General features: G+C 39.5%; 194 protein-coding genes, 2 tRNA genes and 1 pseudogene (2 of these 197 cut by a window edge). 70 read left to right on the top strand and 127 right to left on the bottom strand.

Features of this window, described 5'->3' with window-relative positions; translation table 11 throughout:
• From H9L23_RS26120 to H9L23_RS26110, 3 genes are all read left to right on the top strand, one after another.
• A protein-coding gene (locus H9L23_RS26120) for an ArnT family glycosyltransferase (protein ID WP_187593022.1) crosses the window boundary here: on the top strand, positions 1-1,109 show its 3' portion. It extends 532 nt beyond the left edge of the window; 1,109 of the gene's 1,641 nt are visible here — the last part of the coding sequence; the start codon falls outside the window, past its left edge; the stop codon is at positions 1,107-1,109.
• Position 1,110: 1 nt separating this feature from the next.
• Positions 1,111-1,491: a GtrA family protein gene (locus H9L23_RS26115; protein WP_187593021.1), complete on the top strand. Its 381-nt coding sequence runs from the start codon at positions 1,111-1,113 to the stop codon at positions 1,489-1,491.
• A gap of 295 nt (positions 1,492-1,786) precedes the next feature.
• Positions 1,787-2,767 (top strand): polysaccharide deacetylase family protein, encoded by a 981-nt coding sequence (locus H9L23_RS26110; RefSeq protein WP_187593020.1) that lies wholly within the window; start codon positions 1,787-1,789, stop codon positions 2,765-2,767.
• A gap of 127 nt (positions 2,768-2,894) precedes the next feature.
• Here the strand turns inward: H9L23_RS26110 and H9L23_RS26105 are convergent, their stop codons facing one another.
• The 3 genes from H9L23_RS26105 to ahcY all read right to left on the bottom strand — a co-directional run bounded on the left by H9L23_RS26105 (position 2,895) and on the right by ahcY (position 5,739).
• The gene (locus tag H9L23_RS26105; RefSeq protein WP_223191018.1) at positions 2,895-3,236 is read right to left on the bottom strand and encodes a DUF6370 family protein; all 342 of its coding nucleotides are present in this window, start codon (positions 3,234-3,236) and stop codon (positions 2,895-2,897) included.
• A 29-nt stretch (positions 3,237-3,265) separates the two neighbouring features.
• On the bottom strand, positions 3,266-4,042 hold the full coding sequence (locus H9L23_RS26100) for an alpha/beta hydrolase family protein (protein WP_187593019.1): 777 nt from the start codon (positions 4,040-4,042) through the stop codon (positions 3,266-3,268).
• Positions 4,043-4,422: 380 nt separating this feature from the next.
• Positions 4,423-5,739 (bottom strand): adenosylhomocysteinase, encoded by a 1,317-nt coding sequence (ahcY, locus tag H9L23_RS26095; protein WP_187593018.1) that lies wholly within the window; start codon positions 5,737-5,739, stop codon positions 4,423-4,425.
• Positions 5,740-6,201: 462 nt separating this feature from the next.
• Here ahcY and H9L23_RS26090 point away from each other — a divergent pair, with 462 nt between their 5' ends.
• Positions 6,202-7,209, top strand: a complete 1,008-nt coding sequence (locus tag H9L23_RS26090) for an IS110 family RNA-guided transposase (protein WP_187593017.1) — start codon at positions 6,202-6,204, stop codon at positions 7,207-7,209.
• Positions 7,210-7,412: 203 nt separating this feature from the next.
• On the top strand, positions 7,413-7,841 hold the full coding sequence (locus tag H9L23_RS26085; RefSeq protein ID WP_187593016.1) for a CBS domain-containing protein: 429 nt from the start codon (positions 7,413-7,415) through the stop codon (positions 7,839-7,841).
• A gap of 40 nt (positions 7,842-7,881) precedes the next feature.
• Here the strand turns inward: H9L23_RS26085 and H9L23_RS26080 are convergent, their stop codons facing one another.
• From H9L23_RS26080 to H9L23_RS26060, 5 genes are all read right to left on the bottom strand, one after another.
• A complete protein-coding gene (locus tag H9L23_RS26080) occupies positions 7,882-8,271 on the bottom strand; it encodes a bactofilin family protein (RefSeq protein WP_187593015.1) in 390 nt (129 codons plus the stop codon).
• 2 nt (positions 8,272-8,273) lie between these two features.
• Positions 8,274-9,110, bottom strand: a complete 837-nt coding sequence (locus H9L23_RS26075; protein ID WP_187593014.1) for a M23 family metallopeptidase — start codon at positions 9,108-9,110, stop codon at positions 8,274-8,276.
• 234 nt (positions 9,111-9,344) lie between these two features.
• Entirely contained in the window at positions 9,345-10,793 is a 1,449-nt protein-coding gene (locus H9L23_RS26070; protein ID WP_187593013.1) for a M28 family peptidase, read from the bottom strand.
• A 398-nt stretch (positions 10,794-11,191) separates the two neighbouring features.
• Positions 11,192-12,247 (bottom strand): TerC family protein, encoded by a 1,056-nt coding sequence (locus H9L23_RS26065; RefSeq protein WP_187593012.1) that lies wholly within the window; start codon positions 12,245-12,247, stop codon positions 11,192-11,194.
• Positions 12,247-13,218, bottom strand: a complete 972-nt coding sequence (locus tag H9L23_RS26060) for a polyprenyl synthetase family protein (protein WP_187593011.1) — start codon at positions 13,216-13,218, stop codon at positions 12,247-12,249. Before H9L23_RS26060 ends, H9L23_RS26065 begins: the two co-directional genes overlap by 1 nt.
• Positions 13,219-13,509: 291 nt before the next feature.
• Between H9L23_RS26060 and H9L23_RS26055 the strand changes: the two genes are divergently transcribed.
• The 3 genes from H9L23_RS26055 to H9L23_RS26045 all read left to right on the top strand — a co-directional run bounded on the left by H9L23_RS26055 (position 13,510) and on the right by H9L23_RS26045 (position 15,884).
• On the top strand, positions 13,510-14,511 hold the full coding sequence (locus H9L23_RS26055) for an alpha/beta hydrolase (RefSeq protein ID WP_187593010.1): 1,002 nt from the start codon (positions 13,510-13,512) through the stop codon (positions 14,509-14,511).
• Positions 14,512-14,517: 6 nt separating this feature from the next.
• Entirely contained in the window at positions 14,518-15,102 is a 585-nt protein-coding gene (locus H9L23_RS26050) for a hypothetical protein (RefSeq protein ID WP_187593009.1), read from the top strand.
• A 275-nt stretch (positions 15,103-15,377) separates the two neighbouring features.
• Positions 15,378-15,884, top strand: a complete 507-nt coding sequence (locus H9L23_RS26045; RefSeq protein WP_187593008.1) for a hypothetical protein — start codon at positions 15,378-15,380, stop codon at positions 15,882-15,884.
• Positions 15,885-15,939: 55 nt separating this feature from the next.
• On the opposite strand, the gene H9L23_RS26040 is transcribed toward H9L23_RS26045, so the two are convergent.
• Together H9L23_RS26040 and H9L23_RS26035 are read right to left on the bottom strand one after the other, a co-directional pair.
• The gene (locus H9L23_RS26040; protein WP_187593007.1) at positions 15,940-16,908 is read right to left on the bottom strand and encodes a YpdA family putative bacillithiol disulfide reductase; all 969 of its coding nucleotides are present in this window, start codon (positions 16,906-16,908) and stop codon (positions 15,940-15,942) included.
• A 77-nt stretch (positions 16,909-16,985) separates the two neighbouring features.
• Positions 16,986-18,401 (bottom strand): MBL fold metallo-hydrolase, encoded by a 1,416-nt coding sequence (locus H9L23_RS26035; RefSeq protein ID WP_187593006.1) that lies wholly within the window; start codon positions 18,399-18,401, stop codon positions 16,986-16,988.
• A 213-nt stretch (positions 18,402-18,614) separates the two neighbouring features.
• Between H9L23_RS26035 and H9L23_RS26030 the strand changes: the two genes are divergently transcribed.
• Positions 18,615-18,761 carry a hypothetical protein gene (locus H9L23_RS26030; protein WP_187593005.1) on the top strand — a complete coding sequence of 49 codons (147 nt, stop codon included), beginning with the start codon at positions 18,615-18,617 and terminating at the stop codon, positions 18,759-18,761.
• 150 nt (positions 18,762-18,911) lie between these two features.
• On the opposite strand, the gene H9L23_RS26025 is transcribed toward H9L23_RS26030, so the two are convergent.
• The 6 genes from H9L23_RS26025 to H9L23_RS26000 all read right to left on the bottom strand — a co-directional run bounded on the left by H9L23_RS26025 (position 18,912) and on the right by H9L23_RS26000 (position 27,698).
• Positions 18,912-19,931, bottom strand: a complete 1,020-nt coding sequence (locus tag H9L23_RS26025; protein ID WP_187593004.1) for an asparaginase — start codon at positions 19,929-19,931, stop codon at positions 18,912-18,914.
• 326 nt (positions 19,932-20,257) lie between these two features.
• Positions 20,258-21,025, bottom strand: coding sequence for a TatD family hydrolase (locus tag H9L23_RS26020; RefSeq protein ID WP_187593003.1), 768 nt, complete (start codon positions 21,023-21,025; stop codon positions 20,258-20,260).
• A 264-nt stretch (positions 21,026-21,289) separates the two neighbouring features.
• The gene (gene uvrA / locus H9L23_RS26015) at positions 21,290-24,205 is read right to left on the bottom strand and encodes an excinuclease ABC subunit UvrA (RefSeq protein WP_187593002.1); all 2,916 of its coding nucleotides are present in this window, start codon (positions 24,203-24,205) and stop codon (positions 21,290-21,292) included.
• Between the two features lie 112 nt (positions 24,206-24,317).
• Positions 24,318-25,277, bottom strand: coding sequence for a hypothetical protein (locus H9L23_RS26010; protein WP_187593001.1), 960 nt, complete (start codon positions 25,275-25,277; stop codon positions 24,318-24,320).
• Between the two features lie 310 nt (positions 25,278-25,587).
• Positions 25,588-26,628, bottom strand: a complete 1,041-nt coding sequence (locus tag H9L23_RS26005) for a 2Fe-2S iron-sulfur cluster-binding protein (RefSeq protein ID WP_187593000.1) — start codon at positions 26,626-26,628, stop codon at positions 25,588-25,590.
• A gap of 287 nt (positions 26,629-26,915) precedes the next feature.
• Positions 26,916-27,698 carry a lytic transglycosylase domain-containing protein gene (locus tag H9L23_RS26000; protein ID WP_187592999.1) on the bottom strand — a complete coding sequence of 261 codons (783 nt, stop codon included), beginning with the start codon at positions 27,696-27,698 and terminating at the stop codon, positions 26,916-26,918.
• A 262-nt stretch (positions 27,699-27,960) separates the two neighbouring features.
• Between H9L23_RS26000 and H9L23_RS25995 the strand changes: the two genes are divergently transcribed.
• The 7 genes from H9L23_RS25995 (at position 27,961) to H9L23_RS25965 (ending at position 35,286) form a co-directional block, all read left to right on the top strand.
• On the top strand, positions 27,961-29,544 hold the full coding sequence (locus H9L23_RS25995; protein ID WP_187592998.1) for a pseudouridine synthase: 1,584 nt from the start codon (positions 27,961-27,963) through the stop codon (positions 29,542-29,544).
• Positions 29,545-29,831: 287 nt separating this feature from the next.
• Entirely contained in the window at positions 29,832-30,941 is a 1,110-nt protein-coding gene (locus H9L23_RS25990; RefSeq protein ID WP_187592997.1) for a lactonase family protein, read from the top strand.
• Between the two features lie 18 nt (positions 30,942-30,959).
• Positions 30,960-31,454, top strand: a complete 495-nt coding sequence (locus H9L23_RS25985; protein WP_187592996.1) for an SRPBCC family protein — start codon at positions 30,960-30,962, stop codon at positions 31,452-31,454.
• A 2-nt stretch (positions 31,455-31,456) separates the two neighbouring features.
• Complete coding sequence (locus tag H9L23_RS25980; RefSeq protein ID WP_187592995.1) at positions 31,457-32,194, top strand: phytanoyl-CoA dioxygenase family protein; 738 nt, start codon at positions 31,457-31,459, stop codon at positions 32,192-32,194.
• Between the two features lie 45 nt (positions 32,195-32,239).
• Positions 32,240-33,223 (top strand): M28 family peptidase, encoded by a 984-nt coding sequence (locus tag H9L23_RS25975; RefSeq protein WP_187592994.1) that lies wholly within the window; start codon positions 32,240-32,242, stop codon positions 33,221-33,223.
• 88 nt (positions 33,224-33,311) lie between these two features.
• A complete protein-coding gene (locus H9L23_RS25970) occupies positions 33,312-34,169 on the top strand; it encodes a nuclear transport factor 2 family protein (protein ID WP_187592993.1) in 858 nt (285 codons plus the stop codon).
• A gap of 229 nt (positions 34,170-34,398) precedes the next feature.
• Complete coding sequence (locus tag H9L23_RS25965) at positions 34,399-35,286, top strand: glycerophosphodiester phosphodiesterase family protein (RefSeq protein ID WP_187592992.1); 888 nt, start codon at positions 34,399-34,401, stop codon at positions 35,284-35,286.
• A gap of 141 nt (positions 35,287-35,427) precedes the next feature.
• Here H9L23_RS25965 and H9L23_RS25960 read toward each other — a convergent pair whose 3' ends face one another.
• From H9L23_RS25960 to H9L23_RS25930, 7 genes are all read right to left on the bottom strand, one after another.
• Entirely contained in the window at positions 35,428-35,619 is a 192-nt protein-coding gene (locus tag H9L23_RS25960) for a hypothetical protein (RefSeq protein ID WP_025144195.1), read from the bottom strand.
• Between the two features lie 123 nt (positions 35,620-35,742).
• A complete protein-coding gene (locus H9L23_RS25955; RefSeq protein WP_187592991.1) occupies positions 35,743-36,264 on the bottom strand; it encodes a tetratricopeptide repeat protein in 522 nt (173 codons plus the stop codon).
• A 257-nt stretch (positions 36,265-36,521) separates the two neighbouring features.
• Complete coding sequence (locus H9L23_RS25950; RefSeq protein ID WP_187592990.1) at positions 36,522-37,010, bottom strand: DinB family protein; 489 nt, start codon at positions 37,008-37,010, stop codon at positions 36,522-36,524.
• An 89-nt stretch (positions 37,011-37,099) separates the two neighbouring features.
• Positions 37,100-37,717 carry an HD domain-containing protein gene (locus H9L23_RS25945; RefSeq protein WP_223191017.1) on the bottom strand — a complete coding sequence of 206 codons (618 nt, stop codon included), beginning with the start codon at positions 37,715-37,717 and terminating at the stop codon, positions 37,100-37,102.
• Between the two features lie 149 nt (positions 37,718-37,866).
• Complete coding sequence (locus H9L23_RS25940) at positions 37,867-38,829, bottom strand: AAA family ATPase (protein ID WP_187592988.1); 963 nt, start codon at positions 38,827-38,829, stop codon at positions 37,867-37,869.
• A gap of 5 nt (positions 38,830-38,834) precedes the next feature.
• The gene (locus tag H9L23_RS25935; protein WP_187592987.1) at positions 38,835-40,193 is read right to left on the bottom strand and encodes a peptidylprolyl isomerase; all 1,359 of its coding nucleotides are present in this window, start codon (positions 40,191-40,193) and stop codon (positions 38,835-38,837) included.
• 56 nt (positions 40,194-40,249) lie between these two features.
• Entirely contained in the window at positions 40,250-40,774 is a 525-nt protein-coding gene (locus H9L23_RS25930; RefSeq protein WP_246474798.1) for a hypothetical protein, read from the bottom strand.
• Between the two features lie 167 nt (positions 40,775-40,941).
• On the opposite strand from H9L23_RS25930, the gene H9L23_RS25925 reads away from it, so the two are divergent.
• Complete coding sequence (locus tag H9L23_RS25925; protein WP_187592986.1) at positions 40,942-41,595, top strand: hypothetical protein; 654 nt, start codon at positions 40,942-40,944, stop codon at positions 41,593-41,595.
• Positions 41,596-41,719: 124 nt separating this feature from the next.
• Complete coding sequence (locus tag H9L23_RS25920) at positions 41,720-42,301, top strand: non-canonical purine NTP diphosphatase (RefSeq protein WP_187592985.1); 582 nt, start codon at positions 41,720-41,722, stop codon at positions 42,299-42,301.
• Positions 42,302-42,546: 245 nt separating this feature from the next.
• On the opposite strand, the gene H9L23_RS25915 is transcribed toward H9L23_RS25920, so the two are convergent.
• Positions 42,547-44,958, bottom strand: a complete 2,412-nt coding sequence (locus tag H9L23_RS25915; RefSeq protein WP_187592984.1) for an OstA-like protein — start codon at positions 44,956-44,958, stop codon at positions 42,547-42,549.
• Between the two features lie 65 nt (positions 44,959-45,023).
• Between H9L23_RS25915 and tilS the strand changes: the two genes are divergently transcribed.
• The 4 genes from tilS (at position 45,024) to H9L23_RS25895 (ending at position 48,773) form a co-directional block, all read left to right on the top strand.
• Complete coding sequence (gene tilS, locus H9L23_RS25910; protein WP_187592983.1) at positions 45,024-46,355, top strand: tRNA lysidine(34) synthetase TilS; 1,332 nt, start codon at positions 45,024-45,026, stop codon at positions 46,353-46,355.
• The gene (locus tag H9L23_RS25905) at positions 46,356-46,844 is read left to right on the top strand and encodes a hypothetical protein (RefSeq protein WP_025144182.1); all 489 of its coding nucleotides are present in this window, start codon (positions 46,356-46,358) and stop codon (positions 46,842-46,844) included. It begins immediately after the preceding gene.
• 117 nt (positions 46,845-46,961) lie between these two features.
• On the top strand, positions 46,962-48,104 hold the full coding sequence (bshA, locus tag H9L23_RS25900) for an N-acetyl-alpha-D-glucosaminyl L-malate synthase BshA (RefSeq protein WP_187592982.1): 1,143 nt from the start codon (positions 46,962-46,964) through the stop codon (positions 48,102-48,104).
• A gap of 222 nt (positions 48,105-48,326) precedes the next feature.
• On the top strand, positions 48,327-48,773 hold the full coding sequence (locus tag H9L23_RS25895; protein WP_025144180.1) for a KTSC domain-containing protein: 447 nt from the start codon (positions 48,327-48,329) through the stop codon (positions 48,771-48,773).
• 53 nt (positions 48,774-48,826) lie between these two features.
• Here the strand turns inward: H9L23_RS25895 and H9L23_RS25890 are convergent, their stop codons facing one another.
• From H9L23_RS25890 to cysS, 4 genes are all read right to left on the bottom strand, one after another.
• Positions 48,827-49,015: a hypothetical protein gene (locus tag H9L23_RS25890; protein WP_187592981.1), complete on the bottom strand. Its 189-nt coding sequence runs from the start codon at positions 49,013-49,015 to the stop codon at positions 48,827-48,829.
• A gap of 92 nt (positions 49,016-49,107) precedes the next feature.
• Positions 49,108-49,452 (bottom strand): hypothetical protein, encoded by a 345-nt coding sequence (locus tag H9L23_RS25885; RefSeq protein WP_187592980.1) that lies wholly within the window; start codon positions 49,450-49,452, stop codon positions 49,108-49,110.
• Between the two features lie 87 nt (positions 49,453-49,539).
• Entirely contained in the window at positions 49,540-50,241 is a 702-nt protein-coding gene (locus H9L23_RS25880; RefSeq protein ID WP_187592979.1) for an aspartate/glutamate racemase family protein, read from the bottom strand.
• A 44-nt stretch (positions 50,242-50,285) separates the two neighbouring features.
• Complete coding sequence (cysS, locus tag H9L23_RS25875) at positions 50,286-51,746, bottom strand: cysteine--tRNA ligase (RefSeq protein ID WP_187592978.1); 1,461 nt, start codon at positions 51,744-51,746, stop codon at positions 50,286-50,288.
• A 514-nt stretch (positions 51,747-52,260) separates the two neighbouring features.
• Between cysS and H9L23_RS25870 the strand changes: the two genes are divergently transcribed.
• Both H9L23_RS25870 and lipA read left to right on the top strand, forming a co-directional pair.
• Entirely contained in the window at positions 52,261-52,692 is a 432-nt protein-coding gene (locus H9L23_RS25870; protein ID WP_187592977.1) for a GNAT family N-acetyltransferase, read from the top strand.
• A 174-nt stretch (positions 52,693-52,866) separates the two neighbouring features.
• Entirely contained in the window at positions 52,867-53,760 is an 894-nt protein-coding gene (lipA, locus tag H9L23_RS25865) for a lipoyl synthase (protein WP_025144173.1), read from the top strand.
• A gap of 62 nt (positions 53,761-53,822) precedes the next feature.
• Here the strand turns inward: lipA and H9L23_RS25860 are convergent, their stop codons facing one another.
• A complete protein-coding gene (locus H9L23_RS25860) occupies positions 53,823-55,382 on the bottom strand; it encodes a peroxiredoxin family protein (protein WP_187592976.1) in 1,560 nt (519 codons plus the stop codon).
• Positions 55,383-55,613: 231 nt separating this feature from the next.
• Here H9L23_RS25860 and H9L23_RS25855 point away from each other — a divergent pair, with 231 nt between their 5' ends.
• Together H9L23_RS25855 and H9L23_RS25850 are read left to right on the top strand one after the other, a co-directional pair.
• Positions 55,614-56,165: an RNA polymerase sigma factor gene (locus tag H9L23_RS25855; protein ID WP_138819933.1), complete on the top strand. Its 552-nt coding sequence runs from the start codon at positions 55,614-55,616 to the stop codon at positions 56,163-56,165.
• A 2-nt stretch (positions 56,166-56,167) separates the two neighbouring features.
• A complete protein-coding gene (locus H9L23_RS25850) occupies positions 56,168-57,025 on the top strand; it encodes an anti-sigma factor (RefSeq protein WP_187592975.1) in 858 nt (285 codons plus the stop codon).
• Between the two features lie 492 nt (positions 57,026-57,517).
• On the opposite strand, the gene H9L23_RS25845 is transcribed toward H9L23_RS25850, so the two are convergent.
• Positions 57,518-58,219 carry an AIM24 family protein gene (locus tag H9L23_RS25845; RefSeq protein ID WP_187592974.1) on the bottom strand — a complete coding sequence of 234 codons (702 nt, stop codon included), beginning with the start codon at positions 58,217-58,219 and terminating at the stop codon, positions 57,518-57,520.
• Between the two features lie 118 nt (positions 58,220-58,337).
• Positions 58,338-59,834, bottom strand: a complete 1,497-nt coding sequence (locus H9L23_RS25840) for an NAD(P)H-hydrate dehydratase (protein ID WP_246474797.1) — start codon at positions 59,832-59,834, stop codon at positions 58,338-58,340.
• A 196-nt stretch (positions 59,835-60,030) separates the two neighbouring features.
• Between H9L23_RS25840 and yiaA the strand changes: the two genes are divergently transcribed.
• The 11 genes from yiaA (at position 60,031) to H9L23_RS25785 (ending at position 71,588) form a co-directional block, all read left to right on the top strand.
• Positions 60,031-60,438: an inner membrane protein YiaA gene (gene yiaA, locus H9L23_RS25835; protein WP_132398365.1), complete on the top strand. Its 408-nt coding sequence runs from the start codon at positions 60,031-60,033 to the stop codon at positions 60,436-60,438.
• Between the two features lie 194 nt (positions 60,439-60,632).
• Positions 60,633-61,946, top strand: coding sequence for an ethanolamine permease (gene eat, locus H9L23_RS25830; protein WP_187592973.1), 1,314 nt, complete (start codon positions 60,633-60,635; stop codon positions 61,944-61,946).
• Positions 61,946-63,307 carry a glutamine synthetase family protein gene (locus tag H9L23_RS25825; protein WP_187592972.1) on the top strand — a complete coding sequence of 454 codons (1,362 nt, stop codon included), beginning with the start codon at positions 61,946-61,948 and terminating at the stop codon, positions 63,305-63,307. Before eat ends, H9L23_RS25825 begins: the two co-directional genes overlap by 1 nt.
• A 417-nt stretch (positions 63,308-63,724) precedes the next feature.
• On the top strand, positions 63,725-64,873 hold the full coding sequence (locus H9L23_RS25820; protein ID WP_187592971.1) for an iron-containing alcohol dehydrogenase: 1,149 nt from the start codon (positions 63,725-63,727) through the stop codon (positions 64,871-64,873).
• A 120-nt stretch (positions 64,874-64,993) separates the two neighbouring features.
• The gene (locus tag H9L23_RS25815; RefSeq protein WP_187592970.1) at positions 64,994-65,707 is read left to right on the top strand and encodes a gamma-glutamyl-gamma-aminobutyrate hydrolase family protein; all 714 of its coding nucleotides are present in this window, start codon (positions 64,994-64,996) and stop codon (positions 65,705-65,707) included.
• 82 nt (positions 65,708-65,789) lie between these two features.
• Positions 65,790-67,154: an aldehyde dehydrogenase family protein gene (locus tag H9L23_RS25810; RefSeq protein ID WP_187592969.1), complete on the top strand. Its 1,365-nt coding sequence runs from the start codon at positions 65,790-65,792 to the stop codon at positions 67,152-67,154.
• Positions 67,155-67,157: 3 nt separating this feature from the next.
• A complete protein-coding gene (locus H9L23_RS25805) occupies positions 67,158-67,550 on the top strand; it encodes a DUF7793 family protein (protein WP_187592968.1) in 393 nt (130 codons plus the stop codon).
• A 243-nt stretch (positions 67,551-67,793) separates the two neighbouring features.
• Positions 67,794-69,743, top strand: coding sequence for a beta-N-acetylhexosaminidase (locus H9L23_RS25800; protein WP_187592967.1), 1,950 nt, complete (start codon positions 67,794-67,796; stop codon positions 69,741-69,743).
• A 50-nt stretch (positions 69,744-69,793) separates the two neighbouring features.
• Positions 69,794-70,264: a CYTH domain-containing protein gene (locus H9L23_RS25795; protein WP_187592966.1), complete on the top strand. Its 471-nt coding sequence runs from the start codon at positions 69,794-69,796 to the stop codon at positions 70,262-70,264.
• A 433-nt stretch (positions 70,265-70,697) separates the two neighbouring features.
• Entirely contained in the window at positions 70,698-71,162 is a 465-nt protein-coding gene (locus tag H9L23_RS25790) for a BON domain-containing protein (protein ID WP_187592965.1), read from the top strand.
• 9 nt (positions 71,163-71,171) lie between these two features.
• Positions 71,172-71,588, top strand: coding sequence for an SH3 domain-containing protein (locus H9L23_RS25785; RefSeq protein WP_187592964.1), 417 nt, complete (start codon positions 71,172-71,174; stop codon positions 71,586-71,588).
• Between the two features lie 48 nt (positions 71,589-71,636).
• Here H9L23_RS25785 and H9L23_RS25780 read toward each other — a convergent pair whose 3' ends face one another.
• The 3 genes from H9L23_RS25780 to H9L23_RS25770 all read right to left on the bottom strand — a co-directional run bounded on the left by H9L23_RS25780 (position 71,637) and on the right by H9L23_RS25770 (position 74,855).
• The gene (locus H9L23_RS25780) at positions 71,637-72,605 is read right to left on the bottom strand and encodes an FKBP-type peptidyl-prolyl cis-trans isomerase (RefSeq protein WP_187592963.1); all 969 of its coding nucleotides are present in this window, start codon (positions 72,603-72,605) and stop codon (positions 71,637-71,639) included.
• A gap of 199 nt (positions 72,606-72,804) precedes the next feature.
• Entirely contained in the window at positions 72,805-73,800 is a 996-nt protein-coding gene (locus tag H9L23_RS25775; RefSeq protein WP_187592962.1) for an FKBP-type peptidyl-prolyl cis-trans isomerase, read from the bottom strand.
• Between the two features lie 44 nt (positions 73,801-73,844).
• Complete coding sequence (locus H9L23_RS25770; RefSeq protein ID WP_187592961.1) at positions 73,845-74,855, bottom strand: DHH family phosphoesterase; 1,011 nt, start codon at positions 74,853-74,855, stop codon at positions 73,845-73,847.
• Between the two features lie 244 nt (positions 74,856-75,099).
• Between H9L23_RS25770 and H9L23_RS25765 the strand changes: the two genes are divergently transcribed.
• From H9L23_RS25765 to H9L23_RS25755, 3 genes are all read left to right on the top strand, one after another.
• Entirely contained in the window at positions 75,100-75,519 is a 420-nt protein-coding gene (locus H9L23_RS25765; protein WP_025144153.1) for a nucleoside-diphosphate kinase, read from the top strand.
• Positions 75,520-75,627: 108 nt separating this feature from the next.
• The gene (locus H9L23_RS25760; protein WP_187592960.1) at positions 75,628-76,401 is read left to right on the top strand and encodes an FKBP-type peptidyl-prolyl cis-trans isomerase; all 774 of its coding nucleotides are present in this window, start codon (positions 75,628-75,630) and stop codon (positions 76,399-76,401) included.
• A gap of 310 nt (positions 76,402-76,711) precedes the next feature.
• On the top strand, positions 76,712-76,888 hold the full coding sequence (locus tag H9L23_RS25755) for a hypothetical protein (RefSeq protein WP_187592959.1): 177 nt from the start codon (positions 76,712-76,714) through the stop codon (positions 76,886-76,888).
• A 98-nt stretch (positions 76,889-76,986) separates the two neighbouring features.
• Here the strand turns inward: H9L23_RS25755 and H9L23_RS25750 are convergent, their stop codons facing one another.
• Positions 76,987-77,277 (bottom strand): DUF721 domain-containing protein, encoded by a 291-nt coding sequence (locus H9L23_RS25750; protein ID WP_025144151.1) that lies wholly within the window; start codon positions 77,275-77,277, stop codon positions 76,987-76,989.
• Entirely contained in the window at positions 77,270-78,373 is a 1,104-nt protein-coding gene (gene recF, locus H9L23_RS25745) for a DNA replication/repair protein RecF (RefSeq protein ID WP_187592958.1), read from the bottom strand. Before recF ends, H9L23_RS25750 begins: the two co-directional genes overlap by 8 nt.
• A 108-nt stretch (positions 78,374-78,481) precedes the next feature.
• On the opposite strand from recF, the gene H9L23_RS25740 reads away from it, so the two are divergent.
• Together H9L23_RS25740 and H9L23_RS25735 are read left to right on the top strand one after the other, a co-directional pair.
• Positions 78,482-78,889, top strand: coding sequence for a hypothetical protein (locus H9L23_RS25740; RefSeq protein WP_187592957.1), 408 nt, complete (start codon positions 78,482-78,484; stop codon positions 78,887-78,889).
• Positions 78,890-79,013: 124 nt separating this feature from the next.
• On the top strand, positions 79,014-79,679 hold the full coding sequence (locus H9L23_RS25735; RefSeq protein WP_025144148.1) for a tetratricopeptide repeat protein: 666 nt from the start codon (positions 79,014-79,016) through the stop codon (positions 79,677-79,679).
• A 579-nt stretch (positions 79,680-80,258) separates the two neighbouring features.
• On the opposite strand, the gene pth is transcribed toward H9L23_RS25735, so the two are convergent.
• The 3 genes from pth to H9L23_RS25720 all read right to left on the bottom strand — a co-directional run bounded on the left by pth (position 80,259) and on the right by H9L23_RS25720 (position 82,685).
• Positions 80,259-80,819: an aminoacyl-tRNA hydrolase gene (gene pth, locus H9L23_RS25730; RefSeq protein WP_025144146.1), complete on the bottom strand. Its 561-nt coding sequence runs from the start codon at positions 80,817-80,819 to the stop codon at positions 80,259-80,261.
• A gap of 185 nt (positions 80,820-81,004) precedes the next feature.
• Positions 81,005-81,589 carry a 50S ribosomal protein L25/general stress protein Ctc gene (locus H9L23_RS25725; protein WP_187592956.1) on the bottom strand — a complete coding sequence of 195 codons (585 nt, stop codon included), beginning with the start codon at positions 81,587-81,589 and terminating at the stop codon, positions 81,005-81,007.
• Positions 81,590-81,743: 154 nt separating this feature from the next.
• Positions 81,744-82,685, bottom strand: coding sequence for a ribose-phosphate pyrophosphokinase (locus tag H9L23_RS25720; RefSeq protein ID WP_029278327.1), 942 nt, complete (start codon positions 82,683-82,685; stop codon positions 81,744-81,746).
• A 370-nt stretch (positions 82,686-83,055) separates the two neighbouring features.
• Here H9L23_RS25720 and H9L23_RS25715 point away from each other — a divergent pair, with 370 nt between their 5' ends.
• From H9L23_RS25715 to H9L23_RS25705, 3 genes are all read left to right on the top strand, one after another.
• Entirely contained in the window at positions 83,056-86,082 is a 3,027-nt protein-coding gene (locus H9L23_RS25715; RefSeq protein WP_187592955.1) for a glycosyltransferase family 117 protein, read from the top strand.
• A gap of 216 nt (positions 86,083-86,298) precedes the next feature.
• Positions 86,299-89,346: a glycosyltransferase family 117 protein gene (locus tag H9L23_RS25710; protein ID WP_187592954.1), complete on the top strand. Its 3,048-nt coding sequence runs from the start codon at positions 86,299-86,301 to the stop codon at positions 89,344-89,346.
• Positions 89,347-89,574: 228 nt separating this feature from the next.
• Positions 89,575-90,129 (top strand): REP-associated tyrosine transposase, encoded by a 555-nt coding sequence (locus H9L23_RS25705; RefSeq protein ID WP_187592953.1) that lies wholly within the window; start codon positions 89,575-89,577, stop codon positions 90,127-90,129.
• A gap of 345 nt (positions 90,130-90,474) precedes the next feature.
• On the opposite strand, the gene H9L23_RS25700 is transcribed toward H9L23_RS25705, so the two are convergent.
• The 8 genes from H9L23_RS25700 to H9L23_RS25670 form a co-directional block, all read right to left on the bottom strand.
• Positions 90,475-91,437, bottom strand: a complete 963-nt coding sequence (locus H9L23_RS25700; protein WP_187592952.1) for an acetyl-CoA carboxylase carboxyltransferase subunit alpha — start codon at positions 91,435-91,437, stop codon at positions 90,475-90,477.
• A 791-nt stretch (positions 91,438-92,228) separates the two neighbouring features.
• Positions 92,229-93,788: a S10 family peptidase gene (locus tag H9L23_RS25695; RefSeq protein ID WP_187592951.1), complete on the bottom strand. Its 1,560-nt coding sequence runs from the start codon at positions 93,786-93,788 to the stop codon at positions 92,229-92,231.
• A 154-nt stretch (positions 93,789-93,942) separates the two neighbouring features.
• Positions 93,943-94,344 carry a hypothetical protein gene (locus H9L23_RS25690; protein WP_187592950.1) on the bottom strand — a complete coding sequence of 134 codons (402 nt, stop codon included), beginning with the start codon at positions 94,342-94,344 and terminating at the stop codon, positions 93,943-93,945.
• Between the two features lie 193 nt (positions 94,345-94,537).
• Positions 94,538-96,133, bottom strand: a complete 1,596-nt coding sequence (locus tag H9L23_RS25685) for a SusD/RagB family nutrient-binding outer membrane lipoprotein (RefSeq protein ID WP_187592949.1) — start codon at positions 96,131-96,133, stop codon at positions 94,538-94,540.
• 18 nt (positions 96,134-96,151) lie between these two features.
• The gene (locus tag H9L23_RS26795; protein WP_246474796.1) at positions 96,152-98,092 is read right to left on the bottom strand and encodes a SusC/RagA family TonB-linked outer membrane protein; all 1,941 of its coding nucleotides are present in this window, start codon (positions 98,090-98,092) and stop codon (positions 96,152-96,154) included.
• A 62-nt stretch (positions 98,093-98,154) separates the two neighbouring features.
• Positions 98,155-99,429: a SusC/RagA family TonB-linked outer membrane protein gene (locus H9L23_RS26790; protein ID WP_246474795.1), complete on the bottom strand. Its 1,275-nt coding sequence runs from the start codon at positions 99,427-99,429 to the stop codon at positions 98,155-98,157.
• Positions 99,430-99,615: 186 nt separating this feature from the next.
• Entirely contained in the window at positions 99,616-100,689 is a 1,074-nt protein-coding gene (locus H9L23_RS25675) for a FecR family protein (protein WP_187592948.1), read from the bottom strand.
• A 600-nt stretch (positions 100,690-101,289) separates the two neighbouring features.
• Positions 101,290-101,844 (bottom strand): RNA polymerase sigma factor, encoded by a 555-nt coding sequence (locus tag H9L23_RS25670; RefSeq protein ID WP_187592947.1) that lies wholly within the window; start codon positions 101,842-101,844, stop codon positions 101,290-101,292.
• Positions 101,845-101,999: 155 nt separating this feature from the next.
• Here H9L23_RS25670 and H9L23_RS25665 point away from each other — a divergent pair, with 155 nt between their 5' ends.
• Both H9L23_RS25665 and H9L23_RS25660 read left to right on the top strand, forming a co-directional pair.
• Positions 102,000-102,500 carry an RNA polymerase sigma factor gene (locus H9L23_RS25665; RefSeq protein WP_187592946.1) on the top strand — a complete coding sequence of 167 codons (501 nt, stop codon included), beginning with the start codon at positions 102,000-102,002 and terminating at the stop codon, positions 102,498-102,500.
• Position 102,501: 1 nt separating this feature from the next.
• Positions 102,502-103,107 (top strand): hypothetical protein, encoded by a 606-nt coding sequence (locus H9L23_RS25660; protein WP_187592945.1) that lies wholly within the window; start codon positions 102,502-102,504, stop codon positions 103,105-103,107.
• A 106-nt stretch (positions 103,108-103,213) separates the two neighbouring features.
• Here the strand turns inward: H9L23_RS25660 and H9L23_RS26785 are convergent, their stop codons facing one another.
• From H9L23_RS26785 to H9L23_RS25610, 11 genes are all read right to left on the bottom strand, one after another.
• Positions 103,214-104,347, bottom strand: a complete 1,134-nt coding sequence (locus H9L23_RS26785) for an alpha-amylase family glycosyl hydrolase (RefSeq protein ID WP_449428112.1) — start codon at positions 104,345-104,347, stop codon at positions 103,214-103,216.
• Entirely contained in the window at positions 104,314-105,144 is an 831-nt protein-coding gene (locus H9L23_RS26775) for a hypothetical protein (protein WP_246474793.1), read from the bottom strand. The genes H9L23_RS26785 and H9L23_RS26775 overlap by 34 nt, the downstream gene beginning before the upstream one ends.
• A 208-nt stretch (positions 105,145-105,352) precedes the next feature.
• Complete coding sequence (locus H9L23_RS25650) at positions 105,353-106,729, bottom strand: MFS transporter (protein ID WP_187592944.1); 1,377 nt, start codon at positions 106,727-106,729, stop codon at positions 105,353-105,355.
• Positions 106,730-106,847: 118 nt separating this feature from the next.
• Positions 106,848-108,656: an alpha-amylase family glycosyl hydrolase gene (locus H9L23_RS25645; protein WP_187592943.1), complete on the bottom strand. Its 1,809-nt coding sequence runs from the start codon at positions 108,654-108,656 to the stop codon at positions 106,848-106,850.
• Positions 108,653-110,971 carry a glycoside hydrolase family 65 protein gene (locus H9L23_RS25640; RefSeq protein ID WP_187592942.1) on the bottom strand — a complete coding sequence of 773 codons (2,319 nt, stop codon included), beginning with the start codon at positions 110,969-110,971 and terminating at the stop codon, positions 108,653-108,655. Before H9L23_RS25640 ends, H9L23_RS25645 begins: the two co-directional genes overlap by 4 nt.
• Positions 110,972-111,065: 94 nt before the next feature.
• A complete protein-coding gene (gene pgmB / locus H9L23_RS25635) occupies positions 111,066-111,752 on the bottom strand; it encodes a beta-phosphoglucomutase (RefSeq protein WP_187592941.1) in 687 nt (228 codons plus the stop codon).
• Between the two features lie 82 nt (positions 111,753-111,834).
• Entirely contained in the window at positions 111,835-113,766 is a 1,932-nt protein-coding gene (locus H9L23_RS25630; protein ID WP_187592940.1) for a glycoside hydrolase family 13 protein, read from the bottom strand.
• A gap of 71 nt (positions 113,767-113,837) precedes the next feature.
• Complete coding sequence (locus H9L23_RS25625; protein WP_187592939.1) at positions 113,838-114,848, bottom strand: SusE domain-containing protein; 1,011 nt, start codon at positions 114,846-114,848, stop codon at positions 113,838-113,840.
• A gap of 20 nt (positions 114,849-114,868) precedes the next feature.
• Positions 114,869-116,458 carry a RagB/SusD family nutrient uptake outer membrane protein gene (locus tag H9L23_RS25620; RefSeq protein WP_187592938.1) on the bottom strand — a complete coding sequence of 530 codons (1,590 nt, stop codon included), beginning with the start codon at positions 116,456-116,458 and terminating at the stop codon, positions 114,869-114,871.
• A 14-nt stretch (positions 116,459-116,472) separates the two neighbouring features.
• On the bottom strand, positions 116,473-119,448 hold the full coding sequence (locus H9L23_RS25615; protein ID WP_187592937.1) for a SusC/RagA family TonB-linked outer membrane protein: 2,976 nt from the start codon (positions 119,446-119,448) through the stop codon (positions 116,473-116,475).
• 433 nt (positions 119,449-119,881) lie between these two features.
• Positions 119,882-120,895 carry a LacI family DNA-binding transcriptional regulator gene (locus tag H9L23_RS25610; RefSeq protein WP_187592936.1) on the bottom strand — a complete coding sequence of 338 codons (1,014 nt, stop codon included), beginning with the start codon at positions 120,893-120,895 and terminating at the stop codon, positions 119,882-119,884.
• Between the two features lie 286 nt (positions 120,896-121,181).
• On the opposite strand from H9L23_RS25610, the gene H9L23_RS25605 reads away from it, so the two are divergent.
• Positions 121,182-121,541, top strand: coding sequence for a response regulator (locus H9L23_RS25605; protein ID WP_187592935.1), 360 nt, complete (start codon positions 121,182-121,184; stop codon positions 121,539-121,541).
• Between the two features lie 126 nt (positions 121,542-121,667).
• Here the strand turns inward: H9L23_RS25605 and H9L23_RS25600 are convergent, their stop codons facing one another.
• Entirely contained in the window at positions 121,668-122,018 is a 351-nt protein-coding gene (locus H9L23_RS25600) for a DUF6717 family protein (RefSeq protein WP_187592934.1), read from the bottom strand.
• A 34-nt stretch (positions 122,019-122,052) separates the two neighbouring features.
• Complete coding sequence (locus H9L23_RS25595) at positions 122,053-122,643, bottom strand: hypothetical protein (protein ID WP_187592933.1); 591 nt, start codon at positions 122,641-122,643, stop codon at positions 122,053-122,055.
• 177 nt (positions 122,644-122,820) lie between these two features.
• On the opposite strand from H9L23_RS25595, the gene dinB reads away from it, so the two are divergent.
• Positions 122,821-123,921 (top strand): DNA polymerase IV, encoded by a 1,101-nt coding sequence (gene dinB / locus H9L23_RS25590; protein WP_187592932.1) that lies wholly within the window; start codon positions 122,821-122,823, stop codon positions 123,919-123,921.
• Between the two features lie 465 nt (positions 123,922-124,386).
• Here the strand turns inward: dinB and H9L23_RS25585 are convergent, their stop codons facing one another.
• The 14 genes from H9L23_RS25585 to H9L23_RS25525 form a co-directional block, all read right to left on the bottom strand.
• Positions 124,387-126,861, bottom strand: a complete 2,475-nt coding sequence (locus H9L23_RS25585; protein ID WP_187592931.1) for a glutaminase family protein — start codon at positions 126,859-126,861, stop codon at positions 124,387-124,389.
• 207 nt (positions 126,862-127,068) lie between these two features.
• A complete protein-coding gene (locus tag H9L23_RS25580; RefSeq protein WP_187592930.1) occupies positions 127,069-127,914 on the bottom strand; it encodes a PKD domain-containing protein in 846 nt (281 codons plus the stop codon).
• 12 nt (positions 127,915-127,926) lie between these two features.
• Entirely contained in the window at positions 127,927-129,369 is a 1,443-nt protein-coding gene (locus tag H9L23_RS25575) for a PA14 domain-containing protein (RefSeq protein WP_187592929.1), read from the bottom strand.
• A 31-nt stretch (positions 129,370-129,400) separates the two neighbouring features.
• A complete protein-coding gene (locus tag H9L23_RS25570; protein ID WP_187592928.1) occupies positions 129,401-131,098 on the bottom strand; it encodes a DUF4983 domain-containing protein in 1,698 nt (565 codons plus the stop codon).
• 28 nt (positions 131,099-131,126) lie between these two features.
• A complete protein-coding gene (locus tag H9L23_RS25565) occupies positions 131,127-132,746 on the bottom strand; it encodes a DUF5008 domain-containing protein (protein ID WP_187592927.1) in 1,620 nt (539 codons plus the stop codon).
• 27 nt (positions 132,747-132,773) lie between these two features.
• Entirely contained in the window at positions 132,774-133,499 is a 726-nt protein-coding gene (locus H9L23_RS25560) for a hypothetical protein (protein WP_187592926.1), read from the bottom strand.
• 22 nt (positions 133,500-133,521) lie between these two features.
• Positions 133,522-134,544 carry a RagB/SusD family nutrient uptake outer membrane protein gene (locus tag H9L23_RS25555; protein WP_394355228.1) on the bottom strand — a complete coding sequence of 341 codons (1,023 nt, stop codon included), beginning with the start codon at positions 134,542-134,544 and terminating at the stop codon, positions 133,522-133,524.
• Positions 134,457-135,050: a hypothetical protein gene (locus H9L23_RS27170; RefSeq protein WP_394355227.1), complete on the bottom strand. Its 594-nt coding sequence runs from the start codon at positions 135,048-135,050 to the stop codon at positions 134,457-134,459. Before H9L23_RS27170 ends, H9L23_RS25555 begins: the two co-directional genes overlap by 88 nt.
• Positions 135,051-135,061: 11 nt before the next feature.
• On the bottom strand, positions 135,062-138,211 hold the full coding sequence (locus H9L23_RS25550) for a SusC/RagA family TonB-linked outer membrane protein (protein WP_246474791.1): 3,150 nt from the start codon (positions 138,209-138,211) through the stop codon (positions 135,062-135,064).
• Positions 138,212-138,232: 21 nt separating this feature from the next.
• Positions 138,233-139,321 (bottom strand): DUF5007 domain-containing protein, encoded by a 1,089-nt coding sequence (locus tag H9L23_RS25545; protein WP_187592925.1) that lies wholly within the window; start codon positions 139,319-139,321, stop codon positions 138,233-138,235.
• 36 nt (positions 139,322-139,357) lie between these two features.
• Positions 139,358-140,467 carry a discoidin domain-containing protein gene (locus H9L23_RS25540; protein ID WP_187592924.1) on the bottom strand — a complete coding sequence of 370 codons (1,110 nt, stop codon included), beginning with the start codon at positions 140,465-140,467 and terminating at the stop codon, positions 139,358-139,360.
• A gap of 67 nt (positions 140,468-140,534) precedes the next feature.
• Positions 140,535-142,058 carry a RagB/SusD family nutrient uptake outer membrane protein gene (locus H9L23_RS25535; protein ID WP_246474790.1) on the bottom strand — a complete coding sequence of 508 codons (1,524 nt, stop codon included), beginning with the start codon at positions 142,056-142,058 and terminating at the stop codon, positions 140,535-140,537.
• 31 nt (positions 142,059-142,089) lie between these two features.
• Entirely contained in the window at positions 142,090-145,104 is a 3,015-nt protein-coding gene (locus H9L23_RS25530; protein WP_187592923.1) for a SusC/RagA family TonB-linked outer membrane protein, read from the bottom strand.
• 537 nt (positions 145,105-145,641) lie between these two features.
• On the bottom strand, positions 145,642-147,177 hold the full coding sequence (locus H9L23_RS25525; protein ID WP_187592922.1) for a SulP family inorganic anion transporter: 1,536 nt from the start codon (positions 147,175-147,177) through the stop codon (positions 145,642-145,644).
• Positions 147,178-147,668: 491 nt separating this feature from the next.
• On the opposite strand from H9L23_RS25525, the gene H9L23_RS25520 reads away from it, so the two are divergent.
• The 5 genes and pseudogenes from H9L23_RS25520 to H9L23_RS25500 all read left to right on the top strand — a co-directional run bounded on the left by H9L23_RS25520 (position 147,669) and on the right by H9L23_RS25500 (position 153,974).
• On the top strand, positions 147,669-150,746 hold the full coding sequence (locus tag H9L23_RS25520) for a SusC/RagA family TonB-linked outer membrane protein (protein WP_187592921.1): 3,078 nt from the start codon (positions 147,669-147,671) through the stop codon (positions 150,744-150,746).
• A gap of 12 nt (positions 150,747-150,758) precedes the next feature.
• Positions 150,759-151,973, top strand: a complete 1,215-nt coding sequence (locus H9L23_RS25515; RefSeq protein ID WP_187592920.1) for a RagB/SusD family nutrient uptake outer membrane protein — start codon at positions 150,759-150,761, stop codon at positions 151,971-151,973.
• A pseudogene (locus H9L23_RS25510) lies at positions 151,883-152,437 on the top strand (RagB/SusD family nutrient uptake outer membrane protein); the annotation flags it as partial. The gene H9L23_RS25515 and the pseudogene H9L23_RS25510, both read left to right, overlap by 91 nt.
• 438 nt (positions 152,438-152,875) lie before the next feature.
• Entirely contained in the window at positions 152,876-153,439 is a 564-nt protein-coding gene (locus H9L23_RS25505; protein WP_187592918.1) for a Crp/Fnr family transcriptional regulator, read from the top strand.
• Between the two features lie 109 nt (positions 153,440-153,548).
• Positions 153,549-153,974 carry a DUF3800 domain-containing protein gene (locus H9L23_RS25500; protein WP_187592917.1) on the top strand — a complete coding sequence of 142 codons (426 nt, stop codon included), beginning with the start codon at positions 153,549-153,551 and terminating at the stop codon, positions 153,972-153,974.
• A 462-nt stretch (positions 153,975-154,436) separates the two neighbouring features.
• Here the strand turns inward: H9L23_RS25500 and H9L23_RS25495 are convergent, their stop codons facing one another.
• The 5 genes from H9L23_RS25495 to H9L23_RS25475 all read right to left on the bottom strand — a co-directional run bounded on the left by H9L23_RS25495 (position 154,437) and on the right by H9L23_RS25475 (position 160,740).
• Positions 154,437-155,327, bottom strand: a complete 891-nt coding sequence (locus H9L23_RS25495; protein ID WP_187592916.1) for a helix-turn-helix domain-containing protein — start codon at positions 155,325-155,327, stop codon at positions 154,437-154,439.
• 76 nt (positions 155,328-155,403) lie between these two features.
• Positions 155,404-156,222 (bottom strand): SDR family NAD(P)-dependent oxidoreductase, encoded by an 819-nt coding sequence (locus tag H9L23_RS25490; protein WP_187592915.1) that lies wholly within the window; start codon positions 156,220-156,222, stop codon positions 155,404-155,406.
• Positions 156,223-156,702: 480 nt separating this feature from the next.
• Positions 156,703-158,454 carry an RICIN domain-containing protein gene (locus H9L23_RS25485; protein WP_187592914.1) on the bottom strand — a complete coding sequence of 584 codons (1,752 nt, stop codon included), beginning with the start codon at positions 158,452-158,454 and terminating at the stop codon, positions 156,703-156,705.
• Positions 158,455-159,221: 767 nt separating this feature from the next.
• Complete coding sequence (locus H9L23_RS25480; protein ID WP_187592913.1) at positions 159,222-159,881, bottom strand: hypothetical protein; 660 nt, start codon at positions 159,879-159,881, stop codon at positions 159,222-159,224.
• A gap of 379 nt (positions 159,882-160,260) precedes the next feature.
• The gene (locus tag H9L23_RS25475) at positions 160,261-160,740 is read right to left on the bottom strand and encodes a hypothetical protein (RefSeq protein WP_187592912.1); all 480 of its coding nucleotides are present in this window, start codon (positions 160,738-160,740) and stop codon (positions 160,261-160,263) included.
• Positions 160,741-161,104: 364 nt separating this feature from the next.
• Between H9L23_RS25475 and H9L23_RS25470 the strand changes: the two genes are divergently transcribed.
• Positions 161,105-161,518, top strand: a complete 414-nt coding sequence (locus H9L23_RS25470; RefSeq protein WP_187592911.1) for a VOC family protein — start codon at positions 161,105-161,107, stop codon at positions 161,516-161,518.
• 157 nt (positions 161,519-161,675) lie between these two features.
• Here the strand turns inward: H9L23_RS25470 and H9L23_RS25465 are convergent, their stop codons facing one another.
• The 3 genes from H9L23_RS25465 to H9L23_RS25455 all read right to left on the bottom strand — a co-directional run bounded on the left by H9L23_RS25465 (position 161,676) and on the right by H9L23_RS25455 (position 163,882).
• A complete protein-coding gene (locus H9L23_RS25465) occupies positions 161,676-162,074 on the bottom strand; it encodes a hypothetical protein (protein ID WP_187592910.1) in 399 nt (132 codons plus the stop codon).
• A gap of 216 nt (positions 162,075-162,290) precedes the next feature.
• Positions 162,291-162,947 carry a hypothetical protein gene (locus tag H9L23_RS25460; RefSeq protein WP_187592909.1) on the bottom strand — a complete coding sequence of 219 codons (657 nt, stop codon included), beginning with the start codon at positions 162,945-162,947 and terminating at the stop codon, positions 162,291-162,293.
• A gap of 68 nt (positions 162,948-163,015) precedes the next feature.
• On the bottom strand, positions 163,016-163,882 hold the full coding sequence (locus H9L23_RS25455) for a hypothetical protein (protein ID WP_187592908.1): 867 nt from the start codon (positions 163,880-163,882) through the stop codon (positions 163,016-163,018).
• Between the two features lie 151 nt (positions 163,883-164,033).
• Here H9L23_RS25455 and H9L23_RS25450 point away from each other — a divergent pair, with 151 nt between their 5' ends.
• From H9L23_RS25450 to H9L23_RS25440, 3 genes are all read left to right on the top strand, one after another.
• Positions 164,034-164,279, top strand: coding sequence for a hypothetical protein (locus H9L23_RS25450; RefSeq protein WP_187592907.1), 246 nt, complete (start codon positions 164,034-164,036; stop codon positions 164,277-164,279).
• Positions 164,280-164,464: 185 nt separating this feature from the next.
• Positions 164,465-165,280 (top strand): Ig-like domain-containing protein, encoded by an 816-nt coding sequence (locus tag H9L23_RS25445; protein WP_187592906.1) that lies wholly within the window; start codon positions 164,465-164,467, stop codon positions 165,278-165,280.
• A 336-nt stretch (positions 165,281-165,616) separates the two neighbouring features.
• Entirely contained in the window at positions 165,617-165,898 is a 282-nt protein-coding gene (locus H9L23_RS25440) for a hypothetical protein (RefSeq protein WP_187592905.1), read from the top strand.
• Positions 165,899-166,248: 350 nt separating this feature from the next.
• Here H9L23_RS25440 and H9L23_RS25435 read toward each other — a convergent pair.
• The 8 genes from H9L23_RS25435 to H9L23_RS25400 form a co-directional block, all read right to left on the bottom strand.
• Positions 166,249-166,322, bottom strand: a tRNA-Asn gene (locus tag H9L23_RS25435).
• 198 nt (positions 166,323-166,520) lie between these two features.
• Positions 166,521-168,086, bottom strand: a complete 1,566-nt coding sequence (locus H9L23_RS25430; protein WP_187592904.1) for a SusD/RagB family nutrient-binding outer membrane lipoprotein — start codon at positions 168,084-168,086, stop codon at positions 166,521-166,523.
• 18 nt (positions 168,087-168,104) lie between these two features.
• A complete protein-coding gene (locus H9L23_RS25425) occupies positions 168,105-171,332 on the bottom strand; it encodes a SusC/RagA family TonB-linked outer membrane protein (protein WP_187592903.1) in 3,228 nt (1,075 codons plus the stop codon).
• Between the two features lie 105 nt (positions 171,333-171,437).
• Positions 171,438-172,598, bottom strand: coding sequence for a TIGR03364 family FAD-dependent oxidoreductase (locus H9L23_RS25420; protein WP_187592902.1), 1,161 nt, complete (start codon positions 172,596-172,598; stop codon positions 171,438-171,440).
• A gap of 290 nt (positions 172,599-172,888) precedes the next feature.
• A complete protein-coding gene (locus H9L23_RS25415) occupies positions 172,889-174,208 on the bottom strand; it encodes a DUF5690 family protein (protein WP_187592901.1) in 1,320 nt (439 codons plus the stop codon).
• 171 nt (positions 174,209-174,379) lie between these two features.
• Complete coding sequence (locus tag H9L23_RS25410; protein ID WP_187592900.1) at positions 174,380-175,270, bottom strand: alkaline phosphatase; 891 nt, start codon at positions 175,268-175,270, stop codon at positions 174,380-174,382.
• Positions 175,271-175,359: 89 nt separating this feature from the next.
• Complete coding sequence (locus tag H9L23_RS25405) at positions 175,360-175,929, bottom strand: helix-turn-helix domain-containing protein (protein WP_187592899.1); 570 nt, start codon at positions 175,927-175,929, stop codon at positions 175,360-175,362.
• 639 nt (positions 175,930-176,568) lie between these two features.
• The gene (locus H9L23_RS25400; protein ID WP_187592898.1) at positions 176,569-179,820 is read right to left on the bottom strand and encodes a TonB-dependent receptor; all 3,252 of its coding nucleotides are present in this window, start codon (positions 179,818-179,820) and stop codon (positions 176,569-176,571) included.
• A 427-nt stretch (positions 179,821-180,247) separates the two neighbouring features.
• Here H9L23_RS25400 and H9L23_RS25395 point away from each other — a divergent pair, with 427 nt between their 5' ends.
• A complete protein-coding gene (locus H9L23_RS25395) occupies positions 180,248-180,748 on the top strand; it encodes a GNAT family N-acetyltransferase (RefSeq protein WP_187592897.1) in 501 nt (166 codons plus the stop codon).
• A gap of 2 nt (positions 180,749-180,750) precedes the next feature.
• Here the strand turns inward: H9L23_RS25395 and H9L23_RS25390 are convergent, their stop codons facing one another.
• From H9L23_RS25390 to H9L23_RS25365, 6 genes are all read right to left on the bottom strand, one after another.
• Entirely contained in the window at positions 180,751-181,320 is a 570-nt protein-coding gene (locus H9L23_RS25390) for a DUF4256 domain-containing protein (protein ID WP_187592896.1), read from the bottom strand.
• A 348-nt stretch (positions 181,321-181,668) separates the two neighbouring features.
• Positions 181,669-182,166, bottom strand: a complete 498-nt coding sequence (locus tag H9L23_RS25385) for a hypothetical protein (RefSeq protein ID WP_187592895.1) — start codon at positions 182,164-182,166, stop codon at positions 181,669-181,671.
• 355 nt (positions 182,167-182,521) lie between these two features.
• Entirely contained in the window at positions 182,522-183,103 is a 582-nt protein-coding gene (locus H9L23_RS25380; RefSeq protein ID WP_317175276.1) for a YdeI/OmpD-associated family protein, read from the bottom strand.
• A 1-nt stretch (position 183,104) separates the two neighbouring features.
• Positions 183,105-183,491, bottom strand: a complete 387-nt coding sequence (locus tag H9L23_RS25375) for a DoxX family protein (RefSeq protein WP_187592894.1) — start codon at positions 183,489-183,491, stop codon at positions 183,105-183,107.
• A 6-nt stretch (positions 183,492-183,497) separates the two neighbouring features.
• Positions 183,498-183,965: an SRPBCC family protein gene (locus tag H9L23_RS25370; protein WP_187592893.1), complete on the bottom strand. Its 468-nt coding sequence runs from the start codon at positions 183,963-183,965 to the stop codon at positions 183,498-183,500.
• 6 nt (positions 183,966-183,971) lie between these two features.
• Entirely contained in the window at positions 183,972-184,295 is a 324-nt protein-coding gene (locus tag H9L23_RS25365) for an ArsR/SmtB family transcription factor (protein WP_187592892.1), read from the bottom strand.
• Positions 184,296-184,689: 394 nt separating this feature from the next.
• Between H9L23_RS25365 and H9L23_RS25360 the strand changes: the two genes are divergently transcribed.
• Positions 184,690-185,139 (top strand): SRPBCC family protein, encoded by a 450-nt coding sequence (locus H9L23_RS25360; protein ID WP_187592891.1) that lies wholly within the window; start codon positions 184,690-184,692, stop codon positions 185,137-185,139.
• Positions 185,140-185,313: 174 nt separating this feature from the next.
• Positions 185,314-185,676 (top strand): SnoaL-like domain-containing protein, encoded by a 363-nt coding sequence (locus H9L23_RS25355; protein ID WP_187592890.1) that lies wholly within the window; start codon positions 185,314-185,316, stop codon positions 185,674-185,676.
• Between the two features lie 61 nt (positions 185,677-185,737).
• Here H9L23_RS25355 and H9L23_RS25350 read toward each other — a convergent pair whose 3' ends face one another.
• The 11 genes from H9L23_RS25350 to H9L23_RS25305 all read right to left on the bottom strand — a co-directional run bounded on the left by H9L23_RS25350 (position 185,738) and on the right by H9L23_RS25305 (position 200,175).
• Positions 185,738-187,111: a YeiH family protein gene (locus H9L23_RS25350; protein WP_187592889.1), complete on the bottom strand. Its 1,374-nt coding sequence runs from the start codon at positions 187,109-187,111 to the stop codon at positions 185,738-185,740.
• A 15-nt stretch (positions 187,112-187,126) separates the two neighbouring features.
• A complete protein-coding gene (locus tag H9L23_RS25345) occupies positions 187,127-188,569 on the bottom strand; it encodes a phytoene desaturase family protein (protein WP_187592888.1) in 1,443 nt (480 codons plus the stop codon).
• Between the two features lie 4 nt (positions 188,570-188,573).
• On the bottom strand, positions 188,574-188,897 hold the full coding sequence (locus H9L23_RS26770; RefSeq protein ID WP_246474789.1) for a molybdopterin-binding protein: 324 nt from the start codon (positions 188,895-188,897) through the stop codon (positions 188,574-188,576).
• Entirely contained in the window at positions 188,815-189,828 is a 1,014-nt protein-coding gene (locus tag H9L23_RS25340) for a molybdopterin-dependent oxidoreductase (protein ID WP_246474788.1), read from the bottom strand. The genes H9L23_RS26770 and H9L23_RS25340 overlap by 83 nt, the downstream gene beginning before the upstream one ends.
• On the bottom strand, positions 189,828-190,427 hold the full coding sequence (locus tag H9L23_RS25335) for a c-type cytochrome (RefSeq protein ID WP_246474787.1): 600 nt from the start codon (positions 190,425-190,427) through the stop codon (positions 189,828-189,830). Before H9L23_RS25335 ends, H9L23_RS25340 begins: the two co-directional genes overlap by 1 nt.
• 4 nt (positions 190,428-190,431) lie before the next feature.
• On the bottom strand, positions 190,432-192,135 hold the full coding sequence (locus tag H9L23_RS25330) for an acetate uptake transporter family protein (RefSeq protein WP_187592887.1): 1,704 nt from the start codon (positions 192,133-192,135) through the stop codon (positions 190,432-190,434).
• A gap of 14 nt (positions 192,136-192,149) precedes the next feature.
• A complete protein-coding gene (locus H9L23_RS25325) occupies positions 192,150-193,481 on the bottom strand; it encodes a DoxX family protein (protein WP_187592886.1) in 1,332 nt (443 codons plus the stop codon).
• Positions 193,482-193,498: 17 nt separating this feature from the next.
• Positions 193,499-194,428 (bottom strand): cyanophycinase, encoded by a 930-nt coding sequence (locus H9L23_RS25320; protein ID WP_187592885.1) that lies wholly within the window; start codon positions 194,426-194,428, stop codon positions 193,499-193,501.
• A gap of 11 nt (positions 194,429-194,439) precedes the next feature.
• Positions 194,440-195,801, bottom strand: coding sequence for a RagB/SusD family nutrient uptake outer membrane protein (locus H9L23_RS25315; RefSeq protein ID WP_187592884.1), 1,362 nt, complete (start codon positions 195,799-195,801; stop codon positions 194,440-194,442).
• Between the two features lie 15 nt (positions 195,802-195,816).
• Positions 195,817-198,927 carry a SusC/RagA family TonB-linked outer membrane protein gene (locus H9L23_RS25310; RefSeq protein ID WP_187592883.1) on the bottom strand — a complete coding sequence of 1,037 codons (3,111 nt, stop codon included), beginning with the start codon at positions 198,925-198,927 and terminating at the stop codon, positions 195,817-195,819.
• Positions 198,928-200,101: 1,174 nt separating this feature from the next.
• A tRNA-Asn gene (locus tag H9L23_RS25305) sits at positions 200,102-200,175 on the bottom strand.
• A 190-nt stretch (positions 200,176-200,365) separates the two neighbouring features.
• Here H9L23_RS25305 and H9L23_RS25300 point away from each other — a divergent pair.
• Positions 200,366-201,286 carry a PfkB family carbohydrate kinase gene (locus H9L23_RS25300; RefSeq protein WP_187592882.1) on the top strand — a complete coding sequence of 307 codons (921 nt, stop codon included), beginning with the start codon at positions 200,366-200,368 and terminating at the stop codon, positions 201,284-201,286.
• A gap of 146 nt (positions 201,287-201,432) precedes the next feature.
• Here H9L23_RS25300 and H9L23_RS26765 read toward each other — a convergent pair whose 3' ends face one another.
• The 4 genes from H9L23_RS26765 to H9L23_RS25285 form a co-directional block, all read right to left on the bottom strand.
• Entirely contained in the window at positions 201,433-202,455 is a 1,023-nt protein-coding gene (locus H9L23_RS26765; RefSeq protein ID WP_246474786.1) for an efflux MFS transporter permease, read from the bottom strand.
• Between the two features lie 77 nt (positions 202,456-202,532).
• Complete coding sequence (locus H9L23_RS26760) at positions 202,533-203,027, bottom strand: hypothetical protein (protein WP_246474785.1); 495 nt, start codon at positions 203,025-203,027, stop codon at positions 202,533-202,535.
• Complete coding sequence (locus H9L23_RS25290) at positions 203,020-204,078, bottom strand: HlyD family secretion protein (RefSeq protein WP_187592881.1); 1,059 nt, start codon at positions 204,076-204,078, stop codon at positions 203,020-203,022. The genes H9L23_RS26760 and H9L23_RS25290 overlap by 8 nt, the downstream gene beginning before the upstream one ends.
• A gap of 1 nt (position 204,079) precedes the next feature.
• Complete coding sequence (locus tag H9L23_RS25285) at positions 204,080-205,417, bottom strand: TolC family protein (protein ID WP_187592880.1); 1,338 nt, start codon at positions 205,415-205,417, stop codon at positions 204,080-204,082.
• 85 nt (positions 205,418-205,502) lie between these two features.
• On the opposite strand from H9L23_RS25285, the gene H9L23_RS25280 reads away from it, so the two are divergent.
• Positions 205,503-206,330 (top strand): helix-turn-helix domain-containing protein, encoded by an 828-nt coding sequence (locus H9L23_RS25280; RefSeq protein ID WP_187592879.1) that lies wholly within the window; start codon positions 205,503-205,505, stop codon positions 206,328-206,330.
• Here the strand turns inward: H9L23_RS25280 and H9L23_RS25275 are convergent.
• From H9L23_RS25275 to H9L23_RS25265, 3 genes are all read right to left on the bottom strand, one after another.
• Positions 206,311-206,559 (bottom strand): cytochrome b5 domain-containing protein, encoded by a 249-nt coding sequence (locus tag H9L23_RS25275; RefSeq protein WP_187592878.1) that lies wholly within the window; start codon positions 206,557-206,559, stop codon positions 206,311-206,313. The two genes, H9L23_RS25280 and H9L23_RS25275, sit on opposite strands and share 20 nt — an antisense overlap.
• A 429-nt stretch (positions 206,560-206,988) precedes the next feature.
• A complete protein-coding gene (locus H9L23_RS25270) occupies positions 206,989-207,678 on the bottom strand; it encodes a lycopene cyclase domain-containing protein (RefSeq protein WP_187592877.1) in 690 nt (229 codons plus the stop codon).
• Between the two features lies 1 nt (position 207,679).
• The gene (locus tag H9L23_RS25265; protein WP_187592876.1) at positions 207,680-208,210 is read right to left on the bottom strand and encodes a hypothetical protein; all 531 of its coding nucleotides are present in this window, start codon (positions 208,208-208,210) and stop codon (positions 207,680-207,682) included.
• Positions 208,211-208,457: 247 nt separating this feature from the next.
• Here H9L23_RS25265 and H9L23_RS25260 point away from each other — a divergent pair, with 247 nt between their 5' ends.
• Positions 208,458-209,939 (top strand): phytoene desaturase family protein, encoded by a 1,482-nt coding sequence (locus H9L23_RS25260; RefSeq protein WP_187592875.1) that lies wholly within the window; start codon positions 208,458-208,460, stop codon positions 209,937-209,939.
• 479 nt (positions 209,940-210,418) lie between these two features.
• Here the strand turns inward: H9L23_RS25260 and H9L23_RS25255 are convergent, their stop codons facing one another.
• The 5 genes from H9L23_RS25255 to H9L23_RS25235 form a co-directional block, all read right to left on the bottom strand.
• A complete protein-coding gene (locus tag H9L23_RS25255) occupies positions 210,419-210,949 on the bottom strand; it encodes an RNA polymerase sigma factor (protein WP_025142035.1) in 531 nt (176 codons plus the stop codon).
• A 123-nt stretch (positions 210,950-211,072) separates the two neighbouring features.
• A complete protein-coding gene (gene murB, locus H9L23_RS25250; protein ID WP_187592874.1) occupies positions 211,073-212,089 on the bottom strand; it encodes a UDP-N-acetylmuramate dehydrogenase in 1,017 nt (338 codons plus the stop codon).
• A 93-nt stretch (positions 212,090-212,182) separates the two neighbouring features.
• Entirely contained in the window at positions 212,183-212,635 is a 453-nt protein-coding gene (locus tag H9L23_RS25245) for a hypothetical protein (RefSeq protein ID WP_187592873.1), read from the bottom strand.
• 74 nt (positions 212,636-212,709) lie between these two features.
• Positions 212,710-213,381, bottom strand: a complete 672-nt coding sequence (locus H9L23_RS25240) for a hypothetical protein (RefSeq protein ID WP_187592872.1) — start codon at positions 213,379-213,381, stop codon at positions 212,710-212,712.
• 51 nt (positions 213,382-213,432) lie between these two features.
• Positions 213,433-213,876: a sterol desaturase family protein gene (locus tag H9L23_RS25235; RefSeq protein ID WP_246474784.1), complete on the bottom strand. Its 444-nt coding sequence runs from the start codon at positions 213,874-213,876 to the stop codon at positions 213,433-213,435.
• A 166-nt stretch (positions 213,877-214,042) separates the two neighbouring features.
• On the opposite strand from H9L23_RS25235, the gene H9L23_RS25230 reads away from it, so the two are divergent.
• The 4 genes from H9L23_RS25230 to H9L23_RS25215 all read left to right on the top strand — a co-directional run bounded on the left by H9L23_RS25230 (position 214,043) and on the right by H9L23_RS25215 (position 220,411).
• On the top strand, positions 214,043-214,654 hold the full coding sequence (locus H9L23_RS25230; protein ID WP_187592871.1) for a TetR/AcrR family transcriptional regulator: 612 nt from the start codon (positions 214,043-214,045) through the stop codon (positions 214,652-214,654).
• 84 nt (positions 214,655-214,738) lie between these two features.
• Positions 214,739-216,079 (top strand): TolC family protein, encoded by a 1,341-nt coding sequence (locus H9L23_RS25225; RefSeq protein ID WP_187592870.1) that lies wholly within the window; start codon positions 214,739-214,741, stop codon positions 216,077-216,079.
• A 2-nt stretch (positions 216,080-216,081) separates the two neighbouring features.
• Positions 216,082-217,149, top strand: coding sequence for an efflux RND transporter periplasmic adaptor subunit (locus tag H9L23_RS25220; RefSeq protein WP_187592869.1), 1,068 nt, complete (start codon positions 216,082-216,084; stop codon positions 217,147-217,149).
• A gap of 67 nt (positions 217,150-217,216) precedes the next feature.
• A complete protein-coding gene (locus tag H9L23_RS25215) occupies positions 217,217-220,411 on the top strand; it encodes an efflux RND transporter permease subunit (RefSeq protein ID WP_187592868.1) in 3,195 nt (1,064 codons plus the stop codon).
• 92 nt (positions 220,412-220,503) lie between these two features.
• Here H9L23_RS25215 and H9L23_RS25210 read toward each other — a convergent pair whose 3' ends face one another.
• Positions 220,504-221,937, bottom strand: coding sequence for an AAA family ATPase (locus H9L23_RS25210; RefSeq protein ID WP_187592867.1), 1,434 nt, complete (start codon positions 221,935-221,937; stop codon positions 220,504-220,506).
• A 419-nt stretch (positions 221,938-222,356) separates the two neighbouring features.
• Here H9L23_RS25210 and H9L23_RS25205 point away from each other — a divergent pair, with 419 nt between their 5' ends.
• Positions 222,357-223,043 (top strand): hypothetical protein, encoded by a 687-nt coding sequence (locus tag H9L23_RS25205; protein ID WP_246474783.1) that lies wholly within the window; start codon positions 222,357-222,359, stop codon positions 223,041-223,043.
• A 427-nt stretch (positions 223,044-223,470) separates the two neighbouring features.
• On the opposite strand, the gene H9L23_RS25200 is transcribed toward H9L23_RS25205, so the two are convergent.
• The 3 genes from H9L23_RS25200 to thiD form a co-directional block, all read right to left on the bottom strand.
• Positions 223,471-224,676, bottom strand: coding sequence for an MFS transporter (locus tag H9L23_RS25200; RefSeq protein WP_246474782.1), 1,206 nt, complete (start codon positions 224,674-224,676; stop codon positions 223,471-223,473).
• A gap of 111 nt (positions 224,677-224,787) precedes the next feature.
• On the bottom strand, positions 224,788-225,441 hold the full coding sequence (locus H9L23_RS25195; protein ID WP_187592865.1) for a TenA family protein: 654 nt from the start codon (positions 225,439-225,441) through the stop codon (positions 224,788-224,790).
• The gene (gene thiD, locus H9L23_RS25190; protein ID WP_187592864.1) at positions 225,438-226,256 is read right to left on the bottom strand and encodes a bifunctional hydroxymethylpyrimidine kinase/phosphomethylpyrimidine kinase; all 819 of its coding nucleotides are present in this window, start codon (positions 226,254-226,256) and stop codon (positions 225,438-225,440) included. Before thiD ends, H9L23_RS25195 begins: the two co-directional genes overlap by 4 nt.
• Positions 226,257-226,320: 64 nt before the next feature.
• Between thiD and H9L23_RS25185 the strand changes: the two genes are divergently transcribed.
• Entirely contained in the window at positions 226,321-226,521 is a 201-nt protein-coding gene (locus H9L23_RS25185) for a hypothetical protein (RefSeq protein ID WP_187592863.1), read from the top strand.
• 154 nt (positions 226,522-226,675) lie between these two features.
• On the opposite strand, the gene H9L23_RS25180 is transcribed toward H9L23_RS25185, so the two are convergent.
• The 4 genes from H9L23_RS25180 to H9L23_RS25165 form a co-directional block, all read right to left on the bottom strand.
• Entirely contained in the window at positions 226,676-228,208 is a 1,533-nt protein-coding gene (locus H9L23_RS25180; protein ID WP_187592862.1) for a choice-of-anchor I family protein, read from the bottom strand.
• Positions 228,209-228,454: 246 nt separating this feature from the next.
• On the bottom strand, positions 228,455-229,861 hold the full coding sequence (lpdA, locus tag H9L23_RS25175) for a dihydrolipoyl dehydrogenase (RefSeq protein ID WP_025142048.1): 1,407 nt from the start codon (positions 229,859-229,861) through the stop codon (positions 228,455-228,457).
• 313 nt (positions 229,862-230,174) lie between these two features.
• A complete protein-coding gene (locus H9L23_RS25170) occupies positions 230,175-230,534 on the bottom strand; it encodes a bleomycin resistance protein (RefSeq protein ID WP_187592861.1) in 360 nt (119 codons plus the stop codon).
• 62 nt (positions 230,535-230,596) lie between these two features.
• Positions 230,597-230,686: the end of a Crp/Fnr family transcriptional regulator gene (locus H9L23_RS25165; RefSeq protein ID WP_223191016.1), read on the bottom strand. The gene runs 462 nt beyond the window's last position; 90 of the gene's 552 nt are visible here — the last part of the coding sequence; its start codon lies off the right edge, out of view — the gene reads right to left on this strand; the stop codon is at positions 230,597-230,599.

Raw genomic sequence — 230,686 nt, 5'->3', positions numbered from 1 at the left:
TGCTGATCCCCGTTTTTGGTGGTTTTATCATTTACTGGTTATTAACCAAACAGTTTAAACAGCTATTAAAGCCAAAATGGTGGATTGCCATTGCATTGATTTTTGTTTTTATTATTCCAGAACTCTATACTCTATATATTCAGTTCGATTTACACCCGGAGAAGGTAGTTTTTGGAAAAACGGGTGTTTCGGGTTTAAAATTTTTCTTTTGGGACAGCCAGTTTGGCCGGTTTTTTAATAACGGACCAATAAAAGGCAAAGGCGATTTTTCATTCTTTTTACACACTACCCTTTGGGCCTTTCTACCCTGGTCGATACTTTTTTATACTGCGGTGGTTAATCTTTTCAAAAAGAAAAACCGGGTTGATTTACCAGCAGAAAGCATCATGATCTGGACGAGTGCAGCAATTACCTTTCTATTGTTTTCACTTTCTAAATTCCAGTTGCCGCATTATATTTTAATCATTTTGCCACAGTTTGCTATCATTACGGCTTTGTACTTACAGAAACTGGAGGGAAAAAGTTTAAAAGTATTTTTTACCGTTCAAAATGTACTGGCAGTTTTAATTGTTTTGATTCTATCTGCTATTGCTGTCTTTTTTGGTTTTACAAATAATTATATAGCAATTGCTGTTTTAGTTATTTTACTGACCGTATCCTTTTTAATTTTCAAAGGATTAAAAACTGAAAATCTGCTGGCAAGAAGTAGTATGATTTCGGTTGGCTTAATGATTTTTCTTTCTGCTTTTTTCTATCCATCGGTTTTGAAATACGAATCGGGCATGCAGGCTGGTAAATGGTTAAAAGAAAATTATCCAGATGCAAAGGCTTCTGTATTGATGCATCCTGATGCTTATTCGTTCGATTTTTATGCCAATGGAGAACCGAAATACTTTTGGAGTTACGAGGAGCTGAATAAATCTAAAGATGAAAAAGATCTTGTGATTTACACCCCGGAATCAGAACTCGAAAGATTAAAAACCGAATACCACGCCGAAGTGTTAAAATCATTTGAATATTACCACATTACCAAATTAACAGGTAAATTCATCAATGCCAAAACACGCCCGCAGGTTTTAGAACATTTTTATTTGGTTAAAATACATTAGCATGGATTTATTTTTCCGCATTTTAAAATTTGGATTAACAGGTTTTCTCGGCATGGCAATCGATTTTGGGGCGACCTGGCTGTGCAAAGAGAAAATCAAAATCAATAAATATATTGCTAACGCCATTGGATTTACCCTTGCTGTAACCAATAATTACCTCATTAACCGGGTATGGACATTTGAGAGTACCAATACTCATTGGGCAACTGAATTCAGTAAGTTTTTAGTGGTAAGTTTAATAGGCTTGGGTTTAAATACCTTTATCATTTATCTTTTCCACCAAAGGAAAAACGGGACAAACTTTTATGTAGCGAAGTTTTTTGCTATTGTAATTGTATTTGTATGGAATTTTCTGGCAAATATGTTGTTTACTTTCAGGTAGGCAATTAACCATTAAGGGATTAAGGACATTAAGAAAAAACCAACTAATTAACACCGCATTTTTGCAATTTGCACGGCCCAATGAACTAATGACCAATGAACACATCAACTAGTTAAGAAACGTTTTTGCCGACAAAATATATCACAACAAGCCATATTAATCCTTTAATCAGGAAGAATAAAAACCCTACCAGCCCTACCCGCTTAAACCATAATTTTACTTTTTCTTTGTTCATGGCGATGCTTGTAAAGATAACGGATTTGCGCTAAATTAGAAAGATTTTAAATAAGGAAATATGAAATTATCTAAACGTCTGCTCCTCATTGTTTTTTATAGCTGCTTTTTTTGTATTAAAATTTTAGCACAAAATTTTGAAGATATTAAACGCTATAAGGTAAGTTTTGCCCTGGCAACAGGTAATAATGAGAAGTTGATTGCGCTCAGAAGTTTTTCTGCAAATAACCAAAAATATTTATTGCTGGTTAATCCCGAAACTTTAGATACTAAAGTAGATCTGGCCAGTAATTATACCACCAGCAGTTTGCAGTTTCAGAATGTATTAGCGATTTTTAAAAACACAGCTTATATAAAATCAATCGAAGCCGCAGCTGCTAAAGATCTGCAGTTGCAAAACGCAGGGATCGACCACGCCATCCCTAATGAAAAAGGCATTACGCTGACCATCGATCTTTGTCCATCGCATAAGGCTTTAGACCGGATTATTTTCCAATCGGTTTTTGATGAATTTAAAAAGACAGAGCAGCCCGCCCCATTAGCAGTTTCCGTTTCGGGTAAATGGATGTTAAAACACCCGGATGACCTGAACTGGTTAAAAAGTTTAGTGGAGAAAAAGGAACTGAATATTACCTGGGTAAACCATACTTACAACCACGAAGTAAATAAACTGCCTTTGGCTGAAAATTTCCTGTTGGCTCCGGGAACCAACTTAGATATAGAAGTATTGGAAAACGAAAAACTGATGCTTAAAAACGGTTTAACCCCTTCGGTATTTTTCCGTTTCCCGGGATTGGTATCAGATAAAGCAATTGTTGAAAAAATCGAAGCTTATGGATTAATCCCCGTTGGAAGTGATGCCTGGTTGGCCAAAGGACAGCAACCAAACGCGGGCAGCATTGTACTGATCCATGGAAATGGAAATGAAGAAATTGGGGTGAAAGATTTTATACAGTTGCTAAAAACGAAACAAGCTGATGTGAAAAATAAACAATGGCTGCTTTTTGATTTAAGGCAGGGTTTAGAAAAAGAATTTGAATAAATTTATCTCATTTTTAACCTAAAAGAACACAGAGAAAAATGCAGAGCGCACAAAGCTGGGTTCAGATATTTCTTTAATCAACCTTAGCGCATCTTTGCGAAAAGCTTTGCGTTTTTTTGCGGCAAAACTACTTTTTAACCGGCAATAACTTTATTTCTTTTGCTTTAAATCGGTTGTTTACAATTTCGCCGGTAACTTCTGCTTTACTCACGGCATTGCAAAAACCATGTTCGCCATGTGCATCACCGAAATCATCAATGCCTTTACCATCAACGAAATAGGGTTTGCCGTCTATCTTCACTGCTAGCTCACAATCTTTACCTTTCATTTTAAACTGGCATTCGCCACAGGCAATGTCTACTACCTGTTTGGTAATTACTTTTGCTGCTGCAGTTTTTTGAGGTGTGGTTTGGGCCTGAGCCATAAATGCAAAAAAACCGATACAGCATGTTAATATAATACTTTTCATAATTTTCTAAATCTTTATTCAAAATTAACTTATTTTGCCAACAACCAGGCGATTAAATCGGTTGGTTCTGCGATACTCCAGGAATGCGGATGCTTTTGTGTATTATTTCTTATTCCCCTATCTTTAGTTAAAATGAGTTCTACCTTATTTTCTTCTGACTTTTGTTTTAATTTATTGATATATCCTGCGCAATCTGTTACATTCATATCCGACAAATCCATGCTTCTGTTATTAATCCACCACAAAATATCGGGCTCGCTGTAAATTCTTAAGGCAGTTAATCGATAATCGGGTAGCATGCTTAAGTTGGTATAATCCGGATTGTAAACCGATTGCTCTTTTAAACTTTCTTCTTGTGTTTTATGCTCAGTATTTAAGGTATCTAATTTAGCTACAAAACTTTTTTCCCGCCCTTTTAATAATGATTTTCTTAACCTAACCATATCCAAAGGAGGATCAATGGCAAAAACCTTACTTATTTTTAATGTTTTATACTTTTCGGCATAAAACTTTAATACTGTTGTACCCCCGATAGAAAATCCACCAAGATAAAGGTCTAAATCTAATGAAATTTTATTCTTGTGATAAAAATCGTCAATCATATTACCTAATGTATGAATAGATTTTTTGTCGATTGGAAAACTTTCATTATTGGGTGTAAGATTAACCATTATAACAGCTAATCCATTCTTACTTGCTTCTTGTACAATGGATGATTGGGCCATAACGGCGGTTGGAGACTCTAAAAAGCCGGGAACCAAAAATAATATACCCTTAATTTTAACTTCTGTTGGTAAGCTTTGCATGTAAAAACAGTCTTTTCCAAAAAGCTGATCATTTTCTACTTTAACCTGTGCATGTGCAACAAAACCCGATAACAAAATTAATATAGAGAGTAAATATTTCATTAAGATTTTTTTTCAAATGTAAGTTTTCAATAGCAAAAGGACTACAACCCGCTGTAAATAAACCTGATGGAAACGAACATCCCGATTCTTCCTCGGGATAAAGTGGACAGCAGGGCTGAAGCACCCGAAGAGAACAGGAACCAACGTTTTCAAAAAACACATACAGACACCCCGTCCTGCGGACACCCCTCTGGGAGAGGGGAATAAAAAAGGGATATGCAAATCTGCACATCCCTCTTCATAAAATCGACTCCAGACTCTCGACTGAAGACTCAGGACTAATACCTGTATGTATCTGCTTTGAAAGGACCTTCTACCGGTACGCCGATATAATCAGCCTGGTGTTGATCTAAAACATCTAACTCTACACCGATTTTTTCTAAGTGTAAACGTGCTACTTTTTCATCTAAATGCTTAGGTAAAGTATAAACTTTGTTTTCGTAAGCACCAGTGTTAGTCCAAAGCTCTAATTGAGCCAAAGTTTGGTTGGTAAATGAATTACTCATTACAAAACTTGGGTGACCAGTTGCACAACCTAAGTTAACTAAACGACCTTCAGCCAGGATAATTACATCTTTACCATCAATGGTATATTTATCAACCTGAGGTTTAATTTCCACTTTGGTATCGCCATAAGCACCGTTTAACCAGGCCATATCGATTTCGTTATCGAAGTGACCGATGTTACAAACAATCGCTTTATCTTTTAATGCCCTGAAGTGTTGCTCGCGAACGATATCACAGTTACCTGTAGTAGTTACCACGATATCAGCTTCTGTAATGGCAGTAGCTAATTTTTTAACTTCATAACCTTCCATTGCAGCCTGTAAAGCACAGATTGGGTCAATTTCAGTTACAATAACACGTACACCCTGTGAGCTTAAAGATTCTGCAGAACCTTTACCCACATCGCCATAACCACAAACAACAGCCACTTTACCAGCCATCATTACATCGGTAGCACGACGGATCGCATCAACCAATGATTCGCGGCAACCGTATTTGTTATCGAATTTAGATTTGGTAACTGAATCGTTAACGTTAATTGCAGGTAAGTGCAATGTTCCGTTTTTCATTCTTTCGTATAAACGGTGAACACCAGTAGTAGTTTCTTCTGATAAACCTTTAATTGCTGCAATCAGCTCAGGATATTTATCAAAAACCATATTGGTTAAATCGCCGCCATCGTCCAAAATCATGTTTAATGGTTGTTGCTCCGGACCAAAGTGTAAAGTTTGCTCTATACACCAGTCGAATTCTTCTTCATTTAAACCTTTCCAGGCATAAACCTGAATACCCGCAGCAGCGATTGCAGCAGCAGCGTGGTCTTGTGTTGAGAAAATATTGCAAGATGACCAGGTAACTTCAGCACCGAGGGCCACTAGTGTTTCGATTAATACAGCCGTTTGGATGGTCATGTGCAGACAGCCTGCAATGCGCGCACCTTTTAATGGTTGTGTTGGACCGAATTCTTTACGTAAACTCATTAAACCTGGCATCTCTGCTTCGGCTAATTCGATTTCTTTACGGCCCCATTCTGCCAGTGAAATGTCCTTAACTTTGTAAGGAATGTAAGTTGTCTCTACTGATGACATAATTATTTGTTTTTAAATGTGATGCAAAGTTACGGCATCCCTTTGTGAAAGCCAAATAATTAAAAGAGCAAGCTGGTTTGAGGATTGTAAAATAGTGATGCGATTTCTTATAACCAAGTTCGAAAACTTCATATCTTATTTATTTTTTTTTGGAAAGCAAGTCCTGTAGTTCTTAGATCAGCTTCGGCCCTGCCATACATTATAGCTCCGATGAAGAATCGGAGGCTGCCATTCCTGTCCCTTAGGTTTGTGAGTACTTAAAAATATATGAACTTTGAATATATAAAACCTTAACGGCAGTGCTGCACTATTACTCTGTCTAGATTAAAGATCTAAAACCTGTATTAGAGCACTGCCGTTTGTTGAACAAGAACCATATAGAATTTTAGTCTGGCAGGACCATTAAGGGATTTAGTTTTATTCAACATGAAGGTTTAATCTCAACTTAAGATAACCAAATTTATGAATTACAAATTATTTGCAGGCATCGACATTTCAAAACTGAAAACAGATGTAGTCTTTTTTCTTGCTGAGGATCCCGATGAATGTTTCCATGGCACTTTTGCCAACAGTGATGCTGGCTATACAGAGATGATTACCTGGATCCATCATCTTACCAAACTGTCCATATCAGATATGTTCTTTTGCGCAGAAGATACTGGAATCTATGCACTTCCTGCGTGTACTTTTTTTAGTGATCAGGGTGGAAACCTCTGGGTTGAGAATGCGCTCAGATTAAAGCGGTCCCTGGGGCTCAAAAGAGGTAAGTCAGACAAGGCAGATGCTGCAGCTATAGCAGAATATGGTTTTATCCATAGGCGGAAAGCCTTTTTATTTAGTATGCCCAGCAAGACGATAAGCAAGATCAAATACCTATTATCATGCAGGAGACAGCTGGTAAAGCAACAGACCGCACTGAAGAATGTTTGTGGAGAGCTTGAGGAATTTGACAGGGAATCTGCTAAGTTCACCCTGCAAATCAGAAAGGCATTAATCAACGAATATGATAATAAGATAAGTTTGTTAGAGGAAAAACTTTTGTGTTATGTAAAGGAGGATGCCTTATTGGAAAAACAATATAGACTCGTCAACTCAGTATATTGTATCGGACCACAGACCGCAATGTTCATTGTGGTTCTTACCCAAGGGTTTTCCCTATTTGATAACCCAAGAAAGTTTGCTTGTTACTGCGGCCTGGCCCCTTTTGGTAAAAAATCGGGAACAACCCTTAACACAAAACCCAAGGTCAGTCACCTGGCCAATAAACGGATCAAAACCTTATTGACAATGTGCGCATTGAACACCATTAAAAAAGACAATGAATTTAAGAGATATTATGATAGAAAAATAAAAGAAGGGAAACATCATTCATCAATCTTGAATGTACTTAGAAATAAGCTTGTCAGTAGGGCATTCTCGGCTGTAGCGAATGACAGGCCATATGTAAAAGACTATCAATTGGTCGCATAAAAAAAAATAAGAAATTGCTTGGATTAACCATAGAATACAGGTTTAGATTAATCAGGTGCTGCGGTATGGCTTCCAAAGAAGTCAAGTTTGACATGGCAAGGTGCACATTAAAAACTTGACTTCTTTTAAAACTTCAAAACACAAAATAAAACTTTGATTTACAGCTAATTATTTCTTAAATTGTTATAACCAAATTAACAATTATGAAAAGCGTAAAACACTTACTTGATACCAAACAGGCTATCATTATCTCCGTATCTGAAAATATTTCTGTTCTGGATGCCTTAAAAGTAATGACAGAAAAAAATATCAGTGCCGTATTGGTGATGGAAGATGGGCAGCTTCGGGGCATTTTCACCGAACGCGATTATGCCCGAAAAATCATCCTGCAAGGGAAATCATCAAAAGATACCTTAATCAAAGAAGCGATGACAGCCAATCCTATTACCATCAAATTTAGCGACAGTATTGATCATTGTATGGAACTGATGACGGATAAACACATCCGCCATTTACCGATTGTAGAAAGCGGTGAAGTAAAAGGTATGGTATCAATCGGTGATGTGGTAAAATTTATTATTGCCGACCAAAAACAGACCATTTCGCAGTTGGAAAGCTATATTAGCGGGTAGTGATGGTGTTGGATGGTGAGACATCAACCAGTAGATATACTTAAGCTTTCACTGCTACTTTTTCCTCAGTTTTACCAGATTGGTGCATTTCGAGTTTACCGTTATACTGTGCACCCATCTCAATTTCAATGGCTTCTGTTTTAATGTCGCCGTTAACCTTGCCTGTTTTTTTTATTTCAAGGTTCAGTGCTTTTACATTTCCGTTAACCCTACCATAAATAATGGCAGAATCGGTTTGGATGTCGCCTTTTATCATTCCTTTTTCACCTAAAACAATACCACCTTCAACATTTACATTACCGATTACCGTTCCATCTATCCTGATTACTGCTTTTCCTTTTAATTCGCCGGTAATGGTAAAACCAAGGCCTATAATTGTAGAAATTTCTTGCTGATTGAGGTCTTTTATCTGGTTGTTTTTCTTGAACATGTCTACAAGGTTAAAAAGGATCTTGGATTGATAACTTTACCGTTTTGGTGTACTTCATAATGTAAATGTGGGCCCGTTGAACGCCCGGTTGAGCCTACTTTGCCAATATTATTACCGGCAATAACATTTTCGCCTTCTTCAACCAAAATTTTAGAAAGGTGGCCATAATAAGTTTCAAAGCCATTGCCATGTTTTAGTATGATACAGTTGCCATAGGCACCGCGTTTACCCGCAAAAATCACTTTACCATTTGCCGTACATTTAACCGGATCGCCATAATTGGCCCTGATATCCAACCCTTTATGGGTTTCTACATTTTCTCCGGTAAAAGGGTTTTCTCTATGACCAAAACCGGATGTAATGGTACCTAAATGCGGGTAACCCATTGGGGTATAAGCTACATTGTAAGTAATTTTACTCAGGTAGTTATCGTAAAATTCGCTGATTTCTTCATTCGATAAAACATCATCACTTTGTTCTCCACCTTCATTGCCTGTTAAAATCGGCTTTAGTCCACGCGCTTTAAGGTATTTATTAATCGTTAGTAATTTCTTATCTATCGATTGATAATGTTTTTTAAGCGAGGAGGTATCAATAACCGATAACTGGCCTTTACTTTTTAGAAGCGCAGCCTGAAGTTTATTCTTTGTCAGTTCGGTATTGGCATTACTTCGGATGAGGTAAAATATACTGCCCACAAGGATTAAAAATAACCCGAGGATGCCTAAAATATATTTTTTCCAATGGACCACGTAAGCTGTTGGAACCTGAATGGGCTTGCTCGAATTTTGATTTTTACTTACAAAAATTACGGTTGTTTTATTCCGTTTTCTGTTCATTTTGACACTGTTTTTCTGTTTGGCACGAAAACAAATATATGATATCCAACCACATAGTCAAAAACAAAGTACAAGCTTAACACCAATTGTAAAAAAATATATCAATTAACATTAAGTTAATCTCTGTACCAAAATGCGCTCATCGTAAATAAAACTCCTGCATTACGGCAGAAAAAAAGGGTTTATCCACAATGAATCGGGGCAATCTCTAAATCGATGTAATCAACCCAAAGGTTACTTCCACCTCCACTCACCTGCAATAGTTAAAGCTTCTTTTAAATTCTGCGACTCTAAGAAAACCCTTAACTCTTCTTCACCTTGAACACCTACCGGAATTTTTGGTGTATTGGCTAATGCATAAGTTAACATGGCACTGTAGCGCACCGTATTTTTTAACTGTTGTTCATCAACCAGTTTAAAACTATCACCATCAGAATGGTAAAAGGGTCCGGAATTATTTGGCAATTTACCACCGAAACCACCACCCGTGGGAATACCCGCTAACATAAACGGCTGGTGATCGCTGTGCAAACCTGCACCAGCATTAAACAGGTTTTTAAATCCGGTATCAATCTTTACAATATCAGCTCCCCAGGATGTAAAAAGCTCCTTCATTTCAGCACGTGAAGTAGAAAAACCTTTCGGATCATTGGTCATGTCGTAGTTTAACATAAACTTTACCTGGTTCAAGGTTCCGTCTTGTTTAGTCTGGTCGATATAAGCTTTAGAACCCAACAAACCTTGCTCCTCACCCATAAACAAAACAAATTCTACTGTACGTTTGCTTTTTAAATTCAACTTTTTAAACGTCCGTGCCATATCCATAATGGCGAAAGAACCGATTCCATTATCAATAGCGCCAGTAGCTAAATCCCAGCTGTCTAAATGTCCGCCGACAACAATTTTATCTTTTGGTAATTCTGTTCCCTTAAAAGTAGCGACTACGTTTCGGGCTTTGATCAAACCAGAGAAATTCGTCATGGCGATATGCGCTGTTTGTGGCTGCGATTTAATTTTCTCTTTCAGAGCCGTTCCATCCTCCAAACCAATACAAACTGCAGGGATTGGAATTAATTTACCCGTTACTGATGCCGTTCCTGTTAAAAGCACACCATCCTTTACCGTATTAATAATGATTACACCAATGGCTCCATATTTTGTGGCAATAGCAGTTTTTTCTGAGCGGTGCAAAGATTTTGTTCCTGCCGGAGAGCCTGGTAATACACCCAGATAAATCAAAGCAATTTTACCTTTAAACTTTTCCGGGCTGGCCTGATAATCTGCTTCCAACCCGTTACCAGCATCTGCAATTTCACCTGTAATATCGGCACTTACCGGCGAATGCGCCAGCGTAACGGCTTTCATTTTAACAAGGCTATTTTTATCAGCACCAATTTCTACACTGATGGTTTTCCGGGCCCAGCTTTCTACTTCAAAAGGTTGAAATTTTACCTCGCAACCATAAGATTTTAATAAATCGAAAGCATATTGCTCAGCCTTTGCCCCATTTGCAGAGCCTGTTAAACGGTGACCGATGGTTTCGGTTTCGTATTTAAGGGTTTGGTAAGCTTTTGAGTTTTGCTGTACATCGGTATTGATTTTGGCAAAAACATCTCCGAATTTATCCTGTGCATTGGCAAATAAAGTGGTGCAAAGAAGGGCGGTAGAGAAAAGGTATTTCATTAGGTTTAGTTTATCTGCTGAAAGTACAAATTTTCGGTAGAGATTGAGAGCTGTAACGTTTATTTTGCTTTGGCGCGAACATTTCTTTCTCGTACCAACTCTAAATATGCTGTCATGCTGAGGCACGAAGCATCTGCAACCTATGAAACGCTTTCCTGTAGTAGCAAGAGATTCTTCGCTGTGGTAGCATTAACAGATTCCAATAGACTGGCCGTCATCTCGACCGGAGCAACGCGAAGTGGAGAGATCTTTGTACCAAGTTATTGAAATCAGATTTAAAAGATTTCTCCACTGCGGTCGAAATGACGAAACTTCGAGACCATTCAGCTTCTTTATCCATCTGTCCATTCATATTGACTTTTATACAATAAATTATCCCTCAGAATGACAAACATAAACTAAGGTTTTACATGTGCCTTTTTCTTCGGAAAAACTAACGAGGCTACAATACTGATCACCAGGATGCTTAGAATCACAATTAATGAATGCTCAGTGGTAAATCCCCATTTTTCCAGATAAGTATGCCCTAACATTTTCACTCCTATAAAAGCCAGTAAAAATGCCAAACCTGTTTTTAGATAATGGAATTTGTGAATAATATTTACCAATAAAAAGAACATAGACCGCAAGCCCATGATGGCGAAAATGTTAGAGAAAAATACAATGTAAGGATCTTTGGTTACGGCAAAAATAGCTGGAATAGAATCGACCGCAAACAGCAGATCGGTAAACTCTACAATCAGCAACACTAAAAATAATGGTGTAACAAATGTTTTATGGTCTATTTTAACAAAGAAGTTTTTACCCTCGTATTTTGGATGAATAGAAAATATTTTCGATGCCCATTTCACCACAGGGTGATTTTCGGGATCAATCTTATCATCTTCCTCCTTGCTGAAAAACATCTTCACGCCAGTAAACACCAGGAAAGCACCAAAAACATAAAGTATCCAGGCAAATTTGGTAATCAGTGCCGCGCCCACAAAAATGAAGATGAAACGCATAATGATGGCACCCAATATCCCCCAGAACAATACGCGGTGATAATATTTTTCTTCGACCGCAAATGCAGAGAAAATGAGTACAATAACAAAGATATTATCTACCGAAAGTGCATACTCAATTACGTAACCCGTTAAAAACTCCAGTCCGAGATTTTGCTTATAAACCGCCAAACTCCCTTCAAAATCGCCGGGAATTAATTTTATATGATGCTGGTGTTTGGTTACAATCTCTTGCAGGTGGGCAAAATCCTTAATTCCGTGCAGTTGATGTCCCTCAGTTAGTAAGATAAAATAAAAGCCGATGGCCAGGGCAACCATAATCAAACTCATTATCCCTGCTTGTTTTAAACTCACTACATGCTCTTTCCTGCTAAAAAGACCTAGGTCTAAAGCAAGAATCAGTACAATAAAAAGAAGAAAACCTAAGCTAAAAAGTAATTCGTTACCCATTATTTTTTACGTTCAGTGGTATACAGTACAAGCTGTTCTAAACCTGTTCTGGCTTCACCTGCATCAAAACTGTGCAGAATATTAAATGCTTCATTCTGATACTCCAACATTTTCTCATTGGCATAATACACACCTTGGTGGGCATTTACAAAATCAATAATCTGTTGTATTTTAACCGGATCGTCCTGATGGTTTTTCACCAGGTTGATCATTTTTTTACGTTCTGTTTTCTCCGCTTTATTTAAGGCATAAATTAAAGGCAAGGTTACTTTCTTTTCTTTAATATCTATGCCCAAAGGTTTGCCAACATCATCGGTTCCAAAATCGAAGGTATCATCTTTAATCTGAAAGGCAATCCCCACTTTTTCTCCAAACAAACGCATTTTTTCTATCGTAGCATCATCAGCACCAGCCGAAGCAGCACCCGCAGCACAGCAGGAGGCAATTAACGAAGCCGTTTTCTGGCGGATCACATCAAAATACAAATCTTCCGATATATCCATTCTCCGTACCTTTTCTACCTGCAGCAGCTCTCCTTCACTCATCTGTTTCACCGCTTCTGATACAATCTGTAACAAACGATGCTCGTTATTGTTTACCGAAAGCAGCAATCCCTTGGCCAGCAGGTAATCGCCAACCAAAACCGCAATTTTATTTTTCCATAAAGCATTGATAGAGAAAAAGCCACGGCGCTCATAAGCGTTATCCACCACATCATCGTGTACCAAAGTAGCCGTATGTAAAAGCTCCACCAGGGCGGCCCCACGGTGGGTTGATTCGGTAATTCCACCGCACAATTTAGCTGCAAAAAACACGAACATCGGCCGCATTTGTTTGCCTTTTTGCTTTACAATATAATGGGTAATCCTATCCAGCAACGGTGCGTCGCTATGCATCGATTCCTTAAAGGTTTTTTCAAACGCTTTAATGTCAGCAGCTATAGGTGTTTTTATCTGTTCGATTCCCGGCATTAAGTCGAAAAATTTTGATTGCAAACTTAAGCTAATTTCCCATAAAAAGGTAATCTGCAATCTTATTATTAAGGATTTGAAAAGCAAAGGATAGCAATCTTTAACATCTTTGCTCCTGCTATTGCCCATAGTCCTCGCCCTCATGCTTCGGGCTGTGGGCTATTTGGCGCTATTAGGTTTAACATGATGGGGCAGTGCAGGTAAAGAGCACCCCTCAAAGCGAGAATTAATTCCCCTAAAAATTAGCTTTATTTAAATTCAAATTTTACATTTAAACCAATATTTAATGGCATGAAAAAACGCTACAAAGTAATTATTGGCCTTTCGGCATTCATTATTGCTGGTTATTTGTTAGGACCAAAACCCAAAAAGCCAGTATTTAGTGAGGAGCTGACCAAAGTGCCCGATCTGGAAGACCTTGACAGCTATGTAGCCAGTATCGAATCCATGCATAAAATAAAACCCGGCAACGAAGCCGAAATTGTATGGGCCGATAGCCTCCACCAGCAAACTGAATATGCCATTGTGTATTTACATGGTTTTTCGGCATCAAAAACAGAAGGCAACCCGGTACATTTAGATTTAGCTAAGCAATTACATGCCAATTTATACCTCGCGCGTTTGGCCGATCACGGTATTGATACCCTGGCACCCATGCAATATTTTACGGCCGACCGCCTTTGGGAAACCAGTAAACAGGCTTATGCCATTGGCAAAAAACTGGGCAAAAAGGTAATTTTAGTAGGTACTTCTACCGGAGGAACGGTGGCTCTAAAATTAGCGGCAACCTACCCGGAAATTAACAGTTTGATTTTAATGTCGCCAAATGTGGCCATTAACGATAAAAATGCATGGCTTTTAAACAACCCGTGGGGCTTACAGATTGCCCGTAAAGTAGTGGGAGGCGACGAACGTAAAGTAGATGACCGCACCGACGAATACAAAAAATACTGGTACACCAATTACCGGCTAGAATCGTTGGTAGAACTGGAAGAATTTATAGAAAGTAGCATGCTCAAACCGACCTTTAAAAAAGTAAAACAACCTGTATTACTACTTTATTACTATAAGAATGAGCTCGAGCAAGATCCTGTAGTCCGGGTAGATGCCATGCTGAAAATGTATGATGAACTGGGTACGCCAAATAACTTAAAACAAAAAGTAGCCATACCCAATGCAGGTAACCATGTAATGGGTTCTTATATTACTTCGAAAGATTTGCCGGGTGTAGAAAAGGCAATAAATCTATATATAAAGAATATCCTAAAAATATCTTTAGAAACTTCTAAATAAATCAAAATGAAAAAATGGCTCTCACTCCTTCTTATCTTATTCTGTTTTATCAAAAGCCAGGCGCAAACAGTAAGTTATAATGATTTTAAAAAGCTAATCCCCTACCTACAGGCAGAAGATTGGAAAAATGCCTATAGAATTTCATCTGATCTTTTGTCATCATCAGAAAAGGATACCTCAGATTATAGGGCAATAGTTTTATATGCTAATATTTTGTCGGCGTCAGGTATGGTAACCCAGCGCTTAATGACTTTTGAACAATTGGAAAAAGCTATAAGCAAATACAAAGGACATAAAATCTTATTTTCTTCCCATCCGGTTACACAAAAAGAAGGGGCATTAAATGCGGTTAAATTTTCCGATGCTAAATTAGCAAAAGACGCCTTTATCACCGCAACCAATAAAGAGGGAACCTATATTTTATGTTTCGAAAATATCATTTTTAAAAAGCCAGTTAATCCGGCTTCTTTTGGTAATTCTTTTGTGCGGTGCGGTGGTAAAATTGATAAAATAGAGTTTAACCCAAATAAATCGCTAATATGGATTACTAGATTAACCATAAAAGATGGCTTTGCCGGGGCATCGGATTAATATCGAAAAAAGAAATACTTTTCCGTATCCTTTACTATATTTTTGTAATCTGTTCGATATTAATCTGCATAAGGTATTTTCGTTCAGGTACCTGTACACCAAGCCTTGATGTTATATCTATATTGCTACTGGTACCAATAAGTTTTATATTAATTTTATTCAATCTCTATAAAAGCATTAGAACAAAAAACTGGTGGTTATTTGCCCCACATTTATTAGGATTCACAATACTTTTACTAGTTTTAAACATCATCTAAACTTTCTCCCTCAAACCAATGAAAAATCTCAAACCTTTATTAATTGAAATAGCATGGTTTTTGGGCTGTGCAGTAGTATCATATTATATGTTCATCATACTACTGGGAAATTCTGGCCTGGATATTAATCTTCATGACACTTATTTCGTTGTTAAAGCAGAACATGCATGGATATCCTTTTTTACCATTATTTCATTTTTTCTTTACTATTTTAAGGAGCTTAAATATTCATTTTGTAGAAAAATTCAACGCTCATTTATTTTCTTTTTAGGATTTATTTTAATCATTCTTGCATCATTGGCTGTTCAGCTTTTACCATTTTTTAATCCATATCACAATATTAACGGCTGGACGGTTTATCCCCCACTGTCGATACAACCCAAAATCGATCAATTCAAACAAAACTTCATTATTTTAACAATCGTATCTAAAGCTGTAATCATACTGCAGATCGCAGTGGTAACCATGATGTTATCCGTAGCTTATAAATGGGGAAAATCGAAGAAAATGATTTCAGAAATTTAGTACAGGCTTACGAAGTTATTCGATCGATAATCCCCTGGTTAAACTTCGTAAGACACTAGCCCAAAATATTCTTTACGATCATCTCCGCATGTACCCTCGAGTTTTCAATAAATAGTTTGTGGGTATCTAATCCACCGCAAACTACACCAGCCAGGTATAAACCTTTTACGTTGGTTTCCATGGTTTCTTCGTTATAGGCCGGGCAAAGTGTTTCGGGCAGATCGATTCCGAATTTTCTTAACATCGAAAAATCTGGCTGATAGCCCGTCATGGCAATTACAAAATCATTTGGAATGGTTTTTATCCCTTCCGGGGTTTTAATATCCACTTCACCTTCCCTTATTTCAACAAGTTCAGAATCGAAAAGGGCAGTAACTTCACCTTCTTTAATCCTGTTCTGTATATCGGGGCGAACCCAATATTTAACATGCGGACCAAGTTCACCACTCCTCACCACCATGGTTACCTTTGCACCCTTGCGGTAGGTTTCTAAAGCGGCATCCACGCCCGAGTTATTGGCACCAACAACAACCACATTTTGGAAGGCATATAAATGTGGATCCTTGTAATAATGTGTCACTTTTGGCAAATCTTCACCCGGCACATTCATCAATAAAGGTACATCGTAAAATCCCGTAGCCACAATCACATTGCCAGCCGTATAATCAGTTTTTGAAGTCTTGATTTCGAAAAGATTGTTATCATTCTTAACCACTTGCTTTACCCTTTCGAAAAGATGGATGTTTAAATCGAATTTTTCGGCAACACGGCGATAATATTCTACAGCTTCGTTACGGTTCGGCTTGGGGCTGATGGTTACAAAAGGCACGCCTCCTATCTCTAATTTTTGAGAAGTAGAAAAGAATGTCATAAATACCGGATAGTTGAACAAGCTATTCACCAAAGCACCTTTTTCTATAATAACATAGCTTAAGTTTGCTTTTTGGGCTTCAATTGCACAGGCCATCCCTATCGGGCCCGCACCTATAATTAATACGTCGTAATGATTTTGATTGTCTGACATTCAGGTATTTTTATTTCGCTGTAAGATTGATTCCCCGAAAAGTCGGGGCAGGTTGTCGTTTCTCCCGCAATGACGAGTTATGATACTTTCATTGCTTTACTTGGGCAGGCGAAATCGGTTCTTTTTAAACCGGTATTTTTTATTGCACCATAACCACCAGCTACATCAATTACATTTTCTACCCCACGCGATTTTAGAATGGAAGCCGCAATCATAGAGCGATAACCACCTGCACAATGGATATAATAAGTAGATTTTGTATTAATTTCGGTAGTCCAGTCGTTAATAAAATCTAAAGGGCGGCTCAGCGTAAATTCTAAATGTTCTGATTCATATTCACCTGGTTTACGCACATCAAGCGCCGTAATTTCTCCATTTGATGCAGCTTGCTCAAAAGCTTCGGCCGAAATTGATTCAATGGTATCGATTTCTTTACCTGTAGCAGTCCAGTTTTCGAAACCACCATCCAAATAACCAATGGTACTATCGTAACCTACGCGAGTTAAGCGGGTAATCGTTTCTTCTTCCTTGCCCTGGTCGGTAATCAATAAAATCGGTTGTTGTAAATCGGTAATTAAGGCGCCAACCCATGGCGCAAACTGTCCGTTTAAACCAATATTAATCGAGTTTGGGATAAAACCTTTTGCAAAAACCTGCGGATCGCGCGTATCGAGCATAATTGCTCCCGTTTGGTTCGCCAGATCCTCAAATTGTTGAGGGGTTAAGGCATTTAAACCCTTCTCGTAAACATCATCAATACTTTCTACACCACCTTTATTAATAGCAGCATTTTTAGCAAAATATTGTGGTGGTGGCATAATGCCATCTGTTACTTCAGCAATAAACTGTTCTTTTGTTTCTGCTTTTAAAGCATAATTAACCTGTTTCTGATGGCCTAAGGTATCGAAAGTTTCTTTACTCATGCTTTTGCCACAGGCAGAACCAGCACCATGTGCCGGATATACGATTACATCATCTGCTAAAGGTTTTATCTTTTCATTTAACGAATCGTAAAGCATTCCGGCCAAATCATCCATCGTTAAATGACCTTTTTGGGCTAAATCCGGACGACCTACATCTCCGATAAATAAGGTATCACCGCTAAAAATGCAATGGTCTTTACCGTTTTCATCAGTTAACAGATAAGTGGTCGATTCTAAAGTATGCCCAGGGGTATGTAATGCTGTTATGGTTAAGTTTCCAATTTTGAATTGCTCACCATCTTTGGCGATATGCGATTTAAATTCGGTTTTTGCGGTTGGTCCGTATATAATTTCGGCACCCGATTTTTCTGCAAGATCTACGTGACCAGAAACAAAATCGGCATGAAAATGCGTTTCAAAAATATATTTAATGGTGGCACCTGCTTTTTCTGCTTTCTTTAAATACGTCGCAACTTCTCTTAAAGGATCAATAATTGCAGCCTCGCCATTACTTTCGATGTAATAAGCGGCTTCTGCCAGGCAACCTGTATATATCTGTTCTATTTTCATGTTTAATAAGTATCAAGTATGGAGAAGTGAGTATCAAGATATAACCTTACGCCTTAAACCTTTCGCCATATATCCTTCCATAGCAAAAATAGGGCTAAATACTTATAACCGAAATGATGTTAGTCATAATTGCAGAAGTTTTACTTATTGTAGTACATGATACAGCTTATCTAGATATTAAATTTAGTAATGCTAAATCTTAATCCTTTTTATTTGAAAACGAACGTTTTGTTGTTCTTGGCCAGTGAAGCCCTGCCATTCGCTTTAGTCCTGATAAAAAAATCGGGAGCTGCCGCTACTGTCAGGTTTATAACTGAAAGGCCTGTTCCTTACATCACGCCAAATACTGCACTTTGCTAGGTTTAGCCAATTGTACTTATCCTTTGTCTCTAAACCCGATCGAAGCGAGATGCCGATTCTTCATCGGCAGAAGCGTGAGCGGGACTGAAAACCTCCAAAAGAGTGGAACTGCTCATTTCCTTAAAAAAAATATTATAAACGCTGGAAACATTAATCCTTTGTTAGCTCTCCCCGCAACGATTCATCCATCAATTTACGGCTTTCTTCAACTGATAAACCCAAGCCCATTACGAACATCAGTTTGGTTACCGTAGCTTCGAAAGTTAAATCGTAGCCGCTTACTATGCCCATTTTTAACAACTCCCTACTGGTTTCGTAGCGACCAAGCTGTACTGAGCCTTTTTTACACTGAGAGATATCGATAATGATTTTTCCATTTAAAATGGCCTGGCGTAAACTATCTAAAAACCATTGTGCGGTGGAGGTGTTGCCTGAACCAAAGGTTTCTAAAATAATGGCATCGACCTTAGAATCGGTGATGGCCTGAACAGCCTGCGGGGTGATTCCCGGATATAATTTAAGCACACCAATATTCGAATTAAAATTGGTATGTAATTTTAACTCACCGCCGGTAGCTTTTAAAATATAATTTCTGTGAAACTGTAAATGTACTCCAGCCTCTGCAAGTACGGGGTAATTTGGCGAGCGGAAAGCTTCAAACTTCTCGCTATTGTATTTAATAGAGCGGTTGCCCCTAAACAATTGTGCATCAAAATAAATGCAAACCTCCGGGAATAGTGCTTTGCCATCTTCTTTAGTTGCGGCAATTTCTAACGCAGTAATTAAATTTTCTTTGGCATCAGTCCTGATTTCTCCTATCGGCAATTGCGATCCTGTTAAAACAACAGGTTTATCGAGATTTTCGAGCATAAAACTCAGTGCCGAAGCGGTAAAAGCCATCGTATCAGATCCGTGCAGGATTACAAAACCATCGTACTGATCGTATTTATTATAAACGAGTTCGGCCAATGTTTTCCATATTTCAGGATCCATGTTTGATGAATCCAACACCGGATTGAAAGAGTGTACATCTAAGTGGTAATCTAAACGGCCCAGTTCCGGAACGTTTTCTTTTATCTGCTGGAAATCAAACGGAATCAACATCCCGTTTGTAGGATCGTTAATCATACCAATGGTACCACCGGTATAAATTATAAGTATTTTGGTCATTTGGTTTAGTGAAGGTTGCTCAGCGCAAAGAAACTAAAAATTTACAAATGATTGGGTGATATTTTTAAATTAGCAATAAAAAAGCTAAAATCAATAACAATATTATTAATTCAATAATTTACAAAGATAAATTTTGTCAATTTGACAATAAAAGAAATACAATATTGTCGTCATCCTGAACTTGTTTCGGGATCCAGCAAGAAAGAGAATCTAAAACTTAAACGTCATTCCCGCACATGCGGGAATCTTAAAGCTATTGCATTACGATTCCCAATCAAGTTGGGAATGACGAACCGCTAAAATTTGTCGCGTAAGAATAATAACATTTAAATCCCGAATATTTTCTTCGAATTTTCTGTGGTTACATCTGCTATTTCTTCAATAGAAACGCCATAAATATCAGCCAATTTTTGCGCGATATAAACCAGGTAACTGCTTTCGTTAGGTTTACCACGGAAAGGAACTGGTGCCAGGTAGGGAGAATCGGTTTCTAAAACCAGATTAGTTAAAGGAATATCTGCCAATACCAGATCCAAACCCGCTTTTTTATACGTGACCACACCACCAATGCCTAAATAAAAATTAAGGTAAATAGCCTGTTTTGCCTGAGCCAAATTTCCAGTGAAACAATGGAATATACCACGCAATTTTTCATCACGTTCACTTTCCAATACTTCAAAAACTTCATCAAAAGCTTCTCTGCAATGGATTACAATCGGCAACCCCAACTCCTTTGCCCAGGCAATCTGCTTGCGAAAGGCATCTTGCTGGATAGCTAAAGTGCTTTTATCCCAATATAAATCGATCCCGATTTCGCCAATGGCATAAATTTTCCGACTAGCAATACTTTTATAAATTTCATCTAACAGCGCAAGGTAATCTTCTTTTACATCACAGGGATGCAGGCCGGCCATTGCAAAACAGTTTTCAGGGTATTTAGCCACCAGGTCATCAATCATCGCGATCGATTTCACGTCAACATTGGGCAAAAACAAACGGTTCACATCGCTTTCAAAACAACGTTCCATTAGCTGCGCCTGTTTTTCGGCATCCTGTTCGTAATATAGATGGGTATGGGTATCGGTGAAGATCATGTTTTATAATGTAAAATGGGTGATGTAAAATGGATGACGGGTTAGGAGTTTGTTAAGTGTATTTTCAAAGTTAATTTCAATTTGATAAGTAAGGTTGAGCTCGTCGAAACACATAAGTTTAAACAGGTTCTTCGATAGACTACCATTAACAGATTCCATTAGATTAATCGTCATTCCCACGCAGATGGGAATCTTGAAGCGCTTGCATTAAGATTCCCAATCAACCCGATAGCTATCGGGTTGGGAACGACGATTCTCCGCAGCCTATTTCTTTTCAGCTTTACTTTTCTTCGGAGTTTTGACTTTGGGCTCCGGACTTCCGACTTCGGACTGTGGATTCCATTCCATTTCCTTTTTCAAAAACTTTCCGGTTAAACTAATTGGGTTCTGGATCAAACCTTCAGGTGTACCCTCAAATAAAATCCTTCCGCCACCAGCACCGCCTTCTTCTCCTAAATCAATCACCCAATCGGCAACCTTAACCACGTCTAAATTATGTTCAATCACCAAAATGGTATTTCCTTTATCAACCAGCTCCTGCAATACGCCCAAAAGCACGTTAATATCTTCGAAGTGAAGTCCTGTGGTAGGCTCATCTAAAATATAAAAGGTCTTTCCAGTATCTTTTTTAGAAAGTTCGGTAGCCAGTTTTACACGCTGCGCCTCCCCTCCTGATAAAGTTACCGACGATTGACCTAAAGTAATATAACCTAAACCTACATCTTTTAAAGTTTTGATTTTTCTGTAGATGATCGGAATATTTTCGAAGAAAGTACAGGCATCTTCAATACTCATATCCAATACATCACTAATCGATTTTCCACGGAAACGTACTTCTAAAGTTTCCCTGTTGTATCTTCTTCCGCCACATTCTTCGCAAGGCACCTGCACATCAGGCAAAAAGTTCATTTCGATCACCTTTAAACCTGCTCCCTGACAGGTTTCGCAACGCCCGCCTTTAACATTGAAAGAGAAACGGCCGGGTTTGTAGCCGCGGATTTTCGCTTCGGGCAACTGAACAAACAGATTCCTGATATCAGAGAAAACACCGGTATAGGTAGAAGGATTAGAACGTGGCGTTCTGCCAATCGGCGCCTGATCAATCTCGATCACCTTATCAATTTCTTTTAAACCATTGATTTTCTCGTAAGGTAAAGGTGTTTTTTTGGCCCTGAAGAAATGATGGTTTAAAATCGGGTATAAAGTTTCGGTAATTAAACTCGATTTACCACTACCTGAAACTCCGGTTACGGCAATAAATTTACCCAAAGGAAAGTCTACTGAAACCTCTTTTAAGTTATGTCCGGTGGCTTTAAGCAGCGACAATTTATGCCCATTGCCCTTTCTGCGGACGTTTGGTGTTTCAATCTGCCTTTTGCCATTCAAATAATCGGCGGTTAAGGTATTCGATTTCAGGATCTGCGCAGCGGTTCCTTCGGCCACTACAGTACCTCCATGAATACCAGCGCCAGGACCAACATCAATTACCCAATCGGCCTCCAAAATCATATCCTTATCATGTTCTACCACCAAAACGGTGTTTCCCAGATCACGGAGATTTTTAAGTGCATTGATCAAACGTTCGTTATCACGCTGGTGCAAACCAATACTTGGCTCATCGAGGATGTACATTACGTTCATCAGCTGCGAACCAATCTGTGTGGCCAAACGGATACGTTGCGCCTCGCCACCCGAAAGTGTGCGGGCAGTACGATCTAAAGTTAAATAAGTTAAACCTACATCTGTTAAAAAACCGATCCTGGCTTTAATCTCTTTTAAAATTTCTTTGGCAATAATATTCTGACGGTCGGACAAACGTTCATCAACTTTTTCGAACCATTGATGAAGGTTGTTGATATCCATCGATGAAAGTTCGAAAATGTTTTTGCCATCAACTTTAAAATGCAGACTTTCTTTTTTCAAACGGGCACCATGGCACTCCGGACAGGTTTTCAGTTTCCTGAACTCGTCCATATCGTCGGATGCTGACTCGCTTCTTTTTTCGTTCTGCTCTTCAAGCATTTTAATAATACCATCGAAAGTGATGTTATAATTCTGAACGTTCCATTTATTGTATTCTACCTCAACCTTGATCAGATCAGGCGAACCGTTTAAAATGATATTGATGACTTCATCGCTTAATTTTTCGATGGGTGTAGAAAGCGAGAAACTGTATTTTTTAGCCAAAGCTTTTAACACCTGGAACATCCAGATATCGCGGTATTCGCCCAATGGGGCTAAACCGCCATTTAAAATGCTCAGTTTTGGATTCGGAATAACCGATTCTTTATCGACTACAAAAATATAACCCAAACCATCACAACGTTCGCAGGCGCCATAAGGCGAGTTGAACGAAAAACTATTGGGTTGAGGCTCGTCATAAGAAATACCCGTGGTTGGGCACATCAAAAACTTACTAAAGTGCGCTACGTTATTATCTTTATCGCTGATTTTGATTACTCCTTTACCCATTTTCATTGCAATCTGCAGTGAATCGAGCAGGCGTTTTTTATCTTTCACGTCAATAATGAGGCGATCGATCACTACTTCAATATCGTGGATTTTATAACGATCGACCTGCATTTTAGCGGTAATATCTTTAATCTCTCCATCTACACGCACTTTTACATAACCCTGTTTGCGGATTTGCTCAAAAAGTTCACGGTAATGCCCCTTTCTACCTTTAACCACTGGTGCAAGGATATTTACGGCCAAACCATCAAATTTATTAAAAATGTTCTGCAGGATTTGATCTTCGCTCATGCGTTCCATTTTCTCGCCGGTATTGTACGAGTAAGCATCGGCTACACGGGCGTAAAGCAAACGCATAAAATCGTAAATTTCGGTAATGGTACCTACAGTAGAGCGCGGATTTTTGCTGGTGGTTTTCTGCTCAATGGCAATAACCGGACTCAATCCCGAAACCTTATCCACATCAGGCCGCTCCATCCCGCCCATAAACTGGCGGCTATAGGCACTAAATGTTTCCATATAACGGCGCTGTCCTTCCGCATATATGGTATCAAAAGCCAACGAAGATTTACCGCTGCCACTCAAACCAGTAATTACAACCAGCTGGTTGCGCGGAAAACTAACATCTATATTCTTTAAATTATGTACCCTCGCACCATATACTTCTACATCTTTTTGCTCGCCGAGGTCGATAGATTTATTGCTCATATTTTATTTAAAGTTGGGGCCAAAACCGGGTCTTAAAAAAGACCGGATTTCAATCCGCAAAAATGCTAAAAATTTTATCAAAAAGAAAGTCAAAACCAACCTGTATTACCTATTAATTGTCATAATGTCGGCTTCTATTTCTAAGGAAACCAGATGATAAGCCAAAGCGCACATAACTGTAATGATCCTGAAAATAGATATTATAATTATCTTCGCCATAATAGCCTACCGCCGCCATCAAAAACACATTGTTCATAAACGGAAAGCTGTAATTGAAATTTATTTCAGCATTTAACCGCTTCTGGATATTGGCAAAATTTTTCGATGGAATTTTATTTACGGCATAAGATAACTCGGTATTTAAACGCCAGGTTTCCTTTTCGCTTTTAACTTTCTGCTTATTCCTGGCTTTTTTTTCGATTTCATCATACCTGCGCCAGGAAAAACCATACAACACTCTAGTAAATCCAAAACCTTCATTAAGTGCAGGCTCATACCTAAAGAATTTATACCATTGCAAGCCAAGCCGATAATTGAAGGAATAATAGCTTTCATCGGCACTAATTGGTGTAAAATCTCCAAAACGGTAAGAAAGCGTTAAATAATTTGCGTTAAAATTTCCTGTACGGGTATTAATTGTACCATCCGGATTAAATGCGCTCTGATCCTGACCGTTTGAATGATGTGTAAAAGCCAGTTCAGCATATTTATAATGTTCTGGATCGGGATTTAACCTCGCATAAAGCGCTCCGCCCAAACGGTAACTCGGCGTCCGTACAGCAGCAGAAAATTCATTCCTAACACGTACCGTAAAATCAGGAATAATTGCAAAGGCAATTGGCGATTTATAACTACCCAAAAGCATATATGTAGTAGTTAGCCGACCGTTGATTACATATTTTGAAGGTGCTCCCAATTCTCCACCTGGTGCCGTATAAGCTAAATCAGCATTTTCTTTGTACAGATGAATATATTCTTTGTTGGCAAACTCTCTTTTTACCGCTATTGAATCTTGAGCAAAGGATTGTAAACAGATGAGGCAGATAATAAGCGTAAAAAAAGTTTTTATCATACCAGATAAACGCTGTAAATGAGGCAACGGTTTTGTATTTTTAGAGAAAATAACGATCGCTAATCAAATGATACAAAAACTTAAAAAACTACAAAGGTTAAAGATCATAATTAGTTGCCTCCTCATTGAAGAATTACGTTAGATTTCAATTATTAAGCACATTTCAAAGATCTCTCGGCTCCGTTACTCTCCGCTCGAGATGACGACGCGACGATAAACGCCACGTTAACCCAATGAACCTGTGAACGATTGAACCAAGACTAAGGAACCAATGACTAATTAACAAATGCCCAATAACGATTGAGCTAACCTACCACTCTATCGTCGTTCCATTTTCAGTTGGGTGCCCGGTACAAACCAATACCCGACCTCTTTCAATTTCATCATCCGTAAGCACTTCGTTATAATCCATCCTGACCCCACCTTTGGTACAATTGGCTACACAAGTGCTGCATACCCCTCCACGGCAACTATAAGGAAGTTTAATTTTATTTTCGAGTGCTACATCTAAAATCCGCTTTGGCCAGGGCACTTCAAGATTGTACAATTCTCCTTTGAAATTTAAAATAACCGAATAGGTATTTTTATCGACTACTTTTTCAGAACTATCGTCTTCATCAACCTCATCTTCTGGCAGCACAAAAGTCTCCCTTTTAATCTGTTTGATATCGAAACCCATGCCTAATAAGGTAATCCGGCATAAATCCATATAAATTATAGGCCCGCAGCTATAAAACAGCGCATTATCCCGATCGAAATGCAAATGTTCTTTGATTAATTTCTCGATATAGAATTTATTCAGCCTGGCCGTCATTAAGTTTTTGCTATTGCTAAAAATCCAGACAATTTTTAACCTATCAGGGTATTGCTGTTGCCATTCGATCAGTTCATCGTAAAACAAAGTTTCTTCTTTCGATCTGTTACTATATACTAATGTAATCAACGATTTTTTCTCGCGCACCAATGCCGTTTTCATAATCGAGAACAAAGGCGTAATGCCAACCCCTGCAGCAAAAAGAAAAAGATCGCGCTCTAAGTTTTCTTCAGGCAAATAACTAAATAAACCCTGCGGCTCCTGAGCCAAAAGGATATCATTTACAGCAGTTTTATGATGCAAAAACCTCGAAATTTCTCCATTCTCCACCCGTTTTACTGTAATGGCCAAAGGTTCATTTACATCCGGCGAACTGTTAAAAGAATACGACCTTCTTACCTCTTTATGTTTTCCCTGAAAAACCAACGATAAAAACTGTCCCGCCAAATATTTTGGGTATTCATCTACCTCTTCAAATTGAAAAGTAATATTATCGCCCGGTTGATTAATGATTTTATTGATCCGCAGTTTGAACATAATGCAAAGAAAGGAAATTGGTTTATTAGTTCAATCGTTCATTAGTCATTTGTTAATTGGTAACTGCAAATTGCCAACTATTAATTGGTTCATTAGCCATTGGTTCATTGGTTAGCATGATGCAGAAAAATAACTTTGTGCCTTAGTGACCCTGTGATAAAGCAAACATTGATCAGCAAAACAAATCGGTATAATCCAAAAATCTGTGAAATCATCCTAAATAAAAAACGTCCCGATTAAAAACCGGGACGCCTTACCAAATGCTTGTCTTTATCTTAATTATTATATTATTCGGCGTTGTAGGCCAATAATACGCGCGGTTTTGCGTAACCGTAACGTTTCGGATGTTCCATAATCTGTTTCATAGAAATTACTTTATAAACATAGCCCCCGGTTTCGCGGTTAAGCCTCATTTTGTAGTAATTATCCTGATTTTGATTATCGATCTGCTTGCGTAAGCGTCCGTCGCCAACATTGTAAGCCGCAGCTACCAATGTCCAGCTTTCTAAACCTTTATACATTTCTTTAATGTATTTACAGGCTGCAATGGTCGATTTGCGCAGATTATAGCGTTCATCAACATTCCCATTTACTCTTAATCCATAGGTACGGGCAGTGCCGGGCATAAACTGCCAGATTCCGGCTGCACCTTTTGGAGAAACCCCTTCCGCCATTCCAGATTCGACCAATGCCAAATACTTAAAATCGTTCGGGATTCCATAAGCAGCGAGAATGGGTTCAATTACAGGAAACCATTTTGCTGCTTTTGCATGCAGGCGGTTGGTTTGGGTATTTCCGTAAGTGTGTGCTGCAAGAATTTTTTTCATTTTGCGTTCTACCTTTTTATCGCCTAATGGCAGGGTTTCTTCCGCAAAATTCAACTGTGCCATTAAAGATTGAGGAGCTTCCTCATTTTGTACTTCAAGGCTATCAGATTTGGGTATTGTAGTGTTTAATTTTTCTTCTTTTAAAAGACTTTTTTGTGCTAAGGGCATTTGGTAAGCGAACACTTTTGCCAAGATAAATAGTGTTGCCACTACCGCAAATGGTACGATGTGTTTCTTTAACATTTTCCTCCTTTTTTTGGTGAACTTATATAAAAACGTTGGCAAAGGTAAAAAATAATAAGCACATTATCAAACAGTTACAGAAATAAGCCTCAAAACCAGCCTTTAAAGTGCTTTAAACGTGGATTTTAAATTTTGATTTTCAGACAAATTTCCCTATATTAGAGGCTATTTTTTTATCTAATTTTTCAGCTCTTAAAATTGTTATGTTCATCATTTTTTCATAAATTTGCAGCCCGCATTTTTAATGCGTTAAAAGCGTATCATGATAAATAAAAACAACAGGAACAGTCGGGATGACAAGTCCAAACCAGGCAGTCGGAGAACAGAAGGCAGAAGTAGTTCGGCCGGGTCTGACAGAAAAAGATCAGACGACAAAGACAGCAAATTCAAAAAATCATCCGATTCAAAAGAAGGCTTCAGACCCAGAAGCGCAGACAGTAAAGATTTCAAATCAAAATCTTTCGGAGACAAAAAAGATTTCAAACCAAGATCAGGCGGACGTGATTTCAAATCGAAAGATTCGGAACCACAGAGTTTCAAATTCGGCGATCGCGAGTTTAAATCAAAAGATGCAGCATCAGAAGACCGTGGCTTTAAACCGAGAGAAGGTAAATCGAGAGATTACAAACCGAGAACCGGCGACCGTGATTTCAAACCGAGAGAAGGTGGATCAAGAGATTACAAACCTAGAACAGGAGACAGGGATTTTAAACCAAGAGAAGGTGGTGCAAGAGATTATAAGCCAAGAACAGGAGAACGCGATTTCAAATCTAAGGATGGAGATTCGAGAGATTTTAAACCGAGAACTGGCGACCGCGACTTTAAACCTAGAGAAGGCGGATCGAGAGATTACAAACCAAGAACGGGCGACCGTGATTTCAAATCGAAAGATGGTGGATCGAGAGATTTCAAACCTAGAGAGGGTGGCTACAAAGATTACAAATCAAGAGGTAAATCAGATGATTTCAAGCCAAGTGCTGGAAGTTCAAGAGATGTAAAACCCCGAGAGCCAAAGGAAGGCGACACCCGTCCGTTTAGAAAACGCGAGGACGCACAGCCAAGAGATACAGAATTTAACCGCCCGGAGCGCACTGTAATTACCCAAGGCCGTAAAACAAATGAAGATAAAGGCTTAATCCGCCTAAACAGATATATTTCAAATGCAGGCATCTGCTCTCGTCGAAAAGCCGATGAGCTAATTATTGCCGGTATTATTACCGTAAACGGCGAAGCTGTTACCGAGCTGGGACATAAAGTTGACCCTGCAAAGGATTTGGTTCGTTACAATGGCGAATTATTAAAACGCGAGAAAAAAGTTTACGTTTTATTAAACAAACCAAAAGATTACATCACCACTACCGACGATCCACAGGAACGCCGTACGGTAATGCAACTGGTTGATAAAGCGAGTCGTGAGCGTATTTACCCGGTTGGACGTTTAGACCGCAATACCACAGGTTTGTTGTTAATGACAAACGATGGTGATTTAGCCGATAAATTATCACACCCTAAAAACGGTATCACTAAAATTTACAATGTTGAATTGGATAAATCTTTATCACAAGGCGATTTAAATAAAATTGCTTTTGGTTTAGAATTAGAAGATGGCCTGATCAAACCTGATAACATTTCTTACGTTGCAGGTGGAACCAAGAAAGAAATCGGTATCCAGATCCACAGTGGAAAAAACAGGATTGTTCGTCGTATTTTTGAACACTTAGGTTACAATGTAGAAAAATTAGACCGCGTAGTTTATGGCAATTTAACCAAGAAAGATCTACCACGCGGTAGATGGCGCTATCTTGAAGAGCATGAACTGATTCAGATTAAACATTTAATTAAATAATATATAAGGCAGCCGATTGGCTGCCTTTTTTTTGCATTGCTATTTTTTTCACCACAAAGGTACACAGAGAAAAATCACGAAGGTCACAGAGTTAGGTATCCGTTGAAACAGTCTCTAATAATTAGAAACATTTTCTGTGCATTCGTGGCAAAATTCTTTCCATCTATTTTTTCACAAAACGGGGATTAAAAGGATACGAATAAATAGATAAGATCTCCACAGCATCTACTTTCGGTGGCTAATTATATTTTATTTCCCATATTTGTTAAAATCAATACCATATTTTCATGAAAAAATTCAGTTCATTGCTTATACTTTCTATACTTTCGACTCTTACTTTTGCCCAGAAAAAGAATTACAACTTGATTGTAGGCACTTACACTGCACCAGGAAAAAGCGAAGGAATTTATACCTATAACTTTGATGCTGCAACAGCTGCAACAAGCATAAAAAGCATTACAAAAAACACCGCTAATCCAAGTTACGTAGCCGTTTCACCTGATAACAAATTTGTTTATGCCGTAAACGAAACCGGAGCGACCAGTACGGTAAGCGCATTTAAATATAATGCAAAAACAGGTGATTTAACCTTTTTAAATAAAGTTGACAGTCACGGTGCCGATCCTTGTTTTATTACAGTTGATGCAAAAAATGTAATTGTAGCCAATTATAGTGGTGGTAGTTTAGCTGTATTTTCACGAAAAACTGACGGGTCTTTAACAGATGCTTTGCAGATAATCAAACATACCGGAAAAAGCATCGATCCTAAAGGCAGACAAGAAAGCGCTCATGTGCACATGACTAAATTTACGCCAGATCATAAATACTTAATTGTTAACGACCTGGGCGAAGATCAAACCTATATTTACAAATATAACCCAACCTCGAAAGAAAAAATATTAACGGTAAAATCGGTACTTAAAACCAATGCTGGTACTGGTCCAAGGCACATAACTTTTAGTCCAAATGGTAAGTTTGCATATTTGGCACACGAATTTAATGGCAGTATAACTGCTTTTGCTTATGCAAACGGAAACTTAACCAAAACCCAGGAAATTGGTACTACCCCAAAAGATTTTACCGGCAAGGTTGACGGTGCAGATATCCATGTTTCGGCAGATGGAAAATTCCTATACGAAACCAATCGTGGCGATGCCAATAGCATTTCTGCATTCTCTATTTTACCTGCCGGAAAATTGAAATTTATTGAAACGGTAAGTACCTTGGGCAAGGGACCAAGAAACTTTGCGATTGATCCGACCGGAAAATTCTTATTGATCGGACATCAGTACACTAATAACATTGTTATTTTTAACCGCAACAAAACAACGGGTAAATTAACCGATAGCGGCAAAAGGATCGATGTTGGTGCGCCGGTTTGTTTAGTATTTAATTAATCACTCAAAATTTAGCCAATGGACAACTTCGATTGGACCAAATTCACGATCAGGATTGCCATTAAAGCAAAGCTTGAGGACATATACAATGCCTGGACAAGAGTTAGCGAAATTGAAAAATGGTTTTTAAGCGATGCATCTTTCACTGACGAGAATAAAGTATTGCTCAGCAAAACGCAGAATGCGCTTAAAGGCGATCGGTATAAATGGATCTGGTACCTGTATGATGATATCGAAAACGGAATGGTAACCGAAGCAAATGGCACGGATTATTTTCAGTTTACCTTTGCCGGAGATTGTCTGGTTGAAATTAAACTCAGTGAAGAATTTGAATACACCGTTGTAGAATTGACCCAGAAGAATATCCCTGAAGATAATCATTCAAAACGGAACATCCGCCTGGGTTGCCAAAATGGCTGGAGTTTTTACCTGATTAACTTAAAATCCGTTTACGAAGGTGGTTTAGATTTAAGAAATAAAGATAACCGGTTTAAGCCAATGCTGAACAATTAGGTATGGATTTAGATGTAAATGAGCATGAAATTCGGAGAAATGGCTTTTCTGTAATTGAAGATGTATTTACCGACACAGAGGTTGAAACCATCCTAACTGCAATCAATAATACCAACCCAAAAAACGAAACGTTTAGAAAATCGAATGACCTTTTTGCAATCCGCCAGTTTTTAAAAGAAGTTCCAGATGCCATCGGCATTGTTTTTAACGAAAAGCTAAAAAAAATCATTAAAAGGCTTTTTGGAGAAGATTATTTTCTCGTTAAATCAATTTATTTCGACAAACCAGCAACTTCAAACTGGTTTGTTTCCTATCATCAGGATTTAACCATTTCTGTTGATCAAAAAGTTGAAATAGCCGGATTCGGCCCCTATACCAATAAACATAATCAGTTCTCCGTACAGCCACCCTTAAATATCCTTGAAAGCAATTTTACCATTCGCATCCACCTTGATGATACCAATGAAGAGAATGGTGCGCTAAAAGTAATTCCAAATTCGCACAGTAAGGGCATGTACCGTCCAGAAACCATTAATTGGGATGTAGAGCAGGAGGTGAGCTGTAACGTAGCACGGGGCGCTGTAATGATCATGAAACCACTGCTGCTGCACAGTTCAAGCCGGACAACCAATAACAAAAAAAGAAGGGTTATCCATTTAGAATTTAGCAACCAGCTATTACCCAAAGCAATACAATGGTCGGAATATTTAAATTTTGAGCAGCAATCAAAAACGAATTAACAACCTATATTAGACTACTTTAAATAATTTTCCGTTAGAATAACAATGAATAAAAAATTATTGATACTCCCGCTCCTGGCATTAATCGGACTGGAGGCCTGCCAAAATAAAACAAAACAAAGTGATACTGAAAATGGAGAACAGACTACCGTAAAATTATCATCCCCCGATTTTAATGCGGATAGTGCCTATGCCTACACAAAAACGCAAGTTGATTTCGGTCCGCGGATTCCGGGTACATCAGCACATCAAAAATGCGCAGATTATTTAGTTGCCAAATTAAAATCGTTCGGTGCTAGTGTAAGTATACAAGGTGAGAAAACGCAGACTTATGATGGCAAAAGTTTTCAGCTAAAAAATATTGTTGCCACCTTTAATCCAGATAAAAAGGAAAGGGTTTTAATTACAGCCCATTGGGATGCCCGTCCCTTTTCAGATCAGGATGCTGATCCGGCAAACCATACCAAATCATTTGATGCGGCTAACGACGGTGCAAGCGGCGTAGCGGTAATTTTAGAAATGGCACGCCAGATTCAACAAAAACAGCCTAATGTTGGCGTAGATTTCGTGCTATGGGATTTAGAAGATTATGGCAAGGCAAACGATGAAACGCCTGATGAAACCACCTGGTGTTTAGGTTCGCAATACTGGGTAAAAAAAGCAACGGCTTCCGGATATAAAGCGCTATATGGCATTAACCTGGATATGGTTGGCGGAGGTAATGCACAGTTTACTCAGGATGAAATTTCGCGCCAGGCTGCTCCAACTGTGGCCGATAAGGTTTGGGACATCGGGAATGAGATTGGTTACTCCTCTTATTTTACCAAAATTCCGAGCGGAAAACTGGTAGATGATCATTTTTGGATGAACAAGGCAGGCGTTCCTTCTATCGATATTATCCATTATAATGATAACAGCGGCTTTTACATCAACTGGCATACCCAACTGGATAATTTAGCGAATATTGACAAAAATACGTTAAAAGCAACCGGACAAACGGTTTTAGAAACCATTTACAGGGAAAAATAAATGGCAACAATGTGTAATTGTTAATTATTTTTAAGACCATACACCAAAGAAACTTTTATATTCGCCAAATAAATTATCTAAAATAGTAATGAAACAATTATTTTCAACCGCAATAGCTTCGCTTTTAGCCTTAGGCGCTTTTGCCCAAAAGAGTGACGGGACAACCAAATCTTTAGTAAATGCTGAAAAGGATTTCGCTAAGTCGATTGCCAAAAATGGAGATAAAGACGCGTATCTGGATTATTCATCCCCTAATACTTTAGTATTCAGACCAAACCCAGTTAACGCCAAAACTTTTTATGCCGGAAAGGCAAATGCTGAAAGCGATGTAACCTGGACGCCAAATTTGGCAAAAGTATCACGTAGTGGCGATTTAGGTTTTACTACAGGCCCTTACGAAATCGGAACTTCGGAAAAAAAATATGGTCAATACCTTTCAATCTGGAAATCAGAAAACGGCAGATGGAAATTAGCGATCGATTTAGGAACAGAAAGCAACAAACCTTTGGCTAATGTTACACCTTCTTTTGTAGAGCCGAAAGACCACGTTGCACCAAAATTCTTAAATGAAAGAGAGATTAAGGCCGGTAAAGACATCATCTTAACTACCGAAAAAACATTAAATACGCTTTTAAAAACCCATGGTATTGCAGCATTTGGCGGCTTTTTAACCAACGATGCACGTTTACTTTTCCCAGGTAACGAAGCCATTGATGGCAAAGGAAAAATTATTACGTTTTATAACGGCATGATCAGTAAAATCAATTTAAAAACCACGGGCGTAGATAAAGCAATCGGTAGCGATTTAGCTTATACCTATGGTGTGGCAACAATTGATTATAAAGCAGATCTGCGCGAAAGTTTTAACTATGTTTTCGTTTACGAAAAAGCAGCAGATGCAAGCTGGAACTTAATAGTACAGGCTTTTATACCTGCAGAAAGATAAAATTTAAATGTGAATTAAAGAGGGCTATCCATAAAAAGAGGCCCTTTTTTTATGTCGGCATCTTGCATTTACCGGCACTACCGTTCGGGTTTAGCCCCGATTAAAGCGGTATCCTTGTAGCGCAGCGGAAAGATATAGCGCAAAGCGGGAACAAACATTAAAAACAGCACAGTTTTTGCGCTTCAAAAAATAATGACAAGTAAAACAACCTATTTCACGTTGAAAACCTATGCATAAAAAATTACTTCTATTCGTTACGCTCGCTTTATTCTTTTTTAATGTTTCGGCCCAAAAGAAAAAATTCGATTTACAGGGCAAAGCCGGCGCACGTGGCATTATGCCCGAGAACACCATCGAAGGAATGCTAAAAGCATTAGATTTAGGCGTTACCACCTTGGAAATGGACGCCGTTATTTCGAAAGATAAACAGGTGGTGCTTTCGCAGGAGCCTTATTTTAACAACGAAATTTCACTTCAGCCAAATGGAAAACCCATTACTCTAAAGGACCAGAAGAATTTCAATATCTACAAAATGGACTACGAGCAGGTTAAAAAGTTCGATGTAGGCAGTAAAGTGCACAGCCGTTTTCCGGGACAGATGAAATTTAAGGCTTACAAACCTCTGCTCTCTGAAACAATAGACGCAACAGAGGCTTACGTGAAAGAACACAAACTGCCTAAACCAGTGTACAGTATCGAAACAAAAACCATTAAAAATGGAGATAACGAATTCCACCCTGAGCCTGCAGAGTTTGTAGACCTAATTATGGAGGTTATCAACGCCAAAAAATTAAGCAAAAGGGTAATTATCGAATCGTTTGATATGCGTACGCTTCAGTACCTGCATGAGAAATACCCTAAAATACAAACTTCGTTACTGATTGACGAGAAAGAACCTTTTGAAGATTATATTGAGAAATTAGGATTTAAACCAACGATTTATAGCCCTTATTCGGTATTGGTTGGTAAAGGCCTGGTAGACCGCTGTCATGCGATGGGTATCAAAATTATTCCCTGGACGGTAAATACAGTAAAGGAGCTTAAATATTTTATGGATTTAGGTGTAGATGGCGTGCTTACTGATTACCCTAATATTATGGGGCAGTTGAATAACTAACCAATCATTGGTGTCTCATCGACCGAAATAAAATAGCATTTAAAATGCCTTGCTATTACATGCTCGTTTGGAAACGAGCGTGAGCAACTCAAACAAAAAAAGCGCTGGTTTCAGCGCTTTTTTTTTGATCTTTACTAATGCCTAGTGGTGCGATTCAGGCGCTTCTGTGTGGTGTGCTTCAGTTTTCTCGTGCGAAGAAGTTTCTTCACCATGGTGGAAAATTGGTCTTGTGAAAGCCACAAGCAGGATTAAAACAATAATCCAAGCCGTTAATGGTAGTGCCCAAATGCCTTTAGTTTGCTGAACTGGCGCGTGTGAATCGTGAGCTGACATATCGAATATTTTTGATTTAAGAATTTATGCTTTGTAATTGTGTGGTAAAGATAATAACAAAATTAAAATAAAAAGATAAAATGGCGATTTGTATGTAAAAGCATAGGGATAAAGGCTAGCCCTTTATCCCTGTAAATCGTAAACCATTTTTTTTGTGCTGTTCATTTTGCTTTTAATGCGGTTCTGATGCTCAAGTAAAGCACTATGTTCATCCTGAACGGCATTAAACAGTTCTGCTTTTTTGAAATAGTTTGCTGCTTCTGCAAAATTTTGCTGTTGTTCTGCATGCAAACCTAAACTTTCGAAAATATGGGCTTCGCAAACGCCTGCAACACTTAAAGCTTTATCGGCAATCTGTTTAACCAGCTTATGCATTTTAAGCGTAATTACGAGCTTTAAATAAGGTTCGTACACTTCCGGAAAATCAGCATCGAGTTCGGTGCAGCGTTTATAGTAATAACCAGCGGTTTTGTAATCCTTAAAACGCTCGTGATATATATCTCCCAACTGAAAATAACCCCTGGCGTAATCAGGATCGAAGGCAATAAGCTCATTAAAATACTGAAGTGCTTTGGGCAGCTCGCCCCAGTGCAATTCTTCAATGGCCTGTAGATATTTTTCCTCTACAGTAGTATAAATGTCCATAACGGATATTATTAATTTTGTTAAGCGGTATTTTGCTTAGCAAATGGGTAATTAAATTGATTTTTAAATTTTGGTTTATGCTATAATGGCAAAAACGCTAAGGGTTGGGAAGGAAATTTAAGTCAATACCCAAACTCTTTATGCCACAAGACGGGCTAAAGTGCATTTTTTGGATATGTATTTGACGTAGCATTTCTGTAAATTTGATGCAAAGATATTTATTTTCAATGAATTGCAAATTATTTTTTTTCTATTGATCAGCTTTTCATGTTGACCAGTGCATTTTTAATCTGCCGCCTGTGCCTTAAAATATGAACGATGGCGTGTTCGAGCATCTGTTCTACATCGTATTGTTGCCCCCACCTTGTATTGATCTTTTTGGCTTGATCAAACTCTTCCATTTTAATGTTGGGGTTTCTGATGAAAAAATCCTGATTATAATTAAATGCTTCCTTTAGCCTTAAAATATAGGGCGCTACCTGATCAAATTGCAACCGTTCCGGCCTGGTAGTCTCCAATCCGATGGAGTTTTCGATGTAAACCGCATAACTGAACATTGAGGCGCATACATGCGTTAAAATGGTTTGGATGGAGATGCAATCGGAATTTAAACTTTTTGGCTCGATGGTTTGAAGCAACTGCTGCTGGTTGATTGGATTAATTACTTCAATCATCTCATCAACTGCTTTTTTATATTCATCTATCAATGCTGCAATTGCACCGGTGAGGGGATTGTTTTCCATCATTAATCAAATATAATGATTTTCGTTTTCGTTGGTTGGAATTTGCAATTATGATTTTTAGTTGGTCGGATTTGAAATCCCAACTGGCATGACTAACCGAGTTGTTTTAACTCTAACCGTAAATTCGATTTTGCCTGGTTTTCAAACTGATTATAAAAATAATCGGTTTTATAAATCCTTTCCATTTCTATAAAATGCTGTAAAACCTTTTTTCTCCCTGGATTATAAATAAGATCTGGATAAACCGAATATTCTTTTCGTACATTTTTTGCATATTCTGCATAACTTTTAGGGTTTTGGCCTAATATCGAAAGATCTGCATCTATAAAATAATTAGTGTCTAATTCAGGATGGGAAAGGTGTGTTTTAGTAGCTAGTATTTGAATTTGACAGTTATGGATGATATGGTCTGGAATTGCAATCTGTTTCATCCTTCTCACTGCTAGCCTGGCACTTTGCTCTTCATTGTCTGATTTTAAGGCATTGTAAATGATGTCATGATAGAACAACGTAAATAGGATAGTTTCCCAACTTTCGATTTTATCTTTTACTTCAAATAAGTGTTTTAATAAATTATCAAGATGCAAAAGCGTATGGTAATACCTTTTTTTATAATTGTAGTTTTTCTCAATCTCTTCCCAGAATTCGGTTATTATACTTTCGTTGTTAGTATACTTTTTTAAGAGTTCACTGAATGTTTCTTTTAGCACGATGGTCTTTGAATGATATGGATATACAAGATACAGCATGAAATCCACTTTTCACAAATTATCATTGTTAGGTACCTGGAAGCATAGCTAGGTGTTAATCATTACAAATCCTTAACTCATAAGAATGGATTGGCAATTCCCGACCAGCACTACAATAAATCTTTAATAATTTTTTCGATCGATAAACCTTCAGCTTCGGCGCGGTAATTACGCACAATACGGTGACGTAAAATAGGCTCTGCTACGGCTTTCACATCTTCAATATCAGGAGAATATTTTCCGGTTACTGCAGCGTGGCATTTAGCACCCAGCACTAAAAACTGCGATGCACGTGGACCTGCACCCCAGCTAATGTATTTATTCACGACCTCGGTAGCGAATTCGCTATTTGGACGGGTTTTAGCAGCCAGCTTAACGGCATACTCCAAAACATTGTCAGTAATGGGAATATCGCGGATCAGTTTCTGGAAATATTGGATATCATCTGCGTGGATAATTTTCTGCAGTTGAATGGTTTTATTACTGGTGGTGTTTTTAACGATGTTCAGTTCATCTGCAAAAGCAGGATAGTTTAACTGAATATTGAACATGAAACGATCTAACTGAGCCTCTGGCAATGGATAAGTTCCTTCCTGCTCAATTGGGTTTTGTGTAGCCAAAACAAAGAATGGTTTTGGCAAAGTATGGGTTTGACCAGCGGCGGTAACCGATTTCTCCTGCATGGCTTCTAATAAAGCAGCCTGCGTTTTTGGAGGGGTACGGTTAATCTCATCAGCGAGGATAATATTAGAAAAAACAGGCCCTTTTATAAATTTAAAGTGCCTGTCTTCTCCTAAAATCTCTGCGCCAATAATATCGCTTGGCATTAAATCTGGTGTAAACTGGATCCTGTTGAAATCGAGGTCTAAAACAGATGCCACAGTTTGTACAAGTAAAGTTTTAGCCAATCCGGGTACGCCAACCAACAAACAATGTCCGTTACTGAAAATGGCGATTAAAACAGATTTTATGATGTCATCCTGTCCAACTACTACTTTGCTTATTTCAGCTTTAATGTTGTTGAAAGATTGATGAAGTGCATCAACAGCTTCTACTTCGTTCTTATACTGCATTGGTGTTATTTTGCGGCTGTGGTTTTAGTCCAGATTTTTAACTCATCACAGGTATTAAATTCGTCGTCGATTTTAATGTAAGTACTTTCACGACGTTTTTGAAACCATTCGCTTAAAGTACGATTAATTTTATCACTTTGTGCAGCATCCCTGATTTTTGGAAAATCCTGTTTCAGATTTGCTTTGTGAGGCGGTATTTTCGATTTTAAATATAAAATGCGGTAACCTTGTTTTCCATCAGGTGCAGTAAATAAATCAGGTTTAGAAATACCGCCAATTTTCATGCTATCGATTACCAAAAATACCGTTGGATCTAATTTATCAACCGGAATAAAAGTACTTCTTGCCTGAACATTTTCAGCATTAAGCATCATACCACCGTTATATTTAGTTTCTTTATTATCAGAATAAAGGTTTGCAGCTGCCGCAAAGCTTATTTTTTTACCGATAATGTTATGGTAAATACTATCAGCATGCAGTTTTAAACGTGTTAAACTTTCTGGTGTGGTTTTAGGCATAATTAAAATGTGCCTCACGTGTACCTGCTCGCCCCTGCGCTCTAATACCTGTAAAAAGTGGAAACCATAATCTGTTTCGAAAACCGGAGAAATTTCACCTGCTTTTAATTTAAAAGCCCAGGCGGTAAACTCTTTAACCATAGTATTTCTGTCGATAAAACCATAATCACCACCATCGGCAGCAGAACCCGGATCTTCAGAATAGGTTTTTGCCAACACGCCCATATCTTCGCCTGCTTTAACCCTTAAACGAAGGGCTTCGATTTTATCACGGAATTTTTGTTTTTCGGCCCGGGTTAACTGAGGGTTTAAAATTACCTCACCAACTTCTACCTCTGTATTAAACTCCGGAATGCTATCGCCTAAAGACTTGAAATATTTTTCAACCTCCATTGGGGTAACATTGATGTTTTCTGTGATTTTTTGCTGCATTTTCTGCGCAATCAATTCATCTTTTACCGATGGTCTGATTTCATCTTTATACTGAAGCACAGATTTGTTCAAAAACTGTTCTAAACGCTCCTGGCCACCCGCACGCTGCATGCTATAACGCATACGTTTATTTACCTCATCATCAACTGCACCATCTTCAACCATTACCGAATCGATTTCAGCCTGTTGTTTAAGCAGTTTCTGGGTTAAGGTCTGTTGTAAAATTTTACATTTAATATCATCATTGGCCGGGTTGCCCTGGTAAAGATATTGAGTGTATTGTTGGTTTAAATCTGATAGCAGGATAATATTATTTCCTACAACAGCAGCAACTTTATCTACAGTATGCTTTTGCGCATAACTGTTTAAAAACAGGCAAATTAAAGCGGTTGCTACTAAAAAAACTTTCTTCATTCTATTTGTTATATTTTGCAAATTTAATATTTATGCTCACTCTCCATCAATTCCGGTTATAGCTTAGCAAGCTTTTTAAGCTCATTATCGTTAATCCTGACCTGATATTTTTGTTTGAGGCTTTTTAGCCATTTATCCTCCAAACTTAGCTGATAATCGGCAATCACCTCTCCCCTCACTTCATTTAAGGGTTTATTATAATTTTGACGGTTTTTATTGTAAAAATCATTTATTGCCTGCTCATCTTCCTGTGCTTTGTTCCAGATTTTTTGTTCCGAAACATTGAACATCAAAACACCTTCGCGGTATTCATTCAATAAAAAATCGCGGTCTTTATTACCGCCACCAATTTTTTTATGCGCGATCAACGCATCCTCATAAGTTTTGATTTCTTCCTGGTAACTGGCACTTTTATCCAGTCCCATATCACGGGCATCCAAAACTTTAAGTTTAAAATTTATATACAGGTTTAAATAAGCTTGTAAGGTATCGTAAGCAACATTGATGCTTCCATTATGGCTCTTTTTATATGCCCACATAAATTCCCTGACACTTATGGATTTACCATTTACAACAGCCACGTTTTGTGCAAACGAAATGCTATAAATAAAGCTAAAAACAAATAGGCAGTAAGTTTTCCTCACACAGAGCACTCTATAAATTTTAAGGGATAAAAGTAACAATTAGCGACGCTATTATAAGATATTTAACTAATTTTAACAGAAATTATTATCCAACAAAAATACGAATGGAAAACCAGGTTACCAACAATGCGAACGCTTTACGTTTATTTTTTACCGACGAAGTTTTCGTGGTGAAGGATGAAAGTGTGGAAATTCGGCTTTTGGGTAATCCTGAGCGAGTTTTTGTCCCTGAAAATGTTTCAGCTGCTGAAGAAAAAGAAACGGTTTTAAAGGCAGAAACTATCCAAATCCCAGCAATTAAAACTACACAAACACCAAAAATTTATCCACAAGCACCTGAAATTCCGCATATTGTGGCCGAACCACTACCCGAAAAAGCATTTAAATTTTTAGGTGGAAATAAAAAATCAGTGCTGATATTGGTGAATGATCAACAGCATGATGTGAGTACCGAACAAGGCAGGGAACTGCTCCGTAAAATTGTAAAAGCAGTTGATCTGGGTACACCCGATTTTGCAGTATTGAACTATGCAAATTACAGAGGAACTGATTATATAGAACTGCAACGCTTTTTTAAACCGGTTATCATGTTATCTTTTGGGGTAGAAATTGCAGAGCTCAAATTAAACCTGACCTGGCAGAACGAAATCATCATTCATGAAAACACCAAAATCATCTTTGCACCAAATCTTCATCATCTGGATAGTGATTTAACAGCAAAGAAAACACTTTGGGGGCATCTTCAGAAAATTAAATAGCTTGGAAGTGTGAAGTATTTAGTATCAAGTTATTAGTATTGAGTATCAGGATGGCATTATAGCCTTAATCTGGAAACCTTAACTTTTCGACATTCCAAATTTTTAACCTTTCAAATTTTCCCCAATGAAAAAACTCGTTTTTGCCACCAATAATCAACATAAAACAGAAGAAATACGCGCAGCACTTGAAGGTAAATATGAAGTACTGAACCTGGAAGACATTGGTTGTTTTGTGGATATCCCTGAAACGGCCGACACTTTTGAAGGTAATGCAAGTCTGAAGAGTGCGTATGTGGTAGAACATTTTAATTTAGACTGTTTTGCAGATGATAGCGGCTTAGAAGTAATGGCCTTAAATAACGAACCAGGTGTTTACTCAGCAAGGTATTCGGGAAGCCGTGATAGTACAGAGAACATTCAGCTGGTTTTGAAGAAACTTGAAGGAAACAGCAATAGAAAAGCCAGATTTAAAACAGTAATCTCACTGATGCAAAATGGCGAGAATCATATTTTTGAAGGAATAATTGAAGGGACAATCAGAGCAGCATTATCCGGCTCGAAGGGTTTCGGTTACGACCCTATTTTTCAGCCAGATGGTTATGAAATTACCTTTGCTGAAATGGATATGGCAGAGAAGAATAAAATCAGTCACAGGGCTATTGCCTTGAAGAAGATGATTGATTTTTTGAGGGGGACAGATTTATAGTTTAACTAGATTAATAAATTTCGACAGGTCGTCATTTCGACCGTAGTGGAGAAATCTTTTAACATAGTCCAAAGATTTCTCCATTTCGCTGCGCTTCAGTCGAAATGACGACCGACCTTCTAAATTCATCGTTGAAATGATTGGCAATCATAATGCAATAAGCTTTAAGATTAGCGCTATCTTAGAAATGTCTCTCCCGACTTAACGGCCGGAATACGCTTCAATCGAAATGATGACCAAATTGATTACATTTTACCAGCTGGCTTTTTTACCTGTAAAGTATCCTTTTTCACCTGAACACTATCTTTTTTGGGTAAAATGGGTTTAATGCCGAAGTTGGCAGTATCTGCAGTTTTTTTAATTGGCAATTTCTTATCCACGCTTAAACTGTCTTTTCCCGATACAATTTTAGGTTTAACTGTAGGAACAATACTTGAAGATTTGCCTGCCGGAACAGCTGTTTTTGCACCTGCAACAACAGGTTTACCTGCCACTGTTTTTGCCTTTACTTTGGGCTTAGGTTTGCCAGAGGAACCAATGGCATCTTTCTTCGATTTTGGCCGCTCACTAGGCTTCCATGAAAAACCCTTTAAAGCATGATCTTTTGCAATAGTATTTTCTGGATTTAAAGCACCTTCTACACCTTTGATGTACACGATATCTTCAATTGCATTTTCTTTATTCTTAAAAATGAACTTGATCCTGCTGCTTAGCGTCTGGTTCATTTCTTTATAAACCTTGGTACTGTCATCCTGGGTATAATAAATACTTTCGGCGTTACCATCAACATAGAGGTTTTTTAATTTCCCATTATAAAAGAAACCTGTCATTAAGCGGCCTTTAATTTGGTTAAACCTTAGCGAATCGGCTGGAGTATTTACCAAAAATGCATTTTTAATGGCTTGTAAATTATTCAGCTTTTTGTTTTTGAACTGCACATAAATGGTATCGCCAACCTGCTGCGAGCCTTCCGACCAGATAATCGGGTTGCTGTAGCAACGTAAAGTAGAATCGGCACTGGTGTAAAAAAGACTATCTGTTTTGGCCTGAATATTCGTTTTAAAGATTTTCACTCCATGGTAAGCCTTAATAATACGCGTTTGAACAGTATCAGCCGGGTTAAACTTGGCGGTATCATTAGCTTTATTAAGCTTTAAATTTCCTATAACTTTTGTTAAACTATCTTTAATACCAGATTTAGAGACCTTTTTTTGCAGACTATCAATTTTTGCTTTTGATACCTCTTTAACAATCGGTGCTGCTTTATCCGCAATTTTCTTTTGCAAACTATCGATCTTCGTTTTTGAAAGGTCTTTTACAGCTTTATCCGTTATTTTCTTTTGCAGGCTATCTGTTTTAAGTTTAGGCAAATTTTTAATCAAAGAATCAGCCTTGCTTTTTAAAACATTATCCTTCTGCAAGCTATCGGGATTAATTTTGGGAAGTCCTTTGCTGAGCGAATCTACTTTCGATTTTAAGCTATCGGTACTTTTATCTTTCAGATTCAGTAAATCCTCGGTTTTATCATCACCCTTGCTTTTTTTCTTCTTGTCTGCCTTCCTTTTACTCCTGTCTTCTTTTTGGGTAGATTGGATTTCAGGTTTTACTTTGGGCTCGGCGTTTCCTTTTTTTCCGCCGTCTTCATCATCCTCACCAACCTGGTTATCGGCTTTGATCGAAATTTTAGGGATCAGTTTTAAGTTTTTTTGCAGCACCATCTGTGTCTCCAAAGTATCGGCACCCATCCATAAACTATCAGGCCTTTTTTTGTTCTTAACCATTACCGAATCTTCGGTGCCAATACCCATATATGCATTCCGGGTTACGAGTGTACGCTGATCTATCTTATAATAATAGCCTAAATCACCAAACATTTTCATTTTATCCTTGGTATCAGAAAAAACGATGTTTTTTACCGCTTTACCAACTCCCTGCTTGCCAAAATAATATAAACTATCTCCCTTTAAAGATCGTGTACCCTGCGTATAAAGATTTTTCTTGCCAAAAAAGGCATCCTCCGTCATGGTATTATACTGGCCATTTTCGGTATAAAGATTATCGTCTTTTCCTTTAATATTGGTTGGCCCATAAAAGTAGGTCCATTTATCCTGTGTATTGTAACTCATCGTATCCGATTTGATAACCGATTGAGGCGTGACTACTACAACATCATATCTAAAATAGGCGACGTTTCTTTGACTAAAATAATAACCATTTTTACTCGTTAGTGTTACTTCTTTATTTACAATTTTACCACCACTGGTATAAGTGCCTATTTTTGTGAGTGTATTGTAATCTAAAATATTAGTGGTTAAGACCGATGTTGGATCGATCATCTTTACGTTCCCCGTTAAATGCGCCTGCTTTTTATTTCCGTCGTATTCCAGTTGATCTGAATAGATGTCAGTAGTAACCTGATTAATATGTACATTTTTATAAGCTTCAAAATAGTTCCGCTCGCTGTAAAAAACAGCACTATCGCATGCTAAGGTGGCATTATCCTGTTGAAAAACAACAAAATTAAGATAAGTTGCTTTTTTCTTCATATCACCTGCGATATGTTGATAAGAAACAATCTTAATCTTCGAAGCGGGCTGCTGACCGAATAAAAATACCGGACTGATTAGAAGAAATAAAAAGACAAATAGTTTTTGCACACTACAAAGTTAGTTTTTTGTTCCGAACGTTCGGAATACCAGTTAAAATTAAATATTTTTGATGGATGTTACCCGTACAGCAATTTCAGGATTTTATTGAACAGCAACAGCTGTTTGTTCAGGGTAACAGGATTCTTTTGGCCGTAAGTGGCGGAAAAGATTCGGTATTAATGTTGCATCTGTTTAAAGCAATAGGCGTTGATGTTGGTGTAGCACATTGTAACTTTAGTTTAAGGGCTGATGAGGCGCAACGCGATGAAAGTTTTGTTGCATTACTGGCCAGAAATTTAGGGTTACCTTTTTATGTAACGCATTTTGACACCAAAAAATATGCTGCAGAAAATAAAATTTCGACGCAGATGGCTGCACGTGATCTTCGATATCAGTGGTTCGAAGAAATCAGGCTTTCGGAGCAATACGATTACATTGCCCTGGCACAACATCAGAACGATGCAGTTGAAACGGTATTGATTAACCTTACCCGCGGTACAGGAATAAGCGGATTGCATGGCATTCTACCTAAACGCGATCGATTGATCAGGCCATTGTTATTTTTAAACCGGCAGCAGATTGAGGAACTGGTAAAAGCCAATAACATCGATTTTGTGGAGGATAGCTCGAATGCCAGCACCTACTATACCCGCAATAAGATCAGGTTACAAGTTATACCACATTTGCAGGAGATTAACCGTAATCTCGAAAAAACCTTTGCCGAAAATATTTCCCGCTTTGCAGAACTGGAGACTTTTTTAAATGTACAGGTTCAAAAACTGGCTACTAAAATTTTAAATAAAAGGGCCGATGGAGTTTATATCCCTTTAGAAGAAATTACACGGTTAAATCCACAAAAACTATTGCTTTACGAATTATTGAAGCCTTTTGGTTTTGGTGAGCATGTGATACAAGAAATTTTGGATTGTTTAAAAGCACTAAGTGGAACACATTTTTTTAGCGCAACACATCAGGCGATTATCAATAGAAATGATTTGGTTATCGTTGAGAAAAACGTTTCAGTTACGGCCAATCAGTTTATCCACCCTGCTACCGAGAGTATTATTTTTGCAGCTCACGAAATGGCATTAAAGTTTACGGAAGAAATAACATTCGAATCCGATGCAAATAAAGCTTTTGTAAATGCCGGTAAGCTGATTTTTCCATTGGTATTGAGGAATTGGCAAAATGGCGATAAATTTGTCCCCCTGGGCATGCGTAGCCTGAAAAAGGTGAGCGATTATTTTATTGACGAGAAAGTTCCGCTACATTTGAAAAACACCACCCCTATTTTAGTAAACGGAAACGGTGAAATTGTTTGGATTGCAGGTATGCGACAGGATAACCGATATAAATTAACTACTGCAACAAAAAAAGTTGCTATATTCGAACTCAAAATTAAATAAGTGGAAAGCAGATACGCCTATATCGAAAAACAATACATTGGCCGCGATTACGTCCGCATTTTTATTCGGTTGATTATGGCAGCTTTCTGTTTTGCAGCCTATGTTTATGAACGCGACCGCGACAATACGCAAGATCTGTTCTTAGTAGTGGGTTTCGGGATTATTGGTGTTTCTATGCTCCTGTTATTTCTGATTCAGTATAAAATTATTGTAGATAATGGCAGCATGGTTTTGGATGGACTTTGGACAACAAAACGTGTTAAAATAGATTTAAACAGTATTGTTGACGTACGCAAAGCGACTTACAGCCGTTATTTTTTCAATAATCCGGTATATAATCTTCATACCAAAGGTACTATCCGTTTCTATTCATCAGGTAAAGATGCGGTTGTATTAACCGATCGTGATGGTTTAGAATACTTTATTGGCACACAAAGACCTAATGAACTGTTTTTGGTGATAAAAGAGGAAATGAGGAACCTCAAATAACCACCTCAGTTCACCAAAGAAATCTCTACTTATTATCTAGTCTTTATTATTGCAATAGGCCGACACGCATTATAGATTAAAATCGGGTACATTTGCGATAACAACAATACGTTTATAATGAAGATAGGAATTGTTTGCTACCCCACTTTTGGCGGTAGTGGAGTAGTTGCAACAGAACTTGGTAAGGCACTTGCTAACGAGGGTCATCAGGTTCACTTTATCACATATAGTCAGCCTGCAAGGCTCGATTTCTTTTCTGCCAACCTTTTTTATCATGAGGTTTCGGTAAGGAATTATCCGCTTTTTGATTATGCGCCTTACGAATCGGCATTGGCCAGCAAACTGGTAGATGTTGTCCGTTTTGAGCAACTGGATGTATTGCACGTTCATTATGCCATTCCACATGCTTCCGCCGCTTTTATGGCCAAGCAGATTCTGGCCAGTTATGGCCTTCATATTCCGGTGGTAACTACTTTGCACGGTACCGATATTACCCTGGTGGGTAAAGATCCAACCTATAAACCAGTGGTAACTTTCTCTATTAACCAAAGCGACGGAGTAACTACTGTTTCGGAAGATTTAAAAGAAGATACCTATCGCCACTTCGAAATCACAAAAGAAATTAAAGTTATCCCTAACTTTATCGATTTTAGCAGGTTTAGTTTACAGGCAAAAGATCACTTTAAAAAAGCAATTGCCCCAAATAACGAACGGATTTTAATCCACACCAGTAACTTCAGAAAGGTAAAACGGACTGAAGATGTAATCAAAATTTTCGAAAAGGTGCAGGCGGTAATTCCATCAAAACTTTTAATGGTTGGCGATGGACCAGAACGTGTTTATAACGAACAACTTTGCCGGTCGCTCAACATCTGCGAAAGTGTACGGTTTTTAGGCAAACAAGATGCCGTAGAAGAAATTTTATCGGTTTCCGATCTTTTCCTGATGCCTTCAGAATCTGAAAGTTTTGGTTTAGCAGCATTAGAGGCCATGGCTTGTAAAGTTCCTATCATTACCACAAATGCCGGAGGTTTACCAGAGCTTAATGTAGATGGATTTTGTGGCTATATGAGCAATGTAGGCGATGTGGATGCAATGGCAGCGCATGCTATTGAAATCCTAAAGGATGATGAAACGCTTAACCGTTTTAAAGAAAATGCTTTTACAAGAGCTCAGGATTTTGATTTGAAAAAAATTCTTCCGGAGTATATCAATTATTATAAAGAAGTAATAGAAAACTCGTTACAGGTTAAATACTAAAGGCTTATTGCCCTTTATTAATATGAAGTTTTGCAGTGTAAATGCTGCAAAACTTTTTTTTGCCCAATTTTACCATTAGGTTAGGTAATTGTTAATATTTGAAAAAACAAAACTTTCTCTAAATCAAATGATTATAAATCGTATCTTTGCGGCCTTGAAACGGTTTGGCGGATAGAAATTTCTAAAGTCGTTTCACCAAAATTAAAAAAGAGGTTAGCCCAAATGAAAAAAATAGTTGATTACAGAAAGCTTTTGAACGTAGATAAAAATGCTGAGTTAAAAGAGCTTAAATCGGTGTACCGTACACTGATGAAAGATTGTCACCCTGATAAATTTCAGCAGGAAGAAGAGAAATTGGATGCAGAAGCAAGAAGTAAAGAAATTATCGAAGCTTACCATTTCTTAGTGAGCATTGCGCCAGAAACACGCGAGCAGAATATCGAAACTTACACACAAACCACCACGTTATCTAATATTCAGGATTTCGAATACAAACAACAGGTTTTAAATATCCAGTTTTTTGATGGAAGTGCTTACGAATATTTCGATGTGCCAAAAGCAATTTATGTGAAACTGGTAAATGCCGATTCTCCGGGACGTTTTGCCCGCAGACACATTTTTAATGAATTCCCTTACCGTAATGTTGCAAGGGTAGCAGAACCAGCATAATATTGATCAAATAATAATATTTGGAAAAGTCCCGACGAAAATCGGGACTTTTTTTATTTCTTAAAATCAGCTACCATTAATTTTTCGCCTTCCTCCGCATCTTTTAAGGCTACTTTTATTTCGATGTGATTTTCTTTTCTGTTAGATGGAGGAATTGGAACGCCCCTGCCAAGTCCGATAGAAGCTAAAAAGATCAGTAATACCAATCCCATTAGCCTTATAGCTTTCTTGAAATATTTCATTTTAAATCAATGGTGATTTCCCGATTGAATAATCAGTAGATCTGTAAAACAATAATTGAATGGCCTTTTTGGATATCAGGCCAAAACCGGTGTTAGTTTATGTGATCTTTTTCTGTAGGGTATTGCGAGATCGCTTCCTGAACAAATAAGCGCGAAATGCGGGGATTGGATAGGTGAGTAAGGCTGAGTTTGGCCAATTTTACGGCGAGTAACCTGTTAAAGGTGAAAATCTGTAAAAGGTATTCGCCGATCGAGGCACTAGTTTTGATTATTGCCTTCCTGATTAGAGTTGGGGCGGTAAAATGCTTACGTTTATGAGATACCCATTCTGTTTGAAAAGATGGATTATATTGAAAAGCAACCGAACCTGCGCTGTTGTTGGAAAAAGTAAGCAAACTCCAAAACAGGATAAATAAAGTTATCCCTTTCGAGTACATTTTCCCTGAATATATTGATTTACAGCCCATTTACTTTTGCTAAAGGTAGCATTATTGCTGCAAAAGAAAAATAGCGCTATTTTGAATTTAAATTGATATTCTCCTCTTTAAGGATAGAATATAATCTACAATAGCCTGGCAATGAATTTTAGTGGTATCAAATACCGGGATTTCAAAATCATCCTGATTGATGAGCATTGGGATTTCTGTACATCCCAAAATAATGCCTTCCGCTCCATCTGCAATCAGGTCATTAATTATTTTGAGGTACTGCGCCCTGGTTTCTTCCAGTATCACTCCCCTACCCAGTTCTTCTTTAAGCGTAAACTGTATATAATCGCGGGTTTCTTTTTGGGCTGGCACCAAAACGTTTAATCCATGGTCTTCGAGTTTTTTGATGTAAAAATCTTTCTCCATGGTAAATACGGTACCCAATAGTCCTACCTTTTTAATTCCGGTGGCATTTATGGCTTTAGCCGTTTCGGTACCGATGTGGATGATCGGCAGACCAATTTCCTCCTGAAGCTGATCAGCAAAAAGATGAGCAGTATTGGCGCAGAGCACGATGGCTTCTACACCACTCCGCCTTAAACTTTGGCAGGCATGAAGCAAAAGATCAAACGAGCCTTCCCAGGTTTGATCCTGAATATCGGCAAAATTAAGGGAGTAAATAATACATTCAGCGAAATTTAATCCACCCAACCGCTCATTTACGCCCTCATTTATAAAACGGTAATAATCTATTGTCGATACCCAGCTAATGCCTCCTACTAAACCAATTTTTCTCATTATTTAAATCGACTCATGACTTTGAACTATAGACTCATAACTAATTAAGCCTTGCTCCAGGTTGTTCCCTCTTTTCCGTCTTTAAGCTGAATACCCAACTCCTGCAATCCGATACGGATACGGTCTGAGGTTGCATAATCTTTATTGGCTTTTGCTTCAGTCCTTAAGTTAATCACCATATCTAAAACGCCATTTAAGTCATTTCCTCCGGCATCTTCATCTTTCAGACCTAAAATATCGAATACGAAATCGTTGATCAGTTGTTTTAGTTTTTCTAAGGCTTCTGCTGAGATTTTCCCTTTACCATCATAAACAGTATTAATAATGCGAACGGCTTCAAATAACTCAGCAACTAAAATCGGACTGTTAAAATCGTCATTCATCGCATTAATGCATTTTTCTTTCAATGCATCAATATCGAAATCGTTCTGTTCAGAAACCGATAATTTATCCAATAAACCAATTGCCGACATTAAACGACGGAATCCTTTTTCCGAAGCATCCAAGGCATCGTTAGAGAAATCCAAAGTACTGCGGTAATGTGCCTGCAACATGAAAAACTTCACCGTCATCGGGCTATAACCTTTCTTCAGCAAGGGGTGATCTCCGGTAAACAACTCCAGAGGAAGAAAACCATTTCCGGCCGATTTAGACATGCGTGTGCCATTTACTGTAAGCATATTGGTATGCATCCAGTAGCGCGCAGGCTGTTTATGGCTGCAAGCTTCCGATTGTGCAATTTCGTTGGTATGGTGCGTGGCCGCTAAATCCATTCCACCCCCATGGATATCAAACTCTGCACCCAGATATTTGGCGCTCATGGCTGAACATTCGATATGCCAGCCCGGAAAACCCATACCCCATGGCGATTGCCATTGCATCAGTGTTTCAGGCTTTGCTTTTATCCAAAGTGCAAAATCCAACCTTCCGCGTTTCTCATCCTGTCCACCCAGTTCGCGGGTATTGTTCAGCATGTCTTCCAGGTTGCGGTTGGTTAAAATCGTATAATTATATTCCTTACTATATTTTTCTACATCAAAATATACGTTGCCATCTACTTCATAACCATAACCATTGGCAATAATCACCTTAATCATTTCAATTTGCTCAATAATATGGCCCGTTGCGGTAGGCTCGATACTAGGCGGCTGGGTATTAAACATGCGCAATACATCATGAAAACCCAAAGTATATTTCTGCACAATTTCCATGGGTTCCAGTTGCTCTAACTTTGCACGTTTTGCAAATTTATCATCGCCTTCATCTCTATCGCCTTCCAAATGGCCTGCATCCGTAATATTACGCACATACCGTACCTTATAACCAGCATATTTAAGGTACCTGAAAATTAAATCAAAAGAAATAAATGTGCGACAATTACCCAGGTGCACATCGCTATAAACAGTAGGGCCGCAAACATACATCCCAACGTTGGGTGCATTTAAGGGTTGAAAAAGTTCTTTTTTGCGTGAAAGCGTATTGTAAAGCTGTAAGCCAATATCCATATTGCAAATGTAAGATTTAGTTAGAAAGTTAAAACGTTTAAAGTTGCAATGTTTAGCTTATGATTTTTAACTAACATTTATCTATCGGGTAGAATGCTTATTTTATATTGTTTCATTGCTAGATTGCTTCATTGTTATTTGGAAAGGTGCAGTAGTGCTTATCGGTAACAGCAGTCCCTCTTTCCGCTATAGCTTCGCCGAAGGGGCTCAGGCTGCCGCTTCAATAGGGTTTAGGTGGCAGGGTTTTATGATTTTATGATCGTAAAATTACGAAGTTAGCCAGTGCTGGCCTCTGTGGGGAATGTCATTAAGTAAGGTTTTTAAACACGGATTTTTATATCTGTGTTCATCCTTTTTATCTGTGGTTAAATTATTTTCACCTGTGCCAATGGCTTAACTTAGTGACATTATACCAATTAGCCAGCACAAGGTATCCGTTCCGTCAGATGTTAACATCTGACGTTAGAACAATTTTTTAATTCTAATTTAGTTTAACATAATAACCCTATTAACAATGGTCGAAATTAGAGCGATAACCGAAAAAGATGCAGAGAGTGTAGCCGGGCTATCCACACAATTGGGTTACGAAAGCAATATCGAGCAAACACTGTTCAGGATCAGGCAGATTAACAACAGCATGGAAAACTGCGCTTATGTTGCCATATTTGAAAACACGGTGGTGGGCTGGATCCATGGTTTTTATACTTTAAGGGTAGAATCAGATGCTTTTGTAGAAATTGGTGGATTAGTTGTCGATGCTGCTTACCGCAACCTAAAAATCGGGAAACAGTTAATTGATTGTGTAAAACTTTGGGCAAAACAGCATCAGGTGAAAAAACTAAAAGTGAGGTGCAACACCAAACGCACCGAAAGTCATCAATTTTACGCGCGGGTTGGTTTTAAAGAGAATAAACGGCAGATTGCTTTTGAAATGGATCTGGATTAATTTTTAGTGTCAGATAGAAATATCTGACACCACAGTGAAAATCAGGCTTTATACCCAGTTAATCCCCTGAGCATAGTCGAAGGGTAAACAATTAACCTGTTAACCAAACTATTATTACAACCCTCAAACATTTCGGCATTGCAACAATTCAATCCTATTCATTAACTTTGTACCATGATTGATTTACCGGTAGTACCTGCTGTAACTGAAGTTAAACGCAAACCTGATTGGTTACGCGTAAAATTGCCCGTTGGTAAAGAATATGCACAAGTTCGCAGTTTAGTAGACACGCACAAGCTGCATACTATCTGCGAAAGCGGTAATTGCCCTAATATGGGTGAGTGCTGGGGTGCAGGTACGGCAACTTTCATGATTTTAGGTAACATCTGTACCCGGAGCTGCTCTTTCTGTGCAGTTGCAACCGGCAGGCCCTTGGCTGTTGATGTTGACGAACCTAACCGTATTGCCGATTCCGTAAGGTTAATGGGCGTTAAACATTGCGTAATTACTTCGGTAGACCGTGATGATTTAAAAGATGGCGGTTCAATTATCTGGGCTGAAACCTTACAGGCCATCCGTAGAGAAAGTCCGATCACTACCTTAGAAACTTTAATCCCCGATTTTAAAGGTCAGTGGGATAATTTATACCGCGTTTTAGAAGAACGCCCGGAAGTGGTTTCGCACAATATGGAAACCGTTAAGCGTTTAACCAGACAGGTACGTATCCAGGCTAAGTACGACAGAAGTTTAGAAGCTTTAAAAAGAATTTCGGAATTTGGTTTAAGAACTAAAACAGGCATTATGCTTGGTTTGGGCGAAACTGAAGAAGATATTTTCGAAGCCATGGACGATTTAGTAGCTAATGGCGTTCACATCCTAACCTTAGGACAATATTTACAACCAACCCGTAATCACCATCCTGTGGTTGATTGGATCCACCCTGATACTTTTGCCATGTACAAAGAAGCTGGTTTGGCAAAAGGCCTAAAATATGTAGAAAGTGGCCCGCTGGTACGCTCATCTTATCACGCAGAAAAACACCTTTTCCCTATTGAGGGAATAGCATAATCCAGATTATTTAAAGATTTAAAAGATTGTAACTCGCTTCAATGAAACGAGTTACAATCTTTTTAGTTTTTTATAAGCGCCGTATCAAGTTCATTTTTCCCGGTTGCTTCTGATAGTTCATACATGCGTGGTGCATTATTATTGGCCATAGTGCCATCTTTATTAATAATTACGTAATGAGGGATCCCGCTAACTCCATAGGTTTTACAAACCGGGTTTTTGGTCCAGCCTTCGGCAATTAAGTTTATACCTGTTAATTTGTATTCTTTTATCGCATTTTTCCATGCTTTTTCTCCGCTATCCACACAAATATTAATAAAAACAACATCCTTATCCTTATAACCCTCATGCAGTTTTGCTTCATAGTTCTCAATATCATAAATACAAGGACCACAACCTACTCCCCAAAAATCGATATATACCACTTTACCTTTAAAATCGCTCAGCGAAACGCTTTTTCCTTTATCATCAGGCAATGAGAAATTAGGTGCCTGTAAACCCGGTTTTAAGTTTTTGGCCAAATCGTATTTTTCTGCCAGGACTTTTTTAAAATAGGGCGTTTTTGCCTGGGGTAAATAATGATTGTATACTTCCTCAACATCTTTAAATGGATAGTAGTCGAAACCAAACATAAGACAGTTGGTGATAAACCAGTCTTCCACAAACGTCGATCGCAAAGCTGCTTTGGCCATATAATAATCTTTAAAACTAAAATTAGTCGGGCTGCTTTTTCGGATTTCTTCCACGTACCTGTTAACTGGAGAGGCAAACCGGATATAATTGAACATAAAGTCCCTGTACTCTGGCAGTTCTATTAGATACCTTTCATTAGAAGTTTTATAATTATCGCTACCATCCAGAATACCATATTTTAAAGATTTTGAAGGCTTACCGTTTACTTTTCCTTCAAGCATTGGCAGTTTAAAAGCACTATCTTCTACTACCTTGAGGGAAAAGCGATCCAATAATTTAGCATCTCTAAGCCAGGATGCATAAGAAAAATAGTTGTTAGAAAGCAAATATGATGTAGATGAATTGGCATGGTCAACATCTTTAGACAAAATGAACTTTACTTTTTTACTGTATAGATTATTCAGCAGATCAAATTTTGCCTTCGCAGACAAAGTTTCACGTTCTTTATAAAACTGATCTCTTAGCTCTGTTTCAGGCTTTCTAAAGTTTTTATAGATTTCCCACTCCGTTTCCAAAGTTGTTGTTCTGCCTGCATTATTTGATTTTAAAGTAAATGATTTCTCAAAATTCTTTTCATCCCAGTTCAACAAAATGGTGTCGCCGTCGGCAACAGTAATGGTTACCGCATCATCATTTAAATAAAGATACAACTGCTGACTATTGATAATTGGAAAAGATTTTTCAAATGATCCATCCTTGTTAAAATCTACAAAATAACTTTCATTATTGTGCAAATAGGTGGTCATGCCAAATTCAAAGAATTTATCTTTTAAATTTTTCGCTTTACCTTTTAATACGAAAGTTCCCTGTTTACCAAAACTGGCCAACATATCTTCTTCGCTTTTTGGATTGCTGTTTTTTTGGGCAAAAATCGGTGTACCGAAAAGTAGGGTAACTATAACTACCCCATATTTAAGCGCTGTATTCATTTAGATGTTATATTTAGTTAAACTAAAATAGTACAATCTGATGTAAACAGAAGTTAAAAATCGTTAAACTTTTTCAAGCTTAAGACTTCAGAATAAATGATTAAAAAAAATAAATGTTAAACCATTAAAGCTTATTGGAAAACAAATTAATTAATCGCACTCCTAAGCGGAATGCATTTTTAAAACATTTTTTTGCTTTTAGTGTTCTGTATTGTATCTTAGCGACCAATAGTGACTGCATTAAAAAAATTAACCCTAACCGAGCCTGAACTTGTTCAAGCACTGCAATCGAAAGATCCTGCGGTACTAAAAACACTGTACAGCATGTATTCGTCAGCGCTTTACGGCGTTATTTCACGCATTATTACTCACACAGAGCTTGCAGAAGATGTTTTACAAGAAACTTTTGTAAAAATCTGGCAGTCTGCAGCACACTATGATCATACAAAAGGACGTTTGTTTACGTGGATGATGAATATTGCCCGCAATTTATCGATCGATAAACTACGTTCTAAAGATTTTAAGAATTCACTCAAAAACCAAGATATAGAAAATAACGTAAGTTTCGTTGATGAACAAAACAAGGTTACGTTTAATCCTGATGTTCTTGGTGTTAAGCAACTTGTAGAAAACCTTAAACCGGATTTACAAGCAGTTCTTGATTTAGTTTATTACAAGGGTTTCACGCATGTGGAAGCCGCAGAAAAGTTAGATCTGCCATTAGGTACGGTGAAAACCCGGATCCGGTTGGCTATTATTGAATTGAGAAGGAATTTTAATTGAGCGTGGAAAATTTAAAAGCATATATCGAATCTGGAGTACTCGAACTGTACGTTTTAGGTGATTTATCACCTGAAGAAACGTTGCAGGTTGAGGAAATGGCATCTCAAAACCCTGAGGTAAGAGATGAAATAGCGGCCATTGAGCAAGCTATGGAGCAATATGCTATGCAAAATGCTGTAGAACCATCTGCAGATGTAGAAACAAGATTATTCGAAAAGTTGGGGTTAAGTGAGGTTGAGGAGAATGTGAATGTTCAACCCAAACCAATTTATGCTGAAGAACCAAGAATTATACGTTTGGATGGAAGTGATGCTAAAGTGAGAACTTTACGTTACGCCTTAGTTGCTTGTATAGCTTTATTGGTAGTAAGTACCGCGGCATTGTTTATTACTTATAATAAACTGAATGCTGCGCACGACCAGATTGCCAGTTTAAACCTGGATAAACAAAAATTTGCCGGTGTGGTAAGCAAACTGGAATTTGAGAACCAGGGATTAGATAATATGGCAGCCATGGCCGATAGCAAAGAATGGGCAACCATCAGAATGGCAGGACAGGCTTTTAGTCCAACTTCTAAAATGAAGGTGTACTGGAATAAAAAAGATAAAAGCGTGCTGATTAACTATGTGGCAATGGATTTACCAAAAACCGATGCCGAACATGAATATCAGTTATGGGCTTTGGTAAATGGAAAACCGGTAAGTTTAGGTGTTTTCGGAAAAACAGATTCGACTAATAACGAAGCCCTGTTGAAAATGCAAACCATTCAGGAAGCACAGGCATTTGCCGTAACCTTAGAGCCTATGGGCGGAAGTGTTAACCCAACCATGGACAAATTAACCGTAATGGGTGGTGTTTAACTAGAAATTATTTAGTCAAAATATTAAATCCCGACATTTATCAATGTCGGGATTTTTGCTTTTTGCAAGCAGTACACCGTCATTCCCGCGCAGGCGGGAATCTTAAAGCCTATTGCATTACGATTCCCAATCAAGTTGGGAATGACGATGCTACTATATTAAAATTTCGCCGCGTACTTTACTTCCTCATACGGCCGTACCAAAACCGATTGCCTCTTGCAAATAAGAGGATAGCCGTTTAAGGCAGAGGTTTGCGCCCTGCAACCCTAAACAGGATAAATGGCCGTGCCACCTAAACCTGACAGCAGCTAACACCGAACGCAGAGAGGTAAAGCGGATGGCAGGACTATCTTAGCCCAAATGCTTTTGCAACTGCTTTCCATAAAAACGCCGGCATATTTAATGCATAAATCTTATTGACCCGAATGAATGAAATGGAGAGGCCTTATCGATTAAGATCTCTCCACTTGGGTCGGGATGACGATTCGATGATTAAGATTTGGCTGCGTATTTCACCTCTTCATAAGGCTGTACCAGTACCCAACCTTCACCAAAAAACTCCAGTTGAAAAGATTCACCACTTCCCCTACCAATAAAAGAGCCAAAAGTTAAATTGGTTTTGATGTTTGGGCTTAGGTTTTCAGACCAGGCTACGGTAGCATTAGGATCTGTATATACAGGTTGGTTGGCCGAAACCCTCAATAAGATCGGTTCGCCGTGGGTGGTAATGGCAATATAACCACTGCCCGATAGTTTTACCTGAAATAAACCACCACTCATCATCCCGGCAATGCTTTTCAACATTTTAATTTCGTTTTTGATGTTCTCTTCCAAAGCGAGTACATCATTTCCGTTTACAAAAACCGATTCGTTTTGAAGTTTAATGATTTTAACCTTCTTGCCTTCGTCGGCCAGATACAGCTTACCTGTTCCGGTAGCATGCATGAGCGAGGTGCCTTCGCCAGAGATGGCTTTTTTTAATAAACCGCCCAAACCTTTGCTTAATAAACCTTCTCGTTTAAAATCGATATTGCCAATGTATGCCACCATCGAACCTGCCTTTGCCAAAATCTTTTGGCTTTTCAGGTTAACTTCGAGCATGGCTGGTTTTTCCAGTTCAAAAAAATCGTTTTCTGCCGGGTTTTCTGCTGATTCCTTAATAAGTTCGTTCAGCGTGTACTCTTTTTGCGCCATAATAATTTTTGTTTTACGTATTTAAGATATCTGATATTAAATATTCCCTTAAACTATAAATTATTAACTATAAAAATAGTAGATCACCTCTGTTTTTTTCCACAGTGTTACTGGTAAACTATTTGGCAATGAGTATTTTAATTTCTTTAGCTATGCTTGCAGCAACTTGCGATGCCGTAACTACGCTAAGATCTTTCGCCAGCTCATCACCAGCCTTTCCATGAATGTAACAGGCTAAAATGGCAGCATCTGTTGCTGTATAGCGTTGTGCCACAAAGCCTGCAATTATTCCGGTCAGGATATCGCCCATCCCCCCTTGTGCCATTGCCGGATTACCAGTTGGATTGATCAGTATTTTACCTGTTGGCAGACAGATAAAGGTATATTGGTTTTTAAGTACGATAACGATCTTTAATTTTTTGGCTTTTTCCTGAGCCGATTGTACCCTGTCCCACCAGCTGTCGTGCTCGCCAAATAATCGATCAAACTCTTTTACATGAGGGGTTAAAATGGTATTTGGCGCAAGTTTATCGGTCAGATCCGGTCTTTCACCCAAAATATTTAAGGCATCGGCATCAATGATTAAGGGTTGATTGGCTAAGATTAAACTTTCCAATAGTTTTTCATTTTCAGGATCTGTTCCTAAACCTGGTCCAATGGCTATGGCCTGGTATTTCTTTGGGTTTTCAATCCGCGTATATTCGTCTCTTGGCAGTGCCATCACTTCGGGTAAGCTGGTATTTAATGCTGTTAATCCACTCTGTGGAATGCAAGCGGTAGTTAAACCTGCACCGGTATGTAAACAAGCCATTGAAGAGAGTAAAGCCGCACCCATGGTATCGGTATTGCCCGCTATAATCAATCCATGGCCATAAGTACCTTTATGGCTAAACAATTTTCTGGGCCGAAGGATGTTTTGAATATCACTTTCTTCGATCAACTGAAAATCGGCATCCTGATTTTGAATAAACCCCTCATCTAAGTCAATTTCTACTACTTCAAATTTTTCGGTTGCAGGGGCAGATTCGGGAAAGAAAAAGTTAATCTTTGGGCGTTGAAATGAGATCGTTTTATAGGCTTTTATGCCGTTATACACTTCAGGTAATTTTCCTTCAGCAAAAAAACCTGTAGGTACATCTACCGCATACACCTTTTTATGCTGTTTGTTAATAAACTGAATCAGTTCTTCATAGTCGCCCGCAAGCGCTTTATTTAAACCCGAACCTAAAATGGCATCGATCACTAAATCTGCCTTCAGGCTTTTCAGATCAGAGGGTTGATTAATTACTACTTTTTTGCAGCGCGATTCGTCTATCCGTTGCAGGTTAATGGCAAAATCATCGCTTTGCTTGTTACTGAAGTTGATGATATAAACTTTTATATTTTGATAACCATTAGCCAACAGCAAATGGGCAGTAGCCAATCCATCGCCACCATTATTTCCCTTTCCACAAAAAATAGCAACACTTTTACTGGTATCAAATTCATCTCTCAAAAAACTTTGAACAAAGGCCCTGGCGGCTTTTTCCATCAGATCAATAGAAGCAATTGGTTTATTGGCAATGGTAAACTGATCGGCACTGCGCATTTGGGCAGAAGTTAGCAACGTTCGCATCTTACTAAGATAAAGTGTTTAAAATGATTAACCCTAAAGCACAGATAATGTTTTTATCTATCCTGTCAAAATAAGTTAAAGTGAAAACGCGTCGATTTAAATTAGTCCTTATTTGCAAGCAATTTATATATTAGACAAATAATAACATTCAGAAATCTTTAACGTTTTCTATTGAAATAAATTAAATCTCAAAACAATGAATCAAAAACCATCGAATGCATTCGTGGCTGCGGCCTGGATGGCATTAGGTATCGGAATGATCGGCTTTATTGTAGGCCTGTGGCGTTCTGATATGCTTCTCAACGAAAAAGGATATTATTTTACCGTATTGATGTTTGGCCTTTTTGCCGTAATCTCTTTACAAAAAGCTGTTCGCGATAAACTGGAAGGAATTCCGGTTACCGAAATTTATTACGGTATCAGCTGGTTTTCTACGCTATTAACCATCACCTTACTGGTAATTGGTTTGTGGAATGCCACTTTGTTACCCAGCGAAAAAGGGTTTTATGCCTTCGCCTTTCTACTCTCGCTTTTTGGCGCTATAACGGTGCAGAAGAACACGAGAGACAGTCAGATTGTAAATAAAAACCGCGATTCGGAGTAGTCACAGACCCTATTCTTAACAAATTTATTGAAACCAATGCTCAGGCATTGGTTTTTTTATTTTAATCAGAAATGAAATATATTATCTCCTTAACTAAAAAATAATTACTACTTTAAACATCAGATACCGAGGCTAATAGTTTATCATTTTCGAGCAAATTTTATAAACCTATTTAAATCTTGTAAATCCTACCCATGGAACAAAAAGATGGCTTAAAGAAAACGCTTACCCCCTTTATGCTCTGGGGGCTTGGCGTGGGTTATGTAATTTCGGGAATGTATTTCGGCTGGAATTTAGGTCTCGAAAAAGGGGGTACTTTGGGCATGGCCATCGCTACGGTTGCCATCATGGTGATGTATGTTACCTTTAGTTTCAGTTATGCCGAACTGGCCTGTGCCATACCAAAAGCAGGTGGGGTTTTCGATTATGCCAACACAGCCCTGGGCAAAAACATGGGTTTTATTGCGGGTATTGCACAAATGGTCGAATTTATATTTGCCCCTCCTGCCATTGCTTTTGCCATTGGTGCTTATTTTAATGCGTTTTTCCCACAGGTATCCATTCTTACTAGTGCCATTGCCGTTTATTTTATTTTTACAGCTTTAAATATTTATGGTATAAAGGCAGCGGCTTCTTTTGAAGTCATTATTACGGTTCTAGCTGTTGGCGAACTCCTCTTGTTCTCAGGCATTACATTGCCGAAATTTCATACAGAAAATCTGACACACAATAGTTTCCCAAACGGCTGGAGTGGTGTTTTTGCAGCGATCCCCTTTGCCATCTGGTTTTTTCTGGGTATTGAGGGCATTGCCAATGTCGCTGAGGAGACCAAAAACCCGCAACGAGACATCAGCAAAGGTTTTGGATGGGGCATATTTACCCTGGTTGTATTATGTGTACTGGTTTTTATTTCTACCATTGGCATTGGCGGTTGGGAAGCCATTGTGTATAAAAACGGAAAATCGGGCGAAACTTCCGATTCACCTCTACCTTTAGCCCTTTCAATGATTACGGGCGATAATCATTTAATGTACCACTTACTCATTACGGTTGGCCTATTTGGCTTGGTTGCCTCCTTCCATGGATTGGTTTTAGCAGCTGGCAGGTCTACCTACGAAATGGGAAGAGTGAAAAGCATCCCTGCAATATTGGGAAAAATCTCCCCGAAATTTCAAACACCGGCTAATGCGCTGATCGGTAATATGGTCATTGGCATCATCGCCCTTGTATCGGGCAAAACCGCCGAAATTATCATTATTTCTGTATTTGGTGCCTTAACTTTATATATCATATCGATGGTTTCAGTAATGGTACTCCGAAAAAACAGTCCTGAAATGGCGAGGCCCTTCAAAACACCGGTTTATCCATTATTTCCCATCATTGCCTTAATTATTTCCTTTGTTTCTTTTATCGCAATGATGATTTATAATCTTAAATTAGGTTTAATTTACTCAGGCATTATTTTAGGCATATTTCTTCTATATAAAATCTTTAAAAAGGCAGATTAATGAGTACTAGCAAAGAAATTCTTGATTATGTAAAACATCATCCATCAGGAAAAGTTAAATTGGCTGTTGCTGATATCGACGGCATTTTAAGAGGGAAATATGTCGCTGCCGAAAAGTTTGCATCACTGGCTGAAGGTCGCCTGGGTTTCTGTGATGTTACTTTCGGCTGGGATGCAGGCGATCTGGCGTACGAAAACGGGAAATATACAGGTTGGCATACGGGTTATCCGGATGCCCAGGTGAAAATCGATCTCTCAACCTTTCGAAAAATCCCATGGGAAAATGAGGTGCCATTCTTTTTGGGCGATTTTATTGATGACCAGGATCAACCAAATTTTGTTTGCCCAAGACAGCTGTTAAAAAAACTGATCACAGAATGTGAAAATGAAGGCTTTTCACCACTTTTTGCACAGGAATTTGAATGGTTCAATTTTTCGGAAACGCCAGAAACCATCCATGAGAAAGGTTTTACTAATTTAAAACCTTTAAGTCCGGGCATGTTCGGCTATTCCATTTTAAGGAGCACTTACCGGAATGAATTTATGGGCGACCTGTTCGAACTGCTGAATAAATTCGACATCCCGATTGAAGGCTTGCATACCGAAACCGGACCAGGGGTTTACGAAGCAGCTATCAAATATGCTCCGGCTTTACAAGCTGCCGATCAAGCGATTTTATTTAAAACAGCCGTAAAGGAAATTGCCTACAAACATGGAATCCTGGCTACTTTTATGGCTAAAATAAGCGAAAACTTACCTGGTTGCAGCGGACATGTGCATCAAAGCTTATGGGACAGTAACAACAAAACCAACCTGTTTTACGAGGAAAAGGATCCGGATAAAATGAGCGAAATCATGAAAAGTTATATCGCTGGTCAGCTGCATTGCCTTCCACACCTTTTGCCAATGATTGCGCCTACCATAAACAGCTATAAACGTTTGGTTGAGGGCGCATGGGCACCAACTACCGTAACCTGGGGAATCGACAACCGCACTACGGCATTACGCGCCCTGCCGGGAAGCAAAAAGGCTTCGCGTTTAGAAACACGGATAGTAGGATCTGATACTAACCCATACTTAGCGCTTTCGGCCTGCCTGGCTGCCGGAATGTATGGCGTTAAAAATAAACTTAAACTGGAACAGCCTGCTACGAAAGGAAACGGATATACCGATTTATCAAATGGTATATTATCCCATAATTTATTCGAAGCCACACAAAAGATGAAAAATTCAGATCTGGCCAAAACATTATTGGGCGAAGATTTCGTTGATCATTTTACGATGACACGCGAATGGGAATGTAAACAATATGCCAAAGTAGTAACCGATTGGGAGTTGAAAAGGTATTTAGAAATTATTTAAGCATAGTGTAGTCATGCTGGGAAGTCGAGTTTTAGAAAAACAAAGGAGTTGGAATGACAAGTAGTAGGATCGTCATTTCGACCGCAGTGGAGAAATCTTTTAACATAGTCCAAAGATTTCTCCGTTCCGCTATGCTTCAGTCGAAATGACGATCCATTTTTTAGAATTTGTCATTGGGAACCTTAATGCATTTGTAGGGTTTGTAGGTTGCATTAAAATTCCCGCATGCGTGGGAATGACGATCGTTCTTTAGAACAATTTACACTGAACCTTAGGTGACTAAGGTGGTAAAAAATAAAACATGCTAAAATGTTGACTACCTAAGTCACCTTAGAACACCGTAGTTAATCGCTGACTGTTAGAAATAAATTAAAAAGAACAGGTCTTAAATACCTAAAATAGTAAAATAAGAATATCATGATATTTGATAAAATCCATCAGTTTAATTTCCCCACAACCATCCGTTTTGGTGCAGGTGCCGTAAAAGAATTACCAGCTTATTTAAGCAAAAACCAATTAAAAGCGCCATTAATTGTTACCGATCCAACCATTGCCCAACTTCCGTTTTTTAAAAAAATTGTTGAAGACTTAAAGTCAAAAAATATTTCTGTTGAGGTTTTTAGCGACATACACAAAAACCCTGTAAAAAGCGATGTTTACAAAGGTACTGATGCCTGGGATGCTACCCATCGCGATAGCATTATTGGTATTGGAGGAGGTGCAGCTTTGGATGTTGCCCGTGCCATTGTCCTGCGTGTTAACCATCGCGAAGATTTATTTAAATATGATGATTTAATCGGTGGTGATATTTACGTAACCAATGATGTTCCCCATTTTATCACCATCCCAACCACATCAGGTACCGGAAGTGAGGTTGGCCGCAGTGCCATAATCGCCGATGATGAAACGCATCAGAAAAAAATCTTGTTCTCGCAAAAATTAATGGCGCAGATCGTTTTTGCAGATCCGGAGTTAACCATGGATTTACCACCTTTCATAACGGCAGCAACAGGTATGGATGCCCTCACCCACAATATGGAAGCTTATCTGGCAAAAAATTTCCACCCGATGTGTGATGGAATTGCCTTAGAAGGTATTTCGTTGATCAAAGATTCGTTGGAACGTGCCACCAATAAGCCCGATTTAGAAAGCAGGAGCAAAATGTTAATGGCCTCGATGATGGGCGCCATTGCCTTTCAAAAAGGTTTAGGCGTTGTCCACTCGTTGGCGCATCCGCTTTCTTCCCTTTTAGATACCCACCACGGCCTCGCAAATGCCGTGAATATTCCTTATGGCATGCAATTCAACATTGCGGGTTTTGAAGACCGGTTTAAAAAAATTGCCCGAACACTCGAGCTTAAAGAGGAAAATGGCGAAGCCGTTGTAAAATATCTGTTCGATTTGAACACGAAAGTCAATATTCCGCATAAATTGAGTGATATTGGCGTTAAAAATGAACACATAGAAACACTTGCCGATTTAGCATTTGCAGATTTCGCACATCCAAACAATCCTAAACCAGTAAGCAGAGAAGATTTTAAACAATTGTACTTAAGTGCTCTTTAAAGTAATCATTAACCACAGATAAAAAGGATGAAAACAGATAAAAGGTGGTATTACTTAATAAAAAATCACAATCCAAATCTGTGTTCATCTGTGAAAACCTGTGGCAAAACATAATGGACTATGTCTGATAAAATAATTATTGGCGTTACCGATTGCAGTAAATACGCCATTTACCGGGACTGGGTCTTATCCTACAACCAAAATGTAGAGGTAATCCAGCTCGGATACAAGCTTAACAATTTCGACGAGATCAAAAAATGCGATGGTATTGTTTTAACCGGTGGTGAAGACGTTCATCCCAGATTTTATAACCAGCCCGAGTATTATCCTTATTGTTATGAGGATGATATCGATGAAAAACGAGATGAGTTTGAATTTAAAGTTTTAACCTATACCGAAGCTCATTCAATCCCGGTTTTAGGTATATGCCGTGGCATGCAGGTTGGAAATGTATTTTTTGGTGGCACTTTAATTCCCGACATTGCAACCTGGGGAAAATTCGATCATTCTAAAATGCACGATAAATCAGACCGCTACCACGAAATTTTGGTGAATTCATCCTCATGGCTCAACCAGATTGTAAATACCGATAAGGGATTGGTAAACAGCAACCATCATCAAAGTACCGATAAAACCGGAAAAGGATTGGTGGTGAGTGCAATTTCTCCAGATGGGGTTACCGAAGCCATGGAACGATTGGAACCGGAAGGAAAATCATTTTTGTTATTTGTGCAATGGCATCCCGAGCGTTTGAAAGATCAGCACAGTCCATTTAGCAAAAATATACATGAGGCATTTATTCATGCGATAAACTTAAATATTAACCACAGATAAAAAGGATAAACACAGATTCTAATGATTATTACATTTTAAAATCTGTGTTCATCTGTGAAAATCTGTGGCAAAAACAAAGAATATGCAAATTATCAACCCAGCAACAGAAGAAATCATTACCAGTTTGGCGGAGGATAATTCATCCACACTTCAGCTAAAATATGATGCTTTAAAAGAATCGCAGCCGCTATGGGCAAATAAAACTCTTCAGGAAAGGATTTTAGTGATTACGAAATTCAGTGATTTACTGGAAGCTGAAACAGAAAAACTGGCGTCGGTATTAACCAGCGAAGTCGGCAAACCCTTACAACAATCGCGTAATGAAATTAATGGCGCAAGGGCACGCATTAAATGGATGCTCAATAATGCTGAAAAATATTTAAGTGATGAGGTAATGGTTGAGGAACCGGGTTTGAAAGAGGTTATTAAATATGAACCTTTAGGTGTGGTCTGCAACATTTCGGCATGGAACTATCCTTACCTGGTTGGTGTAAATGTTTTTATCCCGGCACTTTTAAGTGGTAATGCGGTGATGTACAAACCATCAGAATACGCCACCTTAACCGGACTACAGATCGAAAAATTGTTAAAAAAAGCAGGGGTGCCTGATGATGTTTTCCATATCGCCATTGGTGCAAAAGAAACAGGATCGACCCTATTGGAAATGAATTTTGATGGTTATTTTTTTACAGGCTCATATAAAACAGGCAAGTTCATCTACGAAAAAGTGGCATCGAAAATAGTTCCCTGTCAGTTGGAGTTAGGTGGAAAAGATCCTTTGTACATTGCCGATGATGTGGACGATGTAGGTGCTGCAGCGGTTGGTACAGCTGATGGCGCTTTTTACAATAACGGACAAAGTTGTTGTTCCGTTGAGCGCATTTACGTACATGAGAAAAATTACGACGATTATTTAAATGCCTTTGTTACTGAAGTTAAAGGTTGGAAAAGTGGTTTACCCACAACCGATGGCATTTATATTGGTCCACTAACAAGAAAAGAACAAATATCGGTATTGGAAAACCAGGTGAAAGATGCTTTAAATAAAGGTGCAAAATTGCTAACAGGAGGCAAAGCGCTTTTGGGAAAAGGTTATTATTTCGAACCAACAGTGCTAACGGATGTTACGAACGATATGTTGGTGATGCAGGAAGAAAGTTTCGGCCCGATCATAGGCATTATGAAGGTACAAGATGATGTTGAGGCTTTAAAGATGATGAAAGATACCGATTATGGCTTAACCGCTTCAGTTTACACAGCAGATCAGGCAAAGGCTGAAAAAATACTGTCTCAGCTTGATGCAGGTTCGGGTTATTGGAACTGCTGCGACCGCGTGAGTGCAGCCTTGCCCTGGAGCGGAAGAAAATATTCTGGTATCGGTGCTACTTTATCACACCAGGGATTGAGGGCTTTTACTAAACCAAAAGGTTATCATTTAAGGGGATAAAATATGGGTAATGAGAGAGATAACAACCTTATCGAAGGTGAGATTGCCGATTATTTATTAACGGATACCGGAATACTGATTTCGTACAGCAAAAGCATTTTACGTACTGTAGAAAATATTTCGGCCAATGTTGCACTGGTGAAGAAAATCACCAATAACAAGAAAGTCCCCCTGTTAATTTATTTAAAAAACTCGCCGGTTCCGGATAAAGAAACAAGAAAATTTTCGACTGAGCAGTTGCCTCAAATTTATACTGCGATGGCCATGGTTTCTAAACCGGGTTTGGCGCAATTAATTATGAAAATCCTTTTTAAGTTTCAAAACCCGCCCATCCCGATGAAATCATTTACAGATGATAAGAAAGCGATGGAATGGTTGACGAAGTTTTTAATTTAAATCAAAAAGATATTATCCTCAGTTTAAATTATTGCGTAAAATCAATATAAATTACATATACAGTTAATTTTTTGCCCCAAGGCAAGCCTTGCCACAGCTCGCCGCCGCCGAAGGCTTTTCTCCAGCTCCAAACGTTATACGCTCAACGCTTTGCCGTTTGCACATTTCTAACTGCTCAAATTAAATCTTTTTTAATAAATTGCGGATTATACTTTATCCGGTTAAACCGTTTTAATTATTTTAATGAAAAAATTATTTCTGATTATCTCCTGCTGTTTCTTTACAGCCAATACTTTCGCTCAATCTATCGTTACAGAAACTGAAATCGGCGACTCAGAAGGTGCTGTTGTACAAACACCAATTGCCATTATCCCAGAGCCAGTTTCATTGATAAAAAAAGCCGGAAGCTTTACCTTACCCGAAAATGTAATTCTACAAGCAGTTAGAAGTGGAGAGTTAAAACAATCCATCGCTTATTTATCAGACCGGATTACCACCGCTACAGGGAAATTTGTAAGCACAGTGAGTAATTCCAATCACCCAACCATTAAACTGATTTTAAATACACAGGAAGATACTCAACTCGGTAAAGAAGGTTATAAACTAAATGTTAACCCAACCCAGGTGGTGATTACCGCAAACCAACCAGCGGGTATTTTTTATGGCGTACAATCGTTAATCCAGCTTTTTCCTGCCGAGATAGAGAGCAAAGAATTGGTGAAGGATGTGAAATGGAAGGCACCTTGTGTTGATGTGGTAGATTATCCAAAATTAGGCTGGAGAGGTTTAATGTTCGATGTGGCCCGTCACTTTTTTACTAAACAGGAAGTAAAACAGTTTATTGATGACATGGTTCGTTATAAATTCAACCTGTTGCATTTGCATTTAGCGGATGATGAAGGCTGGAGGATAGAAATTAAAGGTCTGCCTAAATTAACTGAAGTTGGCGCCTGGAGTGTTAAAAAAACAGGAACCTTTGGCGATTTTACTCCACCAACTCCTGACGAGCCCCGTACCTATGGTGGTTTTTATACACAGGAAGATATTAAAGAGCTTGTTCAATATGCGCAGGAACGCTTTGTTAACATTTTACCCGAAATTGATGTACCAGGGCATAGTTTAGCCATTATTGCTTCTTATCCCGAATTGTCATGTACGCCAGATGCGGTGAATTACAAAGTCCGTTCGGGTGAAAAAATTATGGATTGGAGCCGTGGTGCACCACCAACGGCATTGGTTGATAATACACTTTGTCCGGCAAACGAAAAGGTTTATGTTTTTTTAGACTCGGTACTTACCCAGGTAGCCAAACTTTTCCCGTTTGAATATATCCACATGGGTGGTGATGAAGCCCCACATAATTTCTGGGAAAAGAACGATCAGGTTAAAGCTTTAATGCTTCGCGAAGGTTTAAAAACCATTCCGCAGGTTCAGGCTTATTTTGAAAAACGTGTAGAACAGATTGTAATTTCGAAAGGCAAAAAATTTATGGGCTGGGATGAAATACTTGAAGGTGGCGTATCGCCGACAGCTGCAGTAATGAGCTGGAGGGGAATGAAATATGGCATTCAGGCTGCTAATGATAAACACAATGTGGTAATGAGTCCAACCGATTTTGCCTATTTGGATTATATGCAAGCAGATCCGATTACCGAACCAAAGGTTTATGCCTCTTTAAGGTTAAACAAAGCTTATCAGTTTAACCCGGTTCCGGCCGGCGTAAATGCACAGTATGTTATCGGTGCGCAAGCCAACCTTTGGACAGAACAGATTTTCACCTTCCGCCAGGTTGAATATATGGTTTACCCACGTGCATTTGCCATTGCCGAATCAATATGGAGCCCGATTGAAAAGAAAAACTGGACCAATTTTGTTGATCGTACACAACAACATTTTAAACGCCTGGATTTAGCAGAGATCAAATATTCGCCAGCCATTTACGACCCGATTTTTACGGTGAAACGCAGTGCTGATAAACAATTGATGATAGAGCTTACACCAGAGATTGATGGTTTAGATATTTATTATAGTTTTGATAATTCTACACCAGATCGTTTTTATCCGAAATACACTACGGCATTGCAGGTGCCAAAAGATGCCAGTATGTTACGTGTAATTACCTATCGTGGTAAGCAACCAATTGGTAGATTAATCAGCATGCCTGTTGCAGATTTACAGAAAAGGGCACGTTAACCAATCAGTATTAAGATTCCCGCTTTTACGGGAAAGACGAAAGATCTACCATGGGAAAAGAAATAGAGCGCAAATTTTTAATCGATCAGCAAAAGTGGGACAACCTTAACAAACCGGAAGGAAAACTTTTTAGGCAGGGTTATTTACTCACGGATAAAGATAAAACCATAAGGGTAAGGGCAACTGAAAGCACAGGATTTTTAACCATAAAAGGTCAAACCATTGGTGCCACACGGATGGAGTATGAATACGAGATCCCGGTTGATGAGGCCACAGAATTACTAGATAATTTCTCGCAATCAGAACTTTCGAAAACACGTTATGAAATTACATTTAACGGCAAACTTTGGGAAGTAGACGTATTTTTAGGCGATAATAAAGGCTTAATAGTTGCCGAAATTGAACTGGAAAGTGAAGATGAACATTTCGATTTACCGGATTGGGTAAGCACTGAAGTTACCGAAGAGGCAAAATATTACAATTCTAACCTTACCCTTAAACCCTTTAAAGATTGGATTTAAGTTTTCTATGTCTGTTTCATCATAGTTGGGTTTGCGTTAGGGATTGTAAGGGTTCAGTACCGATCCTTCATCGGTACCGGAGCGAAGCGCAGCCCTGAAAAGCCCGCCCCCTGGGGAACGCCCAAATCAGTTTGCAGTTTACAATTCTCAGTTAGCGGTTTATAATTTTCAGTTATCAGTTCTCTTACCTACCTCGCATGTTTTTAAACGGCGCAGCCCTCAATGAGACCTATGAAAACATTAATAACCCGAATTAAACCTGCGAGGTATGCCCCTTTAAAATTTATTTAATTTTTCTACCGGTTTTTCTTTCCTAATTAAACTCATTTCCTATATTAGCTCTATCGAATTCATCCTATCGATAGCAAAAAAGAAATGATCCCAATTTCTGTGGTTTGCAAATTCAAATAATATCAATTATAAAACCAAAAGGATGAAAACAAGTAAATTTTTGATGAGTACGGTTATTGCGGCTACGCTGTTTTGCGCAGGCTGTAAACCGAACGATGCGGCTATCCAGGCTGCAATTCAAGCCAAAGAGACAGCTGGCGTTACTGTAGCTGTTGCAAAAGGCAATGTAACCTTAACCGGGATTGTTGAGGATGAAGCCATAAAAGCCAAAGCAGAAGAAATTGCCAAAGCAGAAAAAGGGGTAAAAACTGTAACCAATAACTTAATAATTAAGCCAACTGATTTACCGGTTATAATTGCAGATGACGCTGTTTTGATCAAAAATGTTGCCGATGCCACAAAAGATTTCCCAACGGTGAAAGCCGAGGTTAAAGATGGTGTGATTTTATTAACTGGCGAGATCAAAAAAGCTTCGTTAATTACTTTGATGCAACATCTAAGTATATTAAAGCCAAAAAAAATCGACAATAAATTAACCGTTAAATAAAACTCAGTTATGGCATTAAGAGATAAATATAAAGCATTAACCGATGCAGCAACAGGAATTGCAGATTTAACGATAAGAGAGGTAGATGGCATTTTATATATAGATGGAACTGTAGCAGACGGCGCAACTAAAGACCATCTTTGGGAAGTTTACAACCAGATTGATCCAAACTATACTTCAGGTGATTTGGTACTGAACGTAGATGTAGCCATTGATGCGGCCGTAACACATGCTAAGGTGATTACAGAAAACAGTAATTTAAATATCCGTAAAGGTCCGGGTACCGATCAACCAATTGTAGGTAAAGCGGCGCATGGCGAAGTGATTACTTTGGTAAACAGAAGCAACGATTTGTGGTGGCTGGTGAGAACCAAGGATGGTGAGGAAGGGTATTGTTATGCACAATACCTGGAAGCACAGGCATAAAAAAGACCTCGCAGTGCTTAAAAACCTGCGAGGTCTAATCAATAATATCTATTTAGCCAATGGCAAACCTGCGTTTGGCTTAATAATGCCTTTAAGCTCCACATCAAATACCAATGGTGTAAATGGATTAATCGGTCCGCCGCCATTTTCACCGAAGCCCAGTTTAGATGGTAGTATCATTTTAATCTTACCGCCTACCCCAATTAATTGAATACCCTGAATAACACCTTGAGGCAATTGCCCCAATGGTAAACTACGTGGTACATATTGTACACTTTCAGAGAAAATACCGGCTTCTTTTGCAATTTTAGCATCCGAAGTATCGAAAACATTTAATGTTCCGTTTGATTTTTTATTGGTAAACTGACCGGTATAGTCCATTAATACGGTATCGGTTAAAGTTGCCCTTTCCGAATTTCCGGGAGCAGAAATTACGTACTGCAAGCCAGATGGCGCAGTGGTTACTTTCAAATCGTTATCAGCAACGTATTTCGCTATTTTAGCAGGTTCTACCGTTTTGTTTTTCTCGTTTAAAGCTTTGTATTCTGCTTCGAAAAAGAGTCTTTTCTTTGCTTCAAAAATAGAATCCGGATCTTTTCCTTTATGCAATACCTTCTCAATTTTAATGGTAAAAGAAGCAATGTTCGATTTTAATCCTTTTGGTTTTGGCTGACCAGAATATTTCTCCATCGAATCTAAATTCAATTTAAAAACGGCACTATCACCTTCTCCAAGCAGTTTTAATCCTGAAGCCAGATCACCTTTGAACATCGATTTACTGATGGCAAAAAAAGCAGGCCGTTCATTGTCGTAGGTATTTACCATCACCGAATCGGGGTTGGTATTGGTTTCTACGGTTTGAACGCCATTTAACTTTACATAATCGCCATCCTGAATTTTTGGCTTACCGTCACTTTTATAGATCTTGTAAGTCATATCTCCTTCACCCTTTTCGAATTTGTTACAGGCAGATAGTCCTAATGCTGCTGCCAAGAGAATAATTATTCCTTTTTTCATTTAATTTATTAATTAAAAATCAGCCTTTAATCCATTTCAGGGTGTTGGGCTATTTTATTAGATCAGACAAAGATAGGCTATAATAAGTTTTTACGAATCTTTGTAAAGGTTTATTTCTTGGTTCTGCGTCAAAAAAAATTTAGGCAAAAAAAAATCCTGCTTAACTCAATAAGCAGGATTTAAAATATATTTCAAGAAATTATTTCTTAACTGGAGCAGCCGCTACCGGAGCTGAAGTTGCCGGAGCTGTTTTTCCTTTGATAATGTCTTTAATTTCTAAATCGAAAGCAATCGGGCTGAAAGGCATGATACCAACCTGTGGTGCACCTTGCTCGCCGTAACCTAAGTTAGAAGGGATAATTACTTTGATTTTACCACCTTTACCAATTAACTGTAAAGCTTCGGTAAATCCTGGGATAGTACCACCAACCGGCATTTTTTGAGGGCCGTAAGGTTTACCTGCTTTAAATTCGTTTTCTGCTTTAGCCAGTTTCTCATCACTTGTATCGAAGATTTTGTATTTACCGTCTTTACCTTTTTTAGTCACTCTACCAGTATAATCAATTAATACCGTATCGCCTAAAGCTGGTTTTTCTGCACTACCTGGTGCTTCGATGATGTAATGTAAACCACTTGCAGTAGTTTTGGTAGCCAATTTAGTATCTTCTAAATAAGCTTTAAGTTTAGCAGGCTCTGCAGCTTTCTTTTTTTCTGAAGAAGCTTTATAATCAGCCTGGAAAAATTCTGTTGCTCTTTTGTTGAAAGTAGAATCAGCTTCACCAGCTTTTTTCTTAAATACTTTCTCGATTTTCACGGTGAAAGTGATGTATTTATCGTTTTTAAACTGCTCTGGTTTTGGTTGTTTGCTATGGAAAGCCATAGTGTCCAGGTTCACTTTAAAAGTAGCGCTATCGCCTTCTCCGAACAATGTTAATACATCGTTCATATCACCAGCATACATTTTTTTCTGTGCAGGAAATACTGCAGGAGTTTCGCTATCAAAAGTGCTTGATAAAACTGAATCTTTATCATTTTTCTGGATAAAGTTCATTTTAACGATGTCACCTTCTTTGATTTTTTCGTTACCTGCTGAGTGATGGATGGTATATAATAAGCCACCAGCTCCCTTTTTTTCTTGTTTACATGCCGCTAAGCCTAAAGTAGCTGCTGCTAGAATAATAATTCCCTTTTTCATTTATTAATTTGACTTTTTAAGTTTTTATTGTTTATTTCTTGCCCTTAGGCGATCAATTGTTCTTTATATTCTGCTAATATCGATTTAAATTCGTTAACTACATCAGCTAATGGTTTTTCTGCTGCGCCACCGGCCGCATTTCTGTGTCCGCCACCGTTAAAATATTTCTTGCAGATTTCGTTTGCAGGGAAATCGCCGGTAGACCTCACCGATAATTTCACTTTATCAGTACGCTCGATAATCAAAGCGGCTAAACGGATTCCATTGATTGATAAGGCATAATTTACCACGCCTTCGGTATCGCCGGTTACACTGTGGTATTGGGCTAATTCTTCTTTAGTTACTGAAATAATAGCCGTATTGTATTCCCTTAATACCTCTAATTTGTTTGAAAGGCAATAACCTAAAAAGCGTAAACGGTTTTCGCTGGCATTATCATATACCAATTGGTGGATTTTCCAATGCTCGGCACCCAAATCGATCAGGTTTGCGGCAATACGGTACACTTCTGATGTGGCAGATTCGAAACGGAACGATCCGGAATCGGTCATAATACCTGTATAAAGGCATGAAGCTACATCTTTATTGATGCCGGCTTTATCTTCCAGCTGGTTCACAATAAAATCGTAAACCAATTGTGCTGCTGCACAGGCATTAATATCCCAATGGCGGTAATCATCAAAATCTTCAGGTTCGAGGTGATGATCGATCATGATTTTTTTTGCACCTGCTGCCCTTACCAATTCGCCCAGTTCGTTAATACGGCTTAAAGTATTAAAATCGAGACAGAAGATGATCGAAGCTTCATCTACCAGTTTGGCAGCCTGTTCCTGCTGCTCGGTAAAGATAATTACATCCCCGTTGTTCGGCATCCAGTGTAAAAAAGTAGGATAATCGGTTGGGGTAATTACCCTTACGTGGTGGCCTTTCTGAATTAAATACCCATATAATCCCAGCGACGAACCCATTGCATCGCCATCAGGTTTATGATGCGTGGTGATCACAATCCGTTGTGGCGTAGCCAATAATGTTTTTAATTCAGTTAGTGTAAGCATATATTTTTTGCGCTGCAAAGCTAAGTAAATTTTGATTAGGATTTAAAGATTTTAGGATTAGCAGGATCATAGTTTTAAAAGAGATTGGGTATATGGATAGTACCATTAGCTGAATTATCTCTAAAAACCAGCCTAACAAGCTATTTTAACCTATTTCACCTACCATTCTCCACTGAAAAACAATGCTTATTGATTATTCATCAATTAAAACGTATTTTTGCAAAAAATTTGATATCAAAGCACAATGAGCACTAACAGAACTTTTACCATGATTAAGCCAGATGCAGTAGCAAACGGCCATATCGGATCGATCATTAACGACATTACCAATGCAGGTTTTAAAATCATTGCATTAAAATATACTAAACTTACTGATGAAACTGCTGGTCAGTTTTATGCAGTACACGCTGAGCGTCCGTTCTACAAAGATTTAGTAAGCTTCATGTCTTCAGGACCAATTGTTGCGGCTATTTTAGAAAAAGATAACGCGATCGAAGATTTTAGAAAATTGATCGGTGCAACCAACCCAGCTGAAGCAGCTGAAGGTACAATCCGTCAGAAATATGCAAAATCTATCGATGCTAACGCGGTTCACGGTTCAGATTCTGACGAAAATGCAGAAATTGAAGGTAACTTCTTCTTCAAAGCAGACGAACGTTTCTAGTTCCGGAGCACAAAACATTTAAATAAAACCCCGAAAATTCGGGGTTTTATTGTTTTATCTATTTTGTATCTTTCGGCCTTAAAAATAATCAACACTATAAAATAAATAATGAAAAGAATTTTCTTAGCGGTATATTTATCGGGTATCGCTGTTGCCTCTTACGCACAAACCAAAACAGCAGCTAAAAAACCTGCTGCAAAAAAACCTGCCACAGCCACTAAAACATCAACTTTAAAAATGGGTGGTCTACAATCTACCTTAGATTCTACCAGTTATGCCTTTGGTACCTCTATCGGCGCCGGCTTAAAAACAACCGGATTATCAACCTTAAATTACGATGTACTGCTAAAGGGCTTAAAAGATGCTTTTACAGGCGGCAAGGTAATCTTAACCCAACAACAGGCACAGCAATGCATCAACGAAGCATTATCTAAAGCATCATCAGTAAAAAACAAAGCAGAAGCTGAAGCAAATAAAATTAAATACGCACCAATTATGAAAGAAGGACAGGATTTCTTAGATCAGAACAAAAAGCGCGCAGGAGTACAAACAACTGCAAGTGGTTTACAATACGAAGTTTTAACCGCCGGAACAGGCGTTAAACCATTGGCTACCGATTCGGTACTGGTTCATTATAAAGGCACATTATTAAACGGAAAACAATTTGACAGCTCTTACGACAGAGGCGAGCCGATTTCTTTTCCTTTAAACCAGGTAATTAAAGGCTGGACAGAAGGTGTACAGTTAATGCCTGCAGGTTCTAAATATAAATTCTTTATTCCTTATAACCTGGCTTACGGCGAACGCGGTGCAGGAGCAGACATTCCTCCTTACAGCACTTTGATTTTCGAAGTTGAGCTTTTGAAGGTTAACGGAAAATAGATTAAAATGTAAGATGGAGGATGTGAATTGGAAAATGTAAGATAACCATCTTAAATAAATTAATTAAAGTCGTCATTTTGGTCCGATAGCCTTCGGATAGAGATGACGACTTTTTTTTAGAATAATCCTTAGTCCGTCATTTCGAGCGGAACCGATAGCTATCGGGTGCAACGAAGTCGATAAATATACTGAGTCAATCAGATGGAAACGCCCGACACCCAGAAAAATCTCTTTAGAATCGAGCTAAATAATCCCACAATTAAAACTTTTCTTTAATATCCGATGTTAGCTATTACAAATTAACATAGATATGAAAAAAGCATTCCCTTTAGCACTGATCGCATTTTTATGCACTACCTTAAGTAGTTGTGAACTAGTAGAAGGTATATTTAAAGCCGGCGTTTGGGTAGGCGTACTTGTAGTTGTAGTAGTAGTAGCGCTGGTAATCTGGATTTTGGCAAAGATATTCGGCGGAGGAAGAAGCTAATTTAGTCTTGAGTCCGAAGTCTACAGTCTTTAGCAGGGGTATCCCCCTATTAAAATATAAAGGGCATGAGTACTAAACTGATGCCCTTTTATTGTTTCTTATAAAAACACCATTTCGGTAATTACCTGAGTGCCGGCATGTTCATTTAATTTCTGGATAATCCCCTGGCGTACCATAATCAGTTCGTTTTTGATTACAGATGATTCTATGCGCAGAAACAGTTTTTTATCGTGGATATAAATTTGTTTGGTGCGGTTGGCTATTGCCGTACCCATAATCTCCGGCCAGATGGATAAGATCGAAGTTTCATCAAATTTACGGCGCAAACGGTAAACATCCAGCATTTTGCTGATGGCATCTTTTACAGTAACATCATTGGGTTTACGCATTTTCTATAGTTCCGTTATCAACTTCAAACAAAGTTACATCAACTTCTATTTTTTCAAAAATTGATTTTACCCTTTCTTTTCCGGTATCTGTAATAAATATTTGTCCAAAATCATGGTGCGAAACCATTTGCATCAGTTTTTGAACACGGTGATCGTCCAGCTTATCAAAAATATCATCCAATAACAGTAAGGGTTTAAAGCCTTTGTTTTTGGCGAGGTAAGCGTACTGGGCAATTTTTAGAGCGATTAAAAAAGACTTTTGCTGACCCTGAGAACCAAACTTCTTTAAAGGCATACCACTAATTACAAAAGCAAGTTCATCTTTATGAATCCCCGTGGTAGTCCGCTCCAATACCCGGTCTTTTTCAACTGACTTCCTCAACAGTTCTTCGAAAGTAGCCTCATTTAACTGAGATTGATAATTCAGCTCAACGATTTCCTTGTTTTCGGTAAGATAAGTATAATATTGGTTAAACAACGGAATAAACTCATCCATAAAGGCTTTACGGATGGCAAAAATCTTCTTACCCGCAATAACCAATTGCTCATCCAGAATTTCGAGCAACGTCGGATCGTATTTTCGTGTAATGGCAATCTGTTTTAATAAGGCATTTCGATTTAACAGAATGCGGTTGTAGGTAATCAGCTGATCGAGGTAATGGGCGTCGGTTTGCGAAATCACATTATCGATAAATTTCCTCCGCTCCTCACTGCCTTCCATAATCAGGTTTACATCATAGGGCGAAACCATTACCACCGGGAAAAGTCCGATGTGATCGGCTAGTTTATCGTATTCCTTTTTATTGCGTTTAAACTGTTTTTTTTGGTTGCGTTTTACCCCGCAGGAGATTTTTTCGTTTTTTTCATTACGGTCAAAATCACCCTGAATCATAAACACCTCTTCACTGGTTTTAATCTGCTGACTATCGATGGGGTTAAAGTAACTTTTACATAGACAGAGATAATGGATGGCATCGAGCATATTGGTTTTGCCCGAACCGTTGTTACCCGTAAAAACGTTTACAGTTTCCGAGAAATGGAGATCTGCATCGCTATAGTTCTTGAAATTTAGAAGGGTAATGTTTTTTAACCACATAAATATGTCACAAATTTACCGTTTTTTAACCTCTTAACATCCATTGTTTAAAATTAACGTTAATTACATTTAAAAAAATTGTACTTTCATAGCAAGGAAAAAATTTAGATGGTAGCACAAAAAATGTTAGAGGGAAATGTTCTATGGTCGTACGACCACGAACTGACCGATGAAAAAAATTCAAGCTGGATCAAAAAAATAGCCGGTTTATTTTCGTTCTTAAAACCGCGTCATAATCACGAAGGCAATATCCTGTTGGCATCAAATGGTCTTTTTATTACCGGCGACGAACAATTAGAACTCCCATTATCCAATATAGAAGAAGTTTATATGGGTTTCGACGACGTTTTCCCGGCCTCATCTGCAAAAAACTTCGGATTATTCTGGCAACCAATCAGGATCAGATCAGCCATAAGCCGTTCAGAAAGCCAAACGGTATACCTGGTAATTAACCACACCGGCATTTTTAGCGACAACCAAACGTGGTTTAACACATTAATTAGCTTACTACGCTAATTGTGATGGCCATTTTGCAGTTCTACATCCCTAAATAACTAATGTTTAATCAAATACTTCAAAATAAAGGTTGATACTTTGATTGAAAAATGTATTTTTGCGTTCTTAAATTTTTTAAACAAACATGTCTACAACAGATAACCAGACAATTCAACCAACTAAAAAAGGTTCATTTTTACAAGAGAATAATAAGAGCTTACTGTTTATAGCAGGTGCTGTAGTTTTATTAGTTTTAATATATCTTTGGTATCAAGGCGTGTATTTGAAAGGTCGCGCTGAAGAAGCCGCTAGCAAAATGTACAAAGCAGAACAATTTGTTGGGGTAGATTCATTATCGAACAGAGCAGTTAAAGGCGAAGGTGGTTATCCAGGCTTAGAGCAAATTGCTAAAGAATACGATAACACTAAATCAGCAAACTTAGCTAACCTTTATTTAGGTGGTATTTACTTACGTAAAGGCGAGTACAAACAAGCTATCGAATCGTTAAGCAAATATAGCGCTACTGGTAGCCCGGTTGCAGATCCATTGGCTTTAGGTTTATTGGGTGATGCTTACAGCGAGTTGAAAGACTACAAACAAGCAGCTACTTACTATAAAAAAGCGGCTGATAAAGCAAGTAAATTTACTTCGCCAATGTTCTTAAAGAAATTAGGATTGGTTAACGAAAGTCAAAATGATTTTAAAGGTGCTGTTGATGCCTATACTAAAGTAAAAACACAATATCCTGAGAGTGCAGAAGCGCAGTTGATTGATGCTTACATTGCAAGGGCTCAGGAAAAAGTTAAATAATCATTAACTAACTATATTTTATTAAAAGATCATCGAAAGATGGTCTTTTTTTGTTTAATAACCCTCTGTTATCTCAACAACTCCATGTTTGGTTAAGTCACCAAACAAATAAGAATAGCCGTTTTTTTCTGGAAATCAGGTACAGATGCTTTTAGGTTGATGCAGTCCCGCTCTCCGTTTCTTCCGATGCCAATTGATCTGGTATGGTAATTTATCGGTATGCATCGGAACCACTGCGATCGGGTTTAGGTGGCACGGATTTGTAGTGCTATTTTGGGTTGCAGGATGCAGAGAAGTTGTCTTCAAAATGGCCTGCGAGGGCACAAGCCATGGATTCGGAAACTAAATCTATGGTATTTAACACTCAATAGCAGTATAAACATTGTTTTTCTATACCTGATTGAAATGGAAAGCCCGCAAGCGAGGTACGAGTGCGGACTTGTAATGAAAAGCAGGGCGAACATTAAAAAGAACTTCTGCAATGCTATTCAAATAACAATTTTACAGGCTTTTTTTAATAATGAATGCTGATCCATCTGATCAATTAACCAATTTAAACAATTAACCAGTTAACCAACCTTATTTATTAAAAGCCGTCATAGTATGAGCCGGCCCAATGGTAACAAAACTTTTAATCAGCTCTACACTTTTATCAATGAGTGCAGGCAGTTCCAATTGTTCGTTTTTATCAAAGAGACCTAAAACAAAATCTACCTGTCGGCCTTTTGGATAATCGTTACCAATACCGAAGCGGAGGCGAGCATAGTTTTGTCCGCCACAAACCTCCTCTATACTTTTTAAGCCATTATGCCCTGCGCTGGAGCCTTGTAATTTTAACCTCAACTTACCCAATGGCAAGGCAAGATCATCAACAATAACCAGTACATTTTCTGGCGCAATTTTTAATTCCTTCATCCAATAGTTAACCGCTTTGCCGCTCAGGTTCATAAAGGTAGTAGGTTTAATTACATGCAGCTTTTTACCTTTAAAACCCACCTCAGCGTAATATGCCAGACGGATATTATCGAAACTACCACCTAAACCTTTAACCAGTTCATCGGCAATATCAAAACCGATATTATGTCGGGTATGTGCATAATCCGGTCCGATATTCCCTAAGCCAACTATAAGATATTTCATGGGGCAAAGATAAAAAAAAGTCCGAAGTCAGGAGTCCGAAGTTTTGAGTCCTGAGTCGTAAGTCCTAAGTCAAAATACCATTAAGGGGGGTATCGTTGGTAAATTGACCGCTTAAAAAACAAAAAAGCGTTCCGACTTAAATCGGAACGCTTCATCTTAAAATCAGAAAATCTTAAGAATCCTGATTATTTTTTACCTTTAGCAGCTTCAGTTTCTGCTTGTTTTAATGCTCTAGACATTGCAACAGAAACGATAGTATCTTCAGGAGTGTTAGTGATTACGTATTTTTGACCTTTAAGATCGCGAACACGGAACAAGCTACCAACTTCTAATTTCTCTAAGCTTACTTCTACGTTTTGTGGCATATCAGCTGGTAATGCTTTAACACGTAGTTTACGTAATTTCTGGATTAATTTACCCCCCATTTTAACACCTGGAGAAGTTCCTGTTAATTTAACCGGGATCTCCATAACGATTTCTTTCTCGTCGAATAACTGAAGAAAATCGATGTGCATTAATACGTCGGTAAGTGGGTGATATTGAGTATCTTTAACGATAGCTTTAGTTTTAGTACCGTTTACATCAATTTCCACAAAGTTAACTTCCGGGGTATAAATAACATCTCTTAAATCAGCAATAACTACAGCTAAGTGTTTTTGCTCTTTTCCACCATACAATACCGCCGGAACTTTACCTTCGTAACGAAGTTCCTTGGCATCGCGTTTCCCTACGTTCTCTCTTGGAGAACCGCTAATTGCGATTGTTTTCATTTTTTTATTTTATTTATATTTATTAGTAGTAAGTATTAAGTATCGAGTATCAAGACCTTAAGCCTTCAACTTTTACCTTCAACCTTATTTAAACTCTTTTTTGTTTAGCGCTAAGCGTTCGGCGTTTTAAGCGCTCATCGCAATGCGCTTAACGCTACACCCTAAACAGATCACTAATCGATCCGTGTTCGTTTACATTGGCAATTGCCCTTGCAAATAAACTTGCTGTACTTAGCACCCTGATTTTCGGACTTTCCTGTTTTAAGGGGATTGTATCGGTCACGATCAGCTCAGTCAAAACCGAATTTTCTACGGTTTCAATTGCTTTGCCAGATAATACAGCATGTGTACAAACTGCTCTTACACTTGCTGCACCGTTTTCCATAATCAAGGCCGCAGCTTTTGATAGGGTTCCGGCAGTATCGCAAATATCATCGATCAATACCACATCCTGTCCGGTAACATCACCAATAATCGACATTGATTCGATTTCGTTGGCACGTTTACGGCGTTTATCACAAATAATTACTTCTGCATTAAAAAACTTGGCAAAAGTACGTGCCCTGTACGAACCGCCCATATCCGGCGATGCAATAGTTAAGTTTTTTAAGCCTAAGCTTTTGATATAAGGAACAAAGATTACCGATCCATCTAAGTGATCAACCGGGATATCAAAGAAACCCTGTATCTGTGCAGCATGTAAATCCATCGTCATGATGCGGTGGATACCTGCCGACTTTAATAAATTAGCCACCAATTTGGCGCCGATTGCTACACGCGGTTTATCTTTCCTGTCTTGACGGGCTAAACCATAATAAGGAACAACTGCTGTAATGTAATGTGCAGATGCTCTTTTAGCGGCATCAACCATTAGCAAAAGTTCCATTAAGTTATCGCTTGGCTGATAAGTAGACTGGATGAGAAAAACATCACTACCACGAATTGACTCATCAAAAGAAGGTTGAAACTCTCCATCGCTGAATTTGTGGATGGTTACGCTACCAAGTGGTTTGCCGTAGTGTTCGGCAATCTTCAGTGATAATCCCTTAGAACCTGTTCCGGAAAAAAGTTTTACCGGGTTAAACTGCAATGGCATGGTCCGTGTGTAGTTTACGGTTAAAAAAAATCGGATCATGTAGATTTAAACATGATCCGACGTTAAATTTCTGTTGTCCGACCTGGATTCGAACCAAGACAAACGGTACCAAAAACCGTTGTACTACCCTTATACTATCGGACAAAATTTATCAAGGATATTCTCCTCGAAAGGGAATGCAAATGTAGGAACCTTATTTTAAATATGCAAGAGTGATTTTAAAATATTTTTAATTTCTTTCCTGCTGTTCTTTGTTTGCGATGCAAAGATAAAAAAATGATCATATCTGATGCAACATTTTATTTTTTTCTACGACTTTTTTTATTGCGAACCACTTAAATCATTTATTATCAAAGACTAAATTTTTACTATGAATTATTCAAGGATTAACACCATTGGAGGCTGGCTCTGTTTTAGCGTTGCCGCACTCACGTACATCTTAACTTTAGATCAATCCGTAAGTTTCTGGGACTGTGGCGAATTCATCTCCTCAGCCTTCCGAATGGAGGTAGTGCACCAGCCTGGCGCCCCCATAGTCTCCATGATCCAAAGATTATTCTCTGCCCTGGCTTTTGGCGATAAAACCAAGGCAGCTTACTTTATCAACATTGCTTCGGCTCTTGCAAGCGCAGGAACCATTTTATTTTTATTCTGGACAATTACAGCTTTGGCAAAGAAAACGGTGATTAAAAAAGGTGAAGAAATCAGCAAACAGCAAATCATTGGCATTATGGGTGCCGGTTTGGTTGGCGCTTTGGCTTATGCCTTTTCTGACAGTTTCTGGTTTTCGGCGGTAGAGGCTGAGGTTTACGCCATGTCGTCGCTTTGTAGTGCGATTGTATTTTGGGGTATTTTAAAATGGGAATCACAGGCCGATGAACCAAAAGCAGACCGGTGGTTACTTTTTGTAGCCTATATTATGGGGCTTTCTATCGGTGTGCATATTTTAAACCTGCTTACCATCCCTGCATTAATATTTGTTTATTATTTTAAAAAAAATCCATCGCCCAGCTGGCAAGGTGTTCTAAAAATATTTTTTGTTTCCATTGCTGCTCTAGCTGTGGTTCAATTTGGCATCATTCAATACATGGTGTCGCTTGCAGCAAGCTTCGATTACTTTTTTGTAAACACCATGAATTTAAGCTTCGGCTCGGGGATATTGTTTTTTGCTGTTTTATTAATCGGAGGCCTGGTGTATGGCATCCGTTATTCTATCCTCAAAAACAAAAGGGCTTTAAACCTGATTCTATTATTCACCGTACTGCTTTTATTTGGATACAGCTCCTACGCATTATTGGTTATCAGGGCACAGGCCAAACCTAACCTGAACAATTATAATGTAGACAATGTATTCTCACTTTCGAGATACCTGGGCCGCGATCAATATGGCGACAGGCCTTTACTTTATGGCGAGAATTACAATTCAGAAAAAATCGATATTAAAGAAACAGGCAAAATATTTCGCAAAGGCGACAAAAAATATGAATCGGCGGGAACAAAATCGGCCTATGTTTTTGCTGATCAAACTTTAATGCCACGGATGTACAGCGATAAACCTGAGCATGTACGCTTTTATAAAAATTATATGGGTTTTGATGATGCACATAAACCTACGCTTATCGATAATTTAAAATATCTGTTCTCTTTCCAGACCGGGCAGATGTACATGCGTTATTTTATGTGGAATTTTGTAGGGCGGCAGGATAACGAAGATGGACAATTTGGAGGCAAAGACGGTAACTGGCTCAGCGGCATTAAACCTGTGGATGCGATGAGGCTTGGCAGTCAAAAAAATCTGCCCCCATCCATTATAGAGAACAAATCCTATAACAGGTTTTTCTTTTTGCCTTTGATTATTGGTTTGATCGGCGCAGTTTGGCACTTTAAACGCAACCAAAAAGACGCTGGTGTTATCGGTTTATTATTTGTTTTTACCGGAATTGCGATTGTTGTTTACTTAAATTCTGTACCGATTGAACCCCGCGAGAGGGATTATGCCTATGTAGGCTCATTTTATGCCTTCGCCATCTGGATAGGATTAGGAGTATTTGGACTGAAGGAATGGGTATTTAAAAAATTAACGCCAGCACGTGCGAGTATTTTTGCTTCGGTTATTGCTTTGTTCGGTGCGCCGGTTATTATGGCCAACCAGGGCTGGGATGATCACGACCGTTCTGATAGTCATGTAGCCAGGGATATGTCGGTTAACTACCTTAAATCATGTGCCCCTAACGCTATTCTGTTTACTTACGGCGATAACGACACCTACCCTGTTTGGTATGCGCAGGAAGTGGAAAATGTACGTCCGGATGTGCGGGTGGTAAACCTGAGTTTATTCACAGCAGATTGGTATATCGACGGCATGCGCAGAAAGCAAAATGAATCAGCACCACTTCCCATCACCTTAAAACCTGAGCAATATGTTGAAGGCACGAGGGACATTATGTACTACCAGGATTATAAAGTTGCTCAGCATATCGAGTTACAGCAAATTTTAGATATCCTTCTCTCCGATCACGATGAGGATAAGGTAACCATGAACGATGGCTCGAAATACAATGTTTTACCTACAAAGAATCTGAAACTTGCGGTAAATCCGCAACAGGTTTTAGATACGGGTACGGTACCCAAAGAAGATGCGGGTAAAATTGCCAATAGTATGGAATGGACGTTTAACCAAAATTACGTAACCAAAGGAACTTTGGCGTTATTCGATATTTTGGCACATAACAATTGGGAACGACCCATTTATTTTACCGGAGCCATGCCCGATGAGCAATATGTGGGACTGAACAAATACCTTTATTCGGAAGGATTGAACAAAAGGCTGCTTCCATTAAAACCCGATACGGCTATTACCGAAGACTACGACAGAATCAACATTAAACCTTTGTACAACAACCTGATGAATGTTTATGGTTTTGGTAACATTAAAAATGCCAATCATTTAGACAGGCAATCTGCTGATGATGTAACCATGTTATCGAATATGTTTAACGGTTTATTAAACGGCATGATCAACGAAGGTAAAATTGCGGAGAGCAAAAAAGTAGCGGATAAGTACGTTGCGGTAATCCCGGCTAAATTTTACAGTATGCGCCAGGTAATGAGCACCTATTATTTTACCGAAAGCCTTTACCGCTTAAACGACCTGAACCGCGCCAATGCAATGATAAAAAAAACAGCCGATTATGTTGGAAAGGAACTCACCCACCTTGCCGACCTTTCGGAAAGTAAAAACCAGTTGGCAGCCGAGCAGAACGTGCGTTTCTACCTTGGTTATTTAGGTCAAATGGCAAAATTAACCGGAGTATTTAAACAAACTGAGCTGAGCAAAAGTCTCGAAAAACTATATAATGACCTGTTTGCCCGCTTTGCACCTTATGCAGCAGGCTAAGCCTAAAACATTCTAAATTTTAACCCATGGGCAGATTTTAATATTTCTGCCTATGGGTTTTTACTTTTCAACCAGATTAAAATCCTTTATGTAACAGGCTTAGGCCGTTAAAAATTGTTAAATCAATCCAAAAATTTACCTGTTTTATCGACTAGAATAGTTAATTTCGGCAGCATTTTTATGTGAAAACAATTTTTAATATCATTAAACAAACCAATGAATTATTCAAAAGTTAATAATATAGTAGGCTGGATCTGCTTTTTAATTGCTACAATAACTTACGTTTTAACCTTAGAGCCTTCTGCAAGTTTTTGGGACTGCGGCGAATTTATCGCATCGGCATTCAGGATGCAGGTTGTTCACCAGCCAGGTGCACCTTTATTCTTAATGATCCAGCGTTTCTTCTCCATCTTCGCAACCGGAGATTTAACCAGAATTGCATATTGGATGAACGTAGGTTCGGCCGTATCAAGCGGAGCAACTATTTTATTCCTATTTTGGACAATCACAGCATTGGCTAAAAAAACGATATTAAATGCTGGCGAAGAACTAACCACTGGTAAATTAATCAGCATTATGGGTGCAGGTGCCGTTGGTGCGCTGGCTTATACTTTCTCTGATAGTTTCTGGTTCTCGGCTGTAGAATCGGAGGTTTATGCGCAATCGTCGTTATTTACCGCAATTGTTTTCTGGGCCATCCTTAAATGGGAAGCACATGCAGATGAGCCGCGTGCCGATCGCTGGTTATTGTTTATTGCCTATATCATGGGTTTATCAATCGGTATCCACTTATTAAACTTATTAACCATCCCGGCACTTGCTTTTATCTATTATTTTAAAAGAACAGATAAAGCAACCACAGCAGGTATTTTCAAAACCCTTATTGTGGGTATCCTGATTTTAGCGGTAATCCAATATGGTATTATTCAATATTTGGTTTCATTCGGTGCTTATTTCGATCTTTTCTTTGTAAACACCTTAGGTCTTGGTTTTGGAACCGGCGTTTTATTCTTCGCTATTTTATTAATCGGAGCTTTGGTTTGGGGAATCCGTTATTCCATCAAACACCAAAAGAAATTGTTAAACTTAGGTTTACTTTCGGTTGTATTGATCATTTTCGGTTACGCCTCTTTCTCGATGATCATCATCAGGGCCAAAGCTGATCCGAACTTAAATAACAGTGCTCCTAAAGATGCTTTCTCTTTCTTAAGTTACCTCAACCGTGAACAATATGGCGATAGACCATTAGGTTACGGCCCTAATTACAACTCAGAAAGAACAGGTGTAACCGAAGGAAAAACCATCTGGAGAAAAGGTAAAGACAAATATGAAGTAGCAGGCAAAAAAACCGACTATGAGTATAATAACAATACTTTGCTGCCACGTATGTACAGTGACGATGCGAGACATGCGAGTTTTTACAAAGAATGGATGCATTTAGATGATTCAAAAAATCCTAACCTGGTTGATAATGTTGGCTTTTTGGCCAGTTACCAGATCGGTTACATGTATATGCGTTATTTCTTCTGGAACTTTGTTGGTCGCCAGAACGATGAGCAAGGTCAGGGAAGTGGTTTTGAAGGCGAATGGATCAGCGGTATTAAACCAATTGATGCCATGTTGAGAGGCGATCAAAGTCATTTGCCGCCATCAACTGTCGACAATAAAGCTTATAACCGTTTCTTCTTCTTACCTTTATTAATGGGCATTATCGGTGCGCTTTGGCATTTCAAACGCAACCAGAAAGATGCTGGTGTAGTGGCTTTATTATTCTTCTTTACTGGTATTGCCATTGTATTATATTTAAATCAAAAACCATTAGAACCGCGCGAAAGGGATTACGCTTATGTAGGATCGTTTTATGCCTTTGCAATATGGATAGGTCTCGGGGCACTCGCCATTAAGGAATGGCTATTTAAAAAATTAACCCCAACCACAGGCGCCATTGGTGCAACGGTTATCGGTTTATTGGCTGCTCCGGTAATTATGGCCGAGCAGGGCTGGGATGACCACGACCGCTCAACCAAGTTGGTTCCACACGATATTGCATTGGATTACCTGCAATCGTGTGCGCCAAACGCCATCTTATTCACCTATGGCGATAATGACACCTACCCACTTTGGTACATCCAGGAGGTAGAAAATGTGCGCCCGGATGTGCGTATTGTAAACTTAAGTTTATTTGATACGGATTGGTACATTAATGGTTTAAGACAAAAACAAAATGAATCGGCGCCATTGCCTATCACGATGAAACCTGAGCAATATGTACAGGGCGAAAGAGATGTAATGCCGTATGATGATTATAAAATTGCGGGCAGTATTGAGCTTAAAAATGTAGTTGATTTATTGCTATCAAACGATGAGAGCGATAAAGTACCGATGCAGGATGGCACAAAATCTAACTTCCTGCCAACCAAAAATCTTAAAATTACGATAGATCCGCAACAAGTGGTAAGTACAGGAACGGTGCCAGCAGCAGATGCTTCGAAAATAGCAACAGAAATGGACTGGAAGTTTAACAAAGGTTATGTAACCAAAGGTACATTGGCTATGTTCGATATCCTTGCACACAACAATTGGAAACGTCCTATTTATTTTGCTTCTACCGTACCTTCTGAGCAATATAATGGTTTAGACAAGTATTTGTACAGCGAAGGTTTGGCTTTACGCTTATTACCGCTAAAAGCTGATACAACAGCATCAGAAGATAGACCAGAGCAGTTGAATACACCTGCGATGTACAACAACGTGATGACAAAATTTAAGTGGGGTAATATGAAAACCGCTAAATATTTAGATCCACAATCGTCAGATGATACTTTTATTTTCACCAACATTTTCAGCAGCTTAACCGGCAGCCTGATTAAAGACGGTAAAATTGATGGGGCCAAGAAAGTTGTAGACAAATATTTTGCGGTAATGCCAACAGATAAATTCTTTGGTATCCGTACCGTTGTAGTGAAGTTCTATATGGCCGAAAACTTATATAAATTGGGCGAAACGGCGAGAGCGAACGATATAATAGATAAATCCGGAGTTTATATCAATAAAGAACTTACCTACCTAGCCGATATCTCGCAATCGAAAGGTTTAACCGGATCGCAGAATATCCAAACAGGCTTATACTATTTAGACAGAATGATCAAAACGAGTAAAGCCGCTGGTCAGGATAAATTAAGCGATAAGCTTCAGAAAACATTCAATGCTTTAGAGAATCGCCTTTCGGCTTTCTTCCCGCAACAGCAGGGTCCGCAGCAATAAGCGGATTTTGAAAATAGATTATAAAGCAGCTACATTAATTTGTAGCTGCTTTTTTTTATGCGTTTGCGCTCGTTTCCAACGAGTGCAGCAATAGCTTTACGATTTTATCGTAATAAAATATTCGACATCGTAAATACGATAAGTTATTTACACACTCGTTAGAAACGAGCGTGAGTACACCATAAATTAATTTTATGATTTTCCCGAATAAATAAATACTTTTAATATATGTCAGATCAATATCAAGCCAGGGATCCGGAAGGAATTTATTTCCTAACCTTTACAATTGTAGATTGGGTTGATATATTTACTCGTTTATCTCATAAAGAAATCATTATTAACTCGCTAAAATACTGTCAATCAAAAAAAGGATTGACACTATATGCGTATTGCCTAATGACCAATCATATACATCTCATTGCATCCGCCAGCGGAAGTGTAAAGCTTTTTGAAATTGTCAGAGATTTTAAAAAATTCACAAATAGGGCAATTATTGAAGAGATTAATTCAGGAAATGAAAGTCGGAAAAAGTGGTTATTAAATAAATTTGATTTTGCTGCAAAGTATATAACCCGCATTGAAAATTATAAAGTATGGCAAGATGGTTACCATGCTGTTGAACTAATTAGTCCAGAGTTTACATTTCAAAAATTAAACTATATCCATCAAAATCCAGTTCTGGCTGGAATTGTGTCTGATCCTCAACATTACACTTATAGCTCTGCATCTAATTATCATGGCCTTGGGGGACCAATAGAGGTTGAGCTGCTGGATATTGATTAACTAACATATAAATATTTATACTCGGTTTTAAGTATCGGTAGCTATATCATAAAATATGATGAGCTTACCTGATAATGTTTGCACTCGTTTCTAACGAGTGCAGCAATAGCCTTACGATTTCTTGTAAATCCAGAAATATACAGATACTGACACCGTAAGATACGGTATCCTATTTACACGCTCGTTAGAAACGAGCGTGAGCTACTCGATAATGTTTGCGCTCGTTTCTAACGAGCGCAGCAATAGCTTTACGATTTTATTGTAAAAACCACGCGTGAGCAACTTGCACAAAAAAAATCCTGTTCAGCATTGCCGAACAGGATTCAAATATTATTTTTTCAACGATTATTCGTTTACAACACCCATCGCACAGAATTTATCAATTCTTTGTTCGATCAGTTTATCGGTTTTTAGTTTACCCAAAGTAGCTAAATCTTTGATGATATAATCTTTTAAAGTTCTGCCCATTAATTCCGGATCCTGGTGTGCACCACCAAGCGGTTCAGGGATAATGCCATCGATTAATTTGTTACCAAACATATCGTCAGACGTTAATTTCAAACATTCAGCGGCTTTCTCTTTAAAATCCCAGCTTCTCCATAAAATAGATGAGCAAGATTCAGGAGAGATTACCGAATACCAGGTATGCTCTAGCATATATACCCTATCGCCAATACCGATACCTAAAGCACCACCAGAAGCACCTTCACCCACCACGATACAGATAATCGGCACACGTAATACCGACATTTCTAACAGGTTTCTGGCAATCGCTTCACCTTGTCCGCGTTCTTCTGCCTCTAAACCCGGGTAAGCACCCATCGTATCAATAAAAGAAACTACCGGTTTGTTAAATTTCTCAGCCAAACGCATTAAACGTAAAGCTTTGCGGTAACCTTCCGGGTTAGCCATTCCGAAATTACGGAACTGACGCTCTTTGGTATTTTTACCTTTTTGGTGGCCGATAACCATAACGGTTTGACCGTTTATGGTGGCAAAACCACCGATAATCGCTTTATCATCCTTAACCGTTCTATCACCATGCATCTCGATGAAATCATCGCAGATCATGTTAATATAATCAAGGGTTTGCGGACGATCAGGATGACGGCTCATCTGAACCTTGTTCCAACCGGTTAAATTTTTATATAAGTTATTGGTAGTTTCTTCTAATTTACCATCAAGCTCATCTAACGTGGCAGACATATCTACCTTGGTTTTTTCGGCAACTTGCTTAACCTTTTCTATCTGCTGAACTAAATCGGCAATAGGTTTCTCAAAATCGAATGATGTTTTTATCTGCTGCATAATTGAACCACAAAAATAAGTAATTATTTTTAGTTTGTAGCGAACAGTTTTTTGTTTGCGTTTTTGGAGACAATAAACCGCTTTAGCAAGGCTGATAAAAGAGCGTTATAAATACGATTTATTTCTTTTGTTTTTGGAAAGCAGTTTCAGTGGTTATTGGATTGGGATCCGTCCTGCTCTTCCTCCTCCCGATGAAAAATCGGGATCCGTCCGATCAGGTTTAGATTACACCTGTTCTTGCAACGATGAGGGGTTTCCGTGCCATTTCCTAAAAGAGATTGATGAAGATACAGGTATGGGCGAGAAGATTATAACATCGGATGATAACCAAAACATTCCTAACGGAACGTAAACGCCAATTATACAATTGGCTACCCAGGAGTCGTCCCGATGGGAGGATTAATTTAACCGTTTTTACCACGGGTACCCAAAACGTCCCACAGGGACGTGTCATAGGTAGCAGAAAAAAACATTTCATGTTTTTCGTTCCGTAGGAACGTTTCATTTTTCCAAAAAAGAAACGTATTTAATTTAACAATGAGGGGTTTCCGTGCCACACCCTACCTACCTAGCCCTGATTGAAATGAAAAGCCCGCAAACGAGGCACGAGTGAGGACTTGTAATGTAAAGCAGGACGAACCTTTAATCATTGTACTGCCTCTGCGCTCCAAAAAAATAAAAAACGCAGAACAATTGAATCAAAAAAAGAGGTCCGTGAAGACATGGACCTTGGCGAGGAGAGTTAACAAATTAATATTAATGTGCATAGGAAACTTGTCAACTCTAAAATGTTAGAATTTAGCGGCCTCGCCTGGCTTTGGCAATGCTTTTTTAATAAACTCGCGGATGTGACTATTTGCCGTTTTCAGGTCATCTTTACGGAGGTACATCATGTGCCCGCTGCGGTAACCTTCCCAACTCATCCTATCCTGTAGTTTACCCGCTGCATCTAACTGCCACATGCTGTATTTTGCATTAAAATAATCACAGGCACCATCATAATAGCCCGATTGCACCAATAAATGCAGGTACGGATTCTGTGCCATCGCCTGACGGAGGTTATCACCTGTTTGATCTCCTGTTTTATCCCAGGGATATACAGCGCCGAACATATTATATTTTAAATCAGTTTTATAATTAAGCTCGTTGCGGATGTACATATTAATAGCCGGGGTAAATGAATGCAGCCAGGAAGTCAGTTCTGCATTATAATCTGGCCCTTCGCCAGCGCTCATTTTATCAATACCGCGGTAGCGCGAATCTAAGCGCCCAACAGTAAAACCTTTATCCCTCAATAGCTCTTTCCAAAAGAAATCGGTAGGTACGTTGAGGTTATAATCTAAAATTACTTTTTCCGAAAGGCCAGAATAACGCGCCATTTTTGTTGCTATGGCTTTCTTTTTATCGGCACTTAACATTCCACCCTGCGAAATGGCCGGAATGAGCTCATTAATGGTAAAACTTTCTACCTCGGGCAACATGGCGGTTAAATCTTTGCCTTGTAAATCGGCCGCCAAGGCTTTATGGTACCAGGCGGTAGCTGCAAAGTAAGGTAAACGTAAAGCGGCATCAACGGGGCCACTACGCTCAATACCCAGTTCGGTTGGCGATACCAGCACCACGCCGTTTAAATACATCCACTGGCTGTTCTGCAGCTCTAGCGCCAGGCCCGAAACACGGGTGGTACCGTAACTTTCGCCGATTAAAAATTTTGGCGAAGCCCAGCGGTTGTTACGGGTTACAAAAGTATTGATCCACTCGGCCAGGTATTTAATATCGGCACGTACACCGAAGAATTTATTGGTTGGAATATCTTTGCTCACTGCCCTCGAATAACCGGTATTAACGGGATCGATGTAAACCACATCGGCAACATCTAAAATAGAATATGGATTTTCTTTATAACCGTAAGGCTGCACAGGATAACCTTCATCATCGATATTGAGCACCACCGGACCTGTATAGGCTATGTGCATCCAAACTGATGCAGAACCCGGGCCACCGTTAAAAGAAATTACCAAGGGTCTTTTATCACGGTTCTGCACATCGCTACGCTCATAATAGGTATAAAACAAACCGGCAATGGGTTTGCCGTCTTCGTCCCAAACCGGAAGTGTACCGGTAGTGGCCTTGTATGGAACAGCTTTTCCATCGATCGTTACCGAATGGTTGGTGATTACGGAGCTTTCTACTTTTATGTTTCTTTCGTTTGCCGATGATTTGGGTTCATCTTTAACGGTAACCTGCGTAGTGGTTACAGTCTCTTTTGACTGACTCTTTTTTGGCCCTTGTTGCGCATGTACAAATAAACCTGCACACAAAAAGGTGGTAAGTATAAATCTGAATTTCATTTAAAGTTTGGTTTGATCTATAAATATCAAATTAATGCGCCGTTAATCAAAAAACAGATTAGAAATGTTACCATAAAAAAACCAGCAAAGCTTTTGGCAATGCCGGTTCTGCAAAAAACTGCTGCAAATGAAGCAGTAGACCTCTATTAAATAATTAAATAACAACAGCTTCGGCACTTGCCTCTGCAATCTGCCAGCCTATGGTTGGGTTTCCGGTTACCAATAGGTCTACAAAATATTCGTAATAAGAACCGGCTTTATAACCTTCAAAACGATCGGCATAAATGGTACCGGTTGAGTGTGAAACGCTGGTTAACGGAACATTGCCCTCGCCCTGGATAGTTACTGTGATGCCAGAGTAAACCTGCCCGGTAGTGTAGGTAAGTGTTGCAATAGCAGGCAGGCCATTACTGGTTGTAAAGTTTTTAGTAACGGTAACTACACCTCTAAGGATAGTTTTTTTCGGAACAACAGTAATTTTAGCAGATGTAAAACTACTGAACAGGCAAACGGTAAAAGCGAGCGTTGCCACCAATAGGCTGATTGATTTTTTCATTTTCTTTGGTTTAAACAGGTTAAGATTCACAATGGATTTGGTTTAGGATGCCACTATGATAGCGAAGTTAATATTTTCAATATCAGCTTTTTACAAGAAATACTGCGCAAACGTTTGTCCAAAAAACAGGTTATAAAAAAGCCGACAGTGCATGTTGCACTGCCGGCCAGGTATAAATCGGGATGATTTATTTTTATTTATCCCACCAAACCCTGCCTGTGAGGTTATCACCACCAGGTACAGCCGAAGAGGCTGCTTTGTAATTGGCGTTATTTTTGGCCGCTTCTTCTACCGGGTATGGGAATCGACGTGGAATGGTACCATTGGTGGCATTACCTGGATAAACCACTGGAGTTAAAGCCGGAAATCCGGATCTGCGCCAGTTAGACCATGTTTCATAAAAATCGAGCATGGTACAGGTATGCAACCAATATTGGGTATTGATCATTTCTAAACCATTGGCAGCAACATAAGGATTGGCTGCTGCATAAGCATCAGCAACCGTACCTGAAATGGCTAAACTGGCATCGTACTGTGATAAGAAAGTGATACCTGCAGATAATCCACTGGCATAATGGGTAGCAGCCGAACCGCCTACACCCCATCTTTGTGCCGCTTCTGCCAATAAAAATTCGCTTTCGGCATAGGTTAAAATAAAAGTAACCCCGTCCTTTTTAATCATTGCCGGGTTAGGCGACGAATAAGCCGGAAACGTAGTGTAAGAAGCATCTTGCCGCACATCTCTGCCCGCAATACCGCTTAAGTCTTTTCCATTAGGCATTCCTTTTTGCAGAAGCGGATCGGCACTGAAATTGGGATTTTGTGTTTTACTGTTTTCATCCAGATATAGACCTGTAACGGCAACTTTTGCTAAACGCGGATCGTTTGCTGTTTTTAATTTATTGATGAAAGTTTGCGACCATTTAACATAATAATTTTCCTGACCACCATCGCCCGATAATACCTGGCTATTTCTATTTTGCGTTACCCTTGCACCAGATACATCATGTTTAACAAAAGCGTTATCATCGTTACTGAGCATGGTTTTACCGATCACTTTTTGGGCGTAGGCTTTGGCTGTGTTTGCATCCACTTTGGTCAAACGCATCGCAATACGCAACAAAAGGGTATTTCCGAACCTTTTCCATTTGTTGATATCACCTTTATAAATGGCATCGCCGGTAACTTTATCACCATTAACATCCAATGCATTGGTGGCTTCTTCTACTTCTTTTAATAAATCGGTATAAATGGCCTGTTGTTTATCATATTTTGGTGCCAGGTTGCCGGTATAATAACCTTGTCCTGCTTCCGAATACGGTGCATCGCCATATAAATCCGTAATGCGTTCAAAGATCAGTGCTTTCCATAAACGGGCCACCTGGCGCACATTATTATATTTAGGAGATCCTTTTGTAAATTCAACAATATCTACAATCGGTTTAACCTGCTCTACATAAGCACCTACGGTTGTGCTGCCCCAGTATGCTGCGGTATATCCTTCGTTTAGTAAATATTTATCTCCTGCCCAGTAACTTACCACGGTAGAAAGTCCCTGCATCATGGTAGAAGAATATATTAAATTTCCCCTCCAGGTATCGTAAGCAAAATCGATACTGCCGGTATAGGTAAGCTGAGCAGTGGTTAACGTATAATTGGGATCAAAAGTTGCTGCTCCATAAGCAGATGGGTTGGTATTGATATCCTCGAAATTTTTGGTACAAGCCGAGATCATTAACATGCCGGTACAAAGTAACAGGCTATATTTTTTTAATATGTTCGTTTTCATTGTTCTGTCTGTTTAAAATTAAAGCTTCACACTAAGGTTTACACCAAATGTTCTAACCGGAGGCACGCCACCCAGTTCCAATCCCGGAAAAGTTGCGTTGTAACTCGATTCAGGATCGATATTATCCGTTTTTTTCATCAGGATAAATAGGTTCCTGCCTACAAGACTCACATTTAAGCCATGTATTTTGTTGTTGAACATTTTTGCAGGAAAGTTATACCCCAGGGTCATTTGCCTGAACTTGATAAAACTTGCATCCTGCACAAATTTATTAGACACATTATCTGCCGATAGCTGATAGTAAGTTGCGGCTGTGTTACCCAATGCCTCGCGGTTTTCGAGCGTAGCCTGGTGTAAACCAAAAACATAACCATAATAATCAGTTGCAGAGAATACTTTTCCACCCCATTTACCATCAATCAAAAAAGATAGGGTTGCACCTTTATAATTAAACTCGTTGTTCCAGCCTGCAAACCATTTGTTATATGCAGAACCATAAGCAACCAGATCACCACGCTGTGGAGCGTTATTTGCACCCAGCATAATATTTCCTGAAGCATCATATTTATAATCGTAAGCCATTACCTGAGAGGCGGCTTTGCCCGGGATATTCTGTAAAAAGCCAACGCCAGATCTTGAAGTGGCAATAAGATTTGAGGTAACATCATCAGCAAGTGAGATTACTTTATTGTCGTTATACGATCCATTCAAAGAAGAAGTCCATACGAAATCTTTGTTTTTTACCACCTGACCCGATAACAACAACTCTACTCCCTTATTTTGGATCTTACCAGAATTTAAAACCGCACCACTATAACCAGTTGATGTAGATGTGGTTACAAAAGTAATTTCATCTTTAGAGATCTTTTTGTACCAGGTAAAATCGAGATTTAAACGATCTCCTAAGAAGCGCATTTCTGTTCCGATTTCCAATTCGGATGCTTTTGAAGCTCTTAATGCAGAATTAGGGATATTTACGTTCGAAATGGTACCCAATGGCAATCCGTTTAAAACTTCACTTCTTAAGCTATAGGTTAACAAAGTTTGATAAGGATCTGTTGCCTGACCAACCACTGCATAACCAGCCCTAACTTTACCAAAACTTAAGAAAGATGGTTTCCAAAGTTCTGAGAAAACAAATGAACCGCTAATGGAAGGATAAATCACATCTAAATCATTGTTTTTCCCTGGGGTAGCGAGAGTAGAAAACCAGTCGGTACGTCCGCTACCGGTTAAATATAAAATATCTTTATAGGCAAGTTCTAAAGTACCATATACCGATTGTGTTTCGGCTTCGGATGCAACATAAGCCACCGATTTATTTTTAGCATTTAGAATGTTATAAACGCCGAATACGGCAAAATCAGATCCACTGTTGGTGGTTTGAGTTACACTTGTTCTGCGGTAACTGGCACCAATATTAGGGGTGATAGAGAAATCTTCATCTACTTTAAAAGGCTTACCGATTAATACATCTACATTAACATCTGCAAATTTGGTGGCCTGCTCTACAATTTTACCAGGAGCATAATAAGCTGTACCTGATGGCACCACATTTTTATAGGTGTCGTTATAAGCATCGCGACCAGCACGTCCTTGTACAAACAAACCATTATCAAAAGTATAGCGGGCATTAAAAGAACTGATCAAACGATCGCGTTTGGTATCATTTACAAATTCGTTTGCTGCAAACCAGGGGTTGGTTGCATAAGCATTGCCTTTATTGTACTGAATTTCATTTCCATTGGCATCTTTCCATGGATCGAGGTTTTTTACACTTACACTGGTTGGTAAAAAAGCCACATTATAATTGGCATTACCTGCACCATCTGATACCATCGGTCTGTTTTTAGCCTGCTCTAAAATATAGTTCATGCGGGCATCAATGGTCAATCGTTTAATTGGGCTAAAAGTACCGACCAGGTTAAAAGATTGTCTGTTTAAACCAGAATTTGGCACAACTGAATTGTTATGTACATCGTTGGCAGATAAACGGATGGTACCGCCATCAAAACTTTTGTTTAAAGCAAGGGTATTAGACCATGTGCCCCTGTGCGGTAAAAATCTTCAATATTGTTTTTCTGTGCACTATAAGGCCTGCTTACCCCATCAAACTGAACCACATTGGATCCATCTAATTTTGCACCCCAGCTCGATCCGCCCACCTGTGCAGCGGCAGCAGCATCAGTCGGTTTTACCCCATTTGCGCCCTGTCCGTAAACATATTGCCAATTGGTTCTGTCCATTACCTGTTCTGCAACATAATTGGTGTTAAATTCGATGCTGTTGCCCTTTCCACTTTTCGTGGTAATCAAAATTACCCCGGCTTTTGCACGGTAACCATATAGAGCAGCGGCAGCGGCACCTTTTAGTACCGAAATACTCTCAATATCATCAGGGTTTAAGTTTCCAACGGCATCACCTAAATCGGGTGCGTTATCATATTGACTACCTGAGTTCCCATTACCATTCAGGTTATTTAAACCTACCGGTTTATTTTCCATCGGTACACCATTAATTACATATAATGGCTGGTTGGTTTGGCTCAAGCTAGAAACCCCACGGATGGTTACGCTGGTTGCTGCGCCCACACCACCAGATGTTGAACTAATATCTAAACCGGCTACTTTACCTACTAATGAGTTGGCCACATTATTTTCCCTGGCCTGGGTTAAAGTTTCGCCACTTACCTGCGTAACAGAATAGCCTAAAGCCCTTCTTTCTTTTTTAATGCCCAAAGCGGTAACCACCACATCGGTAAGTTGTTTGGTATCTTCTGATAGTACAATATCGATACTGTTTTGCGCGCCTATAGAAATTTCTCTGGTTTGAAAACCCGCATAAGAAACTACCAGAACTGCATTTTCAGGGGCATTTAGGGTAAATTTACCATTAACATCGGTAGAGGTACCGATTCCTGTTCCTTTAACCCTAACCGTTGCACCAGGCAAAGCACCTCCAAGTGCATCTTTTACGGTTCCGGAGATGGGGACTTCTTTATTTTTGCTAATGACAATTAAGCCACCATCAGAAACAGAATATTTCAGGTTGGTTCTGTTTAAAATGGCTGCCAAAACATCGGTAACCAAAGTATTGGTTACCGTAATGCTCACATCCTTATTTACGGGAACGTAAGAAGAGCTGTAAACAAAATGGTAACTGCTTTGCTGCTCAATAATCTGTAAAACCCTGGCCAGTTTTGTATTCTTAACATCCAATGAAATTTTTTCCTGCGAAAAAACCGATGCGGAAACATTAAGGCAGGTAATGAAAACCATAATACAGGCTAGTTTCATTAGCATAATGAATTTTAGGAGCGCTTTATATTTTGGGCGCCCTTGCAGTAAGTAATAATAAATCATATTTTTGTTTTTTTTGGTTGCATAAGTTCTTGGCAGCAATCTGTTTGCGCATAAACTGCCATTAATTGATCAAAAAAGAAATTCAAGAGGGCGGTGCTCCAACACCGTCCTTTTTTCTTCCTATTTCGAGATGATTACCTGTTTTCCCTTTATCTCATATTTAAAATTATTTTCGGTTGCTTTTAATGCGTGCAATACTTCTTCAATGCTCTCGTTAGTAATGGTTGCCGTAAAACGGTATTTCTCCAGCGCCGGGTCAGTAAAGCTAATTTCTACGTTATACCATTTTTCGAGCACATTTTTGATCTCGCTAAAATCCTGATCGTAAATTTCGATCCGGTTTTGTGTCCACGCCGTTTCTACAATGGTACTGTCCTTTATTTTGGTGTAATGGTTAATGGTAATTTCTGGCTGTGGTGCCATCGGTTTTACCAGGTTGTTCTGTTGCTGGGGAATTATATTTTTATAGAATGTAACCTTCTGACTTGGTTTTAAGGTAATGGTACCCCCATTTCCATTTACTGCCTCCATGGTAATTAAACCGCGGATCAAAGTGGCTTCCGAACTGATTTCGTCCGGATAAGCTTTTACATTAAAAGCGGTGCCCAGTACATTGATGTTAAAATCGTTGGTATGAACTTTAAAAGGTTTTTCCTTATTGTGCTTTACATCAAAAAAAGCTTCACCAGTTAAAGTAACTTCCCGGTACTTATCGTTAAAATTTTTAGCAAGGGTTAAAACACTCATGGCATTTAACAGCACCGAGGTACCATCGGGCAACATAATTTTTTTGCGCTCACCATTTTTTGTGGCGAAGGTATAAACCTCGGGTACAATGTTATTTGTAGCGGTGTTTTTATAATAAGTGTTATAAATTAAAAGCCCACCAAGCACCAAAACTATGGCGGCGGCAATCTTAATCCATAAATAACGCTGTAGTTTAACTACTTTTTCCTCGGTGGCAGGGAACATATTTTCTTTAAATTGTTCAACCTGTTTAGCCAGCGGACGTTTGTTTCCGCTCAATATGGCATAAAGTTTTTTTGCCTCTGTAATTACCGCTTCCTGTTCGGGGTGGGCATTAATGTACTTCTCCCAATATCCAATGCACAGCTTATCTGTTCCAGCGCAGTATTGCTGGAAAGTGCAATCAACAAGAAAGTCTTCTGCATTGAATTTACTTCTATCAACCATTCTTTTTGCCTTTTATATATCAGTGCCCAAAAGCTTTACTTTTTCCTAAGGAAATTTTAACTTTTTTTTAACACGACGGAATATATGCCCTGAATGCCAGTAGGATGAAGAAATTTAATTTGCAAGAATGCAGACTTCGAAGTTAAAAGAGCTGATTTTTCAGGCTTAAAAAAATAATGAAGCACATTTACAGAAGCATTTAGCAAAAAATGTTCCTGCTCCGCTTTATCCCGATGAAAAATCGGGATGCCCGCTGCTATCAGGTTTAGATGGCCCAGGCTGTATTACTATTGAGGAGTGCAGGGTGCAAACGATTAGGCCGCCAAGGACTACAAACTAAATTCCCTAAACCCGGTAGTAACGGAAATCCTTTTTATTGCCTATAGTTATGATTAAAGTATACTTATTGCCTGTAGCGTTAAATTGCAATAAAAAGATTGGAGTGCATAACGGGACTAAAGTACCCACGGAGACATGAATATTCGTTTCCAAAACAAAAACATCCTTAAAATAAACTACGTTTTAGCAGGAAAGATTTAGAAAATTTTTTCTTTCAATTAGATTTCTCCACTGCGGTTGAAATGACGGAACTAGTAAATTTTATGCGTTAAATTCCTTTCTCAGGATTTTAAGCGCATCATAAATGGTATTGTAGGCCGTTTTTATAGTCTGATTGCTCTGTTCGGCAATCTGTTCATAACTTAAGCCTTCAAAAAACTTTAAATGGATCAGTTGTTTCTGGCGAAAAGTGAGTTTTTCCAATGCATTTTTGAGTTGGTGCTGTACCAGTTCGTCGCTTTGCACCTTTACAATAAATTCCTCGTAACTCATCTCCATCCAATCGCCATCTGCCCCGGCATTAAAAAGGGCATCGTTAATTTTGCGTTTTCGTTCGAGAATTCTTAGTAATTTCCTCTTAAGGAAAGTGCGCAGGTAAGCTTCAACATTATCAACGCGGGTTAAACTTTCATGTTTTTCCCATATAGTGGTAAAAACAAGGTCGGTAGCTTCGCTGGCCGTATCGGCATCTGCACAAACCCTGATTCCGAAATTAACCAATGGATAATAAAGTGCCGCATAGAGATCAAAAAACGCATCTTTATCGCCAGTCCGTAGTCGTTCCCATAATAAGTGATGCGTTAATTTGTTATCCATTAAGTTGTTAGTTGTTATCGCAATATTAACTAAAAACAACAAGATTATTACCTACAGATTTTGATGCAGACAAATTTCTCTGCCTATTTGCATAAAAATTCTTAATCCTGTAACATTTTTTCAAAATGACATACTTATCCAGCAAAAATTAGATTTTGAAAAAAACAGATTTAGAAATAGAATTCGAAGTAAAGTTAAAAGACTATAAGCTTTTGATTTATAAAGTTTGCCGCATGTATGCAAACAACCACGATGATATCCAGGATCTGTATCAAGACATTATCATCCAGCTTTGGAAATCGTACGCCAAATTTAGAGGCGAAGCGAAATTTAGCACATGGTTGTACCGCATTGCCATTAATACTGCGCTTACCAATTTCCGCAAACAGAAACGCAACATTCAAACCAGCGATGTTGAGCTGCAGAACATTCAGATACCCTATGAGGAAGACATAGGACTGAAGGAAGAACAGCATCAACAGCTATATGCCGCCATCCAGCAATTGAACGATGTAGAAAAATCGATCGTGATGCTATATCTCGAAGATAAATCGTATGATGAAATGGAAGAAATTTTAGGCATCAGCAATGCCACACTTAGAGTAAAAATGAACCGTATAAAAGATAAATTAAGAACCTTTACCAACAACAACTAACATGGAACTAGACAACTTTAAAAATAGCTGGAACAGCATATCTGTTGATTTAAACAGTAACGAATTTGATGTTGTAAGCGCAACTAAAAAAGAGATGGAATCACCTTTAAGCAATCTGAAAATAATGTCGAAAAGACAATTGATTACATTGCCCCTACTGATTGTTTTTTTAGCCGTAATGACCGCCACTGTACCCGATATGAAAAAACAGTTATTGGTTTGGATGGCATTTATAGTACTCCCTCTAACAACGATTTATTATTATTTCAATCTTAAACTGATTAATAACCTGGAAAACAGTGAAGGTGCCGTTAAAAACGATTTTCAAAGAAAGGTAAAACAGCTTATTAGCAACAATAACCTATATCTTAACCTTACAAGAGCTGCAATTTTGATACTGGTTGTAACTACGGAAATACTACTCCAAAATAACAATATGGGTTTAATATATGGAATAGAGATTATTAAATCGATCATATTGCCCCTGCGTTTATTGATTTACGCTGGTGTAATCGCCGTACATTATGTAGTCAGCAGGTATTCATTCAATCTGTATTTTGGCCAGTACTTAAAAAGATTGAAAGGTTTGTTGGCAGAAATGGAATAATCCGAATACTTTAAACCTCGCAGGTTTTTAAACGGCGTAGCCCTCAATGAGGCCATTGAAAAATAATATAAGCCACGAATTAAACCTGCTAGGTTTGTAAATAAAATTACTTTAAAGCAGTTTTACTAAAAATATGATATTCACCAGGCGCCAGTGTTTTCGTATACGTACTGGTTGCAAGATTAACGCTGTTCCCAACCGCATCTGTCCAGGCGTCAGCCGTTCCGAAATCGATATTAGCCGTTTGGCTCACTACATCAAAATTACCAACTACCACAACAGTATTGCTTCCTTCGGTTAACTTAATGTATTTAATGGCTCCTGCCAGGTTATAAGTTGAACTGCCTGAATTAAAAATGCTGTTGTTCTTTTTTAACCGGATAAATTTTGCATAAGCATCGTACAAAGCCTTACGGTTTGGATCGCTGTAATAATCCCATTTAATGGGTTTTTCTCCAGTTCTTCCGTTAAAATCGATGTTGATATCGTATCCCAGCTCTCCAAACTGCCAAATCATTTTCGGTCCGGGGATACTGAACAAAAATGCTGCTGCAAGTTCTTCTCTTTTCAAGGAGGTGGCCAGGCTTCCTTTAATTACATAACTGCCTGAAGCGTTTCCATAAGTAATATTCTTATAGTTTAAGCGCTCCTCATCGTGACTTTCGCCGTAAGTAACCAGACCATCAGATTTAGTGAAACCGTGATTAGCATAAAAGCCCCATTGAAAGTTAGAATTATCCAGCCAGCCCATTGTAGCCTCATTCATATTATAATTGAGGTTATTCCAAAGCATCATACCATCATCAGCCAATACCTTTTCTTCTGATTGTTCGGCAAAATGTTCTAAAATCACATAAAAGTTAGGATCTAAACTTTTAATGTAACCGTTATAATCTTTCCATGTCGCAATACGGCCGGCATCATATAACCTGAACTGCGCATCATCAGTTGATTGTTTCTGCGTAAATCCTTTTGAAAGATCGAAACGAAAACCATCAATTTTATATTGCTGCATCCAAAATTTCATCACATCTTTCGAGAATTTTTTAGTCGCCGAACTTTCATGGTTAAAATCGTAACCCACATTGAATGGATGTTTCGCATCAACATTAAACCAAGGACTTGAAGCGGTTGGTTTACTACCATCAAAATACAATTGTACCATTGGAGATTGGCCAAACGAATGGTTCAGCACCATATCCATAATCACGGCAATGCCGCGACCATGGCATTCATCAATAAAGTTTTGTAGCGCGGTTTTGGTACCATAATATTTATCGGGGCGAAATAAAATGAAGGATTATAACCCCAGCTTAAATTCCCTTCAAATTCATTTACCGGCATTAATTCAATGGCATTGATACCCAAACCAGTTAAATAATCGAGTTTGGCCAAGGTTGATGCATAATTATGATCGGCGGTAAAATCGCGGATCAGCAATTCATAAATCACCAGGTTATTTTTATCTGGACGTGTAAAACTGCTATTCTTCCAGGTGTAAACGGGCTGACTGGCCTGCATCACACTTACAATTCCTGTAGTTTTACCTGTTGGGTAAGCTTTTAAGTTTGGGTAAGTAGCAGTAGAAATATATTGATCGTTATCCGGATCAAGCACTTTTTCGCAATACGGATCGGCCAATTTCAGGTTTCCATCTACATAAAATTGATAGGCATACTCTGTAGCTGGATTTAAATTATCGATCTGCACCCACCAATAATTTCCATCGGTCGTGTTTTTCATCGGCGTTGCGCTGGTAGACCAATTGTTAAATTCGCCGATCACTGCAACTGATTTTTTATTGGGCGCATACAGGGCCACAATGGCCGATGTTCCGTTATTGATAAACACCACACCATCTTTGGCTCCCGCGGGCAGATCAGCTTTTTGATCAGTTGGCGTAGGTTCTAAACCACCATCTGATGCTTTTTTACAGGCCGCACTAAATGTTATTACTAATAGTAAAAGGTAAATGATGGTTTTGACTCTTTTTGTTTCGTGCAGGCACGAACCAAGGCGGTTAGTTATTCTTTTCATTTGGTTAGGATTATTATTGGTTTTACTACAGAGAACACCGAATTATCACAGAGCGCACTGAAAATAAATATTTTATGTACTCGGTCTGTGTACCCACAGGCCGAAATCCTCGCTATCTCCTCGGTCTGTGTCCTCACAGACCGAAATATGAGTAATGGACTAAAATCTCGCTAGTGGTTTGTGAGGACACAGACCATGGAGTAGTGTTTTAGACTGATCTATTTTCTTCTACTTCCAGTTTGGAAGTCAAAACTTCATCTGTTTTCTTTGGTTCACGGATAAATAAATAACAGATTATTGCCGCTAAAATCATCAATCCACCGCCTATTTGTACCGCTAAAAGCCTGTCGTTATTCAGTACGTTACGCATGAGCCAGCCAAAACCGAGCGAAGCGATAATTTCTGGCAATACGATAAAGAAATTGAAGATACCCATGTAAATCCCGATTTTATCTTTGGGCAACGATCCGCTTAACATAGCATAAGGCATAGAAAGGATACTGGCCCAGGCAATACCCACGCCCGTCATACACAAATACAACATGTTTTTATCATGCACCCAGGCCACACTGATCAAACCGATTGCGCCACAAATTAAACACAATGCATGGGTAGTTTTGCGGCCAAGTGTATCGGCAATTTTTGGCAAAACCAATGCGAACAGAAAAGTAATTACGCTATAATAAGCAAGGGTTAAACTGCCAAAATCTGCACCATGCGCATAAACCGGATCGGCAGCATCTTTACCTCCGAACACATTAACTGCTACTGCCGTAGTGTAATAAAACCACATTAAAAACAAACCTGGCCAGGTAAAAAACTGTACCAAAGAAACGATCTGCATTCTTTTGGGCATGTTCCTTAAAGCATGAAAAATTTCACGTGCTCCTCCACCAAAACCCTTATTACTTTCTTTTACTTTTTCTTTAAAATCTACATCCTGTGGTGGATACTCTTTAGTGGTAAAAACCGTCCATAATACTGCGGCGAAAAAGAAAAATGCACCGATATAAAAAGAGAATTTTACATTTTCAGGGATATTGCCCTTTTCTGCAGTATTGGTTAAATGGAAAACATTGTTCATGATCCATGGCAAAGCTGAAGCAACACTCCCACCTAAACCGATCATCATGCTCTGCATAATAAAACCACGGTTCACCTGGCTATCAGGCAATTTATCGGTAACAAAAGCGCGGAAAGGCTCCATGGCAATGTTTCCAAAAACATCCAGGATCCAAAGTAATCCGGCAGCCATCCACAAGGCACTGCTATGCGGCATAAAAATGAGCGCAATACTGCTCACAATGGCACCAATCATGAAATAAGGCCTTCTTCTACCCCATTTTGGATGCCAGGTGCGGTCGCTCAGGTAACCGATAACAGGCTGAACCAGCAATCCGGTTAAAGGTGCTGCCAAAAACAATAATGGAACCTGATCGGGATTGGCGCCCAGGTTTTCGTAAATACGCCCCATGTTGGCCCTTTGTAAATCCCAACCGAACTGGATCCCGAAAAACCCAACGCTCATATTAATGATCTGTGCGAGTGTTAGTTTGGGGTTCTCGAATATTGTTTTTAACGTCATTATATCTGGTTTAGTGTTTTACCACCGAGGGCACTGAGTTGTACACAGAGTATACCGAGGTCTAATATACTTTGTGTTTCTCTGTGCTTTTACTTTGTGTTCTCTGTGGTTAATTATTTTAAAATTCTATCACCTGCGCACTAACCGGCGCCAAGGTTACTGGAATGCTTGTTCCCGCGGGAATATTTAATTTTTTATCTGTTAACAGATCTGTAACCGGCAACGAATGTTTAACTTTTAAAATATGATCTGGTATTTCAATATTGGCAGTTAAAGTTCCTGTCCGATCAAAATTGGCCACGACCAGTAAACGTTGTTTGCCAGAAAAACGGATAAAAGCATACATGCGCTTATTCATGTTCCCGGTAACAGGCACTTCATAAATTTCGCCGTTAATTACCGCATCACTTGTTGAAGTTACTTTTAGCAATTGCTGATAATAAGCCCTTAAATTTTGTTGGGAAGTGCTTAATTTTCCTCCATCAAACAATCCTCCGTTCATCCATTTCTGGTGATCAGGAACACCCCAATAATCAAAAATCGTAGTGCGGTTGTCATCGCCGCCAAAACCTTCCTGCCCTTTGCCAGGCTCACCAACTTCCTGTCCGAAATAAAGCATTACCGGACCAGCGCCAAGCGTTGCCGAAACAACCATTGCAGGTAAAGCCAGTTCAGCTTTACCTGCAAATCCTGCCGATGCAATGCGTTCTTCATCGTGATTTTCTAAAAAGCGCAACATGTGTTTGCCAAAACCAGCACTTTCTACCTGCCACACGTGTTTAATCGCTGCTACATCTGCAGTTGGTTCATTTCTGATTAATTTTTTAAGCCCATCGTATAAACCTACTTTGTCGTACAGGTAATCGAATTTACCTTCGTCTAAATATTGTTTGTACACTTTTGGGTTATACGCTTCTCCAAGGAAAATCAGATCGGGATTCACTTTTTTAACCTGTGGAATTACCCAGTTCCAAAATGCAATGGGAACCATTTCGGCCATATCGCACCTAAAACCATCTACGCCTTTATTTGTCCAATAGGTCAAGATATCACGCATTTTAAGCCAAACCGGTGGAATGGGATCAAAATATTGTTTCTCTCCATTTTGATAATCTACCCCATAATTTAACTTAATCGTTTCGTACCAGTCGTCGTATTTTGGCTGTGCAGAAAAAACATTATTACCAGTTGCTTTTGCAGGATTCTCTTCAAACTTAGTATCTTGAAGTGCCGAAAGTGGTGTTTCGTGTCCATTTGTTGGAACCACCAAAGCCTGACCGGGGATATAATAAAAATCGTTTTTAGGACTAAATGCTTTGTTTACCTCATCCTGTGCCCCAAAATCAACTACATCATCTGGTTTTGTATAAGAATGATAACTCCGGGCAACATGGTTAGGTACAAAATCGATCAAAACTTTTAAGTTTTTGGCATGTGTTCTTTTAACCAAAGCCTCAAACTCTTTCATTCTGTTTTTAACATCAACGGCTAAATCAGGATCCACATCATAATAATCGCGGATGGCATAAGGCGATCCAGCCCTTCCTTTTACCACATCGGCATCATCAACCTTGATTCCGTAAGCAGAATAATCGGTTAAGCTGGCGTGGGCAAGGGCACCGGTGTACCAAACGTAATTGGCGTGAAGCGCTTTGATGCCATCGAGCGCCTTATCGGTAATATCGTTAAACTTACCAGAACCATTTTGCTCAATGGTACCGTAAGGGATATTGGTGGTATTTTTATTCCCGAACAAACGGGGCAGTAACTGATATATAACGATCTGTTTATCGTTCATTTTTGTACGCTGTTTTTGTGCAAAGGATGATGTTGAAATAAATAAAAAGAAAATTGCAGCAAAGTAAGCCACCGTTTTAAGATTGCTTCGCATTACATCTTCCATTTTACATTTTACCTCTACAATCATACCAACTCGGCGTTATTTACTTCAATTTCGGCATTTCCAGCCAATTTATAAACCTGATTTCTGATACCGATCTCTAAATCCACAGCTGCATTATTTTTAATGCTGATACCGTTTTCGGTAATATTAATTTTTAAGGTTGCTCCCCTGAAACCGATGGTAAAGGAGAATGATTTCCATTTTTCAGGCAAGAAAGGATTAAACTGCAGTTTACCATCACGAACACGCATGCCCGCAAAACCTTCCACTACGCTCATCCAGGTGCCGGCCATTGAAGTGATGTGCAAACCATCTTCGGTATCGTTGTTATAATCGTCGAGATCTAAACGGGCGGTGCGTAAATAAAATTCGTAAGCACGTGCTTCATCGTTTAATTTAGCGGCTAAAATACTGTGTACGCAAGGCGATAAAGAACTTTCGTGTACAGTACGTGGTTCATAAAAATCGAAGTTACGTTTTAAGGTATCCAGGTCATAATCTTCTTCAAAGAAATACAAACCCTGCAAAACATCAGCTTGCTTAATAAAACACGAACGTAAAATCCTGTCCCAGCTCCATTTTTGATTAATTGGTCTTTCGCTGGCAGGCAAATCTTTAACTAAAGTTTGTTCTTTATCTAAGTAACCATCCTGTTGTAAGAAAATACCTAGTTTTTCATCCTGCGGATAATACATCTTTTCGATAATATCAGCCCAATCGGCAAATTCTTTTTGATCGAAGTTTAAACTTTTTAATAAGCTGTTATATTTTTCCGGCTGCTGTGATTTTACAATTTCGGCAGCTTCGGTGGCATATTTCATACACCATGCGGCCAGAATATTAGTGTACCAGTTATTATTAACGTTATTTTCGTACTCATTTGGTCCGGTTACGCCAAGCATTACATATTGCTGTTTATCGTTGCTCCAGTTAACACGTTGTTTCCAGAAACGGGCGATACCGATCAATACTTCTAAACCGAAATCAGAAAGGTAACTTTCATCGCCGGTATAACGGATGTAATTAAAAATGGCAAAGGCAATGGCACCGTTACGGTGGATTTCTTCGAAGGTAATTTCCCATTCGTTATGGCATTCTTCACCATTCATCGTTACCATCGGATACAACGCTGCACCATCTTTAAAACCTAATTTTGCTGCATTTTCGATGGCTTTGCCCAATTGTTTATGACGGTAAACCAGCAAATTTTTACTTACTTCCTGTGGCGCTGTGGCCAGATAAAAAGGCACACAATAAGCTTCAGTATCCCAATAGGTAGAACCTCCGTATTTTTCGCCTGTAAAACCTTTCGGACCGATATTTAAGCGATCGTCTTTACCGGTATAAGTCTGGAAAAGCTGAAAAATATTAAAACGGATCGCTTGTTGGGCAGAAACATCACCTTCAATAATGATATCACTTTCTTCCCATTTGGTAGCCCATGCTTCGGTTTGTTCTTTCAATAAAGTATCGAAACCTTTGGCAGATGCTTTGGCAATTACCGCTTTGGTTTCTTTTAAAAGTGATTCTTTTGGATAATTTTCGGAAGATAAATTAGCCGCGATTTTAACCAGAGTGATTTCATCGTTTGCTTTTACGTCCACCGAAAAAGTTTGTCCGACGAATTTCTCTTTGCGGACGTCCGATGGATTAATATTTAATTTTTCTTCATTTTTATACAGTTCGATGTTGCTACCAGTGCAAACCTCAAATTCAGTTTTCTTTGTCCTTAATTTGATATAGGCTTCTGTTCCTGAAATTTCATCAGCAACCATATCCCAGAATTTTTCATCGTAATTGCTATCCTGATTTTTAACATCGCCATCAATAAAAGGTGTTAAAGTTAATTTACCCTCGAAATTTAAAGGGGTAATGTTATAGCGGATGGCACCCACTTCATCGTCGGCAATGCTGCAAAAACGTGTCGATTTAATTTTTAAGGTTTTACCACTTTTTAATTTCGCGGTGAAGCTACGCTCTAAATATCCGGCATGCATGTTCAGCACACGTTTAAAATCGCTCACTTCAGCTGTTGCCAGATCCAGGATTTCATCATCGATTTTTACTTCGATACCTACCCAGTTTGCTGCATTTAACACTTTAGCGAAATATTCAGGATAACCATTTTTCCACCATCCCACACGGGTTTTATCAGGATAATAAACACCTGCAACATAATTGCCCGGCAGGGTTTCTCCGGTATAAGTTTCTTCAAAATTGGCTCGCTGCCCCATGCGACCATTGCCCAGGCTGAAAATACTTTCGGAAATTTTATTTAAATGTGGATCAAAGCCTTCTTCGATAATATTCCACTCATCTGCTTTAATGTAGTTTTTCATATTCTAGTATCAGGTAGTTAGTATCAAGTAATTAGTATTAGGTATCAAGATAAATCCACAACTTGATACTTGCTACTTAATACTTGCTACTCCTTTACAACTCTTCTAAATCTTTAACTGTTAATTTATCTAATCCGCTTACTACCACATCTGCCTGGGTGAGTATGCTTTCTTCGCCTATTCCGATGGCTTTCATTCCGCCTCTTTTTGCAGCTTCTACTCCTGCAACAGCATCTTCAAAAACCACACATTCATCGGGTTTAAAACCTAAAAGTTCGGCTCCTTTTAAAAATACTTCTGGATCGGGTTTCGATTTGGTAACCATATTGCCATCTACAATCTCATCGAAGAAATGGGCCAAATTTGTTTTTTCTAAAATGATACCTGAGTTTTTGCTTGCAGAGCCTAAGGCCAGTTTATAGCCGGCTTTGTGTATTTCGGTTAAAAAATCAACCGTCCCGGGTAAAACTTCAGCAGGTGTCATTTTGGTAATCATATCTACATACCAGCTGTTTTTCAAAGTAGCCAGTTCTTCTTTCTCAGCATCGGTTTTCTCTACGCCACCCCAGGCCAAAATCTTATTCAAACTTTCTACGCGGCTAACGCCTTTTAACTGCTCGTTCTGCTCTTCAGTAAAATCGAACCCCATGGTATTGGCCAAACGTTTCCATGCTTTATAGTGGTAAACCGCAGTATCTACCAGTACGCCATCGAGGTCGAAAAGACAGGCTTTGATTTGAGATTTGGGATCTGAGATATGAGATTTGAGATTTTCTTGCATGTTCTTTATTTTTAGTATCAAGTAGTGAGTATTAAGTATCGAGATGTAAAGCTCTATCTTAAACCCTCAACCTTTTACCCTTCTACCTTAATTCCAGTACCAACGTTGTTTTAGCGGGTACTTTAATGTTTTTAAATTCGATGTTTTCGCCGGTAATTACGTTTTTAGCGGAAGTAATTCCTGTTGTTCTTTCGGCGAAGCGATCGGTGTTTAATGTTTTATCTTTCTCTGTATTGTTTACAATAACCATTACAGAGCCTTTTGGTTCGGCATGGTAACGGAAATAAACATAAATATCATCCTGTGGCACAAACTGCATCAATTTACCTGTTTGCAAGGCCGGACTGTTTTTGCGGAAATTAGCCAGTATTTTCACAAAATTGAAAGCCTCAGTCTCTTTATTTGTACGTCCGTCGGCAATGAATTTATCTTTTTTGTCGCCTTCCCATCCCCCTGGAAAATCAGAACGGATTAGCCCATCCGGATTGGAAAAGTTTTTCATCAGGATTTCTGTTCCGTAATACATTTGAGGTATGCCCCGCATAGTTAACAAGATGCTCATTCCCATTTTGTATTTATCAAAATCCTCTCCCACCATCGAGTAAAAACGGCTCATATCGTGATTATCCAGAAAAATACAGTTGGTGTTCGGGTTTTTGTACAGAAAATCGTGCGCAAGGGTTGCATACAAACGGTTAATGCCATCTACCCAACCGTTTTTGCCATTTATGCCTTCATAAATGGCATCTTTTAAAGTAGCATCGGTAATGCCCTGAAGATGGGTATCGAAACCGCGGTTAACGGTATTGCCACCCGTAAAGAAAGCCTGGTTGGCCACCGCGGTCACCAATGTTTCACCAAATACGGATAAGTGTGGAAATTCTGCCTGCAATTTTAAAGCCCAATCGGCCATGTAAACCGGATCGTTATAACCGTAGGTATCCAGGCGTAAACCATCAATACCTGCATATTCAATCCACCAGATGTGGTTTTGAGTCAGGTAATTTTGTACGAAAGGATTACGTTGATTTAAATCGGGCATTGAAGGCACAAACCATCCATCTAACATCTGTTTTCGGTCGGCAGCAGAAGCATGGATATCCATCACCGTTTGATCGCGGTAACTGGTTTGTGTATATTTTGGCCATTGGTTTAACCAGCTTTTCATTGGTAAATCTTTATAAAACCAATGTTGGGTACCAATGTGGTTGTGTACAATATCTTTAATTACTTTTAATCCTTTGGCATGCGCAACCTCTACATATTTTTTGTAAAGTGCGTTAGTACCATAACGGGGATCTATTTTGTAGTGATCGGTTACCGCATAACCATGGTAAGAAGCGTGTGGCATGTCATTTTCTACTTCCGGGGTCATCCAAACGGTCGTAATTCCTAAATCTTTCAGATAATCGAGGTGATTGATTACGCCCTGGATATCACCACCATGGCGGTAGTACATGCTGTCGCGGTTTAATGCGGTTTCGGTTAAGCCCTGCACCACATCGTTGCTTTTATCGCCGTTCGAAAAGCGATCGGGCATCAGCAGGTAGATAAAATCTTTGTTGGTTACACCCTGAATCCTGCCTGCGCTTTTATCGCGGTTTTTTAATTCGTAGGTGTAAGTAAATATCTTTTTTCCGTTAACGGCAAAGTTAATCGGGAATTTTCCGGCTTTAGCCGCCGGAGCAATTATTAAATCGAGAAATAAATAATTCGGGTTTTCAACTTTGTTAACCTTTACAAGTTTTACCCCCGGATAAGTTAAGGAAACCGAGCTTGAAGCAATGTTTTCGCCATGAACCAGCAATTGCAACATAGGATTGTGCATGCCTGTAAACCAGAACATCGGTTCTACCCGTTCAAGCTTTTGGGCAAACAGATTGATGCTGCTAAATATCGCAAAAAGTATAATAAGTATTTTTTTAAATCCCCGCGCATTTGCAAGGATTGTAGTTTGAGCATTTAAAGTAGAAGTAACGGATGAAAACGTATTGGAAGTAAGTGATTTTATCATGCTAAAACTTTATAAGGTTTAAAACCCCTGCAAAGATCAAAAAATCTAAGCAGGGGGATTTTAGTTAATGATTAATTTTTAACAATGCTGTATGAAGGTACTTTGGTATTAAGGGTTATAGTGTAGTTTCCTGCTGCTGCAATTTTTAAATTGTCGCCATTAGTTTGGAATTTACCATCTTTAACGCCTAAATTATTATCCCATTTATGATCCTCTCTAAATTTGTATTCACCAGCAGTTAAATTCAGTGTGATTTTCCAGCTTTCAGACCCATCGTTTGTATATTTCATGTCGGTATCAGTACCCCAGCCACCAGGGGTTGCCTCCCCAATTACTGACCATGGCTTTATGTTTTCCATTTTCCAAGTTTTATCATTGGTGTTAAAGGTTAACTTTTTTAAACCTTCAGTCAGAACATCAAAATTACCACCTTGATTAGAAAATTTCCCGCCACCATTGTCTGCATATTCTGAAGTCCAGTTTTTCGCTGGTGTAACCTTGAATAGCAATTTACCTGTAGGAAAATTAATAATACCAGTATAAATTCCATTACTGGTTAGTGATACCAAACTATCGGCAGTTGCCGGAATCCAATCCTGATAAGCACCGGGAACATAAACCCAGGCTGATGCCAGATAAGGCTTAGCGGTTAACGTAATTACATTTGAATAAGTTAAATCGTTTACTGCTGCGCCCGATTTTAACCTTACCTCAATCTGTGCAGTCTCTCCAACTTTGCCACCTAAGGCCAAAATCATCGTGTTGAAGTCGGTTACGGTTGGGGCATAAGTTTTTGCGGTAACCACTACTTCTTTCGGAGCAGCGAAATTAGTGCCTTTTAAAGCGAACTGTAAGGTGGAGTTTACCGGCACCACGTAACCTGATGAAGTAGCCAGTGGAAAGCTTAATGTTAATGCGGCCTGCGCACCATTTGCCTGTACTAAACTCAAGGTAGTAGCAGAAGCCGTAAGTGTGCCTGCTGCCCCAATAGTTGAAACCGTTTGGGTTTCGTCTTTTTTACACGACCAAAGCGATAGTGCTACAAAGCAAAGGGCTAAGGTTTTGAAAAATATTGATTTCATATCTTATTAAAATATTAAGATTAATAACCTGTGTTTTGAACCAGATTCGGATTGGCAATTAAATCTGCCGCCGGAAGTGGATAGATGTTGCGGTAAGCTGGAATAGATGTTCCGGCTTTAACCCCACCTTTAAATGGCCATAAGTAAGTACCACCGGTAAACTTGCCATAACGTACTAAATCGGTACGACGGTGACCTTCCCAGTATAATTCGCGGCCACGCTCATCCAGATAAAAATCGACAGTTAAGGCGGCTGGAGTCAGATTACCTGACGCATTGCCATAAGCACGTTGACGTAAGGCATTAACATAGCTAAGCGCTGTATTAGCATCACCACCTGAACCACCACGGGCAACAGCTTCTCCGTAAATCAAATACTGTTCGGCCAGGCGGAAAATGGCAAAATCCAAAGAGCTGAATGTTCCATTTAACGATGGAGGTATGGTACTTGTACCAATGATGTTTTTAAACTTTGTAACACGCAATCCATCGGTAAAAACACCAACTTCATCAACTGTATTTTTTGCACCGAAAAAAGTACCGCGTTTATCTAAAGTTCCGTTTGCATCAGGAAATAATGCCGGCAAATTCTGACGGGTCCTGTTACCGCCCCAACCACCGTTTGGCACACCATAAGAAGCTGTACCCATATCGGCATTAATACCTGCATTGATCAGGAATGTAGTGCCTCCATAATTGGTACCTGTTACGCCATCATAATTAATGGTTAAGATGTTTTCGGTATTATTGATGTTGTTATCCGCTTTAAAAAGATCCATATAATTGGATTTTAGGCTATAACCAGCAGCAATCACCTTGCTTGAGTAAGTAATGGCTTCAGTATATTTTGCTGTACCGGTATACACCTGTGCATTTAAATATAACCTGGCCAGTAAAGCCCAGTCAGCACCTTTATCTGCACGGCCATATTCGTTGCCACGCGCATTTGCCAAATCACCTTCAATTGCTTTTAGTTCTGATTCGATATAAGTAAAAAGAGCTGCTCTCTGAATTTGTTTTGGTGCAACTTTACCGATATCATCATTTTCGGTAACAAAAGGCGGATTACCAAAGGCATCTAAAAGTACCCAATATTGATAAGCTCGTAAAAACCGGGCTTCTGCACGGTATCTGGTAATATCTGCAGCATCGGCACCTGTAATGTTACGTGAAGCCAATTTCTCAGGTGTACTTTCGCGAAGAAATTCGTTACAAACCGTAATCTGTAAAATACTTCTCGAGTATAATCCCCTTAAAAACTGGTTATCTACACTTGGCGTGCTGTAATCCAACTCCGGAATACCCGTATCTCCCCAGGCACAGATTGCCTCATCGGTTACCAGCTCTTGTGAAGTCCAGAATAAACGCAGGAAATCTGCGAAGCCAGAGTTCAATCCACCAATATCACTGTTATCCGATCCGGTAGAACTGGTTAATGCATAAGCTGCATATAGTTTAACCAAACCTTGTTTATAACCTGCGGGAGTAGCATAAACGGTTGCCGCTGTAACATCGTTAGTGGGCAATACGTTTAAATTTTCATTTTTGCATGAATTTAATGACAACAATAAAACACCTGATGCCAATATTATTTTAAATGAGTTTTTCATTTTTTGTCTCCTTATTAAAAACCAACATTAAAACCTAAAGTATACGTGCGTGGGCGCGGATATAGGTTATAATCAATACCACCGCTCAACTCAGGATCTATACCATTGTACTTAGTTACGGTAAAAACATTTTGGCAGTTTGCCGATATTCTTAACGAGGCTGTTCCGGTTTTAGATAACTTGCCGGCATTGTAAGAAATACCTGCATTGTCCATTTTCAGGAATGAAGCGTTTTTAATATAATAATCGCTCAAAAACTGGTTGTTCTGGAAATTGGTTGCCAGAAAATCTGTAGATGCGTTGTTAATAACACCTGCCGGACTTAAGATATTTGCCCTCACACCAAAGTTTGAAGAAACGTTATCATATATATAATTGCCAAAGTTTGCCCTAAGTGATGTGGTAAAACTCCATTTCTTGTAAGAAAAAGAAGTATTGAAACCCAGGGTAATGTTCGGATCAGGAGATTTATAAAAATACTGATCGCTGGTATTGATCACGCCGTCTTTATTCAGATCTTCATAAACACCTTCTAAAGGTTTTCCATCAGCATTATATACCTGTTTGTACACGAAAAACGATCCGGGAATCTGGTTAACCGCATTGTATTTTAAGGTAACACCGGTACCACCTGTAATATCGCCAGCACCAACTTTCGAAGCCGGATCAGGGTTTAAGGTTAAATTGGTTACTTTTCTTTTGTTGTATGCAATGTTTACACCAAAATCCCAGCTGGTGTTTTCGGTTTTAATTGCCGAGAAATTTAAGCTTCCCTCAACACCTTTAACATCCATATTACCCACATTTGTAGTTAACTCGTTGTTAAAGTTGGTACCAACCGGAATATTGATTTTGCTTAATAGATCAGAGGTTTTTTTGTAATACACATCGATACTTCCGTACAAACGGCCTTTCATAAAACCATAATCCAAACCAGCATTGTAAGTGGTAGTCGTTTCCCATTTCAAGTCAGGATCGTAAGCTGCAGGAGTATAATAGTTGTAAAAAGTATTGCCGATCTGGTATTGGCCGGTATTGCTGTTGGCATAATATTTTGAAAGGTAATCGTAATAACCGATACCATCTTTATTACCTGTTTGACCGTAACTTAAACGGAGTTTTAAATCAGAAACTGATGTACTGTTTTTCAAGAAATTTTCGTTCGAAATTCTCCAGGTAAAAGCAGCCGAAGGAAAATAACCCCAGCGGTTTTTCTCTGCAAATTTAGAAGAAGCATCAGCCCTTAATGTTCCGGATAAAATATATTTATCGGCCAGGGTGTAAATAAACCTTCCGTAGTAAGAAAGTAATTTATCGCGATCGGTAGAGAAAGGGAAAACAGGAGTAACCAAAGCTTCGCCGGTTCCTTTGTAAGAAGTAAAATTGAAACCGGTTTTTGAGTTATCGTAATAACCGTAACCTGCAGTTACATCAAAACGGCTTTTAATACTTTCTACCGTATGTGCATAGTTTAAGTAAAATTCAGAAAGTTTGTTGGTTTCTGTATTCAAAGAATTGGTATATGATCCTGAAGTTGAAATACTCTGTGCGGCATAAACAGGAACACGTACCTCACCATAACCTTTAGATAAATCGTAACCTAAATTTAAATTGGCGTGCAATTCTGGTAAAAAATGGAAAGAGTAATCGAAACGTGCATTACCAAAACTTCTTTCGGCATTACCGTTATTATCGTTCAACCTGATTAAACCTACCGGGTTGCGCGGTGCATTCGGGTTTACCGTACCGTCGCTTCTTAACCATTCGAAATAGTTACCAAAGTTATTGTTTGCATTTACCGATTGTGTTGGATCGAACTGAATAGCGGCACCCACACCACCTGCGTTAGCAAAATGAGACTGGGTTAAAGCACCTTTTAAGTTTAAGTCGATTTTTAAGTGATCCTGAAATAATTTTGGCGAAATGCTGATTGCACCAGTACCACGCGAAAAATGATCGGTAATTAAAAGACCTTGCTGATCTAAATAACCAGCAGAAACACGGTAAGGAACGCCTTTAAACGAGCCTGCAATGCTTAAACTGTTATCGGTAGAAAATGCATTCTGATAAATTTCATCCTGCCAATCGGTATTCGAACCGCCTAGTAACGAAGTAAATTTTTTACCATCATCATAACTTGCATTTGGATTCGCGTTTACGAAATCGCGGATCTGACCTGAAGAAAGAATATCGACCTTTTTAGCAACCGTAGCAATAGAATTGTTGGTGCTAAAGTTAAACACTGGAGCACCTGACGCACCTTTTTTGGTGGTAATTAAAATTACCCCGTTTGATGCCCGCGAACCATAAATGGCTGTTGCATTTGCATCCTTTAAAACAGTAAAGGTTTCGATATCGTTCGGGTTAACCAATGATAACGGGCTTGGCGCATTACCGATAGAGTTACCGCTGAATGGCACTCCGTCAATTACAATCAAAGGATCGTTACTTGCATTAAGTGAAGCACCTCCACGGATACGGATGGTACTTCCTACCCCTGGCTGACCGCTATTTGAAATAATGTTTACGCCAGCTACCTTACCCTGGATCAATTGTTCAGGTGTAGTAATGGTACCTTTTTGAAAATCTTTCGAATTTACGGTTGTGATAGAACCGGTTAGGTTTTTCTTTTCAGCTGTACCGTAACCAATTACCACTACCTCGTTCAGTTTTTGGGCATCGGGCACCAATTGAAAACTAACAGTCGCATTTGCCGAAACGCTAACTGTTTTATCAAGGGTTTGATAACCGATAAAACTTGCCGATAGGGTAACCGAACCATTCGATAAACCTGCAAGTTTAAAAACACCATTGCCATCTGTCGATGTACTTCTTGTTGTACCTTTTACAATTACAGAAGCACCGGGCAGTGGCAGGCCGGTTTCGTCAAGCACTTTACCAGATACTGATCCGGTTTGTGCTTTTACCATTAATGCTGAAAAAACCAACAGCACCAAAAGCCCCTGTTTTAACAGGTAAAATACTCTCATATTTGAAGCTCGTTTAAGTATAAAAATTTGGTTAAATATTATAGTGATTTACACATAGGCCTAATTTACAGCTGTTAATGAGATTTCAAAATTTATTTAAAAAATATATTTCGGATAAAAAACGGGGTTTCAAAAACATCACAAAATAAGACTTTTAGACTAGCCTAAAAAATCACATTAATTAATTGTTAATTTATTATTTAATTGATTATCAATTAAATAAAAATGTTAAATTTGATTTTAAAGTGTAAATTTTACACTAAGCCATTTTCAGGGTGTTTTTCGGGAACGTTCCCGAAAAAGATAGATCAAAATTCCGTCATCTTTCGGGAACGTTCCCGAAAATCGGTCAGAATTCTGCGTATTTTACACTAAGTGAAGAATTTTTTTGAAAAAATAAGGCTTTAAAAACGGCTGTTTTTTGGAGATTTTTTTAGCCTTTTGAAGTCGAATTCCGCTTGATAATTGTGGAGGTTAAAACCACCTCTTTCGACTGGTTTTTATCGGCATTATCATCCAAAATGGTGAACAATAATTTGGCGGCCTGCTCCCCTATTTCTATAGCGGGCTGGGTAATGGTGGTGAGCGAAGGATTTAACAGTGGCGCAATCTCCAGACTGGAGAAACTGATCACTTTTAAATCTTTAGGGATGCTGATGTTGAGATCGTAACAGGCATAATAAGTGGCAAAAGCCAAACGTTCTACCGAGGTAAAAATACCATCTGGTTTTAATTGTATTAGGGCGTCTTTTATAATTACGCTATTTTCTTCGTAACTGTTGCTGCAATCTACAATCAGGTTTTCTTCAAAAGGTACCCCGTGTTTGGCAAGTGCATCAATATACCCCTGCATACGCGTTTTACCAATGGATAAACTTTTATTTACCACCAGGTATGCGATCCTTTTGCAACCTTGCTCTATTAAATGTTCTGTGGCCAGAAAACTGCTGTTATAATCGTTGGTAATTACCCTGGGCGTTTTAATGTCTTCGTAAATCCTGTCGAAAAATACCAGCGGTAACCGCTTTGCTCCGAATTTATTCAGGTAATTGTGATCGTTAGCCTCGCCCGAAACCGACATCACAATCCCATCTGCCCTGCCATTATGCAAGTGGCGGATAAAAGTAACCTCTTTTTGATAATCATCGTCGGTTACATAAATGAGAATATGGTAACCATTTTCCCTCGCCACCCGTTCGATACCGTGAATGGCCTGCGAAAAATAGTTGTTGGCCAGCTCAGGAACAATAACAGCAATGGTTTTACTTTTCTGCTCCCTTAAGTTACTGGCATAATGGTTAGGCTGGTAGTTTAATTCTTTAGCCTTGGTGAGTATAAGTGCCTTAGTAGCGTAACTAATGTCGCTATTATCCCTAAATGCCCTCGAAATTGTAGAAGTAGATAGATTTAAAGCTTCTGCTAACTTCTTAATATTTATACTATCCATTTTTGGCTATTAAACCTAATTCAATTGAATTAACGCTGTAAATATAAAATATTAATGTACGAATATGCATGATGTATAATAAATTATCAGTTAATTCACCATAATGAGAATAAAAGAACCAGCTTCTGTTGCTTGACATTAGTCAATATTTGAGATAAAATTCTTTAAATAAATATTCGTTTTTTTTAAAACAAAAAGCATCTTTACGGCATTAATCATATACGCCATCAATCATCTTCTCATTTACCTATTGCGAAACAAAACTATATGGAAATAAAATTACAAAATGGGAAATAAGAAAATACTCATTGCAGACGACGACGAGGGTATTGTTGATGCTGTAACGATGATTTTGGAAGTGATGGGCTACGATGTTGAATTTACCTATGATGGCGGGGCTGTAATTGATGCAGTTAAAAACAGACCAGATTTAATTTTGCTCGATATCTGGATGAGCGGTCATGATGGAAGAGACATCTGCAAACAGCTAAAAAACGATCCTGAGTTTAAGGAAATTCCCATTTTAATGATTTCTGCAAGCAGGGATATCAGGCAATCAGCGCTTGATGCGGGCGCAAACGACTTTATGGAAAAACCATTTGAGATGGATTCGTTATTAAACAAGGTAGATATACTGTTGAATTAGTGTATTAACAGATAGCTTGTTAAGATCTTAACACTAAAATATATTCATCGTTATTTTTTGACCACCTAAGCCACCTTAGAACATCTGAGTTTGATTAATCATAATAAAGACCGTTAAATAAATTGTCTATATCTCTTTAAAGTAAATCTTTTCAGGCAGCTGTTTAAAAACAAATTCGGTTACGTTACATAACCACAGTTTATGATTTTTAAATTCGCCCCTAAAACTTTCTAACATATAATCTCCCCCACCGCCCAGGTTTTCTTCGCGTACGTAAACCAGGTTTAAAATTTCCGCGTTTTGTATTTGCTCATCGGCCATAAGCAGTTTACATTCATTTTCTGCAGCAGCTATCCAGTTTAATAGTTCATCAGCACCTTCTACCATTTGTAAATCCTCAATATTCCCGCCCCATTCGGGTATATCAGCGTACCATTCATATTTTGCATTTTTATAAAAGCGGATTGCTCTTTCCATATTTTTTTAAAGAAAAGTAAAAATTATTCTAAAATTAATTCGCAGATTTATATTGAACAGTACATGAAAGGCTATCCACAAAATTATCTAATGGCTGTAGATTAGCTAGTTTTTTAACTATAAATATGCTATCAACAGCCTTCCCTGCCACTATCTTAATGTGTTTTTCACAAATAGCATCAGCAGTCCAAAGGTTGAGCGTTATTGGTTTTCCCTTTAACCGGTAATAGGTTTTTCCCTCGTTAATTTCTTTTAAAGGGGGTAGTACAGCTTCACTTTCATCCCAAAATTTTGGCAGGTTATATCTGCTTTTAACGGTAAGGTAAGCGTTACGGTCAAGATCAAACCCAAATACCTTTGATGCATTAATCTGTTCATTATAATCCCCTAGGATAATATCTTTTAGGGTACCAGGTTCTGATGGGTACAAGGCAATATAATAGTCGGTGAAATCACCAGAAAAGTCAGCGACAACCTTATGTGGATTCTGTGTTTTTTTGGGGAGTTCCAATAACTCATGATAGCTGCGAACAATCATCACTTTTTTTGATACCGTATTTTTGGTTTGGGGAGAATGACTAATATTTATAAAAAGAAGCGATAAACAGACGGATAAAAGTTTCATAATATAATTTGGTTAATTACTTGACACATTTATTAAAAGGTACTGATTTTGAATTGGATATTATTTCAGAAACTGTATTACTAATTATCTCGATAATCAATAATATTTTCATTTTATGTAAAGAAAAAAATTCTATTTCAATAATACTAAAAAAAATAGCGAAATTTAGCTATTCTCATGTCTGATGAAACACCAATAGTTTTAAGAAAGATTATCCACATTGATATGGATGCTTTTTATGCGTCGGTAGAACAACGCGATTTCCCTGAATACAGGGGAAAACCATTGGTGGTTGGAGGTAAACCTGATAGTCGTGGAGTGGTATCAACGGCAAGTTATGAAGCCAGACAATACGGAATCCGTTCGGCCATGCCCTCCAGCAAAGCCTATCAGCTCTGTCCATCTGCCATTTTTGTATATCCACGTTTTGATGCCTACACGACCGCTTCTAAAGCCATCAGGGAAATTTTTAGCCGTTATACCGACCTCATTGAGCCTTTATCGTTAGATGAGGCATTTCTTGATGTTACTGAAGATAAACTCGGTATCGGCTCGGCCATTGATATTGCGCAATCGATTAAAGATGCGATCAAAAACGAACTAAACTTAACGGCATCGGCGGGAATTTCAACCAATAAATTTGTGGCCAAGGTAGCTTCGGATATGAACAAACCTGATGGTTTAACGTTTATCGGCCCATCAAAGATCGAAGCCTTTATGGAAAAGCTCCCGGTTGAGAAGTTTTTTGGCGTGGGTAAGGTTACAGCGGCAAAAATGAAGGCCATGCAGGTGAATACGGGTGCTGACCTGAAAAAACTAACCGAGGAACAACTGGTTGCCCAGTTCGGTAAATCGGGCAGGTTTTATTATAAAATTGTTCGTGGGATAGACGACCGGCCTGTGAGGGCGAACCGTGAAGCGAAATCGGTGGGTGCAGAAGATACTTTTGCAGAGGATACGAATGAAGATTCGGTGATGCACGATCTGCTGAAACAAATCAGCGAGATTGTATCGAAACGATTGGAAAAACATCAGTTAAGCGGTAAAACGGTAACGTTAAAAATAAAATTTTCGGATTTTAAGATCATTACCCGCAGCAGGTCTTTTGCTATACCAGTTAATAAGGCGGAGGTGATTTACGCGGAAGCGATTAAACTTTTGAAGGAAGCGGATATAGGGGTAAGCCAGATTAGGCTTCTGGGGATTACGTTATCACGGTTTTATGATGATATTGAGATTGACAAAACGGAGAATAACCAGTTGGAATTTGAGTTTTAGGTATGAATGGTAAGTGGAGACACATACCGTAGCAAAAGAAACATCGTCATTACGATCTGATAGCTATCGGATGGAGCGTACCGATCCTTCATCCGTAGCGGAATGGAGAAATCCGTTAAGTTTATTTAAGCCAGCCTTACAGATTTCTCCATTGTAGTCGAAATGACGATTTATCGCAGTCGATAACTAACGTAGTTTTTTGACCATATAAGGCATTTAAGAAACATATAAGTTCATGTATTCCAGAACAAGAAAAGTTCGTCATTTCGACTGAAGCGCAGCGGAATGGAGAAATCTGTTAAGTTTATTTAAAATTTAAACCAGTCTTACAGATAAGATGAATAAAAAAACACCCCGTCCTGCGGACACCCCTCTGAAAGAGCGGAATGGAGGGAACGCTGGGAATGAAAAAGGTCCTGCAAATTAATGCAGGACCTTTGTGCTAATTTTAAGGGGCTGAGATCTTTACTTACTATTCAACTTATCGGCAAGCATTTTCATATAGAAACCGCCAACCACACTACGGGCTTTAAAGTTATCGCGAATACCGGTATTCGAATCATAAAAATCGTTCAAAGGCACTCTCGATTCTGTTTCGATAGCGTGTTTATAAACCGGATGCACCAAAGCCTCGAATTCTTTTTGGGTTGGCGCAAAAGTAGCCGTCCATAAAATCCAGTCGTTTTTGGTATAGGCTTTTCTGCTATCCAATGGAATACCATACCTGTTTTGCTTGGTTAGGTAATATTTGGTTTCGGTATCGTAGATTTTCTGTGGAAACAGGTTCAAGTTTAATACTTTATCCCAAACCAGGTTATATTTCTGGCTCCAGGTATCTTTATTATCAAAAGTTAAAGCATAGTGATCGCCGGCATCGGCCATCTCAATCCATTTTGGAACCATACTTTCGGCAATTTCCCTGTATTTTTTGGCCACATCATCATATCCCAATGTTTTCGCCATTTGGGCATAACAGGCAATACCTACAATTGCTTTTACCGATAAATTGGCGTTACGCGCCAGGTGACCAGCAAAATCATCGGTACATAACTGTGTTTTTGGATCTAAACCTTCTTTGGTTAAATAATCAACCCAGGTAGTCAGGGTTTTCCAGTGTAATTTAGCGTAACCGGCATTTCCCTGTGCTTTGGCAATGGCAGCTGTTAAAATAATCATGTTGCCCGATTCTTCAACCGGCATGGGCTCACCATAGGTTTGTCCGTTGGCCAATGGGTAGGTGCCCAAATCGTGTGCTGCCCAGGGATGTGGATATTTTCCGCTTTCGCTGAAATAGAAAATACCGTTTAACATGCCCTGTAATAACTGCGGATTATAAATGAGGTACAATGGTGCCGAAGGATAGGTAACATCTACCGTATTGATAAAACCGCCACTGTTGTTTTCTTTCGATAACCACAAAATTTCTCCCTGCTGACTTTTAACTAAAGTATGCGCTGCAATGCTCTGACGGTAACCTAAAACACAAAGATCGGCATATTCTTTACCGCCTGATTTTAATGCATCGGCATATAAGGTTTTATTAAATGCTTCGCATTTCTGGATGACTGCTTTATATTCGTTAGCGGCAGCGGTTAACTGATTTTCCATGGTTTCTTTACCAGAAGTATTCCACCATGGCCTTAAATTTTTGTTGAAGTATTGAACAGAATAAATTTCATCGTAACCGAGTTCTACATATTTTTCTACCGCAGCCTTACCTACTGTACCAAAAGGAATAATGGTATTAAGCGCCAGCATTTTACCCTGTTTAGCAGTCGAGGCTGAGTTGCCTTTTCTAAAAGCATCGGCAGCATCTTTCTCGGCAGTTACAAACTGGATGGCATTACTGGTTTTTGGAGCAGCCACATAAAAATAGCCCCAATCGATACGCATATCATCGCTCGCTTTTTGAAGGACAGGCTGCTCTACCGTTCCCGTTTTTAATACCGATAATTTAGAAGTTGCGTATTTGGTTGCGGTAACTTCTTGCGTAGGACGGTAAACAGCGATGTTAGACGAAGCACTTAAATACACTTTTACCTGGTGCGTTTTGCCATCATTGGCTTTAACCTGGTAAGAAACATAAGATACCGGGCGTGCAAACAAACCTAAATCGTTCATTAACAGTGGAGAGGTAAAGGTTAATTTTAAATCAATCTTACCGCAGGTAAAGTTATAAATGGTTTGTGTAGCATTAATATCGACACTTTTTTGCTTGGCAACCTGTACCTTTTCGGCATTGTCTTTTAACTTTTCCACTAAACCAAAATCGAGGAACCGGCCACCTGCGGTATTAATCAGGTGGATCGCAATTACATTCGATCCTGCTTTTAAGGCATTTTTATCGCCATTGCTTAAAGCAATGTATTGGAAACTGTTTGTCCAGCCTTCTTTGGTGTAAATTTTCTTTCCATTTAAATATACTTCGATGTTGTCATCGTGGTTTATTTTCAGGAACAATTCGTTTATGGAAGCAGGATTGGCCACATTAATGGTTCTTCTTACCCAGATATCGTGCGATTTCCAAAGTGTTTTTACGTTTTTGGCATCATCGCCAATTGGTGCAGCACCTGTTTGCCAGTTGCTGGCCGTATAATTTGCAGCTTTCCAATCGCCCTGCGGCTCGCTTTCGGTATATTTTACTTCGTAAGCTTTTTCATCAGATGCAGGTACAATGGTTTTATATGTAGTAGTTTCTTTGCCTAGAAAACGATAAATACTGCCATCAACGTTAATCATGCCTAAAAGAGACTGATCTGCACCCGTCCAGTGCTGGGTAGAAGATTCGGTTAATTTATCGGTGTTAGACCAGATACTGAAATAAGTGTTGTGCGTAATTAAAGGGTAAGCAGGTGCCTTTCGCTCCTGTGCTTTTAGCAAACCACCGACTAACATGCAGCCGAGTATGCCTAAAAATTTTAAAGAATTGGTTTTGTTCATAATTTGTGTGTGTATTGAGGTACGATCTTATATTCTGGTTAGATTTGACGTTTAGTTAAACGTTTTACTAATGTATAAAATATAATTTACTTTTGACAAGAGAATTCATTTTTTAATTGTCTAAATGACATTTAAACCTGCGGTTCAAAAAAATACATGAAGTTTTTAATCCTCATGTATTTTTCAAATGTGTAGAGCGTATATTAATTAAGGTTGCTTTTTATTGATGGTCCACTCGCTTAATTGGAATACCCTGCTTCCCCTGTTCGATTTGATATATAGGCGATAAAATTTATACGCAATATAATTGTCGAAATGGAAAAGCTTCGTTTGGTTTCTGCTCGCTCCGGTGTCGGTGTTTTCCCATGGGCAACTGGTTACGGTATGCAGATCAATATATTGAATACCATCTAAAGAGCCCTGTAAAATCCAATATCTTGGATCACGGTCTGCAGCATCATTACCCGATGTAAGGGTATATGCCCCCACCACCTGTGGTGTTTTAAGTTCGAAAGTACACCTTTGGGTGCCATCGAAACCGGCTTGTAAAAATTTAGTTTTTACATCCTGATCGACCAGTTTTTTAGAACCTTCGGGAGAATCTGCTCCGGCTCCGGCTTCTAAGTTAACTGAGAAAGTACCACCAACAGTAACCATATAATTTTCTCCATACTTGGTTGGATCGAAATTAGGATCGACAATTTTCAGATTGATCTCTTTGGTTGCAGAATAACCCTGTCCGTTTCTGATGGTTAAAATTACACGGTAGATTCCAGGGAACCGGTATACGTGTTTTGGAGATACTTCTACAGAGGTACTATCATCTCCAAACTGCCACAGTAGTGATTTATAATTTTTTGGAACGGCCGTAAACTGCACCTCCTGGTATTTTGCCGGGTTTGGAATGGCATAATCAAAGGTAACCAATGGCTTTGGCTCTTCTACTTCCGGAACAACCTCATCGTTTCCGCTTTTTTTACATTTTACCGTTAACACCACGATAAGTAGTAAAAGGGAGCAGATGCCCAATAATCTTTTTATATTACTTTTCATATCTATTCCTGTTTAAGGTGTTGGAAACAACTGTGTTTTTTCGATTACGCGTTTACCATAACTGGCTGATGGCACTTCATATTCGAGGTAAGCCTGTTGCCCGCCTACATTTTCTCGGTGGTGAGCTTCAATTTTATATCGGATACCGCGCTCTAAATGCACGGTTGCTTTACGCTCAGGCTTATCCCATTGTGTGGTATAATCGTTGATAACCGCTTTTCCGTCAATAAACAACCTCGATCCATCATCCCAACGGGTTTGGTAGAAGATATAATCACCACGTACCGGAGCCAGGAATTCTCCAGTCCACTTGGTTGCGAAGTTATCTCTGCTCAATGCTTTGCCATTGGCATCTTTAACATTATCCGGCCAGCCATCACCCGAAAAATTGATAGATTCATCAACCCTTGTTACAAATGGTGCCCGTCCATCGTCGGGATCAAGCTGTGTATCGGTGTAATACCTGGCGGTAAGCCCCGTTCCTTTTCCAATGATCGGGGAATTATTATCCAGGTTTACACTTGGATCAATCACGACAATTACTTTTCCTTTTGTAGGATGTATCACGTGGTTGGTATTATCGTACAGGCTTAAAGCAAAAGCGAATTTCTTATTGGCTACAATATTAGCATCGAATACGGGCCAGGGAATAAATAACCTTACCGCAGCACTGCTGGCGCCTGAATTAAACCTCACTAAAGTATCGAGGGTATAATCTTTGGCATTTAAATGAATCACATCGGCAGGCAGTGTTCCCCTCGAAACCAGGGTAGCAATGGTATCTATATTTTCTTTTATTTTTATATTAAAAGCTGTAGAAGGCGCATTCTCCAAACTCACAATCAAGGGGATGGTAACACCGGCAAGGCCCGGAGTATAATTGCCCTGATAAATTACATTATAGGTACCCCCACCCTGAAAAGTAAGGTAATGGACATCAGAAGCTTTCAACAATTCGTCGGTATTGATCACTACAAGAATGTTTGATTTGCCGTTGGCAATTTTGTTGCCTTTGCCAGGAGAAGCCAGTTTTAATGCAAAAACTACTTTTTTACCCAGATTACGTTCTAATGTTGCACGGCGTACAATGGCAATGCCCTCGGCACTATTTGTTCCATAAGCCACGTTGATTACCGTTGGATACTCTACCGCAGCCGATGGCATTAATATGGCGTTGGCTAAGGTTCCATTGTTAATTAACTGCGTAACGGTATCGTTATTAAGGGTTAAGCCTACCTGAAACGCCTCTTCGGCCATGCCTGTAAGCGAAATTTTAAAGGGTACCCTTACAAACTGGTTATCGATGGTTACATTGCCCACCACAATACCTTCGCCGGTAATGCTCTGTGTTGCAGGGTCAGGGAGTTTCAAATCCTCTACCTGCGATTGTTTACAAGAATAGGCAACCATTAAAATGGTTAAACCCATTACTATTGAATATATAATCTTTTTCATTTTTCGATATTTTAAATAATCCGAAACTTTATTATTGATCTAACCAAACCCTGCCATCAAGCGACCAGGTCTGTTTATTTGCTATTTTTAACCAATTGATGACCTGGGTTGGGATATCTGTAGTTTGAGGAACCAAAAGTGCCAGTGTGCTTGTTGAAGGCGGACAGATCAGGTCGTTAAAATTCTCCCACGTAAAGTTCCCTTTTAAGTTAAAATCATGCGCCTGAGAAGAAAGATCGATCATTTTATCGGTGTTACCATCGGTAGCAGGCCAATAACCCACTAAAAAGTTATAGGAAGGATGGCTTTGATCAATAGCGGTTTCGCAGGCATACTGCTGAATTACCCCATCCGGAACAGCAAGTTTAAAAAACCTGATATCGGTTACGTAATAATCGGGTTCCCCATGGTCGTGGCCGTTTATATAGCCCAGTTTTAAAGCATTTGAGTTGACCAAAGAACCTGAGCCTGTAATTTCAAGCTCATTATTGAAAACACCATTGGTATAGGTACGGATAAATCTTTGGTTACCGCGCTGTTCTAGTTTTACAGAAAGGTTTTCCCATCTGCCCTGAACCAGATCGGCACCTCTACACTGGCGGTAATCGCCATCTTTTGTACCCCTCCATTCGAAATACCAATACTTATCTTCCAGGTAAATTACCCAGCCTACGCTAGGGTGACCGCTAGACCATTCGTTACGTTTCCCTAAAACACTTGGATAAAAAAGTTTTTCCTGGTTCTTTTTAACTTTTAACTCAATGGTCATTTTCGTGGTATCGTCGATATTGTAAACGGCTGCATCTTCGCCGGCAATTTCTGCACGCACCTCTGTACCTTTCATTTTAACGGTTTTACCTAAATAGCGGTTACCGGTAAAGGGTTTTACCAAAATTCTTTTGGTGTAGGCTGAACTGTAATAAATAATAAATGCATTGTTAGCTGTTTTGCTAAAAATAGTCTGATCATCAGCGTTTGGTGGGAGTGTAAATGCACCGCCATCGCTTGAAGCGATTACTACCAGCCAATCTTCGTTGATGTAGTTTGGACGTTTTTTTAAAGCCGTCATAATTTCCCCTACCCCGGTATCAAATTTCTCGATAGCCGATTTATAAGCTGCAAAAGAATTATCGTAACCTGAAACCAGGCCTGCTTTATCTACATCGGTAAAATGGCCAACGATTACTGACGCGGTATCGGTATTTAACTGATTGATCACAGCAGCCTTAACCTCGGCATCACTGGTTACCAGACTACTGATATCGGCACCGGTAGTTAATGATTTAAAGACTGTAGAGGAAGTATATGCTGCAATTTTAGCATTCGGTTTGATCTCTTTGATCCTTTTAAAAATAACCGGATAGTTCTGCAGGTTGTTATTGGTTAAATTATCATCATTTACGAGGTTTTTTTCTTTTTTAACACCAGTAAGCATATTGGCCCAATTGGTTGCATTTTGTGTGGCTTCTGGTTGGTTTAGCGCAACCCAACTGTAGATGGAAGTTGGAAGCAGGGCGGTGATATTCGGGATATTCGCCGTTGATACCGACTGTCCCCTGGCACCGTCTACAATGAGGTATAAAACCTTACGGCTACCATACCTTACTTTTGTGGTATCGGTCCCGTCTTTAGCGGTAAGGGTCCTATCGAAATCTTTGTTGCAGGAAAATATGGCCGTAGTAAGTATTGTGGCAATAACGCCCAACAATAACTTGTATTTTTTCATCATGCTCATCTTAATTTATCTTTGGTTAGGCTTATTCAATGGTTACTCTCATTATGTTATAAAACGGCTGGTTATCGAAACGGCTGAAGCCTCCGATCAGCAATAATGCTTTTTTGCCATCTGCTGATTTAGTTTCAATAATATCTGATAAACCTCCAGAAAACGGACCTGTTGCATTATAACCAGGTGCCAGTAAACCTGCCGGGGTGAGCACCATAAAGCCGTTTCTGGTTACATTATTATATTTTCTGAAATAACCGCTTACCACCACCAGGCCATTAGAAAGCTGCCTTGCGAAATCAGGGTAACCGCCTTCTAATGTCCTGGCACTGAAGGATTCGTCCAAACTACCATCTTCGTTTATTAGGGCAATTCCATTAGCAGGCTTGCCATTGTATTTGGTAAAGGCTCCGGTAATCAGGTATTTTCTGGTGATGGTACTATAGGTGAGGGAACCAATATAATTATCGGCCCCTGTACCTGGGTTAAAGGAAGGGTCTACGGTACCGTTTGCTGCTAAACGCAATATACGTACAGCGGGCTGGTCATCGAAGGTACTAAAGTTACCAAATACCATCAGTTTTTCTAAATTGGCTGCATCGGTATGCATGTAGGTTCTAACAGGACCATTTGCGCTTGTGTTCCCTTTATTGGTTGCAGTATTAAAACGATAGGTTTTATCTAACGAACCATCTAAATTGAACCTTAAAATCTGACGGATTTCGGTACTGTCGAGAATCACCGTATCTCTTGTAAAATCGTAATTGGCCTTTGTATAGGTACGTTTAACATAATACCTAAAATCGCCCGTAGCCAATATTTTCCCCTGATGCGGGTATATCTTGTCGATAAAACCATTAGTACCACCGTTAAATTTTGGAAACCATTTCTGGGTTACGGTATCGGTTATGGTCGGTTTTCTCGCAGTCTGGATCTTAACGGTATCAATGGCGCCGTTATTAAACAGAGTGGTAATGTTGCTAATGTTTTCGGTACGTTGGTTGTAGCCGCTAAAACCACCTGCAATAACAAAACGTCCGCCAACTTCAATTACCCTTGATAACGATCCGTTAGCACCCCTGCCCGTTCTAAATGTACGGTCGTAATCGCCATCCAACGAGGTTCTGGCAATCCTGTTGATAGGGGTTACCAAACCTTTGTTATCATAGTTGCTAAAACTGCCAATTACAAGCGCTCTGCCATCGTTCATTTCGTAAAACTGGCTTACAAAACCGTTTGCTCCTGCTGTTGCTTTCCAGGTAATGTCGTTTTTAATCAGGCCGGTTACGGTAAAAGCTGGTCCTAAAATCAACTGATCGCCGATGGCAATGGAAGTAATGCCTGTACTGCCGGCATCGGGCACTTTAACTGTAATCTCGCTAGCGGTTACACTTAATACCTGCGCTTTTTCGCCATTGAACATAAAAGTTAACTGATCTTTATAAGGCACGAGCCCGGTTGCTTTTATGGTAACGGTTGTACCTACGATACCTTCAGCAGGTGTTGGAGGTGCGGTTTGACTGATAGTTATGCCTAATTGTTCTTTTCCGGCCCCATAAGGATCTTCACCCAGATCTTCCTGCTTTTTGCAGCCCAGTATGGTAAAGGCAATTAGGAAAAATAAGCCTAGAATATATTTGATTCTTTTCATGATTTAATTCTTTTCTTCTGATAAAACCTAATTACTTTTACTTGGCCTTAAGCCACTGATGTATACATCATTAAAAAATTCGTATTGGTCAAACCCAAGGTATGCTCCTGTGTAACTTAACGTGTGTACCACACCATTTGTCGGTTTAATATCGGATGATGCGATTGGCACGGTTATCCAACGATCATCCGGTTTCGAAATATCTGGGATAAAGGAGAATATTAACTGTCTGTAACCGATATATTTTACCCCATTGGCATCATTAAAATTCACTCCAATATTGGCCACACTGGTGTTATAATCGTAGTATAAGGCGCCAGGATAAATGCTTCGGAGGCCAAGATCAATCTGTGGATAATCCTTTAAACGGTTTATGCCTTTAAACATGTAGCGCTGCAGGTATTTTTTCCAGATTTCAGGCGCGATCTGATCCAGGGTTTTAACGGTATCTTTACCTGAATAGAACAGATAAGCGTTTAAGCCATCTGTTTTAACCGTACCGATGGTTCTTTTGATTACATCATCATCAAAAGCAAAAAAGGTAAAATTTTCACTGCCGAACTGTTGTTCCAGGCCCGCCAGTTTTACAATCTGGGCCACGGTATCGAAAGGAACTTTTTTGTCCTGCAGGTATTTTAGCATACTGCCCGGATAATCGGCATTTGCTTTACCACCATCTATATAATATTCGTCACGTTTACAGGCATTAAGCAAGAGTAAAAGTGCTGCACACATCATTATTAGCTTTTTCATATCTTTTTAATCTTCTTATAAATTAATTACCTCCGTTAACCCAGTAATCGTTGAGCACCATATATGGATTATTGTTCAATGCGCTCGAACTGAGTGGCCATGTCCATGCACCACGGTTAAATTTATCGGCAGTAAGTACATTGTAAGACCATTGGTTACTTAAGATCCTTTTGGTACGCACCAGGTCGTAATAGTGATGGCCCTCGCCAATCAATTCTCTTGAACGTTCGTAAAAAATAAAATCTTTCAGGTTTCCGTTGCTTGAGGTATATAAAGATGCACCTGCACGGAGCCTCACCATATTCAACAATTTAATGGCATCAGCATCCTGGTCGGCATTTGCCATGGCCTCTGCGGCCAAAAGAATTTCTCCACCGTACCTGAAGATCATAAAAGTATTGTCGGGGTTGGCATCTTCCTCACCGGTAGAAAATGAGTTCTGCGCAAATTTCAACATCATAAATTTCCCGTTATCGGCAAAAATATCTTCGTTAAACCAGGTGGTAATCCTTCTATCACTGCCATCCTGAAAAATTTTCTGCATGTACTCTCCCCTGTAGTAAGCAAAACTTACACGGTGGGTATACTCAGGTCTTTTATAAGGATAATGCAAAAACATATCGGCAACGGGGGCAAGATTTGTATTGGCATCACCGTAATTGATACTGCGGTAAAACTCGAATAAACTCTCATCCGACCGGCCTTTTACCACTGTTGCCCATTCGTTGATTGGTAATAACCTGTAGGCATTGCTTGCGATAAGCTCGCGACCCAGATCGGCAGTTTCTTCGTAGTATTTTTTGGCATTGCCGGGATCAAAACCTGCATTCCACATGTTCATTTCCATCATCAGGGCCACGATACTGCCTCTGCTTGCCCTAACACCTTTCAGTGCAGGATCGGTATATGTCCACGCAATGGAATTTTTATAGGTTTTAAGGTCGGCAATGCATTTGTTTAATACAGATACAAAGTTTTCTCTTGGTAATGCTGCCGAGTGAAAAGCATCTGTATAATACACAACGTTGCCATAGAGGCGAACCATAACGAAATAACATAGTGAGCGTATAAAAGCTGCTTCGGCCTTGAACGAATTTTTTTCGGCTTCGGATACGCCGGGAATGCCTTCATCAAGTTTAGCGATGAGGATGTTTGCCCCTGGATGGCCTGATAATATCCTGTCCAATCGGTTATCCTGTAAAAATTATAATTGATATCGGTTACCCAGGGCACTCCACCGCTAAGCAATGTCAATAAATTGTTTTTGCCCAAAACCTCTACAAATGAGCGCGCTGGAGCGTGGTCTGACTGGCTTTCGTAAAGCACTTCGCCCGAGCGGTACTCGCCGGTTGCACCAATAAAATGAGTTTCGTTGTACTTGTTAAAAACAATCCTCGATAAATTATAAATATTGGCCACAACATCGTCTTTAGACTGGAAGAAGTTGTTTCCGGTTAATTTATCCAAAGGCTGCACGTCCAGGAACTTTTTACATGCAGGCAAACAAAAAGTTGCTGCTATAATGATCGTATAAATGATAACTTTTTTCATGATAGTATTAATTAGTTGCCTGTATTAAGTTCGAGGTTAAGCCCAATGTTGTAGGTACGTGGAACAGGATAACCTGTAGAAATATCGCGGCCTAATGAGGTTACGTTCTCAGGGTTTGGTCCACTGTATTTAGAAAAAGTAACCAGGTTGTTGGTAGAGGCATAGATCCTTAACTGGTTTAGCCCGAACCTGCTGATTAGTTTCTTATTGAACATGTATGAAACGGTTACGTTACTGATTTTAAAATAGCTTCCGTTTTCCTGCCAAAGGGTTTGATCGGCACGTAATGGCTGGATCTGATCAAAGCGTTTGTAATCGTAAGGATAGGGGTATTTCGCCACGTCGCCCGGTGACCTCCAGATATCAAGATCGTTTAAAGGAACCACCGATTTCTGAGAGAATGGATCACGCATAATGGCAATCCTATCGGCCAGGGCGTTATTCAAAATCGTTCTGTCAGCGGTATAGGTAGCGTACACATTTAAGCCCCAGTTTTTATACCTGATGTTTGTAGATACACCGCCTGTTACTAAAGGCTGCGAGTTACCGGTAACCTCATAATCCCGGCTATCCAATATATAATCACCGTTTACGTCTTTAATGATCGGATCGCCACCCAGAAAAAACTGACCGTTGCTCTGGTATCTTTTTCCGGTAACCGGATCTACGGGTACGTCGGCATCGGTGCTGTAAACACCCTGGTTAATTCTTAAATAGTTTGATAAGGTGTTTCTACCTACGCGGAAAACATTATGTTGCAGGTAGCCGGAGTTATCAAACCTGATGTACTGGCCGTTATATTCTGCTGGTAATTTCAACAGAATGTCGCGGTTTAAAGCGCCGTTTACCGATACCGATATATCAAGGTCTTTGCTTACTACCGGCCTAACCGTTAACATTAACTCGGTACCGTAGTTGGCAATACCCAAATCGTTACTGGCCAATTTATTAAAACCGGTTGTGTTTGATAAAAACCGATCGAAAAGCAGGTTATCAACCTTTTTAAAGTAAGTATCAAAATTTACAGAAATCCTGTCGTTAAAGAAACCTAAATCAAAACCTAAGTTGTACTGTGTGGTGGTGGTTGGTTTTAAATTTGGATTTGGAATCAGGTCGAAATCGATACCAATGGTTGGATTATTATTAAAATTACCATTAAGGTTGTAAATACCGTAAATGCTCTGCAGGTTTCCGGTTGGCACAATGTTCTGTCCCCAGGTTAACCTTAAGCTACCGTACGATAACCATTTTTTATCGGCAAGCCAGTTTTCTTTATTAAAGTTCCACCTTAAACCCACTGATGGGTTTTTAGAGTAGGGATTTTCCAAACCGCTTGATGAGGTACCATCCAAACGGTAAGAGAACTCGGCCACATATTTTTTATCGTAATCGTAAGATAATGAACCCGCAAATGAAGCAATGGTTGCATTTCTGTAATTACTTAATACACCACCGCCTCTCGAGTTATAATCATCGTAACCAATCGGTCCCTGTAACTGATCGTTCGGGATCCTTTCCTGGCGGGTAATGCCCGCCTGTGCGCCCTGTTTATAAATCTCGTTAAAGGTGTTGATGAAAAGGTTGTGTTTTTCGCCAAAAGTTTTTGCATAAGTAATACCGTTACGGTTATACAACTGGAAGTTTCTGCCCACATAATCGTAAAGTTTGGCGTATTGACCGTTTGCTGCTGCCGGTGTAAAGGTTGATTCGGTATCTGAAGTATAATCGTAACTTAAGGTAGAAGATACGGCCAAGCCAGGGATAAACTCGTAACGGGCCTCCACATTGGTCCTTAAATTTCTCGAGTTGTTATCATTCAAAGTCTGTAAGGCAGAAAGTACCCCACCAGTTGCCTGATAGAAAGATGGTGGAGGCAATAAGGTAGAAGCCTGACCATTTCCCGCAACACCCGATTGAAGCAAACCGACACCGTTACCTTTGTTTTGCTTACCTACCGAACCATTGATGAAACCGAAAAACCTGAATTTATCGTTCGGTTTAAATTCCATGTTCATGTTCAGGTTGTAACGATCGTAACCGGTGTTTTTAATTACCCCTTTTTCGCTATAGTAACCCAGGTTGGCTTTATAGTTAAATTTAGGATCACCACCATCTAAGGCCAGGTTATGACTTTGATTATAGGTAGTTTGGAAAAACACATCCTGCCAGTCGGTAGAATTGTTGTAATACGCATTTAAACTATCGGCCAAAAATGGTGTATTAGAAATCTTTCTGATATCGTCAACATTTGCGGCATTAAGGATAATCTGCTGGATTTTTAATGACCTTTCAGAGTTTCCGCCCAAAGTTTCGCGCAGTTTAGGTGGCGAATTAACGAAGGCATTGGTTACATATCTGATGCGTGGAACTTTAGAGTTACCTCTCTTGGTAGTGATGATGATTACCCCATAAGCACCCCTTGAGCCGTACATGGAAGTAGCCTGTGCATCTTTAAGGATCTGGATATTTTCAATATCTTCCTGTGGGATCAAAGAAAGCGGACTCACACCCGGGCCTTGCGTTTGAAAACCAAACTCGGCAGCTTTATCGGCATCCAACGGTACTCCATCAATAATATATAAAGGTGATGTAGGCTGCAGGAAAGATTCGTTACCACTGCCCGAAATACTTAAGCTGGATAAACCACGTACCTGTACCGAGCCCCTGAAACCTGGAGCACCGGTATTATTCTGGATATTTAAGCCCGGAACTTTACCCTGTAAAAGCTGCTCGGGATTTGATACCGGTGTATCCTGAAGGTCCTTTCCAGAAATTGAAACCGATGACCCTGTTGTGGTTTCCTTGCTTCTTTTCTGGTAGGCCACAATAATAACCTCGTCCAAAGCCTTGCGGTCTTCGGCGATGGTAACCGTAATGTTGGTGGCTCCTGTAATTTTGGTGCGTTGTGTGTTAAAACCTAAAAATTTAAACAATAGGTTTCCACCAATGGGTACATTCACAGTAAACTGGCCTTTTCCGTTGGTTTGGGTAAGGCCTTTATTGGTTTCTTCGAGGATTACCGAAACCCCTGGAACGCCCTGTTTGGTTTCTTTATCTATAACCGTACCCGTCACAATGATGTATTTTTCTTGCGAATAAGCACTTGTGCCACAGATGATGCATATCATGAGCAATGCATAAAAAAGTATATTTCTTTTCATAATATTAGCGTTAAATATTGCCTATTCGCTGGCGAACTTTGGATTATCTGTTTTAAAATGAAATACAATTTCCCAATCGCCTGTTTTGTAAATGGCGAAATCGACACCGAAGGTTGCAACCGTACGCCCGCCACCGAAAGAGCCTCTTGAATAGCTTAATTCTGCTTTAGCCCTCGAACCACCCAATGCATAAGAGGTAGGGATTTCTACCAATGGAATTGGATAGGCCACATCGTACTGCACGTATTTATCGGTTTTTTGTAGATTAAAACCATGTATCATTTTATCCCATTTGGTTTCGTTAAAGAAAGCAGGGTTAATTTCTACCGAATCTTTATTTAATGCTTTTATCCTTAATGAATGGCCATTGCCACCTGTAAAAGGACGGATGTAAACGACTACATCTTTTTTATCATCATTGCTTATCAGGCCAATATTAGAGGTAGCGCCGATTATATTGTTTAAATAAGGACGGATATAGTCCCTCAATCTTTTATCCAACGGGAATTTTGGATCAGGTGCAGGCAAACCGGTATAAGCGTTAAAATCGTTCGAGGGCTCATAAGGGCGCTCGCGGAATGGCCTGATCTGAAAATCTTTGATCAATCTTTCGCCACCTGTATTTTTAACCTTGATATCAAAAAAACGGGTATCCTGTGCAAAATTGGTACTATCGGCAGGCCTTGGCGTAATCAACTGATTGGTAGCCGAACCCCATAAAATAAACTGTCCGGAAGAACGGATTTCGAACAGTTGATGTTCTTCGATTTTCCTTTTTGCTTCTATCTCTGCTAGGCTTTTTTCCAGGCCCGTGTAAGGAGCAGTCCAAACATAAGTTTGTGCTTTTTGGAAAATATCGCTCACCGGCCTTCCATCTCCATATCTCGCATTTACGATTTCGAAAGTAATCGGTGTAGTTGAGTTATCGCTGTTAAACCCACCTATCAGGTTATTCCTGCCAATAATCGGTTCGAGGATTTTATTGCTAAAATTTACATTGGTACTTAAGTAATCTTTTTCATCCGGCAAATTGTACAGCTTTTTACATCCGCTTGCCAAAACCAGCACAAACAGCATAAAAAGAAGTTCTTTTTTTACGATTGATTTCATAAGTTTTTCTAATTTATTTTTTCCGTACTCCATCACCTATTTCGATTTATTAATTGTCCATTCTGCAAGCTGGAATGTACCGCCACTCCTTAACTCGGTAATATTTATGCGGTAATATTGGTAGGCAACCGTGTTGGTACACCTGAAAACTTTTTGCTGATACCTTTCTTCAAAAAAGAAATTGTTTACCCGGTGCAGCTCCGTCCAGGTAACACCATCCTGCGATCCCTCGTATGTCCAGGCTTTCGGATCACGTTCTACCGCATCATTTGCCGATATTAAGGTATAAACTGACGACACTTCTGGTGTTTTAAGCTTAAACTGCATGGTTAAAAAGCCGTTTAAATCGCATAGAAACTTGGTATGGTCATCCCCATCAATTACTTTTTTAGAGTTTTCGCCACTGGTTGGTCCACCACCGTTTTCGCGGTTGGAAGAAAAAGTGCCGCCCACAGTCACCATTAAATTTGGTGGAGGTGGTACAAAAGTTAACCTGGTTACAAAGCCATCGAAACCGAAAGTATGATCGGGACTGATGACATGTACAATGCCGTTTTTGGTTTTGATGTTGTTAGAAGCCGTGGTACTGGTAGCCCAGTTTCTGATAAATTTGCTTTTTTTGGTGTTACTGAACTCAATAAGCTCCGGGCCGGCACCAACCTCGCCCGATGCCGATCCTTTAGTCGATTTTGCATGCATCGGATAGGCTACTTTTACACTTGTTAGGTTTAAACCATCCTGAAGCTTTAAAGAATCAGTTGGTTTTACCCCCCTGATGATGTAATAAGAAACCATGGTATCTAACTGCACGCCATCAATATTAGAAAGGAACAACGGATCTTTATCAGATTGTTTCCTTAAACTGTTTAAATTTCTTAAAGCCAGCTGAAAGCTTGGATTGGTTACCGCAAACAGGGTTACATTACTATCTGTAAGTGTTTTCTTTAAACCCATCCGGTCAATCGCCACCAAAAGCGAATCGTATACGCCCGGTTTACTTTTTAAATATTCGTAGGTGTTGCCTGCAAAAGGCGCTGCCTCATCAGCAGCATCGTAATAGCCCCCGTTTTTTTTACAGGCCGTATACACCAAGGCAAGCAATAAAAGCATGGTTACTGCTCCCACATATTTTACAAAATTTTTCATCTGTTTATTATTTTAATGGTGATGAAGCCATTATGGAGCTAAAAGATCCACATTGGTTTCACATCTGTTATTTATTGCCAGTAAGGGTTCTGTGTAAGTAAATTGTTCTGCAATAAGAGCTTGCGCGATATTGGCCAGTAAATTCCCCCGAATTGATCAGGTTCATAAATTTGGCATCGTTCTGTCTTATTTTGTTGTAGCGGATCATATCGTACCACCTTTGCCCCTCACCCATCAATTCACGGTGACGCTCTTCAAAGATTACCTTCAACACATCAAGATTATCTGTTGTATCATAAGGAGAAGGTGTATCGGCTGTAACCCTTTTGGTAATTACATTGTTAAGCTCATTTAAGGCTCCGGCCTGATCGCCAAGCACCGATAATGCTTCTGCCCTCAGCAATACAATATCCTCTAAACGGGTAAAAATCAATGCACTCGTAAAATACCTGAAGTTAGGATCGTTACCACCACCTTGTATTACTTTGATTTTACTGAAGATTGGATATTTGCCATTTAAATTGGTGAAATACCTGTCGAATTTAGATTGACCCAATGTATCAACAGCAAACCTTTCGTCCTTAGGCATATTAAAATATTTCAGGATCGAATCTTTTGGCAGGTAGATATCGGGAATGGCTTTTGTGGTGATCGGCTCTGCTAAAGTCAACTCTTCAATGTGCCCGGTTGATGAACCATCGATGTGGCCGTAATCAGAGTTAAAGCCAAACATCTGCCTATAGTTCTTGTTGTAGAAAAAACCATTCGAATTACTTAAATCGGTTACCGATGTATAACCACCACCGGTTCTGCCATAATTATCTTCTACAAATTTTGCATATTTCGCCACGTTAGCGTAATCGGCTGTCCAGGCGGCAACGTGGGCTAAAACGGCATAAGCGGTAACTTTAGTGGCCAAAGCACCTCCCCAACGGGTCCTGTCCTCATTATAATAATTGCTTGGCTGTTGTATATCGCCTCCGCTGTAAATGTAGGGAAGGTCGGCCGCTGCCCTTAAAATTTCTGATTGTACCCAGGCTAAAATCTTGGACTGGCTTTCCCTCGGTTTATTTTCAAATACCCCCTCGTTAGAAGAGATAATAAAAGGCACATCACCCCAGATACGCACCATGTAGAAATAAGCAAAAGCCCTTAAAAACCTGGCCTGCGCCATATCCACGGTCATGTTGTTATCCGAGTAACGTTTATCAGTTGCTTTAACGTGGGCAACATTCTCCAGAAAAACATTGGCACCGTTTACAATGGCATAAAACCTGGTCCAATCAGAAAGCGACTCAACCACAGGGTAGGATGCATTTAAATTGTTGCTGATGATGGCTTTTAAATCCTGTCTTTTCGGACTGGTAAATTCGCCCGTTCTTACATCGCCGTAAATCCAGTGGCCGTTGTTATCAGACAGCGCCGAACGGGTAAGGGCATAAACCCCCATAATCCCGGCACGTGCATCCTCAACAGTGTTCCACATATTTTTTTCGCCCACCACACGGGTAGAATCTGTATCTAATGCCTTATTACAGCCCGATAAAGCAATTACAGCAAATAGAAATGAGTATAATATCTTCTTCATCATTATCGATGTTTTGTTCGTATTTCTTTCCATATTATAATTCCATTTTAACACCCAAAGTGTAGGTTCTTGGGATCGGTTGACCATAACCTGTATCAATGCCATCGTAACCTACCAGTTCAGGATCCTGACCGGTGTATTTGGTAATCACAAACACATTGTTTACTGAGCCGTACACAAAGATTTTGTTGATCTTGATATTTTTTCGCTTAAAAAAGCTACCGAAATCATAACCTAGAGAAACCGATCTTAATTTTAAGAATGAACCATTTTCTAAAAACAGGTCCTGATCGGTACGGTAAGGAATTACGGTACTCCACGGACTGTATAGCGGATATTTGCTATAATCGCCTCTTTTTTCCCAGAAAGTGATTTCTTTCACCGATGATACATCTGTATTGCCTTCGTGGTTTACGAAATCGAAACGTGCAGCCATTTCTTCGTTGATGATTTTTCTGCCTAGATTGAAATACAGGTTGGTATTCAATGTCCAGCTGCCATACCTGAAAGCATTATCAAAGCCTCCCGCTAAAACCGGTAGAGAATGTGCCTTTAATACCTTATCCCTCTCGTCGATAATGTTATCGCCATTTTGATCCTTCCATTTCGGATCGCCTGCTTTTAATGGCGTACCATTGTATTTTAACGGCTGTCCGTTAACCACAGGCACCTGGCTGTTTGCAGTATAAATACCTTCATTTTCCAATAGCCAATATTGATCTACCGGCTCACCAACTTTTAAAAAGCGGTTGCCGATGATGATTTCGTTCAATCCCCTTGGCAGGGCGGTTAATTTATTGCTGTTGTGGTTCAGGTTTAATGAAGAATTCCATGAGAATTTACTTTTAGCAATTACCTGTGCGCTAACGGTTAAATCTATCCCGGTATTGGTCATGTTCAGGCCACTTTCTATCGATTGTTTATAACCATACTCCGCATACGATGGAATGCCCAATAATTGGTTTTTCTCCGCTTTGATATAAAAATCAACCGCTACATGTAAACGGTTTTTAAGCATGGCTACATCTGCGCCGATATTTAACTGATCAGAATACGACCACGGCACGCCATAACCTACCCAACCGAAAGAATATGGCCTGGTTAATACGCCAATTGCATTATAACCCGGTACAGTTAAGTTGCCGGTATATCCTACTGATGCGGTATATTGCGGTCCCTGTGCATAATTATCAAAGGTGAAAGCCCTTCCCATCCTACCTGCACTGGCACGTAATACTAAATCATCAATAAATTTTTCGTTTTTAAGCAGTTCATTTTTCAGGTTCCATGCAGCCGAAACCGTTGGCGAATAAAACCAGCGTTTGGTTGGTTGTGCATTTGATGAACCATCTGCCCTTAATATTGCAGATAAAAAGTATTTGTCATTGTAGTCGTAATTTACCTTACCATAAAATGATAACAGGTTATCGGCTGTTTTATCCAAAAAACGGTAAGTTAACTCCCTTGGGAAAGCGGTTGGCACCAGGTAGTTTGGGTTATCATCACCGTTATCAAGTTTGGGTTTAGAATCTAACAGGTTAATCTTGATGTAATCGTTGGCGCCTTTATAAGCATAAGCATAGTTGTACTTATAAATGTCCCAGATCATCGATTGACCGAGTTCGAAATGGAAATCGTGAACATCTTTCAGCTTCAGGTCGTAAGTAGCCTTGTTATCCATCATTAACCTTTGGTTAAAGCCATAATAGTTAGAGGCATAACTATTTCCCTGCAACAGCGTTCTTGCATAAAAAATATCGCGGTAACCTTCGTTGTAATCTACATTGAAGGTAGTGCTTAAGGTAAATTTGCCCAAAGTGGCCACCAATTTGGCAAAACCCTGTATACTGTTGGTTTTATTATCATCAAAACCTTTACTGTAGTTGTTCAGGTAACTCGCATAATAATCCTTGTTTGGTGCCAATGGCGCACTTAAATCAGGGAAATAATTAATCTGTGCAAACCTGTCGCGCAAAGTCCTGTTCCTGTCGCGGTTTAAACGGTTACCGTTAATCATGGCCGAAAACAACAACCATTTAACAGGTTTCATATTAATATTGAACATGGCACTGTAGCGGTCTAAACCGGTATCATCTGCCACACCACTGCTTTTGGTATTACCCAGCGAAAACCTGAAGTTTGCGCGGTCAGAACCACCGGTTAAACCTAAGTTGATGCCATAAACCAATGCATTTTTATAATATAAATCTGTCCAGTTGGATTTACCGCTATATACATTATTAAGTGAATCACTTAAATATACCGGATAGGCTTCATCGTCAGAATACCTGCCATTGGTGGTATAGATATCGTAAAAACGCTGCCTGAATTCGTTTTCATATTTACCGTTAATAGTATTTACCATAGGTTTTTGTACCATTCCGATATATGAATTGAAACTGATGCCCCGCGAAACACCGTCCGGAGCTTTTGTTTTGATTACAATTACCCCGTTAACACCCCTCGGACCATAAACTGCAGTAGCAGCAAGATCGCTTAATACCTCTACCGAAGCAATGTTATTGATATCGATAGTGGTTAATAAATTGGTTGCCGGACCGATCCTGTTGAAATCATATTGCTGGATATCAAAAGCAAAGGGATGTTCACCAATTAAGGGAACGCCATCAAGCACCACCAGTGGCTGAGAGGCATATACATCTTTTTTAGAAAGCAGCGGCATTGGCGCTCCCCTTAAAAACATATTCTGTATGGTTCCGGGCTCGCCTGATGGCTCCTGAACATACAGGCCGGCAAAATTGCCCTTTAAGTTCTGCTGTAATGAAATGGCCGGGAAAAGAGATAGCTCTTTAGTATCTTTCTGTACGCCTCCCGAAAGCTTGTTATAAACTGTTCTTCGCTTGAGCTGCTCCAAACTGTCTTTCCGCAGGGAATCTTTTGGGGTTACGAATTTAATTTTGGTCGTATCCTGAAAGAGTAAATAATTAATTGTTAGGTCTTTATGAATTTTATTGCCCGCTGCAAAAGTCGGTAAAACGTTTAATGTAAACGCGGCAAAAAAAGCAAGGCACGCCCATAAGTATCGCATAGTTAATGGATCTTTAATTGGTAAAAAAATGATTCTTAAAATTTATTTTTTTGGAAACGGCAAGATAGGTCCTCGATAAGGGAGACAGGTACTTCTGGAGTAATAGTAAGGGATTCTCATAAAAATTAGTATTTGGTTAAATCAAATATAATATATACTAAATCGTTTTAATAACAAATTGTCATTTTTATGAAATTTTCATTAAATCAGATAATAATATTCAATAATTCGAAATAATTGTCAATCCGACAGGTAAAAAAATTAAATATTAATAAAATACATTGGAATTTTAACATCCTATAAAACAGCATATAGTGATATTTTATTGCTCCAATTACAATAAATTAAGTGATTTTCTGCTGCGGAAAATAAATTTGGTTAAACGTTTTAGCAAAAATCATTTTAAGCAGGGTTTTTCAGCACAATGAGATAACACCAGGCAATAGCCATGTGCGTTATGATTAACATAGAATTAATATTACAAATGATTGCGTGCCCGGCGGACAAGTTAGGAAGGCGAATGATGAGCAATTTAAATTATCTTTCGGTAGCTACACGGTAAGTCGGGTCTTCGATAATATTTACCTGGATAATTTCGTCTGCATTTTTAAGCAGGTGCCTGCAATCGTCGCTAAGGTGCTTTAACAATAGTTTTTTGTTGGCTGCCCGGTATCGCTCGGTGAGTTTGTTTAACGCATCAATACCCGACATATCGAAAACCCTGCTATTTTTAAAATCGACAGTTACCGTTGCAGGATCTTTAGCTACATCGAAGAGTTCGTTAAAATTGGCCACGGAGCCAAAAAACAACGGACCAAATATTTCATAGTGTTTTACGCCATCGGCATCAATGTATTGACTGGCCTTTATCCGTTTAGAGCTTTGCCATGCAAAAACAAGCGCCGAAATAATAACGCCTATCAATACGGCCAGCGCAAGGTTGTGTAGCCAAACGGTAATTACGGCCACTAAAATGCCAATAATAATATCCTGCTTAGGCATTTTATTGATTACCCTAAAACTCATCCATTCGAAGGTGCCAATGGCTACCATCATCATTACCCCTACCAATGCCGCCATCGGTACACGATCAATCACCGGCGCACCGATTAAAATGATCAGCAATATGGTTAAAGCAGCTATAATTCCTGAGAGCCTGGCCCTCGCTCCTGCCGAAAGGTTTACCAGCGTTTGCGCAATCATCGGACAACCGCCCATACCGGTAAAAAAACCGTTTAACATATTGGCAATTCCCTGCGCAATACTCTCCCGGTTCCGGTTACCCTTGGTTTCGGTAATTTCATCAACCAGGTTTAAAGTGAGTAGTCCTTCTGTTAAGCCTACCCCGGCCATAATGAGCGAATAAGGGAAAATGATTTTAAACATTTCGAAGTTTAACGGCACACGGGGAATATGAAAGGGCGGGAAACCACCATCTACAGAGGCAATATTCCGCACCAGTTTGGTATCGATACCAAAGCAGAGTACCACCAGAAAAACCACAATAATGGCTACCAGTGAAGACGGAACAGCTTTAGTTATTTTAGGAAGAATAATAACGATGGCTACTGTAAGTAAAACCAGCGCCAGCATAATGTATAAAGGAATACCGCTCAGCCATTCCACACGGCCATTAACGAGGGTTTTAAAATGTTCTAACTGCGACATGAAAATAATCACAGCCAAACCGTTCACAAAACCAAACATCACCGGTTGCGGAACAAGCCTTACAAATTTGCCCAGTTTAAACAGCCCCACCAAAATCTGGATTGCTCCTGCCAATGCCACCGCCGCAAAAACATATTCCAAACCCTGCGTTTTCATCAAGGCAATAAGCACAATTACGGTTGCCCCTGCCCCACCAGAAACCAAACCTGGTCTGCCACCCAGTAAAGCGGTAACCAAACCCATAATAAAAGCGGCGTATAAGCCTGTTAAGGGCGGAAAACCAGCTAAAATGGCAAAAGAAAGTGATTCGGGAATCATCGTCATGGCCACCGTTAGACCTGCCAGAATTTCAGTTTTATAGTTAATTTTCTTCGAAAAATCGAAAAGCTGCAGATAGGGTTTCATTTATAGTAGAATATTTAAAGCGGGCAAATATCCGGTTTTATTATAATATAATGTTTAAATTAATCTTATTCACCAACCTAAACCGGAGCAGATTATGGCTGCGGTTAGTGTAGCAAATGAATTTATAACCCATCTTAATTATACCACTAATCAAACGGTTGCGCGGAGTTTTACCGGGCATCATTATTTTTAAGCCCCGATTAATTGATATTTTGAACGGGCATGTAGTCATTATAAGACCCTGAGTCTGCTTATTTTAGCATTTGTAAATCTGGTAACAAGCTATTAATTGTCACTTTTACATTTCTTAATGCCATCAACACGTCTTTTTCGGCCTTATTTTCCTCCGGAACTACATTTCACATTGCCACAAACGTTTGCGTGGAGTTTGACCCTTCATTTATTTGACCGCACCTGCTTTCATTTCTAAATTACGGCTTCAGCCGTTCAAAAGCCGGCAAATAAACTATTAACTAACAAAACAAATAACCATGAACAAATTAAAAAAAAGGCAAGCCCTTCTAACCGGCTTGTTTTTAATGTTCTCTCTTTTAGCCTTTGCGCAGGTAAAAATTACAGGCGTTGTAAAGGATAGTGATGGAGGAACTGTACCAGGTGCAACCATAATGATTAAGGGAACCAGCACAGCTGTAAGTACCACACCCGACGGTAAATTCTCAATCAGCGCTCCGGCAGATGCTATTTTAACAATCTCTTTTATCGGTTATGATCCACAGGATGTACCTGTTAATGGCAAAACCACATTAAATGTAGTGCTTACTTCTTCTACCAAATCGCTAAACGAAGTGGTGGTAGTGGGTTATGGTACGCAGAAAAAGGTAAATCTATCCGGATCAGTAAATACGGTAGATACCAAAAACATTGTAAACCGTCCGGTTACTTCGCTAACCAATGCCTTGCAAGGCGCCGTACCCGGTATGGCCATTAAAGCTACACCAGGTGATGTGGGTGGCGATATTGGCACCATCAATGTACGTGGACGCGGTAATTTAGGTACTTCAGAGCCGCTCTTCGTAGTAGATGGAGTGATTGTAAGTTCAGGCGATTTTGCACGCATCAATACCAATGATGTAGAAAACATTTCCATCCTGAAAGATGCTTCAGCTTCAGCCATTTATGGTTCGAGGGCTGCCTACGGTGTGGTATTGATTACCACCAAACGAGGTAAAAAGGGCGAAATGACCATTAATTATAATGCTTATTACGGCATCCAATCGGCAACAATTTTACCAAGCTGGGTTGGCGCTTACGATTATGCTACCCTACGTAACGAGGCTGCTGCCAATGCTGGTAAAGCTCCGGTTTACTCGGCAGGCGATTTAACCAAGATCCAGAATCAGTCAGATCCTGACCGTTTTCCGGATAATGACTGGTATGCGTTAACCTTAAAAAATACAGCTCCGGTAATGGAACATGCCATTAATGTTTCTGGCGGTGATAAAACCAGGTATTATTTAAGCGGGGCCTATTTTAACCAAAATTCACTGGTTCCGGGGAAAGATTTAACACGCTACTCTTTAAGGGCCAATACCGAAACCCAGGTAAGTGATAAATTTAAGGTAGGTACCAACATCTCATTTATCCGTGATGGTTTCGACAATGAGAACGGATTGATCGATTTTACCAGTTTAAACAGGCTTACCCCATTGGTGGTAAACAAACAAACCAATGGTAACTGGGGCAGTATGAACGGTGGTAAAATAGATGGAACACTTGCCGCAACCAATACGGTAAGAAAACTGGAAGAAGGTGGTCGCAATTCATATAACACCAACCGTTTTATTGGTAATTTAAACGGAACTTATACCCCGATAAAAGGTTTAGAGATCAGTGGTTTGGTTTCTTACAATTTCTACAATACAGTAAACAGTGCATTTATCAGCACCATTGATCCGATTTTGGATTTCAATACCGGTGCTCCACTTAGCGGAACGGCTGTAAACACCAACCAGCTTACCGAAGAGTGGCAAAATATCGGCCGTTTGTTAACACAGGCAACCGCCAGTTACGAAAAAACCATAGATAAACATTATGCCAAGTTATTGGCTGGTGCTTCTTACGAGAACAACAACACCAGGGTGATTAAAACCATCCGTAAGAATTTTGTAAGTAATGACCTTAACGCCATCGACGGCGGTTCAAGCGATCCGTTAAACACCACCTCATCAGGCGGTATACAGCAAAAAGCTTTCGAATCGGTATTCGGCAGGTTTAACTATGCATATAACGACCGTTATTTATTCGAAGCCAGTGTTAGGTTAGATGCTTCTTCTCAGTTTGCTCCCGGCCACCGCTGGGGTGCATATCCATCATTTTCGGGTGCATGGAGAATCTCGCAGGAAGATTTCATGAAAAACATTGGCTGGATTTCGGAACTGAAACTTCGTGCTTCCTGGGGTAAACTGGGTAACGTAAACAACGTAGGCAATTACGATTATTTTGATGGTTTAAAAACAGGAACTGCGGTTATCCTCGACGAATCTAAACAGGATGGTGTTTTCCCTAATAAAATTTATAACCCAAGGTTATCATGGGAAAAAATCAACATGACCAATATTGGTTTAGATGTTAACCTTTTCAAAAAACTGAGCCTACAGGTTGATGCCTTTGACCGTTTAACCAACGACATTTTATTGCCAGACCCAACTATACCAACTGAGGCAGGTTTAATAAGTGATTCAGACCCTCTCAAAACCCAATATCCTTCTATTAACCTGGGTTCGGTTAGGAACAGGGGTTTTGAACTTTCGTTAACCTACAACGGACAGATCAACGATTTTAAATATTCAATCGGGGGTAACCTGAGCAAAATCTGGAATAAGGTAGAAGATTTGGGCGGTACTTCAGAGACTCCTCCAAGCGGATACTATATTAATAGGGTGGGTCAACCGATCGGTTCATTTTACATGTTGCAATCCGACGGTTTATTCACTACCAATGCAGAAGTTGCACAGCATGCTTTTCAGGCAAACGGAACCAAAGCCGGTGATATTAAATATGTAGACCAAAATGGCGACAACAAAATTGACGGCGACGACCGTGTAATTGCAGGCAATGATGTGCCTTACTTAATTTACGGACTTAACTTTTCGGCCAATTACAAAAACTTCGACTTCGCGGTTTTAGCCAATGGCGTAAGTGATGTTAAGGTGTACCTGGAAAGCGAAGCCTCACAGGCGTTTTTTAATGGTGCTGGTGCAAAACAATATGTTTTAGATAGATGGACACCCGGCAACCCGAATCCAAATGCAGCTTACCCAAGGGTTTTAATATCTGGCGACAATACACAGAACCTGGTGCAGTCTGATTTCTGGCTGTTCAATGCCGATTATTTGAGGATTAAATCTTTAACCCTGGGTTATACCTTGCCAAAATCAGTATTGGATAAAATTAAAATCAGGGGGTTGAGGATTTATGCATCGAGCAATAATCCATTTACCATCCGTGGCGATAAAAGGTTAAAGGATTTCGATCCGGAGGCTGCTTCTCAGCGTGCAGCTTATCCACAGTTAAAAACCTATTCGTTCGGTATTAACCTTACCCTTTAATAAAAGCTTTTTATGAAAAAATTAATATATATATCGTGTTTAACTTTTGCCAGCTTCGCTATAAGCAGCTGCAAAAAATCGGCAATTGATTTTGTTCCACAGGATCAGGCTTCGAACACCACCTTCTGGAAATCACAAAAAGATGCCACTTTAGCCTTAAATGGTTGTTATGGCTATTTAAATAATGCTTTTAATAATGCCTACGATGATGGCGGATCGGACAATGCTTATGCCCAATATCCCTGGGAAAGCAATGCCACAGCTATTGCAGCAGGTAACATCAATGCCACGCTCGATCAGGGTTATGGTAGCCGGTACACTTATATCCGCAGGTACAACTATTTTCTTGATAATGTGAGCAAAACCCCAATGGGTGCCGATTTAATTAAAAGATTTATTGCCGAGGCCAGGGTTTTAAGGGCATTAACCTATTTCGATCTGGCCAGAACATTCGGTTCGGTTCCATTATTAAAAGTAGCCTATAGCGATCCGCATGAAACCGGAGTAGCACCAACGCCAGAGGCCGAGGTGATTAACTTTGCCATTGCTGAAATCCAAAGCGCAGTTACCGATCTTCCGGCAACTTATCCGGGTGGCTCAACTGTTGAAACCGGAAGAATTACCAGCGGTGCGGCCTGGGCCATTTTAACCAGGATACAGTTACAATATGGCAAATATGCTGATGCGGTTACTAGTGCGCAAAAAGTAATGGGTGCAGGTTATCAGTTGTTCAGGGTAGGTACATTAGCACCTGCCGATACTCAGGACGATTTTAGCACTTTTGTAAGTTTTGCCAATGATGCTGAAAAACAGAAATTTTATAAAGGTTTAGCCAGTTACGAACAACAGTTTTGGCAAATTAACGAGGGAACCAGTAAAGAAAATATCCTGGTTTCTCAGAACATCACCAATTCCTCTTACGAATATGGTAACGGTTTAAGAACCTTATTTCCTCCGGGCAATTTAGGCGGATGGAGTTCTATTACCCCTACACAGGAAATGGTAAATGCTTACTGGGACAAAAATGGTAATCCGTTTACTCCCCTGGTGCAGCTACAAGGGCAAGCAATTACAATAACGGAACCCCAAATGCAGCTTATGCAGATGAATTTAAAAACCGCGATACCAGACTTTATGCAAGCATATTGTTCCCTGGCACACCCTGGAGCCGGTTTGATAGTGGTTATAAATTTTCGTGGGGAAAAGGTGGAGGAAACAACAGTGTAACCGGTTACAACTTTAAAAAACTGGTAGATCCCGCCTTTACCCAAAATGATTGGGATGGCGCACAGGATTTCCCGATCATCAGATACGCCGAAATTCTTCTGGCCTATGCCGAAGCTAAAAATGAGCTAAGCGGTCCGGATGCAAGTATTTATGCCGTGCTTGATGACATCAGAGACAGAGCCGGAATGCCAGCTGTAGTTCAGGCGACTTACAATACGAAGGAAAAATTAAGGACCTTCATTCAGCAGGAACGCCGCATCGAACTGGCAGCAGAAGGTCAGCGTTTCTTCGACATCAGACGCTGGAATATTGCTAAAGATGTAATGAAAACCACTTACGATATTACCAACAGTCCCGTGCAGGAACGTGTATGGCAGTCAAAATTTGTACTGATGCCTTACCCTCAGGCAGCCTTAGATGGCAACCCGAATTTAAAAGCGGCCCAATCGGCCAAAGGCTATTAGAAAAAAAACGTCCCGATCAAGATCGGGACGTTTTTTTTAGTCCGAAAAGTCCGGAGAAAGAGGTCGGAGGTCCGAAGACAAATAAACCTTAATTTTCTTAACTTCTTAATGGTCAGAAATGATGTAAAATGTAAAGAGTCCGAAAAGTCCGGAGACAGAGGTCGGAGGTCCAAAGACAAATAAACCTTAATTTTCTTAACTTCTTAATGGTGAGGAAATGATGTAAAATGTAAAAAGTCCGAAAGTCAGGAGACCGATGTCCGAGGATAAATAAACCCTAATTTTCTTAACTTCTTAATGGTTAGAAATGATGTAAAATGTAAAGAGTCTGAAAGTCAGGAGACCGATGTCCGAAGTTAACATACAAGTAAAAAACCTAATTGCATCTTCTTGCCTTAGTGGTAAATAAAAAATACCCCTTATCTTTATCCCTCAAGCATGCACCACAAGTTAAGAGCTCATATAGAAAAGATAGTACCATTAACAGATGATGAATTTGCTTTTGTAGAGAAGCATTTTATCACCAGGAAATTCAAAAAACACCAGTTCCTCATTCAGGAAGGAGAACATGTAAAATACTCTTATTTTGTAGTTTCAGGACTTTTAAAACTGGTGCATACCGACGATTCGGGGAAACAGCATATCGTTTCGTTCGCCATGGAAGATTGGTGGGAAAGCGACTACCTGGCCTATTTTACTCAAAGCAAAGCAACCATGAGTTTAGAATGCCTGGAAGATACCGAAGTATGCTGCTTTACCCTTGAAGATTACCGTAAATTATGTGCAGGCCTGCAAAAGATGGAGCATTTTTTCCTGCAGAAAGCAAACTTTGGCCATATCGGATCTCAGCGTCGCATTTTATCATTACTCACCTCCAATGCCCAACAACGTTACGAACAATTGTTAAAACAATACCCTGCGTTGTTCCAAAGGGTACCTAAATCTTTACTGGCCTCCTATTTAGGTGTTTCGCGCGAAACTTTAAGCAGGTTTTCGGTTTAATGAAAATTGTAAAGTCCCAAGAGTGATATTGATGCCGTTCGAAAGGTATTATTAATATACGTCTGAAATTATTAGATTTATATACATAATAAACTAACTCTCAAAGTATATGCATATCATGTATGTTGATGAAAGCGGAGATCCAGGCAATAGCCAACACTCATCACCTCATTATATTCTTACCGGCCTGATTATTGACCAAGAAGACTGGAAAACCTGCCTTGATTTATTGAAAACGCTTAGAGCTAATATAAAAGCCTCTTATGGTCTTCAACCTCAAACAGAATTTCATGCTATGGAGATTTTTAGAACCAGTTCACCCGCATATAAAGCAATAAAAAAATATGATAGAATTAACATGTTAAAATTTTATGCAAATGAGATCCCGATCATTTTTTCCAATGCTAAAATCCTTAACATCTGTCTTAAAAAATCAGATCACCCACTTATTTTAAATTTCCAAAACTTGGCTTGGAACAGATTTTTTCCAGATATGATACTTATTTACGCAAAACGGTTAAAGATAAAGGAATAATAATCTGTGATGAAAGCAATGAAAATCAGCTTCGTAACCTACTCAGAAAAAGTCGGATTTATAATCCTGTACCATCTTTATTTGGAGGCACCTATAATGCTGTAACACAAAACATTATTGAAGACATTAGTCATAGAAAATCTTCGCTATCATTTTTTACACAAACTTGTGATGTTATAGCCCATTGACTATATAGAAAGGAGTTTCCGAAAGGTAGTTTACGCAAACAATCGGTTGAAACTATTTTTAATCTTTTAGATCCAATTTTACTCAAAGAAGCAAGTCATACGGATCTTCAGGGGATTGTGAGAAAATAAAAAAGCCCCGGTTTAAAACCGAGGCTCAAAATTTCTTTTGATTTGTTGCGGCCCTAAGTAGCTTAGGCTACCTCAAGTCGTCTTAATACAAAGATAACTAAATTTGAAACAACAATTACAAAACTCTTTGCTTTTATTCTCTCAATTAATTCAGCAACTGCTTTTTAAATACGTTCGGACTAATGCCTACTTCCTTTTTAAATAAACGCGAAAAATACGACAGGTTTTCAAATCCCAGCGCATAAGCAATCTCCGAAACCGATCTGTTCTCTCCTATCAGGCGGTTTTTCGCTTCGGATATTAAGTAAATATGAATATGTTCGAGGGCTGTTTTTCCGCTTTCCTGCTTCAACACATCAGATAAATAACCGGCAGAAATATTTAACCGTTCGGCCATATAATTTACAGAAGGTAATCCTTTACTCGCCAATAATCCGTTGGTAACATAATTATTTATCTCCTCGTTAAACCTGGTTACCGTTTTGCCCGAAACTTCTGTCCGGTTAAGGAACTGCCTTTTGTAAAACCGCTGACTGTATTTCAGCAAAGTGTCTACATTGGCTAAAATCAGCTCCCGGCTATACTCATCCTGGTTATTGTTATACTCGGTTTCAATTTTATGATAAAGTTCCCATACGGTGGCCTCTTCAACTGGCGAGAGGTGTAATGCCTCATTGGCCTCGTAATCGAAATAATGGTATTTTTTAATCACATCGTGCAGGATATGCCCGTTCAGGAAGTCTTCGTGGATAAAAATCAAAAAGCCATCTTCATCCAGTTCGAGGTTTTTCATTTCCACTAACTGGTTAGGCTTAAAAAACATCATCGAACCACTTTCGTGATCGTATTTAGTTCGCCAGTAAAGAATATGCCCCGCCAAAACCTTTTTAAAACCGATCATATAAAAATCGCTTGTAAAATCCCTGTCACCAATGGAACATTGACGGTTGCATTGGTAAATGCTAAACTGCGGGTGTGCTGGTGGCGGAAACCCATTTGCCTTGTGCAGCTCGATTAAACTTTTATAATGTTTCATTGCTTTAAGATGATAGCAGATACAAGCTACACAATTACCTGCATAGCTTGTACTTCATAAACTGTATTATGATTGATTAATGACCATGTGCATCGGCAGATACCGTTGCCCATTCTTCAAATTCGGCCAAACGCTCCGCATAAACCTTTTTAACCCCGGCATAAGCTATCTTCCCCAACAGGAAATGTAGAGGAGGGTTTTCGCTGTCGATCAATGCCAGTACTGCTGTCGCTGTAGCTTCCGGTTTGCCCCAGCTATCGGGTGTTGCACCTTCGGCAAATGCCTGTTTAATTGGCGCGTACACTTCCAGCGGTTCTGTTTGGAAAGCCGAAGCGCCCGACCAGTCTGTAGAAAAACCATTCGGTTCTATCAAACTCACATTAATGCCAAAACCTTTTACTTCGGTAGCTAGTGTTTCGCTTAAACCATTAACCGCATATTTAGAAGCATTGTATAAACCCAGCACCGGTAGCGTTACCAGGCCTAAAAAGCTCGATACCTGGATAATGTGCCCGCTTTTTTGTTCGCGCATTACCGGTATTACGGCCTGCGTTACCCAAAGCAGACCAAAAAAATTAGTTTCCATTTGTGCGCGGGCCTGTTGCTCAGTGGTTTCTTCAATCGCGCCAAACAAACCAAAACCAGCGTTATTAATCAGCACATCAATACGGCCAAAATGTTGTTTAACCTTATTTATTGTTGCAAATACCGCCTCCCTGTTGTTTACATCCAGCTCAAGCGGAAGTACAGCATCGCCATAAGTTTCAACCAGATCATTTAAATCTTTAGTATTTCTTGCAGTTGCGGCAACTTTATCGCCACGTTCTAAAAGGGCCTTGGCCCAGATTTTACCAAAGCCACGTGAAGCACCGGTAATTAAAATTATTTTTGACATTTTTTTTCTTTGTTAAATATTGATAACAAAGGTATTGGCCATGCCCGAAAGCAATTTATACAAAACACGGAAGTATTAGCACATTTTAAGGGAGGTAATAATCAAGTACATATTTCAATAGGTTTAAATGTATCAGCACATTTTTTTGGAGCGCAGTTTTTGTGCTTATGGGTTGGGTTCCGTCCTGCTGTTCGTCCAATCCTTTTGGGGAATTTGTACTTCAGTAAAAATAAACTTTTCCCAAAAGGGATTTCCCTGCCATCAGGGCTATTTAACAACGGCCTGGTTAAGCATTACGATTCCCGCCTACGCGGGAAAGACGACTTGCTAAAAAAACTAACCGTTCGAAATGGCAATCGGTCGATTAACCACCTGCTTTAAAAGCTATTAATCTGCGGGGGGGGATTTACATAAAAGGCCGCTACAATATGGTAATCGTAACGGCCTGATCTAAATTATTCAAACACCCTATAAAATGGTTTAAGCTTTAGGTATGTATTTCGACAATGGAAAATCTTTATACTGCCAGTGGAAATTTAACTGCTCTATCTGTTGTGCACTGTGGTATCCTGAAATATTTACCAGTTTAGGGTTAAATCCGTCGCTAAGATCGGCTGTAAAATAAGTGTTCCCCATGCTGCCGCCACCAGCGGTACTGGCTTTTTGGGTACTAAACCAAAGGCCATCTACATGGCGATTAAAGTAGCCGATTACATGGTTAATGTATTCACCAGTGCCAACAGTTAAAGTTTCTACCGAATTGCCGGCTTTCCCCTTTAACCCGTCAGAAGTTTCGCTTCCATCGTAAAATACTTCAAGGCCACACAATACGCCAGCTTCGGCATATATTTTTATTTTACTGATTACCCCATTCTCTTTCCCTTTAAACTCGGTTGTTTTATACGGTCCGCCAAATAACCCTGTAGTTTTACTGTTAACGGTTTCTTTATATGCTTCATGTTCCGGATCGAAATATTTCCAGAGTTTAGCCGGAAGTAAAAATTCGTCGAGTTCTGTACCGTATTGAGTCTTTACCTGGTTTTTACGTTGCTCTGCAGCATTTCCGGCAAGTTGTTTATAATTTTCGTCGCCAATCCTGTTCGAGGTAAACTTCCATTCCATTTTCCAGCCGTCGTAGGTATCAACCGCTTCCGAAACATGGGTATCGCGTGGAAATGTGCCTCTCCCTTCAATGGTATAATCGCGCCTGTCTTTTACGTGTGCCATCCTGAAATCCATTACGGCTTTTCTGCTTTTCTCTACCTCTCCACTATATTCTTTAATACTGGCTTTTAGTTTCCTGAGGTTATTCGCTTTAACCGCATCAGTGGGCTCAACACCATAAAGGTCTTTATATTTTGTTACCATCATGTGCCTGAGGGCAATCATTAAAGTACCTAAACCCACCAGGTAAGGCAGCACTTCTTTCGATTGTTTAAGAAAGTGAGGTTCTTTTGTAACAATATTCAAAATTACGGCTTCGATATTATTTCCTTTAAAACCGCTATTCGTATTAATTTCTGCCAGGCTTTTCAATTGCCCTTCCAGCATTTCTTTGAGCTGTTTCAGCTGCGCTTCTTTAATCAGCTCCCTGATCCGCGCATCCACATAAACCTTCATTTGCTCCCAGAGGTTGGCCAGCTTATCCTCCTTACTCCAAAAATGCTCAACAATAACTTTAAGCCCACCACCAACTTCGGGCAGTGCGCCAATAAGCCCCAAAGCTGCAGTGTGAGCCATTTCGTTAATTTCTATAAACGATGTCGGATTATCGTCGGCGGGCTGGTCTATTACAGCTACAGGTTTAAAAAGCTGGTTATCGGTTGTAGTTAAACGATGCTGCACCACCTCAGCGTTATCAGCTGTACTTAAGCCATATACATCCAGGTATTTGCCACTGTTGAGGTTCATAATGCGGTAATAACCGTCGCCGGCAGGTATAAACCTGAATTGCAGGTTGGCTTTATCACGTTCCCACTGCCAGAAAATCGGATGTGCCCCATCATCTTTAGAACTGTTATGTATGGCTAAAAACCGCTCTCTGTAAGGCGCCATTAAAATGAAGTGGAAGTTGTTTCCAAATTCAAACCGAAATTGCTGTTGTTTATTGTCGGGGTCGAATTTCATCTGGATCAATCCGGTTCCGAGATTGGTATTGGCAAAGCCAAGTGCCTTTGCACTATGCTTTGCAATCAGATAATAGCTCTGATTGGCTAAAGGTTTAAACGACATGTGGGATGGAATATTAAATTTGGTTAAATGTATTTAATTAAATTTCGGCAGGAATCATCATTAATGAGTAAATGCGAAATAGTAGAGATGTTATGATGGATGATGTATGATGGATGATGTAAGATGGACGATGTAAGATGGATAATGGAATAAGCACCCGGCTCTGTGTACTTTGCGGTTAAAACGGATGATGGAATAAGCACCCGGCTCCGTGTACTTTGTGCCCTTCTCTCTGTGTGCTTTGTGGTTAAAAACGGATGATTAAAAAAGGATAATGGAATAAGCACCCGGCTCTGTGTACTTTGTGCCCTTCTCTCTGTGTGCTTTGTGGTTAAAAACGGAAAATGTAAGATGGATAATGGAATAAACACCCGGCTCTGTGTACTTTGTGCCTTTCTCTCTGTGCGCTTTGTGGTTAAAAACGGATGATGGAAAATGTAAGGTGGATGATGGAATAAGCACCCGGCTCTGTGTACTTTGTGCTTTCTCTCTGTGTGCTTTGTGGTTAAAAATGGATGATGGAAAATGTAAGATGGATAATGGAATAAGCACCCGGCTCTGTGTACTTTGTGCCCTTCTCTCTGTGCGCTTTGTGGTTAAAAATGGATGATGGAAAATGTAAGGTGGATAATGGAATAAGCACCCGGCTCTGTGTACTTTGTGCCCTTCTCTCTGTGTGCTTTGTGGTTAAAAACGGAAAATGTAAGATAGATTTTTTGCCACGGAGACACGGAAAACACAGAGGATTTACTTCGTGGTCAGAACTATTAAATCCCATATAATTCCTTATTCGTTCTGATAAACTTTTCCCGAAGATCGCTAAAAGTTTCCTTTTGATTTTCAAAAAGCATATCTTCAGATACGATGGTTTTCATGATGTATATATTGCCTTGCCGCTCTCCAAAACAATAACCAGCAGTAGTTACACAAACAAAACAATCCGAACCATCATCAATTTTATTTTCAAGGCTACGATAAACAGCTTTCATATCTTCGCTTAAAACAGCGTAGCTAAAGCCCCTGTGTGTAGCAAAATAACGCTTGATCAGATCACCTGCCGAAGCCAAAAAATCCTTTGCAATCCGTTCTCTGTACCGTTTAAAAAAATGCGGTGAAAATATAGTTATAAATTCTTCCTCTATCGCTAATGCAACTGCATAAACACCTTCTGCACGAGTGTATAACCCATATACGCCGACAAGCGGATTCTTTTTACCACTTCTTTTCATAGCGGTAAATGTTAGGATAAAATGATTTTTCTTTATCCTGGTATAACAATCATAAGAATAGGCAAATGGATACCTGCTGGCTTTTAAAACCCTCCGCTTAAATTCTTTCTGGCAATAAAGGATTTTATTTTTAAGTGTAGGCAGATCATTGTATAACTCATTCTGAATTTCAGTAAAAGTCATTGAATGTACGATCATAAAACATTCGTTTAGGTAATTTAACACAGTTTATTGAACAGACCTTGCCGGGAGGATCAGCAACCTACCTAAAAGCTCCGGCGGCCCACCTAAAAGCTCCGGCAACCCACCTAAAAGCTCCGGCGACCCACCTAAAAGCTCCGGCAACCTACCTAAAAGCTCCGGCAACCTACCTAAAAGCTCCGGCGACCCACCTAAAAGCTCCGGCGACCCACCTAAAAGCTCCGGCGACCCACCTAAAAGCTCCGGCAACCCGGCTAGAAGCTCCGGCGACCAGGCTAATAGCTCTGGCGACCTACCTAAAAGCTCCGGCAACCCGGCTAAAAGCTCCATTAAATGCAACCCGGGGAACCAACCTGATACCCCGGGTTAAAATATACTAGATGATAGTATCAATCTTTTTGCCGCGACTTGGGAAACGCTGCTTCAGGTCATCGTATATGGCCTGCGTGCCCGGAATACCGGAGCGGCTTGCCCCTTTTATAGAGTGATAGATGATTAAAGCGGCTTCGTAAGCTTCGCCACCCGCTACCATCCCTGTATCTTCCATAGCCCGTATAATTGTATTGAGCTGCTGGAAAATACCATAAATATCAGAAGCGAGTTTATTGTCTTTTTTGGCTTCATTTAAATCAACGTACAGTGGTATTAAAGATGGATTCTGTGTGGCATACTCAAGCGTTTTGTTTACAAAGGCAATTGTTTTATCGCCCATTTTAAGGGTCGACATTCTTTCTTCTGAAGTTAAGCTGATTAATAAAACTGGCGCTAAAGCTGTTTTTAATGCTTCGAATGCAGCGGCAATGGCTGCTGATTGCTCTGGGGTGATTTCTGTCGAAATCTTGTTTTTAGAACTCATGATTAATGAATTTTAAGTTAGTATTAAGGTTAATTATAATCCTCTTAAAACTGCAAGCCTAAACCAATAGCAAAGCCGGCCATTGATGGGCTTGTAGCTGTAAATAAAATGTGGGATGAATTAACCATCATAACCATGGGATAGCTGGCAGATAATGGTGCTACGATATAGCGCTGATCGTGATTTAAATATAAGAAAATGACCGGAAAGAAAATATATTTTAATAAAATTTTTTAAGGGTTCAGCCACCTCAAACCATATCTGCCTCATCAAGTCGCATATAACCCCTTAACTTGTCGTTTTTGCACGTTAACACCCAAGGGTAAGGGCTGTATCTTTGAGTAAACTAAATAAGAAAACAAATATGGCAACTCAAATTTTTGTAAACCTGGCTGTTAGCGACCTTAACAAATCAGTAGAATTTTTCACCAAACTTGGTTATACTTTTAATCCGCAATTTACCGACGAAAAAGCAACCTGCATGATCATCAGCGATACGATTTATGTGATGCTGCTCACCAGAACCTTTTTCCAAACTTTTACTACAAAAGAAATTGTAGATACCAGCAAAGCAATAGAATGTTCTATCGCCCTATCGGCCGATAGTAAAGATGCGGTTAACGCAATGGTAGATAAAGCGGTAGCTGCAGGTGCTACCATACCAAACCCGGCTACAGATTATGGTTTTATGTACCAGCATAGCTTTGATGACCTTGATGGCCACCATTGGGAATATGTATGGATGGACCCGAACGGCATGCCTGAGCATCAGGGGTAATTTATATATAAATTATAAAGGGCAAGTAGCGGATTTTCGTGCTTGCCCTTTGATTTTCTATTTTGATACCAGCCACAGGCTTGCACCAGCAAAAGAGATTTTATTATAATTTAACCTTTAAAAATGATAAGCCAGTTAGTGAAAAATTGTTTTTACATTAATCATTTATTTTTATTTCAATTTCTTCTCTACATACAACATCCATAATGTTGTTCTGGCTAAGTACACGAAAGCTTCTAAGGTTTAGCATTTCGAGAGGATAGCTCTTCTCAGGTGCTATGAATTTAGTAAAACTACTCTCTTTACTAACTCCCAATAAACCCAACCATTCAAAATTATCCCCTTGAAAGAAAATTTCCTGTATCAATGAATACCCTTGTACATCTTTAAATGTGAATATAAATTCAGGTGACCCCCGCTTGTAATGTGCTAAAGTAATTTGAAGTCTCCGTTTTGGCATATCATATTCCATTTTATCAATCCCAAAATCGATATAGGTCGACTTTGGGAAATGCTCTTCCATATAACTTTTTAACTCACTTATTTCTAACCTCATATCATTTAATTATAGAATCTCCATTTCCCAATATTTTTCCATATTGAGTGCTAATTAGATAGTATTACGAATATAATAGGATTTTATGTATTCAAATTGGACCATTCAACAACTCAAAATTATTGGTTGACTTGTCATCATCATTTTGTTATCTCAGCAAATAATATATAGTGATAACATTTTTATTCCATTCATATACTAGCACTAGCAAAAGAATTACTTGCCTTTAGTAAACAAGAATTCTCTTCCCTGTGAATTGATCAGTATTAAATTATTGTGATCTGATTTAACCACTTTATAAGCCTCCGTTCGCGGTGGTTCAATCATGTTACGTTGTGGCTTAAGATCAACAAATACATCACTTCTCTTTTGTAGGAATCTACTGAAAGGGATAATTATACGGTTATAACCTATAAAATCAACAGTGAAATATTGGATTTTTTCAGCTTTATCCACCCGTAAACTAGTTTTTCCTTCCGACATTGAGTCTGCGGCAAAAACAATATTAAATTCTCCATCTCTTAAAGCAACCTGTACGCCATTCATCGGCGTTTTACCATCAAATGCCTGAACAAAGATACGGGTGTATCCGTAAAGCTCATTACTGGTGTTGATTTTATAGGTAGATGAATCTTTATCCTCTAACTTAAAATAGTTCAGGTATAGATGATCATTATCTATTCTAAATGATCCCTCTCCATATTTGTCGCTAACATGGCCAGTTGATTGATCTTTGAAACCCGAGCCATTAAAAGTCAGTGTCCGGGTGCCAGCATCTACGCCCGCGGAATAAACGTAAGTGCCTTTTATTTGGGCAAATGAGATTCCTGTCGTTAAAAACAGGATAACAGTAAGCGTATATCTGTTGAGCATATTACCTTTTTATGATTTTAATAAGAATGTGCTGGAATTTGGCCTTAGCCTCTCGCTAAAACAATTTGTTATTGCGAGAATTTAATCTTCTTAAAGTAGGCTTTCTTAATTTCAATCAGTATCACGCCATTGGCGCCTCTGGCGCCATATATTGCTGTTGCTTTTGCACCTTTTAAAATTTCTACTTTCTCGATCCAATCAGGCGATAGTTCATTCATCCTTAAAGCATCAAGTATACAGCCTTTTTTACCAGCATAAACATAGTAAAGTGGTGTTTGATCTAGCGAAATTGTTGAGATACCTCCCAGCATTATCCTGCGCTCAGCGGTTAACTTAACCACAATTTTGTCATTGATGTAAGTCTCTCCTTTCGAAAAACCCGCTAAATTAAAAATGAACTTACTAATCAAATCCTTATCATTCAAGCTAAGTTCAAATTTGCCGGTAGAGTCTGTTATGGCCAGCACCTTTTCATCTCCCTTTTTCCTGATTTCTACACCACTTAAGGGATTGCCATTTAAATTATCCACTACATTACCTATAATCACATTACTCAAAGTAGGCAGGTTGTGTGCTGCTTCAACGTATAAGGACAAAGATTTAGGATGTTGCTCGCTGGGCACTACAACAGGTTTTAAATTTTGTGCCTGGGCTGGGCTAATTACAAATGCGCCTAAAGCAAACGGCACCAGCCAATGCCAGCTAAGCCTTGAAGAAGGCAAAACAAGCTCCCGGTTTAGCTGACTGGCCAATACCCGTCCACATACATTCTCATTTTTATTTTTAAAGAATTGAATTAGTTCCTTATCGGATTTAGCTGATAGATCAAGAATGTTTTTATTACAACGGCTACAATGATGGTTCCCATCTGCACGTTCGATTTCATTCCATTGCTTTGTACAGGGATTGGTTAATACTAATTGTAAACTTTTCATGCTTTAGGTTTTAGAGAAGATGCAATAGCATACAATATTCCATAACACTGCCTTATTGTGTAATCGAAATTTAGAATTAATTAAACCCAATTTTCAACAGAAAAAACAATCCCCTTGTCACACAAAGATTTTTTCTGTGTCTTTTATCGATATGAATAAAGCCATTCCTTTTGCAATCCTATTATGTGCTTCCATCACTGAGAGTCTTTGGGCGCAACAAACCGTAAACCTGATCACCACGGATGTTGATCATTTCTGGCAGGCTTACGATAAAATCAATGCAACAAAAGACACCAGCGCACAGTTCACTTACCTCAACACCCTATTTCTGGAGAAAGCTACACCCGGCCAAAAGGCAATGATACAGGCAAGGAATTATACCCCAAAGATTACCTGAATGCCATTACCCAAAAGCAAACTTATTTTAATTCCATCCGATCTAATACGTTAAAGGCAAAAGATTATGCAGCCGCCATTGCGAAAAAAACCGACAGGCTGAAACAACTTTACCCGGCATTAAAACCAGCAGAAATCTATTTTACGGTAGGTGCCTTTAGAAGCGGCGGAACCACAACGGGTAAAATGGTACTGATTGGAAGTGAAATTGCCATGGCTAGCGAGCACCTTGACAATTTGGTTTTCACCAACGTTCACGAATATGTGCATACCCAGCAAAAAACAAACATCGGCGATAATTTATTGGCGCAATGTGTAATGGAAGGGGTTGCCGAATTTGTTTCCGAAAAAGTGATGGCCATTCCTTCTACCCTTCCTGCGCTTACCTATGGAAAAGCACATACCGAAAGTATTAAGCAGGTATTTACACTACAAATGTTCAATGCCGGAAATGGTTTTTGGCTATACAGCAATGCTGAAAATCAATTTGGGCTGAGGGATCTCGGTTATTATGTGGGTTATGCCATTGCCGAAAAATATTATGCAAAAGCAACAGATAAAGCCAGGGCAATTGCTGAAATGATTGAGCTCGACTACAATAATATGGAAGCCCTGGCTGCCTATGTAGATCAATCAGGTTATTTCGATCAAAGGGTTAAGCAATTAAACGACGAATATGAAAAGAACCGTCCGCTTGTGCTTAGTACCACACCCGAAAAATTATCAGATACTGGCGATACCCTGAACTATAAATTTAAAATCGTTTTTTCGAAACCCATGGATAAACGTTTCAGAAACTTTGATTATGGCCCCTTGGGTAAAGATAACGCTATGTTTATTAAAAATTTCACTGGATTTTCTGCTGACGGCTTCACTGCCGAATTCGATGTTCAGTTAAAACCGAACAGACAGTACCAAATTGTACTTGGAGAAGGTTTCAGAGATTTGAATGGTGTAAGGATCAAACCTTACCTGATTGATTTTAAAACCGGAGAAAAATAATGCTCAATAACTGAGTGTATTATTTCTTCTGCTGAACCAACTATATATCAGCTTAAATCGCTTTATAATCCTGATATGGCAAGAAACTTCTCGCCCAGCTCAAAAAAAAAGGCGATTAACTTTCTTTAGTCGCTTTAAAGCTCCCCTAACTGGGCAATTCCCGAACCAAATTATGGCCAAACAGTGGAATATTCAAAAAATGATCAACAATAAGACGAATATAATGTACGGAGGTGGTGGCGTATATATGAATGACAAAACCTCCACAACAATTACTCCCGAACAGATGAACATCATTATTGAAAATTATAAATTTGGCAGATTAAATTTAGGTTGATGAGTATATATACAAAACCCACGTTATTAGCTATTGCGGTTTTTATCGTAATAACTCTTATTTACTCAACATTTGAAGCCGAATCAGACGGTTTTACTTTAATCGGATTCCCTTTAACATTTAACAAATATACAGAAGGCAAAATAGATCCCTCTGATATTGGATTGGCGCATATCGGCTTTAATACCAGTAATTTTCTATTAGATATGCTTGTGTTATTGGTGTTCATTTGGGGATTTAATTTCATTTGGAAAAAATATTTAAAAAAACATAGTGTATGAAATTGATACCCATCGTAAATGTTTGCGGTTCACTAGTTCTCATCCGATTAATGGCCCCCTCTCAACCCTATCGGACCATGACTAATATAAACACCTTTAAAGCGTATGGAAAAACCAATCCATTTGACCCCTACCCGCCAATTCACTTACAGTCAGGCAAGTAAAACTTTACAACAATTTTATTTCCGTTGAGAGGGGTCAATGTACCCTTGTTTATCCAACTGTATCCGTAAAGAGAGATACGAACCCTAATAACTTCATATTAACGAAATTGAAAATAGAAATGTTCAAATTTTGTGCAAATAAAAAGCCCCACTCGGACAAAGTGGGGCTAACTGACCAATTATCAGCTCCCTCTGCTGGGCTCGAACCAGCGACCCTCTGATTAACAGTCAGATGCTCTAACCAGCTGAGCTAAGAAGGAGTGCTGGTTGTTTCCTAAAACGTGATAATATATACTTTTCAGTAAACTTACCCTTGTTCGTTTTGGGAGTGCAATATTAGCGCTTTTAAATTATTTATGCAAAAAATAAATCAAATATTATTTAAGAAAATGTCCCTCCGTTTTTAGCGGAAGAACATTTCTTTATTTTAAAACTGAATATCAGCCGGTTACCTGTTCCTATTTAACGATCCAGGGAGCGAGGTTAATATCATCTACACCGTTATACTGACGTTGCAATGCCACTTTAAGGTTATCGCCATTAGTCGTTCTTTCGATAGTGGTGTACTGAAAACGTTTCGGAATCCTTTGGCTGTTACCTGTACCAGGGCCCGTCAGGAATTGAGGGATGCCTGTTCTGCGGTATTGGTAGTAAGCTTCGAAACCTGAATTACGGAAATACGCCAGGTATTTTTGGGTAAGGATCTGTTTTAAACCATCGGCCGTATTGCCTGCATATTTAACCGCAACCTGTGCATAGTAATCGCTTTCGAACGAGAAGTTGATGTTATAAGTTTCGAACTCGCCAAGCTTGCCATCCTTTTTAAGGAAGGTAACTACATTACTTCCATCTTTAATGCCATAAAAGGCGATAGAAGCCTGAATGCCTTTTTTATACCAGCTTTCGGCATCGCCATTGGCCCAACCACGGTTAATACCTTCGGCTTTGATGAAACACAATTCCGGGTAAGAAATAATGAAAGTATTTTCGGCGGTATAACCACTGTAATACCTGTAGCGGCCAATAAGCGAATACAAACCTTTCTGTACTTTATCCAACATTATCCCCTGATCTTCGCCCGAGCTTGCACCAACAAAATTGCGGTAATCGGTAATCGCATATCCATTGGCTTCAGCTATTCCCCTTGCAGGTTCTGCTACCATGTAGGCGCGTGGATCTTTAAGGCCCGACAAGGTATTTAAATAAGTGCCAGCCATGTTATAGCGCAAAGCATCATTACCAAAATTGTCCTTATTGTTAGGGTATTTGTTAAAACTTTCGTTGTACACAAACTGAAGGTTATCGGCCATGCTGTCCATTACAGGGTATTTGGTAGGGTTATCCAATACGGCAGCAAACTGTTGTTTCACCTGCAGATCTGCATCATCAACCCTGCTGCTTAAATGGATCAACACCCTTAACTTAAAGGTATTGATCACTTTTTGCCAGGCCACCAAATCGTTTTTAAGGTAAATATCACCCTTTAGCTCTTTATTGCCCGCAGCAATTAAAGTGCTCAGGTTTTGATTAGCTTCTTCTAACCAAACCAACGATTGTTTAAAAACATCTTTTTGGGTATCGTATTTTGGCGTAAGGTTGGCCACGCCTTTTAAAGCCTCCGTCATTGGGATATCGCCTACCTTTAAACTCATTTTCACAAAGAAATAAGCTTTAAAGAATTTGGCCAGGGCCAGGTAAGGTTTGCCTACTTCGCCACCTAAACGGTTGGCTTCTTCTTCCATTTTACCCACGTTTTTTAATGTGGTATAATCTAATGAAGCGCCTGTCCAATCGTAATTGTTGGTTGCATAATAAAAATAATTTGCCGCGGTGTACTGGTTCCATCTTTCTGAACCCGAAAAAGGTGCTTCGTACATATCGTATAAAATACCATTCAGCACTAAGTTGGGCGGCACACTTTCGGCCTGGTTTGGATTTTTAAAGTTGTCTTCAAATTCTTTCTTACATCCGCCGCAAACTGCAACCATGATGAAGAGGAACAAAATTTTATATATCGTTTTCATAATCTTTTGTGCTAACGGTTAAAAAGTAACATTCAGGTTAAAGCCCACACTTCTGGTGGTTGGCGTTTGCAGGGTAGAAGTGCCTTCTCTGCCCGAATACTGATCTACATCCACATCATTGTAGGTAGAATTAATGAAATACAGGAGGTTACGTCCCACTACCGAAATATTGGCCGAGCGGATAAAGGTTCCTTCCAATAATTTTTTAGGCAATTGATAACCAAAGGTCACTTCGCGCAATTTTGCATAAGTACGGCTCATCATCGTATTTTCTTTAGCACCGTAAAACACACCTAAATAATCCTGCAATAAAACAGGGGTATTATTTGGAGCGAAAGAAAGATCGCCATAATTGGTAATTACACCCGTAACCGGATCGAAATTAAGTTTACCGTTATTGGCAACCACTACCCCATCGCCTACCCATGTACCTTTGTAGTTAGGGTCGTTTACGTGGATATAATCCTGGTACCTGGCTTCGCCCATTTTGCCTTGAATGGTTTCGATCTGACGACCGCCCTGGAACGATTTCAACCTTACATAATCCTGCATTACACCGCCCACTTTACCATCTAACTGGAAGCTGAACGAGAAATTTTCGTACCTGAACTTATTGCCGATACTCCATACCCAGTTTGGATCGGCGTGCCCCAGCAATTGGTTAACCGGTAACGAAATCGGTGTTCCGCTTGCCGTATGAATGACTTGTCCGCCTGGTGTTTTAGCCAATACTGAGCCATAAATGTTATCGATGCGGTCGCCTGTTTTGAAAAACTGATCAACCGATGTTTCACCAGGGGCAAGTTCTTTATAAACCTGTTTGTAGGTAGACCAGTTGATCATGACATCCCAGCCAAATTTATCAGTCATGATTGGCGATCCTGATAAGCTCAGTTCTACCCCGCTATTCTGTGTTTTACGCCCGTTAATAGTATTTACATCATATCCGGAAGCTTGCGGAATACTTTGTTTAATAATTTTTGGCCCGTCGATATACCTGAAATAAGTAGCCTCGAAACCTAACCTGTTTTTCAGGAATTTAAGATCGATACCCCCTTCGTAATTGGTTCTGCTCTGCGCCCTGATATTATTCAAATCGATCAGACTATTGGTATAATAAGCACCGGTTTGGTTGTTATAAGTCTGCCTGATGGTGTATGGAGAGGAAAGACCATAAACCGGCCCGCCGTAAGAAGAGCTGTATTCGGCACCATATCCTATCGGATAACTTTGCAATGGTGTTGCACCGATATAATCTTGTGTACCTAAACCAGGATCTTTAACATTGGCATACGATGCCCTTACTTTTGCAAAAGAGATAAACTCAGGCATTTTTACGTAATCAGAAATTACTGAGCTTAAGGAAACTGAAGGATAGAAAGCTGCATTATTCTTTGGCGGCAGCGCAGAGTTTTTATCTACACGGCCAGTGGTATTAATATTCAGGTATTTCTTGAAACTTAAATCAACTGAATAAAAAGCACTTAACACCAACATTTTAGAGTTAAAATCGAAAGCTTTAACTGGATTTTTAGAATTAGAGAAGTTATATACATTCGGAACATTCAGGTAATCGGTTGAAGTAAAACTAGAGTTATAGCTGAAGTTACGGGCATTACCGCCACCAAAAGCACTGATTTCGAATAAATCGCCCACGTTTTTATTGTATTTCAAAATCAACTGCGTATTATTTTCGAACATGCTGCGGCGGTCTTCCCTGTAATCGCCCAAACCTTCTTCACGACCGTAAGGATGCGCAGAAAAAGGCATTTTCTCTGTTCTTAACTGATCGTAGGTAGAAATCTGTGTTTTTAATAACACGTCCAGGCCTTTGCTGATATTGTAATTTAAGGAAGCATAACCGTTAATGTCGTTCTTTTTATGTCCCCGTAACCATTCGTACGACATAAAATAAGGATTATGGTAACGTTGGTATTCTGCATAGATAGATTGAATACCTTCTTTACCCGGCTGCCAGTAATTTTTCATGTCATCAATGTTCCAGTCGGCACCGCCCCAAAGTGTCATGTTATAAATCACACTATTCGGACCGTAGTTTACATCAGGAATATTATCAGAAAACTGACGGCTGTAATTGATGTAGGTTTCGGCCCTTAATTTAGGGGTGATGTTATAAGAACCGCTTACGTTAAAGTTATTGATATTTAACTGTGTGTTCGGGATAATTCCTTTCTGGTAATTGTTAGAAATGGAAACCCTTAAATTGTACTTATCAGTTGCTGAAGATAGCGCCACGTTATTGGCAGAAAGTAAACCTGTCTCTATAAAACGTTTTAAGTTATCCTTTCCGCGGGCTACCCATGGCGTACCCTGGCGCACACCGTTTACCACAGGGCTATCGTATTGAGGAATTAACTGACCTTCGAATTTCGGACCCCAGATGTCATAATCGCCATCATTTAAACCACCGCCTTTACCATCACCAAAGGCATAAGCACTGTGCTCACCTGGTCCGTACTCATCCTGGCTTTTTGGCAAAGCGATAAATCCTGAATTAAACTGGGTGCTTGAGTTGAGTTCTACCGTAAAACCTTTGTCGCTTAGTTTACCTCTTTTAGTGGTAATCAATAAAGCACCGTTATAAGCCTGGTAACCATAAAGTGCTGCAGCAGCAGGCCCTTTAAGTACGGTATAGGTATCAATATCATCCGGATTGATGTTCCAGGTATCCGAATTGATCGGCACCCCATCTACCACCACCAGATTTACATCGTTACCACGGAGGTAAAGTGACGAACGGCCCAAAAGTTCGGATGATACACCCACGGTTAAACCTGCAACTTTACCTACTAAACCATTTACCGGGTTGGCTTCTCTGGCTTTTACCAGATCGGCGCCTTTAACCTCCTGAATGGCATAACCCAGGTTCCGCTTTTCTTTACGGATACCAAGGGCGGTAACCACCACTTCGTTTAGGTTTTTCGAATCTGTTTTTAGGATGATGTTAAGGTTTGCTCCGGTAACCTGCACCTCTTGTGTAAGGAAACCGATTGAACTTACCACAAGCGTTTCGCCCGTTTTGGCATCGAGGGTAAAACGGCCAGATAAATCGGTTGAAGTGGCTTTTTTGGTGCCTTTTACCAATACACTCACACCGGGAACCGGTTGCTGTGCATCGTCTTTAACCATACCGGCTATTTTTGTTTGCGCCCATGTAAAATAGGGCGTGAGGCATAATAACAATAAAGCTACCATGCACATCTTCATCTTGTAGAGATGTTTCATTTATCTATAAAATTTTTATGGTTTATAGATGCAATGATAAGATGTGCATGTTAGCCCAATGCAATCATAAAGTTAACAAAATACCTTGTTTTTGTTTAGTATTTGTTAACACAGTATTTTCTTAATGCTTTCTGCTGCATAACCGGCACTTGCGGTCATTCCTTTGCCGCCAATGGCAGTGCGGATATGGATACGGTCGTCCAGATCGTAAGTTACAATGTGTTTGGTAGCATGCTGCGGATAAAATCCGGCCCAGGTACTTTGCAGTTTGCGTACATCAAAATCCACTATCCGGGCAGCTTCGGCTAACATCAAGTCATTAATGTGGGTACTTAAATCGAAGCCCAGGTCATCAAAATGGTTTACATCAGCATATACGTGCGAATCGCCGATGATGATGGTATTATCTGCTGCTTTTTTAAACAGGATATGGATGCCCCATTTTTTCAGTTCTTCGTAATGTTCAGGTGTTTTAATGCTTTTAAATGAAGGACAATAGTGCTCAAAACTCTCGTAACGGCGGGTAGTTAAACCCGTTAAAATATTGCCTTCCAGTGCTACATCGGGCATCGGGATACTGCGCATCATCTGTAATTTGCTTACCACAATGCCGCTTTCGCTAAACAATTCGGGGTACAGCAATTTAAACTCATAACCATTGCAGATAATGGCTTTCTCGGCCGTAAAAAGCTCGGTATTGTTTTTCAGTCCCACTTCTACCCCGATGCCTTTGCTTTCGCATGCGGTAACCGGACTATTGTATTTAAGCGTGTACTTTTCGAATTTTGTCTGCATGTACTGGTGCAAACGGTGGATCATCTGATCGGGTGCTACGCTGATTTCCTGCGGAAAAAATATGGCCTCCCTGGCATAAGAAGATTTAATGGCCGGATACTTTTTTAAAATAGCTTCCTGATTGAGCAATTCTGTTGTATAACCAATGGTATCGTAATGCGCTTTCAACTCGTGGATCAAGGTGCATTCATCATCATCTGAGGCAATGTACACACTGCCGTTCTGTTGTACAGAAATATCAAATTCACGCTGGATGGATTTATAAATCTCTAAACCGGCCACACCATATTCAAACCATTCGGCCTCCATACCCGATGGCACTACCTGACCAAAGTTGCGTACTGTAGCCCCTACCGGAAAATTGTCTTTTTCGAGCTGCAATACAGATTTACCTAAAAGTAAGGCATGGTAAGCGTGGAAAGTACCTAAAATACCACCGCCAACTACAATAAGATCGAAATGTTTATTCATTGTTTATTTATTTTTTGTGTGAGATGCTTTAAATAGCACCTACATCGATGTTAATATATTTTAAAAATTATTCGTCATCCGATAGCTATCGGGTTGGGAATGACAAAACTGTTTATAAAAGCCACCTCAACTTCGTTACCATTAACAAATTCCAAATAAAAAAATCGTCATTGTGAAGAGGAACGACGAAGCAATCATTCATGCTCTACGACCACAATAAAGATTGCTTCGTCGGCTGAAAAAGCCTTCCCGCAATGACGATAAATGGTAAAAAGCAGCCAAAACTTTTTTTATTTCCCAGTTAAAACCACGCTTCCTGACGCTTGCATCTTTTTATTGGTAGCCAATGTTTTCCTTCTGAAATAAATTAATGAGAGTATGCTGCACACGCCACCAATCAGCGGAACGGCAAACAAACACTCTTTAAAAAAGTGCATCCAGCTGATGTTGGTTTCTCCAAACTCGTGCAACATCAATACCGAAAAACTACCTACATAACCAATAGAATCAGCCACATACATAATAAAACCGATATTACTTTTATAGTGAAAATTGGCAATCATCCGTTCAAAGAAAATCGCATTATACGGAATATAGGCCATGTATAGTCCCATTCCCAGTAAAGCCATCCAGGTAACCGGTCCCATATATCCACGATCGAAAAAGAAGGTACTTACGCCGATCAATAAACAACCGGCAATAATCATGATATGGATCACGGTAAAGGCTTTGAGATTATCTTTAATCAGGATCAAAAGCCCCATCATCACCAGCACCACCACCGAAATGAGCGTATCAATCTGGGTATAAATATGGTTGTTATGGATACCAAGGCCATTCCAGATTTCTACCTCAAAATTATCGCGCATATCGCGGATACAGGTTAGCAATACATAAATGATGATGGTTAAGATAATACCTGGCAAAAATGTGGTGATAAAGGCCTTCCGTTGGTTCCCATCCATCGGTACCCGCTTGGTACGCAACTCCTGATCTTCTTTTGAAGGTGGTGGAATTACTTCCAAACAGAAAACGAACAGCAGCAGGGCAGGTAAAAATACCAGACCCGTTAAAAAAGGCATCCAATAATCGCTTACTGAAGCAAAGGACATCAGAGAGCGGGCCACGGTTTTCACAAAACCTGAAGCAAAAATTAAACTGATAGACATTAAAGCGCCCATAAACTCAGTTGTTTTTCTGCCTTCGAGGTAACTGAACACCAAACCCCAGATCATGCCCAGCGGAAAACCGTTAAGAAAGAGAAATATAATATTGTAAGGAGCAGGTACCAGCGCAAAACCAAGCAGGGCAAGCCACGAAAAAAGGATCAGAAAAATAATGCTCCTGGCGCGGTTACTTTTTCCCGATTCGGAAATAAAACGGATACCATAAAACTTACTAAGGGTATACCCTACCATCTGTGCAATCACAAGCCAAACCTTATAATCAATGTGCAGAAATTCCTGATGCTCGAAAGTGGCCGAAGCAAAGGCTTTCCTAAACGCATACATACTGGTGTAACAACCAAAGGCTGCTACACCACCAATCACAGTAACCAGCCAATAGGGCCAGTGTTGTGCTTTTTTACGGGCAATATGAAGCAAGCTCATTGCATTATAAATTTAATATCCCGGCTACGGTATCATTGGATGCCAACCTATCTAACAAGATTAATCTAATTTCCATAATTATTAACATTAAAACACAATAGTAAACAATGTTTATTATTTGTAAACAAATGTTAAGTTATCAAATTGTTAAATCTGCCTGGCCTGGGAAGCTTATTTGCCAAACGGCTCTAACACAGGCTTTCCCCGCCAGCTTTGCGGTTGTTGCAAGCCCATCAACCAGGCAAGTGTAGCTGCAGTATCGTAAGTAATGATAACATCTCTTATTTCGTGGTTTTTTCGTACACCAGGACCAGAAATAATCCATGGAATCTGCACTTCATCAAGCGATTTACCGCCATGGCCTTTACCCGTTCCCCCGTGATCAGCAGTTACTAAAATAATGGTTTCATCGGCAATACCTGCATCTTTAACTGCTTTTACAATTTTACCAATGCGCTGATCTACCAGCTCCAGTTGTTTGTAATAGGCGGGTGTACGGTGACCGATGGCATGTCCTGTATTGTCAGGTTCGTCTAAATGCAGAAAAGTAAAATAAGGTTTTTCTTTTTTAATAATCGCGGCAGCAGTATCGGCACAAAAATCATCTTTTTCTTTACCGTTCACTACTATATTTACAGCTTCTTTTTCGAACAAATAACCGATACCGTTCCAGCTATAAACAATAGCAGTTTTAGCGGTTTTTTTCTGATCCCTGATCACGCTGAATATCGTGGGGAATATGCCATAAGAAGTTTTGGTTACTGAAGGGATTTCGGGTACCTTGCTGTCCCACTCGGTGTAACCATGTTCGGTTGGCCCTGCTCCCATCAACAACGAAGCCCAGTTAACCGCACTGGATGATGGCAGCACACAACGCGCCTTATCGGTCCACGAGCCATTGGCCATTAAAGCTTTAAGATTAGGCATATTGGCTTCCTGCAGGGCATAACCTCCAAAGCCATCGCAACCGATGAGGATGACATGTTTAATTTTTTTTGGCTGTGCCTGTGCACACACAGCAATGCAAAGCAGCAGAATAGTGCTTTTAAGAAATTTTTTCATATTTATAATTTGCCTGCTAATATAGGCTTGGTTTATAAAGATGAAGATAAAAATTTGTTAAGTATAAATAAACTTTGTTTACTAAATTGTTACTCGAAGAAATAAATTACCAGCATCAATGCCTTGGTATCGCCAATGTTAACAGGCGTATGCGAAAGCCTTCCGTCGAAAAGCATGGAGTCGCCTTTTTCGAGTATCACTTTCTTTTTTGCAAACTGGTATTCTACCTTGCCTTCAATCATGTATTTAAACTCAAAAGCTTCAGTTTTTACCATCGGACGGTGTGAATTTACTTCAAGCTCGAGCAGCACAAAATCGGCGGTAGAAAATTTGATGTTCTTGGTTAAAATACGCGAGTAGTTAAAGCCAACAGCCTGTTCTTTTTCGAATTTCTGGTAATTATCCTTCCGTTTTACCAGCACAGGGGCATCTTTTTTATGAAAATTGATATCTTTAAAAAAGCTGTTTAAATCAATCTCCAGACTCTTAATAATGTCCATCAATACCATAAGCGATGGGATGGTCCTGCTGTTTTCGATCTGGGAAATAAGGCCTTTACTTACTTCTGCCTTATCTGCAAGTTCCTGAACGGTAATGCCAAGTTCTTTACGTCTTTCTTTGATTTTTCCGCTTATCTGTAAAAGAATTTCTTCCTGCATGGTTAAAATAGAGATTAATAGCGCTAATGTATTATTTTATTCCTGTATTCTAAATGAAACATTACAATAGTTACACCTCACCATGTTTAAGGAAGTGGATTTACCTAAAATAGTGCATCCCTCTCCAAATGGAGAAGGAAAGCACAGACTTTGCTTTTAACCCGGCTGATTAGCATGAGTTAAAGAAAATTGGTAAGGATAAACTAGCGGTAATGGCCGTGTACCCAATGGCGACCGCCATGAGGGCCAACAACATAGTAACCGGGTACCCAGTGGGCACGTGGCGCTCGTGCACTCACTACGCATGCACTAAAATTTAACGCCAAAACCAATAAGAGCAACGCATTTACAATCTTTTTCATAACCTAACCTTTTAAGTAAAAAAATAAATCAAGCTTTACGCTGTGTGTATAATTTGGACAGGTGCGTAATAAAAAAGTTTAATTGTTTAATTGTTACAATAATAATTTCAATTAAAACATCTCCGTGTTTTCCGTGCATCCGTGGCCAATTAAGCAGAACGAATGATCCTTCGACTCCGCTCAGGATGACAAAATGCAATAATAGTCGTCGTATGTTAAACAAAAAACGGCCTGACCTTTATCAGGCCAGACCGTTATATCTATTTCTTTAAAAAGATTAGAAGCTATACCTCAATCCCAATTGCATCTGGTAACGTGATGCAAAGAAATCTTTTGAGTAAGAAGTTACATCTTTTTGAGCAAAGGTATAAACCGGATAGGCTGTTGGTGTGCCTGCAGTTTGAACTTTGATACCCATACTGGCCATAGAGTTATAAGTGTTAGGAGAAAAATACTGGATTCCCCAATCTTTATTCAACAAATTAGTTAGGTTAACAATATCGTAAGTTAAAGTAAGTACATGCGGGTGTTTTCCTTTTGCCACCTGAATATCCTGCGAGAAACGGAAATCAGCCTGAACATTCCAAGGGGTACGTGCACCGTTACGCTCTGTAAAATCGCCACGACGGGTACTTAGGTATTTATCACCATTAATGTAATTATCAAATGCTGCAGCCTGTGCAATTCCATCTGGTGTATTGGCAAAGAATTTCTGTGTTTCGCCTACAGCCGGCACATACATTAAACTTACGGTTTGTCCCGTTCCATTGATCCTTGTGTTCACTAAGCCCAATGAGTATGGCGAACCCGACTGACCGCTGAAGAACAACGAGAAGTTAGATACATATTTATTGTTTTTAAACCAATCTAACCTGTAATTGATGGTCGAGATAATCCTGTTGCGGATATCGAAGTTAGAATAAGCCAAACCTGGATTATTTGGATTAAGCGCCTGGTTTAACTGCCAGTTAGACTCCATCGAGTTACGGATACCATTGGCAATATCTTTCGATCTTCCGTAGGTATAAGCCACCATCATATCTAAGCCCATAGGAAGTGATTTACTTACCTGTGCTGTTAAACTGTATTTGTATCCTTTATCTGTATTTGATAAAAGGTAGGCATTGGTATATAAAGGATTAATTTTGGTACCTGAATAAATTGGCATCTGTTTCTGTGTATCATAAACCATGTATTTTGGATTATCTACATAGTTGATCTGTTGAAACTGCACATCTTTAATTACCTGGCTAAAAATTCCCTCCAATGTAAATTTCCACTGGTCATCAGTTTTATAATCGAAAGCTAAATTACTTCTCCATGCTTTTGGCATTTTAAAGTTATTGTCAACTAAATCTACCTGCGTAGCGCCACTTGCATCTTTAACATTTATGCCCTGGTTAGTTACATAACCTGCTTCGCCATTACCAGTTAAAGCATCTTTAATCGGATCGGAACCCGCAGCCGGTTTCACGATTTTAGTCGGATCTGTACTTGTATAAACATACGATTTATCAAAAGCACCGTAGTTTACACCGTTGTTGTAATAAGCATAACCGATCCATGCAAAAGGAACACGGCTGGTAAATAAACCGGTACCACCACGCATAACCAAACTTTGGTTACCCAATACATCGAAGTTAAAACCAACACGAGGAGAAATCTGGATTTTGTTCAGGAATTTTCCGGTAATTGATGATGGCTGCGTGTAAGTATAAGTTGTACCATAGTTGGGATCAACAGGAGAGTTGGTTGTTTTTGAACTCAATGATGGCATATCTGGCAAGTTTGCCATATCAAAACGTAAACCCGGGGTTAATTTAAAACGGTCGCCAATGCGGATTTCGTCCTGACCGTAAACACTGTACATGTTCACATTAAATTCTGCAGTTGGGTTGGCAATAATATTATCGCGGCTGTTATCATCATAGTTATAACTGGTACGTACCCTGTTTGGCTGGTTAGCCAGGAAATCGGCAACGCTACTATAAGCCACACGACCATTCCATGAGTTTACAAAACCGTAGTTGATTTTATAAAATTCGTTGTGTGTACCAACGGTAAAAGTATGGTTACCGGTGCTGTAAGTAAAGTTATCGGTAAATTCGAAAGTGTTCTGTTTCATGTTGAAGATACTGGCCTCACGGTCGGTACCTAAAAACAATGTTCCACCGTTTGAAGCAATCTCGATCTGTGGCAAAGCCGGATTAGAAAGCGGATCACGGAAATCGTGGACAGTAGAATAACCTACTATTAAGTTATTGGTAGCTGAATTACCAAAACGGGTTTTCAGATCAGCAACGGTTGAAGTTTGGTTGTTGTTCTGTTTAAAATCGATACCGCCAAACCTGAAGTTAGACTGATCTCTTTCTAAGTTTGTTGCTTTCGAAATAATGGTGTTATTCCTGATGGTTAACTGGGTGCTTTCGCTGATGTTCCAATCTAAACGGTTAAAGAACTTGTTAGATTGTGAATAGATATTGTAATCACCGAACGAACCTGCATCAACACCATAAGCATTTTTCATGCGGTCTGAAATCTGTTGTGCTTCTGCCAAAGTAAGCAATTTCATATCTGATGATCCTGCACCCAAAATTACCGGATCCTGACGGCGGGTAATCTCTTCATTGGTAAAGAAGAACAATTTATCTTTAATGATCGGGAAACCTACGCGGAAACCGGTTTGATAATCGTGAAAAGCAGAAGGCTCTTTGCTGTTATCGCCAATTTTGTTTCTACCGATTAGCGAAGCGTTACGGCCATAACCATAAACCGATCCTACCACTTCGTTGGTACCACCACGTGTAACCGCGTTGATGCTACCACCTAAAAAGTTACCCACTTTAACATCGTAAGGAGAAAGTAGAACGGTAACATCCTGGATCGCATCAAGCGAAACCGGATTGGTACGTGTACTGCTTCCCGGCATGCCCGAGCTTCCGCTCTGACCACCTAACGAAGGACTAAAACCAATGGCATCGTTATTAATCGCACCATCGATAGTTACGTTATTGTACCTGAAGTTGGTACCGCCAAAGGTATTGTCTTTACTGCCCTGAGGGGTTACACGGGTAACATCCTGTAAACTGCGGTTCATGGTTGGTAAGGTTTTAATCTGACCTTCGCCGATACTGGTACCTGCACCAGATTTTGTTCCACCTTTTTGCCCTTTAACACTTACTTCAGCCAACTGGTTACCCTGCTCCTGAAGATCGATATCGAGTTTTACGTCGTTACCAAGGGTTAAATAAATATTTTCTTTTACTACCGGACTATAACCAACAAAGGTTACGGTGATTTTGTATGGTCCGCCCGGATTTAAGTTACCAATGCGGTAAAGGCCGTTTTCGTTTGACGAACCTTTAGAAACTGTACCTGTAGGAACGTGCACCATAACGATGGTTGCCCCTGGGATGATACCTTTGTTATCCTTAATCTTTCCATTAATGCTAGATGTTGTAACCTGTGCCTGAGCAAATGTGACCAGGAGTACCAGAATACTTACCAGGGATAGTATACGTGATTTCATTTTCTGTTATTTTATTTTGGTACAAAACAACAGCCTTAATGTTAATTCAATATTAAGATCAGATTAAGTTTAACTTTGAATTAACACTATGAAAATGGGAATTAAATAATGGCAAAACAATTCCTTAACAGGCCTTTAGAAGCCGGAATATGATGGAGAGTAATATGCTCAAATATCAAACTGAAAGATGAAGATTTGATGAAGATCGGTTAGTCCTAAGTCGATTAAACATAAACTAGTTTGGAGTCGATTGAACAGTCGGCAGTTCTCAGTTGGCAGTTATCCAGTTTCTGCCTCATGCTAACCAATAAACAAATGACTATTGAACCGATGAACCAACAAACAAATGACTATTGAACCAATGAACCAACAAACAAATGACCGACGAACAACTGAACCAATAAACCTATCTATTATCTTTGCATCCATGACAATAAGATTAGCCGTTACAGAAGATATCCAGCAAATTATGCAGCTCGTAAAGAAAGTTGTACCCTTAATGCGTGCTGCCGGAAATTTCCAGTGGGGAGATGATTACCCAAATCCTGAAGTATTTGCCAAGGATATTACTATTGATCAGTTATGGGTAGCAGAATTAGAAGAGCAGGTTGTCGGGGTTTCGGCCATTACCAACGATCAGGATCCTGAATATACCGATGCCGGTTGGGACATTACTGAAAAAGCGATTGTTACACACCGTTTGGCTGTAGATCCCGATTGCCAGGGCAAAGGCATTGCCAAAGCCTTAATGCAACAGGCAGAGGAGGTTGCCAAAGCAAATGGCATCAACATTTTGAGGGTAGATACCAATAGCGAGAATAAGGCCACGCAGGCATTGTTTCCTAAATTAGGTTATACTTTTAGTGGTGAAATTGGTTTGGCCAAACGTCCTGGGTTGCGGTTTTTCTGCTACGAAAAACTATTATAAAATCATACTCGAAGCGAACCGCGGAAAGCCCTTGCCGCATAATACGATTGCGCACCATTATGGTAAACAAATACGTGATCATAACGGCGATCGCCAAATAGGGCACCGCCAAGTTTTCTGATTGCAGAAGGGGTAACAATCCAGCTTGAAGTTTTAGTATCGAATTTCCCGAGTTGTTGTAAATAACGGTATTGTTCTTCTGTTAACAGTTCGATCCCCATTGCAGCGGCCATATCAACCGCATTATTTTCGGGCTGGTGTTCTTTTCTCGATTCAAGCCCTTCAAGATCGTAACAAATACTTCTCCGGCCTTTCGGACTTTCAGCCGAGCAATCGTAAAAAATATATTCGCCGGTAGCTTCATCATACTCCACCACATCAGGTTCGCCGCCGCTAATTTCCATTTCATCAAGCACCCACAATTTTTCTGGTTTGGCTGTTAACCTTTCCTGTACTTTATTCCATTCTAAAGTTTTGTGCCGGTTTATGTTTTGCTCGAAACGGAGTTTTAAAATATGGAGCAGATCTGATGTTTGTACTGCGGATAGTTCTTTTTTATTTGTTTTGCTCATATTGGTATTAAATTTATTGCCACGTTTTTGAAAAATATCAATTTTTATTTGGAGCGCAATGCCTGTTCAACACATTAAATGTCTTCCCGTTTTCCGCTTTTACGCTTCGCTTACTCGTACCTCGTTGCTGTCCCGAAAACTTCGGGATATCGCTTCAACCGGGGCTAAATGGCTAAAACAGCTTTTCATTTTTGAAGTTGCAGGGCATATAACCCCTTGTAACTAAACCCGACAGCAGCGGCAGCCTCCGATTTTTTCTATCGGAGCTACAGCGAATGGCGGGGCTGAAGACCACCAAGAATTACTGTACGCTCATTTCCAAATAAAAAACACTCATTTCCTATGACTTTATTTTTTAAATTTCAAAAGCGTTTCATCAACCAAATGCGCTATTGATAAAAAACTATTAGCCAACGATAAAACGTCATGCTGAAAATTGCTCTGATTAAGCTTCACCCAACCTTCCATTAAAGTTAGCGGACCAAATTTTACACTCACATTTGACCATTGGTTTTCGAAAAGCTTAAAACGGCTTCTGAATACATCGGCAAATTGCCTGCTTTGTATTGCATAACCTTTAAGGTGCCGAAGTTTAAATGCATGAATATTATAATAAATCTTTTGTTCTTCAATTATGTCATCATTTACCCAAATGGAAAAGAAAATCCTCGATGCTGCGGTTAAGGGATCTTCCCCGGGACTTGCCCAGGATTTTTTATAGAGTTTTAAAAATACTGAATCCATAACCTCTCCAACAGCCACTTCAATTTCTTTTTCACGGAGCACTTTTTGATCCAGCTGATCGGCTGCTTTTTGAAATTTATCTAAGTAAAATGCAGTATCCATATTGCGGTTTTGGAATTAAATGTAGTGAAAAGGAATAGATTTTTCATTGGGTTTTATCTGCGCCCTGATATCCGACATAGCGGATTTTCGCCGGAATAAGCATTGAAATTCAGGCACAAACCCTCAACAATCCACAACACAAGGCAATATAAAGTCCCGATTTTTCATCGGGGCCTCCATATTGCCGCAATAAGAATTTCGATAGCTTAGTTCAATAAAAGATGCAAGCCTTGATTGTTTGTTTCTTTATCATCAAGGATAAAGAAAGAGCCCCTCGGCGGCGGTGAGCCGAGGCAAGACTGGGAGTAGGGCAAAAAACCTTCGACTACGCTCAGGATTACAAACCGCCCAAACACTAATCATCCAATCCTTTACCACTCAAAATCTTTGGCATATATTTCTCTACCCTTGCTTCGCGGGTTTTCGATTGTTTCGGTGCCGAAAAATGTAAAAGGTATCCCCTTTGCCTTCCAGGGGTTAAGGCTTCGAAAGCTGCTTTTAGATCTGGAATATGATCCAGTTTATTTTGGAACTCAGCAGGAATACTGTATTCGGTCGTTTTTTTCAGTTCTACTTTTAAACCTGCCTTTTCTACCTCGATGGCTTGCAAAATGAAGGACTTTAAGGTTGCTTTCATTTCTACAATCTGTAATGCATTGGTAAAGCGGATCTGCCTTGCCGATTGCACGTTTTCGGTCTGCTGGATCAATATGCCTTCCTTATCCTTTAATATTGCACCTTTAAAGAACAAAAAAGCACAATACTCTTTAAAATCGTGGATTAAAACAATATTGTTTCCATCTAATGTATAACACGGGCAACCCCATTTTAACTCTTCTGTAAGGCCGCAGTCGAGCACAATTGTTCTCAATAAATTTACTGCTTCCTGCCATTTTTTGGCTTTATTGAAATAAAAATCAGCTTTTGGGTTCATCATATTATAGATTAGTTGAAACGATTTTTCTTTCTGCAGGCCTGAAATACCATGAAAGTACGGTTAATACCAACAATAACATAGGCCCGAAATATGCCGAAAAGCTATGATCAGCCACCGAGATATGCGAAAAAACGGCGCCAGACATCGCAAAGAAAAAACCTGCATAGGCCCATTCTTTTAGTAAAGTAAATTTAGGAATAAGCACGGCTATAACACCCAAAATTTTCCAGATACCCAATAAAGTGAGGAAATAAACGGGATAGCCCAATTGGGTAAAAAGGGCTACTTCTTCTTTCGTTTTTAATAACTGTACAACGCCGGTTGATAACATGCCCAGGGAAAGCCAAACTGTGGCGATCCAATAGATAATTTTGTTTCTCTTTGTCATAATTTTTTATTTTAATTGATCTACGATATTCTGCAAACGGTTATGCGCCATATTAATGCCCTGGGCAAAAGGTAAAGCCAGGATCTGATCTCTTACACCAACCGACTTGTATATCACGTGCATGGTAAGTTTGCTCCTATCATCCGTCAGTTTTTCAAAGGTTAAAAATTCAAGCTGCGCGGCAAAAGGCGTATTTTCCATTTCGAATGTCCGGGTGATTTTCTCTTCAGGCACAAATTCGTGGATTACACCACTGGCTACAAAAGCTACGTTCCCTTTTTGATCTGAAGTTTCGAAAACATAACTGCCATGTTTTTTATTTTCGAGTTTAAGTACCTTGGTACCCATCCATTGTGCTACAATTTCGGGCTCTATGTAAGCTTTAAAAAGCAATTCAACCGGAAGATCAAACTCCCTCGTAATTACGATTTCCTGTTTTCCATTTTCTGCATCAATTTTTGTTTTCTGCTCCATTTGGTTCTATTTGGTCGGTTTATAATTTTTCATAATATCTTCCAGTTTGTTAAACCTATCATCCCACATCTGACGGAAAGGTTCGATAAAATCAGCTATTTCTTTCATTTTTTTGGCATTTGTATGGTAATGCACTTCCCTCCCGTTCTGTTTCTGCTCCAGTAATTCGCACTCGGTAAGGATCTGCAGGTGTTTGGAAACTGTTGGCCTGGCGGTATCGAAATTGGCCGCAATAGCACCCGCCGTCATCGATTGTGTAGCCACCAACAGCAATATGGCTCTACGTGTTGGGTCGGCAATGGCCTGAAATACATCTCTTCTTAAATTCATTATGTAGCTATTTGGCTACAAATATAAATGTAGCCATTTAACTACGCAAATTTTTAGGATGTTTTTTTTTAGTGGTTGTTTTATAGATGCATTATTTCGGATTATCCTCATTTCGAGCGGATCCGATAGCCATCGGATGCAGTGGAGACGACAACCTACCTTTGAAAGCAAGGTTTTATTTCGATCTGTGAGGACACAGACCGAGCAAAAGATTAATACAAGTTCAATCAGCCCGCGCAATATGTCGCAAACACACCGTCAGAAAGTCATTTTCATCCCCGTTAATTTCACTTTTTTACCGCCATATTTGTTTTAAGCAACAGTGGAGCAGCAAACACTTAAAAAACGGGAGAACCGAAAAGCCATAAGAGTAGGAATAATAAAAATCTATTTTATGTCAGACAATAAAGTTTCATTACACAGGATTATAAAGGCATCACCAGAAAAATTATATCGTGCCTTTACCGATAACACCGCAATTGCGGCATGGTTACCACCTTATGGTTTTCTTTGCACTGTTCACGAACGCAAGGTAGAAGAAGGACTTACTTATAAAATGTCGTTCCAGAATTTTACTACCGGAAACAGCCACAGCTGGACCGGAGCGTTTCTGGAAATAAAGCCTAACGAATTTTTAAAGTATACTGACAAATTTGATGACCCAAATCTTCCTGGCGGGATGATCACCTCAGTATGGTTTAAGAAAACCATAGTAGGCACAGAATTAAAGGTATTACAGGAAAATATACCTGCGGTAATACCGGCCGAAATGTGTTACCTGGGCTGGCAGGAATCCATCGAAAAACTGATCAAATTGGTAGAACCTGAAATACCAGATGCTTAATCAGCTACAGGTATTAATGGTTTTCTAACTCTTTTTAATTAAAAATAATGGCCGTGCATTTCGCATGTCTTTTTTATGGTGTTCATTCTTTTGCTTTGTTAACAAATTGATAATCTGCATTAAACAATTTGCTTGCCGTAAACGTCTATATTATGATAACTAAAATATAATGATATGACCACACAAGAAGTTGCTGACCAATTGGTACAGCTGTGCCGTGAAGGCAAAAATGATCAGGCGATTGAAGAACTTTATGCAGATAACGTGGTGAGCAGGGAGCCGAAGGGATCTGACATGGAACTGACTGAAGGTAAAACCGCAGTTAAAAACAAAACGTTACAGTGGGAAGAAAGCGTGCAGGAGATCCATAGTGCAACCCTTTCAGACCCGATTGTTGCCGAGCATCATTTTTCTCTAGTAATGGATATTGATGCCACTTATAAGGAGCATGGAAGAATGAAAATGAGCGAGATCTGCGTTTACGAAGTAAAAGACGGTAAAATCGTTGCCGACGAGTTCTTTTATCGGATGGGATAAAAAGATAGCGCTCCGGATGTCCCGAAGCGCTGTTTTAATTAAATTACATCAGATGCCTTCATTATTTAAAATCTGGTACAGGGAACAAATACCCACCAAACAGTATATACGACCACAACAGCGTCCAGAAGATGTTGAAAATCTGAGCGGTTACAAACGTAAATGCTGGTCGGCCACCTTGCAGTTTAACCAGTGACGAAAACTTAGCCTCCATACCAATTGAGATAAAGGCAATGGCGAACCACACGGTACGCAAGCCATTTAATGTTGGCGCAACACTTTTTGCAGTTGCCGGCGATAATAAGAAAGAAAACACCAATGATGCAGCAACAAAGCCCAATACAAATTTCGGGAAACGCTCCCATACAATTTTAAGTCCGGGGCTTTTAGCTTTAGGCAAAACTTCACCAGCTTCGCCTTTTGGTTTTTTATAGGCCCACCAGATGGCGATAAAAAACGCCGCCACACCGATAAATACATTCTGCGAGAATTTTGCAATCACCCCGGCTTTAACGGCAATCGGACCAACTAAATCGCCTGCCGCAGTAACCGTTGCGGTAGTATCTAACGTTCCACCCAACCATGCACCGCCAATTACTTCGGGGATATGAAAATACCTCACGGCCCATGGCTGGATGATCATCATCGGGATAGCCATAATCAATACCAATGTGGTTACGTAAGAGAGTTTGCGTTTGTCGCCGTTAATCGCTCCCGCCGCAACTATCGCAGCAGAAACACCACAAATGGATACGGCAGAGGCTAAAATCACACCGAATTCATCATCTACTTTCAGCCTGCGGCTTAACCATAAAGAGAAAAACCAAACTGCCGTTACCACGATAACCGCCTGTACAATTCCGGGCAAGCCAGCTTTAATTAAATCAGCAGATAAAATGGTTGTTCCTAAAATTACCAGACCGGTTTTAATGTAAAATTCGGAGCGTACGGCTTCTTTTAGCCAATCGGGTAGTTTTATTACGTTACCCAACAGGATACCAATCAGCAAAGCAAAAACCACATATTCCAGTCCGAAATAAGAAACGTTTTTGTTGCCGCCAATAATGAAAGAGATAATCGCAAGAAAGTAGATCAGCGAAAAACCTGCGGCAAACCTGGCTACGTTACCACCAGAAAGGCCGATGGCTATGGATGCAAGCGCCAGAAAAATCGCACCAGTTTCTAAAATGAGTAATAAATTCTGGCCTGAAAGGATTTTACCAAAAAGATCTTCAGAAGTGGCCCATTTATAAGCGGGTAAAGTGATCGTTGTGCCGCTATTGGTTAAATAAAGTACGGTAGCAATAATAATTGTTCCTAAAATTACCGCCCACCAATCTTCGGTAAGCGATTGTAAAAATGTTTTTTTGTCGGGTGTAATCCCCGCATCTGTTAAAGCTCCCGTAGTTCCCGAAGCATTGTTCTGTGTTGACATAGTGTTTCTTTGTGGTTATCTGATTTTTATGTTGAAAATATCTTTTAATACTCTTTTTCCGGCATTGTAGCCGCACATTCCGTGCACACCACCTCCTGGCGGAGTTGATGACGAGCAGATGTACAATCCTTTGGCTGATGTTCTATATGGCGACCACCTTAAAGCCGGACGTGTAAATAATTGTCCGAGGTCTAATATCCCTCCGTTAATATCCCCGCCAATGTAGTTGCGGTTATGCGCTTCCATCTGTTCGGTATTCATGGTATGTTTGGCAATGATCCGATCTTTAAAGCCAGGAGCAAATCTTTCCACCTGATTTTCGATAATGCTGGTCAGATCCTGTTTTGATCCATTGGGAACGTGGCAATAGGCCCAGGCTGTTTGTTTTCCTTCAGGTGCACGCGAAGGATCGAATAAACTCTGCTGTGCCAAAAGCACATAAGGTTTTTCTGCCTGTTGACCTTTACTGGTCATCAGTTCGCCTGCTGCAATCTCTTCGAAAGTATTGCCCAAATGTATGGTACCTGCACCACGACATTCTTCGGCAGTAAACGGAATCGCACCATCCAATGCCCAATCTACCTTGAATACGCCCATACCATAACGGTAACGTTCGAGTTGCCATTTGTAAATATTGGAGAATTTATGCCCTGCAATTTGCAGTAACTGTTTCGGGGTCACATCAAAAAGCACGGCATCGGCAGAAGGCAATTGATCCAAAGCGTTAACAAAAGTTCCGGTTTCAATTTTTCCTCCAAGCGATTTAAAATAACCTGCCAATGCCTCTGCAATAAATTTTGATCCGCCTTTAGGTATCGGCCACCCTTTAAGGTGTCCGCCAGCCAATAATACCAAACCAATGGCTGTAGTGCTTAAATTGCCTAAAGGTTGTATGGCATGTGCAGCCATTCCGGCAAAAAGGCCCCGGGCGTGTTGTTCTTTAAAACGTTTAACAAAACCTGTTGCACTGCTCAATGCTTTCAGGCCAAAACCTGCCATCGCCAATGGATGTTTGGGGAAACGTAATGGTCCTAACGCATCTTCATCGATCAGTGGCCATGTTTCCGTGACGCTCTCCATCAATGAAGTATAAGTTTTGGCATCGCCACCTAAGTATTCAGCGGTTTTTTGGATAGAGTGATCCAGTATGGCAGCGCTACCATCATCAAAAGGATGTGCCGCAGCCAAAACGGGCTGCAGATATTCCAATCCAAAATCTGCCAGGGGCAAAGTTTTAAAAAACGGCGAAGCCAGCGCCATCGGGTGGATCGCCGAACATACATCGTGCGTAAAGCCGGGCAAAGTAAGTTCGGCAGAACTCAATCCCCCTCCAATTACGTTTTTACCTTCTATAATTAAAACGGAAAGTCCCTGTTGCTGCAAAAGAATGGCAGCAGCCAGTCCATTTGGCCCCGATCCTACTACAATTGCATCATAATCCCGTTTTTCTAGTTTCATCTGGTTATTTTATGGTTTCCGGTTTAAATAAAACGGTTCCGTCATTTTTAATCTGCCATGCAGTGATGGGGTTCATGTGGTACCCGCCTAAGTTTACACCACGCGCTTCTACCAATTGTGCCAAAGTTGGTTGTAAATAGCCTGTTTCGTCGGTAACGCGGCTCAATATTTCAGTAGCTTCACCCTTCCAATCCCACAGATACCTGAAATAAGTATGTGCTTTACTCAAAACAGGCTCCTGTAAATTAGCCAGTTGCCAGGTTTTGCCGGCATCGGTACTTACTTCTACTTTTTCTACCTTCCCCCCTCCCGCTCCAGGCAATTCCACGTATTTCTACCCAGCCTTTATTTACCTTTTGGGGATAAGAAGGATAGGTGATGATGGAACGCGCATCCAACTCAAAGCTAAACATTCTGATTTTATCTTTTACAGGGTAAGTATATTTTGACGTTTCTTCTCTGGTCATGTAAGGTTCTTCCGAAAGTTCAATACGCCTGAGCCATTTGATATTCATATTGCCTTCAAAACCTGGCAAAAGTAACCTGATGGGATAACCCTGTTCGGGCCGTATGGCTTCACCGTTCTGTGCATAAACAATCATGGCATCATCCCAGGCTTTTGCAATGGGGATGGTACGGGTCATTACGGCAGCATCCGAACCTTCGGCTAAAAACCATTTGGCTTTATCGCTGATGCCTACTTCTTTGAATAGGGTAGAGAGCATTACACCCGTCCACTCGCTCTGACTAGTCAGTCCAAGAATATCCTGGGGCGTCATTTCGGCTTTACCCGTGCGAAAATTACCTGCACATTCGATAAAACAGGTACGGGTAACGGATGGGAATCTTTTGATATCAGCCAAGGTAAATTTCATCGGGTTATCGACCAAACCGTGAATGAGTAGTTCGTGTTTTGCAGGATCGATGGTTGGAATACCCGCATGATGACGCTCGAAATGAAGATCGGCAGGCGTAATGGTGCTGTGCATATCCTGTAAAGGAGTACGGGAGGAAATATCAGAAGGTTTGCGTACCGGTTGCTCAAATGTTGAACGTTTACCCAACGGGCTTGGCCCTGGACCGACGATTTTGGTTGGATCATCTGTAATTTCAGGAAGAACCGGCGTTTTTGGCTGTATTTCATCAGCAAATAAAGATTGTACAGGTAAAACTGCAGCAGCAATTACCCCTCCCAATAAAGTTCGGCGGCTGATTTTGCCTGTGGCTCTTTTCTGATCTTTGTTATCGCGCTTTTCCATTATTTTATTTCAGGGCCTCCTTTACGATCGTCCATAATAAATAGTTTTTTCGCTGGCATTACCACTTTATATAGGTTTTTAGCATCGAGTACCACATCTGCTTTGATAATTTTGTTGGCATTGAGCAGATAAGCGGTTATGCTGTATACTTCATCGTTGCTTAACGAGCCGGGAAGATTATAGGGCATGGCACGGCGCATATAATCGAACAAGGTAGTGGCATAAGGCCAGTAATTGCCAATGGTTTTGGGCTTGCTGGTGGCCGACGTATCGCCAACCAAAGCATTTCCAGGAAGTTTGATACCCGGTTTTTCGGTACCATCAACACCATGGCACATCGCACATTTTTGAGCGTAAAGTACCCTGCCTTTTTTCACATCACCCTGCCCTGCCGGCAAGCCTTTCCCGTCGGGGCGAACGTCGATATCCCATGCTGCAATTTCCTGAGCGGTAGCTGGTCGGCCAAAACCAAATTTAGCCGGCCGCTTTAAGCTATCAGTTAATGGCTTTTTCCCTTGTGAAGGTATAAATACCATTTTTAGCGACATCAATAACAACATTACAGGGCATGCGAGTAGGAGTACTGTTTTTTTGTTCATCGCATTAATATTTACCTGCGCTCAAAGTACTTTCTGGCAATACATATTGCCGGTCGTAACGATCGAGCACCACATAAATGGAATCTTTACGCTCATTGATGCCCGAAAGGATAACCCTCGATCCATCTGTGGTATCGTATTTCAATACCATGCGATGGCGTTTTACTTCCCTTGGTTTCTCCGCAAATTCGCGGTCCCTGCGGGTAGACCATGCGGCTTTATCGATCATTTTATTTTCATCGCCGATGTGTTGCCATGCGGTTTTACTGATCCAGTTGTCTTCTTTTGGTTTGGCATCTTTGGCTTTGTCGGCACCTTTTCGTCCGCCCCTTAAAGCCATCACATTTTTATCCTGCAGGTAAAGCACTTTATCTACAGTATCGGCGTAATAATGAAATGCCCTTTGGCCTCCGGCAACGCCACTGATTTCGAAAGTGCGCTGGATATCGCGCATTGGGCTACCGCCACCATTTGATGGATCGATGAGTACCGGTCGATTGATTTTGAAGGTTAAAGTTGTCCAGTTTTCAAAAGTAGCTTCCTGCCACCTGGTCGAATCAAGCGGATTAAACGGAACTACTTCGCCGTTGATTTTAAATTCACTTACACGGTAATTTCCCCTTAACTTTTTAACGCCAGCCGTTGCCGGCTGTTTGTAAGGATCATATTTAAAATTGATCACCTCGGTATAGGTAAGTACGCCAAAAAAGATCACGAAAGTGAGCACTTTCAGCGTGATGCGGGTGTATCTAAGCCATGGCTTTCTAAAATCGGGGTAAATTCTAAACGGAACGGTGTAACGCTCCAGAATGAGCAGGTTGTATAATTTAGGGAAATCATCGGCGGCAATAAACAACCCTAACAGCACGAAATAAAATGCATAAACGTGCACACCACCATCGTAAGCGTAATTTACAAAAGTGATATCGCCTAGTGCAGCCGCTAAAAGTATAGCTCCAAATGTGCTGGTTTTCCGGAAGAAAAGCATCGCACCGGCAACAATTTCGACCACGCCACCAAAAACCTGGTACCAGGGCACCACACCTACCGAAAGCCAGTATATTTTTTGAGCGGTAAAATCGCCAAAATTACTGTTGAGCAAACCCAGTGACGGATAAGGCATCTGTGTAGGGAAAAGTTTGGTAAAACCGAAGCCAATAATCCCGATCCCGGCGCGGTAACGCACCACCACCCTGATCCAGTAATAAAGGATGTGGTAAGATTTACTTTTGCGGTCAAATGCCGTCCAGATTAGTGCGCCTACAAGCGCAAACACCAATGCGATGCCCCAATCTACATAATCGGCCAGAAAACTTCTTTTTGGCGGTAAAGCTGCACCAGTTTCGTTTTTCGATTCAGCTTTTTTGGCACCAACTTTTTCTATCTTATTCTTTTTGACACCATCTTTTTTAGCTGATTCATCACCTGATGGAGAATCGGTAATATCGCGTGAACGCTGTCCGCCAAAAAGTGATAAAAAGCTGGGCTGGAAACGGGCGATATCGTATAAATCGCGGTAATGCGGTCGCGACCAATCCAAGGTAAAAACATTTTTATACCAATTGGCCGAAAAAGGGATAGACATGGCCAGGAAGAAAATAAACAGCACGCGGAAGCCAAACTTTTTTTGCCACGACCATGGTTTTTTGGCTGCCGCCTGTTGCGCTGTTACTTCGTTTTCTATATCACGTTGTTTTATTTCAGACATAACATTAAGCTTTTTTATAGTTTAAGTGCTTTGCGGCGGCTAAGCTTTAACGGATATTTTTTATCGATTTTGTTCAGTACCACGTAAATCGAATCGCGGTGCTGATTGGTACCCGAAAGGATCACCGTAGCGCTATCGGGGTGGCTATAATTTAACCGCAACTGTTCGCCTTTGTAATGAGGATTCTTGTTATCCAATAACAATACATGGTTCACAGAATCGACAGTATAACTGTAATAATGCCTTCCTGCGGTACCGGCCAGTTCATAATCGCGGTCTTTATCATTTTTAAATACCTGTTCGTAATTTGCCGAATCAATAATTACTTTCCGATCGGAACGCACGCTGATGGTGGCCCATTTCTCAAATACCACATCTTTCCAGCGGATAGAATCTGCAGCAGCATAAGGCAATACACGTCCATTGATTTTGAACTCGCTTACATTGTAAATCCCTGCTGCTCTTGCTAAACCTTTGGTACGTGGAAACTGATAAGGGTCGTGATGGAAACCGGAATAGGTTTTAAAACCATAGAGGAAAACAAAAAAGAAAATAACGAGTGTTTTAAGTACCAAACGCAGGGTTTTGGTTTTACCCACAAAAAGGGGTTTAAAACTGTTAGGTGCTGTTGGCCGCTCGAGCGATACCAGGTTATAAATCCGCTGTGCATCGAACCACAATACAAAAAGTGCAAAAGTGATCAGGTAAGTGGCATACACAAATTCGCCGCCTTCGTAAGCCAGATTGGATATAAATACATTTCCGGTAAATACCAGGATAATGGCTGCACCGATGGTAGCTGTTTTACGGAAGAACAAGAATAAGCCTGCGAGAATTTCGATAGCGCCTAAAAATGTTTCGTAAGAAGGTACAATGCCCAAACTCATCGAAAATATTTTCCAGTCGGTAAAATCGCCATAACTGGTATTTAAATTACTGATGGAAGGAAAAGGGGCCTGCAAAGGAAAAAATTTGATAAAGCCGTAACCGATGATGCCAATGGCCAAACGGTAACGCACCACTACCCTTAACCAGTAATAAAACCGGTCGTAATTTATATTTTTATATTTTGATTTATCCCAAACCATTGCACCAATCAATGCAATTATCGCTACGATGATCCAATTGATAAAACTATCGGCACCGGGCAGAAATTTTGCAGATAAACGGGTAAGGTTAAAAATATCGCCATAACTGATATGCAGCCAGTTAAAGCCAAAAACAGTTTTAAAAAAATCAACACTTAAAGGAATGGCCTGAAGGATAAAAAAGAGAAAAAAGAACCTGAATATCAGCTTTTCTCTATCCGTCCATACAGGTGGCGATGATATGTTCGTATTACTCATTGCTTTATTTTTTAAGGTTATTGATCGTCATCTGCCTTGCCCGGTTTGCGTGGCTCCTTAATGACTTGTCTTTTGGCCAAATCGTATTTCTGACCTGCACTGAGGAAGAAAAACGGTCCGTTTGAAGCCGTAAAATCTTCCCGGTCGTTTACCACGTGTTTTTCGCCACTGTTTATAATGGTGTTGTAATCGTAAATGGCTACAAAAGAATGTCCGAGCACCTGAAGGGTATCGCGCTGTACCAGAACGGCTGTAGCTTCATTTAAGCCAATACCGATTAAATCTGGTGCCTTACGGATAAAATCGACCAGATCGAACTGGCGGTTACGCACCAATAAATGCTGATCAATGGCAGAATTTTTAAGAAAACCCAAGCCCTGTGTATGGTCGCCGACTAAGATCTGTGCGCCTTTGGTATCACCTCTCCACAGAAAAGAACCAATAATACTTGCCCCGGCCGAACTGCCTGCAATTACACCTCCCCTGTTCAACACATCAATAAAAGCCTGATGGGTAAGGGTGTTGAGGTAAGAATCGGCGATGCGCCACTGGCGGCCACCTTCAAAGTAAACTGCGGTTGCATTTTTTAACGGGGCAATAAATTTCTCGCTGTTGGCTTCCTTAAAATCGCTGGTATGGAAAAGGGTTACGTTTTTAATTCCTGTTTGACGTTTTACCTCTTCAACCCCTTTTTTATCATAAGCCGCCGAATCGCCAGATGCGGTAGTAACCACCACCAGTACGGCTTTATCTTTACCTCCGGCCAGTTCGGTAAACTTTTCCCAGATATCGCGTTGCGAACCCACATTACCACCGATGATCAATAGACTCCCTTTTTCGGGTCCATGCCTGGTATTAGATTTTTTTACGGTAATGGGCGATGATTGGGCAAAGGCCGAATAACCGAATGCGGTTAGGGCCAAAAGAAAAATGCTTAGTTTTTTCATGATCAATATTTTTAATAACCAGGGTTACGGTTTGCTCCTGCCAATTGTGGATCAACCAATGTTTCGTTATAAGGAATCGGGAAAAGATAAAGGTGTTTATCAGGTAGGGCCAGCACAGTTTGCGCACGGTCTGTACGCACCAGGTTAAACCAGCGGTCGGCTTCGAAAGGAAACTCTACCTGACGTTCTTTTTCAAGTGCCAATAAAATCTCAATTAAAGTAACCGCAGTAGTTACACCAAGGCCTGCTCGACTACGCACCGAATTCAAATCTGTTTGTGCGCTGTTTGCACCAATCAGGTTCCCTTGTTGTGCCCTCGCTTCTGAACGGATCAGGTATAATTCCGCAATGCGGATGACGTAAGCCGGATCTGTGCCCAGTGGATTGCGGTAATACAATTTGCCATACCATAAATTACCCGGAGGCGCGGTCTGTGCAATTAAGGTATTGCGGTTACCACCAATGGCCGGGTTATTTAACAAAGCAACTAAAGCATCATTTGGCGACCATTCTCTACGTCCGCCCAAAGCCGGTGGCAACCACCAGTTGCTGTGTCCGTTGGTATTTGAGGTGGTATAAGCCAGTTCGAGTACCGATTCGTTAGTGGTTACGGCATTATTGGCAAAAAATGCGCTATAAGGTGCCACAAGCGAATAATTTGTGTTATCGTTGATTACCGATGTGGCAAATTGCTCGGCCAGTGCCCAGTTTTTCTGGTAAAGGTAAAACCTGGCTTTAAGTGCCTGCACTGTACGTAAACTTACCCGGTTACGGCTTACGGCTGTTGGCACCAAAGTTTCGGCAGCGTTTAAATCTTTTAGCACCTGTGCATAGGTATCTGCCTGGCTACTGCGTGGAACATCGCTGTTATCTGATGAATTATTGGTCGGTTTTAAGATCAGCTGCACACCACCCCAGCCACGAGCCAGGTCGAAATAAGCCAAAGCACGCACGAAATATGCTTCGCCCAGATATTGGTTTTTTAGTGTGGTGGTCAATAAAGGATCGCTAACAGTTGGTACTTTATCAATAATATAATTGGCCTGTGATATGGTTTTGTAAATAGCCGTCCATGCCGATTGCACATAACCGTTGGTAGCAGAGGTAAGGTGTTTGGTAATCTCGTTGGGATCAGACTGCGAACCCGACCACTGGATATCTCCGGCAGATAAATAAGAAAGCGCCGGGAAGTTTGAGCCATAATAACTGTTGGCCGCCAAAAGGTTAAATAAACCATTTACGGCAGTAGCCGCAGTACCTGCATTAATGATTGCCTGATCCTGATCTACCTGCAACTGGGGTTGTACCTCCAGAAACTTTTTGCAGGAAGTGAACAGAATGATGACTGCGAATATGTATATAACTTTTTTCATGATTGATTATTCGGTTTAAAAAGTAATGTTTGCACCTATCTGGAAAGTACGTGGCACAGGTGGCGTACCTAAATCGTAACCGAGTACGGTAGCCGACGAAGACACATTGATTTCCGGATCCGGACCTTTGTATTTAGTCCACAACCAAAGATTTGAGCCACTTGCATAGATCCTTACCGAATTTATTCCCGCTTTTTTGATAAAGTCTTTCGGCAGGTTATAACCAAGGGTTACATTGCTCAGGCGAAGGAAAGATCCATCTTCTATGTTACGGCTGGTTGGGCTCAGTGTATAGTTTTGTCCATAAGCGGTTAGTCTTGGCATATTGGTAATATCGCCCGGTTTCTGCCAGCGGTCTAACTGGTATACATCCATTGCCCTGTTGGCATCGCGGGTACCGCCACCTTCAAGAAAATAGTTGTTGTTATTGTAAACCTTGTTGCCATACACAAAATTGAAGAACACCGATAAATCGAAGCCTTTATAGCTGAGGTTATTGGTTAAACCACCATTAAATTTCGGCAATGCATTGCCTACCGGAACTATATCGTTTGCGTTGATTACGCCATTATGATCGGCATCTTCGTAAACAGCATTTCCGGTCTGTGGATCAACGTAAAGCTGATTATATACATAAAAAGTGTACATCGATAAACCCTGAACCATGCGTTCGGCAGCATAAGTGGCAACCACTGGTGTAGGCAGTTTCTCTATTTTATTGATGTTACGCGAAATATTGAAATTGGTACTCCATTTAAACGCTCCATCCAGGTTAATGCTGCTGATGTTCAGCTCCAATCCTTTATTAGTCATTTCACCGGCATTGGTCAGGATAGATGAAAATCCTTTACTTGAGGCCAATGGCAGGTTAAGCAACAGGTTGCTGGTATATTTATCATAAACATCACCGCTTAAGGTCAACCGGTCTTTAAAGAAACTTAAATCAAAACCAATATTGGCCTGACGGGTGCTTTCCCATTTCAGATCGGGATTGGCCAATTGCGATGGCACCGTACCCGGATTGTTCTGATAGTTGGCACCAGCGCCCCATAAACCACGTGAGGCAAAATCGTTGATCCCATTCTGGTTTCCGGTTACGCCAATACTTCCGCGGAGTTTTAAATCCGAAATCACGGCAACATCTTTCAGGAAATTTTCCTGTTTAACACGCCAGGCCAAACCTGCAGAAGGGAAATATCCCCACTGGTGGTTAGCACCAAAACGCGAAGAACCATCGGCTCGAATACTGAATACCGCATAGTATTTTCCACCATAGTTATAATTTAAACGAGCAAAAAATGACGACAGTGTATATTTAGATTCAGACGCAGATGAAGTGGTGTTAGCGGCAGAAGCAATCTGCTGGAATGAATCGTTCGGGAAATTGGTACCCTGCGCCAGGGTTTGGTTAGATACCGATCCCTGTAACGAATTACCGATTAAAGCACCAAAAGTATGTTTACCAGTAACATGGTTATAATTTAAGGTTTGCTCGTTCGTCCAGATGGTGTTATTGCTTACACTTGAAGTACCAAGATTTTTATTAGCAATACCCAGGTTGGTTAAACTGTTCCAGTACTGAAACTCGTTATACTGGTTATAATCAACACTCCAGCTGGTTTTAAAGGTTAAATCTTTGGTAATATTCACTTCACCATACAAATTGCTGATCAACCGGTTACTGGTGCTGTTCATATTCGTATTGTTCAGCAGCACATCAAGGTTATCAAAACCGGCCCATTTACCAGGTGTTCCATCAGCATTAAATTCTGGCAGATAAGTTGGGGTATGCAAAGCCGATTGTAAAATCCCACCCTGTGGGCCATCCCCTACACGTGCATTGGTACGGTAGGTTTGGGTAAGGATATTACTGGTTCCAATTTTTACATAATCGTTGATTTTCTGATCAATATTTACCTTGAAACTTCCTCTTCTAAAATCGTTTGTTTTAAGGGTAGCTTCCTGTTTATTTAAACCACCACCAATATAATAAGTGGTTTTATCGTTACCGCCTGAAACAGAAACATCATAGTTTTGCAACAGTCCGGTGCGGAAGGCTTTATTTAAACGATCGTAGGTATTTTGATCCTGTGGCAAACCACGTGGCGCCGGCGAAGCAGTAGGGTTATCGGTTAATGCCCTAAAAGGCTGGAACCTGTAAGTAGTAGCCGGAGCTGTTCCATTTGCAGCAGCAATTGAGATGGCATCGGCGTTTGAATTGCGGTAAAATTCGTTAATTAGTTCGGCATGTTGTGGTCCGGTAACCAGATCCCACAATTTTGGTGCTTTTGCCCAACCCACATAAGTACTTAAACTTACTTTTGGCGCTGTATTGTATTTGCCACGTTTGGTGGTAATCAGGATTACCCCATTGGCTGCACGAGCACCGTAAATGGCCGTTGCATCAGCATCTTTTAAAACGGTAACACTCTCTATATCGTCCGGACTGATATCCGACAGTGGGTTATTCGCCTGCCCCTGGGTGGTAATTTTTTGTAAAGATCCGCTGTTTACATAAACACCATCAATTACATATAAAGGATCGTTACTGGCGTTGATCGAGGTTGTACCACGGATCCGGATAAACATGCCATCGCCCGGAACACCTGTAGAAGTACTTACCTGCAAACCCGGGGCTTTACCCTGTAGCTGCTCGGCAAAGGTAGCGGTTGGTTTAGCCCTTACTTCATCAACGGCGATGGTAGAAACCGAACCGGTTAAAGATTTTCTGGTCTGCGTGCCATAACCCACTACCACAACATCATTTAGCTGGCTGTTTACTTCTTTCAATCGAATAGTAGTAGGGCTTGTACTTATCACAATTTCTTTGGTTTCGTAACCAACTGAACTTAATATTAAGGTATAGGGTAATTTCTGGCCGGTTACAAAAACAAATTTCCCGTCTCCATCGGTCGAAACTACGTGTGTAACGCCTTTAATGCGGACTACAACACCGGGTAATGGCTCTTTGGTTAGCGAATCGATTACTGTACCTGCCAGCTTCGAATTGATGAGTGGCGGCGGCTCAATCTGAGCAAAAATTTTAAGTGGCACGACCAGCACAGTAAAGAGCAAAATAAGGCTGGCCAATAAGAATGGTTTTTTCTTATGGAGAAATATTTCCATATTTAACGGGTTTTATGTTAATGATTCAATTCATTGGATAAAGCTGGATGGGTATCAGTGCGTGATTGGCGTTACAGAACTGATATTCCGTGATAACCGGCGAGGCTTCCTTGCCGGTTCTTTTTTGGGCAATAATTTCAACACATATTTAAGGGGGATTGGTGGTCAGGCTTTAAAGTGTTTATAGTTTCACCTATAACTTTTTGGGGAAATCAAAATCAACAACAGCACATATTCTCATGGAAATAGCTATTTAAAACAGAGCGTTTAAGATTAATATCAGAGATAGAGGATGTTTGGGGTATTGTTGTTGCATTCATGATCAGCGCAAAGATATTGATAAATATTTAATCTACAAAATCCATAGACTAACTATTAATAATGTTACATGAGTTAACTTATTGAATGTGAATTCAAATTGCAGCAGACCTCGCAGGTTTTGAAAACCTGCGAGGTTTAAAAAAAAATGGTTCGTGGCGACACGAACCATGGCGCGGGTGTCAACCTCTGTGCTACTACCCATTGCAAATAAACCCGATTGAAGTGAACATTCCGATTTTTCCATCGGAATAAAACGGAAAGCGGGGCTGAAGATCCGATGAAAAACTGAACCCTCATTTCCAAATAACATTAATTACCTAAGTAACGTGGACACATTTAATTGATGTGTTGTTTCCAGACCTCGCAGGTTTTAAAACCTGTGAGGTCTAAACTAAAAAAACGTTTGCGCTCTAATTAAGAAATTTCCAGATTAATTCATACTGATTTAATAACAACAGTTGTATAAATCTTTTTTGAATACTAGGATTTTCAATTAATATTCATGAGATGGATTAGGTCTTGCTTAGGGATGATCACATTTGTTCTTTCGGTAACACTTTTAGGGTTTTTAATTGATATTTTTATTAAACATAAAAAAGGCATATATATACACTAAGAAGTGGCATCCTAAAGAAATCCGTTTAGATGCTGCCATGTAGGCCTGTCGAAAAAAATTAATTATATCTAATAAGGCGCCTGGACTACTTATCCTGATTCATTCAGAAGCTCAGGATAATGATTCTGTATTTATTATATAACCCCTTTGCTCCTTACGTCATGCCGAGATAAACTTCTCGCTCAGCGTAACTTCTCTAAACGCAAAAAACCACAACTTTCGTTGTGGTTTTTGAAGCTCCCTCTGCTGGGCTCGAACCAGCGACCCTCTGATTAACAGTCAGATGCTCTAACCAGCTGAGCTAAGAAGGAATATTTATTTATTCTGGTTGTGTTAATCAATAGTGGTGATCAAAGTCCTTTGATCATTTCCTAAAACGGGGCTTACGATACTTAAAGTAGCTTTACCCTTGTTCGTTTTGGGAATGCAATATTAGGGCTTTTAAATTATTTATGCAATATTTGCAGTGAAAAAATTTAGAAAAAAAATTAATACAAAGATATGAGCCTGATAATCATAGGTACTGTAGCTTTTGATGCTATTGAAACTCCTTTCGGAAAAACAGATAAAATTGTAGGTGGGGCAGCAACATACGCCAGTTTAGCCGCATCTTACTTTTATAATAAAGCAAAAATTGTAGCAGTTGTAGGTGATGACTTTCATCAGTCAGACATCGATACCTTCACCAACCACGGAATCGACACCGAAGGATTACAGATTAAAGCAGGTGAAAAATCTTTTTTCTGGTCGGGAAAATACCATAACGACATGAATAGCCGTGATACTTTAATCACGGAATTAAACGTTTTGGAAAACTTCGACCCGATTATCCCGGAAAGTTATCAGGACTGCGAATACCTGATGTTGGGCAACTTAACCCCACAGGTACAGCAAACCGTGATTAAACGCCTTAAAAACCGTCCGAAATTGATCGTAATGGATACCATGAACTTCTGGATGGACATTATGATGGACGATTTACTGGAAACCATTAAAATGGTGGATGTATTAACCATTAACGATGCAGAAGCCCGTCAGTTATCAGGCGAATATTCATTAGTTAAAGCGGCTAAAAAAATCCTTGCCATGGGACCAAAATATTTGATCATTAAAAAAGGTGAGCATGGTGCATTGTTGTTCCACGAAGATCAGATTTTCTCTGCTCCGGCATTACCTTTAGCTGAAGTATTCGATCCAACCGGCGCCGGCGATACCTTTGCAGGTGGTTTTATCGGTTATATGGCTAAAGTAGGTACCATTAACTTCAATAACATGAAAAATGCAATCATTTATGGTTCTGCATTGGCATCGTTCTGTGTAGAAAAATTCGGAACAGAAAAGTTATTAAACTTAACTGAAGAAGAAGTTGCCGCAAGGATCCAGCAGTTTGTAAACTTAAGTGCGTTTACCATAGAAGCTTAGTAAGCAGGCAATTTTCAGTAGAAGTTTTGCAGTTTAGTAGCAGATAAATAAACCGCAGGTTTAGAGATGAATTTCTTATCAACCTGCGGTTTTTTGTTTTCTAGGCTCGTCATTGCAATGACGACCTTTTCATAACGACTTATCTATTAAAACCCTACCGCAGCAGGCTGTTTATTCCTTAAATTAATCACCGTTCTGCTAATTACAGGCTGCAAAGCAATCAGAATAATCGATAATAAACATAACACCGCAATCCATTCATAATAACTTACACAGAACTGCGAAAAGGTTTGTTTTTGTACCGCTTTGTTTAACAGACCTATGGCCGCTTTCCCTGCCTCATCGCGGGGCATTCCTCTACTACTTAATGCTGCCTGATACATTTTTAATCTATCCGGCAGGTTAAAATCGAGCAAAGTCAGGCTGCTCCGTAAATCATCATTATGTTTGCCTTTAAAGTATAACTGGTAAAAATTAATAAGGGCTAAACTTAAACTAAAGGTCGAAAAACGAACAAAAATCCCAACAGAAGATGCTGATTGACTCAGTTTCTCCGGAACAGATGACATAATAAACATCACAATCGGCGACATCACCATTCCAGCGCCTACCCCCTGCATAAACAAAGGCAGGTAAAAATTTTCTGTTCCGGCTTCACTGGCGAATAACTGACACATCCACAAGAAAAACACAAAAAGAAACCCGAAACCTGTTACCCACAATACCCTTAAATGTTTCTGGTTAATAAGGAAACGGATTGCAACCACAGAACCAACAACCACTCCACCGATATTAAAAATCATGATTTCGTTGGCATGAAGTGAATCCATACCCAAAACCATAATAAAGTAAGAAGAAGTTAAGCTAAAAGCACCGCGGATTACATATAGAATCACCAAAAAGACAATTCCGATGGCAAAATTTCTCGATTTAAATACGCTCAGATCAACAGCAGGCCTTTTTAAGGTTTTTTGCCTCGCGATCGAAACCAGAAAGAGAAATAAAATGGCACAAATGGAATACACAATACGCTTATCATCCAGCCAATCGTATTCCTGCCCATAAACCAACACATAAGCAATGAGCACCAACATGGTGGAGAAAAGTACAAAACTCATCCAATCTATTTTATACAGTGGTGTTTTTCGCAAAAGATGTATCCTGTTCATTACACTGAAGAGTAAAATGGCGCTTGGCAAAAAACAAAATATGATGGCTTTGTACAAGACATTATATTCATAATTTTCTACAATGGGACCGAAAACAATGCCGTAATGGGCGATACGCAAAGGATCATCCCATAAAATATGGTGTAACCCGTTTCTTTTGCATGCTCCGATTTTAAACGGCTAAAGAGCAGGTTGAGCGAAATACTGGTTAATCCGCAGTTTACAATGCCTTGCAAAAAACGTAGTGTAAAAATCAACCAGATTTCTCGGGTATGATAACACCAATAAGCAATCAGAATTTCGAGAATAATGCAAATCAACAGGTAATCTTTGGTCACTACCCTGGCGAAAAAACGTCGCTCCACCACTGCAAAACTGGCCACCGCGGCATAAAACATCAGTAAAGAAAACTGAACATCAGATGCGCTTGCTCCATAATAACCTGCCGCAGCTGTGCCATCGGCTGTTGATAATGCAAAAAGCAATACCGATGATAAAAGCACTGCAAAAATGCTCAGCATTACCAGCCACTCGGGTATCCTTGCTTTAAATATGGGCAATTGATCAGTCATTTTTTTTCACTTTAACAACGGCACTCATTCCGGCACTTAAGGCATCGATTCCTTTTTCCTGCTTATCCAATCGGATACGAACCGGGATGCGTTGCGCAATTTTCACAAAATTCCCTGTCGAATTATCGGGTGGCAATAATGAAAACCTCGAACCAGTTGCGCCGGATAACGATTCGATTTCACCCGTAAACGATTGTCCGGGGAAAGCATCCACCTCAACATTAACCTTCTCGCCAACATGCATTTTGGCAATTTGCGTTTCTTTAAAATTAGCCATCACCCATTTTCCCGCGCTGCGGTCAACCAAATAAGCGATCGTTTGGCCGGTTTGAACCAATTGTCCTACTTGTATCGTTCTTCTACCCATTTTGCCATCGTACGGTGCCACAATAACTGTATAAGAGGTATTCAGATTATTTCTTTTTACCACGGCTTCTCTCCTTTTTATTTCAGATTCAAGCACATTACTTTGCACTTTAATATCGTTCGTTCGCGAAATAGCTGCTACATAGTCTTCTTTGGCGGCCTGGTACTCCGCCTGCGCCACCTGCAATAAACTTTCAATTGTTTCCAATTGCTGGCGGGTAGCCGATTCTGCATCGAACAGTTTTTTATAGCGGTTATATTCCGTTTGTTGTTTCCAGAGTTTCGCTTTTGCCGCTGCAATTTTAGCTTCGGCAACTAAAGCAGTGCTTTGTGCTGTTTTAATATTGCTTTGTTGTACCGAAACCTGCGCTTTGGCATTTAACAACGAAGCCGAAGCTTCATCCTGTTGAACGGTATAGTCATCATCATCGATCAGCACCAGCGTATCGCCCTTTTTCACTTCCTGGTTTTCTTCAAACTTTACGGTTTTAATATAACCGCTTACCCTAGCTGTTACCGGGTTAATGTATTCATCTACCTGCGCATCGTTGGTTTCTTCGTATTTCATATAGCCAAAAAGGGTTTTTCCACCCCATATCATCAGTACCACTAAAACGATGAGCGCTATGATGGTGGTAATCCTGCTGATGATTTTATCGGCCTTACTTTGTTTCTGTGTGTTCATTTTATAAATTTCCTACGGCTTTTTGTAATTGATAATATTGTATTTTCGCATTCACTTTTGCGGTGGTCAGTTCGAATTTCGATTGCAGTAATTGTGTTTCGGCATCCAGCAGGTCGGTTAAAAGCGACAGTTGATTAAAATAAGTATTCTGCACAATTCGATAACTTTCAGTGGCCTGTTTAATGTTTTCTTCAGCCAATGTAATGCGCTGCACCGATTCTTTGTAGCGGATATAATTTTCCTGAACCTCCTGGCGGATATGATCCTTTACATCTTCGTCTTCTACTTCCTGCTGCTTTACCTTAAGTTCAGCTTCTTTCACTTTGTGCTGATTGGTATACCAGGAAGAAATCGGGATTTTAAGCTTTAATCCAAACATACCTGTGCTGTAGAGCGAAAGTGCATAAGGATAAAACTGGATCTGCGGATAGGCAAATGCATATTCACCGAAGAAACCCAGAGAAGGCATCACGTTCGATTTTACATTTTCGAGTTTCAATTTAGTGAGTGCCTGTTCTTTTTCCGAAATCTGGATTTTGTAAGAAGATGTTTTGGCATCGTTAAAATATTCATTAACCTGTTTCAATGCAATGGCATCCGTTTCCTGATCCAAAATCTGAGGATTTAAAGGTGCATCATCTGTTCTGCCAATTAAAATATTCAACTTCTGCTTGGCTATTTTAATGCTGTTTTCGATTTCGGTAAGTAGCATTCGCTGTTTAGACAGGCGTAATTCAGCCCTCAGCACATCGCTTTTTAATATCGTACCGTTTTTATACAGCTGGTTAATTTCGGCCAGTTGCTTTTCGCGGTCGCGGATATCCTGTTCCAGCAAACCGCGGTAAGAAATATTGCGGAATACATCATAAAAATAAACTGCCGCCACATAATGGATTTCCTGTTTGCTTTGTCCTACTTGTATCCTGCTCAGTTCGCTTTCTACTTTCGAAGCATTAACTTCAGTGTTGGTTTTTCCGCCATTATAAATGTTGAAATAAGCATCAGCACTGGCTTTATAATAAGTAGGTGCAACCGGAAACTGACCTGGGGTATGAAACAATCCATTTTCGTAAATTGGCAAAGGCAAAACATGTGCGTAAATCCCTTCAGCAGCAACTTCAGGCAATCGTTCAGCTTTACTCACTTTTACATGAGCATCTGCAGCCTGCACGTTCAAACCCTGCATCAAAATCTTTTTGTTGTTGCTATCAGCCATTGCCCAAACCTGGTTAATGGTAAAATTGCTTTGATCTGAAACAGCTTGTGCATGTACAAAAATTGATGATAAAAGAAAGGGCATGCACACCCAAGACATCCTTTTACGCTTTAAAAAAATCATATCTGTTAATTAATGATGCAAATTTCGTTACAGATTTGTTACTTTGTTTTATCTAAACTGACATATATTTGTTCAAACCAGCCAAATGATAAAAGTTAGCAACGAAGACCTTTTATTTGCAATCGACGAAAAACCAGAAACCATGTATGTTTGGCACAGCAGGTTTGAAGACCGATTTCAAGACCATAAGCATTTAAAAGGACAGCTTACCTATGTAGAGGGTGGCATTATTTTTCTATACACCAAAGAGAAATCTTATTTTCTGCCTGCACGGCATTATGTTTGGATCCCGGCCGGGGTTGAGCATCATTTGCAGCACCGCTACCATGCCGCCATTGTGCGGAATATTTATTTTGATACCACTACCGATGATGAAAACCCGTTTTACAAACAGATTGGTATTTATCCGGTAAATAGCCTATTGCTCGAAATGTTCCTCTTCTCGGAGCGCTGGAACGGAAATATTACACCCAAAACGCACGAATACGATTTTTTAAATACCCTTAAAAATATTTTACCGGTGGTAAGTGAACACCCCTTACCCATTGCGCTCCCAACCACTGAGAACTTACGGTTAAGGCCAGTACTGCGACATATTGTAGATGGATTAGCCGATGATCGTATGAGTCTGGAAAGTGTGGGCAAGGCCATGGGCTTTAGTGAACGTACACTCTCGAGATTATTTCAATCTGCGTTAGATACCTCTTTTTTCCAGTACCTGAAACTGGCCCGGATGATTAAAGCGATGGAAAAATTGCTGGAAAGCGATGCTACCATTAGCGAAGTGGCCTACCAGGTGGGCTACAACAGCATTTCTTCCTTCAGTAATACTTTTTATAAAATGGTGGGCAAAAGACCGTCAGAATTTAAGGAGTTGAAACAAGCCACCCTTACTAAAATGAACCTGGTTTAATCAATACGGCAACTGGAGTAAATTTCTCAAAAACCGCTTCGGTATGCGGCGCATCGGGCAATTCGTCGGTAAGGTCCTGCCCCGCCCAATGTTCATAGTGTTTACCATTGCGCCATAACCTGCTATCGGTCATGTCGTAAATCAGCCCTTTGTAAGCCACCCAGATCTGGGGTTTGTCTTGTCCGTTGCGTAAAGCGAGTTGCTGTTTGGTATAAGCGGGTAAATCCATTGAGTTAATTTCGCGTTGAAGATAAAGAAAAGCTTTTTAACCCTGTAAGAAATATAAGCTCATGTTTTCTACAATGGCATATATGGTGTAAAATGAGCTGATTTTTTTGGAGCACGCAACCTCTGCATAACAATACGTTTCTTCCCGTTTTGCGCTTGTACGCTTCGCTTCCTCGTACCTCGTTGCTTCAGGGTACCGCTTCACCCGGGGCCAGGGGCCAAAACAGCATTTCATTTTCGGGGTTGCAGGGTGCAGAAACCACTGTTAATAAACCCGATTGTAGCGGGCATCCCGATTTAAGCATTGTTGTTTTTTATTTTTTGGTGTGCTTGCTTATTTCACAGGTTTCATCGGGATAAAGCGTAAAGCGGGACTGCAAACCTCCAAGAACCATTGAATGTTCATTTTCAAAAAAAATAACAATGCAAATTAAGCTACGCTCTTACTGCCTTTAGCCTTAAAAACCTCGTAAAGAAAAACATTCATCAACAACAAACCCATTAAATAAAAATGATCTTCGAAAGGTATCGTACCTACCCTAAAGCCCAGGTTTTCTTTATTGTTATATAACACAACAGGAATAGCAGTTAAAAAACCATTAACGATATAAAAAGGAATAAGCGAAACTAAATAAGCCCTGTAAAATTTGTACATAAACCTGAATTCTACATTTACATATTCTACATAAGCCAGCACGATGAGCAAAAAGCCAAAATTGATGAGCGTATACCAATGGTTATAACCAAAAAACAGCATGGCTACACATAGGCCGAGGAATAAATTACTCAATGCCAGACTATATTTTTGAAGGTTGTTTTTTGGAAAATAAACATTTAAACATTCGTAAATAAACACACACGCGTAAGGAACGGTTAAAAAGAACAGAATTTCTTCTAAAGGCAGCCCCATCAGGTTAATACCTACCAAATAATCAGGATTAAACGACCACACATTGAGTTTGGTAAACAAAATATCCCAGATTAAAAACACCACACCAGTAATTAATATCGCTGGAAATATAAATTTCCATTTGCTAAAGAAATGTACCTTTTTATCGAACGATAAAACTAATGGAAAAAAAATTACGCCAAGGTTAATGAGTAAATAGGTATAGTGCATTTTAGAGGTGTTTCTTTAAAATTTTAATTTCTGATGGGGTACATTTTTTACTATCGATCATAAATTTGGCTACATTTTTAACCAGTTCATCGTCGGCGAGACCAAAATTTTCATTTTGATAATGTTTAATAATTTCCTTTTTATCCGTTGCCAGATCTTTACTAAACCCTAAAAAAGCAGGGGTATAAAATTCGATTGAAAAGCGCATAAACCGGATTTCCATGTTTTCTTTATCCATACCTATGGCCTTTTCCATCGTTTTAAGCGACCGGCTTACATATTTGATCTTGTTGTATGGATTCCAGGAGTGTTTAGCTTTCAGGGCCTCTAAAGTACCCGTATAGCCGGTAATTAACGCGGTTTTATTGGGTAGTTTAGTCAACTTGGTAAATAAAGAATCGGTTAGTTTCGAGTTTTCTACCGCTTTAACCATGTTGGTTTTCAGTACCGCAATTTCCTGGTTAGAGAGCTGGGCGTAAGTAATATTACTTGCTGCAAACAGCAGAAAAAATATAATGCGTAGTTTAATCATGAGTTAGGCACAAAGGTAAGAAATCTATCAAGAGTTCAATTGGCATATATTCACTGTTCATCATTAAGGAATTAAGATCATTAAGCTCATCCGGCTTAACTTTCTTAACTTCTTAATGGTAAATTATATCTTTTTAACCAATTACATACCCTATGCCTTAAAGATCCTTCATTGAGATCAGAATGACAAAGCCCATTGAATGACAAAAAACAAAAACAAATCGCTATAAATTTCCTTTATTTACACCATGGATAAAAAACCTAAGGTAACCATTATTGGCGCCGGTTTTGCGGGCCTGGCCGCAGCAGCTTTGTTGGCCAAAGATGGTTGCGAAGTTACCGTTATCGAAAAAAACGAAATGGCTGGCGGCCGTGCCAGAACATGGGAAAAAGATGGCTTTCTATTCGATATGGGCCCAAGCTGGTATTGGATGCCAGATGTTTTCGAAAACTACTACCAAATCTTCAATAAAACAGCGTCCGATTTTTATGAGCTTAAAAGACTAAGTCCTTCTTACCGCATTTACTTTGGTAAAGATGATGCGATAGATGTACCCGCAACACTTGCTGATTTATATGCTTTATTCGAACAGCTGGAACCTGGCAGCAGTAAAAACCTGCAATCTTTTCTCGATCAGGCGAAGTACAAGTACGATGTAGGCATGAACGAATATGTTTTCAAGCCCTCGCACAGTGTAATGGAGTATTTCGACCCCCGTTTGGCTATAAGCGGAATCAAGCTGCAACTTTTGGGCAATATGCGCAAGCATGTGCACCAGTTGTTCAAAAATGAACGTTTAAGGAAATTGTTAGAATTCCCCGTTTTATTTTTAGGTGCCACACCGCAGAACACTCCTGCCTTGTATAGTTTAATGAACTATGCAGATCTTGTTTTAGGTACCTGGTACCCTATGGGTGGTATGCACAAAATTGTGAACGCCATGCAAAAAATAGCAGAAGAGCAGGGCGTAAAGTTTATCTTCAATACCGAAGTAACCAAAATAGTGGTTAAAAACGATATCGCTGAAGAAATAATTACCAATAAGGGAAATTTTAAAAGTAATTTTGTGGTGGGAAATGCCGATTATCACCATATCGACCAACACCTCTTTGATGCGCCATACCGCAATTACAGCGAAAAATACTGGGACACCAGAACCATGGCCCCTTCCTGCCTGTTGTTTTATATCGGCATAAATAAGAAGCTTGACAATATTTTACACCACAATCTTTTCTTCGACGAGAATTTTGACCAGCATGCTGAAGAAATTTACACCGATCCGCAATGGCCAACAAAACCATTATTTTATGCCTGCTGTCCGTCGGTTACGGATCCGGGCGTGGCACCAGAGGGTTGCGAAAACCTTTTCTTTTTGGTTCCGCTTGCGCCTGATTTAAAAGATAGCGAAAGCAAAAGGGAAGAATACTTTAATTTATTGGTGCAACGCTTCAAAAATTTAACAGGAAACGACATTAGTGATCACATTCTGTTTAAACGGAGTTACGCCATGAATGATTTTGTTGAAGATTATCATGCTTTTAAAGGAAATGCGTATGGATTAGCAAACACTTTGAAACAGACGGCCTTTTTAAAACCGAAGATGAAAAGCAAAGTAACAAATTTTTTATATACCGGACAATTAACCGTTCCAGGCCCCGGAGTGCCACCTGCAATCATATCCGGGCAAGTGGTAGCAAAAGAAATAAAAAAAAAGTTAAAAAAAGCTTGACAAATTTAAAATTTCCCTTATCTTTATAACCACAAAACAAAAACACTGCAATAAAGCTTCAAAACACATAATCGTTCGAGGTTTGCATTTGTTTCGAAATAAGAGAGAAGGCGAATTGTTGAAAGAAAAAATAAGAATCAACTAACCAAATATATGATAAGCAAAAAGGCCTGAAGTTTCAGGCCTTTTGCTTTTTACAGTGTTTTGGAAATGCTTTGTTAAAAGTTCAAGCACCATCTCGATTGAAGCGCAGCGAAATGGAGAGATCTTTGAACTAAGAGTTCAAGGCTCAAATTTAAAAGATTTCTTCCCGGAATCTTCGGGATCGAAATGAAGATATTTCAAGACTATTAACCTTCTTAATTCCTCTGGCCATTCATATAAATTTTCATCCGAAATGAAAAGCTCTTAAAGAAATAAGACCAAACAAAAAAGGCCCAGATAAAAATCTGAGCCCTTAGTTTTTCGATTGATGTATCTTAAGCCATTTCGGTACTGGCAATTTCTTTCGAATATGTTTTTAAGTATTTTTTCAAAATCCCTCTGGCTACGTGGATACGTGTTTTAACCGTTCCGATTGGAATTTCTAACATATCAGCAATTTCATGGTATTTATATCCTTCAAAATAGCGGATAAATGGAACATAATATTCTTCCGGCAATTGTGATAAGGCTTTATCGATATCGCCCAGTACAAATTTACTTTCTGCCTGATTTTTAGTCGCACTATATGAAAGGTTTGCAGAAGAAATATCTTCGCTCTGTGTAATCAAAGTATTGGTTTTTACCAAACGGCGGTAGTTGTTAATGAAAGTGTTTTTCATAATGGTAAACAACCAGCCTTTCAGGTTCGTACCTTCTTTAAACTTATTGTAATAAGTGATTGCTTTAAGCATGGTGTCTTGAACCAAATCATTTGCGTCTTCTGCGTCTTTTGTGAAATTTAAAGCATAAGATCTAAGTGATACCGAGTGATGATTAACCAGATGATTGAATTCAAATTTTGTCATGATTTTTAGCTTTAGGTAGATTAAAACAAATTATTGCTTATTCTACTAAACCTAAACAAACTTAGTACCAAAAATTTCTGGCACGGTGCCAAAAGCGTAAAACTATGCCACAGCAACTTTTCGTCACAGAATATTTACTTCTCGCTCTAAAGTGACTCCAAAAGTAGACTTTACACTGTCTATAATCTGTTCAGAAAAACTAAAAACTTCCGTGCCAGTTGCACCGCCATGGTTAACTAAAACCAAAGCCTGGTTTTTCCATGTACCGGTATGGCCTACAATTTTACCTTTCCATCCACATTGTTCAATGAGCCAGCCTGCTGCCAGTTTAATTTTATCATCAGCTGTAGGATAGTGCACCACATCTGGGTGTTTGGCCACCACATCGGCAAATTCGTATTTTTCGATCACCGGATTTTTAAAAAAACTTCCGGCATTGCCAATGGTTGATGGATCGGGTAATTTACTTACCCGGATATGCGATACCGCAGAAGAAACATCGGCAATGTTAGGGTTTTCTATTCCCCTTGAGTGAAGTTCTGCTTCGATAGCCCCATAAGAAGTATTAATTTTTGCTTCAGAAGATAAACGGAAAGTAACAGAAGTAATAATGTACTGCCCTTTTAATGCTCCTTTAAATATACTTTCGCGGTAACCAAAATGACAATCGGCATAAGTAAACATTTTAACTTCTCTGGTTTTGATTTCAAATGCGGTACAACTTTCAAAAACATCTTTTAACTCTACACCATAAGCACCAATATTCTGTATAGGCGATGCACCCACCGTACCCGGAATAAGACTTAAATTTTCTACACCTGCAAAATGATGCTCCACACAATAATTTACAAAATCATTCCAAACTTCTCCTGCACCAGCAGTAACGAATATATTATCGTTTGTAATTTCAGATTTGATGCCTTTAATACTGATCTTGATGATCAGACCATTGTAGTCTTGAGTGAACAACACATTACTCCCACCGCCTATAATGAACAGTTTTTGCGAGTTTACCAGGTCATGCTGAAAAAGTTCCTTTAAATCATCCTCAGAAAATATTTCGGCAAAGTAAGTGGCCTTAACATCGATGCCAAATGAATTGTATGGTTTTAACGAAATATTTTCCTGAATTTGAAGCATGTTGATTTTGTATTATGCTGCAAAAGTAAGAAATAAATAGATAGTGTAATTTTAAAGATGCAGCGTTTGCTGCTCAATTAATTTAAGGGGAAATTATTCTACAATTTTTGTAATTTCTTTATCAAAATTGAAGTTTTTAACTGCGGGTTGTGGCCCTTCTATGTTAACGCCGGTAAGTGTCCAGCCGGTAAATGTGGGTTTGGTTTTGGCCAGCTCCAGTAAATGGTACCTCTCTTTAGTTAACCGGGCACTGATTAAGCCTACGCTATCGGATTCTGCCTGACTTAAATGTTCGATCTCACTCTCTAATTGAGCCAAAGTTGCATCAAGCTCATTTCCTTTTTTAATACTATCAGCATAAGCCGCAGGTGAAATATTATAGAGGCTATCGAGCTTTGCACTGTCGAAATTGAGTTTTTGATCGCTGTCTTTATACCTGGATTCTACCAGGGCAATGGCACGGTCCTGATCTGTTTTTGGCGTCCTACGGCACGATATAATAACAACAAATAATAAAAGAAAATAGCAGTAATAGATTTTTTTCATGACAAAAGTTTCATATACGAGCACAAGCACCTTGCCAAGAATAACTACTGATTAACTCGTCATCATCTCAATCGCTATTTTTTTCCCTCATCGATTTTTTTCTTAACTGCTTTTCCTTCTTTACTGTTTTTTAAACGACTTGAGAGTGCCCCGTATAATTGCATTGGTGAACTGAAATCAAACTCCTTTATAAAACCAGGGATATTGGCAAAAAGTATAAAGTTATCCAATTCGGAAAGTGCTACAGGTGAATCAGCATTTTTTTTAATAAAGCTTAAAAACTTTTTATCTCTAAGGGCCTGCGTGGCATCTTTTGATTGCTGAAGATAAATTCCGCCACCTATTATTTTTGCCGACTGCAGATTATAAGGATTTTCGATATCCAGTTTGACATCTTCAAGATAAATCGACTTCAGATTTGCACTCCCCCCCACAAACCACACCTTTTGTTTAATTTTTAATTTCACGTCATTCAGGGTAATGTCTCCACGTTCGTCAAGAAAAATGAAACCTTTTCTTAAGAGCCCTCCTTCTAAGTTGCATGTTGCCGGAATTTTAAACTGATTAACTTCCATTGGCATGACCAAAAACAGATCGGGTTTTCCTATAACTGGCGTTTCACTTACCAGATAAGCAAATTTTGCGTTTTTGGGCTTTTGAACCAGCCCTTCAACCGTAAATTTGATGGTTTGTGCCTGTAATGAGCCTACAAAAAGCATTACGAAGCAAAAGATAAGTTTTCTCATAGTTTATATTTACAATATAAATATAAAACTAATTAGTTAGTTTAAAATACATTAATCATTTTTTATTAAGTTTTTCTTTACAAATAGTAACCCAAAAGCCTTCCCTTTTTCCTTCCCCCTGTTTTTATGGTGAATTTTATGCGCTTTCCGCACCGCCTGCAAATAAGTATTATTGCTTTTAAAGGTTTTAAACCTGCGGTGTACAAACCAATCGTGCACCACAAAATAAACCATACCATATAGGGAAATGCCCAAACCAATAAAAAACCGGTAACCCAAACCATTGCGATCGATGTACATTAAATACAAAGAGAGCGCAGCAAAGAGCAGTGCAAACAGATCATTCCACTCGAAAAATGATTTTGCTTTTTGGTGATGGCTTTTATGCAGAAACCATAGCGGACCATGGAATAAATACTTGTGTATAAACCACGACAAACACTCCATCACAACGATGGTAAATAATACAGTTAAAACGTTAAAGAATAATGACAAGATTTCTAAATGATTGGTTTGTAAAGATATATAAACAGCCGAAGAACCAAAAATGAGTCATAGAATTGTAAGCTTAACGCAATTTCAACAAACCTTTCATGACAAATCATTTTTTAGCACTATTTTTGACTAAAATATTAAAAAAGTCAGAAAGTAGAAAAGTAAAATGATTGTAGCCGATAAAAAGAGAGAGCAGATTATTGATGGTGCGATAAAACGCTTTATCCATTTTGGTATTGGTAAAACCACGATGAACGATATTGCAGAAGATCTATCCGTTTCCAAACCATCGCTTTATTATTATTTCCCGGATAAAAAACATTTGATTATAGGTGTAATTGAAAGGGTATTTCACGATTTCTTTGAATTGATCAAAAAGAAATACAATCCTGATCAGCCTTTAGAAGAGATCCTTTTTAACACAATAGACGTTAGAAATACCTTTTTCCAAAAATATTACATGTTAAGGATCACCGAAGGTATTCCTGATTTATTAAACGATGATGTGATAAAAGGTAAACTTCATGCACTTAAAAGCTCTGAAAAAGAATTCTTTGCAGAAATTTTTAGTCGTGCAAAAGAAAAAAAAGAAATAGAACATGAGGATACTTTCCATGTAGCCGAACTTTATTTAGAAAGCTTGATGGGTCTTTGTACCATGTGCATTATGGAAACTGGCAAGGACCTTTTCCCGGATAAAAAAGCATTTAACAAAATGACACTGAAGCAAAAAAACCTCACAACCATATTTGTGAGGGGTTTAAGGTGCGCAGAATAATACCGCGGCGAAAGGCATCAAATTACCTTTAAATGCCTCGGATAAATTAAATAGATAAAACCCAAAAACAAAAAACAATACATTATGCTTAGAGTAAAAATGGTAAAGTTAATGCTCATACTGCTTATCGGCTCGGTTTTACCACAGCTGGTAGTTGCACAGCAGCAGGTTACCTTAAAAGATGCGCTAACCTATGCGCTCCAAAACAATACTAAAGTCCGGAATGCGAAACTGGACATTGAAGGCGGAAGATATAAGGTAGAGGAAGTAAGGGCGCAGGCCTTACCTCAGCTTACAGGAAACGTGGGCTTAACTTACAACCCGATTATCGGTCAATTGGTTGCCAATTTCGGTGGACAAACACAGGCGATTAAATTAGGCCAGAACTGGAATTCAACTGCAGGTGTTCAACTTTCGCAACAGTTGTTTAATCAACAGGTTTTTACTGGTTTACAGGCTGCAAGATCGAGCGAGGAATATTATAACCTTACTTCGCAATTAACGGAAGAGCAGATTATTGAACTGGTTGCCAACAATTACTATCAGGTTTTGGTAAACAGACAACAGCTCAACGTAATCGACACTAACATTAAAAATGTGAAGATTGTAGAGAAAATTGTTTCGAACCAGTTTAAAAATGGTTTGGCAAGAAAAATCGACGTTGACCGTATCAATGTTAATTTAACTAACCTCACTACACAACGAGAGCAAACCATCAATGCGATTACACAATTAGAAAACCAATTGAAGTTTTCGATGGGGATGCCGGTTTCTACACCAATTAACCTGCCTGCTACCGAATTAACAGAGGTAACTACTTTGCCTGTATTTACAGATTCTATCGACCTGGCCAACAGAACAGAGGTTAAGCTTTTGAACAATCAGGATAAACTTTTATCGCTGCAAAGAAAAGCTTACGTTGCTGAATACTATCCATCACTGGCTTTAACGGGTAATTATACGTATTCAAGCCAAAGTGATAGCTTCGATTTCTTAAAATCAAATGCTGCTGCAATTGGGTATGGCGCATCAGCAGTTGGCCTAACTTTAAAAGTGCCAATTTTTAATGGATTTTTAACACGTTCAAAAATCCGTCAGGCAGATGTAAACATCAAAAAAGCGCAGGAAAGCAGGAAAGAATCTGTAAACTCTTTAAACCTGGCTTACGAGAATGCTAAAATACAGTTACGCAATAACCTTAACACCATTAAATCGCAACGTAAAAATGCTGATTTAGCTCAGGAAATTTACAAAAGCACACAGAACAACTATAACAATGGCTTAGCTTCTTTAACCGATCTTCTGGATACAGAAAATGCACTTACATCGGCACAGAACAGCTATACGCAGGCTTTATTGAATTACAAAATAGCCGAAATACAATTAATAAAATCAAACGGAAATATTAAATCGCTAGTACAATAGAAATGAAAAGAGTAATTACCATAATTATCGTAGTTGTTGTTGCCCTTGGTGCAATAGCTTATGTTTTAAGCAACAATAAAAAGAAGAATGAAGAGAAAACTGCTTTCATTGCTAAAGGTGGTGGTGCTGTTGCCGTTCGTGTTGCTGAAGTAGAGAGAAAAGCTGTGAATTTAGATTTTGCGGCTAACGGAAACTTTGTTCCAAAGCAGGAACTAAATTTCTTATCAGAAAATGCAGGTCGTGTTACTGCCATCAATGTTGATGAAGGTGACCGCGTGAGCAAAGGTCAGGTTTTGGCACGTGTTGATGCAGAAATTATCAATACCGACAGAGAAACTGCTGAAGCTACTTACCAGAATGCGGTAAGAGACGAGGCCAGGTACCAAAGCTCATTCCAAACTGGCGGTGTTACGCAACAACAGTTAGATCAGGCTAAACTGGCTACCAAAAATGCAAAATTGCGTTTACAGGCTTCACAAAGAAAATTGAGTGATGCCAACATTAAATCGCCAATTAACGGTATTGTAAACAAAAGATACATTGAGGTTGGTGCATTTGTAACTGCTCAGGGTACCCAGTTATTTGAATTGGTTGACGTTTCTAAACTAAAACTGAAAGTTAACGTAAACGAATCGCAGGTTGCCAACCTTAAAATCGGAGATCAGATCGAAATTAAATCTTCGGTTTTTCCAACTGATAATTTCTCAGGAAAGGTAACTTTCATCGCTGCCAAAGCTGATGGAACTTTAAACTTCCCAATCGAAATTGAAGTAGACAACAGCCACAAAAACACCTTAAAAGCAGGTATGTACGGAACGGCCATATTCAAGTTTCCTAAACAGGTACCAAGCATCATTATTCCACGTACTTCTTTTGTGGGTAGTGTAAGTAGTAACCAGGTTTTTGTGTTGGATAAAGCTAACAATACTTCTAAAATCCGCAATGTTGTGGCCGGTCGTATTTTGGGCGATAATGTTGAAATTCTTGATGGATTAAAAGAAGGTGAAACAGTAATCACCAGTGGACAGATTAACTTAACTGAAGGTACTCCGGTGAGTATCGTAAAATAAGTTAAAGGAAATTTAGTCGGCTTTTAAAAACGCGATGCGCCAATCGCAAAACGCAATACTAATTAAAATGAAGATAACAGATATATCTATAAAAAGGCCTTCGCTGGTGATTGTGGTGTTTACCGCACTTACTTTGCTTGGGCTACTAAGTTACTTTTCGTTGGGTTATGAATTACTTCCAAAATTCTCTAACAACGTAGTATCTATTTCGACCATCTACCCTGGTGCTTCACCAAACGAGGTTGAAAATACCGTAACCAAAAAGATTGAGGATGCGGTATCATCGATGGAAAACATCAAAAAGATCAACTCTGTATCGTTTGAGAGTTTATCAACCGTTACCATCACTCTAACTGATGCAGCTAACATCGATATCTCCTTAAATGATGCACAAAGAAAGGTAAATGCCATTCTTTCAGACTTGCCGGAGGATGTTAAAACACCATCGTTAAGTAAATTCTCACTGGACGATTTACCGGTAATCACCATGTCTGCATCGGCAAATATGGATGATATTACCTTTTATGACCTGATCGACAAACGTATTGCCCCGGTAATTTCGAGGGTAAGCGGTATTGCACAGGTTAACCTGGTAGGTGGTTCGGAACGTGAGATACAGGTTTCATTAAATGCTGATAAACTACAAGGTTATAACCTTTCGGTTCCTCAGGTTCAGCAATTGATCCTCTCTTCTAACCTTGATTTCCCTACAGGAAGTGTTAAAACTCAAAACCAGGATGTATTGATCCGTTTATCGGGTAAATACAGAAGTATGGAAGAGTTGAGAAACCTGGTTTTAACCACTACAAAAGATGGAGCACAGATTCGCTTAGGTGATGTAGCCGATGTTCAGGATTCGCAAAAAGAAACCGAGAAACTGGCTCGTATCGATCGTAAAGCATCTATCGCTATTCAGATCATTAAACAAAGTGATGCAAACGCTGTAGAGGTAAGTAAAGGTGTACACGCCATCATCGCTAAACTTAAAAATGAATATGCAGCGAATAAGCTTGATATCAGAATTGTTAACGATAGTTCAATTTTTACCTTAGAATCTGCTGATGCGGTAATCCACGATTTAATCCTGGCGGTTATTTTGGTGGCCTTCGTAATGCTTTTCTTCTTACACAGTTTACGTAATGCGTTAATTGTTATGGTATCAATTCCGGTTTCTTTAATTGCTACGTTTATCGGGATCAGCTTGTTCGGTTTTACTTTAAACTTAATGTCGCTGTTGGGTCTATCACTCGTGGTAGGTATCCTGGTGGATGATGCGATTGTGGTACTGGAGAATATCCAGCGGCACATGGAGATGGGTAAAAACAAAGTAAGGGCAGCATCTGATGCGACAAGAGAAATCGGTTTTACGGTTGTATCCATTACTTTCGTAATTGTGGTGGTGTTCTTCCCTATTGCGGTAAGTACCGGTTTGGTTTCAAACATCCTTCGTCAGTTCTGTATTGTGGTAATTATTGCAACACTACTTTCATTAGTGGCGTCGTTTACCATTGTACCGCTTATCTTCTCACGTTTTGGTAAGTTAGAACACATCGAAGGCAAAAATATATTTGGCCGTTTTATCCTTTGGTTCGAAAAACAGTTAAAGAAATTTACCCTTTGGATCACCAGCATTTTAACATGGTCTTTAAACCATAAAGCACTTACATTGGTTGCTGTTGTGGTGATGTTCTTAAGTTCATGCGGATTATTGGTGGGTGGTTTTATAGGTTCTGAGTTCTTCCCTAAATCAGATAAAGGTGAGTTCTTAGTACAGTTGGAGTTACCTAAAGATGCTTCACTAGAACAAACCAACTTCTTAACACAAAAAGCAGAAGCTTATTTAGATAAACAACCAGAAATTACCCAGTTAATTACTACTGTTGGTCAATCAACAGGTGATTTCGGTGGTACGCAGGCAACAGCCTACAAATCGGAGATCAACGTAAAACTTGTTGAGCGTGATGAGCGTAAGGGTGTTTCTTCAGATATTTTCGCCACTAAAATGAGCCGTGCACTGGCAAAAGAATTGGTTGGTGCAAAAGTAAAAACGGTTCCAATCAGTATCCTGGGTATTGCAGAAAATGCACCGATCCAGTTGGTGGTAATGGGATCTGATTTAGATAGTGCGTTGAAATATGCTGAAGGTGCTCAAAAAGTACTTGCTTCTATTCCTGGTGCTACGGAGATTAAATTATCGGTAGAGAAAGGTACACCTGAGATTAATGTTCAGGTAGATCGAGATAAGATGTCGGCAGTTGGCTTAACGCTACAAACTGTAGGTTCTACCATGCAGACCGCTTTTGCCGGTAATACGGACGGTAAATATAGAAAAGGCGAATACGAGTATGATATCAATATCCAGTATCAAAACTTTAACCGCCAGAACATTGACGACGTACGTAACCTCATTTTTGTAAACGCTGATGGCAAACAGATTAAATTATCACAGTTTGCTACCATTACAGAAGGTTCAGGACCAAGTCAGTTAGAGCGTTTAAATAAGTCTACGTCGGTATCGGTTAAGGCACAGTCAATCGGTAGACCAACAGGAACCGTGGTTGCTGAGTTCCAGGCAAAACTGGAAGAGATGCAAAAAAATGGTAAGCTAAAAGCACCAGTTGGCGTAAGTTACAGCTGGGCGGGTGATCAGGAGAACCAGAGCGAAGGTTTTGGTACTTTGGGTATTGCCTTACTGGCCTCTATCATTTTGGTGTACTTAATCATGGTTGCCCTTTACGATAGTTTTATTTATCCACTGGTGGTGATGTTCTCTCTTCCGTTAGCGGTAATCGGGGCATTATTAGCACTGGCTTTAACCAACAACTCAATCGGTATCTTCACCATTTTAGGTTTAATTATGTTAATGGGTCTGGTAGCGAAAAACGCGATTATCCTGGTCGATTTTACCAACCATTTAAAGGCTGAAGGTAAAGAGACCAAAGAAGCGCTTGTATTGGCCAACCATGCACGTTTGAGACCAATTTTAATGACAACCATCGCCATGGTGTTCGGTATGCTTCCAATTGCATTGGCAAGTGGTGCCGGTGCTGAGTGGAAAAATGGTTTGGCATGGGTTATCGTAGGTGGTTTAACCAGTTCGCTATTCTTAACCTTAATTGTGGTACCGGTGGTATATTTAATATTCGACAGAATGTTAGAGCGCTTTGGGTTCAACAAAAAAGGAAAAACCATTGATGAACTGATGGAAGAACCATACGATCATAAAGATGTAAATGAATACGATTTAGATCACGGACATTAATCAACATCCATATTAACAATCAATAGCCCCGACCCAAAATCGGGGCTTTTTTGTGGAGTTTAAGCAGCACATTTAACTCTTGATATATTATACTAAGGCAAAAACAAATCATTCATGGTAACTTCATTCTGCACCAGGCCAATAGAATACATATTATTTTTAACACCATAGGTTGTAACCATGGCTAGAAATAATGCTTTTTTGGTTTTGCTTTGCCGACGGAATATCTCAAGTTTGTATTGTAACTCTGCAGCGTAAGCTTTATCTATTGCGAACTCAGTATTTGAAAATTTCATTTCACATACGCTGATCACATTATCTTGTCTGTCTAACAACAGATCGACTTGTGCACCATTTCCATCTTTTGGAGCATGTCGCCAGGCTGATGTTTCAGTAAATACTCCGGAAATACCCAGTGCCTGCTTAATCTTGTCGGTATGTTTCATGCAAATCCCTTCAAAGGCATAGCCACTCCAGCTCCTCCAGGAAGACGTTGATGATTTTTTTAGCCATGTGCCTGCACCGGTGGCACGGGAATGTTCGATAAATTTAAGATAGAAAAGGCTGTATTCGTCGCTGAGTTTGTAAATGCTCTGATTAGCATTCTTTTGAAAAGGCAGGTGCGGAGTAATGAAACCAGACTCCACAAGTTCCTCGAGTAAAAGACTGGTAGTCCCCCCACTCTGCAGGTTACATACCGCAATGATTTCGTTTCTTGTTAATCCTGATGGTTTTTCTGCAAGTGCTTTAACTACCGAAATGTGCCTGTCTGCGTTTTCGAACAGCGAGCGGTAAAGGTTTGCGAATTCTGTTGAAAGGAGGCCATCCTTAGTGAAGCAAAGCCTGTCGATGGCCTGAGTAGCACTTTCCCCTTTTTTGATTTCTTTCAAATAATGTGGCACCCCGCCCATTGCCATAAAAATGGTCAGTATCTGGTAACGGTCAATATGGATATTATTGCTTTTTAGGTACTGTTCTGTCTCATGCAAAGTGAAAGGTAACAGGCGTATTTTTCGTGTCAACCGATTGTGCAGGCCTCCTTTATTGTTTACAACTTTTTTAATCATCCAGGTGGCAGCAGATCCACATATCGCAACAATCAGATTCGGCTGTTGTGAGGCCCATTGGTTCCAAAAATATTCAAATGCAGAAAGAAAGCCTGATTTATGTGAACTTAGCCAAGGGAACTCGTCAAAGAAAATTACAGCTTTTCTTTTCTTAAGTATAGGGGCTGCAAATTCTCTGAGTTGCCAAAAAGCTTCTGCCCAGTTCTTGGGAGCTGCAGGAGTTAATGGTGAACCTAATGCATCTGCAATGGCCTTGCTAAAATTAAGTAGTTGTTCGGCAGCATTAGCATCATGAACTCCCGAAAGCTCAAAAATGAGCTGTTTCCGGAAGACTGAGCGGATCAGGAAAGTTTTTCCGACCCTTCTCCTGCCAAATACCGCCAATAGCTCTGATGAGGACGAGGCAAGCGCCTCTGATAATATTTTTTTCTCCGCTATTCTTCCAATAAGTAATTCCATTTTTTTTTAATGTTAAGGATGAAAAACAATTTTATCCGCAGCCAAAACACGCATCAAATATATAGTTTTGGCTGTTGATAAAAAAATATCTGCAGCCAAAACAGGCGTAAAATATATAGTTTTGGCTGCAAATAATAAATTTTATTTCAATAAGCTATTTTCTGAAATAGTCGGACCTGATTATTTTTTTTTTACGGGAAAGCCGAAAAGTACATTTAAATTACTTGTTCTCAACCATGCGCGGATAATTCTACAATGCTGTATCCAAACAAATTATGTGCTCACATTGTATATTAGGGATTATGTTCAAAATCATTCTTAGCCTGTTCCTAATTTGTTCTACACTCCTTGTAAAAGCTCAACACCCTCCTGTTTTTGCAGCGATGACTACCGATTCGAGCTTTATTAAACTTTGCAATTTGGATATCACCTTAGTAAAATACAGCTACAAACCTAACGGCGTAAAGTTTTTGGTGGTACATGATAATGAAGATACCGGCGTAAAAGCTGGTTTTGATTATATCCGTTGGTACGGTGGCGAATTGATCGACAGTCAGTATGGAGCCGTTCGGGATTACTATTTCAGTTATATGGACGATCAGTATCGTATTGACCCCAATGCGATTTACACCGAAGTGGGGGTAAATACCAGGTTAAAGAAAGATCGGTTCAGCTCTAACGAAGTTGAAAAAGCCATATTGAACGCAGGCAAACAAATTGTTGATTTTTACGACCCGAAAGCTACAGGGTATTTTTTAACCTTACATAATAATGCTGATGGTGGTTTTGGTATTTCATCTTATTTGCCGGGGTACGATCTGGCCAGCACTGCGGATTCTGTTTACATTAACTTCCAGATGGATGGCGATGACCTGATTTATGTAACCGAACCAAGATTATTCAGCAGTTTAAAAAAAGCAAATGTTAACGTCATCCTGCAATCTAAATTCGCAACCAATGATGGTTCACTGTCGGTTTATGCCATGCAAAATAATATTCCCTATATTAATGTAGAGGTACAGCACGGGCATCAGGAAGAAAATTTCAGGTTGATCGAACTTGCAGTTGCTACGCTGAAAGAACATGGAATAATCAGGAAAGAATAGATAAGACATTGAAGAAAATTTAAGCTTATTATTTTATCGGTTGGTGTTTTAAACACCAAAATAAATTAAGACATATTTAGCATCTGAAGATTTGGAAATGAGCATATAGTGGCTCATGGAGGTTTGTAGCCCCGCTTTGCGCTTTATCCCGATAAAACCTGTGAAACAAGCAAGCATACCAAAAAATAAAAAACAACAATGCTTAAATCGGGATGCCCGCTACAATCGGGTTTAGAGACAGGGGTTCTGCACCCTGCAACCCCGAAAATGAAACACTGTTTTGGCCACCTAGCCCCGGTTGAAGCGGTACCCTGAAGCAACGAGGTACGAGGAAGCAAAGCGTACAAGCGTAAAACGGGAAAAAATTTATTTTTTTGTACTGACCTTGCGCTTCAAATAATTGATATGTTCTTTAAGGAATGAAATCTTAGTTTATAGCTTTTATTTTTGTGACCAAAAAAGTAATCAGCAGGCCAAAAACGGAAATAATCCCGAAAGAATAACGTAAACTCGATAATTGCGAAACATAACCAATTAAAGGCGGACCAAACAGGAAAGCAAAATACCCGATACTCGAAACCATGGTAATGGCCTTACCAGCAGGCACTTTTTTGTTATTACCAGCTATACTGTACACCATGGGCACGATACTGGAAACACCCAGACCGATAAGCATAAAACCAAAAATAGCGACAATAATATTGGGAAATATTACGGCCAGGGCCATACCAATTGATATAATGGCACCGCTAATTTGCAACAGGTTTTTACGTCCGAATTTACTGATCAGATAAACGCCTAAAAACCTTCCGCTGGCCATCATAAACATAAACGAAGCGTAACCGATAATAGCTCTATTATGGGGCAATTTCACTACATCTTCAAAGTAAATGGCACTCCAATCGAACATTGTACCTTCGGTGGCCATACTGCAAAAAGCGATAACCCCTAATAACACTAAGATACCTTGTGGCATGGTAAAGAATTTTGTTTTCTCTACAGGTACATCAGGTTTGTTATAGTTCAATAATTTTTTTGAGCTAAACACCACATTGGTTAAAGATATTAAGGCAATAATCCAAAAATGGGTATACATCCCTAATTTTAAATTCACCAAACCAAGTGCAATTAGCGCTCCGGTTAAGTTCCCAATGCTCCAGGCACCGTGGAAAGAACTCATAATCGGCTTGCCATAATAATTTTCGCCTGCAACACCCTGCGTATTTAAGGCAATGTTGCAAAGGTTACCGGTAATGCCAAATAACACCAAAAAAGCGGCCAACTGCCAACCGGTACTTGCCAGGGCCAAAAAAGTTAAGGCAATTGCATATAGTGGCGCAGTTGCCCTGAGCATTTTTTTACTACCGAAATGTGTGGTGAGTTTTGCAGAAAAAAACATGGTAATGATCTGTCCTGCTGGCAATGCAAATAGAATAGAGCCTAATTCTGCATCATTTAAACCCATCGAAGCTTTAAAAGTGGGTATTCTACTGGCCCAACTTGCAAAACAGACCCCTTGCATAAAATAAAAGGCTGATATGGCTAAACGGACTTGTTTTGGAGAGCTTTGTGCAAATACAGGTGTATTTTCTTGGTTAACTAAAATTTCCTTGCCTTGCGTACTTTCTTCCAAAATTGATGTTTTAAATAATAGATTAAGCTGCAAAGTTCCTTAAATCTATTGGAAATACCGACTATTTTTTGATTTTATATCAAAATAATTGCAGAGAATAGGGTTAAAATGTTAGATTTTCCATTTTTCCAGTTCGTAAGCACTATCCCAAAACATCCATTCGAGCCTGGTTGCCATTTCGAATGCGCTTAGCATTTTCTGCTGGGTTGCAGCGTTGGCCCCTTCTGCCAATTGATCGGTAATGGTAATAGCTTTTTCTACTGCAGCAGCAAATTCTAGCCCGGCATACATATCGATCCATCTTTTATAGGGATTTTGATCACCATTTTGTTGTGCGAAAATATGATCGCCTACTGCTTTATAAATCCAGAAACAAGGAAGAACGGCTGCAGCAGCCACTTCTACACTGGCATAAGCTGCCTCACTGAGGATATAATTGGTATATAAAAGTGTAGCAGGTGAAGGCTCTACTTTATTTGGTAAACCAAATTCTACAAAATAACTTTCGTGTAAACTCCGCTCGGCAAAAATTGCCCCTGTAGAAAACCCGGCGAAAGCCATAACCAGTTCTGCATCTTGCATACGCCCACTAATGGTACTTAATGTCCGCCCAAACTCTAAAAGGTAATAGGCATCCTGCGCCAAATAGAAGATAAATTTTTCTTTGGGCAGGGTGCCATTGCTCAGCTCGGTATTAAATGGCATGGTTAAAATTTTGTTATAGATGGGTTTAACGCTTTCCCAGGCCTGTTCGCTCCACTTCATTGTACAATTAATTTTAGGGGGTAAAAAAAATGATTTAAAGGTCCGTTGCCTTGCCCTGTTTTTACTTCGCTACCAGCTTTTAACGCATTGCTGATGTATTTTTTTGCGATTTCAATTGCAGATAACAAATTGTTGCCTTTCGCCATTTCGGCAGCTATTGCTGATGATAAAGTACAGCCTGTTCCATGCAGGTTTTTAGAAGAAATAAAGGCACTTTCTAAAACCACCGGAGTTTCAGAACCAGAAATGAGCACATCGTAAATAATCGGCCCAGCCAAATGACCTCCTTTAACCAAAACTGCTTTTGCACCTTTTTCCACAATTTTCTTCCCTGCCGCAATCATATCATCGAGGTTATGGATTTCTTGCCCCGAAAGAATTATGGCCTCATCTATATTTGGTGTAACCAACCTAACGATGGGGAACAATTTTTCCACCAATTGGTTAACGGTATCGGGTTCGATTAAGCGGTGACCGCTGGTAGCAACCATTACCGGATCTAAAATAACAGGAACGGATTGATTGTAAGCTTTTAGCTCTTTTTCAATTACCTGTACCACTTCGGCACGGTTGATCATTCCGATTTTAATGGCTACTGGCAATATATCTTCGAGTACGGCCTGCAGCTGATCTTTAATCATTTCTGCAGGAATACCATGTACCGACCTCACTCCCATTGTATTTTGGGCAGTTACCGCGGTAATGACAGAAGTACCAAAGCAGCCCAGAGCAGAAAAGGTTTTTAAATCGGCCTGGATACCAGCCCCACCCCCACTATCGGAACCAGCTATGGTTAATACATTAATATAATTCATAAAAAAGACTACGTTTTGTGATATAACTTCAGGAGTCTTCAAATGCAGAATGCATGATATGCAAATGTGCAGACAAACTAATTTTCCTACGCCGGCATTATCCGGATCAGGTTCATTTGAGGTTGATGGCAGGAGGGTTTTAAGGCTAAAGGGCATTACCCTTACTTTTTTACCTTCTCCGTTTAACCTCAAAATGGGTATATTCTCAGCCAACGATTTGAAGGCACCCCTAAAGTTTTATTTTGTAGCGCAATATAGGGCTTAAACTTTGATTACACGATTGTAGGGAATAGAAAAATTAAAGAGTTGTCAACTTATTAGCATACCTGCTATTAAAGTTGACAACTCTGAAATCAAAAAAAAATCCCGATATAAATACCGGGATTAAAACATAATAATAATTAATGTAGGGATAGCGACTATATTTTATCGGGTTGATAGAACCGAACAGTGCCATCAGCTTCATTTGAAACGATTAATAAACTTCTTCCGTTAGGACTGTCTTTTGGTTTTACAAAGAGTAAACCTTCAGGTGCATCACCTGTAGAGAACAATTGCACAAATTTAGGAGAACCAGGTGTGGTCACATCGTAAACAGCAATCATATCTACGCGCTCCATACCGATAAAAGCCAGTGTTTGTCCGTTAACCTGCGCAACGGTAACACCTTCTACTTCTACACCTTTATTGTCTGAACGATCGTCATCGTATTTGCCTGCATCAATTACCCTTTGCTCTAAATCTTTACCAATATTGGCAACCAAAGCACCTGTATTGGCGTTAATAATGCTCAGACTTCTTCCACCTGTTGCATATAATTCATCATAATCACCATCGCCATCAGTATCGCCAAAAGCTTTACTTATAGTTAATCTGCCCAGGTTTTCATCTAATTTTAGTGATGCAGCATTAGGGAATTTAACAGGATCGAGTGTTAAACTTTTCACGCGTACTTCTTCGTCATAACCTTTCCATGCCCTGGTATCGCCCTCATTGGCTAAAGCCAAATAAGCATTGCCACCTGTGGTGAAGTATGAAATGGCATCCGGCAGATAAAAAGCCTTAATTGGCCAAGTGCCCAAAACTTTTTTACTGTCTTTGTCGCTTACATCGAATGCATTTTCGGCCTGGCTGATATCTCTAGTGCCCAATGGATTGATTTTAGTAATGCTTCCTGCAACAATATCAACCTCCGCAACACCATTATTTTCCTGTAAGGTTACATAAGCTTTTTTAGAATCTGAACTTACCGCAATATATTCAGGCTCGATATCCTGCGTAAAACTGGCATTTAAACCATAAATCCTGAAACCACCTGCGATCAAAGTGGCTTTCTGCGATTCGAAAGCAGAAAAATCCAATGTTTTTACCGAGTAGTTATCCTTGATGTTGATAATTGAAACGGTTCCCTTTGGGTCAACGGTATAAGCGTCATTCGGTTCGCCTTCATTAGCTGATAAAATGTAATTTCCATCCGGACTAAAAGTAACCATATCAGGCATGGCACCTACGGTGATTTTTTTAACTTCTTCCAACGTTGAAGTTTTGAGTACCACAACATCACCATTTCCCTGCGGATTTGCACCATTTAAAGCTATTGCCAATAAACCGTTATTAACCGCCACACTATTGATACCAGCGTTAACTGCAAAAGTTAAGGTTTGCAATTTTGTAATAGTTGGGTATTTACTCATGTCTACAATATCAACCTTCGTCCCTCCATCATTGCTCACTACAAACAATCTTTTGGTTAAAGGATCGTAAGCAGAAATTTCTGAAGCAAATTCTCCACCTAAATCAATAAATGCCGTTTCTTTAAAACTATCGATTTTTTCAGGAACAACAGCTTCAACAGGGGGATCTACAATAGGATCATCAGTTGAATCTTTTTTGCAGGCAGCAAATGCCAACGACGCAATAAGGATTGCACCAAATAGTTTTTTACAGTTCATGGTTTGTTTAATATCTGAAGCGCAAAAATATAAGGGCAAAACGCTATTTTTCAGTCTGTAAACATTATCATTTGGTTAAGGAATTGTGAAGAAAGACCAAAGCTGGAAGACTAAAGTAGAATCCGCCGTCCTCTCGATTCGATAGCTATCAGTCCGACATGAAGAAAGTGGCTAAAACAAAAAAATCCCGATATAAATACCGGGATTTTTTTTCGTTTTGCTGAACTTGTTTCAGCAACTATTTTATTAAATATGAATCGCCCTGTTATCAGTTGCAGCAAGAGCTGCTTCTTTTAACGCTTCGGTATACGTTGGGTGAGCGTGGCAGGTACGTGCAATATCTTCAGCAGATGCACGGAATTCCATTGCAATAACGGCTTCAGCTATCATATCAGCAGCACGTGGACCAATCATGTGTACGCCTAAAACTTCATCAGTAGCAGCATCAGCCAAAACTTTAATGAAACCATCTGTATCCATACTCGCTTTCGCACGTCCGCTGGCTTTGAACGGGAACGAACCTGCTTTATATTTTACGCCTTTTTCCTTCAATTGCTCTTCGGTTAAACCTACAGAAGCAACTTCTGGCCAGGTATAAACCACACCAGGGATTAAGTTATAATTGATATGTGGTTTTTGGCCGGCTATGGTTTCGGCAACGTAAGTACCTTCATCTTCTGCTTTGTGCGCCAACATGGCTCCTGTGATAACATCACCAATGGCATAAACACCTTTAACCGAAGTTTCTAAATGCTCGTTAACCGGAATTTTTTTACCTCTTTCTTCTACGGTGATTCCGATTTTATCTAAACCTAAACCTTCGCTATATGCGGTACGGCCAACAGCTACGATACAGTAATCAGCTTCTAAAGAAATGGTTTCGCCTTTTGGTGTTTCAGCAGTAACGGTTACGGTTTTACCTTTCGTGGTAGCGCCGGTAACTTTATGGCCCATGTAAAACTCCATGCCTAACGTTTTCTTTAAAACACGTTGAAGTTCTTTACCCAAACCAGCATCCATGGTGCCGATGATAGATGGTAAAAATTCTACAACAGAAACTTTTGTACCTAAACGGGCATAAACCGAACCTAATTCCAGGCCGATTACACCACCACCGATAACCACCATCGTTTTTGGTACTTCTTTAATATTTAAAGCTTCGGTTGAGGTAATGATGCGTTTTTTATCGATTGGTAAAAATGGTAAAGCTGTTGGTTTAGAACCTGTAGCAATGATTACGTTTTTAGCAGACAAAGTTTCGGTAGAACCATCAGCTTTGGTTACCAGGATAGTATTTTTATCTACAAAAGAACCCACACCTTCGAAAGAATCGATTTTGTTTTTCTTGAACAAATAAGTGATACCAGCTGTATTTTGAGCAACAACATCGTCTTTACGGGCGATCATTTGTTTCATATCAACTTTTAAATCTTTTAAGTTGATACCGTGAGTGGTAAATGTATGGGCAGCGTTGTGGAAATGCTCTGAAGAATCTAACAAAGCCTTAGATGGAATACAGCCCACATTTAGGCAAGTACCTCCAAAAGTTTTATATTTTTCTACTACTGCAGTTTTTAAACCTAACTGAGCACAACGGATTGCGCCTACATAACCGCCCGGCCCTGAACCGATAACAACGACATCGTATTGCATAATTTCTTGATAATTTTAATTAGCCAAATGTAGGGAAAAAAGGCGGAAAGCTGAAAGCGAATGGCTAATTGAAATGGTTCGGTATTTCATAATCAATGGCTGAAGATCAATAAAATGGCTTATTAAAGCCCAAAAGTCCATTGGTTTGATGAGCGTACAAAACATTTTACTTTCAGCGTATAAATTAGTCTGGAGTCTTCAGTTGGAAGCCCGGAGTTGATGGTAAGCGTTTGGAGCCGGGCGCCTGGCGTTAATTAACCGAATATAAAATCAGCTATCTACAAATGAACCTATTAACCAATGAACAACTGAACTAATATACCTCTTGCCCGAAAGTAAGCAAATTACTATCCGGATCAAGCATGGCAAATTCTTTCTGTCCCCAGGGTTTGGTTTGCAAACTTCCATTAGGGTGGATGCTTTGTTTTGTATCCAACATCGATTGGTACAGCCCGTCTATATCATTGGTACGAATGTAAACCTGTCCGTAGTTTTCTTTGGGATCGAGTGCTTCGACTAAAAAAAAGTGAATCTGTACCTGGTCTTTTTGTACCATCAGATATTCCTTAAAATCGGCGCTCCCGATGTCCTTAAAACCCAACTGATTGACATAAAAATTTCTGGTAACTGCTTTATTCCGCATGGGCAGTTTTGGATTGATTTCTGTAAGCATATTTTTTTATTTCAAAAGTGAGGATTTTTTTCAAAAGCAGCACTTGATCGAAATCAGGAAATTCAATAGTTTGCCCTAACCCTGCTTAGCGTTTCGGGCGCTATTTTAAGATAGGAAGCAATCATTTTAACCGGAAAAACCTGTACAATGAA

This window comes from Pedobacter roseus (assembly GCF_014395225.1).
Taxonomy (GTDB): Bacteria; Bacteroidota; Bacteroidia; order Sphingobacteriales; family Sphingobacteriaceae; genus Pedobacter; species Pedobacter roseus.
Note: the sequence above shows the minus strand (reverse complement) of the source record. Positions and strands in the feature narration are given on the sequence as shown.

What these genes read in the sequence shown, in the direction of transcription:
- H9L23_RS25705 (WP_187592953.1), top strand. Translation starts at nt 89,575, where the DNA reads ATGTCAGATCAATATCAAGCCAGGGATCCGGAAGGAATTTATTTCCTA.
- H9L23_RS25170 (WP_187592861.1), bottom strand. Translation starts at nt 230,534, where the DNA reads ATGCTTACAGAAATCAATCCAAAACTGCCCATGCGGAATAAAGCAGTT.
- H9L23_RS25585 (WP_187592931.1), bottom strand. Translation starts at nt 126,861, where the DNA reads ATGAACAAAACCAATTCTTTAAAATTTTTAGGCATACTCGGCTGCATG.
- H9L23_RS25870 (WP_187592977.1), top strand. Translation starts at nt 52,261, where the DNA reads ATGGTCGAAATTAGAGCGATAACCGAAAAAGATGCAGAGAGTGTAGCC.
- H9L23_RS25995 (WP_187592998.1), top strand. Translation starts at nt 27,961, where the DNA reads ATGATAAATAAAAACAACAGGAACAGTCGGGATGACAAGTCCAAACCA.
- H9L23_RS25700 (WP_187592952.1), bottom strand. Translation starts at nt 91,437, where the DNA reads ATGCAGCAGATAAAAACATCATTCGATTTTGAGAAACCTATTGCCGAT.
- H9L23_RS25675 (WP_187592948.1), bottom strand. Translation starts at nt 100,689, where the DNA reads ATGGTTGATAGAAGTAAATTCAATGCAGAAGACTTTCTTGTTGATTGC.
- H9L23_RS25825 (WP_187592972.1), top strand. Translation starts at nt 61,946, where the DNA reads ATGAGTACTAGCAAAGAAATTCTTGATTATGTAAAACATCATCCATCA.
- pth (WP_025144146.1), bottom strand. Translation starts at nt 80,819, where the DNA reads ATGAAATATCTTATAGTTGGCTTAGGGAATATCGGACCGGATTATGCA.
- H9L23_RS25805 (WP_187592968.1), top strand. Translation starts at nt 67,158, where the DNA reads ATGGGTAATGAGAGAGATAACAACCTTATCGAAGGTGAGATTGCCGAT.
- H9L23_RS25545 (WP_187592925.1), bottom strand. Translation starts at nt 139,321, where the DNA reads ATGAAATCAATCGTAAAAAAAGAACTTCTTTTTATGCTGTTTGTGCTG.
- H9L23_RS25330 (WP_187592887.1), bottom strand. Translation starts at nt 192,135, where the DNA reads ATGTCTGAAATAAAACAACGTGATATAGAAAACGAAGTAACAGCGCAA.
- recF (WP_187592958.1), bottom strand. Translation starts at nt 78,373, where the DNA reads ATGTGGTTAAAAAACATTACCCTTCTAAATTTCAAGAACTATAGCGAT.
- H9L23_RS25815 (WP_187592970.1), top strand. Translation starts at nt 64,994, where the DNA reads ATGTCTGATAAAATAATTATTGGCGTTACCGATTGCAGTAAATACGCC.
- H9L23_RS25350 (WP_187592889.1), bottom strand. Translation starts at nt 187,111, where the DNA reads ATGTCAACACAGAACAATGCTTCGGGAACTACGGGAGCTTTAACAGAT.
- H9L23_RS25790 (WP_187592965.1), top strand. Translation starts at nt 70,698, where the DNA reads ATGAAAACAAGTAAATTTTTGATGAGTACGGTTATTGCGGCTACGCTG.
- H9L23_RS26045 (WP_187593008.1), top strand. Translation starts at nt 15,378, where the DNA reads ATGAAAAATCTCAAACCTTTATTAATTGAAATAGCATGGTTTTTGGGC.
- H9L23_RS26790 (WP_246474795.1), bottom strand. Translation starts at nt 99,429, where the DNA reads ATGAAACTAGCCTGTATTATGGTTTTCATTACCTGCCTTAATGTTTCC.
- H9L23_RS25490 (WP_187592915.1), bottom strand. Translation starts at nt 156,222, where the DNA reads ATGTCAAAAATAATTTTAATTACCGGTGCTTCACGTGGCTTTGGTAAA.
- H9L23_RS25990 (WP_187592997.1), top strand. Translation starts at nt 29,832, where the DNA reads ATGAAAAAATTCAGTTCATTGCTTATACTTTCTATACTTTCGACTCTT.
- H9L23_RS25270 (WP_187592877.1), bottom strand. Translation starts at nt 207,678, where the DNA reads ATGCACTATACCTATTTACTCATTAACCTTGGCGTAATTTTTTTTCCA.
- H9L23_RS26060 (WP_187593011.1), bottom strand. Translation starts at nt 13,218, where the DNA reads ATGCCGGGAATCGAACAGATAAAAACACCTATAGCTGCTGACATTAAA.
- H9L23_RS25800 (WP_187592967.1), top strand. Translation starts at nt 67,794, where the DNA reads ATGAAAAAATTATTTCTGATTATCTCCTGCTGTTTCTTTACAGCCAAT.
- H9L23_RS25185 (WP_187592863.1), top strand. Translation starts at nt 226,321, where the DNA reads ATGTGCAGACAAACTAATTTTCCTACGCCGGCATTATCCGGATCAGGT.
- H9L23_RS25840 (WP_246474797.1), bottom strand. Translation starts at nt 59,834, where the DNA reads ATGCGAACGTTGCTAACTTCTGCCCAAATGCGCAGTGCCGATCAGTTT.
- H9L23_RS25560 (WP_187592926.1), bottom strand. Translation starts at nt 133,499, where the DNA reads ATGAAAAAGCTAATAATGATGTGTGCAGCACTTTTACTCTTGCTTAAT.
- H9L23_RS25610 (WP_187592936.1), bottom strand. Translation starts at nt 120,895, where the DNA reads ATGGATAGTATAAATATTAAGAAGTTAGCAGAAGCTTTAAATCTATCT.
- H9L23_RS25985 (WP_187592996.1), top strand. Translation starts at nt 30,960, where the DNA reads ATGGACAACTTCGATTGGACCAAATTCACGATCAGGATTGCCATTAAA.
- H9L23_RS25505 (WP_187592918.1), top strand. Translation starts at nt 152,876, where the DNA reads ATGCACCACAAGTTAAGAGCTCATATAGAAAAGATAGTACCATTAACA.
- H9L23_RS25275 (WP_187592878.1), bottom strand. Translation starts at nt 206,559, where the DNA reads ATGGATTTACCCGCTTATACCAAACAGCAACTCGCTTTACGCAACGGA.
- H9L23_RS26760 (WP_246474785.1), bottom strand. Translation starts at nt 203,027, where the DNA reads ATGACTGATCAATTGCCCATATTTAAAGCAAGGATACCCGAGTGGCTG.
- H9L23_RS25535 (WP_246474790.1), bottom strand. Translation starts at nt 142,058, where the DNA reads ATGATGAAGAAGATATTATACTCATTTCTATTTGCTGTAATTGCTTTA.
- H9L23_RS25230 (WP_187592871.1), top strand. Translation starts at nt 214,043, where the DNA reads ATGATTGTAGCCGATAAAAAGAGAGAGCAGATTATTGATGGTGCGATA.
- H9L23_RS25405 (WP_187592899.1), bottom strand. Translation starts at nt 175,929, where the DNA reads ATGCAGGAAGAAATTCTTTTACAGATAAGCGGAAAAATCAAAGAAAGA.
- H9L23_RS25355 (WP_187592890.1), top strand. Translation starts at nt 185,314, where the DNA reads ATGACCACACAAGAAGTTGCTGACCAATTGGTACAGCTGTGCCGTGAA.
- H9L23_RS25735 (WP_025144148.1), top strand. Translation starts at nt 79,014, where the DNA reads ATGTCTACAACAGATAACCAGACAATTCAACCAACTAAAAAAGGTTCA.
- uvrA (WP_187593002.1), bottom strand. Translation starts at nt 24,205, where the DNA reads ATGAGCAATAAATCTATCGACCTCGGCGAGCAAAAAGATGTAGAAGTA.
- H9L23_RS26035 (WP_187593006.1), bottom strand. Translation starts at nt 18,401, where the DNA reads ATGAAAATAGAACAGATATATACAGGTTGCCTGGCAGAAGCCGCTTAT.
- H9L23_RS26020 (WP_187593003.1), bottom strand. Translation starts at nt 21,025, where the DNA reads ATGATCTTCACCGATACCCATACCCATCTATATTACGAACAGGATGCC.
- H9L23_RS25375 (WP_187592894.1), bottom strand. Translation starts at nt 183,491, where the DNA reads ATGACAAAGAGAAACAAAATTATCTATTGGATCGCCACAGTTTGGCTT.
- H9L23_RS25965 (WP_187592992.1), top strand. Translation starts at nt 34,399, where the DNA reads ATGCATAAAAAATTACTTCTATTCGTTACGCTCGCTTTATTCTTTTTT.
- H9L23_RS25605 (WP_187592935.1), top strand. Translation starts at nt 121,182, where the DNA reads ATGGGAAATAAGAAAATACTCATTGCAGACGACGACGAGGGTATTGTT.
- H9L23_RS25215 (WP_187592868.1), top strand. Translation starts at nt 217,217, where the DNA reads ATGAAGATAACAGATATATCTATAAAAAGGCCTTCGCTGGTGATTGTG.
- H9L23_RS25750 (WP_025144151.1), bottom strand. Translation starts at nt 77,277, where the DNA reads ATGCGTAAACCCAATGATGTTACTGTAAAAGATGCCATCAGCAAAATG.
- H9L23_RS26100 (WP_187593019.1), bottom strand. Translation starts at nt 4,042, where the DNA reads ATGCAAAGCTTACCAACAGAAGTTAAAATTAAGGGTATATTATTTTTG.
- H9L23_RS25300 (WP_187592882.1), top strand. Translation starts at nt 200,366, where the DNA reads ATGAGCCTGATAATCATAGGTACTGTAGCTTTTGATGCTATTGAAACT.
- H9L23_RS25220 (WP_187592869.1), top strand. Translation starts at nt 216,082, where the DNA reads ATGAAAAGAGTAATTACCATAATTATCGTAGTTGTTGTTGCCCTTGGT.
- H9L23_RS25890 (WP_187592981.1), bottom strand. Translation starts at nt 49,015, where the DNA reads ATGAAATATTTCAAGAAAGCTATAAGGCTAATGGGATTGGTATTACTG.
- H9L23_RS25470 (WP_187592911.1), top strand. Translation starts at nt 161,105, where the DNA reads ATGGCAACTCAAATTTTTGTAAACCTGGCTGTTAGCGACCTTAACAAA.
- H9L23_RS25770 (WP_187592961.1), bottom strand. Translation starts at nt 74,855, where the DNA reads ATGCTTACACTAACTGAATTAAAAACATTATTGGCTACGCCACAACGG.
- H9L23_RS25760 (WP_187592960.1), top strand. Translation starts at nt 75,628, where the DNA reads ATGAAAAGAATTTTCTTAGCGGTATATTTATCGGGTATCGCTGTTGCC.
- H9L23_RS25860 (WP_187592976.1), bottom strand. Translation starts at nt 55,382, where the DNA reads ATGAATACAGCGCTTAAATATGGGGTAGTTATAGTTACCCTACTTTTC.
- H9L23_RS25660 (WP_187592945.1), top strand. Translation starts at nt 102,502, where the DNA reads ATGGAACTAGACAACTTTAAAAATAGCTGGAACAGCATATCTGTTGAT.
- H9L23_RS25630 (WP_187592940.1), bottom strand. Translation starts at nt 113,766, where the DNA reads ATGATAAAATCACTTACTTCCAATACGTTTTCATCCGTTACTTCTACT.
- H9L23_RS25310 (WP_187592883.1), bottom strand. Translation starts at nt 198,927, where the DNA reads ATGGAAATATTTCTCCATAAGAAAAAACCATTCTTATTGGCCAGCCTT.
- H9L23_RS26775 (WP_246474793.1), bottom strand. Translation starts at nt 105,144, where the DNA reads ATGAAAAGAATAACTAACCGCCTTGGTTCGTGCCTGCACGAAACAAAA.
- H9L23_RS25480 (WP_187592913.1), bottom strand. Translation starts at nt 159,881, where the DNA reads ATGATCGTACATTCAATGACTTTTACTGAAATTCAGAATGAGTTATAC.
- H9L23_RS25640 (WP_187592942.1), bottom strand. Translation starts at nt 110,971, where the DNA reads ATGAAAAACTACATTAAAGCAGATGAGTGGAATATTATCGAAGAAGGC.
- H9L23_RS25465 (WP_187592910.1), bottom strand. Translation starts at nt 162,074, where the DNA reads ATGAGGTTAGAAATAAGTGAGTTAAAAAGTTATATGGAAGAGCATTTC.
- H9L23_RS25975 (WP_187592994.1), top strand. Translation starts at nt 32,240, where the DNA reads ATGAATAAAAAATTATTGATACTCCCGCTCCTGGCATTAATCGGACTG.
- tilS (WP_187592983.1), top strand. Translation starts at nt 45,024, where the DNA reads ATGTTACCCGTACAGCAATTTCAGGATTTTATTGAACAGCAACAGCTG.
- H9L23_RS25500 (WP_187592917.1), top strand. Translation starts at nt 153,549, where the DNA reads ATGCATATCATGTATGTTGATGAAAGCGGAGATCCAGGCAATAGCCAA.
- H9L23_RS25940 (WP_187592988.1), bottom strand. Translation starts at nt 38,829, where the DNA reads ATGCAGTATAAGAACGAAGTAGAAGCTGTTGATGCACTTCATCAATCT.
- lipA (WP_025144173.1), top strand. Translation starts at nt 52,867, where the DNA reads ATGATTGATTTACCGGTAGTACCTGCTGTAACTGAAGTTAAACGCAAA.
- H9L23_RS25420 (WP_187592902.1), bottom strand. Translation starts at nt 172,598, where the DNA reads ATGAATAAACATTTCGATCTTATTGTAGTTGGCGGTGGTATTTTAGGT.
- H9L23_RS26080 (WP_187593015.1), bottom strand. Translation starts at nt 8,271, where the DNA reads ATGTTCAAGAAAAACAACCAGATAAAAGACCTCAATCAGCAAGAAATT.
- H9L23_RS26000 (WP_187592999.1), bottom strand. Translation starts at nt 27,698, where the DNA reads ATGTTAAAGAAACACATCGTACCATTTGCGGTAGTGGCAACACTATTT.
- H9L23_RS26040 (WP_187593007.1), bottom strand. Translation starts at nt 16,908, where the DNA reads ATGTCAGACAATCAAAATCATTACGACGTATTAATTATAGGTGCGGGC.
- H9L23_RS25950 (WP_187592990.1), bottom strand. Translation starts at nt 37,010, where the DNA reads ATGATGGAAAACAATCCCCTCACCGGTGCAATTGCAGCATTGATAGAT.
- H9L23_RS25600 (WP_187592934.1), bottom strand. Translation starts at nt 122,018, where the DNA reads ATGGAAAGAGCAATCCGCTTTTATAAAAATGCAAAATATGAATGGTAC.
- H9L23_RS25180 (WP_187592862.1), bottom strand. Translation starts at nt 228,208, where the DNA reads ATGAACTGTAAAAAACTATTTGGTGCAATCCTTATTGCGTCGTTGGCA.
- H9L23_RS25410 (WP_187592900.1), bottom strand. Translation starts at nt 175,270, where the DNA reads ATGAAAAAATTTCTTAAAAGCACTATTCTGCTGCTTTGCATTGCTGTG.
- H9L23_RS25320 (WP_187592885.1), bottom strand. Translation starts at nt 194,428, where the DNA reads ATGAAAAAACTAAGCATTTTTCTTTTGGCCCTAACCGCATTCGGTTAT.
- H9L23_RS25955 (WP_187592991.1), bottom strand. Translation starts at nt 36,264, where the DNA reads ATGGACATTTATACTACTGTAGAGGAAAAATATCTACAGGCCATTGAA.
- H9L23_RS25225 (WP_187592870.1), top strand. Translation starts at nt 214,739, where the DNA reads ATGCTTAGAGTAAAAATGGTAAAGTTAATGCTCATACTGCTTATCGGC.
- H9L23_RS25690 (WP_187592950.1), bottom strand. Translation starts at nt 94,344, where the DNA reads ATGAAAAAATCAATCAGCCTATTGGTGGCAACGCTCGCTTTTACCGTT.
- H9L23_RS25720 (WP_029278327.1), bottom strand. Translation starts at nt 82,685, where the DNA reads ATGCCATTGCAGTTTAACCCGGTAAAACTTTTTTCCGGAACAGGTTCT.
- H9L23_RS25325 (WP_187592886.1), bottom strand. Translation starts at nt 193,481, where the DNA reads ATGAGTAATACGAACATATCATCGCCACCTGTATGGACGGATAGAGAA.
- H9L23_RS25400 (WP_187592898.1), bottom strand. Translation starts at nt 179,820, where the DNA reads ATGAAATCACGTATACTATCCCTGGTAAGTATTCTGGTACTCCTGGTC.
- H9L23_RS26105 (WP_223191018.1), bottom strand. Translation starts at nt 3,236, where the DNA reads ATGAAAAGTATTATATTAACATGCTGTATCGGTTTTTTTGCATTTATG.
- H9L23_RS25530 (WP_187592923.1), bottom strand. Translation starts at nt 145,104, where the DNA reads ATGCGATACTTATGGGCGTGCCTTGCTTTTTTTGCCGCGTTTACATTA.
- H9L23_RS25885 (WP_187592980.1), bottom strand. Translation starts at nt 49,452, where the DNA reads ATGTACTCGAAAGGGATAACTTTATTTATCCTGTTTTGGAGTTTGCTT.
- H9L23_RS25755 (WP_187592959.1), top strand. Translation starts at nt 76,712, where the DNA reads ATGAAAAAAGCATTCCCTTTAGCACTGATCGCATTTTTATGCACTACC.
- H9L23_RS25555 (WP_394355228.1), bottom strand. Translation starts at nt 134,544, where the DNA reads ATGGTTCGCCTCTATGGCAACGTTGTGTATTATACAGATGCTTTTCAC.
- eat (WP_187592973.1), top strand. Translation starts at nt 60,633, where the DNA reads ATGGAACAAAAAGATGGCTTAAAGAAAACGCTTACCCCCTTTATGCTC.
- H9L23_RS26055 (WP_187593010.1), top strand. Translation starts at nt 13,510, where the DNA reads ATGAAAAAACGCTACAAAGTAATTATTGGCCTTTCGGCATTCATTATT.
- H9L23_RS25495 (WP_187592916.1), bottom strand. Translation starts at nt 155,327, where the DNA reads ATGAAACATTATAAAAGTTTAATCGAGCTGCACAAGGCAAATGGGTTT.
- H9L23_RS25595 (WP_187592933.1), bottom strand. Translation starts at nt 122,643, where the DNA reads ATGAAACTTTTATCCGTCTGTTTATCGCTTCTTTTTATAAATATTAGT.
- H9L23_RS26075 (WP_187593014.1), bottom strand. Translation starts at nt 9,110, where the DNA reads ATGAACAGAAAACGGAATAAAACAACCGTAATTTTTGTAAGTAAAAAT.
- H9L23_RS26085 (WP_187593016.1), top strand. Translation starts at nt 7,413, where the DNA reads ATGAAAAGCGTAAAACACTTACTTGATACCAAACAGGCTATCATTATC.
- H9L23_RS25960 (WP_025144195.1), bottom strand. Translation starts at nt 35,619, where the DNA reads ATGTCAGCTCACGATTCACACGCGCCAGTTCAGCAAACTAAAGGCATT.
- H9L23_RS25265 (WP_187592876.1), bottom strand. Translation starts at nt 208,210, where the DNA reads ATGATTAAACTACGCATTATATTTTTTCTGCTGTTTGCAGCAAGTAAT.
- lpdA (WP_025142048.1), bottom strand. Translation starts at nt 229,861, where the DNA reads ATGCAATACGATGTCGTTGTTATCGGTTCAGGGCCGGGCGGTTATGTA.
- H9L23_RS25390 (WP_187592896.1), bottom strand. Translation starts at nt 181,320, where the DNA reads ATGAGCAAAACAAATAAAAAAGAACTATCCGCAGTACAAACATCAGAT.
- H9L23_RS25565 (WP_187592927.1), bottom strand. Translation starts at nt 132,746, where the DNA reads ATGAAAAGAATCAAATATATTCTAGGCTTATTTTTCCTAATTGCCTTT.
- H9L23_RS26765 (WP_246474786.1), bottom strand. Translation starts at nt 202,455, where the DNA reads ATGAACAGGATACATCTTTTGCGAAAAACACCACTGTATAAAATAGAT.
- H9L23_RS25315 (WP_187592884.1), bottom strand. Translation starts at nt 195,801, where the DNA reads ATGAAAAAAGTTATATACATATTCGCAGTCATCATTCTGTTCACTTCC.
- H9L23_RS25820 (WP_187592971.1), top strand. Translation starts at nt 63,725, where the DNA reads ATGATATTTGATAAAATCCATCAGTTTAATTTCCCCACAACCATCCGT.
- H9L23_RS25570 (WP_187592928.1), bottom strand. Translation starts at nt 131,098, where the DNA reads ATGATGAAAAAATACAAGTTATTGTTGGGCGTTATTGCCACAATACTT.
- H9L23_RS25385 (WP_187592895.1), bottom strand. Translation starts at nt 182,166, where the DNA reads ATGGATACTGCATTTTACTTAGATAAATTTCAAAAAGCAGCCGATCAG.
- H9L23_RS25340 (WP_246474788.1), bottom strand. Translation starts at nt 189,828, where the DNA reads ATGGAAAAGCGCGATAACAAAGATCAGAAAAGAGCCACAGGCAAAATC.
- H9L23_RS25810 (WP_187592969.1), top strand. Translation starts at nt 65,790, where the DNA reads ATGCAAATTATCAACCCAGCAACAGAAGAAATCATTACCAGTTTGGCG.
- bshA (WP_187592982.1), top strand. Translation starts at nt 46,962, where the DNA reads ATGAAGATAGGAATTGTTTGCTACCCCACTTTTGGCGGTAGTGGAGTA.
- H9L23_RS25935 (WP_187592987.1), bottom strand. Translation starts at nt 40,193, where the DNA reads ATGAAGAAAGTTTTTTTAGTAGCAACCGCTTTAATTTGCCTGTTTTTA.
- H9L23_RS26050 (WP_187593009.1), top strand. Translation starts at nt 14,518, where the DNA reads ATGAAAAAATGGCTCTCACTCCTTCTTATCTTATTCTGTTTTATCAAA.
- H9L23_RS25575 (WP_187592929.1), bottom strand. Translation starts at nt 129,369, where the DNA reads ATGAAAAAGATTATATATTCAATAGTAATGGGTTTAACCATTTTAATG.
- H9L23_RS25780 (WP_187592963.1), bottom strand. Translation starts at nt 72,605, where the DNA reads ATGAAAAAAGGAATAATTATTCTCTTGGCAGCAGCATTAGGACTATCT.
- H9L23_RS25460 (WP_187592909.1), bottom strand. Translation starts at nt 162,947, where the DNA reads ATGCTCAACAGATATACGCTTACTGTTATCCTGTTTTTAACGACAGGA.
- H9L23_RS25485 (WP_187592914.1), bottom strand. Translation starts at nt 158,454, where the DNA reads ATGTCGTTTAAACCTTTAGCCAATCAGAGCTATTATCTGATTGCAAAG.
- H9L23_RS25345 (WP_187592888.1), bottom strand. Translation starts at nt 188,569, where the DNA reads ATGAAACTAGAAAAACGGGATTATGATGCAATTGTAGTAGGATCGGGG.
- H9L23_RS25550 (WP_246474791.1), bottom strand. Translation starts at nt 138,211, where the DNA reads ATGAAAAGAAATATACTTTTTTATGCATTGCTCATGATATGCATCATC.
- H9L23_RS25255 (WP_025142035.1), bottom strand. Translation starts at nt 210,949, where the DNA reads ATGACAAAATTTGAATTCAATCATCTGGTTAATCATCACTCGGTATCA.
- H9L23_RS26115 (WP_187593021.1), top strand. Translation starts at nt 1,111, where the DNA reads ATGGATTTATTTTTCCGCATTTTAAAATTTGGATTAACAGGTTTTCTC.
- H9L23_RS25475 (WP_187592912.1), bottom strand. Translation starts at nt 160,740, where the DNA reads ATGAGTTCTAAAAACAAGATTTCGACAGAAATCACCCCAGAGCAATCA.
- H9L23_RS25395 (WP_187592897.1), top strand. Translation starts at nt 180,248, where the DNA reads ATGACAATAAGATTAGCCGTTACAGAAGATATCCAGCAAATTATGCAG.
- H9L23_RS25245 (WP_187592873.1), bottom strand. Translation starts at nt 212,635, where the DNA reads ATGAAAAAAATCTATTACTGCTATTTTCTTTTATTATTTGTTGTTATT.
- H9L23_RS26090 (WP_187593017.1), top strand. Translation starts at nt 6,202, where the DNA reads ATGAATTACAAATTATTTGCAGGCATCGACATTTCAAAACTGAAAACA.
- H9L23_RS25920 (WP_187592985.1), top strand. Translation starts at nt 41,720, where the DNA reads ATGAAAAAACTCGTTTTTGCCACCAATAATCAACATAAAACAGAAGAA.
- H9L23_RS27170 (WP_394355227.1), bottom strand. Translation starts at nt 135,050, where the DNA reads ATGAAAAAAGTTATCATTTATACGATCATTATAGCAGCAACTTTTTGT.
- H9L23_RS25845 (WP_187592974.1), bottom strand. Translation starts at nt 58,219, where the DNA reads ATGGCGCAAAAAGAGTACACGCTGAACGAACTTATTAAGGAATCAGCA.
- H9L23_RS25970 (WP_187592993.1), top strand. Translation starts at nt 33,312, where the DNA reads ATGAAACAATTATTTTCAACCGCAATAGCTTCGCTTTTAGCCTTAGGC.
- H9L23_RS25430 (WP_187592904.1), bottom strand. Translation starts at nt 168,086, where the DNA reads ATGAAAACGATATATAAAATTTTGTTCCTCTTCATCATGGTTGCAGTT.
- H9L23_RS25645 (WP_187592943.1), bottom strand. Translation starts at nt 108,656, where the DNA reads ATGATTGTAGAGGTAAAATGTAAAATGGAAGATGTAATGCGAAGCAAT.
- H9L23_RS25415 (WP_187592901.1), bottom strand. Translation starts at nt 174,208, where the DNA reads ATGAGCTTGCTTCATATTGCCCGTAAAAAAGCACAACACTGGCCCTAT.
- H9L23_RS25360 (WP_187592891.1), top strand. Translation starts at nt 184,690, where the DNA reads ATGTCAGACAATAAAGTTTCATTACACAGGATTATAAAGGCATCACCA.
- H9L23_RS25785 (WP_187592964.1), top strand. Translation starts at nt 71,172, where the DNA reads ATGGCATTAAGAGATAAATATAAAGCATTAACCGATGCAGCAACAGGA.
- H9L23_RS25715 (WP_187592955.1), top strand. Translation starts at nt 83,056, where the DNA reads ATGAATTATTCAAGGATTAACACCATTGGAGGCTGGCTCTGTTTTAGC.
- yiaA (WP_132398365.1), top strand. Translation starts at nt 60,031, where the DNA reads ATGAATCAAAAACCATCGAATGCATTCGTGGCTGCGGCCTGGATGGCA.
- H9L23_RS26070 (WP_187593013.1), bottom strand. Translation starts at nt 10,793, where the DNA reads ATGAAATACCTTTTCTCTACCGCCCTTCTTTGCACCACTTTATTTGCC.
- H9L23_RS25650 (WP_187592944.1), bottom strand. Translation starts at nt 106,729, where the DNA reads ATGACGTTAAAAACAATATTCGAGAACCCCAAACTAACACTCGCACAG.
- H9L23_RS26025 (WP_187593004.1), bottom strand. Translation starts at nt 19,931, where the DNA reads ATGACCAAAATACTTATAATTTATACCGGTGGTACCATTGGTATGATT.
- H9L23_RS25440 (WP_187592905.1), top strand. Translation starts at nt 165,617, where the DNA reads ATGAGTATATATACAAAACCCACGTTATTAGCTATTGCGGTTTTTATC.
- H9L23_RS25260 (WP_187592875.1), top strand. Translation starts at nt 208,458, where the DNA reads ATGGATAAAAAACCTAAGGTAACCATTATTGGCGCCGGTTTTGCGGGC.
- H9L23_RS25335 (WP_246474787.1), bottom strand. Translation starts at nt 190,427, where the DNA reads ATGAACAAAAAAACAGTACTCCTACTCGCATGCCCTGTAATGTTGTTA.
- dinB (WP_187592932.1), top strand. Translation starts at nt 122,821, where the DNA reads ATGTCTGATGAAACACCAATAGTTTTAAGAAAGATTATCCACATTGAT.
- H9L23_RS26110 (WP_187593020.1), top strand. Translation starts at nt 1,787, where the DNA reads ATGAAATTATCTAAACGTCTGCTCCTCATTGTTTTTTATAGCTGCTTT.
- murB (WP_187592874.1), bottom strand. Translation starts at nt 212,089, where the DNA reads ATGCTTCAAATTCAGGAAAATATTTCGTTAAAACCATACAATTCATTT.
- H9L23_RS25670 (WP_187592947.1), bottom strand. Translation starts at nt 101,844, where the DNA reads ATGGATAACAAATTAACGCATCACTTATTATGGGAACGACTACGGACT.
- H9L23_RS25740 (WP_187592957.1), top strand. Translation starts at nt 78,482, where the DNA reads ATGGTAGCACAAAAAATGTTAGAGGGAAATGTTCTATGGTCGTACGAC.
- H9L23_RS25365 (WP_187592892.1), bottom strand. Translation starts at nt 184,295, where the DNA reads ATGAATTTAAGAAGAGATGTATTTCAGGCCATTGCCGACCCAACACGT.
- H9L23_RS25795 (WP_187592966.1), top strand. Translation starts at nt 69,794, where the DNA reads ATGGGAAAAGAAATAGAGCGCAAATTTTTAATCGATCAGCAAAAGTGG.
- H9L23_RS25615 (WP_187592937.1), bottom strand. Translation starts at nt 119,448, where the DNA reads ATGAGAGTATTTTACCTGTTAAAACAGGGGCTTTTGGTGCTGTTGGTT.
- H9L23_RS25540 (WP_187592924.1), bottom strand. Translation starts at nt 140,467, where the DNA reads ATGAAAAATTTTGTAAAATATGTGGGAGCAGTAACCATGCTTTTATTG.
- thiD (WP_187592864.1), bottom strand. Translation starts at nt 226,256, where the DNA reads ATGAATTATATTAATGTATTAACCATAGCTGGTTCCGATAGTGGGGGT.
- H9L23_RS25210 (WP_187592867.1), bottom strand. Translation starts at nt 221,937, where the DNA reads ATGGAATTACTTATTGGAAGAATAGCGGAGAAAAAAATATTATCAGAG.
- H9L23_RS25240 (WP_187592872.1), bottom strand. Translation starts at nt 213,381, where the DNA reads ATGAGAAAACTTATCTTTTGCTTCGTAATGCTTTTTGTAGGCTCATTA.
- H9L23_RS25380 (WP_317175276.1), bottom strand. Translation starts at nt 183,103, where the DNA reads ATGATGAACCCAAAAGCTGATTTTTATTTCAATAAAGCCAAAAAATGG.
- H9L23_RS25290 (WP_187592881.1), bottom strand. Translation starts at nt 204,078, where the DNA reads ATGAACACACAGAAACAAAGTAAGGCCGATAAAATCATCAGCAGGATT.
- H9L23_RS25765 (WP_025144153.1), top strand. Translation starts at nt 75,100, where the DNA reads ATGAGCACTAACAGAACTTTTACCATGATTAAGCCAGATGCAGTAGCA.
- H9L23_RS25695 (WP_187592951.1), bottom strand. Translation starts at nt 93,788, where the DNA reads ATGAAATTCAGATTTATACTTACCACCTTTTTGTGTGCAGGTTTATTT.
- H9L23_RS25280 (WP_187592879.1), top strand. Translation starts at nt 205,503, where the DNA reads ATGATAAAAGTTAGCAACGAAGACCTTTTATTTGCAATCGACGAAAAA.
- H9L23_RS25925 (WP_187592986.1), top strand. Translation starts at nt 40,942, where the DNA reads ATGGAAAACCAGGTTACCAACAATGCGAACGCTTTACGTTTATTTTTT.
- H9L23_RS26005 (WP_187593000.1), bottom strand. Translation starts at nt 26,628, where the DNA reads ATGTTCAAACTGCGGATCAATAAAATCATTAATCAACCGGGCGATAAT.
- H9L23_RS25520 (WP_187592921.1), top strand. Translation starts at nt 147,669, where the DNA reads ATGAACAAATTAAAAAAAAGGCAAGCCCTTCTAACCGGCTTGTTTTTA.
- pgmB (WP_187592941.1), bottom strand. Translation starts at nt 111,752, where the DNA reads ATGCAAGAAAATCTCAAATCTCATATCTCAGATCCCAAATCTCAAATC.
- H9L23_RS25895 (WP_025144180.1), top strand. Translation starts at nt 48,327, where the DNA reads ATGAAAAAAATAGTTGATTACAGAAAGCTTTTGAACGTAGATAAAAAT.
- H9L23_RS25370 (WP_187592893.1), bottom strand. Translation starts at nt 183,965, where the DNA reads ATGGAGCAGAAAACAAAAATTGATGCAGAAAATGGAAAACAGGAAATC.
- H9L23_RS25445 (WP_187592906.1), top strand. Translation starts at nt 164,465, where the DNA reads ATGGTACTGATTGGAAGTGAAATTGCCATGGCTAGCGAGCACCTTGAC.
- H9L23_RS25455 (WP_187592908.1), bottom strand. Translation starts at nt 163,882, where the DNA reads ATGAAAAGTTTACAATTAGTATTAACCAATCCCTGTACAAAGCAATGG.
- cysS (WP_187592978.1), bottom strand. Translation starts at nt 51,746, where the DNA reads ATGGATATTGGCTTACAGCTTTACAATACGCTTTCACGCAAAAAAGAA.
- H9L23_RS25980 (WP_187592995.1), top strand. Translation starts at nt 31,457, where the DNA reads ATGGATTTAGATGTAAATGAGCATGAAATTCGGAGAAATGGCTTTTCT.
- H9L23_RS25425 (WP_187592903.1), bottom strand. Translation starts at nt 171,332, where the DNA reads ATGAAACATCTCTACAAGATGAAGATGTGCATGGTAGCTTTATTGTTA.
- H9L23_RS25515 (WP_187592920.1), top strand. Translation starts at nt 150,759, where the DNA reads ATGAAAAAATTAATATATATATCGTGTTTAACTTTTGCCAGCTTCGCT.
- H9L23_RS25450 (WP_187592907.1), top strand. Translation starts at nt 164,034, where the DNA reads ATGAATAAAGCCATTCCTTTTGCAATCCTATTATGTGCTTCCATCACT.
- H9L23_RS25710 (WP_187592954.1), top strand. Translation starts at nt 86,299, where the DNA reads ATGAATTATTCAAAAGTTAATAATATAGTAGGCTGGATCTGCTTTTTA.
- H9L23_RS25880 (WP_187592979.1), bottom strand. Translation starts at nt 50,241, where the DNA reads ATGAGAAAAATTGGTTTAGTAGGAGGCATTAGCTGGGTATCGACAATA.
- H9L23_RS26065 (WP_187593012.1), bottom strand. Translation starts at nt 12,247, where the DNA reads ATGGGTAACGAATTACTTTTTAGCTTAGGTTTTCTTCTTTTTATTGTA.
- H9L23_RS25525 (WP_187592922.1), bottom strand. Translation starts at nt 147,177, where the DNA reads ATGAAACCCTATCTGCAGCTTTTCGATTTTTCGAAGAAAATTAACTAT.
- H9L23_RS25775 (WP_187592962.1), bottom strand. Translation starts at nt 73,800, where the DNA reads ATGAAAAAGGGAATTATTATTCTAGCAGCAGCTACTTTAGGCTTAGCG.
- H9L23_RS25580 (WP_187592930.1), bottom strand. Translation starts at nt 127,914, where the DNA reads ATGAAAAGTAATATAAAAAGATTATTGGGCATCTGCTCCCTTTTACTA.
- H9L23_RS25195 (WP_187592865.1), bottom strand. Translation starts at nt 225,441, where the DNA reads ATGAAGTGGAGCGAACAGGCCTGGGAAAGCGTTAAACCCATCTATAAC.
- H9L23_RS25725 (WP_187592956.1), bottom strand. Translation starts at nt 81,589, where the DNA reads ATGAAAACAATCGCAATTAGCGGTTCTCCAAGAGAGAACGTAGGGAAA.
- H9L23_RS25625 (WP_187592939.1), bottom strand. Translation starts at nt 114,848, where the DNA reads ATGAAATCAATATTTTTCAAAACCTTAGCCCTTTGCTTTGTAGCACTA.
- H9L23_RS26010 (WP_187593001.1), bottom strand. Translation starts at nt 25,277, where the DNA reads ATGATAAAAACTTTTTTTACGCTTATTATCTGCCTCATCTGTTTACAA.
- H9L23_RS25685 (WP_187592949.1), bottom strand. Translation starts at nt 96,133, where the DNA reads ATGAAAACGAACATATTAAAAAAATATAGCCTGTTACTTTGTACCGGC.
- H9L23_RS25620 (WP_187592938.1), bottom strand. Translation starts at nt 116,458, where the DNA reads ATGAAAAACTCATTTAAAATAATATTGGCATCAGGTGTTTTATTGTTG.
- ahcY (WP_187593018.1), bottom strand. Translation starts at nt 5,739, where the DNA reads ATGTCATCAGTAGAGACAACTTACATTCCTTACAAAGTTAAGGACATT.
- H9L23_RS25285 (WP_187592880.1), bottom strand. Translation starts at nt 205,417, where the DNA reads ATGATTTTTTTAAAGCGTAAAAGGATGTCTTGGGTGTGCATGCCCTTT.